Annotated in this window: 213 protein-coding genes, 2 tRNA genes and 4 pseudogenes (1 of these 219 cut by a window edge); 117 read left to right on the top strand and 102 right to left on the bottom strand. The window is 70.9% G+C overall.

The features are described from left to right. The 7 genes from gltB to pyk form a co-directional block, all read left to right on the top strand. Window positions 1-380, top strand: the final stretch of a protein-coding gene (gene gltB, locus AB0J97_RS25990) for a glutamate synthase large subunit (RefSeq protein ID WP_357704393.1). Its footprint begins 4,126 nt before the window's first position; only the last 380 of its 4,506 coding nucleotides appear in the window; the start codon falls outside the window, past its left edge; it ends in the stop codon at window positions 378-380. Between the two features lie 13 nt (window positions 381-393). Next, complete coding sequence (locus AB0J97_RS25985; RefSeq protein WP_364092710.1) at window positions 394-1,872, top strand: glutamate synthase subunit beta; 1,479 nt, start codon at window positions 394-396, stop codon at window positions 1,870-1,872. Between the two features lie 103 nt (window positions 1,873-1,975). Beyond that, window positions 1,976-2,557 carry a TetR/AcrR family transcriptional regulator gene (locus AB0J97_RS25980; RefSeq protein WP_364092708.1) on the top strand — a complete coding sequence of 194 codons (582 nt, stop codon included), beginning with the start codon at window positions 1,976-1,978 and terminating at the stop codon, window positions 2,555-2,557. A gap of 90 nt (window positions 2,558-2,647) precedes the next feature. Next, entirely contained in the window at window positions 2,648-4,093 is a 1,446-nt protein-coding gene (locus AB0J97_RS25975) for an MDR family MFS transporter (protein ID WP_364092706.1), read from the top strand. Window positions 4,094-4,192: 99 nt separating this feature from the next. Next, on the top strand, window positions 4,193-5,920 hold the full coding sequence (locus AB0J97_RS25970; RefSeq protein WP_364092704.1) for a S8 family serine peptidase: 1,728 nt from the start codon (window positions 4,193-4,195) through the stop codon (window positions 5,918-5,920). Then, window positions 5,917-6,042, top strand: coding sequence for a hypothetical protein (locus AB0J97_RS25965; RefSeq protein ID WP_364092702.1), 126 nt, complete (start codon window positions 5,917-5,919; stop codon window positions 6,040-6,042). The genes AB0J97_RS25970 and AB0J97_RS25965 overlap by 4 nt, the downstream gene beginning before the upstream one ends. A gap of 127 nt (window positions 6,043-6,169) precedes the next feature. Continuing rightward, on the top strand, window positions 6,170-7,600 hold the full coding sequence (gene pyk, locus AB0J97_RS25960) for a pyruvate kinase (protein ID WP_357704405.1): 1,431 nt from the start codon (window positions 6,170-6,172) through the stop codon (window positions 7,598-7,600). Window positions 7,601-7,725: 125 nt separating this feature from the next. On the opposite strand, the gene dapD is transcribed toward pyk, so the two are convergent. Both dapD and AB0J97_RS25950 read right to left on the bottom strand, forming a co-directional pair. After that, window positions 7,726-8,688, bottom strand: coding sequence for a 2,3,4,5-tetrahydropyridine-2,6-dicarboxylate N-succinyltransferase (gene dapD, locus AB0J97_RS25955; RefSeq protein WP_364092700.1), 963 nt, complete (start codon window positions 8,686-8,688; stop codon window positions 7,726-7,728). Window positions 8,689-8,712: 24 nt separating this feature from the next. After that, the gene (locus tag AB0J97_RS25950) at window positions 8,713-9,135 is read right to left on the bottom strand and encodes a pyridoxamine 5'-phosphate oxidase family protein (RefSeq protein WP_364092698.1); all 423 of its coding nucleotides are present in this window, start codon (window positions 9,133-9,135) and stop codon (window positions 8,713-8,715) included. A gap of 225 nt (window positions 9,136-9,360) precedes the next feature. On the opposite strand from AB0J97_RS25950, the gene AB0J97_RS25945 reads away from it, so the two are divergent. Further along, window positions 9,361-9,954, top strand: a complete 594-nt coding sequence (locus AB0J97_RS25945) for a TIGR03086 family metal-binding protein (RefSeq protein WP_364092697.1) — start codon at window positions 9,361-9,363, stop codon at window positions 9,952-9,954. 145 nt (window positions 9,955-10,099) lie between these two features. Here the strand turns inward: AB0J97_RS25945 and AB0J97_RS25940 are convergent. Continuing rightward, a tRNA-Leu gene (locus tag AB0J97_RS25940) sits at window positions 10,100-10,172 on the bottom strand. An 89-nt stretch (window positions 10,173-10,261) separates the two neighbouring features. On the opposite strand from AB0J97_RS25940, the gene AB0J97_RS25935 reads away from it, so the two are divergent. The 3 genes from AB0J97_RS25935 to AB0J97_RS25925 all read left to right on the top strand — a co-directional run bounded on the left by AB0J97_RS25935 (window position 10,262) and on the right by AB0J97_RS25925 (window position 13,849). Beyond that, a complete protein-coding gene (locus AB0J97_RS25935; RefSeq protein ID WP_352327599.1) occupies window positions 10,262-10,846 on the top strand; it encodes a response regulator in 585 nt (194 codons plus the stop codon). A gap of 151 nt (window positions 10,847-10,997) precedes the next feature. After that, complete coding sequence (locus AB0J97_RS25930) at window positions 10,998-12,290, top strand: ABC transporter substrate-binding protein (RefSeq protein ID WP_364092694.1); 1,293 nt, start codon at window positions 10,998-11,000, stop codon at window positions 12,288-12,290. Window positions 12,291-12,541: 251 nt separating this feature from the next. After that, window positions 12,542-13,849: an ABC transporter substrate-binding protein gene (locus tag AB0J97_RS25925; protein WP_357704415.1), complete on the top strand. Its 1,308-nt coding sequence runs from the start codon at window positions 12,542-12,544 to the stop codon at window positions 13,847-13,849. Window positions 13,850-13,852: 3 nt separating this feature from the next. On the opposite strand, the gene AB0J97_RS25920 is transcribed toward AB0J97_RS25925, so the two are convergent. Continuing rightward, window positions 13,853-14,551, bottom strand: a complete 699-nt coding sequence (locus tag AB0J97_RS25920) for a hypothetical protein (protein ID WP_364092692.1) — start codon at window positions 14,549-14,551, stop codon at window positions 13,853-13,855. Between the two features lie 340 nt (window positions 14,552-14,891). Between AB0J97_RS25920 and AB0J97_RS25915 the strand changes: the two genes are divergently transcribed. Beyond that, window positions 14,892-16,187: an ABC transporter substrate-binding protein gene (locus tag AB0J97_RS25915; RefSeq protein ID WP_364092689.1), complete on the top strand. Its 1,296-nt coding sequence runs from the start codon at window positions 14,892-14,894 to the stop codon at window positions 16,185-16,187. Between the two features lie 49 nt (window positions 16,188-16,236). On the opposite strand, the gene AB0J97_RS25910 is transcribed toward AB0J97_RS25915, so the two are convergent. From AB0J97_RS25910 to AB0J97_RS25885, 6 genes are all read right to left on the bottom strand, one after another. Further along, a complete protein-coding gene (locus AB0J97_RS25910; RefSeq protein ID WP_364092687.1) occupies window positions 16,237-16,638 on the bottom strand; it encodes a hypothetical protein in 402 nt (133 codons plus the stop codon). A 59-nt stretch (window positions 16,639-16,697) separates the two neighbouring features. After that, on the bottom strand, window positions 16,698-17,510 hold the full coding sequence (locus AB0J97_RS25905) for an ABC transporter ATP-binding protein (protein ID WP_364092685.1): 813 nt from the start codon (window positions 17,508-17,510) through the stop codon (window positions 16,698-16,700). Next, window positions 17,507-18,445, bottom strand: a complete 939-nt coding sequence (locus AB0J97_RS25900; protein WP_357704424.1) for an ABC transporter ATP-binding protein — start codon at window positions 18,443-18,445, stop codon at window positions 17,507-17,509. The genes AB0J97_RS25905 and AB0J97_RS25900 overlap by 4 nt, the downstream gene beginning before the upstream one ends. Beyond that, window positions 18,435-19,433, bottom strand: coding sequence for a branched-chain amino acid ABC transporter permease (locus tag AB0J97_RS25895; protein ID WP_357704426.1), 999 nt, complete (start codon window positions 19,431-19,433; stop codon window positions 18,435-18,437). Before AB0J97_RS25895 ends, AB0J97_RS25900 begins: the two co-directional genes overlap by 11 nt. A gap of 16 nt (window positions 19,434-19,449) precedes the next feature. Next, window positions 19,450-20,610: a branched-chain amino acid ABC transporter permease gene (locus AB0J97_RS25890; RefSeq protein ID WP_364092682.1), complete on the bottom strand. Its 1,161-nt coding sequence runs from the start codon at window positions 20,608-20,610 to the stop codon at window positions 19,450-19,452. 518 nt (window positions 20,611-21,128) lie between these two features. Further along, window positions 21,129-21,479, bottom strand: coding sequence for a hotdog fold thioesterase (locus AB0J97_RS25885; RefSeq protein ID WP_357704627.1), 351 nt, complete (start codon window positions 21,477-21,479; stop codon window positions 21,129-21,131). A 131-nt stretch (window positions 21,480-21,610) separates the two neighbouring features. On the opposite strand from AB0J97_RS25885, the gene polA reads away from it, so the two are divergent. The 4 genes from polA to AB0J97_RS25865 all read left to right on the top strand — a co-directional run bounded on the left by polA (window position 21,611) and on the right by AB0J97_RS25865 (window position 28,420). Next, window positions 21,611-24,301 carry a DNA polymerase I gene (gene polA, locus AB0J97_RS25880; RefSeq protein WP_364092680.1) on the top strand — a complete coding sequence of 897 codons (2,691 nt, stop codon included), beginning with the start codon at window positions 21,611-21,613 and terminating at the stop codon, window positions 24,299-24,301. Window positions 24,302-24,463: 162 nt separating this feature from the next. After that, window positions 24,464-25,519: a polysaccharide deacetylase family protein gene (locus AB0J97_RS25875; RefSeq protein WP_364092679.1), complete on the top strand. Its 1,056-nt coding sequence runs from the start codon at window positions 24,464-24,466 to the stop codon at window positions 25,517-25,519. A gap of 189 nt (window positions 25,520-25,708) precedes the next feature. After that, the gene (rpsA, locus tag AB0J97_RS25870; RefSeq protein WP_352358288.1) at window positions 25,709-27,190 is read left to right on the top strand and encodes a 30S ribosomal protein S1; all 1,482 of its coding nucleotides are present in this window, start codon (window positions 25,709-25,711) and stop codon (window positions 27,188-27,190) included. A gap of 108 nt (window positions 27,191-27,298) precedes the next feature. Beyond that, window positions 27,299-28,420: an epoxide hydrolase family protein gene (locus tag AB0J97_RS25865; protein WP_364092677.1), complete on the top strand. Its 1,122-nt coding sequence runs from the start codon at window positions 27,299-27,301 to the stop codon at window positions 28,418-28,420. A gap of 10 nt (window positions 28,421-28,430) precedes the next feature. Here AB0J97_RS25865 and AB0J97_RS25860 read toward each other — a convergent pair whose 3' ends face one another. From AB0J97_RS25860 to AB0J97_RS25850, 3 genes are all read right to left on the bottom strand, one after another. Continuing rightward, window positions 28,431-29,159 (bottom strand): class I SAM-dependent methyltransferase, encoded by a 729-nt coding sequence (locus AB0J97_RS25860; RefSeq protein ID WP_364092675.1) that lies wholly within the window; start codon window positions 29,157-29,159, stop codon window positions 28,431-28,433. Window positions 29,160-29,480: 321 nt separating this feature from the next. Next, complete coding sequence (locus AB0J97_RS25855; RefSeq protein ID WP_364092673.1) at window positions 29,481-30,881, bottom strand: erythromycin esterase family protein; 1,401 nt, start codon at window positions 30,879-30,881, stop codon at window positions 29,481-29,483. A 108-nt stretch (window positions 30,882-30,989) separates the two neighbouring features. Further along, window positions 30,990-31,763: an SDR family oxidoreductase gene (locus tag AB0J97_RS25850; protein WP_364092671.1), complete on the bottom strand. Its 774-nt coding sequence runs from the start codon at window positions 31,761-31,763 to the stop codon at window positions 30,990-30,992. Window positions 31,764-31,883: 120 nt separating this feature from the next. Between AB0J97_RS25850 and AB0J97_RS25845 the strand changes: the two genes are divergently transcribed. The 10 genes and pseudogenes from AB0J97_RS25845 (at window position 31,884) to AB0J97_RS25800 (ending at window position 43,288) form a co-directional block, all read left to right on the top strand. Next, window positions 31,884-32,780 carry a LysR family transcriptional regulator gene (locus AB0J97_RS25845; protein ID WP_364092669.1) on the top strand — a complete coding sequence of 299 codons (897 nt, stop codon included), beginning with the start codon at window positions 31,884-31,886 and terminating at the stop codon, window positions 32,778-32,780. Window positions 32,781-33,065: 285 nt separating this feature from the next. Continuing rightward, on the top strand, window positions 33,066-34,946 hold the full coding sequence (locus tag AB0J97_RS25840) for a thiamine pyrophosphate-dependent enzyme (protein WP_364092667.1): 1,881 nt from the start codon (window positions 33,066-33,068) through the stop codon (window positions 34,944-34,946). 5 nt (window positions 34,947-34,951) lie between these two features. Next, on the top strand, window positions 34,952-36,400 hold the full coding sequence (locus AB0J97_RS25835) for an NAD-dependent succinate-semialdehyde dehydrogenase (protein WP_364092665.1): 1,449 nt from the start codon (window positions 34,952-34,954) through the stop codon (window positions 36,398-36,400). Next, window positions 36,400-38,130, top strand: coding sequence for a dihydroxy-acid dehydratase (locus AB0J97_RS25830; protein ID WP_364092663.1), 1,731 nt, complete (start codon window positions 36,400-36,402; stop codon window positions 38,128-38,130). The genes AB0J97_RS25835 and AB0J97_RS25830 overlap by 1 nt, the downstream gene beginning before the upstream one ends. Before the next feature lie 92 nt (window positions 38,131-38,222). Then, window positions 38,223-39,062, top strand: a complete 840-nt coding sequence (locus AB0J97_RS25825) for an IclR family transcriptional regulator (RefSeq protein WP_364092661.1) — start codon at window positions 38,223-38,225, stop codon at window positions 39,060-39,062. After that, window positions 39,059-39,724 (top strand): annotated as a pseudogene (locus tag AB0J97_RS25820) (extracellular solute-binding protein); the annotation flags it as partial. The gene AB0J97_RS25825 and the pseudogene AB0J97_RS25820, both read left to right, overlap by 4 nt. Window positions 39,725-39,747: 23 nt before the next feature. Then, window positions 39,748-40,371, top strand: coding sequence for an extracellular solute-binding protein (locus AB0J97_RS25815; protein WP_364092659.1), 624 nt, complete (start codon window positions 39,748-39,750; stop codon window positions 40,369-40,371). Window positions 40,372-40,459: 88 nt separating this feature from the next. After that, window positions 40,460-41,335 carry a sugar ABC transporter permease gene (locus tag AB0J97_RS25810; RefSeq protein WP_364092657.1) on the top strand — a complete coding sequence of 292 codons (876 nt, stop codon included), beginning with the start codon at window positions 40,460-40,462 and terminating at the stop codon, window positions 41,333-41,335. Further along, window positions 41,328-42,209 (top strand): carbohydrate ABC transporter permease, encoded by an 882-nt coding sequence (locus tag AB0J97_RS25805; protein WP_364092655.1) that lies wholly within the window; start codon window positions 41,328-41,330, stop codon window positions 42,207-42,209. The genes AB0J97_RS25810 and AB0J97_RS25805 overlap by 8 nt, the downstream gene beginning before the upstream one ends. Before the next feature lie 20 nt (window positions 42,210-42,229). Then, window positions 42,230-43,288: a Gfo/Idh/MocA family oxidoreductase gene (locus AB0J97_RS25800; RefSeq protein ID WP_364092653.1), complete on the top strand. Its 1,059-nt coding sequence runs from the start codon at window positions 42,230-42,232 to the stop codon at window positions 43,286-43,288. A gap of 25 nt (window positions 43,289-43,313) precedes the next feature. Here the strand turns inward: AB0J97_RS25800 and AB0J97_RS25795 are convergent, their stop codons facing one another. Genes AB0J97_RS25795 through AB0J97_RS25785 form a run of 3 tightly spaced genes read right to left on the bottom strand, consistent with a single transcriptional unit; the run spans window position 43,314 to window position 46,564 of the window. Beyond that, complete coding sequence (locus tag AB0J97_RS25795; protein ID WP_364092651.1) at window positions 43,314-43,895, bottom strand: hypothetical protein; 582 nt, start codon at window positions 43,893-43,895, stop codon at window positions 43,314-43,316. Between the two features lie 59 nt (window positions 43,896-43,954). Continuing rightward, window positions 43,955-45,160, bottom strand: coding sequence for an alpha/beta hydrolase (locus tag AB0J97_RS25790; protein WP_364092649.1), 1,206 nt, complete (start codon window positions 45,158-45,160; stop codon window positions 43,955-43,957). Between the two features lie 54 nt (window positions 45,161-45,214). After that, complete coding sequence (locus AB0J97_RS25785; RefSeq protein ID WP_364092647.1) at window positions 45,215-46,564, bottom strand: hypothetical protein; 1,350 nt, start codon at window positions 46,562-46,564, stop codon at window positions 45,215-45,217. A gap of 254 nt (window positions 46,565-46,818) precedes the next feature. On the opposite strand from AB0J97_RS25785, the gene AB0J97_RS25780 reads away from it, so the two are divergent. The 5 genes from AB0J97_RS25780 to coaE all read left to right on the top strand — a co-directional run bounded on the left by AB0J97_RS25780 (window position 46,819) and on the right by coaE (window position 51,190). Next, entirely contained in the window at window positions 46,819-48,015 is a 1,197-nt protein-coding gene (locus AB0J97_RS25780) for an MFS transporter (RefSeq protein WP_364092645.1), read from the top strand. After that, window positions 47,969-48,298: a heme-binding protein gene (locus AB0J97_RS25775; protein WP_364092643.1), complete on the top strand. Its 330-nt coding sequence runs from the start codon at window positions 47,969-47,971 to the stop codon at window positions 48,296-48,298. The genes AB0J97_RS25780 and AB0J97_RS25775 overlap by 47 nt, the downstream gene beginning before the upstream one ends. A 155-nt stretch (window positions 48,299-48,453) precedes the next feature. Next, the gene (locus tag AB0J97_RS25770) at window positions 48,454-50,040 is read left to right on the top strand and encodes an alpha/beta hydrolase (protein WP_364092641.1); all 1,587 of its coding nucleotides are present in this window, start codon (window positions 48,454-48,456) and stop codon (window positions 50,038-50,040) included. A 51-nt stretch (window positions 50,041-50,091) separates the two neighbouring features. Continuing rightward, a complete protein-coding gene (locus AB0J97_RS25765; RefSeq protein WP_364092758.1) occupies window positions 50,092-50,544 on the top strand; it encodes a GNAT family N-acetyltransferase in 453 nt (150 codons plus the stop codon). A 43-nt stretch (window positions 50,545-50,587) separates the two neighbouring features. Beyond that, complete coding sequence (coaE, locus tag AB0J97_RS25760) at window positions 50,588-51,190, top strand: dephospho-CoA kinase (RefSeq protein ID WP_357704454.1); 603 nt, start codon at window positions 50,588-50,590, stop codon at window positions 51,188-51,190. A 33-nt stretch (window positions 51,191-51,223) separates the two neighbouring features. Here coaE and AB0J97_RS25755 read toward each other — a convergent pair whose 3' ends face one another. Next, on the bottom strand, window positions 51,224-56,833 hold the full coding sequence (locus AB0J97_RS25755; protein ID WP_364092639.1) for a TIR domain-containing protein: 5,610 nt from the start codon (window positions 56,831-56,833) through the stop codon (window positions 51,224-51,226). 57 nt (window positions 56,834-56,890) lie between these two features. Here AB0J97_RS25755 and AB0J97_RS25750 point away from each other — a divergent pair, with 57 nt between their 5' ends. After that, window positions 56,891-58,063: an SLC13 family permease gene (locus AB0J97_RS25750; protein WP_364092637.1), complete on the top strand. Its 1,173-nt coding sequence runs from the start codon at window positions 56,891-56,893 to the stop codon at window positions 58,061-58,063. Window positions 58,064-58,076: 13 nt separating this feature from the next. Here AB0J97_RS25750 and AB0J97_RS25745 read toward each other — a convergent pair whose 3' ends face one another. The 3 genes from AB0J97_RS25745 to AB0J97_RS25735 are packed head-to-tail and all read right to left on the bottom strand — an operon-like array spanning window position 58,077 to window position 60,499. After that, window positions 58,077-58,880, bottom strand: a complete 804-nt coding sequence (locus AB0J97_RS25745) for an inositol monophosphatase family protein (protein WP_364092635.1) — start codon at window positions 58,878-58,880, stop codon at window positions 58,077-58,079. Window positions 58,881-58,890: 10 nt separating this feature from the next. Further along, on the bottom strand, window positions 58,891-59,511 hold the full coding sequence (locus AB0J97_RS25740) for a hypothetical protein (RefSeq protein WP_364092633.1): 621 nt from the start codon (window positions 59,509-59,511) through the stop codon (window positions 58,891-58,893). Window positions 59,512-59,521: 10 nt separating this feature from the next. Then, on the bottom strand, window positions 59,522-60,499 hold the full coding sequence (locus AB0J97_RS25735; protein ID WP_357704464.1) for a hypothetical protein: 978 nt from the start codon (window positions 60,497-60,499) through the stop codon (window positions 59,522-59,524). A gap of 266 nt (window positions 60,500-60,765) precedes the next feature. On the opposite strand from AB0J97_RS25735, the gene AB0J97_RS25730 reads away from it, so the two are divergent. Further along, window positions 60,766-61,650: a PIG-L family deacetylase gene (locus AB0J97_RS25730; protein ID WP_364092631.1), complete on the top strand. Its 885-nt coding sequence runs from the start codon at window positions 60,766-60,768 to the stop codon at window positions 61,648-61,650. Window positions 61,651-61,682: 32 nt separating this feature from the next. Here the strand turns inward: AB0J97_RS25730 and AB0J97_RS25725 are convergent, their stop codons facing one another. Genes AB0J97_RS25725 through AB0J97_RS25715 form a run of 3 tightly spaced genes read right to left on the bottom strand, consistent with a single transcriptional unit; the run spans window position 61,683 to window position 65,320 of the window. Continuing rightward, on the bottom strand, window positions 61,683-62,456 hold the full coding sequence (locus tag AB0J97_RS25725; RefSeq protein WP_357704468.1) for a sporulation protein: 774 nt from the start codon (window positions 62,454-62,456) through the stop codon (window positions 61,683-61,685). Between the two features lie 9 nt (window positions 62,457-62,465). Continuing rightward, entirely contained in the window at window positions 62,466-63,707 is a 1,242-nt protein-coding gene (locus tag AB0J97_RS25720) for an SPFH domain-containing protein (RefSeq protein WP_364092629.1), read from the bottom strand. Next, a complete protein-coding gene (locus AB0J97_RS25715) occupies window positions 63,704-65,320 on the bottom strand; it encodes an SPFH domain-containing protein (protein WP_364092627.1) in 1,617 nt (538 codons plus the stop codon). Before AB0J97_RS25715 ends, AB0J97_RS25720 begins: the two co-directional genes overlap by 4 nt. A 141-nt stretch (window positions 65,321-65,461) precedes the next feature. Between AB0J97_RS25715 and AB0J97_RS25710 the strand changes: the two genes are divergently transcribed. From AB0J97_RS25710 to AB0J97_RS25685, 6 genes are all read left to right on the top strand, one after another. Continuing rightward, complete coding sequence (locus tag AB0J97_RS25710; protein ID WP_357704474.1) at window positions 65,462-65,695, top strand: helix-turn-helix transcriptional regulator; 234 nt, start codon at window positions 65,462-65,464, stop codon at window positions 65,693-65,695. A 35-nt stretch (window positions 65,696-65,730) separates the two neighbouring features. Beyond that, window positions 65,731-67,839 (top strand): excinuclease ABC subunit UvrB, encoded by a 2,109-nt coding sequence (gene uvrB, locus AB0J97_RS25705; RefSeq protein WP_357704476.1) that lies wholly within the window; start codon window positions 65,731-65,733, stop codon window positions 67,837-67,839. Window positions 67,840-67,963: 124 nt separating this feature from the next. Next, window positions 67,964-68,587: a PepSY domain-containing protein gene (locus AB0J97_RS25700; RefSeq protein ID WP_357704478.1), complete on the top strand. Its 624-nt coding sequence runs from the start codon at window positions 67,964-67,966 to the stop codon at window positions 68,585-68,587. A 292-nt stretch (window positions 68,588-68,879) separates the two neighbouring features. Continuing rightward, entirely contained in the window at window positions 68,880-69,887 is a 1,008-nt protein-coding gene (locus AB0J97_RS25695; protein WP_364092624.1) for a COX15/CtaA family protein, read from the top strand. 207 nt (window positions 69,888-70,094) lie between these two features. After that, window positions 70,095-71,444, top strand: a complete 1,350-nt coding sequence (locus AB0J97_RS25690) for an alpha/beta hydrolase (RefSeq protein WP_364092622.1) — start codon at window positions 70,095-70,097, stop codon at window positions 71,442-71,444. A 102-nt stretch (window positions 71,445-71,546) separates the two neighbouring features. After that, on the top strand, window positions 71,547-71,957 hold the full coding sequence (locus AB0J97_RS25685) for a VOC family protein (protein WP_364092620.1): 411 nt from the start codon (window positions 71,547-71,549) through the stop codon (window positions 71,955-71,957). Between the two features lie 28 nt (window positions 71,958-71,985). Here AB0J97_RS25685 and AB0J97_RS25680 read toward each other — a convergent pair whose 3' ends face one another. Next, window positions 71,986-72,858, bottom strand: a complete 873-nt coding sequence (locus AB0J97_RS25680; protein ID WP_357704486.1) for an RIO1 family regulatory kinase/ATPase — start codon at window positions 72,856-72,858, stop codon at window positions 71,986-71,988. Window positions 72,859-73,105: 247 nt separating this feature from the next. Here AB0J97_RS25680 and AB0J97_RS25675 point away from each other — a divergent pair, with 247 nt between their 5' ends. Beyond that, on the top strand, window positions 73,106-73,663 hold the full coding sequence (locus AB0J97_RS25675) for a hypothetical protein (protein WP_357704488.1): 558 nt from the start codon (window positions 73,106-73,108) through the stop codon (window positions 73,661-73,663). Window positions 73,664-73,694: 31 nt separating this feature from the next. On the opposite strand, the gene AB0J97_RS25670 is transcribed toward AB0J97_RS25675, so the two are convergent. After that, the gene (locus AB0J97_RS25670; protein WP_364092617.1) at window positions 73,695-73,943 is read right to left on the bottom strand and encodes a transcriptional regulator; all 249 of its coding nucleotides are present in this window, start codon (window positions 73,941-73,943) and stop codon (window positions 73,695-73,697) included. A 211-nt stretch (window positions 73,944-74,154) separates the two neighbouring features. Here AB0J97_RS25670 and AB0J97_RS25665 point away from each other — a divergent pair, with 211 nt between their 5' ends. Together AB0J97_RS25665 and AB0J97_RS25660 are read left to right on the top strand one after the other, a co-directional pair. Beyond that, window positions 74,155-75,690: a hypothetical protein gene (locus AB0J97_RS25665; protein ID WP_364092615.1), complete on the top strand. Its 1,536-nt coding sequence runs from the start codon at window positions 74,155-74,157 to the stop codon at window positions 75,688-75,690. Between the two features lie 141 nt (window positions 75,691-75,831). After that, window positions 75,832-76,275: a deaminase gene (locus tag AB0J97_RS25660; protein ID WP_364092612.1), complete on the top strand. Its 444-nt coding sequence runs from the start codon at window positions 75,832-75,834 to the stop codon at window positions 76,273-76,275. A 292-nt stretch (window positions 76,276-76,567) separates the two neighbouring features. On the opposite strand, the gene AB0J97_RS25655 is transcribed toward AB0J97_RS25660, so the two are convergent. Next, a complete protein-coding gene (locus AB0J97_RS25655) occupies window positions 76,568-77,173 on the bottom strand; it encodes a hypothetical protein (RefSeq protein ID WP_364092610.1) in 606 nt (201 codons plus the stop codon). 161 nt (window positions 77,174-77,334) lie between these two features. On the opposite strand from AB0J97_RS25655, the gene AB0J97_RS25650 reads away from it, so the two are divergent. From AB0J97_RS25650 to AB0J97_RS25640, 3 genes are read left to right on the top strand one after another with little or no spacing between them, the layout of a single operon-like run. After that, a complete protein-coding gene (locus AB0J97_RS25650) occupies window positions 77,335-78,141 on the top strand; it encodes a glucose 1-dehydrogenase (RefSeq protein WP_364092608.1) in 807 nt (268 codons plus the stop codon). Beyond that, the gene (locus AB0J97_RS25645) at window positions 78,131-79,078 is read left to right on the top strand and encodes an alpha/beta hydrolase (RefSeq protein ID WP_364092607.1); all 948 of its coding nucleotides are present in this window, start codon (window positions 78,131-78,133) and stop codon (window positions 79,076-79,078) included. Before AB0J97_RS25650 ends, AB0J97_RS25645 begins: the two co-directional genes overlap by 11 nt. An 11-nt stretch (window positions 79,079-79,089) precedes the next feature. Next, complete coding sequence (locus tag AB0J97_RS25640) at window positions 79,090-79,884, top strand: alpha/beta hydrolase (RefSeq protein ID WP_364092605.1); 795 nt, start codon at window positions 79,090-79,092, stop codon at window positions 79,882-79,884. Between the two features lie 101 nt (window positions 79,885-79,985). Here AB0J97_RS25640 and AB0J97_RS25635 read toward each other — a convergent pair whose 3' ends face one another. From AB0J97_RS25635 to AB0J97_RS25625, 3 genes are read right to left on the bottom strand one after another with little or no spacing between them, the layout of a single operon-like run. Then, window positions 79,986-81,128: a ScyD/ScyE family protein gene (locus tag AB0J97_RS25635; RefSeq protein WP_364092603.1), complete on the bottom strand. Its 1,143-nt coding sequence runs from the start codon at window positions 81,126-81,128 to the stop codon at window positions 79,986-79,988. Between the two features lie 60 nt (window positions 81,129-81,188). Next, window positions 81,189-81,794, bottom strand: a complete 606-nt coding sequence (locus AB0J97_RS25630) for a DUF4126 domain-containing protein (RefSeq protein WP_364092602.1) — start codon at window positions 81,792-81,794, stop codon at window positions 81,189-81,191. Between the two features lie 4 nt (window positions 81,795-81,798). Beyond that, window positions 81,799-82,704 (bottom strand): phosphotransferase, encoded by a 906-nt coding sequence (locus tag AB0J97_RS25625; protein ID WP_364092600.1) that lies wholly within the window; start codon window positions 82,702-82,704, stop codon window positions 81,799-81,801. Between the two features lie 68 nt (window positions 82,705-82,772). Here AB0J97_RS25625 and AB0J97_RS25620 point away from each other — a divergent pair, with 68 nt between their 5' ends. Further along, a complete protein-coding gene (locus AB0J97_RS25620) occupies window positions 82,773-85,157 on the top strand; it encodes an FAD-dependent oxidoreductase (RefSeq protein WP_364092598.1) in 2,385 nt (794 codons plus the stop codon). Here the strand turns inward: AB0J97_RS25620 and AB0J97_RS25615 are convergent. The 3 genes from AB0J97_RS25615 to AB0J97_RS25605 all read right to left on the bottom strand — a co-directional run bounded on the left by AB0J97_RS25615 (window position 85,120) and on the right by AB0J97_RS25605 (window position 87,804). Further along, window positions 85,120-85,893 (bottom strand): GntR family transcriptional regulator, encoded by a 774-nt coding sequence (locus tag AB0J97_RS25615; RefSeq protein ID WP_364092596.1) that lies wholly within the window; start codon window positions 85,891-85,893, stop codon window positions 85,120-85,122. The genes AB0J97_RS25620 and AB0J97_RS25615 overlap by 38 nt on opposite strands. Window positions 85,894-85,952: 59 nt before the next feature. Beyond that, window positions 85,953-87,074, bottom strand: coding sequence for a nitronate monooxygenase family protein (locus AB0J97_RS25610; RefSeq protein WP_364092593.1), 1,122 nt, complete (start codon window positions 87,072-87,074; stop codon window positions 85,953-85,955). A 67-nt stretch (window positions 87,075-87,141) separates the two neighbouring features. Next, a complete protein-coding gene (locus AB0J97_RS25605) occupies window positions 87,142-87,804 on the bottom strand; it encodes a DapH/DapD/GlmU-related protein (protein ID WP_357704517.1) in 663 nt (220 codons plus the stop codon). Between the two features lie 131 nt (window positions 87,805-87,935). Here AB0J97_RS25605 and AB0J97_RS25600 point away from each other — a divergent pair, with 131 nt between their 5' ends. The 9 genes from AB0J97_RS25600 to AB0J97_RS25560 all read left to right on the top strand — a co-directional run bounded on the left by AB0J97_RS25600 (window position 87,936) and on the right by AB0J97_RS25560 (window position 97,523). Beyond that, on the top strand, window positions 87,936-89,600 hold the full coding sequence (locus AB0J97_RS25600) for a CTP synthase (RefSeq protein WP_364092590.1): 1,665 nt from the start codon (window positions 87,936-87,938) through the stop codon (window positions 89,598-89,600). A gap of 76 nt (window positions 89,601-89,676) precedes the next feature. Further along, on the top strand, window positions 89,677-90,285 hold the full coding sequence (locus AB0J97_RS25595; RefSeq protein WP_357704521.1) for an NUDIX hydrolase: 609 nt from the start codon (window positions 89,677-89,679) through the stop codon (window positions 90,283-90,285). A gap of 15 nt (window positions 90,286-90,300) precedes the next feature. After that, on the top strand, window positions 90,301-91,206 hold the full coding sequence (locus tag AB0J97_RS25590; protein WP_357704523.1) for a site-specific tyrosine recombinase XerD: 906 nt from the start codon (window positions 90,301-90,303) through the stop codon (window positions 91,204-91,206). Window positions 91,207-91,323: 117 nt separating this feature from the next. Next, the gene (locus tag AB0J97_RS25585) at window positions 91,324-92,265 is read left to right on the top strand and encodes a ParA family protein (RefSeq protein ID WP_125630250.1); all 942 of its coding nucleotides are present in this window, start codon (window positions 91,324-91,326) and stop codon (window positions 92,263-92,265) included. Beyond that, entirely contained in the window at window positions 92,262-93,083 is an 822-nt protein-coding gene (locus tag AB0J97_RS25580; RefSeq protein WP_364092585.1) for a segregation/condensation protein A, read from the top strand. The genes AB0J97_RS25585 and AB0J97_RS25580 overlap by 4 nt, the downstream gene beginning before the upstream one ends. A 346-nt stretch (window positions 93,084-93,429) precedes the next feature. After that, window positions 93,430-93,951, top strand: a complete 522-nt coding sequence (gene scpB / locus AB0J97_RS25575) for an SMC-Scp complex subunit ScpB (RefSeq protein WP_357704631.1) — start codon at window positions 93,430-93,432, stop codon at window positions 93,949-93,951. Continuing rightward, entirely contained in the window at window positions 93,948-95,882 is a 1,935-nt protein-coding gene (locus tag AB0J97_RS25570) for a pseudouridine synthase (protein ID WP_364092584.1), read from the top strand. Before scpB ends, AB0J97_RS25570 begins: the two co-directional genes overlap by 4 nt. Window positions 95,883-95,951: 69 nt before the next feature. Next, the gene (gene aroH, locus AB0J97_RS25565; protein ID WP_357704530.1) at window positions 95,952-96,311 is read left to right on the top strand and encodes a chorismate mutase; all 360 of its coding nucleotides are present in this window, start codon (window positions 95,952-95,954) and stop codon (window positions 96,309-96,311) included. Window positions 96,312-96,428: 117 nt separating this feature from the next. After that, window positions 96,429-97,523: a prephenate dehydrogenase gene (locus AB0J97_RS25560; protein ID WP_357704532.1), complete on the top strand. Its 1,095-nt coding sequence runs from the start codon at window positions 96,429-96,431 to the stop codon at window positions 97,521-97,523. A gap of 40 nt (window positions 97,524-97,563) precedes the next feature. On the opposite strand, the gene AB0J97_RS25555 is transcribed toward AB0J97_RS25560, so the two are convergent. Beyond that, window positions 97,564-98,418 (bottom strand): glycosyltransferase, encoded by an 855-nt coding sequence (locus AB0J97_RS25555; protein WP_364092582.1) that lies wholly within the window; start codon window positions 98,416-98,418, stop codon window positions 97,564-97,566. Between the two features lie 116 nt (window positions 98,419-98,534). On the opposite strand from AB0J97_RS25555, the gene AB0J97_RS25550 reads away from it, so the two are divergent. The 5 genes from AB0J97_RS25550 (at window position 98,535) to aspS (ending at window position 104,186) form a co-directional block, all read left to right on the top strand. Further along, window positions 98,535-99,140 (top strand): TetR/AcrR family transcriptional regulator, encoded by a 606-nt coding sequence (locus AB0J97_RS25550; RefSeq protein WP_364092580.1) that lies wholly within the window; start codon window positions 98,535-98,537, stop codon window positions 99,138-99,140. 13 nt (window positions 99,141-99,153) lie between these two features. Beyond that, window positions 99,154-100,515, top strand: coding sequence for a carotenoid oxygenase family protein (locus AB0J97_RS25545; RefSeq protein WP_364092578.1), 1,362 nt, complete (start codon window positions 99,154-99,156; stop codon window positions 100,513-100,515). A 54-nt stretch (window positions 100,516-100,569) separates the two neighbouring features. Next, window positions 100,570-101,226, top strand: a complete 657-nt coding sequence (gene cmk, locus AB0J97_RS25540; protein ID WP_364092577.1) for a (d)CMP kinase — start codon at window positions 100,570-100,572, stop codon at window positions 101,224-101,226. A 36-nt stretch (window positions 101,227-101,262) separates the two neighbouring features. After that, window positions 101,263-102,654, top strand: coding sequence for a ribosome biogenesis GTPase Der (gene der / locus AB0J97_RS25535; protein ID WP_364092575.1), 1,392 nt, complete (start codon window positions 101,263-101,265; stop codon window positions 102,652-102,654). Window positions 102,655-102,929: 275 nt separating this feature from the next. Further along, on the top strand, window positions 102,930-104,186 hold the full coding sequence (gene aspS / locus AB0J97_RS25530) for an aspartate--tRNA(Asn) ligase (protein WP_364092573.1): 1,257 nt from the start codon (window positions 102,930-102,932) through the stop codon (window positions 104,184-104,186). A 24-nt stretch (window positions 104,187-104,210) separates the two neighbouring features. Here aspS and AB0J97_RS25525 read toward each other — a convergent pair whose 3' ends face one another. From AB0J97_RS25525 to AB0J97_RS25515, 3 genes are read right to left on the bottom strand one after another with little or no spacing between them, the layout of a single operon-like run. Then, window positions 104,211-105,767, bottom strand: coding sequence for an MFS transporter (locus AB0J97_RS25525; protein WP_364092571.1), 1,557 nt, complete (start codon window positions 105,765-105,767; stop codon window positions 104,211-104,213). A 5-nt stretch (window positions 105,768-105,772) separates the two neighbouring features. After that, window positions 105,773-106,426: an LppX_LprAFG lipoprotein gene (locus tag AB0J97_RS25520; RefSeq protein WP_364092568.1), complete on the bottom strand. Its 654-nt coding sequence runs from the start codon at window positions 106,424-106,426 to the stop codon at window positions 105,773-105,775. A gap of 59 nt (window positions 106,427-106,485) precedes the next feature. Then, complete coding sequence (locus AB0J97_RS25515; protein ID WP_357704549.1) at window positions 106,486-106,944, bottom strand: MarR family transcriptional regulator; 459 nt, start codon at window positions 106,942-106,944, stop codon at window positions 106,486-106,488. Between the two features lie 80 nt (window positions 106,945-107,024). Here AB0J97_RS25515 and AB0J97_RS25510 point away from each other — a divergent pair, with 80 nt between their 5' ends. Continuing rightward, window positions 107,025-107,954: a cation diffusion facilitator family transporter gene (locus tag AB0J97_RS25510; RefSeq protein ID WP_357704551.1), complete on the top strand. Its 930-nt coding sequence runs from the start codon at window positions 107,025-107,027 to the stop codon at window positions 107,952-107,954. Here the strand turns inward: AB0J97_RS25510 and AB0J97_RS25505 are convergent. From AB0J97_RS25505 to AB0J97_RS25495, 3 genes are all read right to left on the bottom strand, one after another. Beyond that, window positions 107,951-108,541, bottom strand: a complete 591-nt coding sequence (locus AB0J97_RS25505; protein ID WP_357704553.1) for a 4'-phosphopantetheinyl transferase superfamily protein — start codon at window positions 108,539-108,541, stop codon at window positions 107,951-107,953. The two genes, AB0J97_RS25510 and AB0J97_RS25505, sit on opposite strands and share 4 nt — an antisense overlap. 17 nt (window positions 108,542-108,558) lie before the next feature. Further along, entirely contained in the window at window positions 108,559-109,143 is a 585-nt protein-coding gene (locus AB0J97_RS25500) for a hypothetical protein (protein WP_364092565.1), read from the bottom strand. Between the two features lie 85 nt (window positions 109,144-109,228). Then, window positions 109,229-110,623 (bottom strand): aminopeptidase P family protein, encoded by a 1,395-nt coding sequence (locus AB0J97_RS25495; protein ID WP_364092563.1) that lies wholly within the window; start codon window positions 110,621-110,623, stop codon window positions 109,229-109,231. Window positions 110,624-110,760: 137 nt separating this feature from the next. Between AB0J97_RS25495 and AB0J97_RS25490 the strand changes: the two genes are divergently transcribed. From AB0J97_RS25490 to AB0J97_RS25465, 6 genes are all read left to right on the top strand, one after another. Next, the gene (locus AB0J97_RS25490) at window positions 110,761-111,189 is read left to right on the top strand and encodes a CBS domain-containing protein (protein WP_357704559.1); all 429 of its coding nucleotides are present in this window, start codon (window positions 110,761-110,763) and stop codon (window positions 111,187-111,189) included. A 46-nt stretch (window positions 111,190-111,235) separates the two neighbouring features. Next, the gene (locus tag AB0J97_RS25485; protein ID WP_364092560.1) at window positions 111,236-111,847 is read left to right on the top strand and encodes a hypothetical protein; all 612 of its coding nucleotides are present in this window, start codon (window positions 111,236-111,238) and stop codon (window positions 111,845-111,847) included. A gap of 206 nt (window positions 111,848-112,053) precedes the next feature. Continuing rightward, window positions 112,054-112,974 (top strand): carbohydrate kinase family protein, encoded by a 921-nt coding sequence (locus tag AB0J97_RS25480; protein WP_364092559.1) that lies wholly within the window; start codon window positions 112,054-112,056, stop codon window positions 112,972-112,974. After that, window positions 112,971-114,257: an alpha-glucosidase/alpha-galactosidase gene (locus AB0J97_RS25475; protein ID WP_364092557.1), complete on the top strand. Its 1,287-nt coding sequence runs from the start codon at window positions 112,971-112,973 to the stop codon at window positions 114,255-114,257. The genes AB0J97_RS25480 and AB0J97_RS25475 overlap by 4 nt, the downstream gene beginning before the upstream one ends. A gap of 90 nt (window positions 114,258-114,347) precedes the next feature. After that, window positions 114,348-115,121 carry a cyclase family protein gene (locus AB0J97_RS25470; RefSeq protein ID WP_357704567.1) on the top strand — a complete coding sequence of 258 codons (774 nt, stop codon included), beginning with the start codon at window positions 114,348-114,350 and terminating at the stop codon, window positions 115,119-115,121. After that, window positions 115,118-116,767 carry a thiamine pyrophosphate-binding protein gene (locus tag AB0J97_RS25465; RefSeq protein WP_364092554.1) on the top strand — a complete coding sequence of 550 codons (1,650 nt, stop codon included), beginning with the start codon at window positions 115,118-115,120 and terminating at the stop codon, window positions 116,765-116,767. The genes AB0J97_RS25470 and AB0J97_RS25465 overlap by 4 nt, the downstream gene beginning before the upstream one ends. A 72-nt stretch (window positions 116,768-116,839) precedes the next feature. Here the strand turns inward: AB0J97_RS25465 and AB0J97_RS25460 are convergent, their stop codons facing one another. The 3 genes from AB0J97_RS25460 to dhaK are packed head-to-tail and all read right to left on the bottom strand — an operon-like array spanning window position 116,840 to window position 118,829. Next, a complete protein-coding gene (locus AB0J97_RS25460) occupies window positions 116,840-117,214 on the bottom strand; it encodes a phosphoenolpyruvate--protein phosphotransferase (protein WP_357704571.1) in 375 nt (124 codons plus the stop codon). Continuing rightward, window positions 117,202-117,849, bottom strand: a complete 648-nt coding sequence (dhaL, locus tag AB0J97_RS25455; RefSeq protein WP_364092551.1) for a dihydroxyacetone kinase subunit DhaL — start codon at window positions 117,847-117,849, stop codon at window positions 117,202-117,204. The genes AB0J97_RS25460 and dhaL overlap by 13 nt, the downstream gene beginning before the upstream one ends. After that, a complete protein-coding gene (dhaK, locus tag AB0J97_RS25450) occupies window positions 117,849-118,829 on the bottom strand; it encodes a dihydroxyacetone kinase subunit DhaK (protein WP_364092549.1) in 981 nt (326 codons plus the stop codon). The genes dhaL and dhaK overlap by 1 nt, the downstream gene beginning before the upstream one ends. A 155-nt stretch (window positions 118,830-118,984) precedes the next feature. Between dhaK and AB0J97_RS25445 the strand changes: the two genes are divergently transcribed. Further along, entirely contained in the window at window positions 118,985-119,731 is a 747-nt protein-coding gene (locus AB0J97_RS25445) for a lysophospholipid acyltransferase family protein (RefSeq protein WP_357704577.1), read from the top strand. Between the two features lie 28 nt (window positions 119,732-119,759). On the opposite strand, the gene AB0J97_RS25440 is transcribed toward AB0J97_RS25445, so the two are convergent. Both AB0J97_RS25440 and AB0J97_RS25435 read right to left on the bottom strand, forming a co-directional pair. Beyond that, the gene (locus AB0J97_RS25440) at window positions 119,760-120,566 is read right to left on the bottom strand and encodes a serine/threonine-protein kinase (protein ID WP_352358144.1); all 807 of its coding nucleotides are present in this window, start codon (window positions 120,564-120,566) and stop codon (window positions 119,760-119,762) included. A gap of 56 nt (window positions 120,567-120,622) precedes the next feature. Beyond that, a complete protein-coding gene (locus AB0J97_RS25435; RefSeq protein WP_364092545.1) occupies window positions 120,623-121,876 on the bottom strand; it encodes an MFS transporter in 1,254 nt (417 codons plus the stop codon). A gap of 65 nt (window positions 121,877-121,941) precedes the next feature. On the opposite strand from AB0J97_RS25435, the gene AB0J97_RS25430 reads away from it, so the two are divergent. Beyond that, complete coding sequence (locus AB0J97_RS25430; RefSeq protein ID WP_364092543.1) at window positions 121,942-122,547, top strand: winged helix-turn-helix domain-containing protein; 606 nt, start codon at window positions 121,942-121,944, stop codon at window positions 122,545-122,547. A 72-nt stretch (window positions 122,548-122,619) separates the two neighbouring features. Here the strand turns inward: AB0J97_RS25430 and AB0J97_RS25425 are convergent, their stop codons facing one another. From AB0J97_RS25425 to AB0J97_RS25410, 4 genes are all read right to left on the bottom strand, one after another. Continuing rightward, the gene (locus tag AB0J97_RS25425; RefSeq protein ID WP_364092541.1) at window positions 122,620-123,243 is read right to left on the bottom strand and encodes a DJ-1/PfpI family protein; all 624 of its coding nucleotides are present in this window, start codon (window positions 123,241-123,243) and stop codon (window positions 122,620-122,622) included. 4 nt (window positions 123,244-123,247) lie between these two features. Continuing rightward, window positions 123,248-124,210: a GlxA family transcriptional regulator gene (locus tag AB0J97_RS25420; protein ID WP_364092538.1), complete on the bottom strand. Its 963-nt coding sequence runs from the start codon at window positions 124,208-124,210 to the stop codon at window positions 123,248-123,250. A gap of 127 nt (window positions 124,211-124,337) precedes the next feature. Further along, complete coding sequence (gene pruA, locus AB0J97_RS25415) at window positions 124,338-125,963, bottom strand: L-glutamate gamma-semialdehyde dehydrogenase (protein WP_357704587.1); 1,626 nt, start codon at window positions 125,961-125,963, stop codon at window positions 124,338-124,340. Next, on the bottom strand, window positions 125,964-126,881 hold the full coding sequence (locus tag AB0J97_RS25410) for a proline dehydrogenase family protein (protein WP_364092534.1): 918 nt from the start codon (window positions 126,879-126,881) through the stop codon (window positions 125,964-125,966). It lies immediately after the preceding gene. 76 nt (window positions 126,882-126,957) lie between these two features. Between AB0J97_RS25410 and AB0J97_RS25405 the strand changes: the two genes are divergently transcribed. Continuing rightward, the gene (locus AB0J97_RS25405; protein WP_364092532.1) at window positions 126,958-128,025 is read left to right on the top strand and encodes a helix-turn-helix domain-containing protein; all 1,068 of its coding nucleotides are present in this window, start codon (window positions 126,958-126,960) and stop codon (window positions 128,023-128,025) included. Here the strand turns inward: AB0J97_RS25405 and AB0J97_RS25400 are convergent. The 3 genes from AB0J97_RS25400 to AB0J97_RS25390 form a co-directional block, all read right to left on the bottom strand. Then, window positions 128,010-128,729, bottom strand: a complete 720-nt coding sequence (locus AB0J97_RS25400) for a glycoside hydrolase family 16 protein (RefSeq protein WP_364092529.1) — start codon at window positions 128,727-128,729, stop codon at window positions 128,010-128,012. The two genes, AB0J97_RS25405 and AB0J97_RS25400, sit on opposite strands and share 16 nt — an antisense overlap. 162 nt (window positions 128,730-128,891) lie before the next feature. Beyond that, window positions 128,892-129,995: a glycosyltransferase gene (locus tag AB0J97_RS25395; protein ID WP_364092527.1), complete on the bottom strand. Its 1,104-nt coding sequence runs from the start codon at window positions 129,993-129,995 to the stop codon at window positions 128,892-128,894. 106 nt (window positions 129,996-130,101) lie between these two features. Continuing rightward, window positions 130,102-131,934 (bottom strand): SpoIIE family protein phosphatase, encoded by a 1,833-nt coding sequence (locus tag AB0J97_RS25390; protein ID WP_364092525.1) that lies wholly within the window; start codon window positions 131,932-131,934, stop codon window positions 130,102-130,104. A gap of 73 nt (window positions 131,935-132,007) precedes the next feature. Between AB0J97_RS25390 and AB0J97_RS25385 the strand changes: the two genes are divergently transcribed. Beyond that, window positions 132,008-132,715 (top strand): ANTAR domain-containing protein, encoded by a 708-nt coding sequence (locus tag AB0J97_RS25385; RefSeq protein WP_357704599.1) that lies wholly within the window; start codon window positions 132,008-132,010, stop codon window positions 132,713-132,715. A gap of 4 nt (window positions 132,716-132,719) precedes the next feature. Here the strand turns inward: AB0J97_RS25385 and AB0J97_RS25380 are convergent, their stop codons facing one another. Next, complete coding sequence (locus AB0J97_RS25380; protein ID WP_357704633.1) at window positions 132,720-133,076, bottom strand: STAS domain-containing protein; 357 nt, start codon at window positions 133,074-133,076, stop codon at window positions 132,720-132,722. Between the two features lie 176 nt (window positions 133,077-133,252). Between AB0J97_RS25380 and AB0J97_RS25375 the strand changes: the two genes are divergently transcribed. Both AB0J97_RS25375 and AB0J97_RS25370 read left to right on the top strand, forming a co-directional pair. Next, the gene (locus tag AB0J97_RS25375; RefSeq protein WP_364092523.1) at window positions 133,253-134,026 is read left to right on the top strand and encodes a SigB/SigF/SigG family RNA polymerase sigma factor; all 774 of its coding nucleotides are present in this window, start codon (window positions 133,253-133,255) and stop codon (window positions 134,024-134,026) included. Between the two features lie 37 nt (window positions 134,027-134,063). Then, entirely contained in the window at window positions 134,064-134,477 is a 414-nt protein-coding gene (locus AB0J97_RS25370) for an ATP-binding protein (RefSeq protein ID WP_357704603.1), read from the top strand. Window positions 134,478-134,579: 102 nt separating this feature from the next. Here the strand turns inward: AB0J97_RS25370 and AB0J97_RS25365 are convergent, their stop codons facing one another. From AB0J97_RS25365 to AB0J97_RS25350, 4 genes are all read right to left on the bottom strand, one after another. After that, entirely contained in the window at window positions 134,580-134,777 is a 198-nt protein-coding gene (locus AB0J97_RS25365; protein ID WP_364092520.1) for a hypothetical protein, read from the bottom strand. A gap of 5 nt (window positions 134,778-134,782) precedes the next feature. Beyond that, complete coding sequence (locus AB0J97_RS25360) at window positions 134,783-135,877, bottom strand: hypothetical protein (protein ID WP_364092518.1); 1,095 nt, start codon at window positions 135,875-135,877, stop codon at window positions 134,783-134,785. A gap of 6 nt (window positions 135,878-135,883) precedes the next feature. Further along, window positions 135,884-136,429 carry a hypothetical protein gene (locus tag AB0J97_RS25355; protein WP_357704609.1) on the bottom strand — a complete coding sequence of 182 codons (546 nt, stop codon included), beginning with the start codon at window positions 136,427-136,429 and terminating at the stop codon, window positions 135,884-135,886. A 71-nt stretch (window positions 136,430-136,500) separates the two neighbouring features. Further along, complete coding sequence (locus AB0J97_RS25350) at window positions 136,501-136,926, bottom strand: hypothetical protein (RefSeq protein WP_364092516.1); 426 nt, start codon at window positions 136,924-136,926, stop codon at window positions 136,501-136,503. Between the two features lie 93 nt (window positions 136,927-137,019). Here AB0J97_RS25350 and AB0J97_RS25345 point away from each other — a divergent pair. Continuing rightward, window positions 137,020-137,096 (top strand) — tRNA-Pro (locus AB0J97_RS25345). A gap of 75 nt (window positions 137,097-137,171) precedes the next feature. Here AB0J97_RS25345 and AB0J97_RS25340 read toward each other — a convergent pair. Genes AB0J97_RS25340 through AB0J97_RS25330 form a run of 3 tightly spaced genes read right to left on the bottom strand, consistent with a single transcriptional unit; the run spans window position 137,172 to window position 139,176 of the window. Continuing rightward, window positions 137,172-138,317: a tyrosine-type recombinase/integrase gene (locus tag AB0J97_RS25340; RefSeq protein ID WP_364092515.1), complete on the bottom strand. Its 1,146-nt coding sequence runs from the start codon at window positions 138,315-138,317 to the stop codon at window positions 137,172-137,174. Beyond that, on the bottom strand, window positions 138,314-138,514 hold the full coding sequence (locus AB0J97_RS25335; RefSeq protein WP_364092513.1) for a helix-turn-helix domain-containing protein: 201 nt from the start codon (window positions 138,512-138,514) through the stop codon (window positions 138,314-138,316). Before AB0J97_RS25335 ends, AB0J97_RS25340 begins: the two co-directional genes overlap by 4 nt. Further along, entirely contained in the window at window positions 138,511-139,176 is a 666-nt protein-coding gene (locus AB0J97_RS25330; protein WP_364092511.1) for a replication initiator, read from the bottom strand. Before AB0J97_RS25330 ends, AB0J97_RS25335 begins: the two co-directional genes overlap by 4 nt. On the opposite strand from AB0J97_RS25330, the gene AB0J97_RS25325 reads away from it, so the two are divergent. Then, window positions 139,081-139,368 (top strand): UTRA domain-containing protein, encoded by a 288-nt coding sequence (locus tag AB0J97_RS25325; RefSeq protein ID WP_364092756.1) that lies wholly within the window; start codon window positions 139,081-139,083, stop codon window positions 139,366-139,368. The two genes, AB0J97_RS25330 and AB0J97_RS25325, sit on opposite strands and share 96 nt — an antisense overlap. Window positions 139,369-139,881: 513 nt before the next feature. On the opposite strand, the gene AB0J97_RS25320 is transcribed toward AB0J97_RS25325, so the two are convergent. Further along, window positions 139,882-140,193, bottom strand: coding sequence for a hypothetical protein (locus AB0J97_RS25320; RefSeq protein WP_364092509.1), 312 nt, complete (start codon window positions 140,191-140,193; stop codon window positions 139,882-139,884). Window positions 140,194-140,514: 321 nt separating this feature from the next. On the opposite strand from AB0J97_RS25320, the gene AB0J97_RS25315 reads away from it, so the two are divergent. Further along, a complete protein-coding gene (locus tag AB0J97_RS25315; RefSeq protein WP_364092507.1) occupies window positions 140,515-141,681 on the top strand; it encodes a hypothetical protein in 1,167 nt (388 codons plus the stop codon). 592 nt (window positions 141,682-142,273) lie between these two features. Here AB0J97_RS25315 and AB0J97_RS25310 read toward each other — a convergent pair. Then, window positions 142,274-142,534: a hypothetical protein gene (locus AB0J97_RS25310; RefSeq protein ID WP_364092505.1), complete on the bottom strand. Its 261-nt coding sequence runs from the start codon at window positions 142,532-142,534 to the stop codon at window positions 142,274-142,276. A 53-nt stretch (window positions 142,535-142,587) separates the two neighbouring features. Between AB0J97_RS25310 and AB0J97_RS25305 the strand changes: the two genes are divergently transcribed. The 7 genes from AB0J97_RS25305 (at window position 142,588) to AB0J97_RS25275 (ending at window position 151,868) form a co-directional block, all read left to right on the top strand. Beyond that, a complete protein-coding gene (locus AB0J97_RS25305) occupies window positions 142,588-144,525 on the top strand; it encodes a xanthine dehydrogenase family protein molybdopterin-binding subunit (protein ID WP_364092504.1) in 1,938 nt (645 codons plus the stop codon). Window positions 144,526-144,807: 282 nt separating this feature from the next. Next, entirely contained in the window at window positions 144,808-145,290 is a 483-nt protein-coding gene (gene nuoB / locus AB0J97_RS25300; protein WP_364092502.1) for an NADH-quinone oxidoreductase subunit NuoB, read from the top strand. After that, entirely contained in the window at window positions 145,287-147,338 is a 2,052-nt protein-coding gene (locus tag AB0J97_RS25295; protein WP_364092500.1) for a proton-conducting transporter membrane subunit, read from the top strand. Before nuoB ends, AB0J97_RS25295 begins: the two co-directional genes overlap by 4 nt. After that, complete coding sequence (locus AB0J97_RS25290; RefSeq protein ID WP_364092498.1) at window positions 147,335-148,279, top strand: NADH-quinone oxidoreductase subunit H; 945 nt, start codon at window positions 147,335-147,337, stop codon at window positions 148,277-148,279. The genes AB0J97_RS25295 and AB0J97_RS25290 overlap by 4 nt, the downstream gene beginning before the upstream one ends. A gap of 15 nt (window positions 148,280-148,294) precedes the next feature. Next, the gene (locus tag AB0J97_RS25285) at window positions 148,295-148,954 is read left to right on the top strand and encodes a hypothetical protein (protein WP_364092496.1); all 660 of its coding nucleotides are present in this window, start codon (window positions 148,295-148,297) and stop codon (window positions 148,952-148,954) included. Continuing rightward, window positions 148,954-150,402, top strand: coding sequence for a proton-conducting transporter membrane subunit (locus tag AB0J97_RS25280; RefSeq protein WP_364092495.1), 1,449 nt, complete (start codon window positions 148,954-148,956; stop codon window positions 150,400-150,402). The genes AB0J97_RS25285 and AB0J97_RS25280 overlap by 1 nt, the downstream gene beginning before the upstream one ends. Then, on the top strand, window positions 150,399-151,868 hold the full coding sequence (locus AB0J97_RS25275) for an NADH-quinone oxidoreductase subunit C (RefSeq protein ID WP_364092493.1): 1,470 nt from the start codon (window positions 150,399-150,401) through the stop codon (window positions 151,866-151,868). The genes AB0J97_RS25280 and AB0J97_RS25275 overlap by 4 nt, the downstream gene beginning before the upstream one ends. A gap of 2 nt (window positions 151,869-151,870) precedes the next feature. Here the strand turns inward: AB0J97_RS25275 and AB0J97_RS25270 are convergent, their stop codons facing one another. The 3 genes from AB0J97_RS25270 to AB0J97_RS25260 form a co-directional block, all read right to left on the bottom strand. Continuing rightward, a complete protein-coding gene (locus AB0J97_RS25270) occupies window positions 151,871-152,104 on the bottom strand; it encodes a pyridoxamine 5'-phosphate oxidase family protein (protein WP_364092754.1) in 234 nt (77 codons plus the stop codon). Between the two features lie 23 nt (window positions 152,105-152,127). Continuing rightward, on the bottom strand, window positions 152,128-152,286 hold the full coding sequence (locus AB0J97_RS25265; protein ID WP_364092767.1) for a hypothetical protein: 159 nt from the start codon (window positions 152,284-152,286) through the stop codon (window positions 152,128-152,130). 171 nt (window positions 152,287-152,457) lie between these two features. After that, complete coding sequence (locus tag AB0J97_RS25260) at window positions 152,458-153,363, bottom strand: NmrA family NAD(P)-binding protein (protein ID WP_364092491.1); 906 nt, start codon at window positions 153,361-153,363, stop codon at window positions 152,458-152,460. A gap of 841 nt (window positions 153,364-154,204) precedes the next feature. Between AB0J97_RS25260 and AB0J97_RS25255 the strand changes: the two genes are divergently transcribed. Together AB0J97_RS25255 and AB0J97_RS25250 are read left to right on the top strand one after the other, a co-directional pair. Further along, window positions 154,205-154,684, top strand: coding sequence for a DUF4365 domain-containing protein (locus AB0J97_RS25255; RefSeq protein WP_364092489.1), 480 nt, complete (start codon window positions 154,205-154,207; stop codon window positions 154,682-154,684). Beyond that, the gene (locus tag AB0J97_RS25250) at window positions 154,681-155,847 is read left to right on the top strand and encodes a hypothetical protein (protein ID WP_364092487.1); all 1,167 of its coding nucleotides are present in this window, start codon (window positions 154,681-154,683) and stop codon (window positions 155,845-155,847) included. The genes AB0J97_RS25255 and AB0J97_RS25250 overlap by 4 nt, the downstream gene beginning before the upstream one ends. Before the next feature lie 25 nt (window positions 155,848-155,872). Here the strand turns inward: AB0J97_RS25250 and AB0J97_RS25245 are convergent. Beyond that, window positions 155,873-156,262: pseudogene (locus AB0J97_RS25245) on the bottom strand (CoA-binding protein); the annotation flags it as partial. A 141-nt stretch (window positions 156,263-156,403) separates the two neighbouring features. Beyond that, window positions 156,404-157,282: a LysR family transcriptional regulator gene (locus tag AB0J97_RS25240; protein ID WP_364092485.1), complete on the bottom strand. Its 879-nt coding sequence runs from the start codon at window positions 157,280-157,282 to the stop codon at window positions 156,404-156,406. Between the two features lie 141 nt (window positions 157,283-157,423). On the opposite strand from AB0J97_RS25240, the gene AB0J97_RS25235 reads away from it, so the two are divergent. The 3 genes from AB0J97_RS25235 to AB0J97_RS25225 are packed head-to-tail and all read left to right on the top strand — an operon-like array spanning window position 157,424 to window position 161,033. Next, on the top strand, window positions 157,424-158,038 hold the full coding sequence (locus tag AB0J97_RS25235; protein ID WP_364092483.1) for a disulfide bond formation protein DsbA: 615 nt from the start codon (window positions 157,424-157,426) through the stop codon (window positions 158,036-158,038). A gap of 47 nt (window positions 158,039-158,085) precedes the next feature. Next, window positions 158,086-159,270 (top strand): MFS transporter, encoded by a 1,185-nt coding sequence (locus tag AB0J97_RS25230; RefSeq protein WP_364092481.1) that lies wholly within the window; start codon window positions 158,086-158,088, stop codon window positions 159,268-159,270. A gap of 11 nt (window positions 159,271-159,281) precedes the next feature. Next, window positions 159,282-161,033, top strand: coding sequence for an FAD-binding protein (locus AB0J97_RS25225; RefSeq protein ID WP_364092479.1), 1,752 nt, complete (start codon window positions 159,282-159,284; stop codon window positions 161,031-161,033). 532 nt (window positions 161,034-161,565) lie between these two features. On the opposite strand, the gene AB0J97_RS25220 is transcribed toward AB0J97_RS25225, so the two are convergent. From AB0J97_RS25220 to AB0J97_RS25210, 3 genes are all read right to left on the bottom strand, one after another. After that, the gene (locus AB0J97_RS25220) at window positions 161,566-162,369 is read right to left on the bottom strand and encodes a lantibiotic dehydratase (RefSeq protein WP_364092477.1); all 804 of its coding nucleotides are present in this window, start codon (window positions 162,367-162,369) and stop codon (window positions 161,566-161,568) included. 93 nt (window positions 162,370-162,462) lie between these two features. Further along, on the bottom strand, window positions 162,463-164,001 hold the full coding sequence (locus AB0J97_RS25215) for an OmpA family protein (protein WP_364092475.1): 1,539 nt from the start codon (window positions 163,999-164,001) through the stop codon (window positions 162,463-162,465). A 537-nt stretch (window positions 164,002-164,538) separates the two neighbouring features. Then, entirely contained in the window at window positions 164,539-166,107 is a 1,569-nt protein-coding gene (locus AB0J97_RS25210) for a ricin-type beta-trefoil lectin domain protein (protein WP_364092473.1), read from the bottom strand. A gap of 138 nt (window positions 166,108-166,245) precedes the next feature. On the opposite strand from AB0J97_RS25210, the gene AB0J97_RS25205 reads away from it, so the two are divergent. Next, window positions 166,246-166,524, top strand: coding sequence for a WXG100 family type VII secretion target (locus AB0J97_RS25205; protein WP_357706071.1), 279 nt, complete (start codon window positions 166,246-166,248; stop codon window positions 166,522-166,524). Window positions 166,525-166,578: 54 nt separating this feature from the next. On the opposite strand, the gene AB0J97_RS25200 is transcribed toward AB0J97_RS25205, so the two are convergent. Next, window positions 166,579-170,973, bottom strand: a complete 4,395-nt coding sequence (locus tag AB0J97_RS25200) for an FtsK/SpoIIIE domain-containing protein (RefSeq protein WP_364092471.1) — start codon at window positions 170,971-170,973, stop codon at window positions 166,579-166,581. Between the two features lie 130 nt (window positions 170,974-171,103). Here AB0J97_RS25200 and AB0J97_RS25195 point away from each other — a divergent pair, with 130 nt between their 5' ends. Genes AB0J97_RS25195 through AB0J97_RS25185 form a run of 3 tightly spaced genes read left to right on the top strand, consistent with a single transcriptional unit; the run spans window position 171,104 to window position 173,409 of the window. Then, window positions 171,104-171,376 carry a hypothetical protein gene (locus AB0J97_RS25195; RefSeq protein ID WP_364092469.1) on the top strand — a complete coding sequence of 91 codons (273 nt, stop codon included), beginning with the start codon at window positions 171,104-171,106 and terminating at the stop codon, window positions 171,374-171,376. A gap of 1 nt (window position 171,377) precedes the next feature. Beyond that, window positions 171,378-172,649, top strand: coding sequence for a hypothetical protein (locus tag AB0J97_RS25190; protein ID WP_364092467.1), 1,272 nt, complete (start codon window positions 171,378-171,380; stop codon window positions 172,647-172,649). A gap of 1 nt (window position 172,650) precedes the next feature. After that, a complete protein-coding gene (locus tag AB0J97_RS25185; RefSeq protein ID WP_357706067.1) occupies window positions 172,651-173,409 on the top strand; it encodes a hypothetical protein in 759 nt (252 codons plus the stop codon). A gap of 512 nt (window positions 173,410-173,921) precedes the next feature. Here AB0J97_RS25185 and AB0J97_RS25180 read toward each other — a convergent pair. From AB0J97_RS25180 to AB0J97_RS25170, 3 genes are all read right to left on the bottom strand, one after another. Then, window positions 173,922-174,236: a hypothetical protein gene (locus tag AB0J97_RS25180; RefSeq protein ID WP_364092465.1), complete on the bottom strand. Its 315-nt coding sequence runs from the start codon at window positions 174,234-174,236 to the stop codon at window positions 173,922-173,924. Between the two features lie 271 nt (window positions 174,237-174,507). Beyond that, window positions 174,508-176,856, bottom strand: coding sequence for an aminopeptidase (locus tag AB0J97_RS25175; RefSeq protein WP_364092463.1), 2,349 nt, complete (start codon window positions 176,854-176,856; stop codon window positions 174,508-174,510). Then, window positions 176,853-177,362 (bottom strand): helix-turn-helix domain-containing protein, encoded by a 510-nt coding sequence (locus tag AB0J97_RS25170; protein ID WP_364092461.1) that lies wholly within the window; start codon window positions 177,360-177,362, stop codon window positions 176,853-176,855. The genes AB0J97_RS25175 and AB0J97_RS25170 overlap by 4 nt, the downstream gene beginning before the upstream one ends. A 92-nt stretch (window positions 177,363-177,454) precedes the next feature. On the opposite strand from AB0J97_RS25170, the gene AB0J97_RS25165 reads away from it, so the two are divergent. The 3 genes from AB0J97_RS25165 to AB0J97_RS25155 all read left to right on the top strand — a co-directional run bounded on the left by AB0J97_RS25165 (window position 177,455) and on the right by AB0J97_RS25155 (window position 180,450). Beyond that, on the top strand, window positions 177,455-178,285 hold the full coding sequence (locus AB0J97_RS25165) for an MBL fold metallo-hydrolase (RefSeq protein ID WP_364092460.1): 831 nt from the start codon (window positions 177,455-177,457) through the stop codon (window positions 178,283-178,285). Window positions 178,286-179,044: 759 nt separating this feature from the next. Continuing rightward, on the top strand, window positions 179,045-179,707 hold the full coding sequence (locus AB0J97_RS25160; RefSeq protein ID WP_364092456.1) for an SRPBCC domain-containing protein: 663 nt from the start codon (window positions 179,045-179,047) through the stop codon (window positions 179,705-179,707). Between the two features lie 47 nt (window positions 179,708-179,754). Beyond that, window positions 179,755-180,450 carry a DUF998 domain-containing protein gene (locus tag AB0J97_RS25155; protein ID WP_364092454.1) on the top strand — a complete coding sequence of 232 codons (696 nt, stop codon included), beginning with the start codon at window positions 179,755-179,757 and terminating at the stop codon, window positions 180,448-180,450. 145 nt (window positions 180,451-180,595) lie between these two features. On the opposite strand, the gene AB0J97_RS25150 is transcribed toward AB0J97_RS25155, so the two are convergent. Next, the gene (locus AB0J97_RS25150) at window positions 180,596-180,784 is read right to left on the bottom strand and encodes an integrase core domain-containing protein (RefSeq protein ID WP_364092752.1); all 189 of its coding nucleotides are present in this window, start codon (window positions 180,782-180,784) and stop codon (window positions 180,596-180,598) included. Window positions 180,785-181,285: 501 nt separating this feature from the next. Next, window positions 181,286-181,552: a hypothetical protein gene (locus AB0J97_RS25145; RefSeq protein WP_364092452.1), complete on the bottom strand. Its 267-nt coding sequence runs from the start codon at window positions 181,550-181,552 to the stop codon at window positions 181,286-181,288. A gap of 389 nt (window positions 181,553-181,941) precedes the next feature. Between AB0J97_RS25145 and AB0J97_RS25140 the strand changes: the two genes are divergently transcribed. After that, window positions 181,942-182,493 (top strand): hypothetical protein, encoded by a 552-nt coding sequence (locus AB0J97_RS25140; protein ID WP_364092450.1) that lies wholly within the window; start codon window positions 181,942-181,944, stop codon window positions 182,491-182,493. Window positions 182,494-182,707: 214 nt separating this feature from the next. Here AB0J97_RS25140 and AB0J97_RS25135 read toward each other — a convergent pair whose 3' ends face one another. Together AB0J97_RS25135 and AB0J97_RS25130 are read right to left on the bottom strand one after the other, a co-directional pair. Beyond that, window positions 182,708-183,328, bottom strand: coding sequence for a response regulator transcription factor (locus tag AB0J97_RS25135; protein ID WP_364092448.1), 621 nt, complete (start codon window positions 183,326-183,328; stop codon window positions 182,708-182,710). After that, on the bottom strand, window positions 183,316-184,527 hold the full coding sequence (locus tag AB0J97_RS25130) for a sensor domain-containing protein (protein ID WP_364092446.1): 1,212 nt from the start codon (window positions 184,525-184,527) through the stop codon (window positions 183,316-183,318). Before AB0J97_RS25130 ends, AB0J97_RS25135 begins: the two co-directional genes overlap by 13 nt. A gap of 216 nt (window positions 184,528-184,743) precedes the next feature. Between AB0J97_RS25130 and AB0J97_RS25125 the strand changes: the two genes are divergently transcribed. Both AB0J97_RS25125 and AB0J97_RS25120 read left to right on the top strand, forming a co-directional pair. Beyond that, window positions 184,744-184,974: a hypothetical protein gene (locus AB0J97_RS25125; protein WP_364092445.1), complete on the top strand. Its 231-nt coding sequence runs from the start codon at window positions 184,744-184,746 to the stop codon at window positions 184,972-184,974. A 14-nt stretch (window positions 184,975-184,988) separates the two neighbouring features. Beyond that, entirely contained in the window at window positions 184,989-185,480 is a 492-nt protein-coding gene (locus tag AB0J97_RS25120; RefSeq protein WP_364092443.1) for a hypothetical protein, read from the top strand. A 263-nt stretch (window positions 185,481-185,743) separates the two neighbouring features. Here the strand turns inward: AB0J97_RS25120 and AB0J97_RS25115 are convergent, their stop codons facing one another. After that, window positions 185,744-188,521: a hypothetical protein gene (locus AB0J97_RS25115; RefSeq protein ID WP_364092441.1), complete on the bottom strand. Its 2,778-nt coding sequence runs from the start codon at window positions 188,519-188,521 to the stop codon at window positions 185,744-185,746. Window positions 188,522-188,851: 330 nt separating this feature from the next. Continuing rightward, complete coding sequence (locus AB0J97_RS25110; RefSeq protein ID WP_364092439.1) at window positions 188,852-189,016, bottom strand: hypothetical protein; 165 nt, start codon at window positions 189,014-189,016, stop codon at window positions 188,852-188,854. Between the two features lie 49 nt (window positions 189,017-189,065). On the opposite strand from AB0J97_RS25110, the gene AB0J97_RS25105 reads away from it, so the two are divergent. Continuing rightward, complete coding sequence (locus AB0J97_RS25105) at window positions 189,066-189,191, top strand: hypothetical protein (protein WP_364092437.1); 126 nt, start codon at window positions 189,066-189,068, stop codon at window positions 189,189-189,191. 413 nt (window positions 189,192-189,604) lie between these two features. Here AB0J97_RS25105 and AB0J97_RS25100 read toward each other — a convergent pair whose 3' ends face one another. Continuing rightward, window positions 189,605-190,177, bottom strand: a complete 573-nt coding sequence (locus AB0J97_RS25100) for a hypothetical protein (RefSeq protein WP_357710441.1) — start codon at window positions 190,175-190,177, stop codon at window positions 189,605-189,607. 222 nt (window positions 190,178-190,399) lie between these two features. On the opposite strand from AB0J97_RS25100, the pseudogene AB0J97_RS25095 reads away from it, so the two are divergent. The 5 genes and pseudogenes from AB0J97_RS25095 to AB0J97_RS25075 all read left to right on the top strand — a co-directional run. Continuing rightward, window positions 190,400-190,717 (top strand): annotated as a pseudogene (locus tag AB0J97_RS25095) (recombinase family protein); the annotation flags it as partial. A 97-nt stretch (window positions 190,718-190,814) separates the two neighbouring features. After that, the gene (locus AB0J97_RS25090) at window positions 190,815-191,588 is read left to right on the top strand and encodes a MerR family transcriptional regulator (protein ID WP_364092434.1); all 774 of its coding nucleotides are present in this window, start codon (window positions 190,815-190,817) and stop codon (window positions 191,586-191,588) included. Then, a complete protein-coding gene (locus tag AB0J97_RS25085) occupies window positions 191,585-192,118 on the top strand; it encodes a GyrI-like domain-containing protein (protein ID WP_364092432.1) in 534 nt (177 codons plus the stop codon). Before AB0J97_RS25090 ends, AB0J97_RS25085 begins: the two co-directional genes overlap by 4 nt. Before the next feature lie 343 nt (window positions 192,119-192,461). Beyond that, a complete protein-coding gene (locus AB0J97_RS25080; protein ID WP_364092430.1) occupies window positions 192,462-192,710 on the top strand; it encodes a type I restriction endonuclease in 249 nt (82 codons plus the stop codon). Between the two features lie 4 nt (window positions 192,711-192,714). Next, a complete protein-coding gene (locus tag AB0J97_RS25075; protein WP_364092428.1) occupies window positions 192,715-193,014 on the top strand; it encodes a DEAD/DEAH box helicase family protein in 300 nt (99 codons plus the stop codon). Window positions 193,015-193,688: 674 nt separating this feature from the next. Here AB0J97_RS25075 and AB0J97_RS25070 read toward each other — a convergent pair. The 4 genes from AB0J97_RS25070 to AB0J97_RS25055 form a co-directional block, all read right to left on the bottom strand. Continuing rightward, window positions 193,689-195,722: a catalase gene (locus AB0J97_RS25070; protein WP_364092426.1), complete on the bottom strand. Its 2,034-nt coding sequence runs from the start codon at window positions 195,720-195,722 to the stop codon at window positions 193,689-193,691. A gap of 300 nt (window positions 195,723-196,022) precedes the next feature. Continuing rightward, window positions 196,023-196,397, bottom strand: coding sequence for a hypothetical protein (locus tag AB0J97_RS25065; RefSeq protein WP_364092424.1), 375 nt, complete (start codon window positions 196,395-196,397; stop codon window positions 196,023-196,025). 532 nt (window positions 196,398-196,929) lie between these two features. Further along, window positions 196,930-197,820 (bottom strand): GntR family transcriptional regulator, encoded by an 891-nt coding sequence (locus tag AB0J97_RS25060; protein ID WP_364092422.1) that lies wholly within the window; start codon window positions 197,818-197,820, stop codon window positions 196,930-196,932. Between the two features lie 11 nt (window positions 197,821-197,831). Then, window positions 197,832-199,091: a carotenoid oxygenase family protein gene (locus AB0J97_RS25055; protein ID WP_364092420.1), complete on the bottom strand. Its 1,260-nt coding sequence runs from the start codon at window positions 199,089-199,091 to the stop codon at window positions 197,832-197,834. Window positions 199,092-199,376: 285 nt separating this feature from the next. On the opposite strand from AB0J97_RS25055, the pseudogene AB0J97_RS25050 reads away from it, so the two are divergent. Next, a pseudogene (locus AB0J97_RS25050) lies at window positions 199,377-199,607 on the top strand (transposase); the annotation flags it as partial. Between the two features lie 58 nt (window positions 199,608-199,665). Beyond that, window positions 199,666-200,106: a hypothetical protein gene (locus AB0J97_RS25045; RefSeq protein ID WP_364092765.1), complete on the top strand. Its 441-nt coding sequence runs from the start codon at window positions 199,666-199,668 to the stop codon at window positions 200,104-200,106. Between the two features lie 716 nt (window positions 200,107-200,822). Here the strand turns inward: AB0J97_RS25045 and AB0J97_RS25040 are convergent. Then, a complete protein-coding gene (locus AB0J97_RS25040) occupies window positions 200,823-201,707 on the bottom strand; it encodes an SDR family oxidoreductase (RefSeq protein ID WP_364092418.1) in 885 nt (294 codons plus the stop codon). A gap of 115 nt (window positions 201,708-201,822) precedes the next feature. On the opposite strand from AB0J97_RS25040, the gene AB0J97_RS25035 reads away from it, so the two are divergent. The 4 genes from AB0J97_RS25035 (at window position 201,823) to AB0J97_RS25020 (ending at window position 206,209) form a co-directional block, all read left to right on the top strand. Further along, window positions 201,823-202,755, top strand: a complete 933-nt coding sequence (locus AB0J97_RS25035; protein ID WP_364092416.1) for a LysR substrate-binding domain-containing protein — start codon at window positions 201,823-201,825, stop codon at window positions 202,753-202,755. Window positions 202,756-203,192: 437 nt separating this feature from the next. After that, entirely contained in the window at window positions 203,193-204,515 is a 1,323-nt protein-coding gene (locus AB0J97_RS25030) for a serine/threonine-protein kinase (RefSeq protein ID WP_364092414.1), read from the top strand. 465 nt (window positions 204,516-204,980) lie between these two features. Further along, a complete protein-coding gene (locus AB0J97_RS25025) occupies window positions 204,981-205,331 on the top strand; it encodes a hypothetical protein (RefSeq protein WP_364092412.1) in 351 nt (116 codons plus the stop codon). A 614-nt stretch (window positions 205,332-205,945) separates the two neighbouring features. Beyond that, window positions 205,946-206,209 carry a DUF1883 domain-containing protein gene (locus tag AB0J97_RS25020; RefSeq protein WP_364092410.1) on the top strand — a complete coding sequence of 88 codons (264 nt, stop codon included), beginning with the start codon at window positions 205,946-205,948 and terminating at the stop codon, window positions 206,207-206,209. 89 nt (window positions 206,210-206,298) lie between these two features. On the opposite strand, the gene AB0J97_RS25015 is transcribed toward AB0J97_RS25020, so the two are convergent. From AB0J97_RS25015 to AB0J97_RS25005, 3 genes are all read right to left on the bottom strand, one after another. After that, a complete protein-coding gene (locus AB0J97_RS25015; RefSeq protein ID WP_364092408.1) occupies window positions 206,299-207,324 on the bottom strand; it encodes a helix-turn-helix transcriptional regulator in 1,026 nt (341 codons plus the stop codon). 74 nt (window positions 207,325-207,398) lie between these two features. Next, the gene (locus AB0J97_RS25010; protein WP_364092406.1) at window positions 207,399-207,761 is read right to left on the bottom strand and encodes an STAS domain-containing protein; all 363 of its coding nucleotides are present in this window, start codon (window positions 207,759-207,761) and stop codon (window positions 207,399-207,401) included. A 65-nt stretch (window positions 207,762-207,826) separates the two neighbouring features. Next, complete coding sequence (locus tag AB0J97_RS25005; RefSeq protein WP_364092750.1) at window positions 207,827-208,255, bottom strand: ATP-binding protein; 429 nt, start codon at window positions 208,253-208,255, stop codon at window positions 207,827-207,829. Between the two features lie 188 nt (window positions 208,256-208,443). On the opposite strand from AB0J97_RS25005, the gene AB0J97_RS25000 reads away from it, so the two are divergent. The 4 genes from AB0J97_RS25000 to AB0J97_RS24985 all read left to right on the top strand — a co-directional run bounded on the left by AB0J97_RS25000 (window position 208,444) and on the right by AB0J97_RS24985 (window position 210,678). Next, a complete protein-coding gene (locus AB0J97_RS25000) occupies window positions 208,444-208,782 on the top strand; it encodes a hypothetical protein (RefSeq protein WP_364092405.1) in 339 nt (112 codons plus the stop codon). A gap of 41 nt (window positions 208,783-208,823) precedes the next feature. Next, window positions 208,824-208,982 (top strand): hypothetical protein, encoded by a 159-nt coding sequence (locus AB0J97_RS24995; protein ID WP_364092403.1) that lies wholly within the window; start codon window positions 208,824-208,826, stop codon window positions 208,980-208,982. 351 nt (window positions 208,983-209,333) lie between these two features. Beyond that, the gene (locus tag AB0J97_RS24990) at window positions 209,334-209,930 is read left to right on the top strand and encodes a hypothetical protein (RefSeq protein WP_364092401.1); all 597 of its coding nucleotides are present in this window, start codon (window positions 209,334-209,336) and stop codon (window positions 209,928-209,930) included. Continuing rightward, window positions 209,878-210,678, top strand: coding sequence for a hypothetical protein (locus AB0J97_RS24985; protein WP_364092399.1), 801 nt, complete (start codon window positions 209,878-209,880; stop codon window positions 210,676-210,678). Before AB0J97_RS24990 ends, AB0J97_RS24985 begins: the two co-directional genes overlap by 53 nt. On the opposite strand, the gene AB0J97_RS24980 is transcribed toward AB0J97_RS24985, so the two are convergent. From AB0J97_RS24980 to sigK, 4 genes are all read right to left on the bottom strand, one after another. Beyond that, window positions 210,642-211,274, bottom strand: a complete 633-nt coding sequence (locus tag AB0J97_RS24980; RefSeq protein ID WP_364092397.1) for a fasciclin domain-containing protein — start codon at window positions 211,272-211,274, stop codon at window positions 210,642-210,644. The two genes, AB0J97_RS24985 and AB0J97_RS24980, sit on opposite strands and share 37 nt — an antisense overlap. Window positions 211,275-211,314: 40 nt before the next feature. Further along, window positions 211,315-212,931: a molybdopterin-dependent oxidoreductase gene (locus tag AB0J97_RS24975; protein WP_364092395.1), complete on the bottom strand. Its 1,617-nt coding sequence runs from the start codon at window positions 212,929-212,931 to the stop codon at window positions 211,315-211,317. Between the two features lie 88 nt (window positions 212,932-213,019). Next, entirely contained in the window at window positions 213,020-213,796 is a 777-nt protein-coding gene (locus tag AB0J97_RS24970; protein ID WP_364092393.1) for an anti-sigma factor, read from the bottom strand. Beyond that, the gene (sigK, locus tag AB0J97_RS24965) at window positions 213,793-214,389 is read right to left on the bottom strand and encodes an ECF RNA polymerase sigma factor SigK (RefSeq protein WP_364092391.1); all 597 of its coding nucleotides are present in this window, start codon (window positions 214,387-214,389) and stop codon (window positions 213,793-213,795) included. Before sigK ends, AB0J97_RS24970 begins: the two co-directional genes overlap by 4 nt. A gap of 297 nt (window positions 214,390-214,686) precedes the next feature. On the opposite strand from sigK, the gene AB0J97_RS24960 reads away from it, so the two are divergent. Then, the gene (locus tag AB0J97_RS24960; RefSeq protein ID WP_364092389.1) at window positions 214,687-214,986 is read left to right on the top strand and encodes a DUF4158 domain-containing protein; all 300 of its coding nucleotides are present in this window, start codon (window positions 214,687-214,689) and stop codon (window positions 214,984-214,986) included. A 9-nt stretch (window positions 214,987-214,995) separates the two neighbouring features. On the opposite strand, the gene AB0J97_RS24955 is transcribed toward AB0J97_RS24960, so the two are convergent. Beyond that, entirely contained in the window at window positions 214,996-215,286 is a 291-nt protein-coding gene (locus AB0J97_RS24955; protein ID WP_364092387.1) for a CocE/NonD family hydrolase C-terminal non-catalytic domain-containing protein, read from the bottom strand. A gap of 394 nt (window positions 215,287-215,680) precedes the next feature. Next, the gene (locus tag AB0J97_RS24950) at window positions 215,681-215,893 is read right to left on the bottom strand and encodes a hypothetical protein (RefSeq protein ID WP_364092385.1); all 213 of its coding nucleotides are present in this window, start codon (window positions 215,891-215,893) and stop codon (window positions 215,681-215,683) included. 489 nt (window positions 215,894-216,382) lie between these two features. On the opposite strand from AB0J97_RS24950, the gene AB0J97_RS24945 reads away from it, so the two are divergent. Next, complete coding sequence (locus AB0J97_RS24945) at window positions 216,383-216,994, top strand: hypothetical protein (RefSeq protein ID WP_364092384.1); 612 nt, start codon at window positions 216,383-216,385, stop codon at window positions 216,992-216,994. Between the two features lie 40 nt (window positions 216,995-217,034). On the opposite strand, the gene AB0J97_RS24940 is transcribed toward AB0J97_RS24945, so the two are convergent. The 7 genes from AB0J97_RS24940 to AB0J97_RS24910 all read right to left on the bottom strand — a co-directional run bounded on the left by AB0J97_RS24940 (window position 217,035) and on the right by AB0J97_RS24910 (window position 224,834). After that, complete coding sequence (locus AB0J97_RS24940; protein ID WP_364092382.1) at window positions 217,035-217,859, bottom strand: enoyl-CoA hydratase/isomerase family protein; 825 nt, start codon at window positions 217,857-217,859, stop codon at window positions 217,035-217,037. 50 nt (window positions 217,860-217,909) lie between these two features. Beyond that, window positions 217,910-218,950, bottom strand: coding sequence for a hypothetical protein (locus tag AB0J97_RS24935; protein ID WP_364092380.1), 1,041 nt, complete (start codon window positions 218,948-218,950; stop codon window positions 217,910-217,912). A 90-nt stretch (window positions 218,951-219,040) separates the two neighbouring features. Beyond that, window positions 219,041-219,415: a hypothetical protein gene (locus AB0J97_RS24930; RefSeq protein WP_364092378.1), complete on the bottom strand. Its 375-nt coding sequence runs from the start codon at window positions 219,413-219,415 to the stop codon at window positions 219,041-219,043. Between the two features lie 166 nt (window positions 219,416-219,581). Continuing rightward, window positions 219,582-219,974: a hypothetical protein gene (locus AB0J97_RS24925; protein WP_364092376.1), complete on the bottom strand. Its 393-nt coding sequence runs from the start codon at window positions 219,972-219,974 to the stop codon at window positions 219,582-219,584. A gap of 207 nt (window positions 219,975-220,181) precedes the next feature. Next, window positions 220,182-222,938, bottom strand: a complete 2,757-nt coding sequence (locus tag AB0J97_RS24920; protein WP_364092374.1) for an AAA family ATPase — start codon at window positions 222,936-222,938, stop codon at window positions 220,182-220,184. 20 nt (window positions 222,939-222,958) lie between these two features. Further along, window positions 222,959-223,384, bottom strand: a complete 426-nt coding sequence (locus tag AB0J97_RS24915; protein WP_364092373.1) for a DUF3237 domain-containing protein — start codon at window positions 223,382-223,384, stop codon at window positions 222,959-222,961. A gap of 700 nt (window positions 223,385-224,084) precedes the next feature. Beyond that, complete coding sequence (locus AB0J97_RS24910; protein ID WP_364092371.1) at window positions 224,085-224,834, bottom strand: alpha/beta hydrolase; 750 nt, start codon at window positions 224,832-224,834, stop codon at window positions 224,085-224,087. Between AB0J97_RS24910 and AB0J97_RS24905 the strand changes: the two genes are divergently transcribed. Further along, complete coding sequence (locus AB0J97_RS24905) at window positions 224,833-225,099, top strand: helix-turn-helix transcriptional regulator (RefSeq protein WP_364092369.1); 267 nt, start codon at window positions 224,833-224,835, stop codon at window positions 225,097-225,099. The genes AB0J97_RS24910 and AB0J97_RS24905 overlap by 2 nt on opposite strands. 369 nt (window positions 225,100-225,468) lie before the next feature. Here the strand turns inward: AB0J97_RS24905 and AB0J97_RS24900 are convergent, their stop codons facing one another. Continuing rightward, window positions 225,469-225,978 carry an MBL fold metallo-hydrolase gene (locus AB0J97_RS24900; protein WP_364092367.1) on the bottom strand — a complete coding sequence of 170 codons (510 nt, stop codon included), beginning with the start codon at window positions 225,976-225,978 and terminating at the stop codon, window positions 225,469-225,471. Window positions 225,979-226,573: the final 595 nt, after the last annotated feature.

Raw genomic sequence — 226,573 nt, 5'->3', positions numbered from 1 at the left:
GCGACCACGGGTGCGAGTACATGACCGGCGGCCGGGTGGTCGTGCTCGGCCAGACCGGGCGCAACTTCGCGGCCGGCATGTCCGGCGGCGTCGCCTACCTGCTCGACCCGCGGCCCGAGCGGGTCAACCGCGAGATGGTCGCCGTCGAGACGCTGACCGAGCAGGACGGCGAGTTCCTGAAGGAGACGGTCGAGAAGCACTTCGCCGAGACCGCGTCCCCGGTGGCCAAGCAGTTGCTGGCCGACTGGGACGCCGCGCTCGCCCGGTTCGGCAAGATCATGCCGACCGACTACAAGAGGGTGCTGGAGGCCGCCGAGGCCGCCCGCGCCGAAGGCAGGGACATCGACGAGGCCGTCATGGCGGCTGCGGTTCAGGGCTAGGGAGGCGTACTCGATGGCTGACCCCAAGGGTTTTCTCACGCACGAGCGGGAGCTGCCGGCGCGCCGCCCGGTCGACGTCCGCATCAGCGACTGGCGGGAGGTCTACCAGGACTTCCCGCAGGAGAAGCTGACCAGGCAGGCGGCCCGCTGCATGGACTGCGGCATCCCGTTCTGCCACAACGGCTGCCCGCTCGGGAACCTCATCCCCGAGTGGAACGACCTCGTCCACCGCACCGACTGGCGCGAGGCGATCGAGCGGCTGCACGCCACGAACAACTTCCCGGAGTTCACCGGCAGGCTCTGCCCGGCTCCGTGCGAGGCGGCGTGCGTGCTCGGCATCAACTCCGACCCGGTGGCGATCAAGCGGGTCGAGGTCGAGATCATCGACCGCGCGTTCGCCGAGGGCTGGGTGACCCCGCAGCCGCCTCGGGTCCGCACCGGCAAGAAGGTGGCCGTGGTCGGCTCGGGCCCGGCGGGCCTGGCCGCCGCCCAGCAGCTCACCAGGGCCGGGCACGACGTGGTGGTGTTCGAGCGCGCCGACCGCGCCGGCGGCCTGCTGCGCTACGGCATCCCCGAGTTCAAGATGGAGAAGCGCCACATCGAGCGGCGCCTGGAGCAGATGCGGGCCGAGGGCACCCGGTTCCGCACCGGCGTGAACGTCGGCGTCGACGTCACCGCCGCCGAGCTGCGCGAGGAGTTCGACGCGGTGGTGCTGTCGGGCGGCGCCACCCAGTGGCGTGACCTGCCGGTCGCCGGGCGCGATCTCAAGGGCGTCCACCAGGCGATGGAGTACCTGCCGCCGGCCAACAAGGTCCAGGAGGGCGACTACGCGGTCTCGCCGATCTCGGCCGAGGGCAAGCACGTCGTGGTGATCGGCGGCGGCGACACCGGCGCCGACTGCATCGGCACCGCGATCAGGCAGGGCGCCGCGTCGGTGACCCAGCTGGAGATCATGCCGCGGCCGCCGGCCTCCCGGCCGGGCGGCCAGCCGTGGCCGACGTTCCCCATCCTGTTCAAGATGGAGAGCGCGCACGAGGAGCTGGCCGACGGCGGCGGCGACCGTGTCTACGCGGTCTCCACCACCGAGTTCGTCGGCGACGAGGACGGCAACGTCAGGGCGTTGCGCCTGGTCGAGGTCGAGGGGCCGCAGAACGGCTTCAAGCCGGTCCCCGGCACCGAGCGGGAGATCCCGGCCGACCTGATCACGCTGTCCATGGGCTTCCTCGGGCCGGAGAAGGGCGCCCTGCTGGAGGACCTGGCCGAGGTCGCGGGCGAGGGCTTCTACGACGCCCGCGGCAACGTCGCCCGGGACAAGACGTACATGTCGAAGGTGGAAGGCGTGTTCGTGGCCGGTGACATGGGCCGCGGGCAGTCGCTCATCGTGTGGGCCATCGCCGAGGGCCGTTCGGCCGCCTCGGGCGTCGACCGGTACCTGAGCGGGGAGACGGCGCTGCCGTACCCGATCCTGCCGACGGCGCGTCCGCTGGTCTGACCTGCGGTGAAGGGCCCCGGAGCCGGACGGCTCCGGGGCCCTTCGTTATTTGCACACTCTGCAAGACTTGCAGAGTGTGCAAAGCTTGCGTAGAGTGCAACGCATGGAGAGTCCGGAGCAGCGCCGTGAGCGCCGCCGGGCCGAGAAGCGGCAGGCCATCCGGCTGGCCGCGGTGCGGCTGGCGCTCGACGAGGGCCTCGACGCCGTGACCGTCGAGGCCGTCAGCGCGGTGGCCGACATCTCGCCCCGCACGTTCTTCAACTACTTCGCCTCCAAGGAGGAGGCGCTCGTCATGGAACCGGTCTGGCGGCCGGACGACATCGTCGGCCTGCTCGGCGAACGTCCGCCCGACGAGCCCGCCTTCCAGTCGCTCAAGGCGGTGGCCCGGGAGCTCGCCGTGCGCATGCGCCCGGTCTGGGACACGATGCAGCCGTTCATGGAGCTCAACAACCGCCATCCCGAGCTGGCCGCCAGGGCGCGCGCCGTCGACCAGACCCAGATCATGGAGACGGTCCTCGGCGCGGTCAGGGCCCGGCCCGGAGTCACGAGCGGCATCCACGCCCGGATGCTGCTCATCACCACGATCGGCGCCGTGATCTCCGCCATCCAGGAGTCGGCGGCGACGGACGAGCCGGTCGAAGAACTGCTCGACGAGGCGTTCGCGCTGATCGAACGCGGACTCTGACCCATCTAGAAGAGAAGCGGCGATCGGGGTGGCACCCCCGACCGCCGCGGATTCCTCCTGCCCTCGCGAAAGAAGCAAGGAGACAACTGAATGGTATCGACAATCGCCCAGGAGGCCGGACCGCGGCGCGGCCTCCTGCTCAGCATGGGCTCGCTCCTGCTGTGCCTGTTCCTGGCCGCCGTCGACCAGACCGTGGTGGCCACGGCCACCCCCACCATCGTGCGCGAGCTGGACGGCCTTGAGAGCGTGTCCTGGCTGGTCACGGCGTTCTCCCTGACCTCCGGCATCGTCTCGCCCCTCTACGGCAAGCTCAGCGACATGTACGGCCGCCGCCGCCTGTACCTGTCGGCCATCGCCCTGTTCCTCCTCGGCTCGGCTCTGTGCGGGCTCGCCCAGACGATGGCCCAGCTCATCGCCTTCCGCGCCTTCCAGGGCATCGGCGCCGGCGGCCTCATGGTGCTGACCCTGGCGATCTCGGCCGACATCGCCACCCCGCGCGAGCGCGCCAAGTTCCAGGGCCTGTTCGGCGCGGTGACCGGCGTGGCCGCCGTGCTCGGCCCGGTCATCGGCGGCTACCTCACCGAGCACATCTCCTGGCGCTGGATCTTCTACATCAACCTGCCGCTCGGGGCCGTCGCGCTGGCGGTCGCGTTCGCCGTGCTGCGGCTGCCGCGCCGCACCTCGCCGCACCGGATCGACTGGCCCGGGGCCGCGCTGATCTCCGGGGTGCTGACCTGCCTGACGCTGCTGGCCTCGTGGGGCGGGACGACGTACGCGTGGTCCTCGCCGGTCGTCCTCGGGCTGGGCGCGGGGGCGGTCGTGCTGACGGGGCTGTTCGTGCTGGCGGAGCGTACGGCCAAGGAGCCGGTGCTGCCGCTCGGGCTGTTCCGCGACCGTACGTTCACGATCGCCACGGTCACGATCGTGCTGGTGGCGACCGGGATGGTGGGGGCGGCCACCTTCCTGCCCCTCTACCTGCAACTGGCCGCCGGGGCCAGCGCGTCGAACTCGGGGCTGCTGCTGCTTCCGCTGATGGCGGGCCTGATCGCGTCCTCGGCCGTGGCGGGGCGGGTGGTGACCCGGATGGGGACGTACAAGTGGGTCGTGGTGACCGGGGCGGTGCTGGCGACGGTGGCCGCGTTCCTGTTCTCCACCATGGAGCTGGGGACGGGGGCGGTCACGGCCGGGCTGTACATGGTGGTGTTCGGGATCGGGCTCGGCATGGTGCTGCAGAACCTGATGCTGGCCGTCCAGGTCGCCGCGCCCGCCGCCGACCGGGGCGCGGCCACCTCGGTGGTGTCCTTCGCCAGGAACGTGGGCGGCGCCGTGGGGGTGGCCGTGCTCGGGGGCGTCTTCAGCGGCGGGCTGGGGCGGGCGGCCCTCGACTCGGGGTCCGTGGGGGCGATGCCGGAGTCGGTACGGCCGGCGTTCGCCGAGGCGATCACCGGGGTCTTCGCCTGGGTGTCGCCGATCATGCTGGTCGGCGCCGTCCTGCTGGCCTTCCTGCCGAACGTGCGCCTGCACCGCGACACCTGACGGCACAGCGGGCCCTGGGGAAGAACGCCCACGGCCCGCATAACCCCCATCGACCGAAATTTCATACTGAAGTTGCATCAGCCGTGGAGTGTCGGGAAGATGCAGATTCTGCGACAGTCGGTGGACGGGGGAGCAATGCGGCGAGTCGCCTCTGGCCTGACGGCGTTGGCCGTCGCCGCCGCGCTGACCGCGTGCTCGGCCGCCGCCGGCGAGCGCGCCACCTCCGACCGGCCCGCGCAGGACGGCCCCACCGGCTCCGCGCAGGCCACCACCGGCTCCCGCACCGGCCAGAACCAGAACCTCGTCTTCTACGCCGACGGCAAGCAGAGCCAGGCCCTGGAGGCCGTCAAGCGCGCCGGCGGCACGGTCGTCGAGGAGGACGGCAAGCTCGGCTACGTCCTCACCGAGGGCGGCGGCGACGGCTTCGCCGAGAGCGTCGGCGCGGACCCGGCGATCGTCGGCGTCTCTCCCGACCGCCGCGTCATCGGCTCCACCTCCTCCCGAGCCGGACGCCCGACGGGCGGGGGCTTCCCCGACGCCGGATCCATGGCGGGCGCCGCCCGGGAGCCGCTGGCCCACCTCCAGTGGGACATGAAGATGATCGGCGCCGACCGGGCCAACACCAAGGTCCCCGGCAGCAGGAAGGTGCTGGTCGGCGTCATCGACACCGGCATCGACGGCAGGCACCCCGACATCGCCCCCAACTTCAACCGCGAGCTGAGCCGCAACTTCGTCACCGACAAGCCCAAGGACGAGCGCGGCGAGACCCTGGACGGCCCCTGCGAGGTCCCCTCCTGCAAGGACCCCGTGGACGAGGACGACGACGGCCACGGCACCCACGTCGCCAGCACCATCGCCTCCCCGATCAACGGCATCGGCATCGCCGGCGTCGCCCCGGGCGTGCAGCTCGTCAGCATCAGGGCCGGCCAGGACTCCGGCTTCTTCTTCCTCAAGCCCAGCCTCGACGCCCTCACCTACGCCGCCGACATCGGCGTGGACGTCGTCAACATGAGCTACTACGTCGACCCCTGGCTGTTCAACTGCGCCGCCAACAAGGCCGACACCAGGAAGCAGCAGCTCGAACAGAAGGCCGTCGTCGTCGGCATGCAGCGCGCCCTCGACTACGCCCGCGGCAAGGGCGTCACGCTCGTCTCCGCCCTCGGCAACGGCTCGACCGACCTCGGACGCCCCACGGCCGACAAGCAGAGCCCCGGCTACCCGCGCGGCGAGGAGAAGACCCGCAAGATAGACAACTCATGCATCAACGTGCCCGCCGAGTCCAAGGGTGTGATCTCGGTCTCAGCCGTCGGCCCGTCCGGACGCAAGGCCATCTACAGCGACTACGGCCTGGAGCAGACCGACGTGGCCGCCCCCGGCGGCGACGCGCTGGACGGCAAGGGCGCCGAGGCCGTCCGGTCGATCCTGGCCGCCGCCCCCGAGCACGTGCTCAAGGCCGCCGGCCGGATCGACGCCTCCGGCAAGCCCAAGGGCGCCGACGTCGTGCGCGACTGCCACAAGGGAACCTGCTCCTACTACCAGTACCTCGACGGCACCTCCATGGCCGCCCCGCACGCCACCGGCGTCGCGGCGATCCTGATCAGCCGCTTCGGCAAGCCGGGCCCCGGCGGCCTGTCCATGGACCCCGCCACCGTCGAGGACCTGCTCTACCGGACCGCCACCCACATGGCCTGCCCCACACCTCGCGCCTACGTCTACAAGATGTACGGCGAGAGCGAGACCCACGAGTGCGAGGGCGACACGGCCAAGAACGGCTTCTACGGGCACGGCGTCGTGAACGCCTGGAAGGCGGCCACCATAGAGCCATGATGTACCGCCTGCTCGCGTACGCGGTGATGGTGACGCACTTCGCCTTCCTCGCCTATGTGGCCGTGGGCGGGTTCGTGGCCTGCCGCCGAGCGGCTTCGTGGACCACTACATCCAAGGCGTGATCTACCCTGAACAGTACGCGAACTTGGTACGGCTGGGACTCACCGTTCTCGTGTTGTTCTCCTACGTCGGGTACGTTCTCCGTCGTCAGTGACTGCCAAGTGGTCTGTACCAATTAAGGTAGGACTCGTGACTCGTCGCGCGAAAATCGTCTGCACCCTAGGCCCAGCCACTTCGTCCAAAGAACGCCTCCACGAGCTGATCTCCGCGGGCATGGACGTGGCACGGTTCAACCTCAGTCATGGCGACCATGACATGCACAGAGAGGTCTACGACCGGGTCCGGGAGGTGGCGGCCGACCTCGGCCGCGGTGTAGGCGTCCTCGCCGACCTGCAGGGCCCCAAGATCCGCGTCGGCACCTTCGAGGAAGGGCCGGTGCGCCTCGGCTTCGGCGACGTCTTCACCATCACCACCGAAGACGTCCCCGGAGACCGCGAGCAGGTCTCGACCACCTACAAGGGCCTGCCCGGCGACGTGCGTCCCGGTGACACGATCCTGGTCGACGACGGCCGCCTGGTCCTGGAGGCCACCCGCGTCGACGGCGACCGCGTCACCACCCGCGTCGTCATCGGCGGCATGATCTCCAACAACAAGGGCCTCAACCTGCCGGGCATCAACGTCAGCGCCCCCGCCCTCACCGACAAGGACGAGGCCGACCTGCGCTGGGCGCTGCGCACCGGCTTCGACATGATCGCGCTGTCCTTCGTCCGCCGTCCCTCCGACGCCGACGTCGTGCGCAACATCATGGAGCAGGAGGCCGTCCGCCTGCCGCTGCTGGCCAAGATCGAGAAGCCGCAGGCCGTCGAGCGCCTGCCCGAGATCGTCGAGGCCTTCGACGGCATCATGGTCGCCCGCGGCGACCTCGGCGTCGAGCTGCCCCTGGAGCAGGTGCCGATCGTGCAGCGGCGCATCATCGGGCTGTGCCGCGAGAAGGCCCGCCCGGTCATCGTCGCCACCCAGATGCTCGACTCCATGATGAGCGCCCCGCGCCCCACCCGCGCCGAGGCCAGCGACGTCGCCTACGCCGTCATGGACGGCGCCGACGCCGTCATGCTGTCGGGCGAGACGTCGGTCGGCAGCTACCCGATCGAGTCCGTCTCCACGATGGACCGCATCGCCTGCGCCGCCGAGGTGTCGTCCCTGCACGCCACCCACACCCTGGAGCGCATGCCGGAGACCACCGGCGGCGCCATCGCCAGGGCCGCGGCCGAGGTCGGGGCGATCGTCGGCGCCAAGGCGCTGATCGCGTTCACCATGTCGGGGGAGACGGCCCGCCGCCTGGCCCGCTACCGCTCGCCGATCCCGCTGCTGGCCTTCACCTCGGCCCCGCACGTGCGCGGGCAGCTCTCGCTGACGTGGGGGGTGGAGACGTTCCACGTGCCGTTCGTGCACCACACCGACGACATGGTGCGGCAGGTGGAGGCGTCGCTGCTGTCGCTCGGGCGGCTGGAGAAGGGCGACAAGGTGGTCATCGTGGCCGGCTCGCCTCCCGGCACGCCGGGCAGCACCAACGCGCTGCGGGTGCACACCATCGGCTCCGCGGTCTCCCACGCCAACTGACCCGCGTTCCGGCCGGGGGTCCTCCAGGAGACGCCCGCAGACCCCGCACCGGCGCGCCGCCGTGACGCGGCGCCCTGTGGGCCCCCGCCGTGGAACCGGAGGGGGCCCGCGAGCACAGCAGTGATTCAGTGGGCGTGCAGGGCGGCGTTGAGGGTGATGCCGGAGCCCGTGCGGGGGAGTGCCTCCACCGCGCCCGACTGCGAGTTGCGGCGCAGCAGGATCCCGTTCGAGCCGGACAGCTCCGCCGCCTTGACCACCTTTCCGTCGGGCAGCGTGACCCGCGTGCCCGCCGTGACGTAGAGGCCCGCCTCCACCACGCAGTCGTCGCCCAGCGAGATGCCGATGCCGGCGTTCGCGCCCAGCAAGCAGCGCTCGCCGATCGAGATGACCTGCTTGCCGCCGCCCGACAGCGTCCCCATGATCGAGGCGCCGCCGCCGACGTCGGAGCCGTCGCCGACCACCACGCCGGCCGAGATGCGCCCCTCGACCATCGACGTGCCGACCGTGCCGGCGTTGAAGTTCACGAAGCCCTCGTGCATGACCACCGTGCCCGAGGCCAGGTGGGCGCCCAGCCGCACCCGGTCGGCGTCGGCGATCCGCACGCCCTCCGGCAGCACGTAGTCGACCATGCGCGGGAACTTGTCCACGCCGTACACCGTCACCACGCCCCTGCTCCGCAGGCGCAGCCGCGTGCGCTCGAAGCCGGGCACCGGGCACGGCCCGAAGTTCGTCCACACGACGTTCGCCAGCAGGCCGAACTGGCCGTCCAGGTTCACGCCGTGCGGCCGGACCAGACGGTGGGAGAGCAGGTGCAGCCGCAGGTAGACGTCGTGGGCGTCGACCGGCGGCTCGGAGAGCTTGGCGAGGCCCGTGCGCACCGCCACCACCTCGACGCCCCGCGCCACGTCGCGGCCGGTCAGCGCGGCCAGCTCGCCGGCCTCCTCGGCGGAGAGCCGCTCGGTGCCCGTCACGGGCGGCTCGCCCAGCTCGGGAGCCGGGAACCAGGTGTCGAGAACGGTGCCGTCGTCGGCGATGGTCGCGAGGCCGACGCCGTGGGCGCCGGTGGAGGTGGGATCGATAGCAGTCACAGGCCAAAAATACCGGGCGCCCGGTCAGCCCAAGGAGCCCAGGTCCGCCGACAGCCACCGCTCGGGACGCATCCTGAAGGTCACCAGGACGTGCAGGTCCGAGCCGTGCACGTAGCCCGACACCGCCTCCTGCGGCAGGTAGCGGGCCGCGATGCGGGTCAGCTCCTCGACCGTCGTGGGGTCGGACCGCACCACCGGGCCGTCGACCGACACGTACCGGTAGGTCGGGCTGATCCGCTGGACCAGCATCGTGAACCGGCCCGCCTTCGCCACCAGCCGCGCCTTGTGCGACTCGCTGTCGGTCAGGAACCTCAGCTCCCCGCCCGGGACGTAGTCGTACCAGACGGGCACGGCCAGCGGCGCCCGTCCCGCGCCCGTCTCCACCGCCAGGCTCGCGATGTGCGGCTCGGCCAGGAACGCCTCCCGCTCGGTCACGCTCAACGGCATCCCCCGCCACCCCCGTCTCGTGGGTCGTAACTCGTCACACAGGACTATTCCCGGCGAACCGCCTGCGAAATCCCGCCCACCACGGCCGTGACGACCTGCGCCCCCAGGAGATGCCGCCGAAAACCACTCGCACCGCCACAGAGGGGCCGACATCATCGTCAGGTTGGCCACCCTCGGGCCGGACGGGCCGACCGGTGGGTTCTTCGACGACGACGGGACAGTGCCTTGGCAGACATCATCGAGCTCAACCGGCGGTCGGTGCGGGCCACCGTCGACCTGGTGAACACGATCAAGCCCGCCGACCTCGACCGGCCGACGCCCTGCGCCGGATGGGCCGTCCGCGACCTGCTGGAACACCAGATCGTGCAGAACCACGGGTTCGCCGTGGCGGCCTCGGGCGCGCGTTCGGAGCCGGCGAGCTGGCGGCCGCGTGCCCTGGGCGAGGACCCGGTGGCCGAGTACGCCGCCTCGGCGCGGGCCGTCGTCGACGCCTTCGCCGCCGACGGCGTGCTCGACCGGGCCTTCTTCCTGCCCGAGATCCGTGACGGCGGCCCGTTCCCGGCGGCCATGGCGATCGGCTTCCACTTCATCGACTGCGTCGTGCACGACTGGGACCTCGCCAAGGCGCTGGCCGTGCCGCCCAACGTCGACGACGACCTCGCCGAGGCCGCCCTCCCGCTGGCCGCGCAGGTGCCCGACACGCCGGTCTCGCGCGGTCCGGGGAAGGCGTTCCTGCCCGGCGTCGAGCCCGGCGACACCGCCACGGCCCTCGACCGCGTGATCGCCCTCCTCGGCCGCTCACCCTCCTGGACGCCCTGACCCGGTCAGGAGTTCGGGCCCACGCGTCGATCCGGCAGTCGGGGACACGCGTGTACAGGAAGCCCGGTGCGGTCGTCATGACGGCGGTCGGGGGCGGAAAAGCGAAAACCGCCCGGCCTACGAGGGGGCCGGGCGGTCAGGCCGGTGCCCCGGGTGGGATTCGAACCCACACTGTATGGATTTTGAGGCCATCGACTCTGCCGTTGGTCTACCGGGGCGGTTTCGTCCGGTTGGTGATCTCGCAGCGTAATGCCCGAGGCCGCACCGGCGTGGATCTAATCTACCGGACGTCTGTACTCTTCTGCTCGTGAGTACGCAGCGGCGAGTAGTGATCGCGGAAGACGAGGCCCTGATCCGCCTCGACCTCAAGGAGATGCTCCAGGAGGACGGTTACGTCGTCGTGGGCGAGGCCGGTGACGGGGAGCAGGCGATCCAGCTCGCCGCCGACCTGCGGCCCGACCTCGTCATCCTCGACGTGAAGATGCCCGTGCTCGACGGCATCTCGGCGGCCGAGCGCATCGTGGCCGACCGGATCGCGCCGTGCCTCATCCTCACCGCCTTCTCCCAGCGTGACCTGGTGGAGCGCGCGCGTGACGCGGGGGCGATGGCCTACCTGGTGAAGCCGTTCACCAAGGCCGATCTGGTGCCGGCGATCGAGATGGCGGTCAGCAGGCACGAGGAGATGGTGGCGCTGAGCGCGGAGGTGTCCAGCCTCTCGGAGCGGCTGGAGACCCGCAAGCTGGTCGAGCGGGCCAAGGGCCAGCTGATGGCCCAGCACGGCTGGACCGAGCCGCAGGCGTTCCGGTGGATCCAGAAGGCGTCGATGGACCGGCGGCTGAGCATGCGGGAGGTTGCTCAGATCGTTATAGACGACGCGGCCGAGCGGGCGTGAAAAGGGCCTATATCAGGTGATTTAGCCCCGCGGGTTGTGACCCGGTCACGACTGGGCATCCAACCGGCTTCGGCTTCCTTCGGCGCAGGCGTCCCGGCGCATGCTGATGGGCGGACGGAAGGTCCGCTCATCTCGAACGGAGACGCTTTCGATGATCCGCATTTCCCATGCGCTGGCCGTCGCCACAGCGGCGAGCCTGGCACTGGCGGCATGTTCGACCGGCGGCACGACCGCCGGGACGGGCGCCACCGGAGCCGCGTCCGTGAAGCCCTCCTCGGCCGCCGCGGCCAAGGGGGACGGCACGCTGACGATCGGCACCGTGCTGCCCCAGACGGGCAATCTCGCATATCTGGGACCACCCGAGTTCGCCGGGGTCGATCTGGCGCTCAAGGAGATCAACGACGCCGGGGGCGTGCTCGGCAAGCCGGTGGTGAAGATCGACACCGACTCGGGCGACACCACGACCAACATCGCCTCGCAGTCGGTGGACAAGCTGCTCGGCCAGAAGGCCGACGCGATCATCGGCGCGGCGTCCTCGTCGGTGTCGGAGTCGATCGTGGACAAGATCACGCGGGCGGGCGTGGTGCAGTTCTCGCCGGCCAACACCTCCGACAAGTTCACCACGATCAACGACCAGGGCCTGTACTTCCGTACGGCGCCGCCGGACAAGCTGCAGGGCCGGGTCCTGGGTGACCTGGTGGCCGCCGACGGCAACGACACCGTCGGCATCCTGGCCATGCAGGACTCCTACGGCTCGGGCCTGGCCGACCAGGTGACCAAGACCGCCGAGGAGGCCGGCGCGACCGTGGTCGAGCGCGTCGACTACGACCCGAAGGCGGCCGAGTTCTCCGCGGACGTGGCCAAGGTCAAGGCCAAGAACCCGAAGGCGATCGTGCTGATCGGCTTCGAGGAGACGGCGAAGGTCGTGCAGGAGCTGGTCAAGCAGGGGCTGACGGCCGACAAGGTCAAGTGGTACATGGTGGACGGCAACATGTCGAACTCCAACTACCTCAAGATGCCCAAGGGCACGCTCAAGGGCGTCAAGGGCACGATCCCGGGTGCGGCGGCGCCGGAGGCGTTCCAGAAGCGGCTGCTCACGGTGAACCCGAAGCTGACGAACTACACCTACGCCGCGGAGTCGTACGACGCGACGACGCTGCTCGCCCTGGCGGCCGAGGCGGCCAAGGACGACTCGGGCACCGCGCTGGCCCCCAAGCTGATCGAGGTCAGCAAGGGCGGCGAGAAGTGCCAGGACTTCAAGTCCTGCGCCGACCTGCTCAAGGCGGGCAAGGACATCGACTACGACGGCGTGAGCGGCCCGGTGGACTTCAACGACGCCGGTGACCCGTCGATCGCGACGATCGGGGTCTACCAGTACGACAAGGACAACAAGTACGACGCGGCCAAGGCGCTCGAATATCGCAAGGGCAACATCGCCGGCTAGACGGTGACGGCAGCAAGCCGGACATCCCGCCATAGAACCACCCCAGTCCTGAAATTTCGGGCTGGGGTGGTTCATTTGGAGTCAAGACCGTAACGCTGATGAAACATGCAATTACAGAACGTGATTGCGACATTACAAATTAGCATAAAAGTACCCGAAATCCCCACATCTCCCCGTCAAAGAGGCATGCTGAGCTCGTTAAACGCAGCGAGGGAGATCGTTCCCCGCTGGGAATAAGGGGAGTCTCTTTTATGATCCGCATTGCTCCAGCAGGGCGCTTCCTGGCCGTCGCGGCAGCGGCGAGCCTGGCCCTGACGGCCTGTGGCGGCGGTGGCGACACGGCCGCGCAGCAGACCACGTCCGCGGTGCCGTCCTCGTCGGCCCCGGCCACCCAGACGGACGCGGCCAAGGGTGACGGCACGCTGACGATCGGCACCGTGCTGCCGCAGACCGGCTCGCTGGCCTTCCTCGGCCCGCCCGAGTTCGCCGGCGTCGACCAGGCCGTCAAGGAGATCAACGACGCGGGCGGCGTGCTCGGCAAGCCGGTCACCAAGATCCACACGGACTCGGGTGACACCACCACCAACGTGGCCTCGCAGTCGGCGGACAAGCTGATCGCGCAGAAGGCCGACGCCATCATCGGCGCCGCCTCCTCGTCGGTGTCCGAGTCGATCATCGACAAGGTCACCGGTGCCGGCGTGGTGCAGTTCTCGCCCGCCAACACCTCTGACAAGTTCACCACCATCAGCGACCAGGGCCTGTACTTCCGTACCGCGCCGCCGGACAAGCTGCAGGGCCGCGTGCTCGGCGACCTGATCGCCGCCGACGGCAACGACACCATCGGCATCCTGGCCATGCAGGACTCCTACGGCTCGGGCCTGGCCGACCAGGTGACCAAGACCGCCGAGGCGGCCGGCGCCAGCGTCGTCGAGCGCGTCGACTACGACCCGAAGGCGGCCGAGTTCTCCGCGGACGTCGCCAAGATCAAGGCCAAGAACCCGAAGGCGATCGTGCTGATCGGCTTCGAGGAGGGCGCCAAGGTCATCCAGGAGCTGGTCAAGCAGGGCCTGACGGTCGACAAGACCAAGTGGTACATGGTGGACGGCAACATGTCGAACACCAACTACCTCAAGATGCCCAAGGGCACCCTCAAGGGCGTCAAGGGCACCATCCCCGGCGCCGAGGCCCCGGAGGACTTCCGCAAGAAGCTCCTGGAGATCGACCCCAAGCTGGAGGACTACACCTACGCGGCCGAGTCCTACGACGCCGCGATCCTCATCGCCCTGGCGGCCGAGGCCGCCAAGGACGACAGCGGCAAGTCCATCGCCGCCAAGCTGCCCGAGGTCAGCAAGGGCGGCGAGAAGTGCAAGACCTTCAAGGACTGCGCCGACCTGCTGAAGGCCGGCAAGGACATCGACTACGACGGCATCAGCGGCCCGATCGAGTTCAACGACGCCGGTGACCCCGCCGTGGCCACCATCGGCGTCTACCAGTACGGCGACGACAACAAGTACGCCCCCAAGGCCCTGGAGTACCGCACGGGCAACATCGAGGGCTGACCCTCACCCGCCGCCCAGGCCGCACACTCGCAACGAGTACTGGATCAGCCGATCCTGCAGCGGCTTGGGCGGCACCACGATCACCACCCGCTCGGGCCCCCCGTCCACGGTGGCCCGCACCGGGAACAGGAACGCCTTCTTGGCCTCGGCGAAGGCGTGCGGGTCGCAGCGGCCGGGGGTGAGCGTGACCGGCACCTCCAGCCGCTCCTGCCCGGCCTCCAGCTCGGCCACGGGCCGCCGGTCGGCGTCCGGCGTGATGATGTAGTGCGTGGTGCCGTCGAGCTCGGTCAGCGTCACCTTGCCCGCGCCGCGCCGCGTGACCACCAGGTTGCCCCGCATCGCCTTGCCCACCTGCTTCCAGTCGGGCCCGAACTCGATGCCGGCGGCCTCCTTGATGAGGAACTCCGAGCATTCGTCCCGTAACAGGCGGGTCAGCAGCGGGCTGGGGTGCGGCACCTGGAAGACCACCCGGCGCGGCTGCTCGGAGCCGGCGCGGATGTTCGCCACGACGGTCGCGGGCTCCAGGCGCGGCAGACCCGTGGGCAGGCAGTTGGCCGGGCCGTAGGTGATGCGCAGGTCGGTGCGCTCGGTCCGTTTGATCGTGGCGTCCGTCTTTTCCGGCGGCAACGTTTTGAACGACGGCGTCACGAGCTGGACGTCCGCGAAATACACGGGGATGCCGGTGGTATTACGGACGGCCACCTCCAGCGCGTGAACGGGCTCGTCGGAACGCCATTGCTCCAGCGTGACCGATACGCCGGCGGGAGGATCCGAGGAAGGCGGCGCGGGCGGCGGGGACGAGGTGCACCCGGCAACAAGGACCGCCGTGACTAGGACAGGCGTAAAACGCTTCACCCGACGCACATTAAGCCTGCTAGCGCAGGTCCGTAAGTTGAGGACTGATTACGACTCCGCATCCAAGTGCCGACAGTTCACCCCGCCATCTGGTTCGAGTACACAGCGATTTTGTACGTTTCCGTCATTCGATCGGGAGCGCTCGGCGGTGCTGACGATCCCGGCCTGGAAATGAAGGAGACACTTCATGATCCGCATTGCTCCCGTGGGGCGGGCGCTGGCTGTCGTGGCCGCCACCAGCCTGGCCCTGACGGCCTGCGGCGGTGGCGGCAGCAACACCGCCACGCAGACCTCGCAGCCGGCCGCGCCATCGTCGTCGGCTCCCGCGGCCAAGGGCGACGGCACCCTCACGATCGGTACGCTGCTGCCCCAGACCGGTTCGCTCGCCTTCCTCGGCCCGCCTGAGTTCGCCGGCGTCGACCTGGCCATCAAGGAGATCAACGAGGCCGGGGGCGTGCTGGGCAAGCCCGTCACCAAGTACGACACCGACTCGGGCGACACCACCACGAACATCGCCTCGCAGTCGGTGGACAAGCTCCTGGCCCAGAAGGCCGACGCCATCATCGGCGCCGCGTCCTCGTCGGTGTCGGAGTCGGTGATCGACAAGATCACGGGCGCTGGTGTCATCCACTTCTCGCCGGCCAACACCTCCGACAAGTTCACCACGATCGAGGACAAGGGCCTGTACTTCCGCACCTCGCCGCCGGACAAGCTGCAGGGCCGCGTGCTCGGCGACCTGGTGGTGTCCGACGGCAACGACACCGTCGGCATCCTGGCGATGCAGGACTCCTACGGCACCGGCCTGGCCGACCAGGTGCAGAAGACGGTCACCGACGGCGGCGGCGAGGTCGTCGAGCGCGTCGACTACGACCCCAAGGCCGCCGACTTCTCGGCCGACGTGGCCAAGATCAAGGCCAAGAACCCCAAGGGCATCGTCATGATCGGGTTCGAGGAGACCGCCAAGGTCATCCAGGAGCTGGTCAAGCAGGGTCTGCCGGCCGACAAGCACAAGTGGTACATGGTCGACGGCAACACCTCCAACACGAACTACGTCAAGATGCCCAAGGGCACTCTTGAGGGCGTCAAGGGCACGATCCCGGGTGCGGCCGCGCCGGAGGAGTTCCAGAAGAAGCTCCTCGGCATCAACCCCAAGTTGGAGGACTACAGCTACGCCCCCGAGTCCTACGACGCGATGAACCTGCTCGCGCTGGCCGCCGAGGCCGCCAAGAGCGACGCGGGCGTCGACATCGCCGCCAAGCTGGCCGAGGTCAGCAAGGGTGGCGAGAAGTGCAAGGACTTCAAGAGCTGCGTCGACCTGCTCAAGGCCGGCAAGGACATCGACTACGACGGCGTGAGCGGCCCGGTCGAGTTCAACGACGCCGGTGACCCCGCGGTCGCCACCATCGGCATCTACCAGTACGGCAAGGACAACAAGTACGCCACCAAGGCGCTGGAGTACCGCACCGGCAACATCGCCGGCTGACGTCCGAGGTTCGGCGAAGGGCCCGGTCCGCGAGGATCGGGCCCCTTCGTCATGCGCAGCCGGCCACGATCTGGTCGGCGGCGGCCCGGTACTGCCGCAGCAGCGCCACCTGCCGCTCGTGCGGCACGTCGTTCCTGGACAGGCCCTCGGTGGCCGACTTGACGCTCTGCACGGCGGCGTGCAGCGAGGCCGGCAGCCGGTCGCCGAACTGGAGCGTGATGCCGCGCAGCTCGGCCAGCCGGCCGATGACGGCGTCCTCGAAGTACTGCTGGTCCTCCTGGCCCTTCGGCTTGAGCATCAGGCCGGCGTACCCGATGGCCGAGACCACGCGCGCGCACGGGCTGTCGGTCGGGTCGCCGCCGGTGCTGTACCTCTGCGCCGAGGAGGCGTCCTCCTGGCAGCCGACGAGCAGGACGGGCAGGACGAGCGCCACGGTCAATAATCGTTTCACAGCGCTCATTAAAAAACGGCGGAGGGGCTCCGGGGGAGCCCCTCCGCCGTTCGATTCGGTTACGCCTTGGCCAGCGTGCCGAGGTACAGCTCGATGACCTTGGGGTCGTTGGCGAGCTGCCTGCCGGTGCCGGTGTAGGCGTTGCGGCCCTGGTCGAGCACGTAGCCACGGTGGCAGATCTGGAGGCAGCGGCGGGCGTTCTGCTCCACCATGATCACGGTCACGCCCGCCTTGTTGATCTGCTGGGCCTGGATGAAGACCAGGTCCTGGAGCTTGGGCGACAGGCCCGCCGACGGCTCGTCGAGCAGCAGCACCGACGGCTCGGTCATGAGCGCCCTGGCCATGGCCACCATCTGCCGCTCACCGCCGGACAGGGAGCCCGCCCGCTGCTTGCGCCGCTCCTTGAGCGCCGGGAACAGCTCGGCGACGAACTCGAAGCGCTCCTTGAACTTGCCGGGCACCTGGAAGGCGCCCATCTCCAGGTTCTCCTCGATGGTGAGGCTGGGGAAGACGTTGTTGGTCTGCGGCACGTAACCGACGCCGCGGGAGACCAGCGAGTGCGCCTTCATGTTCGTGATGTTCTCACCCTTGAGCAGCACCGTGCCGCTGCGGATGTTGACCAGCCCGAACATCGCCTTCAGCAGCGTCGACTTGCCGGCGCCGTTGGGGCCGATGATGCCGATCAGCTCGCCCTCTTTGACGTAGAGGTCGGAGCCGTTGAGGATGTTGACGCCCGGCAGGTAGCCGGCGATCAGCTCGTCGCACCGCAGCACGGCGTCGGCGGCGCCCTCCAGGTGCGCGGCGCGGCCGGTGACGGCCGCCTGCGACTCGGGTGCGGACTCGGGGGCGGTCGTCTCGGGGACGTCGCTCACTTCTGCGTCTCCTCTTCGATCTCGGCCTCCAGCGCCGCCTCGGCCTCCTGGAGCTGCGTCTCCAGTTCGGTGTCCGACAGCGGGGCGTCGTGGTGGGCGCCGAGGTAGGCGTCGATCACGCGCTCGTCCGACATGATCGTGTCGGGCGGGCCCTCGGCGATCACGGCGCCCTGCGCCATGACGATCACCCAGTCGCTGATGTCGCGGACCATGTCCATGTCGTGCTCGACGAACAGCACCGTCATGCCCTGCTCGCGCAGGTCCTTGACGTGGCCGAGCAGCGACTGGGTCAGGGCGGGGTTCACGCCCGCCATGGGCTCGTCCAGCATGACCAGCTCGGGCTGGACCATGAGGGCGCGGGCCATCTCCAGCAGCTTGCGCTGGCCGCCGGACAACGATCCGGCGAAGTCGTCCCGCTTGGCGCCGAGCTTGAAGCGTTCGAGCAGCTCCTCGGCGCGGACGGTGATCTCGTCCTCCTGACCGCGCCACATGCCGGGGATGAGCGCCCGCCAGAAGGTCTCGCCCTTCTGCTGCTGGGCGCCCAGGCGCATGTTCTCCATGACGGTCAGGCGGGACAGCGCCTTGGTCAGCTGGAAGGTGCGCACCATGCCGGCGCGGGCGACCTTGTGGGCCGGCACCCCGTTCATGCTGCGGCCGTTGAACGTCCACGAGCCGGAGTCGGCCGTGTCGAAGCCGGTGAGCTGGTTGAAGAAGGTCGTCTTGCCGGCGCCGTTGGGGCCGATCAGCGCGGTGATGGAACCCCGCTGGATCTCGACGTGGCCGACCTCGACCGCGGTCAGGCCGCCGAAGCGGCGCACGACGTTGTCGACGGTGAGGATCGGGTCCGGCTTGGGCACGCCCGGCTCGCGGGCCAGGTCCTTGAAGACGGCCAGCGCCGCGGCCTTGCGCTCGGTGGCCGTGGTTTCAGCGTGCATTGATCGCTATCTCCCTCTTGTCGCCGAAGATGCCCTGTGGCCGGAAGATGAGCAACAGGACGAGGCCCAGGCCGACCAGGATCCAGCGGACGGCGCCCACCTGGTTCGTGTCCATGAAGGTGATGATCCCGGCGCCGACGGCCTCGGAGAGCACGCCGTAGATCAGGACGAGCAGCACCCAGAAGATGGACGCGCCCACGACGGGCCCGAGCACGCGGGCGGCGCCGCCGAGGATGACCATTGTGTACGCGTAGAACGTGGTCTCGGTGCCGAAGATGTCGGGCTGGACGGAGGCGTAGGCAAGGCCGTAGATGAAGCCGCCCAGGCAGCCCACGACGCCGCCCAGGATGAGCGACTGCATCTTGTAGGAGAAGACGTTCTTGCCGAGGCTGCGCACGGCGTCCTCGTCCTCGCGGATGGCCTTGAGCACGCGGCCCCAGGGGCTCTTCATCAGCAGGTAGACCAGGCCGCAGCACAGGGCGATGAGCACCCAGCCGACGGTCAGCACCCACAGCACCCTGTTGTTGAAGAACAGGGGGACGGAGCCCAGGTTGAAGCCGTACTGGCCCTCGGGGTAGGGGTTGAGCGCGTAGAAGCCGTCGGAGAAGCCGCGCTGGCCGTCCGAGCCGCCGAAGACGCTCTTGAACGCCACCGACCGGAACACCAGCCGGACGATCTCGGCCGCCGCGATGGTGACGATGGCCAGGTAGTCGGCGCGGAGCTGGAGGGTCGGGATGCCGAGCAGGATCGCCAGGAGCACGGCGGCGAGCAGGCCGACGATGATGCCGACCCAGAACGGCAGCCCCATGACGGTGACGGTGACGGCCAGGCCGTAGCCGGCCACGCCCATGAACGCCGCCTGGCCGAAGTTGAGCAGGCCGGTGTAGCCGAATTGGATGTTGATGCCGATCGCGGCGAGCGCGTACAGCACGGTCTCGACGCCGACCGCGGACTTCAGCGTCGTGCTGATGATCGTGATCCAGTCCATTCTGATCCTCCCCCGATCAGCCGATTCGCTCGCGGCGGCCCAGGATGCCCTGGGGCCGGACGAGGAGCACGATGATGAGCACGACCAGCGCGCCGACGCTCTTGAGCTCCGGCGGCACCCACAGGGTGGAGACCTGGATGAACAGGCCGACCACCAGCGATCCGACCAGCGCGCCGAAGGCGGTGCCGAGCCCGCCGAGCGTGACGCCGGCGAAGATGAGCAGCAGGATGTCCTGGCCCATCGTGTACTTCAGGTTCTGCGAGAGCCCGAGCATGATGCCGGCCAGCGCCGCGATGGCGCCGCCCAGGGTCCAGACGGTCCGGATGACCCGGTCGACGTTGATGCCCGACGAGGCCGCGAGAGCGGGGTTGTCGGACACGGCCCTGGCCGCCTTGCCGGTGCGGGTGCGCAGCAGCGCGAAGCCGACCAGCAGCAGCACGGCCAGCTCGATGCCCATCGCCACGAAGTTCTTGGGGGCCGCGGAGATCGGCCCGACCTGGATGCCGGGCTGGGCCGTGTACTGGGCGTAGGCCTCGTTCTGGCCGCCGAAGAAGATCAGCATGACGTAGCGCATGACCAGCGCGACGCCGATGGAGATGATCATCATGGCGATGATGCCGGTGCCGCGCCTGCGGAGCTGGCCCCAGAAGAGGCGGTCCTGGGCGTAGCCGAACGCGCCGCCCAGCGCCACGGCGAGCACCGCGGCGGGGATGAGATGGAGGCCGGCGCCCACGTTGAACATGTACGCCAGCACCGCGCCGAGTGTGACCAGCTCTCCGTGGGCGAAGTTGGTCAGGCCGGTCGTGCCGTAGATCAGCGACAGGCCGAGCGCGGCCAGGGCGATGATCAGGCCGAGGTTGAGCCCCTCGAAGGCGAGCTGCGCCGCGGTGTCCCAGAACGTGCTCTCGCCGCTCTCCGCGTCTCCCTGTGGCTGGCCTGCCACGCCCTTGGCCTGCAACGCGAACAGCACGGTCGAGCAGTTGCCCTCGAAGACGGTCGGCGTGCGGACATTGCTGCCCCCGCGCACCTCGGCGTTCTTCGGCAGGCTGCCGGGGTCAAGGGTGACCTTGAACTTGCCCTTGTCGGTAGGAACTTCCCACGTGCCCTGTGCGTTTGTTGTGACCTCCTTGACGGGTTGTCCGCCCTCGGTGGTCACGGCGATTTTGACGCCGTTCACTGGCTGGCCTTGGAGTTTGAGCGTCCCCTTCAAACCCTGGCATCCAGCCGGCCCCGCCTGCGCGGGACTGGCCAGCAGGAAGATGAGTCCACCCAGGAAGGCCGTGAACGCGATCACGGCTCTGCGCAATGGTGCTCCCTCAAATAGGTCAAGGCGGGGTTGTACCCCTCCATCTCGACACGCGCGCATCGCAGGCACAACTGGGATGCAATGGCGGGAGCTTATTCCGGAGACGCCCGTTTCAGTATGGTTCGTCACCAATTAGTGACATGCGTGTGGCACACATGTGAGGAAACAACGCGGCAGGTCAGGGGCTAAATGAGGGAAGACGCCTGGCTGCGGCGGAAACGAAACGATAACGATGGGGAGAAAACGTGGACGAGCCCGCGGAGCGGCCTTTGGGGCCATGTAGGGCTTCCCCGGCCGTACACGTTATCTACCGGGCCTCCCCGCGGGCTCTGTTCGGACAACCGTAGCGATCGATGGGGCCGCTGCGCAAAGGTTCCGTCAAAGTGACGTCAGGGGCGCTGGTCGCGCAGCATGCACGTCAATCTGGAGGTGCACACGCGGCGTCCCTCGTCGTCGGTGATCTCGATCTCGTAGGTCGCCAAAGTGCGTCCGCCGTGCAACCTGGTCGCGACCCCGGTCACGTGGCCGGAGGTCGCCGAGCGGTGATGGGTGGCGTTGATCTCGATGCCGACGGCGATCCGGCCGGGGCCCGCGTGGATCGCCGCGGCCACCGAGCCCAGCGTCTCGGCCAGCACCACCGACGCGCCGCCGTGCAGCAGGCCGTAGGGCTGGGTGTTGCCCTCGACCGGCATCCTGCCGACGACGCGCTCGGCGCCGGCCTCGACGAACTCGATGCCCATCCGTTCGGCCAGCGTGCCCTCGTGCACCGCGCCGTAGGCGGAGAAGTCCAAAGGATCGGTATGCGTCAAGGGGATCTCTCCACTCTTCCGAGCTCGGGTTTTCTGTCGTTGACGCAGACTAGGCTGCGTACGTGCCGAAGAGTGAAGTGACCCCCAGCCGCCCGTGTCTGTTGCTGCTCGACGGGCATTCCCTGGCCTACCGCGCCTTCTACGCGCTCAAAGACGCCAACCTCATGACCACCGACGGTCAGCACACCGAGGCGGTCTACGGGTTCACCTCGATGCTGACGAACATCCTGCGCGACGAGCAGCCGACCCACGTGGCGGTGGCCTTCGACAGGTCGGAGCCGACGTTCCGCCACGAGGAATACTCCGACTACAAGGCCAACAGGAGCGAGACCCCCGAAGACTTCCGCGGCCAGATGCAGCTCATCTACGAGCTGCTCGACACGCTGCGCGTCCCGCACCTGTCCAAGGCGGGCTTCGAGGCCGACGACCTCATCGCCACCCTGGCCACCCGCGCGGCCGAGCAGGGGATGAACGTCCTGATCGTCACCGGCGACCGCGACGCCCTGCAGCTCGTCAACGAGAACGTCACCGTCCTCATGACGCGCCGGGGCATCAGCGACATGACCAGGTTCACCCCCGAGGCGGTCGAGGAGAAGTACGGCCTGACCCCGGCCCAGTACCCCGACTTCGCCGCCCTGCGCGGCGACCCCAGCGACAACCTGCTGTCCATCCCCAGCGTCGGCGAGAAGACCGCGGCCAAGTGGGTGCGCGAGTTCGGCTCGCTGACCGCCCTGGTCGACCGCGTCGACGAGGTCAAGGGCAAGGTCGGCGACAAGCTGCGCGAGCACGTCGCCCAGGTGCTGATGAACCGCCGCCTCACCGAGCTGCTGCGCGACGTGCCGCTCGACGTCGACCTCGGCGACCTCACGCAGGGCGTGTGGGAGCGCGAGGAGATCAACAAGCTGTTCGACACCCTGCAGATCCGCGGCGAGCTGCGCGAGCGCGTCTTCAAGGTGCTCGGCACCGGCGAGGCGGAGCCCGAGCAGGGCTTCGAGGTCGAGACCGTCATCCTCGGGCCCGACCGGGTCGCCGGCTGGCTGGCGGCGCTGCCGCAGGGCCGCGCCGGGCTGGCCTTCAAGGGCTCCTACGGCAGCGGCTCGGGCCGCATCGACGGCATCGCCGTCGCCTCGCCCGACGGCACCGCCGCCCACATCGACCCCGTCAAGCTCACCGAGGCCGACGAGGCGGCGCTGCGGGCCTGGCTGGGCGACGCGAGCAGGCCCAAGGCCGTCCACGACGCCAAGGGCCCGATCCTGGCCCTGTGGGCCCAGGGCCTGGAGCTGCGCGGCCTGAGCTGCGACACCGCGCTGGCCGCCTACCTCGCCATGCCGGGCCAGCGCACGTTCGCGCTGGAAGACCTGGCCAGGCGCTACCTCCACCGCGACCTGCGGGCCGAGGAGGAGTCCGGCGGCCAGGCCGCGCTGTTCGGCGACGACGAGGACGCCCCGGCCAAAGACCTCGCGCTGCGCGCCCACGCCGTGCGCGAGCTGGCCGACTCTCTTGAGAGCTTCCTGGCCGGCCGCGGCGGCACCCAGCTCCTGGCCGACGTCGAGCTGCCGCTGCTGTCGGTGCTGGCCGAGATGGAGCGGGCCGGCATCGCCGTCGACAGCCAGTACTTCGCCGGTCTGGAGGCCGAGTTCGGCGCCGCGGTCAAGCACGCCGTGGAGGAGGCCCACCGCGCCGTCGGCGAGCAGTTCAACCTCGGCTCGCCCAAGCAGCTGCAGGAGATCCTCTTCACCCGGCTCAACCTGCCCAAGACGAAGAAGATCAAGACCGGCTACAGCACCGACGCCGACCAGCTCGCCTGGCTCGCCACCCAGACCGAGCACGAGCTGCCGACGATCATGCTGCGCCACCGCGACCAGCAGAAGCTGCGCACCACGGTCGAGGGCCTGATCAAGGAGATCGGCGACGACGGCCGCATCCACACCACGTTCAACCAGATCATCGCCGCGACCGGCCGCCTGTCGTCGGAGAAGCCCAACCTGCAGAACATCCCGATCCGCACCGCGGAGGGCCGCCGCATCCGGCAGGGCTTCGTGGTCGGCGAGGGCTTCGAGCAGCTGCTGACGGCCGACTACAGCCAGATCGAGCTGCGCATCATGGCCCACCTGTCCGGCGACGAGTCGCTGATCGAGGCCTTCGAGTCCGGCCACGACTTCCACCAGGCCACCGCGGCCCGGGTGTTCGACCTGCCGCCCGAGCAGATCGACGGCGAGCTGCGGGCGCGCATCAAGGCGATGAACTACGGCCTGGCCTACGGCCTGTCCGACTTCGGCCTGTCCGGGCAGCTCAACATCCCGGTCTCCGAGGCGCGGGCGCTGAAGGAGGAGTACTTCACCGAGTTCGGCGGCGTACGCGACTTCCTGCAGGCCATCGTGGCCCAGGCGCGCACCGACGGCTACACCGAGACGATCATGGGCCGCCGCCGCTACCTGCCCGACCTGACCAGCGACAACCGCCAGCGCAGGGAGATGGCCGAGCGCATGGCGCTCAACGCCCCCATCCAGGGCTCGGCGGCCGACATCATCAAGGTCGCCATGCTCCACGTCCACCAGGCCATCGCCGAGGAGGGGCTGGCCTCCCGGATGTTGCTGCAGGTGCACGACGAGCTGGTGTTCGAGGTCGCGCCGGGCGAGCTGGAGACGTTGCGGCAGCTGGTGTGCGACCAGATGAACGCCGCCTACCACCTGCGCGTTCCGCTGGAGGTCTCGGTGGGCGTCGGGCGTACGTGGGAGGACGCCGGCCACTGACGATGTTTATCCCGACACGGCGGGGCAGTCCGACATATCGCGAACGGCGTAGCCCCGCCGTCTCCGGGGCTTCTCGTCTACGCTGAAGATAGTTTTGGCCGAGTTGCCGGGAGATTTGTGCGGGTACCAACGTCGTTCACGCGGATCATCGCAATCGCGAACGTGGCGGTGGTGGCCGTGGCCATCGTCGGGCTGAGTCTCTTACCTGACGGTGAGACCCCTACTACCCAGGCGTCGGCCAGGGTCGGCGTGATCGCCCCCGTCACTCCTCCGCAGGGACAACCCCAGAACGTCTCCGAGCCTCCGGGCGTGGTCGCCACCCCCGAGTTCGCCCGGCAGGTGCGCGCCAACGAGGCGGGCCTGGTGCCGATCATCATGTACCACCGGATCCTGCGCAAGCGCGTGGCCTCCATCGACCGCACCCCCGGCCAGCTCCGGCAGGAGCTGGAGAAACTGGCCAAGCAGGGCTACGTGCCCATCACGGCCAGAGAGTTCGCCACCGGCGACATCCGGGTGCCGGCCGGGCGGTTCCCCGTGGTGCTGACGTTCGACGACGGGCACCCGAGCCACTTCGCGCTGGACGCCTCCGGCAACCCCGAGCCCGACACCGCCGTCGGCGTGATCCTCGACGTGGCCGCCCGTTACCCCTCGTTCCGGCCGACCGCGACGTTCTGGATCACCCGTGAGCCCTTCGGGCTGCGCGATCAGGAGCAGCAGGCGGCCGCCGTGCGGTGGCTGGTCGAGCACGGCTTCGAGGTCGCCAACCACACCTGGTCCCATCCGGACCTGCGGCGGCTGTCGAAGAAGAAGGTACGCGAGCAGATCGTCCGGGTGGAGCGCCTGCTCAAGAAGCTGGGGGCGCCGCCCGACAGGACCCTGGCCCTGCCGTACGGGTCGATGCCGCGGCCCAAGAAGCTCGCCCGTACCGGTTCCTGGGACGGAACCCGATATGATTTCGCGGGCGTGTTCCTCGCCGGGGCCCAGCCGTCCCTTTCGCCCTACGCGAACAATTTTGATCGTGGGGCGATCCAGCGGATCCAGAGCAACGGCAAGCGCGGGGAGTGCCGCAAGTGGTGCTCGCAGTACTGGCTGGAGTGGCTGAACAAGCACCCTGGCGAGCGCTACGTCTCGGACGGCGATCCCGAGCGGATCTCCATCCCGCGGAAACAAAGAGGTAATATCAACCCCAAGCGGGAGTCCCAGATCATTGCGTACTGATGCGCCCCCGGATTGACCTCGTGGCCAACGTCTCATATGCTGATCGCTGCGCTGTGGGCTCGCGCGCGCCTCAGACGGAGCGGGCTCGCGCTCGGTCACGTCGATGTCGTCATTCCTCGGCTTGATGCGGAAGAGGGCCTGCCGCGCACGCCACATCGACTTCTGTCCGCGTTCGGAGCAATTCCACACATGACGTCCAGCACTGAGGCCACCTCGAGCACCCCGCAGGTAGCGGTCAACGACATCGGGTCCGAGGAAGCCTTCCTCGCCGCGATCGACGAGACCATCAAGTACTTCAACGACGGCGACATCGTCGAGGGCACCGTCGTCAAGGTCGATCGAGACGAGGTTCTTCTCGACATCGGCTACAAGACCGAGGGTGTCATCCCCTCGCGCGAGCTTTCGATCAAGCACGATGTCGACCCTGCTGACGTCGTGGAGGTCGGGGAGCACGTCGAGGCCCTGGTTCTCCAGAAGGAGGACAAAGAGGGCCGCCTGATCCTGTCCAAGAAGCGCGCGCAGTACGAGCGCGCCTGGGGCACGATCGAGAAGATCAAGGACGAGGACGGCATCGTCACCGGTACCGTCATCGAGGTCGTCAAGGGTGGTCTCATCCTCGACATCGGCCTGCGCGGCTTCCTCCCCGCCTCCCTGGTCGAGATGCGACGGGTCCGCGACCTGCAGCCGTACGTCGGCCGCGAGCTCGAGGCGAAGATCATCGAACTCGACAAGAACCGCAACAACGTGGTTCTCTCCCGCCGCGCCTGGCTGGAGCAGACGCAGTCCGAGGTGCGCCAGACGTTCCTCAACACCCTGCAGAAGGGCCAGGTCCGCAAGGGCGTCGTCTCTTCGATCGTCAACTTCGGCGCTTTCGTCGATCTCGGCGGGGTCGACGGTCTGGTCCACGTGTCCGAGCTGTCCTGGAAGCACATCGACCACCCGTCTGAGGTCGTCGAGGTGGGCCAGGAGGTCACGGTCGAGGTCCTCGACGTCGACATGGAGCGCGAGCGCGTCTCCCTGTCGCTCAAGGCCACGCAGGAAGACCCGTGGCAGCAGTTCGCCCGTACCCACCAGATCGGCCAGGTCGTGCCGGGCCGCGTCACCAAGCTGGTGCCGTTCGGTGCGTTCGTCCGGGTCGAGGAGGGCATCGAGGGCCTGGTCCACATCTCCGAGCTGGCCGAGCGCCACGTGGAGATCCCGGAGCAGGTCGTCCAGGTCGGCGACGAGATCTTCGTGAAGATCATCGACATCGACCTCGACCGTCGCCGCATCAGCCTCTCGCTGAAGCAGGCCAACGAGGGTGTGGGCACCGAGGTCGAGTTCGACCCGACCCTCTACGGCATGGCGGCCACGTACGACGACCAGGGCAACTACATCTACCCCGAGGGCTTCGACCCGGAGACCGGGGAGTGGCTCGAGGGCTTCGACAAGCAGCGTGAGGAGTGGGAGCGGCAGTACGCCGAGGCCCAGACTCGCTTCGAGGCTCACCGCAAGCAGATCGAGGAGGCCCGCAAGGCCGAGGCGGAGGCCGGCGAGGCCGCTCCCTCGTCCTACAGCGGCGAGACCGCTCCTCCGTCGGGCAGCTCGTCGTCGGCTCCGGCCAGCGGCGCGCTCGCCTCTGACGAGGCGCTCGCTGCCCTCCGCGAGAAGCTCGCGGGCGGTCAGAGCTAAGGCTCAGCCTTGAAAGGCCCCGCACGGGTTTCCCGTGCGGGGCTTTTTCATGCTCCCGTACGGGGATCGCGGAACGATCCTTGCCGCATGGGTTCCTAGTGTTCCCCCATGAAGCCCTTTCGCATCGACATTCCGCAGGCCGACCTCGACGACCTCAAGGAGCGGCTGCGGCGCACCCGCTGGGCCGGGCCGCTGCCGGGCGGGTGGGACCGGGGCGTGCCGGTCGGCTACCTGCGTGAGCTGGCCGCGCACTGGGCCGACGAGTTCGACTGGCGGGCCGTCGAGGCCCGGCTCAACGCCTTCGACCAGTACACGACGGTGATCGACGGGCAGACGATCCACTTCCTGCACGTCCGCTCGCCCGAACCGCACGCGCTGCCCGTCGTCCTGACGCACAGCTGGCCGAGCTCCGTGCTGGAGTTCGCCGAGGTCGTCGGGCCGCTCACCGACCCGCGGGCGTACGGGCTCGACCCGGCCACCGCCTTCCACGTCGTGGCGCCCTCGCTGCCCGGGTTCGCCTTCTCGCCGTTCCCCGACCCGCCGGACGAGCGGCCGTGGAGCATCGTCCGCGTGGCCCGGACGTGGGCCGAGCTCATGGCCCGCCTCGGCTACGACCGGTACGGCGCCCACGGCAACGACGCGGGAGCGCTGGTGACCCCTCAGCTGGCCGCCCTGGACAGCGAGCACGTGGTGGGCTCGCTCATCACCGCCGGCCTCGGCATCCCCACCGGCGAACCCGGCGAGCTCGACGGGGCGGACGAGGAGGAACTGGCCTCGCTCGCCGAGCTGACCGCGTGGACCTCGGGCGGCAGCGGATATGGGCCCTACCTGGCCAAACGGCCCCAGACGCTCTCCTACGGGTTCGTGGACTCGCCCGTGGCGCAGCTCGCGTACCTGGTGGAGCGGTTCAAGGAGTTCGACGGCTGGTCGCCGCTGAAGGAGCCGGTCGCGCGGGACCTCGTCCTGGCCAACGCCAGTCTGTACTGGCTGACCGGCACCGGCGGGTCTTCGTCGTGGCCGTACTACGAAGGGGCCGCCGGGCTGCCGATCGATCAGCGGGCGGTGCCGACGGGGGTCTCGCACGGAGGTCCGGCGATCATGCGGCGCATCGCGTCCCGCCGGAACGACCTGCGGTGGTGGGGCGACGCGGTGAGCCCCAGCCACATGGTGGGCCTGGCCGCCCCGGAAACCCTGGTCACAGCCATTCGCACCTTCTTCGGCCTGCTCTGACCCGCGACCGTCAGGCGGCTTCCAGGACGAAGAACAGGAAGCTCAGGAACCGCGTGCCGGTGATCTCGCGGAACTCCTCGGGGAACAGTTCGCGGGCCTCCGGCGCGGCCGGCGGTTCGCTGATGACGCTGATCCGGAAGCCGGCCTCGGTGAACGCCTCGCTCATCGCGTGCAGCGGCCGGTCCCAGAACCTCATCCGGGCGGTCTGCCCTCCCATGGTCCATTCTTCGACCCGGTCGCGAGTTCCGAAGTAGACGGGCCTTTCCCCGGCCATGTGCTTGACGAGGGTGATGACGAAGGGATGGTCGACCGAGACGAGGAGCCGGCCGCCGGGCTTCAGCACGCGTCGCAGCTCGGCCAGCGCCGGCCCCCAGTCCTCCAGGTAGTGCAGCACCAGGGACGCGATGACGTCGTCGAACTCGCCGTCGGGCAGGGGCAGTGGGCTGCCGAGGTCGGCGACCCGCAGGTCCGCGTCGGCGCCCAGCCGTCGCCGGGCCAGCTCCAGCATCCCGGCGCTCGCGTCGACGCCGGTCACGACGGCCCCTCGATCGCGCAGCTCGGCGAACAGGGGACCCGAGCCGCAGCCGGCGTCGAGGACGCGCCGGCCGGTCACGTCCCCGGCGAGCTCCAGCATCGCGGGCCGCTCGTAGTACGCGTTCACGAGGCCGGTCTCGTTCTCGGCCGTGTACCCCTCGGCGATCCTGTCGTAGTCGTTGAATCCGGACGGAGTGGAAGGCATGCGGGCCATTTTGGCCCATGACGAGATGATCAGGTGAGAGGAGGGAGCACGACAGGCCGTGCGGTTCCGGCGACCGCCTGTGCCGAAACAACGCGGCTCACCGCGAATCGCCGGACGACGTCGACACGTCGACCTTCGGCTCGCTGGATCACCGGTCAGGTGCTGCGGGTCGCCGGCGGGCACGCCCTTTGAGGGCTCGGCCGTGCGTGCCCACCACCACGAAGGGTGGTGGGCACAGGGGGCAGGGACGGGCGGTTCCCACGCGAGCCAGGTCAGCGCGGTCGTGGCTCGCCCTGCTCCCGTCCGGCCGGCCGTGAGATCTCACGGCAGGAGCCGGGCAGCCTTGACCTGGTGCAGGTGGATGACCACGTCGAAGGACCGTCCCAGGGCGGCCTGGACGGCCTGGCCGGGCGACCAGAACCCGCCGCCGATCAGGCGGGTGTTCCGGGCCTGCGACAGCCACGCCTTGGCGGCGGCCGGCGCGGTGCGGGTGTCGAGCATGAAGTCGCGGTGGCGCACCTGGTCCAGCGTATGCTCGTTGTAGTCGGCGGGCGCGGCGGAGACCGAGCCCTTGCACGTCATCGGCCGCTCGGCGGGCTTGACGCCGTCCGGGCAGCCGTCCTCGGAGCCGGCGAAGTTGTAGCCGCCCTGGTCGAAGCTGGTGCCGACGGTGACGAACCGGTCGCCGAGCCGCTTGCGCAGCAGGCCGCCCATCGGGGTCGGCACGAACGCGGTGTCGATCGGGGTGTAGCTCAGATGCGCGTTCAGCCCGGACACCTGGATCTTGGCCCCGGTGGTGGCGTTCCACCAGGCCACGTTGTCGGCCAGCACGCTGTCGCGGTACTCCTGGGCCTGGCGGCGGCCGTCCTCGGTGGCCTGGTCGAAGGCGAAGTCGGTGAAGGTCTGCGACAGCGCGCGGGCGTGCTGCACCGCCCACTTGCCCGCGCCCTGGCGCTCCAGCAGCCTGAGCGCCTGCGTGGCGCGCCGCGCGTGGTCCTGCCTGGTCTTCAGGGGTACGGCCATCGCCTGCGCCATGTACTCCCCGGCGTTCTTCGTGGTGGGCCGCAGCCCGTCGTACAGCCGGGTGAGCTCGGGCAGCAGGGCGGGGTGGCGCTGCTTGACGTAGGCCAGCACCTTGTCGAACAGGATGTCGCCGGGGTAGAGCAGGTCGGCGCCCATGAACTGGACCTTCTCTGCGTGGCCGGCGTTGTGGGCCCGCATCCACCGGACCAGGTCGAGGAACTCGCGGTTGTCGAACAGGTCATAGGGGCCCTTGACCTCGTCGTGGAAGACCGCCTGCGGGTCGCCCTTGCCGTACAGGACGTAGTCGTTCAGGCGCAGGCCGGTGCTCCAGCTCAGCTCGCGGGCGAACGTGGTGAACACCTTCTCGGCCACCAGGTAGCGGAACAGCCGCTGGTTGAGGGTGTAGAACTCGGCGGTGCTGTGCGTGGCCTCGCCCACGCCGACCACCTGCGCCCGGCCCACCATGGCGCCGAAGGCGTCGAGGTCGTGCCCGCGAGCCTCGGCAGAGGTGGAGGCCAGCGGCTTGGCCACGCTGTCGAGCGCGGCCACCACGCCGGTGTCGGCCGACGCGGGGACGGCGGGCGCGGCGACGGCGACGGTGCCGGCCATGGTGCCGGCCATGGTGCCGGCCATGGTGCCGGCCATGGTGCCGGCCATGGTCAGGCCGGCCGAGGCCAGGCCGAGGGCAAGAAGCTTCATCGTGTTTCCTGAAAGGTGAGAGGGTTGCTTGCGGTAGGTCCAAAACTGCCGGGACGCGCTGACACCCGGTTGAGCATCGGCTGACGGCGGCCCGGGGGCGCTGTCAGCTCAGATCCGGGGACCGAGGAAACAGCCGCCGGAGGCGTCGACGACCTGGCCGGTCACCCACCGTCCGGCCTCCGAGGCCAGGAAGGCGACCACGTCGGCGATGTCGTCGGGCCGGCCGACGCGGGGGATGGCGTTGCCGGTGCCGACCATCTGCTGGACCTCGGGGTTGCCGAGCATCCATGGGTTCATGTCGGTGACCGTCGGCCCGGGCGCGACGGCGTTGACGGTGATGTCGCGCGGGCCCACCTGCTGGGCCAGGGAACGGCTGAGCACCTCGATGCCGACCTTGCTCATCGCGTACGGCGCCTCGGGCATGGCGATCCTGGTCGCCGCGGTGGTCACGTTCACGATCCGGCCGCCGTCGTTGAGCAGCGGAAGGGCCCGCTGGACGATGAACAGCGGCGCCTTGGTGTTGATCGCGATCAGCCGGTCGAAGGCCTCGGGGGTGACGGTGTCGATCGGCCCGCCGGTGTTGATGGCGGCGTTGTTGACCAGGATGTCCAGCCGCACCTGGCCGGTCCTCGCGGTGAGCCCCGCCTCCAGTCCGGCGAACAGGGTGTCGACGTCCCCGGGCACGCCCAGTTCGGCCCGTACCGGGAAGGCGCGGCCGCCGTCCTTCTCGATCAGCTGCACGGTCTCCAGGGCCGCGTCCTCGTTGCTGCCGTAGTGCACGGCCACCAGCGCGCCCGCGGCCGCCAGCCGCCGTGCCACGGCCCGGCCGATCCCTCGCGAGGCCCCGGTCACCAGTGCCGTCTTGCCTGTGAGCTGCGTCATCTTGTCACTCCAGAATCGTCCGACTTGTTCGGTGACCCAGGATCCAGGCGCTGAACAGCCCGAAACAATGACAAAATGCGCAAGGCAGAATTGACCCCGAGAGCAACGTGAGGGGGAGTCGTGGAGCTGCGCGACATCGAGATCTTCCTGACGCTGGCCGAAGAGCTCCACTTCGCCCGCACCGCCGAGCGGTTGCACGTCACCCCCGCCCGGATCACCAAGGCGGTCCAGAAGCAGGAGCGCCAGATCGGCGCCCTGCTCTTCGAACGAAGCTCTCGGTCGGTACGGCTGACGCCGATCGGCCGGCAACTCCGCGACGACCTCTGGCCGATGTACAGCGGCCTCCAGGAGGGCGTGCGCCGGGCCAGGCTGGCCGCCGAGGGGATCACCGGCGTGCTCAGGGTCGGCATGATCCCGCACAACTCCTACGACCTGCGGCGCTACTGGGACGATTTCCGCGACCACCATCCCCAGTGGAGGCTGCAGATCCGGATCTCCCCGTTCGCCGATCCGTTCGCCGGGTTGCGCCGCGGTGACATCGACGTCCTGGTCGCGTGGCTGCCCGTCGAGGAACCCGACCTGACGACGGGGCCGGTCCTGTTCACCGACCCGCGCCTGCTGGCCGTGGCCGCCGATCACGAACTCACCCGGCACGCGACCGCCCTGACGGAGATGCTCGCCGACTTCCAGCACGTGGACGCCCCGTCCAGGCCGGACTACTGGGCGGAGGGCTTTCTCCCGCCCCGGACCTCCGTGAGCCGCCGCATCGAGCGCGGCCCGCTGGCGAGCAACACCGAGGAGATGCTCTCGCTGATCTCCACCGGAGAGACCGTCGGCCTCGTCGCCCACCACATGAAGCGCTACTACCTCCGGCCCGACATCGCCTACCTGCCCCTCCGGGACGACGATCCGCTGAAGTTCGCGCTGGTGTGGTCGACCGAGGCGGAGAACGACATGATCCGCGCCCTGGCCCGGACCGTCCGCGACCTCGGCCCCCTCGACCTGCGCAACCTCTGAAGGACCGGCGACTCGGCCGCCTGAGCGTCTCGGGCCGCCGGTCGCCGACGGGTCGGCTCCGCCACTCCGACGGCGCCTGGTGAGTTCGTCGATGTCAGTCTCACCGCGCTCCCGCCCGCATGCCCTCAATGCCTGATTTGTTGTCAAATAAGCAACAAACCAGGTTATTTTACCTCCGTGTACCCGTATTTCCTGTACGAGGTATTGCCGATACCTCAACAGCGTTGTACGTTCTCGGCTACATCCACGAGTCGAAGGAGAACGGTGGAGGGGGAGTCGAGCAGGATGACTGCTGAACGCGTCGCGCGGGCGGCGGCGATCGCGCGCGCCGGTGGTTTCGAGGAGGCCCTCGACGGCGGCGAGCTGCCGCGCAGGGCCGACCTGACCATGGCGGAGGCGGTCGTCCTCGGGCTGGTCAGGCAGGGGGTGACCCGGTTCGTCGTCGTGCTCGGCCACGGCTCGACCGAACTGGGCGAGGTGTTGCGCGCCTACCAGGACGCGGGCGTTCTCCAGACCTACGCCGTCCGGCACGAGACCGAGGCGTCCCACGCGGCAACGGCGTTGCGGTGGGTCACGGGGGAGAAGGCGGCGGTGGTCACCTCGATCGGGCCGGGAGCGCTCCAGGCGATGGCCGGCTCGCTCGTGGCGGCGAGCGACGGCGTCGGGGTCTGGCATCTCTACGGTGACGAGACCACCGAGGACGAAGGCCCCAACATGCAGCAGATCCCGCGCGCCGAACAGGGGCTGTTCCTGCGGCTGGCGGCCACGATGGGCCCGGCCTACTCGCTGCACACGCCACGCGCCCTGCCCACGGCGCTGCGCCGCGGCCTCAACCAGGTCGACCATCCGTACCGGCCGGGGCCCTTCTACCTGCTGCTGCCGCTGAACACGCAGCCAGAGGTGATCAAGGACTTCAACCTCGACGAGCTCCCGGTCGGCGCGCCGCCGCGGCTCGGCCCGGCAGACCCGGCCACGTCGTACGCGGAGATCGCCCGGCGGCTGGTGGCGGCCGAACGCGTGGTGATCAAGGTGGGTGGCGGCGCCACCGACTGCCGGTCGGAGCTGGAGGAGCTGGCCGACCTCGTCGACGGCGTCTTCGTGATGTCGCCGGTCAGCCTCGGCACCATCCCCTCCGGCCACCCGCGCCAGATGATGGTCGGCGGCGCCAAGGGCTCGCTGAGCGGCAACCACGCCATGGAACACGCCGACCTGCTGGTCGCCGTCGGCACCCGCTCGGTCTGCCAGGCGGACTCCTCGCGCACCGGCTACCCCAACGTCCGGCACGTCGTCAACATCAACGCCGACCTGGACGCGGCCACCCACTACGCCCGCACCAGCGCCCTGGTCGGCGACGCCCGGCTGAGCCTGGCCGCCCTGATCGAGGCCGTGCGGGCCGTACGGGCCGAGGACGAGAGCCCCCGGCAGGACAGCGCGTGGCTCGCCGAGTGCCGGACGGCCCGGGCGGCCTGGGAAGAGCTCAAGGCGGCCCGCCTGGCCCGTCCCCGGCTGCACGACCCGGTCTGGGACCGCGAGGTGCTCACCCAGCCCGCCGCCGTGCACACGGTCGCGCAGTGGGCGGCCGACACGCGGGCGGTCACGTTCTTCGACGCCGGCGACGTCCAGGCCTACGGCTTCCAGATGTCGGCCCAGGACGAGCCCGAGGAGTCCTTCACCGAGGCCGGCGCCAGCTACATGGGCTTCGCCACGAGCGCGGTGCTGGCCACCGCCCTGTCCGGAGACGACTGGTACGGGGTGGCGGTGACCGGCGACGGCTCGTTCACGATGAACCCCCAGGTGCTCATCGACGGCGTGGCGCACGGCGCGACCGGCTGCGTCGTGGTGCTGGACAACCGCCGGATGGCCGCCATCTCCAGCCTCCAGATCGCCCAGTACGGCAAGGACCACGCCACCTGGGACCACGTCGCCGTCGACTACGTGGCCTGGGCGTCGTCGGTGAGCGGGGTGAACGCCCTGTTCGGCGGCACCACGCCCGAGGAGCTGCGGGCGGCGCTCGACAAGGCCCGCGCCCATCCCGGCCTGTCGCTCGTCCACGTCCCCGTCTACTTCGGGCCAGACCCGGACGGGGGCCTTCCCTCCTACGGCCGCTGGAACGTCGGCAACTGGGTGGCGCGCACCCAGGAGCTGCGTCACGAGATCGGACTGTGAACCCCATGAACCATCACCTGCTCCCGCCCGCCGCGATGTACGTGGCCGGCGCCTGGCACCGGGCGGACGAGACCTTCCCCGTGCACAACCCCGCCGACGGCGAGCTGCTGGCCGAGCTGCCGATCGCCCGCCCGCACGACCTCGACCTGGCCCTGGACGCGGCCGCCGAGGGCTTCGCGACCTGGCGGCGGACGCAGCCCTGGGAACGCTCGCGGATCCTGCGCCGCATCGCCGACGGCATCCGCGCGCAGGCCGGACGTTTCGCCATGGTCATGACGCTCGACCAGGGCAAGCCGCTGGCCCAGGCCGAGGGGGAGGTGCTGGCCGCCGCCGACCAGTTCGACTGGTACGCCGACGAGGCCCGCCGGGTCTACGGCAGGACGGTCGAGGCCCGCGACCCCGACACCCGCATCTTCGTCCGCCGCGAGCCGGTGGGACCGGTCGCGGCGTTCGCCGCCTGGAACTTCCCCGCGCTGCTGCCGGTCCGGAAGATCGCGCCGGCGCTGGCCGCCGGCTGCTCGGTGATCGTCATGGCCCCGGCGGAGGCGCCGCTGTCCGTGCTGCTCATCGCGGAGATCGCCGACGAGGCCGGCCTGCCCGCCGGGGCGCTGAACGTCGTCACCGGCGACGGCCCGGCCATCTCCCGCCACCTGATCGCCTCCGACGTGATCCGCAAGGTGAGCCTGACCGGCTCGGTCCCGGTCGGCGCCGAGCTGCTGCGGCAGGCCGCCGGCGGGATCAAGTCGGTCTCGATGGAACTGGGCGGGCACGCCCCGGTCCTGGTCTTCCCCGACGCCGACCCCGAGCGGGCGGCCCGGATGTGCGCCCGCGCCAAGTTCCGCAACAGCGGCCAGGTGTGCATCTCGCCCAGGCGGTTCCTGGTCCACGAGGACATCGCCGCCGCCTTCGCCGAGGCGTTCGCCGACGAGACCCGCGCGCTGCGGCTCGGCGACGGGCGCGACCCGGCCACCGACGTGGGCCCGCTGACCACGACCAGACGGCTGACCGCCGTCCACGAGCTGGTCGAGGACGCGGTGACCCGTGGGGCCACCGTGCTGGCCGGCGGCGGCCCCGCCGACCTGCCGGGCGGCCACTTCTACCGGCCGACCGTGCTGTCCGGCGTGTCCGACGACATGCGGGTGATGGTCGAGGAGCCGTTCGGCCCGATCGCTCCCATCAGCACCTTCGCCACCTTCGAGGAGGCGGTCTCCCGGGCGAACGCCACGCCGTTCGGCCTGGCGGGGTTCGTCTTCACCGAGGACCTGGCCACCGCCTTCCGGGCCAGCGAGGAGCTGGAGACCGGGATGGTCGGGGTCAACGAGCTCACGATCGCCACCGCGGAGGCCCCGTTCGGCGGGGTCAAGCAGTCCGGCTTCGGCCGGGAGGGCGGCACCGAGGGGCTGGCGGACTACACCGTCGCCAAGTACGTCAACCTGCGGCTCCGGGGGGCCTGATGACCGTCAACGAACCACGTGACGCCGACCACGACCCGGCCTCCCACGGCAACGAACCGCGTGGTGTCGACCGTGGCCTGACCTCCTACGGCGACGAGGGCTTCAGCCGCTTCCTGCGCCGGGCCTTCCTGGCCTCCTCCGGGTACGACGAGCAGGACCTCGACCGGCCGGTCGTCGGCATCGCCGACACCAGCGGCGGGTTCACCACCTGCCACCGGGAGATGCCGCAGCTCGTGCAGGCGGTCGCCCGAGGGGTGCTGGAGGCGGGCGGCCTGCCGGTGACCTTCCCGGCCATGTCGCTGCCCGAGATCCTCATGTCGCCCACGTCGATGCTCTTCAGGAACCTGGCCGCGCTGGAGACCGAGGAGCTGGTCAAGGGCCAGCCGATGGACGCCGTGGTGCTGGCCGGCGGGTGCGACAAGACCGTGCCCGCCCAGCTCATGGCCGCGGTCTCGGCGGACGTCCCGGCCGTGCAGCTCGTGGCCGGGGCCATGCTCACCGGCACCTGGCGCGGCACCCGGCTCGGCGCGTGCACCGACTGCCGCTCGATGTGGGCCAGGCACCGGGCCGGGGAGCTGGACGAGGGCGACATCGCCGACGTGCGCGGCGCCCTGGCCACGACCGGCGGCACCTGCATGGTCATGGGGACCGCCTCCACCATGGCCTGCCTGGCCGAGGCCCTGGGCATGAGCCCGGCGGGCACGGCCACGGCTCCCGCGCCCACCGGCGACCGGCTCCGCGCCGGCGTGCGTTCCGGGCGGATCGCGGTCGAGGCCGCCCGCGCCGGGCGCAGGCCGTCCTCGATCGTCACCGCCGGGGCCCTGGCCAACGCGGTCACCGTGCTGATGGCGCTGGGCGGCTCGACCAACGCCGTGATCCACCTGCTGGCGGTGGCCAGGCGCGCGGGCGTGCCGTTCGGGCTCGACGACGTGGCGGCCATCGCCGGACGGGTGCCGCTCCTGGTCGACTGCAAGCCGTCGGGCGTCGGCTACATGGAGGACCTCCACCGGGCCGGCGGCGTGCCGGTGCTGATGAAGGCGCTGGAACCGCTCCTCGACCTGGACGTCCCGGTCGTGGAGGGCGGCACCCTGCGTGACCGGCTGGCCGGGGTCGCCCCGCCCGCCGACTGGCAGACCACCATCCGCACCCTGGAGGACCCGCTCGGGCCCACCGGCGCGCTGGCGGTGCTGCGTGGCAACCTCGCCCCCGACGGCGCGGTGATCAAGGTGTCGGCGGCCACGTCCGCGCTGCTGCGGCACGAGGGTCCCGCCGTCGTCTTCGAGTCGCCCGAGGACGTGGCCCGCCGGATCGACGACCCGGACCTGCCCGTCACGCCCGACTCGGTGCTGGTGCTGCGCAACGCGGGGCCGGTGGGCGGCGGCATGCCCGAGGCCGGGTCGCTGCCGATCCCGGCGAAGCTGGCCAGGGACGGCGTGCGCGACATGGTCCGGGTGTCCGACACGCGGATGAGCGGCACCGCGTACGGGACGGTGGTCCTGCATGTGTCGCCGGAGGCGGCGGTCGGCGGCCCGCTCGCGCTGGTGCGCGACGGCGACCGCATCCGCCTCGACGCCGCGGCGGGGGAGCTGGCGCTGCTGGTCGACCCGGACGAGCTGGCCCGCCGCCGGGAGGGCTGGGCCCCGCCGGCGCCGCCCGAGCGCGGCTGGCGGCGCCTGCACCACGACCACGTGCTCCAGGCCCACGAGGGCGCCGACTTCGATGTCTGTTAGAGCATCCGGCCAGGTCACGAGAGGAGGACGATGTGACCGCACAGGGCACAACGGAGTTGACGTCCGGACAACTGGGCAGGTTGACTACGGCCATGGCTGATCCGACCACCGACTCGCTGCCCGCCTCCCGCGCGGCGGGTGCCCTGCTCACCGGGCTGGACGTCCTCGAAGGGCTGGCGCGCCGCCCCGAAGGGCTCGGCGTGACCGCGCTGGCCCGCGAGGTGAACGCGGACAAGGGCAACGTCCACCGGCTGCTGCGGGTGCTGGAGGACCGCGGCTACGTCGAGCAGGACCCGGCGACCAAGATCTTCCGGGTCTCGACGGGGATGATCTCCCTGGCCGGCCAGGTGCTGCGCGGGGTCGACCTCGTCTCCACCGCCGGACCGGTCATGCGCGAGCTGTCCGCCGCCACCGGCGAGGCCGTGCACCTGGCCCGCCGCACGCGCGGCGGCGGCGTGTACGTCGCCCAGGAACGGCAGCGCGGCGGCCGGATCACGGTCGAGACCGAGATCGGCGCCCAGCCGATCATCTACGCCTCCTCCACCGGCAAGGCCCTCTACTGCACCGCCACCCCAGAAGAGCTGGCCGAGCTGCTGCCCGACCCGTTCACCGCCTACACGATGCGCACGCACACGGGCATCGACAGCCTCTCCGCCGACCTGGCGCAGGTCTGCCGCCGCGGCTACGCGATCGACGACGAGGAGCTCAACCTCGACGTCAGATGCGTGGCGGCCCCGATCTTCAACCTGCACGGCGTCCCGCTGGCCTCCATCGGGATTTCCGGGCCTGCCTCGCGGGTCACCCTCGCGAGGATCGGCGACCTCGGCCGCATGGTCACGGTCGCCGCGTTCCGAATCACCCAGCAAGTGGGTGGGCGTGTCCCCGCGAAGTTCGACGCCCACCCACCATCACCCACGGAGATCCACGGATGACGAACAACAGCGTTGCCGTTCAGCGGCGCGCGGTCAAGCTGGCGGCGGCGGCCTCGGCCGCGGTGCTCCTCTCCGCCGCCTGCGGGACGGACGCCGGGTCGGGGGGCTCCGGCTCCCCGGCCGCGAACGAGGTCAGCATGGTCCACTACTTCAGCGACGAGGGCGGCAGCAAGGCGATGGCCCAGGTGCTGTCGATCTGCGAGAAGCAGTCCGGTCAGAAGATCAAGAACAGCCCGGCGGAGCAGGAGGCGTTCAAGGACGCCATCCTGGTGCAGCTCGCCGGCAGCAACCCGCCCGACCTGCTGTCGTACTGGGCGGGCGCCAAGACCCAGTACCTCGTCGACCAGAAGCGCCTGGCGCCGCTCGACGACATGTGGGCCAAGTCCGGCCTCGACCAGGCCATCCCCGAGAACCTGACCAAGGCCGCGGCCACCTACGGCGGCCAGAAGTACCTGCTGCCCCTCGACTACCACTACGTCGGCATGTTCTACAACCCCGAGGTCATGGCCAAGGCCGGCATCACCGAGATGCCCAAGACCTGGGACGACCTGATGGCCGCCGCCGACAAGCTCAAGGCCGCCGGGATCACCCCGTTCGCGCTGGGCTCGAAGAACCGCTGGCCCGCCCAGTTCTGGTTCGACTACCTGCTCCTGCGCACGGCCGGCCCGACTACCGGGCCCAGCTCATGGCCGGCAAGGCCAAGTACACCGACCCGCAGGTCACCCAGACGTTCGACCGGTGGAAGCAGCTCTTCGACAAGGGCTACTTCAACGACAACCCCAACGGCTACGACTGGCCCGACGCCAGCGACATGGTCTCCTCCGGCAAGGCCGCGATGACCCTCATGGGCACCTGGATCAGCGGCTACTGGGACGGCAACCAGGTCAAGGCGGGCGAGGGGTACGACTTCTTCCCCTTCCCCGAGATCACCCCCGGCGTGCCGCAGGCCGCGCTCGGCCCCGTGGACGGCTTCGCCATCTCGGCCGGCGCCGGCAACAAGGCCGGGGCCGAGAAGGTGCTCGCCTGCCTGGCCGCGCCCGAGGCCCAGCAGGCCGTCGCGCTCACGCAGGGCGCGCTGGCGCCCAACCCCAAGGCCGACCTGAGCAAGCAGAACGCGATCCTGCACAAGGCCGCCAAGGTGGTCGGCGAGGCCCCCGCCTTCGCCTTCAACTACGACCTGGCGACCACCCCGGAGATGTCCGACGCCGGCCTCAACGCGCTCGCGCAGTTCGTCAACAACCCCGCCGACGCCGCCTCCGCGCTGAAGGAGGCGCAGAGCACCGCAGAAGGCGTGTTCGCCGGCTCCTGACCGGCGGTGGCCCCGGGCCGTCGCCGAGCGCCCGGGGCCACCTGCCCGAGACATCTCACAACAATCGACAGAAAGGAGGTACGCGCGGATGACGATCCGGCGGACCTGGTGGGCCTGGGGATTCCTCGCCGCACCGCTCCTCGCGTACGGCATCGCCGTCGTGTGGCCGGCGCTGTACTCCTTCGCGCACGGCTTCACCGACTGGCAGGCGGTCGGTGGCGGCGACTTCGTCGGGCTGGCCCAGTTCCGCAGGATGGCCGCCGACCCGAGCTTCGCGAGAGCGCTGGTCAACACGTTGATCTGGACGGTGGTGGGCGTGCTGGTGCCCACCGTCGTCGGCCTGGCGCTGGCGCTGGCGCTCAACCGCGTCACGCGCTTCGCCAAGCTGATCAAGTCGTTCTTCTTCCTGCCGCTCGCGCTGTCCCTCGTGGTGGTCGGCCAGGTCTGGTTCTGGATCTACCGGCCCGAGGACGGCCTGCTCAACCTCCTGCTCGACGCCGTCGGGCTCGGGTCGCTGGCGCACGCCTGGCTGTCGGACCCGGACACGGCCCTGTGGGCGGTGATGGTCGCCTGGGGCTGGCAGCAGGTGACCCTGGCCATGGTCATCTTCCTGGCCGGCCTCACCTCGGTCTCGCGTGACCTGACCGAGGCCGCGCACATGGACGGCGCCGGCCCCTGGCAGCGGCTGCGCGCGGTCGTGCTGCCCGCCCTGCGGCCCTCGTCCGTGGTGGTCATCTCGCTGAGCCTGATCAACGCGCTCAAGAGCTTCGACATCGTCTACGTCATGACCGGCGGTGGACCGTTCCGACAGACCGAGACGCTGGCCGTGCTCGCCTACCGCGTGTCGTTCAAGACCTACGACTTCGGCTACGGCAGCGCCGTGTCGATCGTGCTGTTCGTGGTCTCGATCGTGATCATCGGAATGTTCTTCGCCTGGAATGCCTGGAGGGACCGGCATGCCTGAGACCGTCCTGGCCACCCGGCCCGCGATCCCGGCCACGACGGCCGCCAGGGAGAAGGGCGCGTCGAGAGTTCCGCTGGCGGCGGCGCTGCTGGGGTTCGCGGTGGTGTTCCTCGTCCCCTGCCTGGGCGTGCTGTACACCTCGCTGAAGTCCGACGCCGACATCGCCGCCAACGGGCTGTGGGCCCCGAGCGGCAGCCTCAGCCTGGACAACTACCTCCAGGCGTTCTCCGTCGGCGGCACCGGGCGCTACCTGCTCAACTCGGTCCTGGTGACGGTCCCCGCGACGGCGGTCTCGGTCGCGCTCGGCACCCTCGCCGGGTACGCGATCGCCGCGCTGCGGCCCCGCTTCGGCGAGCTCATCGGGTTCTTCCTGCTGGCCGGGCTGTTCGTGCCGCCGCAGATCCTGCTGATCCCGCTGTTCCAGGGGTTCAACGCGACCGGCCTGTACGACACGCTCTGGCCGATGATCGTCGTCCACTCCGGCTACGGCATCTCCCTGTGCACGCTCGTCATGCGCAACTTCTTCCGCAGCCTCCCGATGGAACTGCGGGCGGCCGGCCTGGTCGACGGCGCGAGCGAGCCGCGCATCCTGGCCTCCATCGTGCTGCCGATGACCCGGCCCGCGCTGGCTGCCCTGGCCACGCTCCAGTTCACCTTCATCTGGAACGACTTCCTCTACCCGCTGGTCTTCACCCGCTCCGACACCTTGCGCACCGTGATGGTCGGCATCCTCCAGCAGCAGGGCCAGTTCTCCATCGCCTACGGCGTGCAGGCGGCCATGGCCGTGCTCGCCAGCCTTCCCACAGTCGCCATCTTCATCGCCTTCCAGAAGCACTTCATCGCCGGCCTCACGGCCGGGGCGGTCAAGGGCTAGAAAGAGATTCAGGAGTCCCAGTGATCCGCGTTGGCATCATCGGCTGCGGCCGCATCTCCGACCTGCACGCCCAGGCGTACCTGGAGCACCCCGAGGCGGTGATCACGGCCGTCTGCGATCCCGTCCCCGGCAACCGCGACACCCGCGGGGCGGCCTGGGGCGTGGCCGAACGGGACCGGCACGCCGACTACCGCGAGCTGCTCGCCCGGGACGACGTGGACATGGTGGAGATCCTCGTCCCCCACCACCTGCACGCCCAGGTGACGCTCGACGCGATGGACGCGGGCAAGCACGTCTCGCTGCAGAAGCCGATGGCGACGAGCCTGGCCGACGCCGACGCCGACGCCATGATCGCCCGTGCGGCAGAGCGCCACGTCGTGTTCAAGGTGTTCGAGAACTTCGTCTTCTACCCGCCCGTCCAGCGGGCCAAGGCGCTCGTCGAGGCCGGCGAGATCGGCGAGGTGCGGAGCATCCGGCTCAAGTCCAACCCCGGCTGGAGCCCCACCGCCTGGGAGGTGCCCGCGGCCGCCAGCGCCTGGCGGGCCGACCCCGAGCAGTCCGGCGGCGGCCCGCTGGTCTTCGACGACGGGCACCACAAGTTCGCCATCGCCTGGCACTTCCTGGGCCTGGCCGACCGCGTCCACGCCTTCGTCGGCAGCAGCTACGACGGCTTGATCGACGCGCCGTCCATGGTGAGCTGGACGCACCCCGACGGCGCGGTCGGCGCGCTGGAGGTCGTCTACTCGCCGGAGCTGAAGCTCGACACCGTGCACTACGCCCAGGACGACCGGGTGGAGATCACCGGCACCCGCGGCGTCATCTGGATCACCCGCGGCCACGGCCGCATGCTCGACGTCGCCCCGGTCGTGCTGCACCGCGACGGCGTCACCACCGGCTACGACGACATGCCGACCGGCTGGGAGACGAGCTTCGTCCGGTCAGGGCAGCACTTCGTGGACGCCCTGCTCGACGGCACCCCGCCGGCGCTCACCGGCGAGCAGGGCCGGGAGGTCCTGGCCTTCGCGCTGGCGGCGCAGGAGTCGGCCCGCACCGGCCGGGCGGCCGTCCCGTCGGTCTGACGTCCTCGGGCGTCCCCGGCGCGGACTACGGCGCCGGGGACGCCCGCCGTCGCGCGCGCAGCGCCACGGCCAGCGCCAGCAGGAACGCGGCACCCGCGAACGGCACCCACGACAGCCCGGGCGCGGGCCCGAACGTCCCGCCCAGCCCGGTGCGGTCGAGCACCGAGGCCACGGCGACCCCCGGCAGCGCCTGCCCCGCCCCGGAGACGAACACCAGGACGGCGAGCCAGGCGACCCGCGCCGCGTTGCCCCGGCGGTACGGCTCCCCCTCGAACACGGACGTCAGCAGGCGGCCGAGCAGGAAGGCGGCGACGAGCGCGCACAGCCCGCCCAGCAGGACGTCCGAGCGTGAGACGACCTGCTCGGCCGCCGTCGATCCCCACACCTGAAGCGGCAGCTCGCCGTCGGCCAGGGAGACGCCCCCGGGGAGCCGCACCCCGCTCAGCCCCAGCCGATCGGTGGCCTGCGGCAGTTGGAGGACGCGTACGGTGATGGCCCCGCCCGCCTGCGTGGCGCCGTTGACGGCGTAGGCGACGCCCCACACCCCCGCCACGGCCCCGGCGAACCTGACCAGATAGAGAACCAGGCGCACGAACAGTCGATCCATGGACGCTCCAAGGAGACGGGCCGATGGCTGTCATTATGCGCGCCGCGGATCGCCCTGTCTCACGCGCAGGTCTCCTCCTCCGGGGCGCAGAACCTGACCTCGGGGACGTCGGCCGACGGCTTGTCCAGCAGGGGCTGGGGCCTGTCGCGCAGGTGCTGGTCGAAGAAGGCCGTGACGTAGGCGCGGGTGACCGCCAGGGCGCGGGTGCCGGGGACGCCGGCGCCGTCCTCAAGGCCGAGCTGGTCCATCAGGACGCCCAGGTCGGTGAAGGACGTGTGCGCGGCTCCCGTGAGCAGCAGCCAGCGCTTCCAGCCGTTCAGCCGCGTCCAGACGCGCTCCCACGAGGCGGCCGAGTCGCCCTTGCCCGGCGTGTACGTGGCCGGCTTGCCCAGGAACAGGAACGGCCGTGACGACCCGGCCTCCGGGAGCGTCGTCTCCACGCTGCCGTCGAGGTCGATGCCGGCGCGCAGTCGGCTGTCGGCCAGTAGGGACGCGACGGTCGCCGCGCCGCCCGCCGAGTGACCGGCCATGGCGATCCTGGACGGGTCGACGAGGCGGGCCCCCTTCCACTTCGCGTGTGCGCCGGTGAGCTGGTCGAGCACGAACGACACGTCGGCCGCCCGGCTCTTCTCCAGCTTCGCCCACCAGGCCGGGCCCTTGTCGTCGATCTCGCACGTGACGCAGGTGGTGACCCGGCCGTCGGGGAAGGAGGTGGCGACGTTCTCGTAGGTGTGGTCGACGGCGGCCACCACGTAGCCGCGGCTCGCCAGCTCTTCGGCCAGGGCCGTGAGCTCGGTCCGGGGCTTGCTGTGCCCGGGGGACAGGACGACGAGGGGCAGGCTGCGGGGCCGTCCGGCGGGGCGGGCGTCGGTGAAGGCGTTGGTCCGGGTCCTGCTCAGGATGTCGGGCGGGAGGTCGGTGATCCCGCCGTCCTTGAGCAGCAGCTCGGACGCCTTCGCCGTCATGTACGGGGCCCGGTGACGGCCCGGCGACCTGGCCGGGTACCACAGCGAGACCATGAGCTCGCGCGCCTTGACCGAGGGGACCCAGGGGTCGGGACGCGAGGTGTCCTTCAGGTACAGGGACGTGGTGCCGACCGGCCGCGACCCGGTGGGGGCCGGCAGGTACGGCGCAGGCGTCCCGGACGCCGCGGCGGGAGAGGCGTGGACGAGCCCGGCGGTCAGGACGGCGGCCAGCCCGGCGGCGACCGCCGTCCTGCCACGACGCGGACGGACTGATGTCAGGTGCTTGATCGTGTGAACCACGCCAGCAATATACCTCGGGAGTATATACGCGGTGTATAAACCGATCGCGGGCGCTCAGAGGCAGCCGGCGCGCGGCCGGACCGCGACGACGATGTCCACGCCTGAGCCCGCGGGCACGGTGCCGCCCGGCTGCGGGCTCTGGCCGACGACCTCGCCCAGGTGGTTGCACAGACGGTCGTCCGGCGTCGTGCTCCCGGTGCCGAGCAGGAGGCCGACGGCGAGCAGCGGCCGGCTCGCCAGGATTCCAAGCGTCCCGGTCAGGTCGGGCACCACGACCGATCCCGGCGCCGCGACGGCCAGGACCGCGATGCCGGCGCTCGCGGTCACCACACCGCTCAGGCCGCCGACCACCGCCGGAGCGAGAACAGGATTGCCCGCGCTCGCGACGCCGTTGCCGGCCTGGCCGTAGGTGTTGTCGCCCCAGTAGCGCAGCGCGCCGGCGGAGTCGACGGCCAGGCTCTCACCCTGGCCCGCGCTGACATGGGTGACGCCGGACAGGCCGAGGCGGACCGGGGTGGCGTGGTCGTTCACCGTGCCGTCGCCGAGCTGGCCGGCCCAGTTCCTGCCCCAGGCCCAGACGGTGCCGTCGCCGCCGAGCGCCAGCGTGTGCCCGATGCCCGCGGAGATCTCGGTGATGCCGGACACGTGCCGGTCCACGCGGACGGGTGTGGAGCGGTCCGTGGTGGTGCCGTCCCCCAGCTCGCCGGAGAAGTTGTTTCCCCAGGACCAGACCGAGCCGTCGTTGCGCAGCGCCATCCCGAACTCGCCCGTGGCCGACACCTGCGTGATCCCGTACGGGACCTTCACCCGGACCGGGGTCGCGCGCCGGGTGGTCGTGCCGTCGCCCAGTTGCCCGAAGCGGTTGAGCCCCCAGGCGAACGCCTCGCCGTTCGACCTCAGGGCGAGACTGAAGCCCGACCCCGCGGCCGCCTGGACGACGCCGGTGATCGGCACCCTGACCGGGGTCGGGGTGCGGGTGGTGGTGCCGTCGCCCAGTTCGCCGAAGTCGTTGGAGCCCCACGCCCAGAGCGAGCCGTCCCGTCCCACGGCCAGGGTGTGGCCGATGCCGCTGCTGACCTGCTTGATCGGCGGCAGGCCGGGCACCGGCTCGGGGATCTGCCGGGTTCCGTCGCCCCACGTCCACAGCGAGCCGTCGGCGTGCAGGCCGTAGCTCTCCAGGTAGACGCCGCTCACCTGGACCACGTCGTGGCCGCCCGCGGAGACCATCGGGATCGGCCGGGTGACGGGGGTGTCGTTCGTGCCGTTGCCGACCTGGCCGAAGAAGTTGTACCCCCACGCGTGCACGATGGGCGCCCCGGCGGCCTCCGCCGGGGACGCGTGGACGCCGGTCGCCACCAGCGCGGCCCCGACCAGAACCGATCGAAATCCTCTCGACAGCTTCAACCTCGCTCCTCTCCGGTTGCCCGTCTCTACCGGCAGGGCGTTCCATCCCGTTCCACGGCCCTGCCTTTGCGCGTCCAGGGGGGTTCCGGCGGCGCCGACCTGGAGATCGTCCAGCCCGAGGGCGGGCTTCGCCGCCCGGCGACCCTGGCCTTGCCGAGCGGCGCGAGCAAATGCCCGCGTTTGCACTTATAGCGCGTGTGCAACTATTGTCGGAGCTTGCAAAGTGCACCAGCAATCACATGAAGGGTCGCGCGATGCCTCTCGCACTCCTCGCCCTGGCCATCGGGGCCTTCGGGATCGGCACCACCGAGTTCGTGATCATGGGCCTGCTGCCCGAGATCGCCGGCGACTACGGCGTGTCCATCCCCACCGCGGGCCTGCTGGTCACCGGCTACGCGATCGGTGTGGTCATCGGCGCCCCGCTGATGACGGCGCTCGGCACCAGGATCAGCCGCAAGACGATGCTGCTCGTGCTGATGGGCCTGTTCGTGGCCGGCAACCTGCTGTCCGCGCTGGCGCCGGGCTTCGGCACGATGCTCGCCGGCCGCATCGTGGCCTCACTGGCCCACGGCGCGTTCTTCGGCATCGGCTCGGTGGCCGCCGCCGACATGGTCGCCCCGCACAAGAAGGCCGGCGCCATCGCCACCATGTTCACCGGCCTGACCGTCGCGAACGTCGTGGGCGTGCCGCTGGGCACCTTCATCGGGCAGGCGGTGGGCTGGCGCACCACGTTCGCGATCGTCGCCGTGCTGGGACTGGTCGGCCTGCTCGGCATCGCCGTGCTCGTGCCCGCCATGCCCCGGGCCGAGGGCACCCGCCTGCGCAGTGAGCTGAGGGCGTTCCGCAACCCGCAGGTGCTGCTCGCGATGGCGATGACCGTGCTCGGCTTCGGCGGCGTCTTCGCCGCGATCACCTACGTCGCGCCGATGATGACCCAGGTGGCCGGCTACTCCGCCGACGCGGTCACGTGGCTGCTCGTGCTGTTCGGCGTCGGCATGTTCCTCGGGAACCTGCTCGGCGGCCGGTTCGCCGACCGCGCCCTGATGCCCCTGCTCTACACCACCCTCGGCGGGCTCGCCGTCGTGCTGGCGCTGTTCACCCTGACCGCGCACAACAAGGTCGCCGCCGCCGCGAGCATCCTGCTGGTGGGGGCGCTGGGCTTCGCCACCGTGCCGCCGCTGCAGAAGCGCGTGCTCGACCAGGCCCATGGCGCGCCGACGCTGGCCTCCGCCGTCAACATCGGCGCGTTCAACCTCGGCAACGCGCTCGCCGCCTGGCTGGGCGGCCTGGTCATCGCCGCGGGCCTGGGCTACACGGCCCCGAACTGGGTGGGCGCCCTCCTGGCCGCCGCCGCCCTGGTCCTGGCCGTCTTCTCGGCCGCACTGGAGCGCCGCGCGCCCGCGCGTGAGGCGGCCGGCGCGGTCCCGGTTCCCGCCCTCGTGCACGACTGACCACCTGTCCGCCTCACCACAGGAGAAGCCTCATGAACGCCACCGCCGTCACACCGCTGAGACCACCGCCGACGCCGAGACCCTGATCACGGCCGCCCGCTCCGCCGCCGGGACGGCCGGCGTCCCGGTCAGCGTCAGCGTCCTGGACGCGGGCGGGCACCTGCTCGCCTTCCGCCGCGACGACCGCGCCGTGCTGATCTCCGGCGAGACCAGCACCCGCAAGGCCTACACCGCCCTCCAGCTGAACGCCGCGACCGCCGCACTGGAGCAACTCGGCTGGTGACCCTGTAGGGGGGTATCGCGGCCCGCCGAGCGGTCGCAAGATTTTACCCAACGACCTTTTGCGACTTCTCTACCTGCGCAGACGCCCACTGGGAAACTGGCAGGCGGCTGGAGGCACGAACGTTCGGGGGCGATGCGGTGCGAATGGTTCAGCGCGTGATCCCGGTGGTGGCGGCGGTCACCGTCCTGGTCCCGGCGGCAGGCGGCGGGGTCGGGCAGGCGATGCGCGTCGCGGAGCCGGAACGGGACACGGCCGAGCTGTCGGTGCCCGCACGGGAGGCGGCGGCGCTCACCTGGTCCGAATGCGGGAACGGGCTGCGGTGCGCCACGTTGTCCGTGCCCGCCGACTGGGCCAGGCCACGCGAGACCCGCACGACCGTCGAACTCGCCATGATGCCCGCCCAGGACCCGCTGCGACGGCTCGGGGCGCTGGTGGTCAACACCGGTTCCGCCTCCGTCGTACGTGAGGTCAGGGCCCGGCCGGACACCGTGGGCGAACTGGCCAGGTGGTTCGACGTGGTGCTGGTCGAGGCGCGCGGAGCCGGCGAACAGGGGACCACGGGGGTGTGCCCCCGCTCGCAACCCGACCCGGCCCGGCTGCGGGTGGCCGAGGGGCGCACGGCCTGGCGCGCGTTCGCCCGGGACAACGCCGCCTACGACCGTTCCTGCCGCGCCGCGCTGGGGCCCGCCTACGCCGGGCTCACGTCCTGGCAGGTCGCCCACGACCTCGATGCCGTACGTGCCGCGCTGGGCGAGTCCCGGCTGAGCTACCTCGGCAACGGCTACGGAAGCGTGTACGGGCAGGCGTACCTGGAGCTGTTCCCCGGCCGGGCCGGGCGGATGTACCTGGAGGGGCTGCCCGACCACACCGAGACCGGGCTTGAACGGCGGTTGCTCGCCCAGGCCCGTGCCCAGGAACGGCAGCTCGGCCACTTCCGCGACTGGTGCCGGACCCGTCCCGGCTGCCCGCTCGGCCACGCGGACGCCGTCCGGGTGTTCGACGCCCTGGTCAGGCGCGCGCCTCTGCGGCCGGGCGGCGGCGAACGCAGGGTGAGCCGGAACGAGGTCGCCGCCGCCGTATGGGCGGGCCTCACCCCGGCGCGCTGGCCGGCACTCGCCCACGCCCTCTCCGCAGCGAGAACGGGCGACGCCACGGGCCTGGCCGCCCTGATCCCCGCCGAGCAACCGGAACGAACACCGGCCGCCGGCGCGGCGGTTCCCGGCCCGCCGCAGGCGGCAACGCAGCGACAGGCTCCCGGGACAGCGGCTGGGGAGGCCGTGCCGGGGGACGTGGAAGGGGTCAGGTGGTGCCGTGACTTCGGGTTGGCCGTGCCGGGCTATCGCCGGTTCCTGCAGGTGGAGGCGCGGTTGCGGAGGGCGGCGCCGCGGGTGGGGTGGCTGAGCGGGAGGGCGGAGGCCGCCAGGTGCCTGGGCGCGGCGCGGTCGCCCGGCTGGCCGCCGCACCCGGTGGCGGCCGGGCTCAAGGTGCCGCCGGTGCTGGTCGGCGTGGGACGGCTGGACAACGGCACGCCGTCCTCCGGGGCCGCGCGGGCAGCCGCGCAGATCCCCGGGGCGCGGCTGCTGTGGCACGGGGACGGGCAGGGCGCGTACCTGGCACAGGGGGTGAGCAGGCTGCGGGCGGCCTGCCTGCGCACGAAGGTGCACGACTACCTGGTCAACGGCGTCCTGCCGAAGCCGGGCACGTTCTGCCCGGGCGAGCTGACGGCGGGGGACGCCCCGTAGTCGAGATTTCCCAGGCCGGGTGGAGAATCAGGCCGATAGGGTGCTGACGTGATGGTCGAACGGGCGGTGGCGGCGGACGCGGGAGAGATCCTCACCCTCCAGCGGGCCGCGTACGTGAGCGAGGCCCAGCTCTACGGCGACCCCTACATCCCGCCGCTGGTGGAGTCGCTGGAACAGGTGCGCAAGGCCGTCGAGACGGCCGTCGTGCTCAAGGCCGTCGAGGCGGGCCGGATCGTCGGCGCCGTGCGCGGCCAGGTGGCCGGCACCGCCTGCCTGATCGGCCGGCTCGTCGTCGCGCCCGACCGGCAGGGGCAGGGGCTCGGCACGGCCCTGCTGGAGGCGCTGCACGAGCAGGTGCCTGAGGCGGAGGCGTTCGACCTGTTCACGGGCCACCTGTCGGACGGGAACCTGCGCCTGTACCGGCGGCTCGGCTACCGGGAGACCCACCGCGAGCGCATGGACGACCACCTGACCCTGATCCACCTGCGCCGCCGGCCGGCCTGAACACCGGGCTCGACGGGTGCGGCGGGATGGATAGTCTTTTCCGGTGCTGAAGATTGGGCTCACCGGCGGCATCGGCTCGGGCAAGAGCGAGGTGTCCAGGCGGCTGGCGGCCAGAGGCGCCGTCGTGGTCGACGCTGACAAGATCGCGCGTGAGGTGGTCGAGCCCGGCACGGTGGGCCTGGCCCGGGTGGTGGCGGCGTTCGGGGAGGGCGTGCTGCACCCCGACGGCTCGCTGAACAGGGAACGGCTGGGCTCGGTGGTCTTCGCCGACCCCGACCGGCTGGCCGCGCTCAACGCGATCGTGCATCCGCTGGTGGGCGAGCGGGTGGCCGAGCTCCAGGGGCAGGCGGCCGACGACGCGATCCTGGTCTACGACGTGCCGCTGCTGGTGGAGAACAAGCTCGCGCCCATGTACGACCTGGTGATCGTGGTCGACGCGGCCGACGAGGTGCGGATCAGGCGCCTGGCCGAGCATCGCGGCATGGCGGAGGCCGACGCCAAGGCCCGCATCGCCGCCCAGGTCGACCGGGAGCAACGCCTGGCCGCCGCCGACCTGGTGATCCCCAACGAAGGCTCGCTCGACGACCTGGAGGCCCGGGTCGACGAGGTCTGGCACGAGCTCGTACGCCGCGCCGCCCGCGGATAGCGGCAAGGGCGGGCGGGGTTGCCCCGCCGGCCCTCAGAAGGGCGAGTCGAGCGGCACCTGACGCACCCCCGGCAGGTACGGGTCCAGCTCACCCAGCTCGAACCGCGACATCCCGATGACGTGCCAGAACTGCCCGCCCGGCTCGCCGTGCACCTTGTAGCGCCCGTCCGGCGTCAGGGCGGCCCACCCCTCGGGCAGCCCCAGCAGCGTCGCCCGCCGCTCGCCGCCCTCCCAGAGGATCACCACGCCGTCGTCGCCCGCGCTGGCCAGCAGGTCGGACGTGGGGCTGTAGGCCACCGACCACACCCGGCGCGCGTGCCCGGTGAGGGAGTGCAGCAGCCGCCCCGTCGCGGTCTCCCACACCCGCACGGTCAGGTCGTCGCCGCCGGTCGCCAGGTGACGGCCCGTGGCGTCGAAGGCCAGGCTCCACAGCCGGCCGTCGTGCCGGGTCAGCGTGTGGGCCAGGCGCGGCTGCCAGGGCTGGCCGGGCCGCAGCTCCCACACCATCGCGCGGCCGTCGTTGCCGGCGCTGGCCAGGTAGCGGCCGTCGGGGGAGAAGGCCACGGAGTAGACCCGGTCGGTGTGGCCCTCCAGCGTCGCCACCCGGCCGCCGGAGGCGACGTGCCACAGGCGGACGAGCTTGTCGTCGCAGCCGGTGGCCACGTAGTCGCCGAAGGGGCTGAAGGCGATCGAGCGCACCCGTCCCCGGTGGTCGACCAGGTCGACGGCCATGCGCCCGGTCGGCCGGTACCAGATCTTGACGCTGTCGTCGTCGTTGGCCGTGGCCAGCATGTTCCCGTCGGGGCTGAACGCCTCGGCCCACACGTGGTCGGTCTCGGCGTGCAGCTCGCGTTCGTAGTCGCCGGTCGTGGCGTTCCAGAAGTGCACGCCGCCGTCGTTGCTGGAGGTGGCCAGCACCGGGCCGGCGGGGGAGAACAGGGCGGAGATCAGCCGGTCGGCGGTGCCGGTGAACTCTCGCAGCCGTCGCCCGGTGTGCGGCTCCCACACGCGGACGACGCCGTCGTTGCCGCTGGTGGCCAGCATCGAGCCGTCGGCGCTGAACCGCACCGACGAGATCCGCCGGCCGTGGCCGCGCAGCACCCGCTGGCACTGCCCGGAGACCGGGTCCCACAGGCGGACGGTGCCGTCGTTGCTGCTGGTGGCGAGCTGCTGGCCGTCGGGACGGAACGCGAACGGCCACACCGAGCTGCGGTGGCCGGTCAGCTCCACGCGCTTGCCGCCGCCCACGGGCTGCAGCCGGACCGTGCCGCCGGAGTCGCCGCTGGCCACCGTGCGGCCGTCAGGGCTGAAGGTCACCTGGTAGACGGCCGCCGTGTGCGTGGTGTGCACGCCGAGCGGCTCGCCGGTCGCCTCCCACAGCCGTACGCTGCCGGCCGTGTCGCCGCTGGCCAGCATCGAGCCGTCGGGCGAGAACGTCAGGCAGTAGACGCTGCCGGCGTGGCCGGTCAGCTCGTGCGGGGGGGACCAGGTGGCGGTGTCCCACAGCCGGATCGTGCCCGCCTCGTCGCCGGTGGCCAGCAGGGTGCCGTCGGGGCTGTGCACGGCCCGGTAGACGCTGCCGCGGTGGCCGTCGAGGGTCACCGTCGTCTCCCCGCCGGCCAGGTCCCAGACCCGGACGACGCCCGCGGAGTCGCCGGTCACGAGCTGCGAGCGGCCGAAGGAGGCGGTGTAGACCGGCGCGCGGTGCCCCGGCAGCTCGTGGACCAGCCGCCCGGACGCGGTCTCCCACACCCGGACCACGCCGTCGCCGCCGCCGGCCGCCACCAGCTCGCCCGAGGGGCTGAGGCGTACCGGCCACACGCCGTCGGGGTGGCCGGTCAGGGTGTGCAGGCGCCGGCCGGTGAGGGTGTCCCAGAGCAGGACCGTGCCGTCGCTCGCGCCGGTGGCCAGCAGGTCGCCGGCGAAGGTGACGGCGTAGACCCGGCCGCGGTGGCCCTGGAGGGTGCGCACCGGGGAGCCGCCGGCGCACAGCAGCACGCCGCCGTCCTCGTTGCCGATCGCGACGGTCGAGCCGTCGGGGCTGTAGGCGATGGGCTCGGGCAGGCGGGAGGTCTGGAAGTGGTAGCCGTACGGGACGCCGATGCCGGCCGGCGCGAACTCCACCTCGACCGGCTGGCCCGGCACCACCGCCGCGCCCGGCAGGTGCGGCAGCGTGCCGGTCACGTTGATCAGGGAGGCCCGGTGCCAGCGGGCGCCCTCGACCGTGACGTCGCTCAGGTCGACCTGCGCCAGCCGCGCGCCCGACAGGTCGGCCCCGGTCAGGTCGGCGCCGGTCAGGCGGGCGCCGTCGAGCCGGGCGCCGGCCAGGCTGGCGTCACGCAGGACGGCCCTGGACAGGTTCGTGCCGGCGAGGGTGGCCTCCGACAGGTCGGCGCCGGTCAGGTCGACCTCCTGGAGGTCGCGCGCCGACAGATCCTCGCCCTTGAGGTTCGCGCCGCGCAGGTCGGCCTTGGCCGGGGTGCGCAGCCGGGCCGCGATCTTGACCGCGTTCGCCCTGGCCACGTCGTCGGCGGGCGGGTCGGCCACCCAGGCGCGCAACGCCCGTACGTCGGCCAGGTCGCACAGGAACTCGACCGTCAGCGCCGACAGCGGCCTGCGGGCCAGCGGGAGAGGGTTGTCCAGGTTCGCGGCGATATGGCGGGCGATGAGCCACTCCATCACCGAGGCATGGATGAACCCGAACATGCCCTCCTCGGTACGGACGAGCAGACTGCCCGAGCCCATCGCGTGCGCGGCGTGCGCGGGCGAGAGCTGGCCCGAGGCCAGGTCGCTCAGGGTCTCGCCGATCTCGGTCAGCTCGTCCACGCCGAGCAGCGTCTCGCCGCTGTCCCACAGGCGCAGCGCCAGCGCGGTCACCACCCGCCACAGCTCGTCGATCGTCAGCGCGCCGGGCGAGCCGGGGACGCGGGCCCGCCGCTCCTCGAAGGCCAGCCAGGTGCTGAGGATCTCCTCGTACAGCAGGGCGGGGCTGAGGGTGTGCTGGGCGCCGGCGACCGTGCGCAGGCGGTCGGCGTCGAGGTCGGCGATGAAGCTGAGCATGCGCGGGTTCTGGGCCAGTGCGAGAAGGTCCTTGATCTCGGCCATGAGCGACATGCGCGCGCCGGCCTCGTCGCCGTCGTCGAACCGGTTGGCCAGGTAGGAGCGGATCTGGTCCCGGGTGAAGTCCTCCACGCTGAGCACCCGCCGCTGCGGCAGCACGCCCACCATCTCGCCGAGCGAGGTCAGCACCTGGCTGTGCGACTTGAAGTGCTGCGTACGGCTGGCCACCACGATCTTGGCCTTGTCCTCGGCCGCGGCGAGCAGGGTGGCCAGGTGGTCGGCCGCCCGGTCGTAGGTCAGCCGGGTGACCAGCTCGTCGAACCCGTCGAACAGCAGCACGATGCGCCCCTGCCGGAGCAGGTAGCGGAACGCCTTGAGGTCGATGAACTCCTCGCCGTGCCCGGCCAGGTGCGCCGCCACCAGGGCGTCGACCGAATGGGCCTTGTCGAGGGCGCGCAGCTCGATGAAGATCGGCGTCAGGTGCGGCAGCTCGACCGGGATGCGCCTGGCCAGCTCGCGCAGCGCGAACGTCTTGCCGTGGCCGAAGTCACCGAGCATCAGCAGGAACCGGCCGTGGTCGGTGGCCAGCAGCCGCATCAGCTCGTCGGTGAGCCCCTGCCTGATCTGGCTGTTGGGGCGGTCGAGCTCGCGGTAGCGCTGGGGGACGTAGAGGCCGGGCGGGTAGCGGCGGTCGCCGGTGAGCCTGCCGGTCTGCTCGGCGACGTACCCCGACAGGTCGAGCAGGCCCTGGAACTCCACGAAGCTGCGCACCCGCACGCCCTTGCGCATGAGGTCGTCGCGGAGCGCGCGGGGGGCCGGCGGGCCCTGGTAGACCAGCTCGGCGGCCAGGTCGGCGGCATGGGCGCGGCGGGCGAAGCCGACGGCGGCGGCCTCGGTCAGCTCGCCGACGTGCGCGCCGATCATGAGCTGCCGGACGAACCCGTCGTCGGGGTGGGTGACCACCAGGTGGTCGGGGAACCGGCGGATCTTGGCCCGCTCGTGCCGGGCCTCGCAGACCTCGGTGATGCGGTCGAGCAGCAGCTCGACGGGGCTCGGCTCGCGTTCCTCGGGCTTGGCGGCGGGCGGCGGCGCGTCGGGGGTCTCGCCCGTGAACGTGGCCCGCACCGCCCGCCAGCCGTGCCGGGCGCGGACGGGCTTGCCGGCGTCGGGCGTCCAGGTGCGCATGCCGTCGGGGGTGATCTCGACCACCTGGTGATGGCCGGAGCGCGGGGCCACGACCGCCGCGAAGCCCGGCCGGGGCTCGATGGTCGCGCGGGTCGCGCCGGTCGCGCCGGTCGCGCCGGACCCGTGGAAGAGCAGGTTGAGCCGGTGGGTGAGCAGCCGGTCGAAGGTGGGCGCGTCGCGCAGCGCGGCCGGCGGATGGCCGATCGCGCCCAGCCGCAGCCAGGCGCTCTCCTCATAGGGACGCAGCCGCTCGGCGAACCACGCGGCCTGCGCCTCGCCCAGCAGCGCGTACGCGTCGCGCTCCAGATGGCTCATCGCCATCGTCGAGTTGAGCCCCGCCACGACCACCCGCAGGTCGGGCACCTCGAACAGCGTCCAGGGCTGGCCCCCGTCGAACACCCGGTCGTCCAGGCCCTGGTACACCTCGCGGAACAGCCCGGCGAAATGCCGCCACTTGGGCCAGTAGGGGGGCTGCGGGCTCACGTCGTCGGCCTCGCAGGTCATGAAGTACGCGCTGGCCGCGGCCTTGGTGACGTCGCGCGGGCCGGGCAGCAGCACCAGCCGGTGGGGCTCCAGCCCGATCAGCAGCCGCAGGTCGGTGACGAACTGCGTGGCCTGCGCGAACTGCCCCAGACTGCCGGACTCGGTCAGGTCGCCGCTCACCACCATGAGGTCGGGACGCGGCATGCCCCGGTCGTACATGGCGGTCAGGTCGGCCCAGATACGGGCCTGCATGTCCTCCGGCGTGAACGGCTCGCCCGGATCGGGCAGCGCCCGGCCGAACCTCGGCCCGCCGATGTGCAGGACGTTGACCGACTCGCGCCCCCGCTCGCCGCCGCCCGCGGGCGGGAACTTGGGGGCCGTCGCCGGGGTGCGGCGGGCCCTGGTCAGATCGGTCGTCGGGGGCAGCGTCGGGGCCGGGGGCGGCACCAGGCGGCCGGAGGGGAAGGCGGGGGCGGCCTCCGGCTTGGCCCGTCCGGCCATCGCCTCGCCGACCCGGCCCAGCAGCAGCGCCCTGGCCTGCCCCGAGTCGGTGACACCGAGCAGGTCGACCCAGGTGATCGTGGACAGCAGGCCCTCCAGGTGCACGTCCTCCAGCCGGATCGTGACGAGCTTGTTGGAGGGGTTGTCCGGGTCGGCGCGCATGGCCGCCTGCCACTCCATGCGCCCGTAGCGCGAGGTCAGGTAGTTGCGCGAGAGCACGGCCACGACGAGCTGCGCCTCGCTGACCCCACGGTCCATGAAGTCGATGAAGTTGGTGCCGGGCACGAAGTCCCAGGCTTGGATCATGGTCCGGTAGCCGGCCGCCTCCAGCTCCCAGGCGATCCAGGTCGCCCAGGCGGTGTCGGCCGGGGAGTAGCTGACGAAGATCTCGGTCGGCCTGCCGTCACGTGCCATCTGCTCAGTATCCACCGAGGAATCGGCGTTTTGGAGTCAGTGTGCGATCATCGTCAAGTGTGGCGGCGTCTGAGCGTGCTCGATCTGATCAGGATCGGGCTGCTTGCTCTCGGTCTGGTCTTCGTGGCGACCGGTCTACTGCCGTGGCGCGACGCCGTGGAGAGCCTCGCTGACATCGGGCCGCTGCTGATCTTCCTGGTCGCCATCATCGTGCTGGCCGAGCTGACCAAGGAGGCGCAGGTCTTCGACGCCATCGCCGCTCGGATGGCGGTGCTCGGCCGCGGCAACTACACCGCACTTTTCTTTCTTTGTACGGCCTTCGCGTCATTTGTCACGATATTTCTGAACCTCGACACCACCGCCGTCCTGCTCACCCCCGTCATGCTGGCCCTGGCGCCCCGGGCCCGCATCGCCGCCCTGCCGCTGGCGATGACCACCATCTGGCTGGCCAACACCGCGAGCCTGCTGCTGCCGGTCTCCAACCTCACCAACCTGCTCAGCATGGAGAAACTCGGCCTCGACGCCCAGGGCTTCGCCGCCCGCATGTGGGCCCCGCAGCTCGCCTCGATCGCGGTGACGATGGCCTTCCTGTGGGTGTTCTTCTGGCGCCGGGGCGAGCGCCGCGACCTTCGCTACACGCCGCCGGTGCTGGAGCCGGTGGCCGACCGCGTGCTGTTCGGCGCGGCCTCGGCGGGCTGCCTGCTGTTCATCGCCCTGCTGCTGCTCAAGGCGCACGTCGCCGTCGCCGCCACCGCCGCGGCCGTGCTGGTGGTGCTGGCCTTCCTGCTCCGCGCCCGGGGCAGGCTGACCTGGAGCCTGATCCCCTGGCAGCTCGTCGTCTTCGTGACCGGGCTGTTCCTGGTGGTGCCCACGCTCAGCGCCCACGGGCTCGACGCCCTGATGACGTGGATGATCGGCACGGAGGGCGACCCGTACCGGGCGGCGGCGGTGGGCGCGGGCCTGTCCAACGCGATCAACAACCTGCCCGCCTACAAGGCCGTCGAGGCGGTCATCCCGGCCGCCGACCAGGACCACCTCCTGGCCTTGCTGGTGGGCACGAACGTGGGCCCGGTGATCACCCCGTGGGCCTCGCTGGCCACGCTCCTGTGGTTCGAGTCGTGCCGCCGCCACGACGTCGCGGTGCCGCTGCGCCGCTTCCTGCTCACCGGCGCGGGCCTGGCCGTCACCGGGCTGCTGGCCACGGTCTGGGCCCTGGTCACGTTCGGCTGAGCGCCGCGGGCCGTCAGCCGGGCAGCAGCGACATCAGCCCGGGAAGGGCGCGCGGGTGGGCGGCCACGAAGCTGCGGTCCTCGGCCGAGCCGTCGATGCTCTCCTCGAACGGCCCGCCGTCGAGCGCCCTGATCTCGATCCCGGCCTCCTGGGCCAGCAGCGCCCCCGCCGGCAGGTCGACCGCCTCGGCGCGGTAGCCGACGATGCCGTCGATGTCGCCGCGGGCCAGCATCGCCCACGACAGCAGCGGCGCCCACAGTTGCAGCACCCGCCGCGCGCCGACCTCCAGCGCCGCCTTCAACGCCAGCATGGTGGCGTCGCCCCTGTTCACGCCGTACCCCTGGGTCCAGGCCAGCAGCGGGCCGTGCGGGCTGGCCGTGTACGGCGGCGCCAGCCGCGCCCCCGTGGACGCCACCGCCCCCCGCCCCCGGATCGCCGACCACGTCTGGGCCGTCACCGGATCGTGCACCACGCCCAGCACCGGCCGCCCGCCCTGGCACAGCGCCACCCCCACGACGTACGTGGGCAGCCCGATGGCCACGTTGTTGGTGCCGTCGAGCGGGTCGACCAGCCACGTCCACTCGCCGCCCGCCGCGCCGATCAACCCCGACTCCTCGGCCACGATCGCGTGCGTGGGGTAGGCCGTCAGGATGCGCTCGACCAGCAGTTTCTCCGAGGCCAGGTCGAGATCGGTGACCACGTCCCCGGCGTCGCCCTTGGCCCGGATGCCGACGGCCCCGCGGGTGCCCGCCGCGAGCAGCGCCCCGGCGGCCTGGGCGGCCTCCACGGCCACAGTGCGAGCGTGATCCAGGTCCATCGGGCACCCCTCAGGTCAGGTGGGCGGTGATCAGCCGGACGGCGAGCGCCGTCTCCTCGGCGTCCAGCGGCTCGCGGGGCACGTGGTGGCCGCCCGCCCCGAGCGGGCCGAGCGACAGGTCGCGGCTGCCGGGCCGGCCGCGCCCGAGCGCGATCGTGGCCGCCTCGCCGCCCTCCGGCACCACGCTGCTGTGGAAACGGTCGGCCGACAGCGTGTAGGTGTCGCCGGGCCCGAACATCTCCACCAGCCCGGTCGCGTGCCGCACGGTGCGGCCGGTGGGCGAGATGCGGTCGCCGTCGGCGCCGCTGACCACCTCGAACACCCGGTGCGTGGCGTCGGTGCCCGCGTCGGTGACCACCGCGTGCACGTTGCGCACCTGGCCGTAGAGCACGTGGCTGACCAGGTCCCAGCTGTGGCAGTGGATCTGCGAGGTGGTGCTCTCGGCGTGCTTGAGCGAGTCGGACCACAGGTGGAGGCATACCCCCTCGCCGCCCTCACGCTCCAGCGGCAGGCAGACGAACCCGAGCGGATGGCGTACGGCCCTGGGGCGCGCGGACCCCCTCAGCACCCCGAGCGCCCACGACCTGGCCTGTCCGTCGCAGACCCGCTGGAAGACCGACCGATAGCTCATGGAGTGGCACTCACGTTCCGTCTCGTCGGAGGGCCGCGGGATGCGCCTCGCCGTACGGGTCGACCGCGCGCAGGGCCTTGCGTGCGATGTCCACGACGTCGCGGCCGTCGTAGGCCTTGGGAAGAGGCACCCCGATGCGACCGAACAGGTCCTGGACCTCCTCGATCGTGGGCTCGTCGCTGAGCGGGGCCTTCTTGTACATGTCCATCGGCACCCGCCGTGCCTGCTCGAAGCTGAGCCGCAGCTCGGTGTCGCAGTTCTCGTAGTAGAACGTGCCGGCCAGCGCGGTCATGGCCCGGTTGGGGTCCTCGACCGTCATGATCAGCCGGGTGGCCGACAGGTCCCACCGGAACGTGGTCATCGACGCCGACAGGCCGACCTCGATGTCGAGCAGGCCGTAGCGCTGGCGGTACCAGAAGGCGGCCAGGATCGTCGCGTACGACTCCTTCCTGACCCGGTCGGTCGTCCACGTCTCGCCGGTCGCGTCGGGGGAGTCGGACAGGGAACGCCGGTAGTGGGCGTACGTCTCGCACACCTCGACGTTGGACGGGTCGATCACCTCGACCCGCACCACGAGGTGCCGCTTGTCCCGGCGGGCGGCCGCCACGCACTCGGGCAGGGTGACCGCGCGCAGGTAGGTGCCGGTGCCGCCCTTGAAGCTCCACCGGGTGGTGTCCTTGCGCGCCTCGGCGTGCATCTGGGCGATCTCCTGCTTGCTGCCCAGCACCCGGACGAGCTGCAGCGCGTCGAGGGCCTTGCGGGTGCCGTGGACGAGCGTCTCGATCTCCTCCAGCCGCGACAGCCGGACGGGGAGCTGGGCCAGCGCGCCGGAGGTGATGGTCTCCTCTACCGGGGCCTGGCGGACGCGGTCGCGCAGCAGGGCGGTGGCCACCAGCGCCATGATGACCAGCGTCGCGGCGTTGACGAGCTGGGTCTGCACGTCGGTCGGCACGATCTTGTCCGGCATGATGCCGAGCACGCCGATCACGACCGCCAGTAAGAGCGCGATAGCGCCGTCGGCGTTCTGGGCAGCCCATGGGGCAGCTCGCTTCAACGCCGCCGTGAACCGTGCCATCGTCCGCCCCACCGTTCGACGATCAGTCAATCCCTAGGTCATCGTAACGACCGTCGGCATGCGACTTCCAGCGCACGGGAAGGAGGTATCTCCTACCCGGGAATGACATGACATCTCCCCCTGGCAGCTCAGGACCGGGGCCTGACCAGGTTCGATACTGGAAGCGCACGGGGGTGGGGATGAAGGGGATCAGGATGTTCGCGGCGGCCGCGCTGGCGCTGGTGCTGGTGGCCGTGCTGGCCTGCCCGGCGCCGCCCGCCGCGGCCTGGACGGAGGCCGGCCGGCCGTCGCGGTGGGAGCGGTTCATGCAGGTCGTGGCCCATCCGGACGACGACCTGCTGTTCATGAGCCCCGACCTGTACGGCGCCGTCCAGTGGCATCTGCCGACGCTGACCGTCTACCTGACCGCCGGCGAGGGCCAGGCCGGCTGGGACGACGACCGCGACCCCGTCGCCTACGCCCGCGACCGCGCGGAGGGCCTGCGGGCCGCGTACGCCTTCCTGGCCGGGCAGCGTGACGTCTGGCGCGTGCGCACGATCATGGCGGCCGGCTTCCCCGTACGTCTGGAGGAGCTGGCCGACAGGCCGGCGGTCAGGCTCGCCTTCGTCGGGCTGCCCGACGGCGGCGACCCGCGCGCCGACGGCGGCCGCGACGCGCTGACCAGGCTGTGGGAGGACCGCTCCTGCGTGCGCCGGTTCGCCTCGGGCCCCGAGCCGCGCTGCGTGGTCAGGAGCGACGTGGTCGGCGTGCTGCGCGCGCTCTACGCCCGGTTCCGCCCGACGGTGCTGCGCACCCTCGACCCGGAGCCGCCCAGGAACCGGAAGTTGTGCGACCACCCCGACCACGTGGCCTCGGCCCGCTTCGCCCTGGCCGCGGCGAGCGGCCTGGGGCTGCGGACGGTCTCCTACCGCGGCTATCCGATGACCGGCTGGGCCCCCAACGTCGTGGGGGCGCTGCGCGAGCTCAAGCGCCAGGTCTTCGGCCTCTACCTCGGCCACGACTACCGCGTCGGGCACACCTGGCGCTACCGGGCCTGGACCGAGCGCATGTACCGGGTCCCCTGAGCCGGGACGCCGCCCGGCCCGGGGGACGCCCGCTAGAACCAGCCGCGGCGGCGGGCCATCTGCTCCAGGCCGTGCTGCAACGCCTGGTCGGCCGCGCCGGGGTGGTCGTCGTAGCGCACGGTGAAGCGGTTGTAGGTGTCGTGGCTGGAGGTCAGGAAGCCGCCGCGCTTGTCGGCCTCCAGGATGACGTCCATCTGCCGCGGCCCGGCGATGAACGTCAGCTCCAGCTCGCTGAAGTGCCGCCGCCACTGCCCGCCCGCGTGGTACTCGATCTCCTGGAAGAACGGCATGGTCGAGCCGTACAGCGTGCCGCGCTCCAGGTCGGCCTTCTTGAAGTGGAAGCCCAGCCGGTCGAGGGCGGCGATGACGTGCTCCTGGGCCGGCAGCGGGCTGACGAACAGCGGGTCGAGGTCGCCCTTGTCGATCGCGCCCGCGAGCGCCAGCTCCGTCTGCACGCCGAGCCGCATGCCGTGCAGCGGGTGGCCGCCGATCGCGCTGATCGGCGTCTCCCACGGCACCATGATCTGGAACGGCTGCTGGTGCTGGGCGCCCGAGGCGAGCTGGAACGTCCCGGCCACCTGCTGGCGCAGGAAGCTGTAGGTCGTCTTGTACTCGTTGTCGCCGCTCTCGACCTCCACCACGGCGGTCAGGTCGAGGTAGATGCCCTCGACCTTGTAGTCGGCGCCGCCGCCGCGGAAGTGCACGACGCCGCGCAGCGGCTCGCCGGGGCGCACGGTCGTGTCCGTCAGCATCGTGTCGACCTCGACGCCCGCGCCGAAGGCGGCCATCAACTTGCGGAACACCATGGGTCTCTCCTATGCGGTGGGGGTCTGGCCGTTGACGGCGGCGGGGCCCGTGCCCGAGATGCGGGGGAGCAGCTGGGCCAGGATGAGGGTGGACAGCGCCGAGTCGCCCTGGCCCTGCTGGGTCCGTACGACCAGGGGCTGGGGGGCGTTCTCGGCGAGCTTGGCGCCCACGTCCAGGCGCCGGCGGGCCAGCTCGTACTGCAGCACGGCCCGGTTGTCGCGGTAGGACTCGGCCAGCCTGCGCAGGGCCTTGGCCTCGTTCTCGGCGGCGGTCAGGTCGGCCCTGCCGCGCGCCTCGATCTCCCACGTCACGCGCTGGGCCTCGGTCTCCTGCTCCTCCAGCATGCGCGCCACGTTCTTGCGCGCGGTGTTGTGGGCGGCCTTGACCTCGACCACGCGGGCGTCGCGGGTCTTCTTGGAACGCTCGATCTCCATGAGCAGCGTGTCGATGCGGCGCTTGCGGGTCAGCTCCCACTCGCGCTCGTAGGCCGACAGCTCCTTGGCGACCTTCTCCCGGGTGGCCAGGTGCTGCTGGTACTGGTCGGGGAGCTGGACGTCGGGGATGTTGGCGCCGGTGACGCGCACGCCGTACCGGCCGAGCTGGCGGTTGAGCGCCTCCTGCATGTCGCCGACGTCGGAGCCGCGCAGGTCGTAGGCGCGCTCGGTGTTGACGCGGCGGCTGCGCTGCCGGATCGCGTCCTGGACGGCGCTGGAGAGCACGAGGTCGAAGTTGCCCGCGCCGATCGTCCGGACGAACGCCACCGGGTCCACGATGCGGAACTTCAGGAAGAACTCGATCGACTTCAGCGGCACGTTCTCGGCCGTCGGGCAGGCCACGATCGGCGCCGAGTACGGGATCTCGGTGGAGGTGTCCACGACCGCGTCCACGCGGTCCCACGGCAGCCACAGGTAGTGGCGGCCCGGCGGGAGCGTGCCGGTGATCGCGCCCCAGCGGCTGCGGATGCCGGTGGTGCCCTCCTCGATCTCGATGATCGCCTTGCGCCAGATCGTGACCAGCGCCACGACCAGGAAGAACAGCGCGGCCAGCGCGGCCGGCACGGTGAGTTCGGTGAGCGCGGCCATGCCGGCGAAGTACAGCGCCAGCAGCACCAGCGCCATCCAGGCGAAGCCGCGCCGGTCCTTGGGGATCACGACCGGCACGAGCTGGCCCTGCTCGCCGCCGCGCAGGAGCTGACGGATGTCGGACCAGGAGGCCAGCGACTCCTTGATCTTGGAGAACTCGCGGGTCATCGGACCTCACCCTCGCTCAGGCGGCCGGGCAGCAGGCGCTCGACCGTGCTTTCCAGGTCGTGGTCGGGCTCAGGCGTCGCCTGCGGCTCGCTCACGTCGGCGGCGGCCTTCTTCAGCAGCGCCGCGATCTCGTCCTCGCGGTCGCTGACGCGGGCGGCGATCTCGCCGAGCCGGCCGCGGATGGCGGCCATGTCCTCGGCGGAGAACAGCGCCGCGCCCTTGCCGCCCACGAGCTGCTGGGCCAGGGCCAGGAAGTCGATGTCGGTCTGCTCGCCCACCTGCACCACCTGCGGCAGCCTGGTGGCCACCGACTCCAGCTTGTTCAGCAGGTCCTGCTGGAAGCGGTAGTCGAGGATCTCGGGGGCCTCGGCGGCCGACAGCGCCCGGATGTCCAGGGCCTGGGCCTCCAGGAGCGCGGCGTTGGCGTTGGCCGTGGACTCGGCCTCGACCAGGCGCTGCCTGGCCTGCGCGGTGGCCTGGTGGCTGGCGCGTTCGAGCGCGGTGTCCATGCGGGCCTGGTAGCCGGCGATCTCGGCCTGGATGGCGCTCAGCGTCTCCTGCAGGCCGGCCAGCTCCTTGACCAGGTCGCCCTCGTTCTGCTCCTTGCGCAGCTGGAGCTCGTACTCGTAGGTGTAGGCCTCCTTGGCCACGCGGACCATCTCGGGGGCCGCCAGGTCCATGCGGTACTCCTGGCTGGACGGCTCGGCGTGGGTGATGTTCACGTCGGTGAGCCGTACGGCCGGCAGGAACTGCTGGTTGAGGTTCTCCAGCATGCCGAGGGTGCTCTCGCCCACCAGGTCGTAGATGTCCTCGGCCCGCTGGGCGTAGATCAGGGACCGGGTGACCTCGCTGATGGCGTTCTGCAGCTTGGACTGGAAGCCGCTGACCGAGCCGAGCACGAAGATGAACTCGGCCGGGTTCTCGATCCTGAACTGCAGGAACAGGTCCACGCTGGCCTTGACGCCCTGCTGCGTCGGCGCCTCCCTGATGGGGGCGTTGAAGGGGTACTCGCGGGTGGTGTTGACGATGTAGCTGACCCGCTTCCACGGGTTGAACAGCGTCACCCGGCCCGGGTCGGCGATGTGCACCAGCTTGCCGAACTTGGTGATCAGCGCCTTGCAGCCCTCGGGCACCATCACCACGCTCCTGCGCCACCACAGGAACGCGGCGGCCAGGACCAGCACGACCCAGTAGTGGGGGCCGAAGAAGATGTCGGACCCCGGCACGATGCCGCCGAGCGCGCCGATCAGACCGAGGACCACCAGAACGGTCAGCGGGATGACCACCTTGGCCGTGCTGCCCTTGGGGATCACCACCGGCGAGATGACGTGCATGCCGTTCTCGGCGAAGCTGCGGTTGACGATCTCGCCGGCCTCGTTCAGCGAGGCGGACCTGGCCTCGATCAGCGTGCCGACGGAGACGCCGCCGTCGCGGGCGGCGGCGAAGTCGTGCGGGTTGAGCGCGAAGCCGGGGGCCTGGCCGGTGAGCTGGCCGGCCTGCTCGGTGACCTGTCCGATCGCCTGGCTCATCGCCTGCCGCACGTCACCTCCTTGAGCGACCGCGTGGGCTATGCCCTGACCTGCCTGGATCAGTGCCTCTCGGGGTCGTGACATCGAACCTTCCTTTTCCGCTACAGGCGAATACGACCGTATCGGGTATGGCTTGCTGTTCGCTTGCAATGTGTCGTCATATGCCTGTTACGCCCCATAGTGGATGTGCTATGGATGAAGCAGACCTACTACGCGGGGTGATCAATGAGCGGGACGGTCCACAACCGCATCGCGCTGCTGCGCGCCGAGCGCGGGGTGACCCGCAGGCAGCTCGCCGACGCCGTGGAGGTCCATTACCAGACCGTCGGGTACCTGGAGCGCGGCGAGTACAGCCCGAGCCTTTACCTGGCGTTGCGCATATCCGCGTACTTCGGGGTGCCGGTCGAGGTGGTCTTCTCCACCACTCCGTTCCCCCGGATCGGGGAGCCCGCGGCCTGACGGTTTCTGTCGGTGGCGCCGCCTACAGTGGCAGCATGCGTCCGGTCACAGATTTGCAGCGGAAGGTGGCGCCCTTCGAGGTCGTCACCGAGATGACTCCATCCGGCGACCAGCCGACGGCCATCGCCGAGCTGGAGCGCCGCGTCAAGGCCGGGGAGAAGGACAACGTCCTGCTCGGCGCCACCGGCACCGGCAAGACGGCCACGATCGCCTGGCTGATCGAGCGGTTGCAGCGGCCCGCGCTGGTCATGCAGCCCAACAAGACGCTCGCCGCCCAGTTCGCCAACGAGCTGCGCGAGATGCTGCCCAACAACGCGGTCGAATATTTCGTCTCTTACTACGACTACTACCAGCCCGAGGCGTACGTGCCGCAGAGCGACACGTACATCGAGAAGGACTCCTCGATCAACGACGAGGTCGAGCGGCTGCGCCACTCGGCCACCAACTCGCTGCTCACCCGCCGCGACACCATCGTGGTCGCCTCCGTCTCGTGCATCTACGGCCTGGGCACCCCGCAGGAGTACGTCGACCGCATGGCCAGGCTCCGCGTCGGCATGGAGGTCGACCGCGACCAGCTCCTGCGCCGCCTGGTCGACATGCAGTACACGCGCAACGACCTGGCCTTCACCCGGGGCACGTTCCGGGTGCGCGGCGACACGATCGAGATCATCCCGAAGTACGAAGAGCTGGCCGTGCGCATCGAGATGTTCGGCGACGAGATCGAGAAGCTCGCCACCATGCACCCGCTGACCGGCGAGGTCATCACCGAGGACGAAGAGCTCTACATCTTCCCCGCCTCCCATTACATTGCCGGCGAGGAGCGCATGGCGGCGGCCGTGGCCGGCATCGAGTCCGAGCTGGCCGCGCGGCTGTCGGAGCTGGAGCGGCAGGGCAAGCTGCTGGAGGCCCAGCGGCTGCGCATGCGCACCACCTACGACATCGAGATGATGCGCCAGATCGGCACCTGCTCCGGCATCGAGAACTATTCCCGCCACCTCGACGGCCGCGCCGCCGGCACCGCGCCCAACACGCTGCTCGACTACTTCCCCGAAGACTTCCTGCTGGTCCTCGACGAGTCCCACCAGACCGTGCCGCAGATCGGCGCGATGTACGAGGGTGACGCCTCGCGCAAGCGCACGCTGGTCGACCACGGGTTCCGGCTGCCGTCCGCGCTGGACAACCGGCCGCTGAAGTGGGAGGAGTTCCTGGAGCGCATCGGGCAGACGGTCTACCTGTCGGCCACGCCGGGCTCGTACGAGCTGGGGCGGGTCAAGGGCGACGTCGTCGAGCAGGTCATCCGGCCCACCGGCCTGGTCGACCCCGAGATCGTCGTCAAGCCCACCAAGGGGCAGATCGACGACCTGGTCCACGAGATCCGCGAGCGCGCCGACCGCGACGAGCGCGTCCTGGTCACGACGCTGACCAAGAAGATGTCCGAAGACCTGACCGACTATCTCCTTGAGCTTGGCATCCGGGTCCGCTACCTCCACAGCGAGGTCGACACGCTGCGCCGCATCGAGCTGCTGCGCGAGCTGCGCATCGGCGAGTTCGACGTGCTGGTCGGCATCAACCTGCTGCGCGAGGGCCTCGACCTGCCCGAGGTGTCGCTGGTGGCCATCCTCGACGCCGACAAGGAGGGCTTCCTGCGCTCGGAGACCTCCCTGATCCAGACGATCGGCCGCGCCGCCCGTAACGTGTCCGGCCAGGTCCACATGTACGCCGACAAGATCACGCCGTCGATGGAGCGGGCCATCGACGAGACCAACCGGCGGCGGGCCAAGCAGATGGCCTACAACGAGGCCAACGGCATCGACCCGCAGCCGCTGCGCAAGAAGATCGCCGACATCCTCGACTCCCTCCAGCGCGAGGACGCCGACACCGACAAGCTGCTGGGCGGCGGCCGTCAGCAGTCGCGCGGCAAGGCCCCGGTGCCGGGCTTCGCCGCCCGCCAGGCCGGTCAGCACGCCAAGGCCATCGCGGGCGAGATGCCGCGGGCGCAGATGGAGTCGCTGATCGAGTCGCTCACCGAGCAGATGCACCAGTCGGCCGCCGACCTCCAGTTCGAGGTGGCCGCGCGGCTGCGCGACGAGATCAAGGAGCTCAAGCGCGAGCTCCGGGACATGCGCGAAGCGGGCGTCCAGTAGGAGCGGCGGGGGCGACGGCTCGCCCTTGCCCGCCTGGCTTTGTCGGTCCGCGTCGGCCGGGAGTGTTGGCCCAGGGTTCTGACCTGCGGGAATGAAGGCGGAATCCTGGGGCAGCGATCCTGGTATGAACAAGTCGATCATCGGGGCTCTGGTCGGGGCGGCGGTGCTCGCCGCCGGCTGCGGCGCCGTACGGGAAGTCGGCCAGTTCGTCGAACCGACACCGGGTTCCACCATGGGAAGCCCGTCTCCGTCGATGGAGAGCCCGCCCGCCACGGGGACCATGTCCCCCTCGCCGGGTAGCACGTCCACGATGAAGCCGGGGGCCGGAGAGCTGAAGGAGGCCGCCAAGGTCGCCATGGCCGCGGTGCCCGGGTCCAAGGTCGTCTCCGTCGAGAGCGAGGAGAACGGCAAGATCTGGCAGGTCGAGGTCGTCGGCTCCGACGGCACCGAACACCAGGTCGACGTGGAGGCAGGCAAGGTCGTCAAGGGGCCCACGGCCAAGCAGGAGGACGAGCAGGAGAAGGCCAAGATGCGGGCCCGCATCGACGCGGCCAAGCTCGACTACGCCCAGGCCGCCGACAAGATCGCCGCCGCCGTACCGGAGGGACGCGTCACCGAGCTGAAGCTCGAAACCGAGAACGGCAAGACCGTCTGGAAGTCCGACGTGATGACCCCGGACGGGACCAAGCACGAGGTGATGGTCGACGCCGCCACCGGTGAACTCACCAAGAAGAACGAAACCAGCTGACCCACGGGGGATCAGGCCACCTCTGCCCGAGCGGCGGAGGTGGCCGCCCGCGGCCCGGCTCCACCCTCCGCGGCCCGGCATCGCCGTCCGCTGCCCGGCTCCACCGCCCGCGGCCCGGCATCGCCGTCCGCTGCCCGGCTCCACCGCCCGCGGCCCGGCATCGCCGTCCGCTGCCCGGCACCACCGCTCGCGGCCCGGCTCCACCGTCCGTCGTCCGGTCGTCGCCGTTCGCCCGGCCTCACCGCTCGCGCGCCGGGGTGGCGGGGTGCTCTACGGGTTGTAGAGTAAATTCTTGATCGCGTTTTCGGCCGCCCTGCGCGGCGGTTCGTCGAGCAGCAGAGAGACCTCTTCCCCCATGATCACTCCCTTCCAATGGCTCGCCGCCCGGGTCGGCTTCGAGCGCGTGGCCCTGCGACGGGCCGCGGGCGCGGCGCTGGCGACCAGCCTGATGATCATCGTGACCGGCGGAGTCGTCCGGCTGACCGGGTCCGGGCTGGGCTGTGACGGGTGGCCCCGCTGCTCGGAGGCCGGTTTCGCGGCCACGCCCGAGCTCGGCGTCCACGGCGCGATCGAGTTCGGCAACCGGGTGCTGTCCGGGGTCGTGTGCGTGGCCGTCGGCTGGCTGATCGTCGTCGCCCGGCTGCAGCGCCGTCCCGTGCCCGAGTTGACCCGGTGGGGGTGGGCGCAGTTCTGGATCGTCATGCTGAACGCGGTCGTCGGCGGGCTCACCGTGTGGGCGCGGCTGAGCCCGTACCTCGTCACCGCGCACTTCCTGGCCGCCGTGCTGTTCCTGACCACCACCACGGTCGTCTGGCACAAGGCGCGACGGCTCGACCGGCCCGCGCGGCCCCTGTCCGCGCCGGTGGGCCGCCTTCCGGTGGCGCTGGTCACGTCCGTGGCGGTGCTGATCGTGGCGGGCACGATCGTCACCGGCACCGGGCCGCACGCGGGTGACTCCTCCGACGTGCCGCGCATGCCGTTCAACTGGACGGCGCTCACCTGGCTGCACGGTGCGGCCGCCGCGCTCAGCCTCGGGCTCGCCGTCGCCCTGTGGCTCAGGACGCGCCGCGAGCCGGGTTCGGCCGCTCACCGGCGAACCACGCTGTTCCTCGCCGTGCTGCTCGCCCAGGGGCTCGTCGGCCTGACGCAGATCGTGACGGACCTGCCCGAGGTCGTCGTCCTCGTCCATCTGCTCGGCTCGGCGCTCGTGTGGGTGGGCGCGGTGCGCGTCCTCCTCGACACCCGGCCCGCGGCGGCGGGCGAGCGGGAACCGGCCCCGCTCGCCGAGGCGCGAGCCTAGTCCGCTGATTCTTCTGTCAGGACTTCCAAGAGCCGTACCCGATGAACCATCGTCCGTTCGGCCGAGGCGGCAGGCCGAAAGGCCGATGACGGAGGCCGGTGAGCGGGAGACGATCTAGATCATGAAATGGACCCCCTCATCACAGGCTTGGCGCTGATCGCGATGGCGGTCCCGGCAACACCCGCCGCCGCGACCCAAGCAGCAGGCGTGAGCAGTACAGACGCGATCGGCTGGCGAGCCTGCGGGACGGGGCCGGGAGCCGAGTGCGGCACCCTTGCCGTGCCGGTGGACTGGGCGCAGCCGGACGGACCGCAGATCTCGCTGAACATGACGCGACGCAAGGCCACCGGACAACGGATCGGAGCGCTGTTCTACAACCCGGGTGGACCGGGGACGGGTGCGGCCGATCTGGTGCGGGACTGGGCGCCGTACTACTTCTCCGACGAGCTGCGCGAGCGGTTCGACATCGTCGGGATCGATCCGCGCGGGGTCGGCGGCAGCGAGCAGATCCAATGCGGGAAGGCGGTGCACGATCCGGCCGTCACGCAGTTCCCTGAGACGCGGCGGGAGTACGACCGGCTCGTCGCGCACAACCGGGCCGTGGGCGACAGTTGCGGGCCGTTGATCCGGCACATGGACACCGGGAGCGTGGCACGGGACTTCGACGCGGTGCGGGCCGCGCTGGGCGAGGAGCAGATCAGCTACCTGGGACGGTCCTACGGGAGCATGCTGGGGACCGAGTACGCGCGGCGGTTCCCCGGCCGGGTACGGGCGATGGCTCTGGACGGGATCGTCGATCACGGGATGAGCTCGCGCCAGATGGTGCGTGATGCCGCGGCGGCGGTGGAGGACGGGTTCGGCCGGTTCGCCGGTTGGTGCGAGCGGACGCAGGAATGCGAGCTGCACGGCCGGTCCGTACCGCAGGTGTGGGACGCGCTGGTCACCAAGGCGGAGAAGACGCCGATCCCGGTGACCGGCGGGCGGCCGCTGACGGCGGACGAACTGCGCTACGTCGCATACGCGATGCTCACGATGGCCCCCGACTTCAACGGCGGTCTGGCCCGGGGCATCGTTCAGGCGGAGCAGGGGGATGCGGTGATCTTCGGGCAGATGCGGGCCGAGGCGCTGGACAACCCTGCGACGACCTCGGCCTACCGGGCGGTCCTCTGCCAGGACATCGACCCTGAGATCAACGCATTCGCGCAGCTCAGGACGCGGGCTCGGGACGTTGCGCGGAGGGCCCCGCACATGCGCGGGACGTCGGAGTTCTGGGACATGACGACCGGATGCGTGGGATGGCCCGTCCCGCCGTCCGATCCGCAGCGGCCGGTGCACATCACCCAGGCGCCGCCCGTTCTGCTGGTCGGGAACACGCATGATCCCGCAACGCCGCTCGCCTGGGCCAAGAGCCTGGCCAGGGGCATCAAGGGGTCACAGGTGCTGACCTACGACGGCGACGGGCACACCTCGTACCTGCGCAACGCCTGCGCGACCGGGAGCATCGACCGCTACCTGGTCTCCGGGACGCTTCCCGTGCCCGGCACGGTCTGCCGCTGAACCCTGCGAGGCCGTGCGGGTTACCGGCTCACCCCAGCTCCCTCAGGGCGGCCGCGTCCAGGCAACGTCCCCGCGTATCTGACCTTGTGACAGGATCGTGGGATGCTGCGACTCACCGACTTCATCATCGACTGCCCTGACGCGATGAAACTGGCGGCCTTCTACTCCGAGGTGACGGGTCGCCCGATCAAGGAAGGCAGCCACGCGAACTGGGCCGGTATCAAGTTCGGCGAAGTCGAGCTGGCCTTCAACCCGGTGGAGGACTACCGCGCCCCGCAGTGGCCCGACAGCGAGCACCCCAAGCAGTTCCACCTCGACTTCGAGGTCGACGACGTCGAGGCGGAACAGAGTCGCGTGCTGGCCCTCGGCGCGTCCTTGCACCACGACTCCATCGGCCCCGAGGGCTACGGCTGGCGCGTCTACACCGACCCGGTCGGCCACCCCTTCTGCCTCTGCCGCAACAAGGGTGTCGTCTGGACCGACCAGGGCCTCATCTGGCCCGAGCGCGCCTAGCCGCTTCGCGGACGACGGCTCCGGCCGGTCACGTCCGGCCGGACGCCTTGCGGAGGAGGGCGGCGAGCGCGTCGGGGTCCGCGGCGGCCACGCCCTTCGACGCGAACCACGTGGCCACGTTGCGGGCGTCCCGTTCCAGGTACGACGGGCCCGCGGGGTGGGCGATCACGTCCACGATCTGCGGCAGGTCGATGATCACCAGCCGCCCTTCGTGCACCAGCAGGTTGTACGGCGACAGGTCCCCGTGCGCCAGCCCCTCCCCGGCCATCGTCACCATGGCGTCCACGAGCTGCCGCCACAGGTCGTCGAGGCCGTCGGTGACCTGGGCCAGGCGCGGGGCGGCGTACCCGTCGGGGCTGCCGACGAACTCCTGGAGGATCTCCGTCCCCAGGATCTGCACCGGGTACGGCACCGGCACCCCCAGCTCCCAGAGCCGGCAGAGCGCCCCGAACTCGGCCACCGCCCACTGCGCGGCGATCACCTGCTTGCCGAAGGCGGTGCGGTTGGCCATGGCCCGGTTCATCCGGCTCTCGCGGGCCCTGCGTCCCTCCAGGTAGCCGGAGTCGCGGTGGAACAGGCGGTGCTCGGAGGAGCGGTAGCGCTTGGCCGCCAGCAGGCAGACCCGGTCGGTGCCGGGCACGCCGCGCGAGATCAGGTGGACGTCGGCCTCCTTGCCCGTCTTGAGCAGGCCGTGCTCGGTGTCGACGGCGGCCAGCTCGGTGATCAGCCAGCCGGGGTACGGCTTCGGCCCCTTCTCGGTGGGGGTGCTCTGGTCCCAGGTGGACCAGCGGTCGCCCTCGGGCGGGCCGTCATCGGTCTCGGGGGTGGCTTCGAGCCATTCGATGTCGTCGGCGTCGAGCGCGAACTTGCCACGGCGGCGGTGTTGCGAGTGCTTGGGCACGGTGAGATCTCCAGTATCGAGGCCCACCGGCTCGCCGAACGGATCAGGTCAGCGGACGCCCGGTGGGAAGGTCTGAGGTCGCGGAAAACGGCACGCGGGCAACGGTCGTCACGGTCTCAGCCTCCCTTCGCGTCGCTCTGATCAACGCCGTCGAGTATGCCGTGTCCGGCACGGCCCTCGCAAACGAATAACCGGCGGCCCGATAATTGCGATGCGTCCTGACCTGCCTGGCTTGTACGGTGCGGGCATGCGGCAGTGCGAGATGTGTGGATACCAGGAGCCCGCCGGCGCGCCGGACTGCGAACGCTGCGCGGGCCTGGTGGACGAACTGGTCGAGGAGGGCTGGCGTGCCTTCCTGCGCGAGCAGTTCGGCACCGTCGAGCCCCGGGACGAGCGGGAGATCGCCCGCATGGTGGTCGACGAGCCCGACAAACACCCGTGGCGGGTCGTGGACGCCGCCTACGACCGTCTGACGTGCACCGAGTGCGGTAACCGGCTGAGCCGCGGTCCGGCCGGATGCTCCGCCTGCGACCTCGCGAACGGCTTCCGCTACTCGGCCGTCGAGATCGACCGGCCCGGCGTGTCGCCCGGCAACGAGCACGCGCTACGGGTCAACGTGGCCGTGACGCGCCGCCCGTACGGGATCGCGGCGTCGGAGGTGCTGGTGCGCCGGCTCTCGCTGCCACTGCTGATCGAGGGCCGCCTGCCCACGACGGCCCAGGCCCAGGCCACCAAGGCGCTGGTACGCAAGGGCGCCACGGAAGAGGAACTGGCCGCCGCGATCTACGCGGGCTGGGGCAGCTGAGCGTGCCGCGTGGCCGGGCCCGGCGGGTCCGTCACTGCTGGTCGGCGGCGGGCCGGTCGGCGGAGTCGCGGGCGAGGGCGACGATCCGCTCCAGGGCCGCCGCGTGCCGCTGGAAGGCCGACCGTCCCCGCGGGGCGAGCTGCACGTACGTCCGCCGCGCCCGCTTGTCCTGGCCCCTGCGGACGACCACGTATCCGGCGGCGGCCAGCGCGGAGACCTGCTTGGACAGCGCCGAGTCGCTGGTGCCGACAGAGTTCCTGAGGAAGTCGAGTCGACCCATTCGGCCGGAGCCGGCAGCGCCACGACCGACAGCCGCGCCGGGACGTGCAGGAACTCGTCGAAGAGCGGATCCATCAGGCGGCCCTGACTTTCCTCTTAGGAAAGCCGTCGGTGGCCGAACCGCCCGGCGCCGGAGGTGAGACATGTCTCTTTGATCTCCGGTGCCGGCGGAACTAGGGTCGCTGCATGGTCAAGGCCAGAGGTGACAAACCGTGATCGGCCGCGCAAAGCTCGCCCTGGGGCGGCCGCTCGGGCGTGAGGGCCAGGGGATGGTCCACGAGGAGCTCAGCGGCAGGATCAACGGCCGGCCGGGCGTCGCGTACAAGGAGATCGACTACGACGTCCGACCGGGCCTCGACGTCGCCGTCCTCACCGCGATGACCCAGCTGAACGGCCGGCTCTCCCCGTCCGACGCCGCCTGGCTGGAGGAGCGCGCGGCCTGGCCGGCCGAACTGGTGGAGGAGAACGGCGCCGTCGTCGGCTTCCTGATGCGGACCGTGCCTCAGCGGTTCTTCCGCGAGACGCCCGGTCCGTCCGGCGCCGTACGCCGGCTCGCGACCGTCGACCGCCTGTTCGGCCAGGAGGACGTCACCGACCGCGACCGCCTGCTGATCCTGGCCGATCTCGCCGACACGCTCGCCCGCCTGCACACGATGGGCGTCGTCGTCGGCGACCTGTCCCCTGAGAACGTGCTGTTCACGACGGAACCCCGGCCGGGATGTTTCCTCATCGGCTGCGACGCGATGGGGCTGGGCGCGGCGCGGGCGCTGCCGCCGTTGGAGACGCCGCCCGACCGGCGGATTCCCGCCGGGGAGCAGCCAGGGACGCCGCAGGGTGACGCCTACCAGTTCGCGCTGCTGGCCATCCGCGTCTTCGCCCGTGACCCGTCCACCACCGACGTGTCCGCGTTGGCCGCCGTCCGTCCCGGTCTGGCGGAGTTCGCCATGGCGGCGCTCGACCAGCCCCCGTTCAGCCGTCCCATGCCCGCGCAGTGGGCCACGCGATTACGGGAGGCCGCGCAGTCCGTCTCGCCGCCTGTCCGGCAGGCCGAGGCGGCTTCGGGTTCCGGCCGGTCGAAAATGGTCGGTATCGGAGCTGCGGTGGGGGCGGTCGTGCTGGTGCTGCTCGCGGTGGTCGGGAAGAACGTGATCAAGAACAGCGTGCGCGAGACCCTGACCGGTTCTTCGCGGGCCACGAGCGAGTCCGCCGAGACGTCCTCGTCGTTCCCCGCGCCCACCGACGTCCCCACCCAGGCACCCACCACCCAGGCACCCACCACCCAGGCACCATCCACTGTGGCCCCCACTGCGCCCCCCACTGTGGCCCCCACTGTGGCCCCGAGCGCGGAGCCGAGCGAGCCGGTGGCCGACTTCAAGGTCGGCGACTGCCTGTCCGGCCTGCCGAACGCGCCGGTGACCGACAGTTGCAAGCAGGGCGCGCCCTACCGGGTGGCCGCCATCACCACTCCCTCCGGGTTCTGCGACGGCACGACCAACCACCGCTACCTCATCCACAACGACGTGCTGTACTGCCTGGCGTACCAGTTCGGGCGGAACTACTGCTACAAGTGGTCAAAGAACGATGAATTCGTGGACTTCGCTCGCAAATGCCGAGCGCCGAAGACGTTCACCGTGCGGCGCGTCCTGCGGGGGAACGCCGACAAGGACGCCACCGCTTGCGATGGAGTGGCCAGACATTCCTGGACGTGGCCCGTCCCCGCGCTGACCATCTGCGTCGACAAGTACTGACCTCTCGACGCACGCGCCCGGCCGGCACCGATGAGTTCGGGACGGTTCTGATGTCTGACGTGTCGGCTGCACGCACGCCCGGCACACCTACGTCCCGCGGCCTTCGATCCCCGCACGACCCGAGACCACGAAGACGCGCTCATGCGGAAGCTGATTGCGACAGTGTTCAACTACTCCCTCGACGGCCTGCTCGCCGACGAGGGCACCGACTTCTGGAAGTTCTGCTTCGGCCTGCCGGAGAACAGCCGGCCCGACTCCCCGGCCCACCTCTACTTCCTGCGCAGCGCCCACGCGCACGTCATGGGCCGCACCGCCTACGAGGGCATCGCCAAGGGCATGACGACCGCCACCGACCACCCCTTCGCCGACATCCTGACCGCCGGGCGCAAGGTCGTTTTCTCCCGGACCCTGAAGACGGCCGACTGGGCCAACACCACCATCGCCGACGGCGACACGGCAGCAGAGATCGTCAAGCTCAGGCTGGGCGGTGTCGGCCTCTGGCGGTCGCTCATGCGGCCCGACCTGGTCTCCAGCTTCGCCTCCGACAGCGGGATCATGGAGTTGCAGTGCCGCCGGCACCGCTGACCCTGCCGCGGCCCGTCCGCGCCGCCGAGGGGTCTCAGGACCGCCTGGGCCCCTCATGACCACCCTGGCGGAGACGTAGGCCCCGGCGTCGCGGGCGAGGTGGAAGGCATGCGCCACCGGCTGGTCGTCTTCGCACTCCACCCGCCGGTAGTGCTCGATGCCCGCCTCGGCGTACCTGATCGGCTAGGCGCGGCGATCCCGCCCCCGGGACTCCGCGGAGACCACCTCGCGGGTGCGCGGGCACCTTCCGGACGAGCGCTCGGCGCGCTCATGGTGCCACGTCAGGCGGGACTCAGGAGTGGTCCTTGCGTTGTTCCATGGAGCGGCGGTAGAGCTCGTCGATCTGGTCCAGGGGGTCCGGGGGGCGGCGGCGGGCCTCGATCTCCAGCTCGGTACGGGAGTACAGCTCGTCGATGCCGGACGACGCGTGGTGCATCTGGTCGCCCAGGAGGTCGGCGCGGATGCGGGCGCACATGGCGGTCAGCTTGGCCTGGTGCTCGCGCAGCCGGTCGAGGGCGGCGTGGTCGATGTACGGCGAGACGCGGCGCTGCTGGGCGTACATGGCGAGCTGGCCGTCGTGCACGTCGGCCTGGGCGGACAGGTCGGCCAGGAGCCGGGGCAGGTCGCCGAGGCCCCAGCCGCGCTGCTGGGCCTGTTCGACGGCCTGGCGGGTGAGGGCCATCTCGCGGCGCAGGTCGAGCCGGAGGCGTTCGACCTCGGCGGCGTCGCCGGTGCCCATGGCGTTGACGTGCGTGGTCAGCCGGGTGGTGGCCTGCCGGGCCTTCTTGGCGGCCTTCTTGCCCAGCTTGACCAGCAGGTAGATGCCCACGCCGGTCAGCAGCAGGAGAAACGCCAGGATGGCCAGCACGATGACAAGGAACTCGCTGATCTCCGCCACCTCCCGTGGAGTCGTTACCTAGAAGGATAGTTCGACGCCCGAGGGGTTCAACGCGTGGCGGGGATTCCGGGTTCCGGCGGCTGGGCCGAGCAAGCTCTTGATCAGGGACGTGGGCGCGTGTTTCAGTGCACATGGTCGATCGTCTCGGGTGAGGGGTGCGCGTGCTCGAAGGCAAGGTAGTGATCATCACGGGCGGCGCCCGGGGCATGGGGGCGGCCACGGCGCGCCGGTGCGCGGCGGGTGGGGCGCGGGTCGTGCTCACCGACGTGCTCACCGAGGAGGGGGCGGCCACCGCCGAGGACGTCGGGGCCATGTTCGTCCCGCACGACGTGCGGAATCCCGAGCAGTGGGCCGCGGTCGTGGACGCGACCGTCGAGGCGCACGGGCGGCTCGACGGGCTGGTGAACAACGCCGGGATCCCGACCGTGGGGTCGATCGAGCAGCAGTCCCTGGCCGAGTTCGAGCACGTGCTCCAGGTGAACCTGGTCGGCGTGTTCCTCGGGCTCAAGGCCGTGGCCGGGGCCATGCGGGCCTGCGGCGGCGGGGCCGTGGTGAACCTCTCGTCGGTCGCGGGGCTGACCGCGCTGCCCGGCACGGGCGGGTACGGCGCGTCGAAGTGGGGCGTACGCGGCCTGACCAAGATCGCGGCGCTGGAGTTCGGGCGCGACCGCATCCGGGTGAACTCGGTGCATCCCGGGATGATCGTCACCCCGATGACGACCTCGCTGGGCGCGATCTCGGGGGAGGGCACGTTCCCGCTGGCCGCCGCCGGGCGCTGGGGGGAGCCCGAGGAGGTCGCCGAGGCCATCGCGTTCCTGCTGTCGGACGCGGCCTCGTACGTCACGGGCGCGGAGCTGGCGATCGACGGCGGCTGGACGGCGGGGGAGACGTCGCTGCTCGGCGCCCTCCCGGGCGAGAGGCCCACTGCGGACGACAAAGCGGAGAAGGAGGCCGGGGATGGCCGTTGACGAGGCGACCCGCGCGGTCATCGACCTGATGAGCGAGTTCTTCCCCAAGGGGGAGGGCCCCTGGGACCCGGTGGCGGCGCGCCGCGTGCTGGCCTCGGTCCCGAGCCCCGACCCGCTGCCCGTGGGCCGGGTCGAGGACCGTGACGCGGCGGGCGTCCCGGTGCGGGTCTACTGGCCGCCGGAGGGCACGGAGGGCACAGAGGGCACGGAGGGCACGGAGGGCACGGAGGGCGGGCGGCCTCTTGTCGTGTACTTCCACGGTGGCGGGTTCACGCTGGGATCGCTGGACAGCCATGACGGCGTCTGCCGCCAGATCTGCACCGGGTCGGGGGCGGTCGTGGTCGCCGCCGACTACCGGCTCGCGCCCGAGCACCCCTATCCGGCCGCCGTCGAGGACGCCTTCGCCGTCACCCGGTGGGCCCACGAGCAGGCGGCCGGGCTCGGCGCCGACCCGGGTGCGCTGGTGGTGGCGGGCGACAGCGCGGGCGGCAACCTCGCCACCGTCACCTGCCTGCGGGCGCGCGAGGAGGGCGGGCCGCCGATCGTGCTGCAGGTGCTGGTCTATCCCGCGACGGACGCCACCCGCCACTGGCGCTCGTACGACCAGAACGGCGAGGGTTATTTCCTGACCACGGCGCACATGCGGTGGTTCTGGGACTGCTACCAGCCCGACCGGGAGCGGCGCGGGGAGCCGTACAGCTCGCCCCTGGGCGCGGACGTGAGCGGGCTGCCCCCGGCGCTGGTGATCACAGCCGGGCACGACCCGCTGCGCGACGAGGGCGAGGCGTACGCCCGCCACCTGCGCCACTGCGGGGTCGAGACGGAGACCGTCCGGTACGAGGGCCTGTTCCACGGCTTCTTCGGCACGGGCTCGGTCCTGCCCGCCGCCGCCGACGCCACGGACCGGGTGTGCGCCGCCATCCGCGCCCTCAAATAAGGGGATATTTCGTGCCGTACGCTGAAATTTCGCCAGCCCTCCGCCTCTTCTACACCGACGACGGCTCCGGCGACCCCCCGCTGCTGCTCGTGCACGGCTGGGGCGCCGACTCCCACCAGTGGTCCTGGCACATCGACGCCCTCGCCGCCCGTCACCGCGTCATCGCCGTGGACCTGCGCGGCCACGGCTACTCCACGGTGCCCGGGACCGGCAACACCCCGCGGGCGATGGCCGAGGACCTGAACGTGCTGCTCGACCGCCTGGACGTCCCCGAGGTGATCCCGGTCGGCCACTCGATGGGCGCCCAGGTCGTCTCGATCCTCGCGGTCGAGCACCCCGGGCGCGTACGGGCGCTGGTCACCCTCGACCCCGGCTACGGCATGGGCCAGGACCTCGCCGCGGCCTTCCCGGGCATGATCGCGGGCCTGCGCGGCGAGCGTCCGCACGCCGTCGCCGAGGAGATCGACCGCTGGTGCACCACCTCCGCGACCCCGGCCGTCATCCGGCGCTGGCACAAGCGCCGCCTGTACGGCATGCCCCCGCATGTGCTGGCCGAGGCGTTCGAGGCCATGTTCACCGCTCCGGGGGCCATCGGCGTGCGGCCGGTCAGTGACGACTACCTGGCCCGCAGGGACTGTCCGGTGTTGTCGATCTGGGCGGACCCCGAACGCGCGGCCTGGGAGGCCGGGCTGCTCAAGCACCCGGGGTCGAAGGTCGTCTGCTGGGAGGGCTCGGGCCACCGGCTGCACGAGGAGCGCCCGGCGGAGTTCGTCCGCCTGCTGGAGGGCTGGCTCAGGGCGCGGTGAAAGGCCCCTGGGCATGGTGAAGGGCCCGGCAGCGCGGACGCTGCTGCCGGGCCCTTCGTGTGAGCGCGCACACGGGGTTGGGGGCCATGGCGCTCACACGTCTATGAGGGCAGCTCCACCCGGACGATCTCGCCCTTGCCGGGGGTGAAGCCCTTGTTGGACACGTAGACCGACCCGTCGCCGGCGACGGCCATGCCCAGCGGCACGGTCAGCGTGCCCGGCTTGAGCAGCTCGGTGCGGCTGCCGTCGGCCTCGATGCGGTAGAGCGACGTACGGGGCTGCTGGTCGGAGGGCACCGGGCCGACCGAGCCGAGCACGAGCAGACGGCCCGCGCCGTCGAAGGCGACGTCGACCGCGGTGGTGAAGCCCTTGACGGCGGTCTCGGCCTTCTTGCCGGCCAGCCTGAACACCCTGGCCACGCCCTCGGGCTGCGGGAACCCGGCGTGCTCGGCGACGTAGTAGGAACCGTCGGGGGCGGCCGCGATGCCCATCGGCACCGACTGCATCGGCACCTTGCTGCCCTTGGGCAGCTTCAGCATGGCCGGGGCCGCGACCTTGCGGGCGTGGAACACCGCCCGCAGCGTCACCTTGCCGGACGGGCTCACCTGGAGCACGTCGTTGCCGCCCACGTCCGTGACCAGCGCGCCGCCCTGCGGGGTCGGCACGACCGCGAACGGGTACGAGTCGATCGCGCTGCCCTTGTCCTTCTTGTCGGGGTTGTGCTTGACCTCGAACGCCAGCAGGTCGCCCATGACGGACGACTTCCCGTCCTTGATCTTCAGCAGCGTGCCCAGGGTCCTGCCCTTGGGGCCCAGACCGGCTCGCAGCTTGCCGTCGCCGCCCAGACCGACGGGCACCAGCATGGAGCCGTCCTCGGCGAAGGCGACGTCGTGCGGGCCGGTGCCGAGCCCGTCGGAGCCGGCCGAGGGCAGGTCCTTGACCACGGTGGTCAGCGTGCCGCCGGCCAGCTTGGAGATCTTGCCGGTCAGGCCGAGGCAGACCTTGCTCGCCTTGCCGCCCGGCTCGGCGGGCACGGTCGCGCACTGGATCTTCCCGCCGGAGCCCGACTCGGCGACGTACAGGGCGCCGTCGGGGCCGAAGGCCAGGCCGCGCGGGCCGTCGAGCTTGGAGGCGACGACCGTGACGCTCGCCGACGCCGACGCCGACGCCGACGCCGGGACGGGCGCGAGCGACGCGGCCAGCCCGAGAGCAGCGACTCCCCCCGTGATGATGACTCGCTTCATGAGGGAACACCGTAGGAGCGTGGGACGGGGGAGCGGATCAGCCCGCAGGGTGAGGCGTACTCAGCCTGGCGGTGGATTTCTCCTGATCCTGCGCCGGGCACGCAGCCGGCGTACCCGCCTGAAGGTCCACCACGCGAGCAGGGCGAGCAGCAGCAGCACGACGACCACCAGCAGGGGCAGGAACACCGCGATCAGGCTCATGCCGAGCGAGCCGGCGTCCTCGGCGGTGCTGACCACGGGCGCGCCCACCCCCGCCGTGCCCGCGTTGATCACCGGACGGGCCGTCGCCTTCAGCGTGTGGACGGCCAGCGCCATCACGATGCCCAGCAGCCAGCCGGCCCACGGGTTCTCCGCCATCCAGGTCGAGTGGTCGAGCTCGGCGGCGGCGTTGGTGGCGGAGAAGACCACGCCGCCCGCGGCCGGGCGCACCACGGTCTGGATGGCGTCGTTGACGGTGTCGACGGCCGGCACCTTGTCCAGGACCATCTCGGCGACCAGCAGCACGGCGATGATCGCCAGCACGCCCCAGTTCGACAGCCAGGCGTAGCCGTCGGGCAGCTTCACCCGGTCGGTGAGGTTGGCCAGCACGCCCACGACCAGGAGGGGGATGTAGGCGTTCAGGCCGGCGGCGGTGGACAGCCCGAGACCGGTCAGCGCGGCGAACATCCCCCTAGTCTGCCCCCGCCGCGGCCTCCATCACGCGCGCCAGCCCCGGCCGGGTGAACTCGGCCGCCGCGCGCTCGTACTTCTCCATGCCCCAGGACCAGAAGTCGAAGTCGATCGTGTCGTTGGCGCCGTCCTGGATCGAGGCCCACAGGGTCCAGCCGTACTTGGACATGAGGCCGAGCAGCCGAGCGCGGGCGATCTTGTGGCGGAGGCGGCGGCCGTAGTAGGCGGTGACGAGTTCGTCCAGGTGGCCGGGCGGCAGGTCGGCCTCGCTCCAGAGGTTGCCGAGCTCGAAGCAGGGGTCGTTGTTGCCGGCGTACTCGTAGTCGATGAGGTGGAGGCGGTCGCCGCACTCGACGATGTTGCCGGGGAGAAGATCGTTGTGGCAGGGGACGGTGGGCTCGGCACGTACCGCCAGACATTTCCTGATTTCTTCGGCGGCGGGCATGAAATCGAGATATTTCGCAGGAAGTCGGAAACGTCGCTCCTGGACGATCCGCAGATACCCCCGCTGCACCTCGAACATGTCGAAGTCCCGGACGAAGCGCGGCCCCGCGTGCAGCCGCCGGCACACCTCCGCCACCCGCGGCAGGTTCTCCGGCTCCCACAGGTCGGCCTCGGTGAACGTCCGGCCCGGCAGGAACCCGATCACGATCACGCCCGCGTCCGGCAGGTAGTCGTGCACGGGCGCCCCCACCCCGGCCCGCGCGGCGGCGAGCGAGTCGGCGTGCTCGGCGTCCTTGTCGATGCCCAGCAGGGAACCGTCGCTGGCGGCCACGCGCACCACGTAGGCCCCGGCGGGGGTGGTGACCTTGTAGTTGCGGTTGGTCATCCCGCCGGGCAGCTCCTCGACGGAGCGCGGCAGGCCGGACAGCAGCGGGATGCGGTCGAGCACCTGGGCCAGAGCCATGGTCGATGCTAGCTCCGCCGCCGTAAACGGTCTAGACCTTTTATGGTACGGAGGTTAGCCTCGCGACCATGAGCGACTCGGCCCGCATCGTGATCATCGGCGGCGGGGTGGGCGGCGCGTCCGTCGCCTACCACCTCACCCGACGCGGCGAACGCGACGTCGTCCTGCTGGAGCGGGACGAGCTCACCAGCGGCTCCACCTTCCACTCGGCGGGCCTGGTCGGCCAGCTCCGCTCCGACCCCACCCTGACCCGGATGAACCAGTACTCCGTCGAGCTCTACCGCACCCTCGACGCCGGATGGACCGAGTGCGGCGGCGTCAAGCTGGCCTCCACGCCGGAGCGGATGGCCGAGATCCGCCGCCAGATCGGCTGGGCCAGGACGTTCGGGCTGCCGCTGGAGGAGATCTCGGTCGCCGAGGCGGTGGAGCTGTTCCCGCTGATGGACCCGTCCGGGGTGGTGGGGGCGGCGTACCTGCCGACCGACGGCCAGGTGGACCCCTCGATGTTGTGCTACGCCCTGGCCGCCCGCGCCCGCGAGGGCGGCGCCCGCCTGCGCACCCGTACGCGGGTGCTCGGCATCGACGTCGAGCGCGGGCGCGTCACCGGCGTGCGCACCGACCAGGGGGACATCGCCTGCGAGATCGTGGTCAACTGCGGCGGCATGTTCGCCGCCGAGATCGGCCGCATGGCCGGGGTGCGCGTCCCGATCGTGCCGATGTCCCACCAGTACGTCGTCACCGACGCCTGCCACGACCACGCCGTCCTGCCCACGCTGCGCGACCCCGACCTGCTCGTCTACTACCGGCAGGAGGTGCGCGGCCTGGTCATGGGCGGCTACGAGCGCACCTGCGCACCCTGGACCGCCTCCGAGACCTCCTACGACGCCGTCCCGGCCGACTTCAACGGCAGGCTGCTGCCCGAGGACTGGCCGCGCCTGGAGGAGATCTCCGCCAACTCCCGGATCCGGGTGCCCGCGATGGCCGACGTCGGCATCCGCAAGCTGATCAACGGGCCCGAGGCGTTCACCCCGGACAACGAGTTCTGCCTGGGGGAGACCGAGGTGGGCGGGCTCTTCGTGGCGGCCGGGTTCTGCGCCCACGGCATCGCGGGCGCGGGCGGCATCGGCAAGGTCATGGCCGAGTGGATCGTCGAGGGCGACCCCGGCATGGACGTCCACCACATGGACGTACGCCGCTTCGGCGGCCGGTACCGGTCGCCGTCGTACACGGTCAAGCGCTCGGTCGAGAACTACGAGACGTACTACGACATCCGCTACCCGGGCCACGAGCGGGCGGCCGGCCGCCCGCTGCGGGTCTCGCCCGCCTACTCCTGGCACGCCGCCCACGGGGCCGTCTTCGGCGAGAAGGCGGGCTGGGAGCGGGTCAACCACTACTCCACCGGCCCGGCGGGCGAGGACGAACGCCCCCGCGGCTGGGCCGGACGCCTGTGGTCGCCCGCCGTCGGGGCCGAGCACCGCGCCACCCGCACCACGGCCGGGCTGTTCGACGAGAGCTCCTTCGCCAAGATCGAAGTCACCGGGCCGGACGCCGCGGGCCTGCTGGAATGGGTGTGCGACAACCGCGTCGCCCGCCAGGTGGGCGCCGTCACCTACACCCAGGCGCTGAACCGGCGCGGCGGCATCGAGTGCGACTTCACCGTCACCCGGCGCGGCGAGCAGGAGTTCCTGATCGTCACCGGCACCGCGTCCGGCTCCCACGACCTCGGCTGGCTGCGCAGGCAGGCCCGGCTCACCGGCTCGACGGCCAGGATCGCCGACGTCACCGGCCAGTACGCCTGCTTCGCCCTGTGGGGCCCCGAGGCCCGCGACATCCTGTCCGGGCTGACCCCGGACCCGCTGGACTTCCCGTTCATGTCGGCCCGCGAGCTCACCGTGGGGGACGTGCCCGCGCTGGCGCTGCGGGTGACGTTCGTCGGCGAGCCGGGCTGGGAGCTGTACTGCTCCAGCGAGTACGGGCTCGCGCTGTGGGAGACGCTGTGGCGGGCGGGCGAGCCGTCCGGGCTGGCCGCGGGCGGCTACCGGGCCATCGACAGCCTGCGGCTGGAGAAGGGGTACCGGGTGTGGGGGGCCGACATCGGGCCCGAGACGACGCCGTACGAGGCCGGGCTCGGGTTCTGCGTCAAGCCGGACAAGGACTTCCTCGGCCGGGACGCCCTCGACCCCGACCCGGCCCGCCGGCTCCGCTGCCTGACCCTGTCCGACCCGCGGGCGGTCGCCCTGGGGAACGAGCCCGTACGGGTGGACGGGCGGGTCGTGGCCCGGGTCACCTCCGGCGGCTACGGGTACACGGTCGAGCAGTCGATCGCGTACGCGTACCTGCCGGCCGGGCCGGGGGCCGCGGTCGAGGCGGAGGTGGAGATCGAGGTCGAGGGGGAGTGGGTGCCGGGCGTCGTGGTCAGGGAGCCGCTGCTCGGCCCGGCGGGGTCGCGGTGACGCCGCTGCGCACCGACAGGCGTACCCGGTCGGGGCGGAACAGGTCGCGGGCGTGCTCGACCGGGGTGCCGTCGGCGGCGTAGGCCGTGCGCTCGATCCGCATGAGCGGCGCGCCCGCCGCGATGCCCAGCTCGGCCGCCTCCTCCGGCCCGGAGATCACCGGGTCGAGGTGCTCGACGGCGGTACGCGGCTCCAGGTCGTAGCGGGTGGCCAGCAGGGCGTAGAGGGAGCCGCCGAGGTCCTCGGCGAGGAATCCGGGCAGGGCGGGGAAGAAGGAACGTTCGAGCGCCACCGGCGAACGGCCCGCCGAGCGCACCCGGGCCACCTCGTGCACCGGCTCGCCCGGCTCGACGCCGAGCGCGGCGGCCACGGCGGCGGAGGCGGGCACGGTGGCCGCCGTCAGGATCCTCGCCTCGGCCCGCAGATGGGCGCGGCGCATCTGCTCGGTGAACCCGGCCAGGCCGGTCAGGTCGCACTCGATGCGCGGCTCGGCCACGAACGCCCCGCCCGACCTGCCGGGGAGCCTGATCAGCACGCCGTCGTGTTCGAGGGTGGCCAGGGCCTGGCGCAGGGTCATCCGGCTCACGCCGAGGCGGGCGGCCAGCTCCCGTTCGCCGGGCAGCCGGTCGCCCGGCGCCATCTCGCCGGAGGAGATGGCCTCCAGCAGCCACTGCTCGATCTGCGTGTGCGCGGGAACCCCGGTGCCACGCTCCAGCTCAGGCGGTGTCCCGACCACACGCGCATGCTACCCGGCCACGCGCGGCCGACCGCTCCGGGCGGGTCGCCGAGCGGCCTCTACGGGGTGCCGGTGAGGCGGGCCACGGCCTCGGTGAACTCGCTGATCATGTCGTACACCACGTCACGGGCCGGCCGGACCCGGTCGAGCTGGCCCACCACCTGCCCCACGTAGTAGGTGACGAGTTCCAGGGCGCCGGGGTCGCCGCGGTCGGCCGCCGCGCCGATGCGGGCCATCGCCCCCTCGGCCAGCAGCAGTTGCAGGGGCATGCCCAGCGGCCCGGGACTCTCCGGCCCGTCGTCCCACTCCTCGGTCCAGGCCGACCTGAGCTGCCGCGCCGGCTTGCCCGTACGCGAGCGCGACCGCACGGTGTCCAGCGAAGAGGCGGCCAGCAGCTTGCGCCGAAGCGCGGGCGAGGTCTCGGACTCCTCGGTCGTCAGCCACACCGAGCCGCACCACACGCCCTCGGCCCCGAGCGCCATGGCCGCGGCCATCTGGCGTCCGGAGGCGATGCCGCCCGCGGCCAGCACGGGCACCGGCGCGACCGCGTCCACGACCTGCGGGACGAGCACCATCGTGGAGATCTCGCCGGTGTGCCCGCCCGCCTCGGAGCCCTGGGCCACGACGATGTCCGCCCCGGCCGCCACCTGCCTGCGCGCGTGCTCCACGGTCCCGACCAGCGCGGCCACCGGCACGCCCGCCTTCCTGGCGCTCGCGAGCATCTCCGGCGGCGGTGGGCCGAGCGCGCTGGCGATGAGCCCGATCGGGTGCTTGAGCGCCACGTCGATCAGCGCGGTCGCCCCGGAGGCCGTCACCCGCCTGCCGAACTCGTCGGCGACGGCGCTCAGTGGCTGCGGCGGCGCGTTCACGCCGTACTTCGACAGCAGGTGGGTGACGAAGTCGCGGTGGCGGTCGGGCACGAAGTCCAGCAGATGGGCCCGCAGGTCGAGCGCCGAGGCGTCGATCCGGCCCGGGACGAGCACGTCCACCCCGTACGGCCGCCCGCCCACCCGCTCGTCGATCCACGTCAGCTCGGCGTCGAGCCGCTCCGGCGCGTACGCGACGGCCCCCAGCACCCCGAACCCGCCCGCGTTCGTGACCGCGGCCACCACGTCGCGGCAGTGGCTGAAGGCGAACAACGGGAACTCGACGCCCAGGCGCTCACAGATGGCGGTCCGCATGCACCGACGCTAACCTCCAGAAGCTTGTTCGGTCCATCCCCCGACCGGCAGGACGTCGCCCGGCGCGTCAGGACGGCCCGGCCTGCCCGTCCAGCGCCAGGGCGATCGCCGCGGCGGCCTCCGCCGCGCCGGGGTCGTGCCAGCCCAGCTCGGGCGTGTAGCCGCGGACGCGCCTGGCGGGCACCCCGGCGACCACGCTGTGGTCGGGGAACTCGCCGCGCACCACCGCGCCCCCCGCCACCACGCACTGCCGCCCCAGGACCGTGCCCGGCAGGATGATCGCCCCCGTGCCGAGCCACGAGCCCGCGCCGATGGAGACCGGGCTGTTGCGCGGCCACTGCCGGCCGATCGGCGTCTCGGGGTCGTCGTAGACGTGGTTCTGGTCGGTGATGTAGACGTACGGGCCGGTGAAGACGTGGTCGCCGATGTCGATCGACTGGTGGGCCACGATGTGCGAGCCCCTGCCGATCGAGCACGAGCCGCCGATCCGCAGGATCGAGCCGGGGCCGAGCTCCAGGCCGGGCCACATGCCGCAGGAGATCGACACCCGCTCGCCGATCAGCGTGTGCTCGCCGATCTCGATCCACCGCTCGCCGAAGATCGCCCCCGGCGGGAAGGCGATGCTGACACCCTCGCCGATACGGCGGAAACGGTAACCTGCCGTGGAGTCCGGGGAGATCGCCCCGGCGTGCCGGATCGCCGCGTAGGCACGGTGAATCAGCGCACCCAAGGCCCGCCGTACAAGTGACATAGGGACCAAAGTTACCGCTAGGTCATGCCGTTCGGGCATGTGAGGGGCGTTGTTTGATATCCTGAGAGCCCGTGGACACTTCGGCCACACCACGAGCCACGGGAGCCCCTTTGCGCAGCGCATCGCAAACCAAGCATCTGTTCGTCACCGGCGGTGTCGCCTCCAGTCTTGGCAAGGGGCTCACCGCCTCCAGCCTCGGCCGCCTGCTCAAGGGGCGCGGCCTCCGGGTCACCATGCAGAAGCTCGACCCCTACCTCAACGTCGACCCCGGCACGATGAACCCGTTCCAGCACGGCGAGGTGTTCGTCACCGACGACGGCGCCGAGACCGACCTCGACGTCGGCCACTACGAGCGCTTCCTCGACACCGACCTGCACGGCTCGGCCAACGTCACCACCGGGCAGATCTACTCCAACGTCATCGCCAAGGAGCGGCGGGGCGAATACCTGGGCGACACCGTCCAGGTCATCCCGCACATCACCAACGAGATCAAGGACCGCATCCGCGGCATGGCCGGTCCCGACGTCGACATCGTGATCACCGAGGTCGGCGGCACGGTCGGCGACATCGAGTCGCTGCCGTTCCTGGAGGCCGTCCGCCAGATCAGGCACGAGGTCGGCCGCGACAACGTCTTCTTCCTGCACGTGTCGCTGCTGCCCTACATCGGCCCGTCCGGCGAGCTGAAGACCAAGCCGACCCAGCACAGCGTGGCCGCGCTGCGCAGCATCGGCATCCAGCCCGACGCGATCGTGCTGCGCTCCGACCGGCCCGTCCAGACGGCGATCAAGCGCAAGATCAGCCTCATGTGCGACGTCGACGAGGACGCCGTCGTCTCCGCCGTCGACGCCGCCTCCATCTACGACATCCCCAAGGTGCTGCACGCCGAGGGCCTCGACGCCTATGTCGTGCGCCGCCTCGGACTGCCCTTCCGGGACGTCGACTGGAAGGAATGGGAGCAGCTCCTGCGCCGGGTGCACCGCCCGGCCAAGGAGGTCACGATCGCGCTGGTCGGCAAGTACATCGACCTGCCCGACGCGTACCTGTCGGTCACCGAGGCGCTGCGCGCCGGCGGGTTCGCCAACGACGCGCGGGTCAACATCCGCTGGGTCAAGAGCGACGACTGCGAGACCCCCGAGGGCGCCGAGCGCGAGCTCGACGGCGTCGACGGCGTGCTGATCCCCGGCGGGTTCGGCGTGCGCGGCATCGAGGGCAAGATCGGCGCCATCCGGCACGCCCGCGAGGGCAAGATCCCGCTGCTCGGCATCTGCCTCGGCATGCAGGGCATGGTCATCGAGGCCGCCCGCAACATGGCCGGCATCGAGGACGCCAACTCCGCCGAGTTCGACCCCGACACCAAGCACGCGGTCATCTCCACCATGGCCGACCAGGAGGACGTCGTCGCCGGCGAGCGCGACATGGGCGGCACCATGCGGCTCGGCAGCTACACCGCCAAGCTCGGCGAGGGCACCCTGGCCAGGCAGCTCTACGGCGGCAAGGCCAAGGCCGACGAGCGCCACCGCCACAGGTACGAGGTCAACAACGCCTACCGCGAGCGCCTGGAGAACGTCGGCCTGGTCTTCTCCGGCCTGTCGCCCGACGGCCGCCTGGTGGAGTACACCGAGCTGCCCGCCGACGTGCACCCGTTCTTCATCGGCACGCAGGCGCACCCTGAGTTCCGCTCGCGTCCCACCCGCGCCAACCCGATGTTCAAGGGCCTGATCGGCGCAGCCCTGGCCTACGCCGACAGCCGCGTGAGCACGAAGGTCGGCAAGTGAACGTCACCGGAGCGGCGAGCCTCGGTCCGGAGGCGGTAGCTTGCGTGACCACGGAGGACCGGAAGCGAGTGCGAGCATGATCAGAGACACGCCCGAGGCGTGGGACGTCGTCGCGTCCAAGGAGCACTTCCAGGGCTACGTGATCAAGGTCGTCACCGACACGGTCAAGATGCCCCAGGACGAGGTCGCCGACCGCGACTACGTCGTCCACCCGGGCTCGGTCGCCGTGCTCGCGCTCGACGACCGCGACCGCGTCCTGATGATCAGGCAGTACCGCCACCCCACCCGGCAGCTCATGTGGGAGCTGCCGGCCGGCCTCCGCGACGTGGCGGGCGAACCGCTCGCCACCACAGCGGCCCGCGAGCTCGCCGAGGAGTCCGGCTACCGCGCCGACACCTGGCACACCCTGGTCGACCTGCGTTCCTCTCCCGGCATGACCGACGAGCGGATCAGGGTCTTCCTGGCCCGCGGCCTGAGCAGGATCCCGGACGAGGAGAACACCTTCGTCCACCGGCACGAGGAGATCGGCATGCCGGTCGAATGGGTGCCGCTGGCCGACGCGGTCGAGAAGGCGCTCATGGGAATGATCCACAATTCCCCGGCCGTGGCCGGTATCCTCGCCGCATATGCGGCTTCGGTTGAGGGATTCGCCCTGTTGCGCCCCGCCGACGCCCCGGAGGCGTGACGGAAGGACCATGTCGTGGAGGCGGTGCTCTCCAGCTACCTCGCCCATCTGGCGGTGGAGCGGGGCCTGGCTGCCAACACGCTCGCGTCCTACCGCCGTGACCTGCGGCGATACTTCGAACATCTTCAGGCGCGGGGGCGGCTGAAGCTCGACGAGGTGGGGGAGGCCGACGTTCAGGCCTTCCTCGCCGCGCTGCGCGAGGGCGACCGGGAGCATCCCGCCCTCGTGGCCAGCTCGGCCGCCCGGGCCGTGTCGGCCGTGCGCGGGCTCCACCGGTTCGCCCTGCGCGAAGGCGTCACGGCCCACGACCCCGCCCACGAGGTACGCCCGCCGCGCCAGCTCCGCAGGCTGCCCAAGGCGATCGCCGTCGACGAGGTCGAACGCCTCATCGCCGCCTCCGGCCCCGACGGCGCCCCGCTCACCCTGCGCAATCGCGCCCTGCTGGAGGTCCTGTACGGCACCGGCGCCCGCATCTCCGAGGCCGTCGGCCTGGCCGTCGACGACCTCGAACCCGACCAGGTGCGACTGCGCGGCAAGGGCGGCCGCACGCGCGTCGTCCCGCTCGGCCGCTACGCGCGCTCGGCCCTCGACGCCTACCTCGTCCGCGCCAGGCCCGGCCTGCTCGCCCACGGACGCGGCACCCCTGCGGTCTTCCTCAACGCCCGCGGCGGCCGCTTGACCAGGCAGGGGGCCTGGGAAGTGCTCCAGGCCGCCGCCGAACGCGCCGGTCTGGCCGGCGTCAGCCCGCACGTCCTGCGCCACTCCTTCGCCACCCACCTGCTCGACGGAGGCGCGGACGTCAGGGTGGTCCAGGAGCTGCTCGGTCACGCCTCGGTCACGACCACGCAGGTCTACACCTTGGTCACGGTCGACAAACTCCGCGAGGTCTACGCCGCGGCGCACCCGCGCGCCCGGCAGTGATCTATAGTCTTTTGCGCGTGCGCGGCGCCCCGGCGTGCCGCCTTGCCGCGTTTAGTGGTGACGCCATAGTGTCCGTCCGGACGGTCCGGTTCGGGATCGTCAGGGAGGTTCGAGCTGGTGACTGTGACGACCAAGGGTTCGACCCAGGGGACCCCCGACAACCCCTGGGGTGACACCAAGACCAACGCGCCTTCCAACGGCGTCAACCTGGGCCCCACCCAGCGCCCGCGACCGGTGTTCCCTGAACCGGTCCCGCCGCAGGTGCACGGGCCGGCGCGAGTGGTCGCGATGGTCAACCAGAAGGGCGGCGTCGGCAAGACGACCACCACCATCAACCTGGGCGCGGCGCTGGTCGAGTGCGGGCTGAAGGTGCTGCTGGTCGACTTCGACCCGCAGGGCGCGCTCTCGGTCGGCCTGGGCATCAACCCGCTCCAGCTCGACCTGACCGTCTACAACCTGCTGATGGACCGCGGGGTCACCGCCGAGGACGTCCTGCTGGAGACCGGCGTCGAGGGCCTCGACCTGCTGCCCAGCAACATCGACCTGTCGGCCGCCGAAGTGCAGCTCGTCACCGAGGTCGCCCGCGAGCAGGTGCTCGGCCGGGTGATCAAGCCGCTGCTGCCGCACTACGACGTCTGCCTCATCGACTGCCAGCCGTCGCTCGGCCTGCTCACCATCAACGCGCTGACCTGCGCCCACGGCGTCATGGTGCCGCTGGAGTGCGAGTTCTTCGCCCTGCGCGGCGTCGCGCTGCTCATGGACACCATCTCCAAGGTCCAGGAGCGTCTCAACGAAGACCTCGAGATCGAGGGCCTGCTCGCCACCATGTACGACGCCCGTACGCTGCACGGCCGCGAGGTGCTGGCCCGCGTGGTGGAGGCGTTCGGCGACAAGGTGTTCCACACGGTGATCAACCGTACGGTCCGCTTCCCCGACGCCACCGTCGCGGGCGAGCCGATCACCACCTTCGACCCGTCGTCCCTCGGCGCCAACGCCTACCGCGAACTGGCCCGCGAGGTGCTCTCGCGCTGGCCGGCGCCTGCGACAATGGCCAGGTGACCGCAGAGCAGACCGAGGCCCCCCAAGGCTTCCAGGTTCACCTGGACGTCTTCGAGGGCCCCTTCGACCTGCTCCTCGGCCTGATCGCCAAGCACAAGCTCGACATCACCGAGGTCTCGCTCTCCAAGGTCACCGACGAGTTCATCGCCTACATCCGGTCCAGGGGCCCGGAGTGGGACCTCGACCAGACCAGCCACTTCCTGCTGGTCGCGGCCACGCTGCTCGACCTCAAGGCGGCCCGGCTGCTGCCCTCCGGCGAGGTGGAGGACGAAGAGGACCTCGCGCTCCTGGAGGCCAGAGACCTGCTGTTCGCCCGGCTGCTGCAGTACAAGGCGTACAAGGAGGTCGTGAAGGTCTTCGCGGGGCGGATGGCCGAGGAAGGGCTGCGCTTCCCCCGTACGGTGTCGCTGGAGCCGCAGTTCGCCGACCTCCTGCCCGAGCTCATCCTTGGGATCGGGCCCGAGCAGCTCGCCCGCATCGCGGCCAAGGCGTTCACCCCGAAACTTCCGCCCACGGTCAGCGTCGGCCACATCTACCAGCCTCTGGCCAGCGTCAAGGAGCAGGCGGCCATCCTGGTCATGCACCTGCGCCGGATGCGCCGGGCCACCTTCCGCGCGCTGACGGCCGACTGCGAGGGCACCTTCGAGGTCATCGCCCGCTTCCTGGCCGTGCTGGAGCTGTTCAGGGAGTCGGCGGTGACGTTCGAGCAGGTCGAGGCGCTGGGAGAGCTCCACGTGACCTGGACGGGCGCCGACGACGGCGACGTCGCGGTGGGCGACGACTACGAGGAATCCGCGGAGAAACCATCGAATGACTGACAACCCCAACCCCCTTCCAGGCCCCCGCAAGGCCCCCGATTCCGGGTCGCCGCTGCCGGCCTGGATGACCCTCCCGGGCTCCCTCATCCAGCCCGCCTCCCCGGAGGAGTCGCCCGCCCTGCCCTCCGGCCCCGACCTCCCGGTCGCGCCGCCGAAGCCCTCGCCGTCGCCCGAGTCGTCCTTCCCGGAGTCGCCTTCCGCCGGCCCCGAGCGGCCCTCGGACACCGCCGCGCCTTCCGAGGCCGCGCCGGTGAGCGTCGCCGACCGGGAGGAGGGCCGGCAGGAAGCCCGGCAGGACGCCCCGGAGGAGGAGGCTCAGGCGGCGGGGCCCGCTCTTGAGGCGGCCCTGGAGGCCATCCTGATGGTCGTCGACGAGCCCGTCGCCGAGATCACGCTGGCCCAGGTGCTGGAGCGCCCCACCCACGAGGTCGCGGCGGCACTCAGAGGGCTGGCGAAGGAATATACCGACGCCGGGCGGGGTTTTGATCTGCGGGAAGTCGCGGGTGGCTGGCGTTTCTACACGCGGGCCGACTGCGCGGCGCTGGTCGAGCGGTTCGTCCGCGACGGCCAGCAGACGCGGCTGACCCAGGCCGCGCTGGAGACCCTCGCGGTCGTGGCCTACCGGCAACCGGTGAGCCGCGCCCGCGTCGCCGCCGTACGCGGCGTCAACAGCGACGGCGTCATGCGGACGCTCGTCGCCAGGGGGCTGGTCGAAGAGGCCGGCACCGACCCGGAGAGCCAGGCAGTGCTCTACCGGACAAGCTCATACTTCCTGGAACGTCTGGGACTGCGGGACCTCAGCGAGCTTCCCGAGCTCGCTCCCTTCCTCCCCGACGACGTGGAGAACCTCGAGGAGACAACAAAGTGATCAACAGGCGCAGCACCCCGTCCGGTGATGGACGCGGTCGTGGACGTACCGGCGGCTCCGGCCGCGGCGGGCGTCCCGCCTTCCGCTCCGACGACAACCGCCGCGACACCTTCGGCGGCGGCTTCGGCGGGGACGACCCCCGCCGCGACTCCCTCCGCGCGGACCGCGGCGGAGCCCGCGCCCGCTACGGCGACCGCGACGACCGCGCCCGCCAGGACTCCGGCCCCCGCGGCGGCGACCGCTCCGGCCGCCCCGCCTCCGGTGGCGACCGCTTCGGCCGTTCCGGCGGCGACCGCGACGGCTACTCGCGCGGCGACCGCGCGGACCGTCCGGCGCGTGACGACCGCGACGACCGCTACCAGCGCGCCGACCGGCCGGCCGGCGGCGACCGCTTCCGTGACGACCGCGGTGACCGCGGTGACCGCGGCCCGCGTGGCGACCGCGGTGACCGCGGCCCGCGTGGCGACCGTTTCGAGCGTCCCCGTCATGAGGGTGGCGACCGTCCTCGTCGTGAGGGCGGTTTCGAGCGTCCGCGTCATGAGGGTGGCGACCGTCCGCGTCGTGAAGGCGGTTTCGAGCGTCCGCGTCGTGAGGGTGGCGACCGGCCGCGTGGCGAGGGCTTCGGCGGGGCTGCCCGGTCCGGCGACCGGGGCAGGTTCGGCGACGACCGGCGCGGCGGCTACGGCGGCGACCGGCGCGGTGAGCGCAGTGGTTACTCCGGTGGCGAGCGAGGCGGGTACTCCGGCGACCGTGGCGGGTACTCCGGCGAGCGCGGTGGCCCCTCGGGTGACCGGGGCGGCTTCTCCGGCGGTCGTGGCGGGTCTTCCGCCGGCCGCGGTGGTCACGCGGGCGAGCGGCGCGGTTACGCCGACTCCCGTGGCGGCGCACGTCCCGCACGTGGCGGCGACGGCGAGCGTCAGGAGCGCGGCGGCTTCCGTGCCGACCGCGGCGGGCGCAGGGACGAGGCCTCCCGCTCGGCCGGCGCGGGCAACACCCGTGCCCGGTTCGGCAGGCGCGAGGACAACCCGCGCGGGCAGCAGCCGCGTACCCCGAGGCGCGACGACGTGCAGACGCTCGGCGGCGGACGGCCTGCGGCCGGCTCCCAGAGCCCCCAGGCCAGGCGCGTCAAGGCCGCCCGCCAGCCGCTGCGCGACCGCGCCTTCTACGACGACGACTACACCGACGAGCGCGACACCACCGAGGTCCCCAACGGCGTGCGCCTGCAGAAGGTGCTCGCCCAGGCGGGTGTGGCCAGCAGGCGCGCCTGCGAGGAGATGATCGGCGATGGGCGCGTCACGGTCAACGGCCAGGTCGTCCGCCGGTTCGGCGCCAAGGTCGACCCCGCGACCCAGGTCATCCACGTCGACGGCAAGCGCATCCCGACCGCCCCCGACCTGGTCTACTACGCCCTCAACAAGCCGATCGGCGTCGTGTCCACCATGGACGACCCGCAGGGCCGCCCGTGCCTGGCCGACTACGTCGAGGAGCTGGCGCCGAGGCTGTTCCACGTCGGCCGGCTCGACACCGAGACCGAGGGCCTGCTGCTGCTCACCAACGACGGCGAGCTGGCCAACCGGCTGACGCACCCCAGCTACGGGGTGCAGAAGAAGTACTGGGCCAAGGTGCCGGGGCCGATCCCGCGAGACCTCGGCCGCAGGCTCCGGCAGGGCATCGAGCTGGAGGACGGCATCGCCAAGGCCGACAGCTTCGCCATCGTGCAGGAGCACGGCCAGCAGGCGCTGGTCGAGGTGGTGCTGCACGAGGGCCGCAAGCACGTCGTCAGGCGCATGCTGGAGGAGGCCGGTCACCGGGTGATCGACCTGGCCAGGATCGAGTTCGGCCCGGTGAAGCTGGGCCGCACCAAGGCCGGCACGGTCCGCGCGCTGACCTTGAAGGAGGTCGGCGAACTTTACGCGGCCGTGAAGCTGTAATCTGGCCGGAACGCAGGAGCCCGTGCGTATCTCGCACGGGCTCTCCCGCTATGGAGGGGGAGAAGGCGCATGGTGCGGGCGATCCGCGGGGCGATCCAGCTGGACGCCGACGACCGTGACTCGATCATCCAGGGGACGACCGAGCTGGTCCAGGCGCTCATGGAGCGCAACAGCCTCACCACGGACGACGTGATCAGCGTGCTGTTCACCGCCACCCCCGACCTGACCGCCGAGTTCCCCGCCCTGGCGGCGCGCAAGCTGGGTTTCCACGACGTCCCGCTGATCTGCTGCACCGAGATCGACGTGCCGGGCGCGCTGCCCCGCGTGGTGCGCCTGATGGCCCATGTGGAGACCGACCGTCCGCGGGCAGAGATGCAGCATGTGTATCTGCGGGGCGCGGTCGCGCTGCGGCAGGACATCGCCCAGTAGGCGCGCCTGCCGCGAGCCGGATCGCCGTGCGGCGTCCGCCTGGCGGAGTCGTACGGCACCTGCCTGGCGGACACGACAGGCAACACTCTCACCAGCCCGATAAATCAGGACATCGATATGGCCTCGGAACTCCGTACCGTGCTCGTCGTCGGCACCGGTCTCATCGGCACCTCGGCGGCCCTGGCGCTGCGCAAGCACGACGTGCGCGTGCTGCTCGCCGACCGTGACGCGGCCGCCGTGCGGCTGGCCAGGGAGCTGGGCGCGGGCGAGGAGTGGGAGCCGGACCGGGCGCCCGCCGGGCAGGTGGACCTGGCGGTCATCGCGGTGCCCCCGGCCCACGTCGCCGACGAGCTGCTGAAGCTGCAGAAGCGCGGCGTGGCCCGGTTCTACACCGACGTCGCCAGCGTCAAGGCCGAGCCCATCAGTCAGGCCGCGCGGCTGGGCTGCGACCTGACGTCCTACGTCGCCTCCCACCCGCTGGCCGGGCGGGAGAAGTCCGGCCCGGGGGCGGCCAGGGCCGACCTGTTCCTCGGCCGGCCGTGGGCGTTGTGCCCGACCGGCGAGGCCGCGGCGGAGGCCAGGGCGGCGGTGCTGAGGCTGATCGAGCTGTGCGGGGCCAACCCCGTCGAGGTGGGCGCCGAGGAGCACGACCGCGCGGTCGCCGTCGTCTCGCACGCCCCCCACGTCGCCGCCTCGGCCGTGGCGGCCCGCCTGGCGGACGCCACCGAGGTCGCGCTCGGCCTGGCCGGGCAGGGGGTGCGCGACGTGACCAGGATCGCGGGCGGCGACCCCGGGCTCTGGCTCGGCATCCTGTCGGGCAACGCGACGCCGGTCGCCGAGGTGCTGGAGGCCGTCTCCCGCGACCTGGCCGAGGCCGCGACCGCGCTGCGCTCGCTGGCCGAGGGTGACGGCACCGCGAGCGGTGAACTGACCCATCTTCTGAAGCGCGGCGTCGCCGGGCACGGGCGCATCCCGGGCAAGCACGGCGGTCCCGCCCCGGCCTATGTGGTCGTCCAGGTGGTCATCGGTGACCGTCCCGGGCAGCTCGCGCGGCTGTTCCAGGTGTGCGACGAGGTCGGGGTCAACGTCGAGGACGTGCGGCTGGAGCACGCGCCGGGGCTGCCCCTGGGCATCGCCGAGCTGTGGGTCCAGCCGGACGCGGCCACGCCGCTCGCCGGAGCCCTGCGCGAACGCGGCTGGCAGGTCCCCTGATCAACGGACGCTGGGCACGACGGGCCGGCGCCGAGCCCCCTCAGTCGGCGGCCCGTTCCAGCCTGCGCCGGGCGCGTTCCACGGCGACCGGCAGGCCGCGCCGGGCGGCCAGGGCCCTGGGCAGCCGCCGTACGGCGGTGCGCAGCCCCCGGCGGCCCGCGGGACCGCCCAGCAGCGCCTGAAGGGACCGTCGGGCCACCACCGGCCACGGACGGCGCAGCACGGCGGTCAGCACGGCGTTGCGCGCCGCCAGCGCCTGCCTGCCGCGCGGGTCGCGGGAGGGTGACGGGTGGTGGTGGGCGACGACGTCCTCCACATAGGCCAGCCCCCAGCCGCGCGCGGCCAGGTCCACGGCCAGCCGTTCCTCCTCGCCGAAGAAGAAGATCACGTCGTCGAAGCCGCCGGCGTCCAGGAACGCCTCCTTGCGCACGACGGCCCCGCAGGCCAGGAAGCCGAGCACGCTGGGTCCGGGCAGGTCGTCCTCGACGCCGAGCGGGGAGTCGCGCATCGCCTCCGAGACGGGGTCCAGCCGCTCCTGCGGCCCGACCAGCACGCGCGCACCCAGCACCGCCAGGCGGGGATGGGCGTCCAGCACGTCGGCCGCCCGCTCCAGCGCGCCCGGCGCCCACCAGGAGTCGTCGTCGGCGAAGGCGACGTACGGGGTCTCGGCCAGTCGCACGCCGACGTTGCGCGCCGGCGCGCCGAGGTTGGCCCCCGCCTCGACCACGCGGACGTCGGGGAAGTGCTTGGCGACGAAACCGGCGGTCCCGTCGGTGGAGCCGTTGTCGACGAGGATCACCGGACTCGGGTGGCGGGGCAGCGTGCGGGCCAGCGAGCGGACCCGGTCCCTGGAGGCCACCACGACCGTGACCCGCGCTCGCTTCGTCTCCGTCACGCCGGACCTCTTACCTGGGCGGGCCCGCCTACTCCTCGCGGGAGGCATTGACGGTGGGCCGGGGGAGGCGTACAAAGGACGGTAACAGCGTTACCGACAAGAAACGGTGTTACTCAATGGCGGTCACCGCGTACCGGCAAGCCCAGCAGGAAGGCCAGAGCGTGGTCAGGTCGGCCATCCTCGACGCCGCGAAGAGCCTGCTCGTCGCCGAGGGCCCGGCGGCGCTCACCGTACGGCGCATCTCGGGCCAGGTCGGCTGCTCCACGAAGGTGATCTACACCCTCTTCGGCGGCAAGGACGGCCTCAGCGAGGCGTTGTGGCTGGAGGGCTTCGCCCGGCTGGAGGCGCGGCTGCTGGCCGTCCCCGCCCAGGAGGACCCGCTCCCGGCGCTGCACGCGGGCCTGGCGGCCTACCGCGAGTACGCGCTGGACGAGCCCGACTACTACCGGGTCATGTTCCAGAACGCGATGCACGGCTTCCAGCCCGGCCCCGACGCGGTCACCGCCGGGCGGCGGACGTTCGACATCCTGGTCGAGGCCGTGGCCGCCTGCCTGGAGGCCGGACGGCTGCGCGGGGCCGCCGCCGGCGAGATAGCCGACGTGCTGTGGATGGCGATCCACGGCGCCGTGAGCCTGGAGATCTCCGGCTTCTTCGACAGCGCCGAGGCCGGACAGCGCTTCCTGCTGCTCTGCACCTCCGTGCTCACGCCGTTCCAGACCTGAGAGGAAGCGCACGATGACCACCACCCCCTTCCGCAACGGCTTCGCACCCGCGACGGAGGAGATCACGGCCTTCGACCTGGAGGTCACCGGCCGCATCCCCGCCGAGCTCGACGGTCGCTACCTGCGCAACGGGCCCAACCCGCTCAGCCTCGACGACCCGTCCGCCACCCACCTGTTCATGGGCGAGGGCATGGTGCACGGCGTGCGGCTGCGCGGCGGGCGGGCCGAGTGGTACCGCAACCGGTGGGTGCGCAACGCCGAGGTCGCCCGGCGGCTGGGCGGGACGCCGGCGCCGGGCCCGGTGCACGCGGGCATGGACTTCGCGGCCAACACGCACGTCATCGGCATCGCCGGGCGCACGTTCGCGACCGTGGAGGCGGGCGGGCTGCCGTACGAGCTGAGCTACGAGCTCGACACGGTCGGCGCGTGCGACTTCGTCGGCGGCCTGCCCGGCGGGTACGCCGCCCACACCCACCTCGACCCGGTCACCGGCGAGCTGCACGCAATGGCCTACTTCGCCGGCTGGGACCACCACCAGCACATCGTGATCGACCCCAAGGGTGTGGTGGCCCAGGTCAGGGACGTCCCGGTCGCCGACCGCCCGATGCTGCACGACTTCGCGCTGACCCGCCGATTCGTCGTGATCTACGACCTGCCGGTCACGCTCAGCATGGCCCACGCCGAGCGCGGCGCGCCGCTCCCGTACGCGTGGGACGACGACCGCCCGGCCCGCCTCGGCCTGCTCTCGCGCGAGACCGGCGACGTGCGCTGGGTGGACATCGACCCGTGCTGGGTCTTCCACACGCTCAACGCCTACGACGACGGCGACGAGGTCGTGGTGGACGTCGTCCGCTACCCCAAGCGGTTCGTGGACGCCCGGCTCGACCTGGGCGGCGCGCCCACGCTCGACCGGTGGCGCGTCGACCCCGCCGCCGGCCGGGTCACCACCACCCGCCTGGACGACCGTCCGCAGGAGTTCCCGCGCATCGACGAGCGCCGCACCGGCAGCCCGTACCGCTACGGCTACACCTCGGCCGCCGCCGACCTGCACGACGTGATCTACCCGGCCGGCGCCGAGCTGGAGGACCTGCCCGACGAGGCGTTCGACAACACGCTCATCAAGCACGACCTGGAGCGCGGCACGCAGGAGTCGCGGCGGTTCGGGCGGGGCGCGTACGTGGGGGAGCCGGTGTTCGTGCCCTCCGGCGCCGCCGAGGACGACGGCTACCTGCTCACCTACGTCAACGACCCGGCCAGGGGAGCGGCCGACCTGGTGATCCTGTCGGCCCAGGACTTCACCGGCGAGCCGGTGGCCACCGTGCACCTGCCCGCCAGGGTCCCGCTCGGCTTCCACGGGAGCTGGATCGCGGACTGACCGGAGGCGGTAGCCTCTTCAGGTTGGGGAAACACACGTGAAGAGGGAGAGGCCGTGTCCGGTCTGGTCGTCGCCATGGACGGTCCTTCGGGGTCGGGCAAGTCGAGCGTGTCGCGCGGGGTCGCCCGTGCGCTGGGCCTGCGTTACCTCGACACCGGGGCCATGTACCGGGCGATGACGTGGTGGATGCTCCGGCAGGGCGTCGACCTGGCCGATCCCGAGGCGATCGCGGCCCGTTGCGGCGAGCCGTCCATCGTCTCCGGCACCGACCCCGAGGGCCCCACGATCCACGTCGACGGCGTCGACGTGGGCGCGCCCATCCGGGAGTCCGACGTGACCGGCGCGGTCTCGGCCGTCGCCGCCGTCCCCGAGGTGCGCAGGCTGCTGGTCGCGCTCCAGCGGGAGATCGCCGGCGCCGGTGACATCGTGGTCGAGGGCCGCGACATCGGCAAGGTCGTCTGCCCCGACGCGCCCGTCAAGGTCTACCTGACGGCCAGCGCCGAGGCCCGTGCCCGCCGCAGGAGCGCGGAGCTGACCGGCTCCACGGTGGAGGCGCAGCAGGCCGCCATGGAACGCCGTGACACCCTGGACTCGACACGTAAGACGGACCCACTCTCGATGGCGGATGGCGCCGTCGAGCTCGACACCACCGCGCTCAACCTCGAAGAGGTCATCGCGGAGGTGCTGAGGCTGGTCAAGGAGCGCACCTGACCTCCAGGTGCGGTACTCACCTAAGGATGAACAATCATGTCAACGGGGGATTGGGTCGAGGCTGACCTCGACGAGCTGGAAGTCACCGAGCACGGCGACACCACGCCTCTGCCGGTCGTCGCCATCGTGGGCCGCCCCAACGTGGGCAAGTCCACGCTGGTCAACCGCATCATCGGCCGCCGCGAGGCGGTCGTCGAAGACGTGCCGGGCGTCACCCGCGACCGCGTCACCTACGACGCCAACTGGCGCGGCCGCCGCTTCACCGTCGTCGACACCGGCGGCTGGGACCCTGACGCCACCGGGATGAACCTGCGCATCGCCGAGCAGGCCCAGGTCGCGGTCGAGCTGGCCGACGTGATCGTGTTCGTGGTCGACGCCACCGTGGGCGCGACCGACGCCGACGAGATCGTGGGCGCGGTGCTGCGCCAGTCGGGCAAGCCGGTGATCCTGGCCGCCAACAAGGTCGACAACCAGCAGCTAGAGCTGGAGGCCGCCGGGCTGTGGGCCCTCGGGCTCGGCGAGCCCTACCCGGTCTCCGCGCTGCACGGCCGCTCCAGCGGCGACCTGCTCGACGTGGTGCTCGACGCGCTGCCCGAGACGCCGCAGCTGACCTTCGGCGGCGAGCGCGGCCCGGCCCGCGTGGCACTGCTCGGCAAGCCCAACGTGGGCAAGTCCTCGCTGCTCAACAAGCTGGCGGGGGAGGAGCGGGTGCTGGTCGACCCGATGGCGGGCACCACCCGCGACCCGGTCGACGAGCTGATCGAGCTGGGCGGGCGCACCTGGCGTTTCGTCGACACCGCCGGCATCCGGCGGCGCGACCGCGAGCTGCAGGGGGCCGACTTCTACGCGGCCATGCGCACCCGCGCCGCCCTCGACCGCTCGGAGGTGGCGATCGTGCTGATCGACGCCAGCGAGCCGCTCACCGAGCAGGACCTGCGGATCATCGGCCTGGTGATCGAGTCCGGGCGGGCCATGGTGGTGGCGTTCAACAAGTGGGACCTCGTCGACGAGGACCGCCGCTACTACCTGGAGAAGGAGATCGACCGGCAGCTCGTGCGCACCCCGTGGGCGCTGCGGGTGAACATCTCCGCCAAGACCGGCCGCCACATGGACCGGCTGGTGCCCGCGCTGGAGAAGGCGCTCGACTCCTGGTCCACCCGGGTGCCGACGGCGCGGCTCAACGCGTTCCTGACCGAGCTGGTGCACGCGACGCCGCCGCCCGTCCGGGGTGGCAAGCAGCCGAAGATCCTGTTCGCCACGCAGGCGTCCGTCGAGCCGCCGAAGTTCGTGCTGTTCACCTCCGGCTGGCTGGAGGACACCTACCGGCGCTTCATCGAGCGACGCATCCGCGAGGAGTTCGGGTTCGCCGGGTCGCCGATCGACGTCACGATGAAGATCCGGGAGAAGCGTCCCAAGAAGGACAAGTAACGGCGTTGCCGTATGATCTACGGCAACGCGTGGACGGAGACGAGTAGCCAGCGGGCCGCACGGGCCCAGAGAGCCGCCGGGAGCTGTGAAGGCGGTCCCGTGTTCCGCTGGCGAAGACACTCCTGAGTGCGGGGAGGAAATGCCCCGCCGGCCTGACCCCCGTCATCGGGTCGTGGAGGCCGCCCCTTCGCGGGCGGCGAAAGTGCGGTGGCACCGGGAGCTCCCTTCTCCCCCGCACTCCCAAGGGGTCATGCATTTCCTGCAGAGGAGCTGTAATGATCTCTCGTGTCCTGTCGGCGTCGCTCGCTGAGCACGCCGGCCGACGAGTGACGATCGCCGGCTGGGTCCATCGCCGCCGGCACCTGAAATCCGTCTCCTTCCTGGTCGTACGCGACCGTGCCGGGCTGGCGCAGGTCGTCAGCGCGTCCGGGGAACTGCCGCCGGAGGAGAGCGTCGTCCGGGTCACCGGCACCGTGACCCCGGCCGGGCAGGCGCCGGGCGGGGTCGAGCTGACCGAGCCGGAGATCGAGGTCCTGGCCGAGCCCGCCCAGGCGCCGCCGTTCGACCTCTACCGGCCGGTCGTGGGCGCGACGCTGCCGACGGTCCTCGACCACGCGCCCGTCGCGCTGCGGCATCCGCTGCTGCGGGCGCCGCTGGAGATCTCGGCGGCGAGTGTGGCCGGGTTCCGCGAGGCGCTGGACGGGCTCGGGTTCACCGAGATCCACACGCCCAAGATCGTGGCCTCGGCCACCGAGTCCGGCGCGAACGTCTTCGGCATCGACTACTTCGGCCGTCGCGCCTACCTCGCGCAGTCGCCGCAGTTCTACAAGCAGACGATGGTCGGGGTGTTCGAGCGGGTCTACGAGGTCGGGCCGGTCTTCCGTGCCGAGCCGCACGACACCGTCCGCCACCTGGCCCAGTACACCAGCCTCGACGCCGAGCTGGGCTTCGTGGCCGACCACCGGGACGTGATGGCGGTGTTGCGGGAGGTCGTCGCGGGCATGGTCGAGTCGGTGCGCCGCCGGGCCGCGTCCGCCGTCGAGGTGGCCGGGGCCGTGCTGCCGGTCGTCCCGGCCGAGATCCCGTCCGTGCACTTCACCGAGGCCCAGCGGCTGACCGGCGAGGACGAGCCCGACCTGTCACCGGCCCAGGAACGGTGGTTGTCGGAGTGGGCGCTGCGCGAGCACGGGTCGGAGTTCCTGTTCGTCACCGGTTACCCGATGTCCAAGCGGCCCTTCTACACCCATCCCGACCCGGCCAGACCGGGCTACTCCAATGGCTTCGACCTGCTGTTCAGGGGCCTGGAGCTGGTGACCGGCGGCCAGCGGCTGCACCGGTACGAGGACTACGTCCAGGCCCTGGACGGGGACGTGGAGCCGTACGAGGGCTACCTCCAGGCGTTCCGGTACGGGATGCCGCCGCACGGCGGGTTCGCGCTCGGCCTGGAACGCTGGACGGCCCGGCTGACCGGCGCCGCCAACATCCGCCAGACCACCGCCTTCCCCCGCGACCTGCACCGCCTGTCACCCTGACCGGCGGCGCCACCTGATCCGCGGTCAATGTTCGGTGTCGGGGGCGGCGTCCGCGAGGGCGGGCGCCGCCTCCGGCAGGGCGCGGCGCGGCATGAGCAGCGCCACAGCCGCCCCCAGCAGGCAGACGAACGCCGTGAGCAGGAACATCTCGGTGTACTCGACGTGCAGGGCGGCGTCGATCTCGGCCAGGTAGTCGGCCAGCCGCCGCTGGTAGGTCTGCGCGTCGACGCCGAACGGCAGCGGCGTGTCCAGGTGGGCGGTCAGCGACTGGAACCGGTGGAACCCCCACGCCGACACGCCCGCCACACCGACGAGCATGCCCATCATCCTGGCCACCACGACCGCCGCCGAGGCGACGCCGTGCTGGACGGCCGGGCTCACCCGCAGGACCGCCGACGAGACCGGCGCGATCACCAGGCCGAGGCCGAGCCCCGCCACGACCAGGTCGGCGTCCACGGCCAGGCCCGCCCCGGCCAGGTCGAGCGGCCAGCGGCTCATCAGCCAGTATCCGGCCGCCGCGACCAGCAGGCCCGGCACGGCCACCGCGCGTTCGCCCACGCGCCGGGCCAGCACGCCGCCGAGCAGCGCGCCCACGGTCAGCGCGCCGAGGAATCTGGCCAGGACCAGCGCCGCGCCGAGGGCGTCCTGATCCAGCAGCGTCTGTGCGGCGAACTGCACGAACACCATCGTCACCAGCAGCGCCGCGCCCGTCAGGAAGCTCACGGCCAGCGTCGCCAGCAGCGGCGACTTGCGGGCGGCCGACAGGTCGAGCAGCCGGACCGGGGAGCGGATCTCCCACCAGACGAAGACGCCGCCCGCCACCGCGCCGCCCGCGATCAACGGCGGCCCCCACGGCGGCAGCACGGTCGTGGCCGGATCGGGGTTGTACAGGCCGACGACCAGGAGGGCCAGCGCCAGGGCCAGCAGCGCGCCGCCGACGACGTCGACGCGGGCCGTGCCGGAGGGCGGCCGGGCCGGGACCGTACGCTGCACGGCGACGGCGGCCAGGGCGGCGAGGGGCACGTTGACCCAGAAGATGGCGTGCCAGCCGCCCAGCTCCACGCCCGCCACGGCGACCGGCGGGACCAGCGCCAGCACGCCGCCGTACAGGGGGCCGAGGGCGCTGCCCAGCTCCTGCGCCGCGCCCACCGCGCCGAGCGCGAGCGGCCGGTCGCGCTCCTCCCACAGGTCGCCGATCAGCGCCATCGTGATCGGCAGCAGCGCCCCGCCCGCCACGCCCTGCACCGTACGGCCCGACACCACCATCGCCTCACCGGCCGCCAGCGCGGTCAGCACCGAGCCGAGCGCGAACGCCGCCAGGCAGGCGTGGATCAGCGGACGCCGGCCGTAACGGTCGGAGAGCTGGCCGAGCAGCGGCATCGCGGCGACGTACCCGAGCAGGAACCCGGTGACGACCGGCGTGACGCGTTCCAGGTGGTTCTGTGGCACGCCCACGTCATGGGCGATGTCCATCAGGACCGTCACGACCACGTAGGCGTCGAGCGCGGCCAGCAGCACCACGGCGCCGCCCGCGCCGAGCGCGACCCGGCGGGCGCGGTCGAGGGAGGTCGCCCGGCTCACCGTGCTCACCCGGAGGGGGGCGGCGTGATCGTGACCGGCGCGTCGTAGTCGCTGAACGTCACCGTGACCGTGCCGTTCTGCAGCGGCAGGTTCGCCTTGGTCAGCCTGCTGGTGGCCCGGTCGATCCAGACCTTGCCGTTGACGCCCTGCGTGACGCCCGGGACGATCTGCCCCACGACCTGCCCGGAGAACGTCGTCGCCACCCGGTACGAGCCGTCCTCCAGCGCCTCCACCTTGGGGTCGGTCGCCGAGGCGAGCAGTTGCGCGATGCCCTTGGCCGGGCTGAGGATCACCGACGGGTCGTAGAACTGGGCGAGCTGCTGCCTGGTCATCGTCTGGAAGCCGCCGGTCGGGCCCTTGAAGTGCACGGTGTCGCCGATCACCGCGAAGGTGATCTCCTGCAGCGTGCCCAGCACCTCCAGCGTGATCGTGCCGTCGGCGTCGCCGCCCGAGGTGAGCCTGCCGTCGGCCTTCTTGAGCGGCACCTGGGGCTTGCCCTCCGTGGCGATCGAGAAGCCGGCCGACTTGACGGCCTTCATGGCCTCCGAGGACTTCTTCATCAGGTCGGGCCCGGCGGGGAGCTCGTCACCCCCGCCGCCACCCACGGAGCAGGCCGGCATGAGCGCGAGCAAGACGACGATCAGCAGCTTTCGGAGCATGAGCGGATCGTAGCGACCGCCCGGGACGCCGGTGAGCCGTCGGCGATATCGGTTGAGTGTCAGCGCAGCTTCTTCAGATGGTCGACGATCGGCCCGAACGCCTGCTCCAGCCCTTCGAGCTGGTCGTCGGTGAGCCGGTCGACGAAATGCTCGCGCACGCTCGCGACGTGGTCGGGCGCCACCCGCTGGATCGTCTCCCAGCCCTCGTCGGTCAGGACGGCGAACGTGCCGCGCCGGTCGTCGCGGCAGTCCTCCCGGGTGACCAGCCCTTTGGCCTCCATGCGGGAGATCTGGTGCGACAACCTGCTGCGCGACTGGATCGTGGCGTCGGCCAGGTCGCTCATCCGCATCCGCCGCTCGGGGCTCTCGGACAGGTTGACCAGGATCTCGTAGTCGTTCAGCGAGAGCTGATGCTCCTGGAGCTCGCGGTCGAGGCGGTGCATGAGCAGCTTGTGCAGCGCGAGATGCGTACGCCAGGCACGCTGTTCGGAGGGGGAAAGCCAGCGGGGCGCGCTCATGATCCCCAATCTAGCGCACGCCCGTGGCGATGCGGCTACCTGCGGGGGGCCGCCGCGCGAGGCCGCCGTAGAGTGACCGGATGGGGCAGAAGTCGGGGGAGAGCCTGGTGACCGTGCTGGTCGCGGGCGCCGCGAACCTGACCATCGCCCTGGCCAAGCTCGTCGCCGGACTGATCGGCGGCTCGGCCGCGATGTTGTCGGAGGCGGCCCACTCGGCCGCCGACACCGTGACCGAGCTGCTGCTGCTGGTCTCCGTCCGCCGCGCGGGCAAACCGCCCGACCGGCGCCATCCCTTCGGCTACGGCAAGGCCGGGTTCTTCTGGGCGATGATGGCGGCCGTCGCGACGCTGGTCGGCGGCGCGGGGTTCTCCGTCACCCACGGGATCCACGAGATCAGCACCGGCGAGAAGCTGGGCAACCTCACGCCGTCCTACGTCGTGCTGGCCGTCTCGTTCGTGATCGAGGGCATCTCGTTCACGAAGGCGTACTCGCAGTTGCGGGCCGAGGCCGGCAGGTACAAGGTCCATCCGGCGCGGTTGGTGCGGATCACGTCCGACACCGCGCTGAAGGCCGTGCTGTTCGAGGACGCCGCCGCGCTGGTGGGCCTGGTGATCGCGGCACTCGGCCTGGTCGGCTCGCAGTGGTCGGGCTCGGCCCTGTGGGACGGCGCCGCCTCGGTCGCCATCGGCCTGCTCCTGCTGGTCGTGGCGCTCATCCTGATCCAGTCGAACCTGTCGCTGCTCATCGGCCAGGCCGCCCCCAGACAGATCGAGGTCGGCATCCGCGCGGTGCTGCTGGCCCAGCCCGAGGTGGAGGACGTGGTCGAGCTGCTGACGATGATGATCGGGCCGGGCTCCATCATGGTCGCCGCCAAGATCGACTTCCGGGACGACGCCAGCGCGGCGGGCGTGGAGATCGCCTGCGACGAGGTCGACCGGCGGCTGCGCGACCGCTTCCCGGGCGTCGACCTGGTCTTCCTCGACCCCACCCCCACCCGCCGCCAGCCCTAGAGCAGCGGGACGGGCACCCGTCCGGCGGGCGCGTCGGTGATCACGGCGACCCTGATGTCCGGATCGGCGCGCCATTCGAGCAGGTGGCGGCCCGGCGGGTCGCTCTCGGTGGTGCGCAGCTCGTCCAGGGTGAGCTCGCCGCGCTTGATCAGGGCTTCCTTGCGGGTCCAGTGGCGGATCAGGTCGTCGTTGCCGGTCACCAGGGCGCGTTCGGCGGGGGTGAGCGCGTGGTCGGCCAGGCCCTCGTTCAGCGGGCCCGGCGGCACGTGCTCGGCGTCCACGCCGACCCGGCCGGGGCCGGCCGCCGCGGCCACGTAGCCGCGGGTGTGGCTGAAGCTCACGCCCAGCTCGGGAGCCTCGCGCAGGGACGGCCTGCCGTGGCCGGGGCCGTGCACGTCGCAGTGTTGCAGCAGGGTCAGCCCATCCGGCGGCAGGTCGAGCACGGCCGCGGCGCACAGGCGTACGAGCAGGTGGGCCGCGACGAAACAGGCGCGGTCGGCCGGGAAGACGAACCGGTCGGCGCGCTCGCGCTCCGCCTCGGTCAGCCACGTCTCGGGGGCCCGCACCTCCTCGGGGCGGCCGCCCATCGCCAGGGGGACGATCGTCAGTCCTTCTTCCTCGCCGCGGGCCCGTACCGGTCCTGCGTGGCCGCGCCGAGCACGGTCACGTCCTGGACCTTCCAGGCGCCCTTCTGCTTCACAAGCGTGATCTTAAGGTGCGAATCGCGCGCCGTGCGAATCGCCCGCGCGGTGTTCACCTGCTGGTCCACGACGACGATGGCGTGGGCGGTGTGCTCGTCCACGTCGGCCAGGTACACCTGGCGCACCCTGGCCTGGGAGACGGCCCTGAGCTCGACGATCACCTGGGACATCGCGCCGCCGAACGCCGCGTCGTAGGTGGCCTGGAAGTCGCCCGTGGCCTGGGCGGACAGGGTCGAGCGGGTGCTGGCGAGGTCTTTGTAGTCGTAGCTGAGCAGGGCCCGGCCGAAGGCGCTCGCCGCGCCGGAGACGTCCAGGCGCTGGGCGCGCTCGCCCTCCAGGCGGGCCAGCGCGGCGCGGGCCCGGCCGGCGTCGATCAACGGCGGCGCCGCCGTGGCCGCGACCGCCGCCAGCGTCGCCGCCAGCGCCCCGAGCAGCCGCGCCCGCGTGACGCAGGCGGACGGGCCCACCCGCATGCGTGTACGCGCCATGGCCACCTGCTTCGCCGGGGTTTTCAGCAAGGGTACGAGACCCGGGTCACCCCTTGTCAGGCATCCACGAGAAGTGCCCGGTTCGTCACGAACGGACGACGTTCATCCAGGACTCGATCTCGTCCGGGTGGCGGGGGAGCGCCTTCGACATCAGGGTGGCGCCCTCGGCGGTGATCACGAGGTCGTCCTCGATGCGGATGCCCATGCCGCGCAGCTCGGCGGGCAGCGTCAGGTCGTCGGGCTGGAAGTACAGGCCGGGCTCGACCGTCAGGACGTTCCCCTCCTCCAGCACGCCGTCGAGGTAGACCTCGGTGCGCGACCTGGCGCAGTCGTGCACGTCGAGGCCGAGCATGTGGCCGCTGCTGCACAGTGTGTAGCGCCGGTACAGGCCGGACTCCATGAGCGCGTCGGGGGAGTCCTTCAGCAGGCCCCAGCCGTGCAGGCCCTCGCAGATGGCGCGCATGGCGGCCAGGTGGAAGTCGCGGAAGCTCGCGCCGGGCTTGAGCGCCGCGATGCCGGCGTCCTGCGCGGCCAGGACCAGCTCGTACGCCTGCCGCTGCGCCGGCGTGAACCGGCCCGACAGCGGGAACGTCCGGGTCACGTCGGCGGTGTACAGGGTGTCGGTCTCGACGCCGGCGTCCAGCAGGAGCAGGTCGCCCTCGGTCAGCGCGCCGTCGTTGCGGATCCAGTGCAGCACGCAGGCGTGGGCGCCGGAGGCCACGATGCTGTCGTAGCCGACCGCGTTGCCCTCCAGGCGCGAGCGCAGCCCGAACACGCCCTCCAGGTAACGCTCGCCGCGCGGGTGGCCGATGGCCGCGGGAAGGGCGCGGACGACGTCCTCGAAGCCGCGCACGGTGGCGTCCACGGCCGACTGGAGCTCGCCGACCTCCCACTCGTCCTTGACCAGCCGCATCTCCGACAGGAACACCTCCAGCTCGGTGTCACGCCCGCCGGCCGGCGCCAGGGCGTCCACGGAGGCGTCGACGCCGCGCAGCACGCGGGCCGGGCCCTCCAGCCGCAGGTCGCGGATGTGCGCGCACTCGATCTGGTACAGCTCGGACGCCTCGGCCAGGTCGGGCCTGCGGCCCACCCAGAACTCGCCGTAGCGGCGGTCGCGGTAGAACTCCTCGCCCTCCTCGCGCGGCGAGCGCGGGCGCACGTACAGGACGGCCTGCCCGGACGGCTCGACCACGAGCACGTCGCCGGGCTCGCCCGCGCCCGTCAGGTAGGAGTACGCGCTGTGCGGCCGGAACCGGTAGTCGCTGTCGTTGCTGCGCACCTTGAGCGTGCCCGCCGGGACGACCAGGCGCTCACCGGGGAAACGCGCGGCCAGCGCCGCCCTGCGCCGGGCCGCCCAGGGGGCGATCGGCAGCGCGGCCACGCCGGTACGCCGCGTGTCGGCCCAGCCGGTACGCATGAACGCGGCCAGCTCCGGGGTGATGGGGAGGTCGTGGCTTCCGGTGTTGAGCTGCTCGGTCATGGTGCCTTCCACGTCGTCGGAGATGCGGCAAGTCAGCCTACGTGACCGCTTGACGGGGTCCCCACTCGGTTGTTTGCCTGGAGGACCGGGCATAAGCCGGGCCCCGGCCGGGGAGATTGGGAGCAGAGGTGGTGCACATGCTCATCGGGACGATCCTGCGCAACAAGGGAAGCGCTGTGACTACGGTGGCACCGGAGGAGACGGTGCGGGAACTGCTCGGCAAGCTCGCCGACCACAACATCGGCGCGGTCGTCGTCTCCACCGACGGCACGACGATCCAGGGGATCGTCTCCGAGCGCGACGTGGTGCGGCGGCTGCACGACCGGGGCCCGGAGATCCTCGACGCGCCGGTCTCCTCGATCATGACGACCGAGGTCCGCACGGCCGGGCCCGGCGACAACGTCGACGAACTGCGCCGCAGGATGACCACCCACCGGTTCCGGCACATGCCCGTGGTCGAGAACGGCCGCCTGGTGGGCATCGTCAGCATCGGTGACGTGGTCAAGAGCGCGATCGAGGAGCTGGAGACGGAGAAGGAGTCGCTCGTCGACTACCTCCACCGTTGACAGGGGCGTTGACAGGGGTGTCGATGGGGATGGCACCCTTGGGTCCGTGACGTACGGCCCCCCCGAGCTTCCCCGGGCGACGAGCAGTCCGCCGATCATCCTGCTCGTCTCCGGGCTGGCCGCGGTGGTGGCCTTCATCCTGGGCGTCTTCGTCGGGTACGGCGCGGACGATTCGTCGGCCTCGCCCGCCCCCAGGGTCACGGTGACGGTCGAGGGCACGGGCCCGCCTTCGGGCGAGCCCTCGGCCTCCGGCCCGGCCACCCAGCCCGACACCCCGCAGACGGACCCCCTCCAGACCGGCCCTGCGCAAACCGGCCCAACCCAGACCGGCCCAACCCAGACCGGCCCGCCCCGAACCGGCCCCGCTCAGACGGGACCCGCTCAGACCGGGCCTGCGCAGACCGGTCCCGCTCAGACCGGGCTGACCGCCGGGATGCGGACGCTCGTCGTGGGTGTGGACATCCAGCCCGGCACCTACCGCACCACCGGTCCCGTCGCGGGCTCCACGAACTGCTTCTGGGCCCGGCTGAACAGCACGTCCCCCGACGTCGGCTCGGTGATCAACGCGGGCGCCCCGACGGGCCCGGCGAGCGTCACCATCGAGCCCGGCGACAAGGCGTTCCAGACCGCCGGATGCGCGGAGTGGACCAAGGCGTGACGCCTTCCTGCCGCGAACTCTGGACATAGGTGCAAGAACGCGCAATTCTATGGGCAGCGGAAGGGAGGCACGCTCAGCGTGCTGGCGTGATCGTCCTACGGTCCATGGGCCACGCCACTCCGGCGTCCCTGGCGAGGGCGCGGCACGGAGAGTGCGGAACAGCGCGCATCGCCACGAATCCGAACCATCGTTCGCGAGGAGTGACCATGCGTCTTCCTGTGCCGTTCGACCTGCTGGTCGTCGGCGACGCCAACCCCGACGTGGTGCTCGCGGGCGCGCCGCGCGAGCTGGAGTACGGCCAGCGTGAACGGCTCGTCGCGGGCGGCGACCTGGTACTCGGCGGGTCCGGCGCGATCACCGCGTGCGGGGCCGCCAGGCTCGGCCTGCGCACCGCCTTCGTCGGCCGCGTGGGCGACGACGCCGCGGGGCGGTTCGTGCTCGGCGCGCTGGCCGAACGCGGGGTGGACGTCTCCCACTGCGTGACCGACCCCCGGCCCACCGCCATGACCGTCGTGCTCGCCGACGGGACGGACCGGGCCATCCTCACCTCGCCCGGCTGCCTGCCGTACCTGACCGCCGGGGACGTGCCGCGCGGCCTGGCCCGGCACGTGCACGTGTCGTCGTACTTCCTGCAACCGGGTCTGGCGGCGGGGCTGCCCGCGCTGCTGGGAGAGTTGCGCGCGGCGGGCGTCACGACCTCGCTGGACACCAACGACGACCCGGACGGCCACTGGGACGGCCTCGCGGACGTGCTCGCCTGGATCGACGTGTTCCTGCCCAACGCCGGCGAGGCCAGGGCGATCGCCGCCTCCCTGTCCGGCGTCCACGACGGGCCGCTGGAGGACGCCGCGGCGCGGCTGGGCGCCCTCGGGCCGGCCGTCGTCGTCAAGGACGGCGCGAACGGCGCACTGGCCTGGGAGTCGGGCCTGGTGACGCGGGCCCCGGCCGTCCCCGTCGAGCCCGTGGACACCGTCGGCGCGGGCGACAGCTTCAACGCGGGCTTCCTCGCCGCCCGGCTGCGCGGGATGAGCCCGCGCGAATGCCTGGACGTGGCCGTGGCCTGCGGATCCCTGTCCACCCGCGCGGCCGGCGGCACCGCCGCCCAACCCACCTGGAAGGAACTGTGAAGATCACCTTCCTCGGCGCGGGAAGCGTCGAGTTCACCCAGGGCCTGCTGGCCGACCTGGTCGGGTTCACCGGCCTCGGCCCCTTCGAGGTGGCCCTGCACGACATCCACCCCGAGCGCCTGGAGACCGCCGAGGCCGCCGCCCGCGCCATCGTCGGCGACCGGACGGACATCGCCGTCTCCGCCCACCCGGACCTGCGGCGCTCGCTGGAGGACGCCGACTTCGCGATCAACATGATCCAGGTCGGCATGATCGACGCCACCCGCGTCGACTTCGAGCTGCCCGCCCGATACGGCCTGCGCCAGACGATCGCCGACACCATCGGCGTGGGCGGGATCTTCCGCGCGCTGCGCACGTTCCCCGCGCTCGACCGCATCGGCCGGGCCATGGCCGAGGTCTGCCCGGACGCCTGGCTGCTCAACTACACCAACCCGATGGCCATGAACGTCTGGTACCTGGCGGCGGCCACCCCGGTGCGCAACGTCGTCGGCCTGTGCCATTCGATCTACTGGACCGTCCACGACCTGGCCGAGCTGGTGGGGGTGCCGTACGAGGAGGTCACGTATCTGGCGGCCGGGGTGAACCACCAGTCGTGGCTGCTGCGCTTCGAGTCCGGCGGCCGGAGCCTGTACCCGCGCCTGGACGAGGTCATCGCGGCCGACCCCGGCCTGCTGCGCCGGGTCCGCGTGGACATGTACCGCAGGCTCGGCCACTACCCGACCGAGACCAGCGAGCACTCGGCCGAGTACGTGCCCTGGTACCTGCACGACGACGCCGAGATCGAGCGGCTGCGCATCCCCGTGGGCGCCTACCTCGGCATCAGCGAGGAGAACGTCCGCGCCTACGAGGCCACCCGCGACGCGCTCAGGGCGGGCCGGCCGATCACCGCCGAGGGGACCATGGAGTACGCCCCGCAGATCATCCACAGCGTCACGACGGGCGCCGGCCGCACCGTCTACGGCAACGTGCCCAACCACGGCCTGATCGGGAACCTGCCTGCCGGATGCGTGGTCGAGGTGCCCGTCGTGGCCGACGCGCTCGGCGTGCGGCCGGTCGCGGTCGGCGACCTGCCCGCCCAGTGCGCCGCGCTCAACCGGGCCTACGTCAACGTCAACGAGCTGACCGTGCGCGCCGCGGTCGAGGGCCGTCCCGAGCACGTGCGGCACGCCATGATGGCCGACCCGAACACGGCCGCCACCCTGACCCTCGACCAGATCGACGAGCTGTGCCGGGCGCTGCTCAAGGCGCACGGCGACCTGCTGCCCGAGTCGCTGCGGCCGTGAGGCGCGCGCCGGCGGGCTGCGGAACCGACCATGTTTGCACAGGTGAGCCCGACTGGAGGAGGATGCGCTCAGCCCAACGAGGAGGATGACATGTCGGTGTTGCAGAGCTTCCTGGACCACGTGCGCAGCGGGGCGATCGAGGTGATCGACCTCACCGCGCCCCTCAGCTCCGAGACGCCGATCCTCCAGCTCCCCGAGCCGTTCGGCAACACCAGCCCGTTCCGGCTGGAGGAGATCAGCCGTTACGACGACCGCGGCCCGGCCTGGTACTGGAACGACATCCACACCGGCGAGCACACCGGCACCCACTTCGACGCCCCGGTCCACTGGGTCACCGCCCGCGACGGCCAGGACGTCTCCCAGGTCCCCGTACGCAGCCTGATCGCGCCCGCGGTCGTGCTCGACTTCGCCGCCGAGGCGTCCAAGGACCCCGACTTCCTCCTCCAGATCGACCACGTCAAGGAGTGGGAACGCGCCAACGGCCCGCTGCCCGACGGCGGCTGGCTGCTCTACCGCACCGGCTGGGACGCCCGCTCCGCCGACCAGGCCGCCTACCTCAACGTCGACGAGACCGGCCCGCACACGCCGGGCATCTCGGCCGAGTGCGCGTCCTGGCTGGCGGCCGAGACGCCGATTCTCGGGCTCGGCGTGGAGACCGTCGGCACCGACGCCGGCGCCGCCCACTCCTTCGACCCGGCCTTCCCCTGCCACTCGTTCCTGCTCGGCGCGGGCAAGTACGGCCTGACCCAGCTGCGCAACCTCGACCGCCTGCCGGTGACCGGGGCCGCCGTGGTCGCGCCGCCGCTGCCCATCACGGGCGGCTCCGGCAGCCCCGTCCGGGTGCTGGCCCTGGTGGAACGTTGACCGTCCCGGAGACGGCGGCCGCGGCGGTCGGGCGGGCGCTGGCCGCGAGCGGCGTCCGTACGGCGTTCGGGGTGGTCGGCAGCGGCAACTTCCACGTCACGAACGCGCTGGTCGAGCACGGCGTGCGCTTCGTCGCCGCGCGGCACGAGGGCGGCGCGGCGACCATGGCCGACGCCTACGCCCGGATGAGCGGCGAGGTCGCCGTCGTCACGGTGCACCAGGGGCCGGGGCTGACCAACGCCATGACGGGGATCGCCGAGGCGGCCAAGAGCCGTACCCCGATGATCGTCCTGGCCGGCGAGGCGACGGACGCGCGCTCCAACTTCCACGTCGACCAGGACGCTCTGGCGACGGCGGTGGGCGCGGTCCCCATGCGGGTCACGGAGGCGGCGACCGCGCGGGAACGGGCGCTCGAAGCCTTCCGCGCGGCCTCCCAGGAGCGCCGCACGGTCCTGCTGAACCTGCCGCTCGACGTGCAGTCCGCCCCGGCGTCCGGCGTGACGGCGTCGGCGGCGGGCGCCGCGGGACCGTCAGGCCACGAGGGCCAGGTCGGGGCGGAGGAGCAGGTCGCGGAGCTGGGGCGGTTGCTGGCCGGGGCGCGACGGCCGGTGTTCGTCGCGGGTCGCGGCGCCCGGCACGCCCGCCGCGAGCTGGAGGCGCTGGCCGACCGCGCCGGCGCCCTGCTGGCCACCTCCGCCGTCGCCAAGGGCCTGTTCCGCGGCAACCCCTGGGACCTCGACGTGAGCGGCGGCTTCGCCACCCCCCTGGCCGCCGAGCTGATCCGTGGCGCGGACCTGGTCGTCGGCTGGGGCTGCGCGCTGAACATGTGGACCACCCGGCACGGCTCGCTGATCGGGCCGGAGGCGAGGGTGGCCCAGGTCGACCTCGACCCGGCGGCCGTCGGCGTCCACGTCCCGGTCCACCTCGGGGTGGTCGGCGACGTCCGCGCCGTGGCGGCCGCCCTGACCGTGCCAGGTGGTGCCGCGCCGGGCTACCGGTCGGCCGAGCTGGCCCGGCGCATCCGGGACGAAGGCCGCTGGCGGACGGTCCCGTACCAGGACGAGAGCGGCGCGGGACGCATCGACCCCAGAACGCTCACCATCGCCCTGGACGACCTGCTCCCGGCCGAACGCGTCGTGTCCGTCGACTCCGGCAACTTCATGGGATACCCCTCGATGTTCCTGGACGTGCCGGACGAGGGCGGGTTCTGCTTCACACAGGCGTTCCAGTCGATCGGGCTCGGCCTGGCGACCGCGATCGGCGCCGCCCTGGCCCGTCCCGACCGGCTCCCCGTGGCGGCCCTGGGCGACGGCGGCGCGCTGATGGGCATCGCCGAGCTGGAGACGGTCGTCCGGCTGGGGCTGCCCATGGTGGTGGTGGTCTACGACGACGAGGCGTACGGGGCCGAGGTGCACCACTTCGGGCCGCACGGGCATCGGCTGGACACGGTCCGGTTCCCGCCCGCCGACCTGGCGGCGATCGCCCGCGGGCACGGGTTCGCGGCGGTGACCGTCACGGACGCCGCCGGGCTGGCGGGCGTGGCCGAATGGCTCAAGGGGCCCAGGGACCGCCCGCTGCTGGTGCACGCCAAGATCACCGGCGAACGCGGCTCCTGGTGGCTGGAGGAGGCCTTCAAGGGCCACTGACGGGCCGGGCCTCACGCCAGTGCGCACCGGGCGACCGGACATCGCCAGGGGCCGGGGGAGGTGCGGGGCTGGTCAGAGTTTGCGGTAGGTGCGGGCCTCCTCGGCGGCGGCCAGCACCTCCGCCAGCGACCCGCCCCCGCACGCCGCCACGCACGCCGCCACCGCCCCCTCCACGAACGGCACGTCCGCGATCACCACCCGTCCCTCCTGCTCCAGCAGCCGGGCGGTCAGCACCGAGCTGCCGAGGTCGGGGATGATCAGCACGCCGTCGCCCTGGTCCACGGTCAGCACCGCCCGCTCGACGAGGTCGAGGCTGGTGCCCAGGCCGCCGTCCGCGGTGCCGCCGGCCGCCGCCACCGGCACGGGCTCCGCGGCGATCCCGAGAGCCAGCGCCGCGGTCTCGGACGCCAGCCCGGCGCTGTGCGAGACCAGCACTAGTCCGACCATCGGCCCTCCGCCTGCTCCCGGTCCGCCACCGCGGCCAGCGCCTCCATGATCAGGGCCGCCGAGGCCGCCCCCGGATCCTCGTGCCCGACGCTGCGTTCGCCCAGGTAGCTGGCCCGGCCCTTGCGGGCCTGGAGCGGGATCGTCTCCCGCGCGCCCTCGGCCGCCGCGTCCGCGGCCCGCCGGAACGCCTCCAGCGTCCCGATGCCGTCCCGTACGGCCAGGGCCAGCGACCGCGAGGCCGGGACCAGCGCGTCCACCATGGTCTTGTCGCCCAGGGCCGCCTTGCCCAGCCGTTCCAGCGCGACGACCCCCTCCTCGAACGCCGCCTCGAAGCGGGGCAACGTCACGGGCGACGCCAGCGTCCGGCCCATCTGGCGGAACATCGAGCCGTACAGCGGGCCCGAGGCGCCGCCGACGCGGCGGATGAGGGCCGTGCCCGCCTCGGTCAGCACCTGTCCGGGCGAGTCCGGCGCCCGGTCGGCCAGGGCCTTGGCGACCTCGGTGAAGCCCCGGTCGAGGTTCGTGCCGTGGTCGGCGTCGCCGATGGCCGCGTCGAGCTCCGTCAGCCGCTCCCGGTCGCGTCGGACCAGCCTGGCCGCCTCGTCGAGCCAGGCCGCGAAGAAGCGGGTGTCCATCAACGGCCCCAGCGCAGCGCGGGCGTCTCGACGGGTGCGTCCCAGAGCCGGGTGAGGGTGTCGTCGAGCCGGCACACGCTGACCGAGAAGCCCTGCATGTCCAGGCTCGTCACGTAGTTGCCGACGAGCGAGCGGGCCACCCGGGCGTCCTTGCCCTTCACGAACGCCGCCACCTCGGCGAACAGCACGTACAACTCCATGAGCGGGGTGCCGCCCATGCCGTTGACCATGACCAGCAGGTCGCCGCGGAGCGGCAGGTCGCTGTGCAGGGCCTCCATCGCGACGGCGGCCAGCTCGCGGGCCGAGGCCATCGGCACCCGCGTGCGGCCCGGCTCGCCGTGGATGCCGATGCCCAGCTCCACGTCCGTCTCGGGCAGGTCGAACGTCGGTTTGCCCGCCGCGGGCGTCGTGCAGGAGGTCAGCGCGATGCCGAAGGACCGGCTGCGCTCGTCCACCTCAACGGCCACCCGGGCCACCTCGGTCAGCGGCGCGCCCTCCTCGGCCAGCGCGCCCGCGATCTTCTCCACGAACAGCGTCGCGCCCGTGCCCCGCCGCCCGGCCGTGTACGTCGAGTCCTGGACGGCCACGTCGTCGTCCACCAGCACGGAGGCCACGTCGTTGTCCTCGGCCAGTTCGGCGGCCATCTCGAAGTTGAGCACGTCGCCGGTGTAGTTCTTGACGATGTGCAGCACGCCGGCGCCGCCGTCGACGGCCCTGGTGGCTTCGATGATCTGGTCGGGCACGGGCGAGGTGAAGATCTCGCCGGGGCAGGCGGCGTCCAGCATGCCGTGGCCGACGAACCCGGCGTGCAGGGGCTCGTGGCCCGAGCCGCCGCCGGACACCAGCCCCACCTTGCCGGGCCGCGGTCCGGCGGCCCGGTAGACCACGCGGTCGCGGACCCGCAGCGCGGGATGGGCCGCGGCCATGCCGTTCAGCGCGTCCTCGACCACGGAGTCGGCGGTATTGATGAGCTTCTTCATGGTCAAAACATCTGCCCGTTCTCACGGGAGGGCAAGCGCCGCCGCGTGAACAGGGACGATGTCCTACGATCTCGTGACCCGAGCCGATGTTCTCCTGGCGCGGACGGTTCCGCCGGGTGGCCTGCCGACCGGCGTGAGTAGGCTACCTTCTGCTCATGGCTGAGATTGTGTACCCGCCGGTGATCGCCGCCGCGCGGACCCTCTTTCGCGTGCTCGACTACCGCTTCCACATGGAGGGCACCGAGCACGTGCCGCGGACCGGGGGCGCGGTGCTGGTGAGCAATCACATCAGCTATCTCGACTTCATCTTCGCGGGGTTCGCCGCGCTGCCGTCCAAGCGGCTGGTGCGGTTCATGGCCAAGCAGGACGTCTTCGAGCACCGGATCTCCGGGCCGCTGATGCGCGGCATGCACCACATCCCGGTCGACCGCGGCGCCGGCGCCGGCTCGTACGCCACCGCGCTGCGCAAGCTCAAGGCCGGCGAGGTGGTGGGCGTCTTCGCCGAGGCCACGATCAGCCGCTCCTTCACCGTCAAGGAGATCAAGAACGGCGCCATCCGCATGGCCCAGGCCACCAACGTGCCGGTCATCCCGGTCGCCCTGTGGGGCAGCCAGCGCATGTGGACCAAGGGCAGGCCCAAGCAGCTCACCCAGCGGCACGTGCCGATCACCATCCTGGTGGGCGAGCCGTTCCACCCCAAGCGCGGGGAGGACGTCAACCAGCACACCGTCGACCTGCACACGCGCCTGTCTGAGCTGGTCGACCGCGCGCAGCGCACCTACCCGGAGGTGCCGCCGGGCGTGTGGTGGCAGCCCGCGCACCTGGGCGGCACCGCGCCCACCCCCGAGGAGGCGGCCGCCATGGACGCCGCCGAGGCCGAGGCCCGCGCCCAGCGCGACTGAAGGCGGCCCGCCGGGGCTCGGCGAGCGCTCAGATGGCGGCCTGGTAGGCGCTGGCACGCATGCCCGCCAGCAGGCCCGCCGTCTGCTCCGGCGTGTAGCGGCGCACCGGGTCGTGGTGGAGCAGCCCCTCGATCAGAGGGCGCATCACCCCGGCCCGCCGCGGCGGCGGGTAGGGGCCGCTGCGGGCCATGCCCAGCACGGTGGCCGCGTCCTGCCCGGGGTAGGGCGGCTGGCCCTCGACGGCGCTGTAGAGCGTCGCGCCGAAGGACCACATGTCGGCCTCCTTGCTGGCCGGCCCGCCGTGCAGCCGCTCCGGGGCCATGAACGCGGGCGTGCCGCGCAGCCGCCGCGAGGTCGTCATGCGGATGTCGCCCTCGGCGGTGGCGATGCCGAAGTCGGTCAGCACCACCCGGTCGCCGGTCAGCATGACGTTCGCGGGCTTGACGTCACGATGGAGCACCCCGGCCTTGTGCGCGGTGCGCAGCGCGGCGAGCAGGTGCTGGCCGATCGCGACCACCGACTGGGCCGGCAGCGTCCCCACCTGGGAGAGCAGCTGGTGGAGTGAGAGCCCGTGCAGGTACTCCATCACGATCCAGAGCTTTCCGCCCACTTCCATCAGGTCGTGGACCGTGACGATGTTGGGGTGCGTCAGGCCGGCCGCCATCCGGGCCTCACGCAGCACCCGGCGGCGAACCATCTCGGCCTCACCGGCCAGAGTCAGCTCCTTCAACGCCACCTCTCGGTGGAGGAGCCGATCGAACGCTCGCCAGACGACTCCCATACCCCCACGACCGGCCTCCTCGTTCAGGAGGTACCGTCCGCCGATCTCCCGCATACCATCCCCTCAAGCTCGGGGATAATCATGTCATCTCCGCACACGGCATTGGGTGCCTAACGTGATCTGGATATGTCGGGAAGTGTAGGTTCGCTGGTCAGCGCCGCAGAAATTCGCCCGGGCATGGCGCGCCACACGAGCCACACCGCCACCAGGCACACCCCCGCGGCCCCGGCCAGGACGGCGGCCAGCCCGAACAGGTCACCCGCCACACCCCCGAGCGCCGCGCCCACCGGCATGCCGCCCATGCCGATCAGCCGATAGGCGGAGTTCACCCGTCCCAGCAGCTCGCCGGGGATCAGTCGCTGGCGTACCGAGACGACCAGCACGTTGGCCGCCGCCCCCGTCACCCCCCACACCACCGCCACCGGGTACAGCGCCCACGGCGACGGCACGAGCATGGGGACGAGCAGCAGCAGGCTGCTGATCGACCACGCCCCCACCAGCGTGCGGGACTCGCCGACCAGCCGCGTGAGCGGCCCGGTCAGCGGCGAGCCGAGCACCGCGCCGGCCGCGAAGGCCGTCATCATGAGGCCGTAGCCGCTCGGGTCCAGGCCGATGCGCGACCCGTCGCCGACGGCCCACAGGACGAAGACGGCGAAGTAGCCGGCGTTGGCCAGGTTCAGCAGGCCCGCGGAGATCGCCAGCCTTCTCAGGACGCGGTGGGCCAAGAGGTAACGCAGTGCCTCGCCGATGTCGGCGCGCAGCGGGCGGCGCGGCCCCGATGTGGCCGGGGCGGCCCGGAAGGAGCCCGCCATGCCGGTCAGGAGCAGGGCGGCGGCGGCGTACAGGAGGGCGGGGGCGCCGAAGAGCGCGGCGGGCAGCAGGCCGGCGAGCAGCCCGGCCACCGGCGCGCCGACGAAGTCGTTGCCGACGGTCTGGACGCCGACGATCCGGGCGTTGGCCCGGGTGAGGTCGTCCTTGGAGACGGCCATGGGCAGGACGGACTGCGCCGAGGTGTCGGCGAAGACCTCGCTCACACCGGCCGCGAACACCACCGCGAGCAGCGTCCACAGGTTGAGCAGGCCCGCCACGGCCAGCAGCGCCGCCACCGCCAGCACCGCCGTACGCGCGGTGTTGGCGGCCATCATGACGCGGCGGCGGTCGACGCGGTCGGCGACCGCCCCCGCGTGCAGCGCGAACAGCAGCCACGGCGCGGTCGCGGCGGCCCCGGCCAGCGACACCAGGGTGGGGGACCGGGTCATGGACACCGCCAGCAGCGGCGCGCCGACCCGCATGACACCGTCGGCCAGGTTGGACAGCGCGGTGGACGACCACAGGAACCAGAAGGCCTGCCCGAGACGGTTCACGACTCACTCCGATAGTGTGTAAGGAAAAGTGTGCATAGATTCCTTTGCAAAGATAGGCTTGCACAGTGACAGAAGGCAAGAGCTTCTCCGCCCGGACTCTCGACGCGAATGCGCTGAAGTCGTTCGCGCACCCGCTGCGGCTGCGCATCTACGAGCTGCTCGACGAGCACGGTCCGTCCACCGCCACCGGCCTGGCCGGCCTGCTCGGGCAGAACACCGGGGCCACCAGCTACCACCTGCGGGAGCTGGCCCGCCACGGCATGATCGAGATCGCGCCCGAGCTCGGCCGGGGCAAGGAGAAGTACTGGCGCATCACGCCCGGCGGCTTCAGTTTCGGACCGGCGAAGGGCAACCCCGAGGAGGTCGACGCCGCACTGGGGTTCCTGCTGGACGACATGGTCCGGCAGCGCGGCACGGAGCTGACCCGCTGGCGGGAGGGGGCGATGCGGGCTCCCGAGGAATGGATGCAGGCCGGCGTGTTCGCCCGCCGCTCCCTGCGGCTCACCCCGGAGGAGACGGCCGACCTGCGCGACCAGGTGCTGGAGGTGCTGGACCACTTCCGCGGGCTGTCGGACGGCAGGGACGCCCCCGCCGGCGGCGGCCACGTCGTCGTGCACTTCGACGTCCTGCCGCTCGGCGCCATCGGCGACCCCCCGGACGGCGGCGCCTGACCCCGTGCGGGGCCCGGGAACGGCGGCGCCCCCGTCCCGAGGGGTCGGAACGGGGGCGCGGCGGCCGGGTGGTCAGGAGATCAGGCTCAGGGCCCGCTCGGCCGTGCCCTCGGGCGCCTTGGCGGGCGAGCCCGCGTCGAACGGCGGCTGCGGGTCGTACTCGATCGCGAGCTGCACCGCCTGCGCCGTCTCGACGCCGTCGGCCTGGGCCAGCAGGGTCAGGGCCATGTCGATCCCGGCCGACACCCCGGCGGCCGTCACGATCTTGCCCTGGGTGACGACCCGCTCGCTCACCGGCTCGGCGCCGAACTCCTTCAGGCCGTCCAGCGCCGCCCAGTGGGTGGTCGCGCGCAGGTCCTTGAGCAACCCCGCCGCGGCCAGCACGTACGAGCCGCTGCACACCGACGCCGTCCACCGCGTGTGCTCGTGGGCCTCGCGCAGCCAGCCCAGCAGCGCCGCGTCGGACATCGCCTCAAGGGTGCCCGGCCCGCCCGGCACGATCACCACGTCGGGACGGGGCAGGTCGGCGTACGACGCGGTGGCGGCGATCGACAGGGTGCCCTGGTCGTCGGTCACCGGCCCCACCTCCCCGGCCACGAACGTCACCGTCACGCCGGGCGCGAACGCCAGCACCGTGTAGGGACCGACCGCGTCGAGCGCGGTGAACCGGTGGTAAAGCGGAATTGCCACATGCATGGTGTCATTTCTCCTTCGACTGGAATCTGCGGCGATGCTCGCCCGGCGACACCCGCCAGTGGCGGCGGAAGACGCGGTAGAGGGTCTCCGGCGTGCCGAGCCCCGACTCCCTGGCGACGGTCTCCAGGGGGTGCCCGGTGACCTCCAGGAGGCGTCTGGCGGCGTCGGCGCGGCTGCGTTCGACGTACCTGCCGGGTGGCAGGCCGGTCTGCTCGGTGAAGACGCGGGAGAAGTGCCGTTCGCTCATCCCGACGCGCCGGGCGAGCGCGGGCACGCTCAGGTCGGCGGCCGGGTTGGCGTCGATGTAGCCCTGCAACTCCCGCAGCGGCAGGCTGCGCGGCGTCATGGCCCGCATCGGCGCGCTGAACTGGCTCTGCCCACCCGGCCTGTGCAGGTAGACGACGAGCCCGCGGGCGACGTCACGGGCCAGCTCGTGGCCGTGGTCCCTGGCCACCAGCGCCAGCGCGAGGTCCACGCCGGACAGCACGCCCGCGGACGTCCACACGTTGCCGTCCTCGATGTAGAGGGGATCGGGGTCCACCTCGACGTCGGCGTAGCGGTGGCGCAGGTCGTCGGCGGACAGCCAGTGGGTGGTGGCCCTGCGCCGTTCGAGCAGCCCGGCCTCGGCCAGCACGAAGGCCCCGTTGCAGACCGAGGCGACCCGTCCGGCCCGCGCCGCCAGGTCGCCGACGGCCGCCACCAGCGCGCGGTCCTCCAGCTGCCGGGGCACGGTCAGCCCGCCGGCGACCAGGAGCGTGTCGAGCGCCCCCGTCACCTCGCCGATCGCCCCCGCCATGACCGTGACCCCGTTCGACGCGCACACCGCCCCCGCCTCCGCGGCGACCACCTCGACCCGGTAACCACGCCCCCGGGCGATCAGGTCGGCGGTCGCGAACACGTCGGCCGGCCCGGCCATGTCCAGCAACTGGAAGCCCGGGAAGACGACGATCACGATCCGCCGCTGCATGCCTTCATGCTGGTCGCAGCCCTGCGATGGCGTCAATGACACAAACCTTGCACATTACGCCACACCCGTGGAATTGGAGACGGCCGGCACCCCTGTTGGGGTGCCGGCCGTGGCTCTGGGTGGGTGGTCAGCCCATGTGCGGGTAGCGGTGGTCGGTCGGCGGGACGAACGTCTCCTTGATCGTGCGGGCGTTCACCCAGCGGATCAGGTTGAAGATCGAGCCGGCCTTGTCGTTGGTGCCCGAGGCCCGCGCGCCGCCGAACGGCTGCTGGCCCACGACCGCGCCCGTCGGCTTGTCGTTGACGTAGAAGTTGCCCGCCGCGAAGCGCAGCCGCTCCGAGGCCGCCGCGATGGCATACCTGTCCTGGGCGATGATCGAGCCGGTCAGCGCGTACGGGGCGATGCCCTCCATCTGGTCGAGCACCGTGTCGAAGTCGCGGTCCTCGTAGACGTGCACGCCGAGGATCGGCCCGAAGTACTCCCTGACGAAGATCTCGTCCGTCGGGTCGGCGCACTCCAGGATGGTCGGCTTGACGAAGTAGCCGACGCTGGAGTCGTACGAGCCGGTGAGCACGTCGATGTTCGAGGCCGCCCGCGCCCGGTCGATGGCGTCCTTGTGCTTGGCGAAGGCCCGGTCGTCGATGACCGCGCCCATGAACGTCGACAGGTCGGCGGCCACGTCGCCCACGGTCAGCGACTCGGCCGTGGCCACGAAGTCGTCACGCATGCGGTTCCACACCGAACGCGGCACGTACGCCCGCGAGGCCGCCGAGCACTTCTGGCCCTGGTACTCGAAGGCGCCCCTGACGAGCGCGGTCGAGAGCACGGCGGGGTCGGCCGACGGGTGGGCCAGCACGAAGTCCTTGCCGCCGGTCTCGCCCACCAGGCGCGGGTAGCCGTGGTAGGAGGCGATGTTGGCGCCGATCGTGCCCCACAGGTGCTGGAAGGTGGGGGTGGAGCCGGTGAAGTGCACGCCGGCCAGGGCCGGATGCGTCATGGCCACGTCGGAGACGGCCTGCCCGTTGCCGGTGACCATGTTGATCACACCGGGCGGCAGCCCGGCCGCCTCCAGCAGCCGCATCGTGTGGTGCGCGGCGAGCTGCTGCGTCGGCGACGGCTTCCAGACGACGACATTCCCCATCAAAGCGGCAGAAGTCGGCAAATTTCCGGCGATGGCGGTGAAGTTGAACGGCGTGATCGCCAGCACGAACCCCTCAAGGGGCCGGTACTCCATCCGGTTCCACACGCCGGGCGACGAGATCGGCTGGTCGGAGTAGAGCTGACGGGCGTAGGCCACGTTGAAGCGCAGGAAGTCGATCAGCTCACAGGCCGCGTCGATCTCCGCCTGCTGCGCCGACTTCGACTGACCCAGCACGGTGGCCGCGTTCAGCGTCTGGCGCCACGGGCCGGCCAGCAGGTCGGCGGCCTTGAGGAAGACCGCGGCCCGCTCGTCGAAGGACAGCGCCCGCCAGGCGGGCGCCGCCCGCAGGGCGCCGTCGATGGCGTCCTGCACGTCCTGAGCCGTAGCGTCGTTGGTACGGCCCAGGACGGAGGCATGGTTGTGCGGCTGCACCACGTCGATGGGCGCGCCGCCGCCGAGCCGCTGCTCGCCGTCGATGGTCATGGTCAGGTCGGTGGCGGAGCCGGACAGCTCCTTGATGCGGTCCTCCAGTGCCGAACGCTCGGCGCTGCCCGGCGCGTAGCCGAGCACGGGCTCGTTCACGGGGACGGGGACGTTGCTGATGGCATCCATTTACTTACCCCCAAGGGCACGAAGGAAGAAGGCGACGTTGGCGGGGCGCTCGGCCAGCCGGCGCATGAAGTACCCGTACCAGTCGTCGCCGTAGGGGACGTACACGCGGACCGTGTGGCCGGCCCCGGCGAGGGCCTCCTGCCGGTCGGTCCTGATCCCGTAGAGCATCTGGAACTCGTGGTCGCCGAGCGTCCGGCCGAAGCGGTCGGCGAGCAGCTCGGTGATGGAGATCAGCCGGTCGTCGTGCGTGGCCACCATGGGGTAACCCTTCCCCGCCATGAGGATGCGCAGGCATCGCACGTACGCCTTGTCCACGTCCTGCTTGTCCTGGTGCGCGACCGAGGCGGGCTCGCGGTAGGCGCCCTTGACCAGCCGTACGCGGGAGCCTTCGTGGGCCAGGTCGCGGCAGTCGTCCTCGCTGCGGAACAGGTACGCCTGGATGGCCACGCCGGTCGCGGGGTAGTCCTCGCGCAGCTTGCGCAGGATGCCCAGCGTCGAGTCGACGGTGGTGTGGTCCTCCATGTCGAGGGTCACGGTGGAGCCGTTGGCCGCCGCGGCGGCGCAGATCTGGCGGGCGTGCTCCAGGGCCATGCCGTCGTCGAGCCGCTGGCCGACGGCCGACAGTTTCACCGACACCTCGCCCCGGCGGCCGAGCTGCAGCGGCTTCAGCGCCTCCAGCAGCGTCACGTACGCCTGCGCCACGGTCTCGGCGGCCCGCGCGTCGCGCGTCTCCTCGCCGAGCTGGTCGACGGTCACGGCCAGGTTGGCGTCGCGCAGCCGTTCGATGGCGTTCCGGGCCTCCTGGACGCTCTCGCCGGCGACGAACCGGTCCACCACTTTGCGGGTGAGCGGGAAGCCTGACACGGAACGGCGTACGACGCCGCTCCCGGAGGCGGCAAGGAGCAGTTGACCCAACATGCCTCAAGTCTAGAAACCCCAGGTCAGAGGGGGCCATGAACGCGCGTAACGATCGATGTGGCAGGCTGTCATACAAATGCACAACACGTCCGACCTTCAGGAAATAGTCGACGAGATCGCCGCCACGCTGGGGGCGTCCGCGACGCTGGAGGACCGCTCGTTCCGGCTGCTCGCCTACGGCGCCCAGCACGGCGACATCGACACGGTCCGCCAGGAGTCGATCCTGCGCCGCCGCGCCACCGGCGAGGTGCGCGACTACTTCGAACGCTACGGCATCGCCAGGGCCGGCGGCCCGGTCCGCATCCCCGCGGACGCCGAGCTCAAAGTGCTGGCGCGGGTCTGCTGGCCGCTGCGGCACGGCGAGGTCACCTACGGCTACCTGTGGCTGCTGGACTCCGGCAGCCTCGCCGACGAGGCGCTGGGCCGTGTCGCGCCGCTGGTCGCCAGGGCCGCCGCCGCGCTCGCCCAGGAGGCCAGGAGCCGCCAGGACCTCGGTCGTGGCCTGCTCGCCCTGCTCTCGGCCGACCCCGAGGAGCGCGCCGCGGCCTCCATCGAGGTTCCCGGCCCGGTCGTCGCCGTCGCCGTGCGCGAGTCCAGCGAGCGGGTGGCCGCCCTCTGGACGCTCCCACGCGGCGTGCTGGCCCGCACCGGCTCGCCCGTGGCCCTGCTCGCCCCCGCCCACCTGGCCGGGGAGGTCGCCCAGACCCTGCAGAGCGCGTACGGCACCGCCGCCGGCATCGGCGCCCCCAGGAACGACCCGGCCGAGGCGTGGCAGAGCTGGCGCGAGGCCCGGCAGGCGCTGCGCATCGCCGAGCACTTCCCCCGGCACGCCCCCATCGCCCGCTGGCAGGACCTGGGCGTGCACCGCCTGCTGGCCCGCCTCGGCCGCTCCGACCTGCGCGAGCTGGCCGCCGAGACCGCCGCGCTGGACGCCGAGCTGGCCCAGACGCTGGAGGTCTACCTCGACCTCGGCGGCCACGCCCAGAAGACGGCCGCCGAGCTGGGCATCCACCGCCAGACCCTCTACTACCGCCTCGGCAAGGCCGAACGCCTCCTGCACCGGGACCTGTCCGAGGGCGACGACCGGCTGACCGTGCACCTCGGCCTGAAGGCGGCCAGGCTGCTGCCTCAGGACGGCCGGTAGACCTTCACCCAGTCCACGTACATGGAGACCGTCGCCGGGGTGGCGGAGTCGCGGCACCGGGGCTCGCACACCACGTCGTTCTGCAGCGCCAGGCCCATCCGGTCGCTGTCGGGCACGTAGGGGCCGCGGTAGTCCCACACCTTCCTGCCGTCCAGCCAGAACGTCAGCCGGCCGGGGAGCCAGTCCACCGCGGCGGTGTGCCAGCGGGTGAAGTCGGCCCGGAGCTGCCGCTGCGCGCGCCCGCGGCCGCCGTGCACGAAGATGCCGCCGCCCTGCCGGCGCGGGTCCACGATCTCGGCGAAGTCGACCTCGGCGTAGCCGTCGCCCTCGCCCTGGGAGGTGGGCCAGAGCAGCGCGACCGGCGTGTAGCCGTTGCCCGCCTCGGCCCTGAACCGCACCTCCCACCTGCCGTACCGCTGGGCCAGCCGGGTGGCCACGCCGCCGGACAGGTCCCTGCCGCCGTACCGGCCGCCCTTGAGGCGCAACATCCCGTTCGCGACCGTGGCGGCCTTGCCCGTACGGGGGTTACGCTCCGCGTCCGGCGAGTGGTAGACCATCCACCTGCTCGTGTCGACAGAGGAGCCGTCGAAGTTCTCGACGAGGACGGGCGCGCCCCACCTCGACGTCTCCGCCTGTGCGCTCTGGGGGAGGGCGAGGGCCGTGATGAGCGCCGCCGCCGCCAGGATCGAACCGCGTGTAGACATGCGGACCATCGAAGCAAAGGTGTCACTCCGGTAACAAGGGCCCCTTCCGGACAGGCATGGCGCCCCGCCCGGGTCGACTCGTCCTGTGCAGCGGCTCCCGGTTCCGCCCGGGAACGTACGAGAGGCGGGCGGCTGTCGCCGCCCGCCTCTCGTACGTTCCCGTCAGGCGCAGGCCGCCTCGTAGACGCGGACCAGCTCCTGGCTCACGCGCTCCCAGGAGTAGCGCGAGCGGGCGCGGTCGGCGCCGGCGTACCCGAGCGCGGTGCGCAGCGTCGGGTCGCACAGCAGCTCGCGGGCCAGCCGCGCGGTGCGCGCCGGGCGGTCCGGCGGGACCAGCAGGCCGGTCACGCCGTCGATCACGGAGTCGAGGTGGGCGCCCACGGCCGAGGCGATCACCGGCACGCCGCAGGCCATGGCCTCCAGCGCGACGACGCCCGTCGCGGCCTCGCGCGGCACCGACACCACGGCGTCCGCGCTGCGCATCAGCTTGGGCACCGAGGCCCGCTTGACCTGCCCGAGCAGCGTCACCCGGTCGGCGACGCCGAGCTGCTCGGCCAACACCCGCAGCCGGCGCGCGTCCCTGTCCTGGTCCAGGTCCTCGGGCTCGGGGCCGCCCGCGATGACCAGCTCCACGTCCGTCAGCCCCTGCAGCGCCCGCACCGCCGTGTACGCCCCGCGCTCGGGCGACAGCGGCCCCACGTGCACCAGCCGCTTGCGGGCGCCCTTGGTGGCGATCGCCCCGCGTCGCTGGAAACGCTCGGTGTCCACACCATGCGGCACGATCGCGATGTTCCCGCGCGGCACGCCCAGCCTGATCAACGCCGACTCCTCGTCGCCCGAGCCGGCGATGACCGCCTTGGCCCGGCGTCCGAGCGCCCGCTCCAGCTTCTGGTGCGTGGCGTCCACGGTGTGGAAGGTCTGCATGACCGGCACGTCCAAGCCCTTGGCGCCCGCCACGGCGGCGAGGCCCCCGGTCCAGGAGTGGGCGTGGATGACGTCCGGCCGCTCCTGGTTCCACCGCTTCATCAGGTGCTCGCCCACGTCGTTCAGGTACGGGACGAGGTCTTCCGGCATGAGGTCCTTGGCCGGGCCCACGTCGATCTGCTCCAGAGTGACCCCCGGGGCCACCCGCGTCTTGGGCTTGCCCTCGGCGTCGTCACGGCGGGAGTAGATGGTGACGTGGTGCTCGCGCCCCAGCTCGCGTGCTACGGAGAGAATACGGTGGTGCTGGTTTCCCTTGGCGGACGCGACGATCGCAATATTCATGGCACACCTCAGCGTGGAAAAGCCTTCAAGGTGTGCCTGCGTCTTAGGCACGTTGTTCTACGGAAAGACAATACCCATGTTTAGCCGGATCGCAAACCCCCGCAGATCAGACACCCTTGAGGGCGAGGACGACGATCTCGTCCCACACCTGGCCGCCGGAGAAGGCGTGCCGGTCGGCCTCCACGGCCTTGACCACGGTGGCCGGTGACTGCCCCGCGCAACGCCCCAGCACGTCGGCCAGCCGCTCCTCGCCGTACGGTTCGCCGGAGTCGTTCCTGGAGGAGATCAGGCCCTCGGAGTAGAGCACCAGCGTCTCCCCGACGGAGACCGTCAGCTCCTGCACGCCCGTCTCGGCCTCGGGGGAGATGCCCAGCGGCACGCCGCCGCCCGCCGCGAAGCGCACGTTGCCGTCGGGCTGCAGCAGCGCCGCCGGATGATGGCCCGCCGAGGACAACTGGATCTTCCGGCCCTTGACGAACCCCGCCACGGCCATCACGAACATGCCCGTGCCCTGCGCCACCAGGGCCTGGTTGACCTTGCGGATCACCAGGTCGGGGTGGGACTCCCAGGTGCTGAGCACCCGCAGCCCGCCGCGCACCATGGCGCTGACCGAGGCCGCCTCCTCGCCCTTGCCCGCCGCGCCGCCCAGGGCGAACCCCCAGCCGCCCGCGACCGGGAACACGTCGTAGAACTCCGCGCCCACCGAGGCGCCCGGGTGGTAGACCGCCGACGCCTCGTAGCCGGGCACGTCGGGCAGGTTGCGCGGGGCCACGCTGGCCGACAGGGCGTCGGCGGCGCGCGAACGGCTCTGGAAGCTCGACTGGGCGCGTACGGCCAGGCCGAGCTGCATCCCGACGTCCTGCAGGACGCCGAGGTCGGCCAGCGAGAACGGCTGCCTGTCGTGCGTGCGCACCAGCGTCAGCACCCCGTCGGACTGCCCGATCGGCACCGACAACATCGAGCCGGCCCCCATCGCGGTCAGCAGCGGCCCGTCGGCGGTGAAGCCGAGCAGCGACTCGTCGTCGACCATCTCGTGCACCACGCCCGAGCCGCGCTCCAGCACCTGCATCACCACCTGGCTGCCGGCCGGGTCGGCCGACTCCACCAGCCGCACCAGGTCGCCCAGCGGGTGGTTCTTCGGCGCCACCACCACCGAACGCCTCGGCAGCCCGTCGCGCACCAGGTCGGCGATCACCCAGTCGGCCCACTCGGCCGCCAGCAGCCGCGTCGTCCGCGGCAGCGCCACCGGGCGCAGCAGCGCCTCCTCGTCCAGCAGCAGCGCGCCGATCCTGGCCAGCAGGTCCTGCCGCCTGGACGCGGCCAGCAGCAGCGCACCGTCGGACTGCTCCGGCCGTCGCCCGCCGGGCTCGGGCAGCTGCACCTCGGTGGGCAGCGCCACGGCCGCCACCATCTGCTGCGGCTCGCCCGGCATCGTCACCCGCGTGAGGGCGAGCTGCACGGTGTGCGTCCGGCCCTGGTGCGCCAGCCGGGTCTCGAACGCCGACGGCTGCCCGGTCTGCAGCACCGAGTTCAGGTGCGAGCGGAACGCCGCCCGCCTGGAGACGTCGACCAGCAGCGGGAACGACCGCCCGACCAGGTAGCCGTCAGGGCTGCCGAGCACCCGCGAGGTCTCTGGGTTGATCCGCCGGACCACCCCGCCGCCGTCGAGCACGATCACCGGCACCGGGAAGGCCCGGAACACCTGGCGCAGCAGCTTCAGCTCGCGCTGTGTGCCGTCCTTCTTGCTCGCGGCCCGCTTGGGCGCCTTGCGCAGCGCCTCGCGCGCCTCGGCCAGCAACTCGGCGGCGGTGTCCAGTTCGGCCAGGGCGGCGTCGAGCGTGGGCGCGAGGTCGGTAGGGTAGGCGGTCCTCGCCTCACGCAAGGACGACACGCGTCCCGCCAGCGCGTCCAGAGCGTGTTCGAGGTCCGGCATGGTCATCCTTTGACGCTACGCCACCGGGGATAACGGTAGCCATAAGGGGTAGGGGCTTCTTGCTATGGAATCGACGGCGATGATCACTCCCGGGCTCGCCCGAGACCTGGCGGCGCTGGGGCGGCTGGGCGAGGACACCTCCACGGAGAGCGTCCTGCGCGGCCTGACCACGGCGCTGGCGGCCGGTGTGCCCGGGTGCTCGGGCGGCTCGGCCGAACACTGGCGCGACCAGCGGGTGCTGGTCTCCGGCTCGCACAGCGAGCTGATCATGCTGGTCGAGGGCGAGCGCGAGCTCGGCGAGGGGCCCTCTCTCGAGGCCCGCCAGAGCGGCGCTCGCGCGAGCCTGGGCGACGTGCTGACCGACAGCCGCTGGCCCCGCTACAACGCACTGGCGACCCGCTGGGGGGTGCGGTCGGTACTGATCGTGCCCATCGAGGTGGCGCCGGCGCAGCTCATCGTCGGACTCTACTCGGTCCGCAGGGGAGCCTTCTCCCCGCAGGCCGCCCACTCGCTGGCCGACATGCTGACCGAGCAGGTCGGGGTGGCCATGGCCAACATGTGGGAGTTCGAGGAGGTGCGCACCGACGCCGCCCAGCTCCAGGAGGCCCTGGCCGGACGGTCGGTCATCGACCAGGCCAAGGGCATCATCATGCAGACCAGCGGGTGCACGGCCGAGGCCGCCTTCGAGGAGCTGCGCAGGATCTCGCAGCACCATCAGGTCAAGGTGGCCGATCTGGCCAGGCTCCTGGTGGAGGAGCATCAGCGCAAGTCGACGCGTCGCGCATAGGGCCTCAGCCGATGGCGGCCAGCGCGTCGTCGAGCGTGTCGTACAGCGGCAGGCGCTGGGCCAGCCCGGTGATCCACATCACTTTCGACTTCGAGTACTCCACTCCCACCAAGGCGAACTTCGAACCCGACGTCAGGCTGGTCTGCCAGTGATGGACTATCAGCCCGAGCGCGCGCGAATCCATGAACGTCACCCCGGCCAGGTCGAGTATCAGGTCGGTGCCGGTGAGCGACAGGTAGTCGGCGAACTGCTCACGCGTCGTGGCGTCGAGCACGCCGTCGACCTTGACGACTGTGATCTCGTCGACGGTCGACGACGTCAGGCTCAGGGCGGCCACGGGCCCCTCGCCGTTTTCGGGCATTGTCACGAAGCAACCCTACTGTCACCACGCGACCGAGGAATACTTCTCGCGGCAGGGGGGACACTGGATCCGAAGTCCAGCAGAGGGCTTCCGTCTCGAGAGTAGAGCGAGGCGTGCCTCTGCCTGGGCTTTTTCTGCTGGCGGAGGCCGCCCTGCGACCCATATGAGGAGCAGCGATGGCTGTGCAGGAATACGTCCTCGAGGAGATGTCAGCAGAAGACCTTCTGGCCGAGATGGTCAGGGAAGGCACACCCGACAGCCACAGGGAACGGCTGCGCGAGCGCATCGTGGAGATGCACCGGCCGCTGGCCATGGAGATCGCCAGGCGTTACCGCTACCGGGGCGAACCTCTGGAGGACCTCCTCCAGGCCGCGTACGTCGGCCTGATGAAGGCCGTCAACGGCTTCGACCCGAGCCTCGGCCACGCCTTCAGGGGCTACGCCGTCGTCACGATGACCGGTGAGGTCAAGCGGCACTTCCGCGACCGCACCTGGGCCATCCGGGTCCCGCGCCTCTACCAGGAGCGCCGGTCCGAGCTCAACCGGCTCGTCGCCGACCTCAGCCAGGACCTCGGCAGGTCCCCGACCGTGGCCGAGCTGGCCGCGAAGATGAACATCTCGGAGGAAGACGTCCTGCTCACCCTCGACGCCTCGGCCGCGTACAGCACGCTGTCGCTCGACGCGCCGCTCGGCACCGACGACGACGCGGCCTCGCTCGGCGACGTCATCCCCGAGGACGACGACACGCTGAGCACCATGGTCGACCGTGAGGCCGTCAAGCCGCTCATCGACGCGCTGCCCAGCCGCGAGAAGCACATCCTGCTGCTGCGCTTCTTCGGCAACATGACGCAGGCCGAGATCGCCGCGGAGTTCGGCATCTCGCAGATGCACGTCTCACGGATTCTCCGTAAGGTACTCGACCAGCTCCGCAGTGAGCTGCTGGTCGGTTAGCCGCTGGTCGGCTGGTGAGAGAAAGGCGAGTCGCCGGGTGAACGAGGACGTCGAGCCTCAGTCGGGCTACACGAGCCCGCCACCCGGCGTGCCCGTGAAGGAGCTGCGCTTCCGGCTGCCGGATCTGCCGACGGTCCGGCAGTTCGCCGAGGACGAGGCCCGCGCCGTCGGGATGCCCGAGGAGGCGGTCGGCGACTTCGTCATCGCGGTCAACGAGGTGGCGACCAACGCGGTCACGCACGGGGCCGGCCGGGCCGCGATGCGGACGTGGGTGATCAGCGGGGACCTGGTGGTCGAGGTGCACGACGAGGGGTCCTGGAAGCCCGGGCCGCTGCCGGGGGCCGTCGGGGGGATGGGGTTGTGGGTGGCCCGGCTGCTCTCCTCCGATTTCACGTTGCGGGTGGGGAGCGGGGGGAGCACCGTGATCATGAGGTTTCCCGGTAAGGGGTGACCTCGGTTTTTTGTCTGGATATTTGCCTGCATCTGATGCTTCGGGAGGTTTGGGCGGGAGGCTTGGTCGGCCTCCCGCCCGGACCTTTGTTCTTGTCCTGGCTCAGCGGCGGGTGCGTCCGCGCCAGTTGCCGGACCCGCTGCGGACGCTCGCCGTGCCGATACCTGCCTGGTGCAGGGCCAGCAAGGTCAGCCCCAGCAGGACGAACGTCATGCCGGAGATCCCGCCGGGGATCCTCACGCCCACCAGGTCGAGCAGGAAGCCCAACCCGAAGATGATCGCTGCGACGACCGCGAGCATGCCGGTCACCTCCTCGTTTCAGCGGACAGATTGTGCGTGGACAGCGCGAGCAGCCGCTCCAGGACGTTGCGGTAGTCCCGGAACGCCTGCCGCAGGTCCTCGGTGTCGGGGGAGTCGACGTCCTTCCATCGGTCGCGCAGAGCGCCGGTACGGCTGGTGAGGGAGTTCGTCAGCGACTCCACCACCTCGCCGACCAGGCCGTCGGCGCGCTGGATCGCCTCGGCGGGGTCGTCCACGAAGGACGCCTGGACGTCGCGCCAGCGGGCCTGAACCTCGGCGGGATCCTGGTCAAACAGGGCGACCTCCAGGGGGGCCGCGTGCGAGGGGACGTCCTCCGCGGGAGCCCCCTCGACGGGAGCCTTTTCCGCCGGTCGCTCGTCCTCGGTGCGCTCGCCGTCGACGAGTTCGCCGTCGGTGAGTTCGTGGTCAGAGGGGTCGCTGTCGAAGGGGTCGCTGTCGGAGCGGTCGCGGACGGAGGAGGCGCGGTCGCTCAGCCGGTCGTGCGCCAGGTCGTCGTCGGCCCGGTCGCCGTGGACCAGGACGTCCTCCTGAGCCTGTTCGCCGTGGGGCAGTTCGTCCTGCGGGTGGTCGCTGTGGACCAGCACGTCGTCGGAACGTTCGCCGTGGTGTGTCCCGGTTCCGGACAGGACGTCCCGGGAGGTCTCGTGTCCAGGCGTCTCGCCGGCGTGGACGTGGGCGGGGACGTCAGCGGGGATGTCGGTGTGGGCCGGGTCGGGGGCCGGGGTGGGGGAGCGGTGGTCGGTGCCGCGTCCGAGAGGGGTGTCGCGCTCCGGATCGCCCGGCAGGTCGCCGGCCGTGTCGGAGTTCGCATAGGGGTCCTTGTAGGGCGGCTCGTCATCGTCGTCCCGGTCGAGGTCCCGGTCGTGGTCACGGTCGTGGTCACGGTCGTGGTCACGGCCGGGGGCCGTGGGGGTGTACCCGTGGGTCACCGGGGTGTGACCGGCCTCGTTCCGGTAGCCACTGTCGTACCGATCGCCGGTCTGGTCGGCCGGATCCTTGTGCTCGTCCTCCCCGTGAGCCCCGTCCGACCGCTGCGACGGGACCTTGAGCTCGTCCTCACTTCTTCTGCTGCTGCTCATCTACACTCACCGCCCTCGCGTGGTCTCGTGCAGCAGTTCCTCGAACAACGCGCGGTAGTGCACCATGGCCTGCCGGAGCTCCTCGGTCGAGGCTTCCTTCCTGACCGCCCGCCCGCTGATCTCGTGGGCCGTCCTGTAGTGGTCGAGAGTGGCCGCGTGCCCGACGGACAGGTCGGACAGCCGCTGCTCGAAGTCGTCCGTGGGGTAGCCCCGTTCCGCCATCACCGAGGTGACGAGCTGGTCGGCCTCGGTGACCGCGAACCCGGGGGCGTCGACGAAACGCTCCTGGACCTCGGTCCACCGGTTGGCGTAGGTGTCGCGCGTCTCCTCAGGCAGCGGACGGATGTCGAGCTCGGAATGGCGCTGCTCGCGGGCGATGAGCTCCCGCTCGGCGTCACGCCGGTTGTCGCTCTCGGCCACCGTACGCTCGTACTCAGGGCCGAAACGTTCGCGGAGACGGCTGCGGCGTTGCTGCTGTAGCACGACAAAGCCCACTGCGGCGAGCGCCACCACCGCGACCACGACGACGGCCACCCAGATCAAGGTGGTCATTGATGTTCGCCTCCGGTCTCTGTAATGAGACCTGCGACTGCCCACGATCAAGGCCGTCGAAACTCGCGTACTCAGTGAGCTGCGAGCCCTTTCCTGGCGGCCTCCAGCACCGTCGCGACGTGTGAGCCCGCCGGCGGCGCCGGGACCTCACTGAACCCTTCGGCCGCGTCGTACCGCACGTCGAGCCCCGCGTCCACGAGCCGCTGAGCCCACCGCAGAGCCGTGTTCAACCGCTCGGCCGCCGGCGGTTTCCCCTGCGCCGCCGCCGACAGGTTCCGCAGGTTCGTCGCCGGCCCGGACTGCGCGTGCACGCGCGCCAGCTTCCACGGGACGGCGGCACTGTGGTCGAGCATCGGCTTGGCCAGCCCCGCGGCCCGCTTGGCCTGCAGCACCCCGGACTCGGACACCCCGAAATGAGCGGCCAGTTCCTGCACGCTCATCCCGCCGGCCACCAGCTGCGCCAGCTCCGCCCGATCAACGCTCGGCCTCCGCCCCACCACGCCCTCCGCTCCCGCTTTCCGTGTACGCGCCTACCTCCGATGTGCGCTAAGGTTATGACGTCCCGCCCCGCAGGGGGCGGCCGACGCAACCGGGACGTAGCGCAGCTTGGTAGCGCACTTGACTGGGGGTCAAGGGGTCGCAGGTTCAAATCCTGTCGTCCCGACCAGGTTTTAGCTGGTCGGCAAGGGTGTCACTCAAAAGGGTGGCACCCTTTCGCATTGGTGAGTGACTAACTGAGTGACTACCGGGCGAAGATCTCATCCATCGCCGCAGCTCCTTGCAGGAGTACGGGGCGGATCTGCTTGCGGTAGACCGCTTCGGTGACCGCCGTCCCGCTGTGGCCGACGAGCCGGGCGATCTCCTCCAGGGGGACGCCCGAGTCGGAGAGCAGTGAGACGAAGCTGTGCCGCATCTCCCGGGGCGTCCAGTAGTAGGCGGGCATCCCGGCGTCCTTGACGATCTTCCGGAACGCTCTGCGTACGTTGTGGGCGTCGAGGGGCGTGCCGACGAGCGAGGCGAAGACGAGCCCGTGATCCTGCCACTTGTCGCCCGCCGCTTTCATGTCTTTCCGCTGCTGTTCGCGGTGCGCTTTCAGCGCTTCCACACAGCGCTTGGGCAGTGCCAGGGAGCGACGTGAGCGCTTGGTCTTGGTGTCGCCTCCTTCACGTACTGAGCGCCACACGGCGATCCACGGCGGGATGTCCTTGTCCGGATCGCCGACGAGATCGACCTCGTTCCAGGTGAGCGCCCGCAGTTCCTCTGTGCGGGCACCGATCAGCAGCGAGAGGACGACGTAGGCGTACAGGCGGGTGCCATCAGCCGCGTCGAGCAGAGCGGTGGCCTGGTCGAGGGTGAGGGACTTGGACGGGCGGCCTTCCCTGCCCTCGGGGATCTCACACAGGCCCACCACGTTGCGCTTGACCTTGTCGCGGGCCTGGGCGAACCTGACCACGCGGTTAAGACAGGAGTGCAGCAACCGCACAGTGCGGACGGCCAGGACTTTGGCCTTGCCGACGAGCCACCGGTCCACGTCCTCGGCGCTCAGCTCACGCAGCTTCCGGGCACCCAGGTCGGGGATGATGTGCTTGGCGCACAGGATCTGGTAGTTGGCGACAGTGCTCTGGCTGCGACCATGCAGGCCATAGGCGAGCCAGCTCGTCACGGCATCGGCCACCGTGTAGTTCGCCGGGCCGCTGGCCAGCCCGTCGTCATGGTCTCGGATGATTTCTTTGAGGTTGGCCTTGGCTTCGGTCTTGGTCTTGCCGCTGGCCTTCTTGACGATGCGCTTGCCCGCTGGGGTGTAGCCGACCGTCACTGAGGCGATCCAGCGTTGCCGGTTCTCGTCCCAGTGCAGGCCGCCGTCTCCTCGGCTGCGTCGTTCGGTCATGGAGCCTCCTGTTCGAGTAGGGAGATGTAGTCCTCGATGGCTGAGGCGGGGATGAGCCTGGTCCGTCCCTGGGTGACGGAGCGGAGCCGGCCGGAGCGGATGAGTTCGTAGATCACGCTGCGGCTGAGGCTGAGTAGGTGCATGGCGTCGGTGACGCGGTAGAGCCGCCGATCGTGGGCGGGACGGGTTGGGGTCATTCATCCGCCCGCTCTGCCGTGATCTTGCGGGCGGCCTCGACTCGCTGGCGGATGTGCTCGGCCATGATCGCTTCGCCTTGGGTGTAGCCGCTTCCGGCGAAGCGCCAGTGCGCCATGACGAGCGTGGTCGCCTGGTCGAGGGTGGGTAGGTCGTGACGCTCGCGGGCTTCGGCGGCGCGGTGCAGGGCGCGAGCGCTGCGCAGGTCGCCCAAGGTGATGGAGTAGAGACGGCTTTTGCTGGAGAAGTGGCCGCGGAAGCCCAGCATGTGTGCCCACGGCCGGAGCCGTAGTCCGGCGTACTCGGGGCGTGCGCCAAGGTCCCAGCAGGTACGGATCATGCGCCGGGCGTGTTCGGTCACCGGGAGCGCGTCCAGGTGCAGGCCGGGCTTGAGTCCGGACCCACGGCACAGGCCGCAGGAAGCCCTCAAGCTCAGCCGCCCGCGTCCTTTGCACGCCGGACAGGAGATGCGGTGATCAACGGTGCCCGAGGATTCCGCGCCCTTGGTGGCGTATTTGGCGATGTAGCCGGCCACCGCCTGCTCACTGAGTCCTTCACGGTCGCCGACCTGGTGCGCGGAGTGAGCGAAGACGTGGCACCCGAGCACTTCTACAGCCACTTGGAAGCCACCAGGGGCCCATTGCACTGGACCACCAGCGCCCATGCCGCCATGCCTTACGGCTCCGCCATTGAGGATCTGGAGATGGAAGCCGTCGGCACGCCCCTCCTGGTCATCCGTCGCCTCATGCTCGATCGCGAGGGCCGCCCCCTGGAGTTCACCCAGATCGAGGCTCCTGGAGACCGCTTCGAGGCGGCAGGCAGGGGAGACGAAGGTCGGATCGCGCTGCGCCTGTAGTGGGCTCAGAGTTTCTTTACTGGTTCAAGGCGGCGCGCAAGCGCGCCGCGCGGCGGTCCGGTGCCCTCCCCGCCGGGCTGCGGCCTGGGGGCCGGTCCCGGCGGGGAGCACCGGCCGCCGCAGGCTGAGCGGCTGAGACCAGGCAAGGGGGCGTCCGATCAATGCACCGGCTCGCACGTGGCGGTGTTCCGGGGCGTCCACCAGTACAGCCCTACGATCGCCATGCTGTGGCTGGTCTCCACACGGGGTTGGGGGCGATCGAAGGTTCGGGACTTCGTACCTCAGCCCCGACCCACCGAGCGGCGCGGTTGCTCAAGCCGGGTTTCGGCCTCCAGGCGCGCTGCAAGCTCGATGAGCGTGGCCGCACATCGTACGTTGGACAGCCCCCGCTTCAACTCGTTCGGAGAGAGACTGTGACGACGTACCGCGTAGAACCCGCCGCCCGCCGCCTCAGAGATCACCCAGCACTTGCCGTACCTCGCGGCCAGTGCGGGAAGCGTACTCACCGCAGGCTCACGATCGAGTGGACGGGGAAGGATCAAAGATCAGCCCCGGGTACGGATGGTTGTGGTGCAGCTTGGCGTAGCGGAAGGCCACCCTTCGAGCGGCCCGCGCGGGTTCGTCGGCCGGGTGGCGGGCGTACATGACGCGTCTACGTCGCTCGTCCCAGCCCACGCGCCACCAGAACCACACGCCGTCGCACCAGATCACCAGGCCGACCCACACCGACACCAACGCCAGCCCGTAGCCGTCGTGGACATCGGCCTCGATGCCATGCTGCTTCAGCGCCTTGCGGAGTTCTTCGGCCACATCGAGCGGCGTCACCGACGCGATGTCCGATGCCCTGTCCTGACGGCTCGCTGCGACGCTGTTCGCGGGGATCGGAGCGCCTCTAGAGTTGTCCATGGGTCGCACCTCCACTGTGCGATCAAGGAACCCGTACGGCGTGTCAGCGCCTGCGGGTTCCGCCTTTTCACGGTCCTCTCATGACATCTCCAGGTAGCCCCGCACCGACAGTGTGAGTAAGGGAGACTGGGGGAGACAGGCGGACCCCAGTCCCCCGAGGTGCACACAATGGATAACGTTCCGGCCTGGGCCCTACGGTTGCGCGCCGAAAGGCGTGGCAAGTTGTGGACACAGCGAGACATGGCCAAGCACCTTGCCGACGCGGCAGACCCACACACGCGGGCTCGTCTTCCCGAGCGGGAATCCCTGATCCGCATGATCAAGGCTTGGGAGGCCGGCAGGCACCAGCCCAAGGACCCGTATCGATTGCTCTACTGCCGAGTGTTCGGCATGGGAGAAGCCGAGTTGTTCGCCGATGACGTGCAGGACAACGCCTGTTTCGAGGGAGAGGTCGAGGCGTTGGAGCTGGGCCGCCGGGTTGCCGCCAGCGATGTGGGTAATGAGACGCTTGACCGGCTGGAACTGGCCGTCGATGACCTTGCGATGGCCTACCAGGGGACACCACCGGCCGAGTTGCTGAAACGAGCACGCCAGCACCTGTCTTACGTCTCGCATCTGATCAACGCGAAGAAGACACTTATTGAGCACCGCCGCCTGCTAACAGCCGGTGGCTGGCTGTCCTTGCTGACTTCCACCTGCTATATCGACCTTCGCCAGTACGATGCCGCTGCAACATGGCTTCAGACATCCGCCCAGTTGGCAAAGCATGCTGAGCAGCCCGAGATCGCGGCATGGTGCCTGGAGACCGAGGCGTGGCAGGCGGTCACCACCGGCGACTACCGCCGAGCCTTGACCCTGACTCAGGGGGCGCAGGTCATCGCGCCACATGGAAGTTCCGCCTACATCCAGGCGACCGCACAGGAAGGCCGGGTATGGGCACGGCTCGGATCTGGCCCGGAAACGCGTGATGCGCTGAACCGTGTCGCCCGGTTGGTCGCGCCGTTGTCGATGCCCGAGCATCCCGAGCATCACTACCGGTACGACCCCTCCAAGAGCGACGCCTACGTCGCGACCACACTGTCATGGCTGGGAGATCCGGCCGCCGAGCGGTACGCCCGGCAGGTGCTCGCGCGCATGGAGTCAGCCGCAGATGGGCCGTTTCGCCCGCGCAGGGCGGCATCCGCGCGCCTTGACCTGGCGCTGGCACTGCTGGCGGCCGATCAGTCCGAGGAGGCGGGTCGGCTTACCCTCATGACGATGACCAGCGGCGTGCTGGTGCCGTCCAGCTATTGGAGGGCACACGAGGTGATCAGCGCCATCGAAGCACTCCGCATGCCGGAAGCCACAGAACTGCGTGAGGCTTATCGAGAACTGAGCGGTCGCGCGGACGGGCGGCCTTATGAGTGACCAACTGAGTGACAACGCCCTCGGATGAGGTCGGACAACAGTGGATCACCGTGGACCCTATGCGCAGGTGGGAGCGGGTACAGCCCGTGGTCCCGCCCCTGCCTGGCATGCCTGGGGGTCAAGGGGTCGCAGGTTCAAATCCTGTCGTCCCGACTTGCGAGAAACCGCAGGTCAGAGGCCGTTTCTGAGAAATCGGAAACGGCCTCTTCGCGTACTCCTGGGGACCAATTTGGGACCAAACTAGGGCAGATCGACCGCGCATAGCTCTTCTTGTCCGTGGGTCAAGGTGGGCAGATTTGCCTACCGAAGGTTGGGTGCGTGCCTCGGGCCGGGCATGGATCAAGTATTTCGTAGGGCCCACCTGCGGTTTCGCCTGGGCGTCCCATCGTTTGGTTCGTACCGAGGTGGTTATGGGCGGGGCTAGGCAGTGATGCCTGCGGCCTTCGCCGAAGTTGCCACCGTTGCCGAGACGTGGGTGTGTGTGTTGACGCCGCCTCCCTCGTCGTTCGAGCAGGTGCGGAGATTGCTGTCGATCTTGGCCCGCCGGCGAACCCCGGCCGCTCCGGGACGGCCGTTGCGGTTCGGTTGAGGGTCAGGGGCGCCGATACGCATGCACCTGGTGGAACACCTGCAGCGGTGTGCTGATCTCCACCGCCTTGGGCGGGATCTTCGACGCCTTGAGCGCCCTGGCGTACGTCTCCGGCGGGTAGTCGCCGCAACCCAGCTTGTGCCGGTTGCCGTCGGCGGCGGCGCGGGCGTCCCAGACGCTGACCCGCAGATAGAGCTCACGCTCCAGCCATCCGTCGAAGTCGTCGAGGTGGTCGGCGACGTGCTGCAGGTAGCGGGCGCGCACGGTCCGGGCGCCTGGGCCGGCTGCCCCGGCCTCGCCCGCAGGATTTCCTGCCGTTGCAGGACGACATGATCCGGTACGCCGGCCAGCCCGTCGCGGCCGTGGTGGCGCGGACCCTGGAGCAGGCCCGGCACGCGGCCGGGCTGGTGGCGGTGAGCTACCGGGCCGACACCCCGCGGACGGTGCTCGCCGACGGTCTCGACCCCGCGTACCTGCCGCCCCAGGGACCTGACGGGGGCGACAACGTGTACGTGCGCGGGGACGTCGAGGCCGCGCTCACGTCCGCGCCCGTCACGGTCGAGGCGACGTACACCACCCCGATGCAGCACCACAACCCGATGGAGCTGCCGGCGACCGTCGCCGCCTGGGACGGCGACCGGCTCACCGTTCAGGAGTCCACCCAGAACATCGCCGGCACCCAGGAAGGGCTGATGACGGTGTTCCGACTGCCCCGCGAGAAGGTATGCGTCATCTCCCCGTACGTGGGCGGCGGGTTCGGCGCCAAGGGCACGTCCGCGGTGCCGCGCATCGCCCTGGCCGCGGCGCTCGCCCGGCACGTCGGACACCCGGTCAGGCTGGTGCTGACCAGGGCCGAGTCCTACACCAGCAACGGCCACCGCGCCGCGTCCCACCAGGTGGTGCGCGTCGGCGCCACCTGCGACGGCCGGCTGACCGCGATCGACCACACCCTCACCCAGCAGGTGGCCGGCACCGAGGGCCGGTTCGTCACCAGCGCCCGAATCACCCGGATCCTGTACGCCTGCCCGAACGTGCGCACCACCCAGCGGGCCGTCGCCCTGGACCTGGCCAACGCCGCCTACATCCGGGCGCCGGACACCGTCACCAGCCACGCCCTGGAGTCGGCCCTGGACGAGCTGAGCTACGCGCTCGGCCTGGACCCGGTCACGCTCGGGATCCGCAACTGGTCGGCGACCAACCAGCAGAGCGGCGTCCGGCACGGCAGCAACCACCTGCGCACCTGCTACGAGCGGGGCGCCGAGCGCTTCGGCTGGTGGCGCCGCGCCCCGCGTCCCGGCTCCATGCGTGACGGCGACTGGCTGCTCGGCTGGGGCATGGCCACCGTGGCCCACACCGCGGGCGGCCGGGAGATGGCGGGAGCCGAAGTGATCATCGGCGTGGACGGCGCGGCATGGATCCGCTCCGGCACCCACGACATCGGCACCGGCACCTCCACGGTGATGCGGCAGCTCGGCGCCGACGTGCTGGGCCTGCCGATGGCCGAGGTCCGCTTCGACCTCGGCGACTCCGCTTACCCCCAGGCGCCGGCCTCGTCGGCGTCGGCGACCGTGCCCTGTACCGGCGCGGGCGTCGTCCGCGCCGCGACCGCTGCCCGCGACCAGGTGATCGCCCTGGCCGTGGCGGACGAGAGCAGCCCGCTGCACGGCCTGCCGCCTGCCCGCGTCCGCGCCGCCGACGGACATCTGTTCGATCTCGACCGCCCCGCGCGCCGCACCAGCTTCCGGGACGTGCTGCGCCGCCACGGCCGGCCTCTCTGCGTGACCAGCCCGGCGGGCGGGCGGATGGTCCAGGCGGTCTCGACCGGCGCGGTGTTCACCGAGGTCGCCGTCCACCGGCTGCTGGGCCAGGTCCGGGTGCGCCGCGTCGTCGGCGTCTACGACCCCGGCCGGGTACTCAACGAGCGCACCGCGCGCAGCCAGGCCGTCGGCGGCGTGATCTGGGGCATCGGCGTCGCCCTGTCCGAGCACACCCTGACCGATCCCCACCTGGGCCGCATCCTCACCCCGAACCTGTCCGGCTACCTGGTGCCCGTGGCCGCCGACGTGCCCGACCTGGACCTCACGTTCATCGACCGGCCCGACCCGGCCAGCCCGGCGCTCGGCGCCCGCGGCTTCGGCGAGGCTCCTACGACCGGCCTGAGCGCCGCGATCGGCAACGCCGTCCACCACGCCATCGGCCACCGCGTCCGCGACCTGCCGATCACCCAGGACAAGGTTCTCGCCGCCCTTGCCTGACTCCTCGGCGCGGGGTGCGTCACCAGGCCGAATGCCGCGGACCGGGCACGAACGGCCATGCCGGACTCCACCGGCCGCCCTTTGGCCAAAGTCAGCCCCACCCGCCGCGCTTGAGGAATAGCCTGGCGCCGGGATCCGCCGGTCGGGCCGTAGGGGGCGATCGCGCAGGCGCGTGATCCATGCGTGGCCCGGCAGGTGTTCTCCCGACAGGGCGGCTGCCTGCCGCGGCACGGCAGCCCCGGCCCGGGTGATCGTGGCCGGCGAGCGTTGCAGGGGGCAACGATGGGGTTGTGGGGGAAGATCGCGAAGACGGGCCGGGTGGCCGAGCCCGCACCCGCCCGCCAGGAGGGTGACCCGCCCGGGAAGGCGGCGGAACTCGCCGGATCGGTGCAGATCAGACATGTGGACGCGGGGTCGTGCAACGGCTGCGAGGTAGAGATCGCCTCGGCGTTCGGCCCGGTGTACGACGCCGAACGGTACGGCGCGCGGCTGGTGGCCTCGCCGCGGCACGCCGATGCGCTGCTGGTGACCGGGCCGGTGACCCGCAACATGGAGGTGGCGCTGCGCCGCACCCATGACGCGGTCCCCGAGCCCCGCCTGGTGATCGCGCTGGGCGACTGCGCGCGCGACTGCGGGGTGTTCGCCGGAGCCTACGGGGTGGCCGGGGCGGTGGCCGACGTGCTGCCGGTGGACGTGGAGGTGCCGGGGTGCCCGCCGGAGCCCGCGGCGATCGTGGCGGCGTTGCGCGGGCTGACGGGCCGATGAACCCGGTCGGCACACTGTACGTGGCGGCGCTGTCCGGCTGCGCGCTGGCCGCGGTGACCGCCCTGCTGACCCCGCCCCGGGCGCGGCGGCACCTGGCGGGCTGGTGCACGGCGGCCGCGGGCGCCGCCGCCGCGGCAGCGGGCACGACGGCGATCACAACCGCGATCACAGAGGCAGGCACGACGGCGGTGGGCGGCGCCGGTCGGAGCTGGTCGGCCTGGCTGCCGGACCTGCTGCCGCTGGCCGGGGTACGGCTGGCGGTCGATCCCCTGAGCGGGGTGTTCATCGCGGTCACCGGGTTCGTGGCGGTGTGCGCGGCGATCTACGGGATCGCCTACTGCGCCCACGGCCTGGACGGACGCGTGTTCCAGTCGGTGCTGCCGCTGTTCGTGGCGGCCATGCTGCTGGTGCCCGCCGCGGCAAGTGTGAGCACGTTCCTGCTGGCCTGGGAGCTGACGGCGGTGTCGTCGCTGCCGCTGGTGCTGGCCGAGCACCGGCGGGGGGAGGCCGTGGGCCGGGCCGGGCTCTGGTACGCGGTCATGACCCACCTCGGCCTGGTGACGATCCTCGTCGGCCTGGTCGCGTTCGCCGCCGGGGCCGGCGGGGAGAGCTTCGAGCAGTTGCGCGAGGCCACGCTGTCGCCGGCCGCCAGGACGGTCGTGTTCCTGGCGACGCTGGCCGGGTTCGCCTCCAAGGCGGGCATCGTGCCGCTGCACGTGTGGCTGCCGCGGGCGCACCCGGAGGCGCCGAGTCACGTCTCGGCCCTGATGAGCGCGGCCATGGTGAACATGGGCGCGTACGGCGTCGTCCGGGTCGGGCTGGATCTGCTGCACGGCGGCCCCGCCTGGTGGTGGCTGCTGGTGCTGGGAGCGGGCGCGGCGTCGGCGCTGTTCGGGATCCTTCAGGCAGCGGTCGCCTCCGACCTGAAGCGGCTGCTGGGCTACTCCACGACGGAGAACCTGGGCCTGGTGCTGGTCGGGGTGGGCGCGGCGGGCTTCTTCGCGGCCTGCGACGCTCCCGTGCCGGCGGCGCTGGCGCTGGCCGCGGCCCTGCTCCACGTGGTCAACCACGCCGCGTTCAAGACGGTGTTGTTCCTGTCGGCGGGCTCGGTGCTGCACGCGACCGGCACCCGCGATCTGGACGCGCTCGGCGGGCTGCGCGCGCGGCTGCCGTACACCACCGTCGTGTTCGCGCTCGGCGCGTTGTGCGCTTCGGCGCTGCCGCCCGGCAACGCCTTCGTCAGCGAGTGGCTGCTGCTGCAGAGCCTCATCCACGCGCAGCCCGCCGCCGGGGTGGCGGGCGCGGTGACGATGCCGCTGGCCGTGGGGGCGATCGCGCTGTCGGCGGGTCTCGCCATCGCCACCTTCGTCAAGGCGTTCGGCGTGGGCTTCCTGGGCCGGCCGCGCAGCGCGGAGGCCGAACGTGCCGGAGAGAGCCCGCCGGCCATGCTGACCGCGACGACGCTCGCGGCGGCGTGCTGCGTGGCCCTGGCGCTGGCTCCCACGCTGGTCCTGCCCGCGCTCGTCCGGGCGGTCGGAGTGGCGTTCCCGGGACGGGACGTGGCCGGCGGGCAGGTGACGCTGCGGCTGACCGGGGTCGCGGGGATGATCTCGCCACTGCTGATCGCCGTCGCCCTGGTGGCCGCCGTCGTGGCCGTCCTCTGCCTGGTACGGGTGGGCGCGACGCGGCGGGCACGGCGCGCCGCCCGGCTCTGGGACTGCGGCGCCGGGCCCATGTCGGCGCGGATGGAGTACACCGCCACGTCGTTCGCCGAGCCGCTGCAGCGGGTCTTCGGCGACGTCCTGGAGCCGGAGAGCGGCGTGGACGTCACCCCGATGAAGGAGTCGGCCTACCTGGTGGAACGCGTGAGCTTCCACGCGCGGATCCCTGACCGGATCGAACACCGGCTGTACGAGCCGTTGATCTCCGCCGTGACGGCCGCCGGGCGTGGCGCCCGTGGCCTGGCCACCGGCAGCGTCCACCGCTATCTCGGCTACGGGTTCTGGGCGCTGACCGCGGCGCTGATCGTTCTGGTGGTGCTGCGATGACGGGCGTGATCGGAGCGGCGCTCCAGGTGATCCTGGTCGCGGTCGGCTCGCCGCTGCTGGTGGGGGTGATGCGGCAGGTCCACGCCCGGCTGGAGGGACGCGCCGGCGCCGGGATCGCCCAGCCGTGGCGGGACCTGCGCAAGCTGATGCGCAAGGAGGCCATCGCGCCACGCGGCACCGGCTGGGTGTTCCGCGCGGCGCCGCCGCTGCTGGCCGGCACGGCGCTGGTCGTGGCCGCGGTGGTGCCGCTGGTGACCACGGACTCGCCGCTGGACGGCGTCGCGGACCTGTTCGCGGTGCCCGCGCTGCTGGCGCTGGGGTCGGTGGCGCTGGCCCTGGGCGCCCTGGACACCGGGACGGCGTTCGGCGGGATGGGCGCCAGCCGGGAGATGACCGTGCTGGCGCTGGTGGAGCCGACGATCCTGGTCTCGACCTTCGCCCTGTCGATCGGCGTCCGCTCCACGAGCCTGGGGGCGATCGTGACGGCGGCGGCCGGGCATCCGCTGTCGGTGCTCTCCCCGGTGAGCGTGCTCGCCTCGGTCGCGCTGGCGATCGTCACGCTCGCCGAGACCGGCCGGATCCCCGTGGACAATCCCTCCACGCACCTGGAGCTGACGATGATCCACGAGGCGACGGTGCTGGAGTACGCCGGGCCCGACCTGGCGCTGATCGAGTGGGCGTCGGCGATGCGGCTGTCGGTGCTGCTGGGACTGCTGGCCGGCCTGTTCGTCCCCCTGGGGATCGCGGGCGCGGGGGCCGGGGTGCTCGCGCTGCCGCTGGCGATGGTCGCGCTCGTCGTCAAGGTGGGGCTGCTGGGAGTGCTGCTCGCCGCCGGCGAGGTGTTCATGGCCAAGCTCCGGCTGTTCCGCGTTCCGGAACTGCTGGCCGGTTCGTTCCTGCTGGCGCTGCTGGCCGTCACCGCTTCCTTCTTCCTGACCTGAGACATGGACGTGAACATGACCGATGCGACGTACGTCCAGCTCCTGGACCTGGCCTGCGGGGCGTTCCTGCTCACGGGCGTGCTGGTGCTGTGGCGGCACGAGCTGTCGCCGATCGTGCGCCTGTTCGCCCTGCAAGGCGTGGCGCTGACCGTGCTGATCGTCGTCCTCGGCGTCCGGCAGGGGAGCCTCGAACTGGTCCTGATCGGTCTCGGGGTGGGTGCGTTGCGCGCCGCGCTGCTGCCGTACCTGATGCGCCGCGCACTGGTGGCGAGCGGCGCGGGCCGCGAGACACAGCCGCTGGTCAACGTGGCGACCTCACTGCTGGTGGCGGCGGTGCTGGCGATGCTGGCCTACGCGGCCTCCCAGCCGCTGGTACGGCTGTCGCCCACCCCCGCCGCGCACGCGGTGCCGATCGCGCTGACCGTGCTGCTGATCGGGTTCTTCGTGCTGGTGACCCGGCGGCGGGCGCTGTCACAGCTGGTGGGCTTCCTGCTGATGGACAACGCCATCACCGCCGCCGCCTTCCTGACCACCAGCGGCGTCCCGCTCGTCGTCGAGCTCGGGATCTCGCTGGACGTCCTGCTGGCCGTGCTGGTGCTGCAGGTGCTGACCACCCGGATGCAGGCCGCCTTCGGCGGCACCGACCTGGACGAGCTACGGGAGTTGCACGACTGATGGACAGCCTGCTGGTGATCGCCCCGGTCGCGGTGCCCGCGGCCGCCGCGCTCGCGTACGCCCTGATCGGCTGGAACCGGGTAACCGCCTGGCTGGGCGCGTCGGCCGCGGCCGGGCTGCTGGCCTGCGCCGTCGCGCTGGCCGCGGCGGGGAGGCGGGAGGCGCTGGCGGGGCTGCTGCACAGCGACGCGCTGAGCGCCTTCATGCTGATCGTCATCGGCACGGTCGCGCTGCTGGCCATGCTGGCCGGCCCCGCCTACCTGGCGGCCGAGCTCGCCTCCGGGCAGACCGGCCCGCGCGAGATGCGCCGCTACGGCGTGCTGACCCAGTCGTTCGTCGCCGCGATGGCGCTGGCCGTCCTGGCCTCCAGCCTGGGCCTGCTCTGGGTGGCCATCGAGGCGACCACCATCCTGACCGCCTTCCTGGTCGGGCACCGGCGCACCCGTCAGGCCACCGAGGCCGCGTGGAAGTACATGGTCATCTGCTCGGTCGGCATCGCGCTGGCGCTGCTGGGCCTGGTCCTGACCCACGACGCCGGCGACCACGCCGGAGTGGCCTCCCTGGACTGGACGGCGCTGTCCGAACACGCGGGCCGGCTCGACCCCGGCGTGATGCGCATCGCGGTCATGCTGCTGGTGCTCGGCTTCGGCACCAAGGCCGGGCTGGCGCCCATGAACGCCTGGCTGCCCGACGCCTACAGCCAGGCCCCGGCCCCGGTGTGCGCGCTGATGTCCGGGGGGCTGCTGTCGGTGGCCTTCTACGCCGTCCTGCGCGTCAAGGTCATCGCCGACGTGGCGCTCGGCACCGGCTTCACCCGTACGCTGCTGGTCATCGTGGCGCTGGCCTCCCTGGCCGGGGCCGCGCTGCTGCTCATCGGCCAGCGCGACTACAAGCGGCTGCTGGCCTACTCCAGCATCGAGCACATGGGGCTGATCGCCCTCGGCGCCGCGATCGGCAACACCCTCGCCCTGGTCGCCGTCCTGCTGCACATCCTCGGGCACGGCCTGGGCAAGTCGGTGGTGTTCCTGTCCGCGGGACAGCTCCACCAGGCGCTCGGCAGCACCCGGATCCGTGCCGTACGCGGCCTCATCTCCAGGGCGCCGATGCCGGCCGGGGCGTTCTCCCTGGGGCTGCTGGCCCTGCTCGGCCTCCCGCCGTTCAGCCTGTTCGCCAGCGAGCTGGGCATTGCGCGGGCGGGCTTCGCCGCCGGCCTGGGCTGGCCCGTCGCGGCGGCCCTGGCGCTGATGCTCGTCATCGTCGCGGCCGTCGGACGCCAGGTCCGGCCGATGCTCGTGGGCGGCGGACCCGGCGAAGCCGTCGCGCTGCCGCCCACCCTGGCCGTCCCGCTGGTGGCGGGCCTGGCCGCCTGCGCCGTCCTGGGCATCACGCTCGGGCCGCTGCGCCCCCTGCTGCAAGCCGCCGCCACGATCGCCGGAGCAACACCATGAGCACACGAACCATCGCCGAGGTCGGCACCGCCGAACTGCCCGGCCATGCCGCCCGCCTGCTGGCCGGAGGTCACCGGCTGGCGCTGGTCTCCGCGCGCCAGGAGGCGGACGGGTTCGGGGTGGCGTACCTGTTCGTCGCCGGCGACCCCGATCGCCGTACCGAGCTGCGGCTGCGGCTCCCCTCCGAGCAGCCGGCCGTGCCGAGCCTGGCCCACCTGTCCTTCCCCGCGGGCCGGTTCGAACGCGAGATCCGCGACCTCTACGGCATCACCCCGCTCGACCACCCGCTTCCCCGCCGCCTGGTGCGTCACCACCACTGGCCGCGCGGCTGGTACCCGATGCGCGACGACGCCGGGCCGCCGCCCGCCTTCGGCGACTCCGAGGGGCCGTACCCGTTCGTCACCGTCGAGGGCCAGGGCGTGTACGAGATCCCCGTCGGCCCCGTCCACGCCGGTCTCATCGAACCGGGGCACTTCCGCTTCTCCGTGGTCGGCGAGACGATCATCAAGCTCAAGGCCAGACTCTGGTTCGTCCACAAGGGCATCGAAAAGCTCTTCGAGGGCCGCCACCCCGCCGACGGGCTGCAACTGGCCGAACGTGTCAGCGGCGACACCTCCGTCGGCCACGCGCTCGCCTACTGCCTGGCCGTGGAAGAGGCCACCGGAGCTCCGGCCGACGCGCGGGCGCAGCAGGCCCGAGCCGTGCTGCTGGAGCTGGAACGCCTCTACAACCACGTCACCGACCTGGGCGCGCTCTGCAACGACGTGGCCTTCCCCATCCTGCACGCCCACGCCGGTCGCATCCGCGAACAACTCCTGCGCCTCAACGCCGAGGTCACCGGGCACCGGCTGCTGCGCGGCGCCGTCCGCCTCGGCGGCGCCCGCCTGCGGGGCTTCCCCGACCCCGACGTGCTGCACGCCATCGGCGCCGACGTGGCCGAACTCACCGAGCTCGCCCTCGGCAACAGCGTCGTCGCCGACCGCTTCACCGGCACCGCCATCCTGTCGGCCGAGGCCGCCCGCGACCTCGGCACGCTGGGCTACGTGGCCCGCGCCAGCGGCCTGGACCTCGACGCCCGCCGTCGGCACCCCTTCACCGACCTCGGCGACTTCACCCCCGCCCACCGGACCGGCGGGGACGTGATGGCCCGCTTCCAGATCCGGGCCGAGGAGATCGCCACGTCCATCGCCCTGATCACGCATCTGGTCGAGACGCCCGCGGCCCCGGATGCGTCACCGTCCCTCGAAGGGTGCTCCTCGGGCGTGGGGCTCGTCGAAGGCTGGCGTGGCACGATCGCCCACCGCGTCGAGCTCGCGCCCGATCAGACGATCAGCCGCCTGAAGATCGTGGACCCGTCCTTCTTCAACTGGCCCGCGCTCCCGGTGGCGCTCGACAGCGCGATCGTCCCCGACTTCCCTCTGGTCAACAAGAGCTTCAACCTGTCGTACGCCGGCAACGACCTCTGACGTCAGTCGGCGCCCGCCGCGAACCCGGTGACCAGCTCCGGCCGCAGCCGTGCCACCACGTCGATCCGCTCGCCGGGCCACGCCTGGAGCCTGGCCAGGGCCTGCTCCAGCTCCTGCGGGTCCGCCACCAGCCCGGCCCGCCCGGTCAGCACGACGCTCCACCCCGTCCGGGCGGCGGCGTCCAGCTCGTCGGCCTCGTACACGACGACGGAGACCCGCTGCAGCAGCGCGGCGATCTCCGCCTCGTACGGCAGCCCGATCAGCAGGCCGTCACCGGGTCGGTGTGCAGCGTGTCCACGAGCGTGACCAGGTCGCGGACCAGGTCGGAGCCTAGGAAGTTGAGTGGGCCGGCATCGAGGGTGGCGGAAAGTACGCCATCCTCCAGCCGGGTCCGGATCGTGGCGAAGGAGAAGGCCATGACGTCTCCTGTGAGCAATGGGATCCGAGGCGGCCGTCCCGGCAAGTTGTGCCGGGACGAGTCCACGGTGTCTCGCGCCCGTGGCGACCCCTGGTCCTGACCTGGCCGGCCACTGGGCGACGAGACGAGCGAGGTCAGGACGTCGCGCGAGGTGACGACCTTGCGGGCGGTTCAGCCCAGGTAGAAGTCCCGGCGAGCGGCCACGAACGCCTCGATCGTCCCGGCCGGCACGCCGGTCACCCGTTCGACGTCGTCGGAGGCGCGGTCGTAACGGTTCTCGCGGTGCAGCCGGGCCATGGTGGCGATGTGCTCCTCGGTGTGCGGCGGCAGGCCCGCCTTGGCAAGCACCTCGGCCCGCCATCGGTCCAGGGGGACGTCCAGGTAGGACACGGTACGCCCCAAGGCCCGCGAGAACTCCTCCGCCATCTCCGTCATGTCGACCGTGCGCGGCCCGGTCAGCTCGTAGACATGCCCCACGTGCGGAACGGGGTCGCGCAGCACGGTGGCGACCACCCGGGCGACGTCGTCCACGGCGATCGGCGACGTGCGCCCGGTGCCGAAAGGCAGCTCGATCGTGCCGTTCTCCCGGATCGACCGTGCCGCCAGTGTGGTGAACAGCGGATTGTCCAGGAACGACGTCGGCCGGATGTGTACCACCGGCAGGCCGGACCAGTCGAACATCTGCTCCGCCAGCCAGTGCAGTCGCTGCTGATGCGACTCGGCAGTGCTGGTGGCGGTCATCTGGGACACCGTCATCTGCGACATGTCGACCAGGCCCACCAGTTCCCCTTGCGCCTTCGCGACCGTGGCCACCACGGTCGCCGCCAGCAGGTGGTCCGGCGACACGGGCATCGCGAAGTACATGCGCCCGGCTCCTTCCAGCGCGGCGGCGACGGTCTCCGGCCGGGTCAGATCGCCCACGACCACCTCCGCGCCCCGCGCACGCAGGTCCGCGGCGCGATCACCGTCCCGGTGAACCATGACGCGCACCGGCACGTCCTGCGCGCGCAATTGATCCAGGACCGTGCGGCCGACGTCGCCGGCCCCGGCGATGAGAACAAGGTTGCTGACGGCCATCGGTCGATCTCTTCCTGGTGGTTGACCATGTGTGCGAAGGTGCGATCGCACGGGCATGTCGGTGTGAATCGCGCAGCGTGATCCCACGGCAGGTGTACCCCGCTTGAGCCGGATGAGCCAGGAGGGAGAGAGGTGGCGCGCTCTCGCAGCGGCCGACATCTGCCCGGCCGACGGTCGGTCGCCTGACTTGCCCCCACGTCGAACATCTTTTCAAGATCACCTCTGGCGGGCTCGCCCCGGCCGCACCACCCCGAGCTCCGTCAAGAGCCGTGATCAGCATCTGTCCAGTCTCGGCTGCTACGTTCGCCCGGGTGTGGAGACTTCCGCCCGCATCGTCGCCGAACACGACCCATGGCACGCGGCCGCCGTCCCGTCGACCACCCGCACGTTTCTCAACTGGCGCGTGGCGGCTCCTGGGCCAAGATCCCGGCAGCGTTGCCGGGCGCTGGCGGATTCCGCTGGGAAGATCGGCTGCGCGCTAGGAAGGGATGTCGCGACCGGCTGTGCCCATCGGCACGCCGCGAGGGCTTGCTGGGACGGTCTCCTGTGTGGTGTCCAGGCGGCACGGAGGCCGCTCGGCGTCCTCGTCTGAAGCCATTGTGCCATCGAACTGCTGTCCGCTTGCTCCCTGTCAATGTCCGGAAGGGACAAGAAGGGCGCCCGTGTGCCATTACGTTTTATGGGGCTTCACTCAATCTGCTCGTAGAGGTTTGCCCGGAAGCGGCCCTGAAGCGTATTTAGGACATCCAGATGGGATGCTTAACGATCGCTGATATGTGAGTAAGATCACGATCTCGTTGCATAGAATGACATTCTGGTTAGTCGACGGTAGCGTTCCGATGTGGGCAACTTGGACATTTCCGCTTGCAAGGAATGGTTCAGCGTCGCTTATGTGGAAGCGCTGGCGTACGCCGCGGGGTACGCTGTGACCATTGTCCATGTAGACCATTTCGGGGTTGATCTGGAGCTTCGCGATCGGGCTTTACGGGTGGATGTGCAGATGAAGTGCACTAATGAGCCGGAGACGAAGTCTGACCATATCGCCTACTCCCTCGACACGCGTACTTACAACCTGCTCAGCGATCCAGGGAGGAATGTCCCGGCTTATCTGTTCGTCGTGGAGGTGCCGTCGAGCAAGGCGGACTGGGTGAGCTGCGGCACCGATGGAGTGCATCTGCGGCGCTGCGGCTACTACACCAGCATGTCCACGCTGAAACCAACCCACAACAAGGCGGCCAAGTCCGTCAAGGTGGCGAGGGCGAACCGGTTGACGGTCGCGTCGCTGGACCAGCTCATGCGCAAGGCAAGGGGCGGGCGGTGACCAACATCGACGCGCTTGCTTCCGAAGTCACTCCGGCAGGTCTACGGGCCTACCTGAAAGCCAACTCCTGGCATTTCGAGGGCAAGCCGCTCCCGCGTATGGAGTTATGGGCCAGAGATTCATGGGAAGTTCTGATCCCGCTGAACCGCCAGGCCTCGGACTATCCACGGAGAATCAGGAACTTCATCGAAGACATCGCAGGCGAACGTGGCTCCAGGACCGAGGAGATCGCGACCGAACTCCGCTACATCGAAGATGACGTCATCGACCTGGAGTTCGATGACGATCGCTCCCGAATCCCGCTCTCCGAGGCGGCGAAGCTCATGGAAGGCGCCAGATCGTTCGCCGTCGCCAACGCCTGCTCGGCCATGCACCGCCGTTCCTACCACGGCCGCTCGCAACCACGCCGCGCCCGTGAATACGCCGATTTCGTCGGTATGGGACACACGCGGGAAGGCAGCTTCATCATCCCCATCGTCAGCCCGATCGGTGTCATGAAGCCCGTGATCATCGAGGGCGACCAGGAACCGTTGATCGACGTCCAATCGGAGATCAACTACTTCCCGAGGCGCGTCACCGGCATCATGGCCGACGTCCTGCGTGAGATACACGAGCTGGCCGTCGTCAGAGAACGGATACCGCCGAAGGAAGATCTGAACCGTGCAGTCGTCGCCGGATTGTCGGCCGACGCGTGCGCCGCCCTGGCGGCGATGGTCTCCGCACCGAATGGCAGTGACCTGGACATCACCTTCCAATGGGCCCTGACGGCGGCCCCGCCGCGGGCGGGCGGTGACACCGTCGAGTTCCCGACGGAAGCAGCAGGAGCCATCAGAGAGATCGGCCACCTTCTTCGTGACCATGTCAGAGTGGAGGACACCGTCATCTACGGGTTCGTCAGCTCCCTCGATCGGGATCCGGACGACGAAGAAGGCGTCGTCAAGGTGAAGGCCCTGGTCGGCAACCGGGTACGGCCCGTCAAGATAGTCTTGAGAGGGGACGCCTACCACACCGCGGTGGAAGCGCACGACCTCAAGCTCCGTGTCATCGTCACCGGGCCCATGATGAAGACCGGCACAGGGACGCTTTCCATGCCTCGAGTGCATCTCTTCAGAGTCGACGACTACCTTCCCTTGGAGACGAGCGCGCAGAGCCGATCGGCGTAGGAGAAGAGCCGCCGTTCCACCCCGTTCAGATGACGCGGCTGATCGTTCCCACCCCCTCGGATTCGGGGTTGCGCCATCCCGTCGTCAAGGTGACATTCCTGAAGGTTCGGCCTGGTTGTCGCCGGGGCTCGCGCGGTGCGGCGGTGTTGATGATGCCCAGGCAGTTCGGGCCGATGAGCCGCATCGCGGAAGAGCGGCAGATGCGCAGCAGCTCCGACTCCGCGCCGGGATGCCCGGCCTTGGCGAACCCCGACGTCAGCACCACCAGCCCGGCGACGCCCGCCTTCGCGCAGTCGCGCGCCACCTCCAGCACCCGCGCGGCGGGCACCGCCACGACCGCGAGGTCCACGCCTTCCGGAACTTCGTCGTGGCAAGGGAGTCCGGCCACTTCGGCGGCGTTGAGGTTGACCGGGAAAACCGCCGTCGATGAGGTTGCGCCGCACCTTGGGTCCGACGGCGCGTTCGTTCCGGCTCGCGCCGATCATCGCCACGGGGCGACGCCTTCGGCCACCCGCGCGAGGAGATCGCCGACATCCTCGGCCGCAGCCCTCGATGGTCAGCGGTCCGGCAGGTCCAGCAGGTCGAGGAACGCGCTCGCCGCCGGGGTGCGTCCGACGCCGCTCCAGATGAGGTACTCGACGCGCATGGGTGCGTCAGTGATCTCGATGGTGGCCAGACCGGTCAGGTGGGGGACGTAGGCCGAAGGCAGCAGCGCGATCGCCAGCCCCTTCCGCACGAGCCGAGCCATCATGAAGTCCGCGGTGGTGACCTCGAACGCGACCTCACGGCTCAGACCCGCGGCGGCGAACGCCTCGTCCGACTGCGCCCGCGCGGCCGAGTGCGGAGGCAGGTCGATGAAGGTCTCGGTAGAGAGCCGGGCGAGGTCGACGGTCGGTTCGCCCACCAGCGGGTGGTCGGGGGCGACGACGGCGACCAGCCGGTCCCGGGCGAGTTCGCGGGCGTTGACGCCCACCGGTCGCGCGCTGGTGGGCAACCCGAGGAAGGCGACCTCGATCCTGCCCTGTCTGACCTGCTCGGTGAGTTCTTCGCTGCCGCCGACCCGGATGTTCAGCTGGACCTGGGGATATCTGTCGCGGAACCGGCTCAGTGCGTCCGGGATGTCGACGGCGGCCACGGTGGGGATGAGGCCGAGGGCGAGCCTGCCGCGCACCTCGCCGGTCACCGCGGCGACGTCGGCGGCCGCCCGCTCCGCGGCGTTGAGGCTCTCGCGGGCCGCGGCCACGAACGCCTTCCCGGCCGGGGTGATGCGCACGTGGCGGCTGGTGCGCTCGAACAGCCGCGCGCCCAGTTCCCGTTCGAGACTGGCGATCTGGCGGCTCAGCGCCGACTGGACGACCAGGCACTGCTCCGCCGCCCGGGTGAAGCTGTTCGTCTCGGCGACGGCGAGGACGTAACGCATCTGCTGGAGTTCCATGCATCAATGATGGTTCGGCATCACTGAAGTGACAACAATGCGTTGGACTCATTGTCGGCGCGCCGCAAGACTCGAGTCGTGGCAAGGCCACCATCGGGACTTCGGAGGTGAACGGATCGTCATGGCCATGCGCCAGAGAAAGTGACCGCGATCGACGTCTGGGTCGATCCGCGCTGTCCGTGGGCGTGGATCACGTCGCGGTGGCTGCTGGAGGTCGAGCGGGTCCGGCCTGTGCGGACACGGTTCCACATCATGAGCCTCTCGGTGCTCAACGAGAACCGGGAGGTGCCGGAGAAGTACCGGCAGGCGCAGATCGAGGGCTGGGGTCCGGTGCGGGTGTGCGTCGCCGCGGCGCAACAGTACGGGGAAGCGGTACTGCGCCCGCTGTACGAGGCGATGGGAGCGCGGATTCATCTCGAGGGCGCCGGCCTGGGCCGGGACATGATGCTCGCCGCGCTGCGTGCCGTCGCCCTGCCGGACACGCTCGTCGACGCGGCGGAGGACACCCGCTATGACACGGCGTTGCGGGCCGGCCACCACGCGGGGATGGCTCCGGTCGGCGGCGAGGTGGGCACCCCCGTCATTCACGTTCCCGGTCCCGCCGGCGACCGGATCGCCTTCTTCGGTCCCGTCATCACCCCGGCGCCGCGCGGCGAGGCCGCGGGCGCGCTCTGGGACGGGGTCGTCACCGTCGCCGCGACGGACGGGTTCTTCGAGCTGAAGCGCGGCCGCGACCGCGAACCCAGCTTCTCCTGACTTCGCACTCTTCTCCGCTCCTGCGGGGAACGTTCGTAAGGACACGTATGACCACTGTCAGTACTGAATCGCGCTCACAGTTCCGGGCGTGGCTGGGCGTCGCAGCCATCACCGCGAGCCTGTTCGTCTTCGTCACCACCGAGCTGATGCCCGTCGGGCTGCTCACCCCGGTCAGCGCGGGACTGTCCGTCTCCGTCAGCCTCGCGGGCATGATGGTGACGCTGTACGGCATCTCCGCGGGCGTGGGGGTGCCGTTCCTGGTCGCGTGGAGCCGTACGGTGAACCGCCGTGCTCTCCTCGCCATGCTGCTGGTGATCATGGCACTCGGCAACCTCGTCACGGCCGTGTCGCCGAACTTCCCGATCGTCCTGGCCGCCCGGCTCGTCACCGGGTTCGCACACGGCGTGTTCTGGGCGATCGGCGTCGCCATGGCGATGCGGCTCGTCCCCGGTGAGAAGGCCAGCAAGGCCGCCGCGGTCGTGCTCTCCGGCATGTCGATCGCCACCGTCGTGGGCATGCCGCTGGGCACGCTCATCGAGAGCCTCACCGACTGGCGCACCACGTTCCTCATCTGGAGCGGCCTGAGCCTGGCGGTGCTCCTCGCCGTCGTGCTCACGCTTCCGTCGCTGCCGTCCCAGAGCGCCATCCCGGTGCGCGCGGTGTTCGCGCTGCCGATCCGGAACGGGCGGCTGCGGGGCGTGATGATCACCGTCGCGCTGTACGTGCTCGGGCACTTCGGGGCGTACACGTTCATCCGCCCCTTCATGGAGCAGCGTGCCGGGGCGTCGGCGGCGTGGGTGACCGGGCTGCTGATCGTCTTCGGGGTCGGCGGCGCGGTCGGCAACTTCGTCGCCGGGCACACGGTCAACAAGAACATGCGCGCGACGTTCGTCGTCGCCTGCACCGGGCTCGTCACCTCGCTGCTGCTACTCCTGGTGATCGGCGACAGCCCGGCGGGTCTGGCGGTCGCCGTGGTGATTTGGGGGTTGTCCTTCGGCGCCGCCAACCTCTGCCAGGTCAACATGATGCTCGCCGCGGCCCCGGACACCTTCGAGGCCGCCATGTCCCTCAACACCATGGGCTACAACATCTCGATCGCGCTCGGCGCGCTCCTGGGCGGACTGTTCGCGGACGGCTTCGGGACCACGGGCGCGGTCTGGTTCGGCGTCGCGCTGACGGCGACCGCACTACTGACCGCCTTCAGCTCGCACCGCGACGCCGCGCACGCCTGAGAGGGGCACACGTGAACACCAGCACGCACAACAGGGCGATCCGCGTGACGGCACTGGACCACATCGTCCTGAACGTCGAGGACGTCGACCGCTCGCTGCGGTTCTACAGCGACATCCTGGGCCTCGAGGCCGAGCGGGTCGACAAGTGGCGCCGCGGCCAGGTCTCCTTCCCCTCGGTCCGTATCGACGCGGCCACGATCATCGACCTCGTCGAACGCCCGCGCGGGGAGTCCAACGTGGACCACATCTGTCTGGTCGTGGCGCCGCTCGACTGGCCGGCGGTCATCGACGCCGGAGTGCTCGACGTGGTCCAGGGCCCGGTTGTCCGCTCGGGCGCCCGCGGCGACGGCCAGTCGATCTACGTCCGCGACCCCGACGGCAACACCGTCGAACTCCGCTGGTACCCACAGGACCTCGACCAGCCCCCGCTCGACGGCGAGTTTGTGCGTGACCCCGCGACCCGCGAGCGGGCCGCGGCCGACTTCGGCCACGTCGTGCACACCGTCCCCGAGGCGGTGCTCCGCCCCGGCTCGGTCGCGGACGTCGCCGCCGTCGTGCGGTGGGCGGCCGGCGCCGGCAGGCAGGTCGCTGCCCAGGGCGCGGGGCACTCGGTGTACGGCCGGTCCCTGGTCGAGCGCGGCGTTGTCATCGAGATGTCCGGACACAACACGATCCACCAGGTCGGCGCGGACCGGATCGTCGTCGACGCGGGTGCGACCTGGGGCGACGTCCTCACGGCCGCGCTCCGCGACGGCCGCACTCCACCGGTCCTCCCCGAGTACCTCGACCTGACGATCGGCGGCACCGTCACCGTCGGCGGCGTCGGCGGCACCAGCTGGCGGCACGGCGTCATGAGCGACTCCGTGCTCGCGCTCGAGGTCGTCACCGGCGACGGACACGTCCGCACCTGCTCACCCGGTGAGCGCCCGGACCTGTTCGACGCCGTGCGCGCCGGACTCGGCCAGGTGGGCGTCATCACGCGGGCGACCCTGCGACTGACGGCGGCGCCCGAGACCGTCCGCAGGTACCAGCTCTTCTACTCCGACCTCGACGCGATGCTCACCGACCAGCGCCTGCTCCTCGACGAGGGCAGATGGGACTACCTCCAGGGCCGCGCCGTCCCCGGCCGTGAAGGCGGCTGGACCTACCTCGTCGACGGGGCGGCGCTGTTCTCCGGCGAGGCGCCCGACGACGACGCCATGCTCGCGGGACTCGCCGACGACCGCGCGAAGGCGACCATCGGCACACACGACTACCGCACCTACACCGACCGGTTCACGCCCCTGGAGAACGCCCTGCGTGACGCCGGGCGCTGGGATTCCCCGCACCCATGGCTGTTCACCTTCATAGGGGCGTCCCGCGCGGGTGCGGTCCTGGCGGAGACGCTCGCCGGGCTCACCGTGGGCGACCTCGGCGACCACGGCGTCGTCTCGGTCCTGCCGCTGCGGACGAGCGCCGTACGCAGCCCGCTGTTCCGGCTCCCCGCGGAGCCGGTGGCGTTCGCGATGAACCTCATGCGATATCCGACACCGGGCCCTGCCGACATGGTCGCCGCCATGGTGGCCGATAACCGCGCCATGTATGAGAGGGTCGTCGCGGCGGGCGGCACGCTCAACCCGGCCAGCGCCCTGCCCATGTCCGCCCGCGACTGGCAGGCCCACTTCGGTCCGGTGTGGGACCGGCTCGCCGCCGCCAAGCGGGCGTATGACCCCGGCCGCGTCCTCACCCCCGGCTACGAGGTTTTCCCGAGGCAGGACGGGTGAGGAGTTCTGTCTAGGAGGCGGCACACCGGGGACTGGCAGAGACCGTTGATTGAGTGATCTGTATTTGCCCGTGCGGAAAGATCCGTGGTCACTTTGTGTACGAGGCAGTGATCGATTAGAGGACACTGTGCTCGGTGCGTGCTCGCGCGGCCCGTCAGGATTGGGCGCACCAGGGCACCCAGAGCGCTCGCAGGCGGTACGAATCATCATCAATTGGCACGGCACGGCATTTAAGAATTTTGCTACTAATCCGACGGTCGCAGGTTCGATTCCTGCGGGGCGCGCCCTGATCATGATCTCGCCTGTAATGCCCTGGCGTCGAATACGGTCCAGAATGCCCGGGCGGCCTGGCCGAAGACTCATGGCAACCACGGTGGAGGGCGCAACGGCGTCAATGCCCAGAAACAGCTGCGGAGAGGCGGGGATGACGGCGGTGTTCAGGCATGTGCTCAGCGTGGGGGAGATGCTCACGGGTCCGGAGGCGGATCGGCGTGTTGTGGTGTGTTGTCCTGGATGGCGTGGGTGCGCGGCGTTACAGCTCGGCTGCCCGCTGCGCGACGGTGGCACGGGCCCCGCATCTGTGCAGGCTGTCGAGTGCCCGGACGTAGGGTTCGGTGAAGGCGGGCTGGTGGGCGGAGGTCGCCGAACAAGGTCTCGTCCTCCAGGAAGGGCCAGGGGTCGGTGAGCTGGCGGGCCGCCCGGTCCGGCAGCTCGGTCCGGCGCCGGTGCACCAACCAAGAAAGCGATGGGAGGTGGGGGCCATTGGTCTGGAATTCGGATGTGCCATACGGCTCGCATTCCCTCGCCGTCTGAGCAGCCGGCTCAGATGGCTGAGCTCGACCGCCTCAGGGCCTGCCTCGGTCAGGTAGAGGCGGCCGTCCCGGAAGCCGACCGCCAGGTCGCCCGGGAACAGCACCCCTTTGCCGAGAGGCCGGAACTCCCCGACTCTGACCAGGCGCGGCAGCGCCTGCGGGGCGCGGGTGAGCAGGTCGGCCGGGACACGGCACGGGTGGAACGACGACTGGGCCAGTTCCGCGCCGGGCTCGACCGTGGGCAGGACGGCATGCGCCATGCCGAAGCGCGGGAACAGGCGCCAAGAACGGCCGTGCTGCGTACCGATCGCGTTGACGCATATGGCTGGGTCCAGGTCAGCTGCATGCACGCCGGCCCCTTCGAACGGCGTGCGACGGGACGCCGTCGATGCAGCGTGCAGTATCACTCCTGGAATCGCGGCAGCCAGGTGCCTCGCCGTGGCCGAGCGGATGGACCGGATGCCGGTCGCCGTACACGATCGAGGTTGGCGCGTTGATCGGTGACAGCGGGGCGAGCAGGGCATGGGCGTCCATCCACGACCGGCGCGCCGCCCTGACCGGGAGTGCGACGGCTGTGCGGAGTCCCGCTTGCGGTCGTGCCCCGGCCTCCCGGCCGGTCAGCGTTCGATGGGGACTGCCGGGTAGACGCCTCCGTTGGCCACTTCCAGCGTGATGCTCGTGCGATCGTCCGGCGGGGCGGGATAGTAGACGTAGGCTCTGCTGGTCTCGCCCGCATCCAGGGCGGGCACGTAGTTCTCGACGAACTCCGTGTACATCTTGAGCGGGTGGTAACGCGCCTTGGTGACCGGATCGACAAGGATGAAGGCGCCGAAATCGGAGCCGGCGGAGAACTCGTGATCCCACCCCGAGAAAGGAACGGGGAACGGAACGAACGTGCCATCGTTCGTCTTGGTGATGTCGAAGGAGGCCACCACGTAGGCGCCGTCACGATAGAGCGGCAGCACGTCCACCTTGAGCTTGTCTGGCTGGCTGTGGAATGACCAGGTGAAACCGGCCACCCGCGCTCCTGGATCGGCGCGGAAGGGGGCCGCCGCTCCCGTGGAGCCGCGTACTTGGCCGGGGGAGGGGCTCGTGACGGTGGCCACGTCCGGGCTCTGTCGCTTGATGGAGTAGGAGATCTCTACGCGGCGGTTCCTGGCCCGTCCTGCCGGATTGTCGCTGCCGTCCTGCTTTTGGTTCTTGGCGATCGGCTCGCTCTCGCCCTTTCCGTCCGGTCGGTACTGGTAGTCGCTGCCGAGCCTGGCGGCCAGATACTTCTGCACCGCTTCGGCTCGTTCGACCGACAGGGTCTGGTTGTAGTCGTCGGCGCCCTTGTCGTCGGTGTGGCCGGTGATGGTGATGGGCGGTTTGGCGGGGTCGGCCCGTCGCCTGGTCTCTTCGACCACGTCGTCGAGGACGGCCGCCGCCTTCGTGCTCAGCCGCGCTTTGTCGAAGGCGAACAGGACGTCGGTGCGCAGGCCGATCGTCTCGGTGTCGCCCGCCTGGGTAGTGGTCTTCACCGGTGTCTCCACCAGTTCGTTCACGTCGGAGACGGCTGACCAGATCTCCCCGACCGGCACGACGACGGGCCACTGGAACGTGTCGCCGGTCTTCGGCAGCTCAGGGGAACTGCGCTCGCGGGCGGTCGGCTCAGCGCCGCCGTCGGTGACCGGGATGCCGGTCATCGGGCCCATCGGCATGTCAGGCACGATCGACATCGTCCTGGCGGCGGCGGGAAGCGGCGGGAAGTAGACCTCCACCGGATAGCGCACGCCTGGCACGAAGTCGTCGGGATAGTCGAAAGCGGACTTGCGGTGCCTGGTGCCGAAGGCGTCGCCGTTGTGGTCGTTCTCGCGCAGGGTGAAGTAGACCTTCCTGTCGATCGGGTCGAACAACCTGAACCTGGCGAAGGAGGTCGGCATGGTGCCGTAGCCGAAGTCGCCGGCGGTGTTGGTGGTCGCCGTGGTCATGATGTCCATGCGTAGCACGGTCAGCTTGGCGTGCCGCTCGATGGCCCGAATTTTGATCTTGAAGGGGTTGGCGATGTAGAAACCGACCATGCCCTCGCTCACGTAGCCCGCCTCCGCGGTAGCCGGGGTGGAGGGCGGCACCGAGGGGCTGGTGCTGGAGGCCGCGGCTGTCGGGGTGTCGCGCACCGGCTGATCCTTCGGCCCGCATGCGCAGGTCAGGGTCGCTGTGAGCACAAGAACGGTCGCTCGCAAAAGGTGCATACCGACACAATCTTTCAAGTCTGACAAGTCAGCCCTCCAGGCTATGGATCACCTGAGTGGCACACCTGCAGATCGGCCGAACCATCCTGTCGATTCGCGAGCGGACGGCACCGCCAGGCGTCCGGCCTCGGGCATGTCGACCCGCACAGCCAGATGCCGGCCCCCTGGGGTGCCTACGACGCCGCCGAGCACGACGAACGCGTGCGCAGCCCAATAGTTTCACCCTCCGCTTATATAAGTCAATGCCGATAAAGCGGAGGATGGGCGGGGAAGATCTCGGGAAGTGGTTCGAGCAGGCGATCGAGTGCCGTAGTTCTGCTGGGTGTGCCTCAACGCAGACTCATCGTCCTCGCCCGGCAGGCCGAGCCCCGCCGCGCAAGAGCGTCACGGACGGCGGCCAGTGGATCTCAGGCCGTCGAGCACGTGGAGCGAGAACGGATCAACCCCCGTGACGAACTGCTCCTATTGGATGAGCCACTGCTGGTCACGGTAGCTGCTGTTGCAGGCCCACAGGGTCACCCTCTTGCCGGGTGTCGCCTCGCTGTGCGAGATGACCAGGCACAAACCTGTCGCGGCGTTGACCAGCCGGCCGCCCTGATGGCTCCAGTACTGGACGGAGCCGCCGTTGCATGGGTTCTGAACGGCGGGCTTGCCCGGCTTGCCCTCGCCCTTGCCCAGGCACATCCCGGACGCCTTGTTGACGAGCTGGCCGCCCTTGCGGATCCACTGCTGCTCGGGGCCGTTCGTGCAGGTCCACTGGATCACCGCCTTGCCCGCGACGGCTTCGCCGTGGGGGACGGCCAGGCACAGTCCGGTCGCCTGATTCCTGACGGTCGAGGCGCGCTGGGCAAGCGTCGGAGTGGGAGCGGGGGTGGGCCGTACGGTCGGCTCCTGGGGCTTTGGCGATTCCGTGGGACGCGTAGGGGTGGGAGTGACGGTCTTGGTCACCGTGGGCGTCGGCGTGGGCCTGCGCTTCTTCCTGGTCGGGGTCGGGACCGGCTGCGGATAGACCGGGACCTGCACCGTCACCGTGGGGTTCGGAGTGGGCCGCTTGCGCTTCTTCCTCGCCGGAGCGGGCGTGGGCGTGGGGGTCGGTGTGGGGGTCGGCGTGGCGGCCGGGCGCGCGTTGTTCGCGAGCAGCGTGGTCTTGGGTGGCTCGTCCCGGCCGCCCAGCAGCAGCCATCCGGCGACCACGCCGATCACCGTCACCACCGCGATCCCGGAGATGACGGGCACCCGCAGGTCGCGCTTCTTCCTGGGCGCGGGCGGCCGCACCTGCGGTTGCTTCCGGGCGGCCGGAGCGGGAGCGGACGGGGTGCCGCTGATCAGCAGCTGCTGCGCGTACTGCGCGGGCGGGCGGGCGGCCGGGTCCTTGGCCAGGCAGGCGGCAACGACGTCGCGTAACGCGCCGGACATCGTCCCCAGGTCCGGCTGACCGCGCAGGATCCGGTCGAAGACGGCGGCGGGCTCGCCGTCGCCGAACGGCGGGCGTCCCGTCGCGACGTGGACGATGGTGCAGGCCCAGGCGAACATGTCGCCCGCCGGGGTGAACTCGTCCGCGGCGACCTGCTCAGGGGCCGTGTAGGCCGGGGCGCCGCCGCGCGAGAGGCCGAACCCGGTCACGGTGGCACCTTGCGGGCCCTGGATCACGTTGCCGGGGTGCAGGTCACCGTGGACGATCCCGGCGCCGTGCAGCGCGCCGAGCGCGGTGAGCGTCCTGATCGCGGCCTGGTCGAGCTCATGGCCGCCACGCGGTCCTTCGACCGACACCAGCTCGGCGAGGGACGGCCCGGGCACGAACTCGCCGGCCACGTACGCCCATTCGCCCACGCTGCCCACCTCGACCACGCGGGCGGTGCAGAAGGGCGGCAACTGGGCCAGCAGGTCGTACCCGCCGGGTGGCAGGAACGCGTGGATCGCCACGGCGAGGCCATCCGCCCGCCGCCCGCAGAAGACGCGCTCGCCCAGCCGTCCTTCGAGCCGGTACCCGCCGATCGCGACGGGGTCGTTGCCACGTAGTGCCTGGATCATCGCCAAACCTCCGGAGGCCCAAAGCTAGCAACAATTGAGGCGGACGTGGCTTATGTTGACAATCTCCGTCAAACCCGATCCGGGTGCCTCTATTGTTGTGCGCTGCGATCACCACGAATGGTTCGGAAGGGACAACAAATGCCCCCCAGGCTTGGCGCGACCCCCGAGGCACTTGAGACGATGGGCAAGACGTTCGCTCAGCAGGGCGAGGCGGCGCAGTCGATGAAGGCGGCGCTCGACGCCCAGGTCCAGCAGATCCCCGACGTCTGGTCCGGCGGCAACGCGGAGAAATTCAAGGCGGCGTGGGAGACGTACAAGAAGACGTTCGACAATCTCCAGCGCGACCTGCAGGAAGCCCAGCAGGGCATCCAGAAGCAGAAGGCGGCGCTCATCGCCACCATGGGCGGGGGCGGCTGACCGGCGCGTCCCGCCGGACGGAGGAGCGGCGGCCGTCCCGCCGCTCCTCGCTCCTCAGGGAACGGCCACCTGCACACGTTCCCACGTGCCGCCCCTGAACAGCAGAGCCCGGCCGGGCGGCCCGATCCCGGTGGCGACGCTGCGCGGGAGCTGGACGCCGAACAGGTCGCCCTGGCCTGGCTGGTTGGGCCGCAACAGGAGCCCCGACCGGGTCCGCTTCATGGCCACGACGGGGCCCGAGTACATGCTGTCCAGGTCGTCGACGTTCCCGGCGCCGATCACGAGGTTCCCGCTGTCCCGCGACTCGCCGACGTGATCGGTGATCCAGTCCGCGAGCGGGCCGGAGTTCCCCAGCAGCTCCAGGTCGTCGATCAGCAGCGCGCAGCGGCCCGGGGCGGCGACGGCCTCGCGTACCCGCTCGGCGTCGGCGTCGCCGCCGAAGCAGGCCCGGACGCCCGGACGGTCGCCGAACTCGCGCAGAGGGCTGAGCCGCGGGGTGACGAGCACCGCCTGCCATCCCCTGTTCAGCAGGCACGTCAACATCGTGCACAGGGCCGTGCTCCGGCCCGACTTCGGCGTCCCGGCGACCACCAGCGCCGGGCCGTCCTCGCCGGTACGGAAGAACCGCGCGCCCAGCGTGTCGCCGCCCACCCCGACCACGACCGCGTCCGGCGGCGGCTCCTGACCGGCCAGCGCGAGCGTCTCGGCCAGCGTGATGCCGGACGGCAGCGCGTCCACGCGGAACGGCCGCCGCCCCGGCGGCAGGCTCCCGTGCCGGCCCTTCGCGGTACGCGCCACCTGGTGCAGGGCCGCGACCTGCGCCGTGCCGGCCGGATCGCGGTCGAGGAGCGCGACCTGCACCTCCCGCAGCTCGGACGTCGCGCGGAAGGCGCGGCCGGCGGGCATGTGCTCGGGAACGTCCCTGGTCTTCATCCCGACGTAGGTGTAGTCGGTGGGGTCGGTGAGCCTGAGCACCAGCCGGTCGTCGAAGAGCGTGGCGATCCGCCCGACCAGTGTGCTGCGGTCACCCGTCAGCACCACCTTCACCCCGGCGCCCGGTCCCTCCTGGAAGATCTGCATCCACTGGTCGATCAGCACGCCGTGGTCGACGGACTCGAAGGCCGCGTGGAAGCCCTCCCAGCGGTCGAAGAGCACGAGGACGTAGGGCAGCCGCTCCTCCGGCCGGACCGCGGCCCGCTGCTCGGTGACGTCGGCGAAGCCCTGCGCGGACAGCGCCTGCTGGCGCTCGACGATCGTCTCCAGGAGGCGTTTGGTCAGCCGTCCCAGCCGGTCGGGTGAGTCGCGGCCGACGACCGCGCCGCAGTGCGGCATCCCGGCCAGGGGCAGCAGGGCGTTGTTGCCGCAGTCCACGCCGTACAGGTGCACGTCGGCCGGGCCGCACAGGAGGCCCGCCGACGCGGCGATCGCGCGCAGCACGGTCGAGCGCCCGGTACGCCCGCCGCCCACCACGAGAAGGTGCCCGGCCGTGGCGAGGTCGTAGTACTCGGTCCGCCGCGACTGCTGGGACGGCAGGTCGGCCAGGGCGAACGGCAGCCGCAGCGCCCGCCCGCCGGAGGGCGGCAGCTCGGACATGGTGACGAGCTCGGGCAGCGGAGGCAGCCACGGGCTGCGCGTACGTTCGAGCCCGAGCTGCGTGGCCGCCGCGCCCACCGCCTCCACCAGCACGGACAGGTCGGTCAGCATGGTGGCGTCGTCCTCGTCGCCGCCCACAGGGGCCGCGGGCGGAGTGATGCCGAGGTCCTGCCAGGCGACCGGTTGGACGCGCACCTCCCGCGCCGCCCCCCGGCCCTGGCCCGGACGCCTCCCGCCGATCCGGGCCGACTGTACCGCGTGCAGTGAGGAGGCTCCTGACCTGATGAAACACCGTCCCGGAGTGGTCTTCGAGATCGCGGCGGCGTTGCGGGAGTCGATGACGTCCATGGACTCCTCGTTGCTCGTCACGCGCAGCGCGATCCGCAGGTTGGTGTTGGCCGCGATGTCGGGCGTGACCACGCCGCCGGGGCGCTGCGTGGCCAGGATCAGATGGACGCCGAGCGACCGGCCACGGCGGGCGATGTCCACCAGGCCGAGGATGAAGTCCGGCAGCTCGGTCACCATCGCCGCGAACTCGTCGATGACCAGGAGGAGCCGGGGCATCGGCTCCAGCGGCCGGCCCGCATCGCGGTAGTCGTTGTAGTCCTCGATGTCCTTGGCGTCCCCCCTGAGCAGCAGGTGCTCGCGCCGCCTGAGCTCGGCGGCCAGGGACTCCAGCGCCCGCTCGGTGAGGTGGCCGTCCAGGTCGGAGACCATGCCGACGGTGTGCGGCAGCTTGGCACAGTCCTTGAACGCGCTGCCGCCCTTGTAGTCGATGAGCACGAAGTTCATCTCGTCGGGCCGGTTGTGCACCGCGAGCGAGGCGATCAGCGACTGCAGCAGCTCCGACTTGCCGGCGCCCGTCGTTCCGGCGATCAGCCCGTGGGGGCCGTCGAGGCGCAGGTCCACGCTGTGGATTCCCTCCGCGCCCACGCCGATCGGCACCCGCGTCGTCCGGCCCCTTTCCCACAGGGTGTGGATCTGCTCGGGGCGGGGGCTGGGCAGGCCGAGCAGGTCCAGCAGCCGGGCCGAGGACGGGATGACCGAGTCGGCGTCCTCGCGGCCGATGTCCCGCAGGGGCGCGATCGCCCGGGCCAGCCGGTCGCACCACTCCACGCTGACCTGGTCGCCGACGGCCTCGGGCGGCACGTCGTGCTGGGCGCCGCCGCGCAGCCGTACCAGGCCGGGGCGCTCCGGTTCGCAGACGGCCACGACCGTGCACTCCTCGGGCAGCAGCCGCTGGTCGTCGTCCACGCAGAGGGCGTAGATCCCCACCGTCGGCCCGAGCTGCAGGATCTGCGGGACTCCGGGCAGCCCGCGCAGCGCGCGGGCGCCGTCCAGCACCACCAGCACGTTGTACGGCCGCGCGCTGGCGTACCCGCCGGACGGTCCCTGCCCGAAGGAGAAGAGCGCACCGGCGTCGGGCGACCGGTGGAGTTCCCTGCGCGCTTTGATCTTACCGATCAGCTCGCCGATGCGCCGTGCGGCCGAGTCGGGGTCGTTGCCGACCAGGGCCACGCACTCCTCGCCCTCCCGGGGCACGCAGTGCGGCAGCCACCGGACCCAGTCCCAGTTCGCCACTCCCTGCGGGTCGGCGCTGAGCACGACGACCGCCAGGTCGCGCGGGCTGTGCAGGGCCGCCGCCTGCGCGACCAGCCAGCGGGCGAGCGATCGGGAGGCGGCCGGCCACCCGGTGAGGCCGATGACCCCGGCCTGGGGGAGCGGCAGCACCACGGGCACCGCGTGTGACACCGGAACCGGCGGCTGCTCCTTCATCGCGGACATGACGCCCTGCTCCGGGACAAGCTCGATCTTGGACGGCAGGTCGGCCAGCCCGACCCGCAGATGCAGGGTGTCCGGATCGTGCAGGCGGCGCTCCCAGAGGCGCTGCCGTGGGCCGACGGCGTTCAGGAACACCTCGGCGGGGTCGGGGAACTCGGCCCGGCGATCCCGCTGGTCGGCCCTGCGCAGCTCCTCAAGTCGCTGCTCGAAGGCCGTCATACGGGCCTGGTAGTCCTTCATGGCCTGGCGGTACTGTCTGCGCCCGTACCGCCGGTCGCTCCACCACTGCGCGACCATGGTGATCGGCGTCAGAAGCGCCATGAGCAGGAACCAGGGGGTGGACAGGGCGACGGCCATGACGACGCCGCCCGCCCCGAAGATCACGCTCGCCAGCAGTTGGAGGCGGTGGTAGTCCTGGCGTGCCGGATGGCCGGGCACCTCGACGGTGTGCACGACGGCCGGCTTGTTGAGGCGCGGCGGGCGGTTGTAGGCCAGGTTGCCCTCCGGCATGACGCTCACGTGCGCGTCCGGGGGAGTGGGCGCGGCCAGCGTGAGGAGGGTCATGCCGGCCTTGAGCACCCCGCCGACCGGCCACGGGACCGGCTCGTAGAGCCGCTCGCCGTCCAGCGTGACGCCATCGGCCATGGGCGCCACCATGACGCCGCCCGCCTCCACCCGTAAGTCGGCGACGCAGTCGGGTGCGGCGGGGTCGTCGACCGTGATCGTGCACCACCGGCCCGATCCGACGGTGGCCGTCCCGTAGCCCAGGCGGTGCACGCCACCCGCGGACGGGCCGCCGCTGACCCGCACCTCGGCCACGCCGGCGGGCTGGTCGCCCTTCCTGGTGGCGGTGGCCGCCGTGGCGCTGAAGGCCACGACGTCGCCGTCCCGCAGCGCCGCGGCCACGGGCGCGTCCGGGTGCAGCGGCACGCCGTCCGCCCAGAGGCCCTGCGCCGGAACCTGGAGGTGCTTCTGGAAGGCGTGGACGAGGTGGCCCACGGTGGCGCTCTCGTCGCCGCTGATCACGACGTCGCGCAGCCCCCGGCCGGTCAGCGCGCTGAGGGAGAGGCGCATCAGGAACACCGCCCATTGTTCGCTTTCGCCACGCAGGCAGCATAGCGACCGCCTTTCTCCAGATTTGTCATGATCATTCAGCTATCATGACGCTCCAGGGTGAAATGATCATTCGGAAAGGCTGCTGCGCATGGGTTTTCTAGGCGGAAAACCGGACAACATGGACGCGGGCGCCCAAGGGATGGCCAGCGTTCACTCGAGCCTCACGGGGTTGATGACCGAGGTGACAAGTGCTTTGCGCGGAGTCGCGGCGGCTTCGGAGAACAGCGTCCCTCCGGCCGCCAGTGACGCCACCGCCGGTTTCCGGCGCACGGCCGGGCACCTGACGGCGGACGTGAATTACCTCGGCCAGGCGCTGCGGGCCATGTCGGCGAATCTGCGCAAGACGACGGGAGGCGAATGAGGTGACCGCCCCTTTCAAGGTCCCGAAAGGCGACCCTGGAGCGCTCCGCCGCGAGGCCGCCCGCCTCGGCCGCGCCGGCGAGGACCTGTTCCGGGCCTCCAAGCAGGTCGAGGCCCACGCGGTCACCGCGCTCAACGGCTGGACCGGCATCCATGCCGCCATGTTCGCCGTCAGCGCCGGCGGCACCTTCACTGCGCTGGAAGTCGAAGGAAACGCCCTCAAAGCGGTCAGCCAGGGGGTGAAGAGGTACGCCGCGGCCCTGGAGAAGGCGCAGAAGGAAATGCGCGACTGGATCATCCGGGGATACGAGGACGACGAGAGGGAGCTCGCCAAGCCCGGCTTGTCCGCAGAGCGGCAATCGTACCTGAGAGGCCGATTATTTACCTTTTGGCCGCAAATGGCAGAAGGGAACAAGGGCGACCTTCTGCGGGACGGCGACAAGGCCACCGCACCCCTCTATGCGCTGGCCCAGCTGAAGCTGGAGAAGAAGGCGGACCCCGACCCGAAGGGCCTGCTGGACCGTTTCCGGCACTCGGCGCAGTACAAGGGTTACGCGGCTTTCAAGGGCGCCACGGACCCCGTGCTCGCCTTCCTCGGGCTCCTGGACGGGGGCACCAAGGCCGCCACCGTGTTCCAGTACCTGAAGCAGGGCGTGCTCGGCAAGATGGCCAAGCGCAAGCTCTCCAGGGCCGAGCTCGAGAAGGCGCTGATCACCCAGCTCTGGAGGGAGGGCGGCACACCGCGCGGCGAGCTGGGGGCCAGGGCCCGCGAGCTGGCCGGAAAGATCGCGGCCGCGAACCAGCGGGTGGAGACGGCCGAGCGCATCATGGCCGAGGCGCGGCCCCAGCTCGCGGCCGACCTGGGTGAGGGCCTGGCCGCGGGCAGGTACGCCAAGGTGGCCAAGGGCCTGGCCAAGGGCTCCGCGGTCCTGGGCATCATCGCCGGGGTCGACGACATCCTCAACAATCAGGACACGGGCTGGGTCCGGACCGGCAACTACGTCGCCGGCGGCTCGGGAATCGCGGGCGGCCTGCTGGTCCTGTTCGGCGGCGTCATCGGCTCGTTCACCGGCGCGACGGAGGCGGTCGTCATCACCGGCCTCGCCCTCGGGACCATCTCGGCGGGCTGGACGTTCGGCAAGTGGGGGGTCGAGAAGGGCAAGGAGAACAAGCAGGCCAGGGGCGTCGGCAACTGGCTGAAGAAGCACACGACCGACAAGGCCGTCGACGGCTGGCGGAAGCTCACCTGGTCCTTGACCCATCCTGCGAGGTGACATGGAATCCCTGCTCGAACGCGCGCGGACCGCGTACGTGCCCGTCATCGCTCTCACCGACGAAGAGCTCACCGTGCTCGACGGCCCCGACGCCGACCAGCTCGCCCCCCGCCCCTGGTACGACTCCCAGGATCCGGCAGCCAGGGACACCGCCTGCATGGTGGCCCTGCGCAGCCTGGTCGCGCGCGGCATCGCCCGCCCGGAGCCGACCGGCGAGGGCGACGACGACGTCGCGCTGCTGCTGTCCGACGACCTGCAGGACCTGCTCGCCGCCCGCCGTACGCCCCGGCACGTCGTGATGGCCGAGCGGATCCTCGCCGACAGCAGGCAGGCCCGCGTCTTCTACGTCGGCCCCGGGCCCGTGGCCGTGGAGGAGAACGTCAACGAGAGCGGCCTGCACGGCCTGGCCATCGGGCCGATCGAGCGGCTGGCCGAACGGTTCGCCGAGTTCTGCGACCCGCACGCGGGAGCCGGGCAGCGGCAGGGGAACGGGCTGCGGCGGGTCGCGCTCACCGACATCGCGCGCGGCGTGGGCCAGGACATCTTCGCCGAGGCCCTGGCGATCACCCAGATCAGCCACCACCGCCTCGGCCCGGCCGACGAAGTCGAGGAGACACGCTGGACGATCTACGCGCCACAGGGCCGCGTGGTGTTGGCCGAACCTGAGGCGGACGGCGAGGACGGCGTGCTCGTCCTGACCGATCTCGGGCCGCGCGAGCTCCGCGAACACCTCCTCGACCTGCTCCGCCCATCTGTCTGAGCCCCCACGGCCCCACCCTGAACGGCCTGCCACCCGCCGGCCGCGTACCCGACCTCACTGGACAGAACAACTGGCGACGCGCGACGCCGTGCTCGTCAGCGCGGGACTCGACGCGGTGACGACCGCCGCCGCTGTCCGAGGGACACATGCCAGGTCAGAGCAGGTGAGGCAATTTGTTGACCTGCGGCGATACGGGCTTGGGGATCGGACGGAATTTAGGTTCTGATCGGTCGGGACCGCCCATGTACCGGATGACAAGAACCATTGTGGCTGGCCGAACCGTGCGGCGGAGATGATGTCGCTGACACCCATGCTGGTCATCTGGGGGCGGTGAGGGCGGCGTTCTTGAGCCGCGCCAGACCGTGGACCTCGCCATCCACCTGTAGCAGCTGCACGACGCCCGAGCCCGTGGCGAGCGTCCTCCCGCTGATGCCCTGCTCGGCCTGCCACCTTGTCGGGCGGTCGGCTCATATGCCGGCGGGCCTTCGGTCAGAAGGCCCGCCACGCCGAACTCACCTCAGAATGTAGAGGCGGTGGACCGGCCCCACCAGGATCTTCTTACACTTGTAGTCCTTCGCGTAGCGGACGGCCTTGTAGTAGCGCCCCGCGACCTGGCACGCCTGCTTAACGGCGAATACTCCCGAGAAATGCCACTTTGCCGCCGCGGTAGCCGTCGCAGCAGTCGAGGCAGAGGTGAGGGAGACGGAGACGCTGCTCGTGACGGCAGGGCTTGCCTGGGCGGAGGCCGCCGAGATGCCCGCTACGCCCGGCGCCAACGAGACCGCCACAGCTGCGGTGAGCGCTGCCGTGATCATACGAACCTGCATGACGATCGCTTCCTCTCACGAAATGGATGAGCACCTTGCCTGACGTTGCGGTGCAACAGTCGGGCGGATCATGTGGAGAATTCGTTGAGGATGTGTTGACTCCGTGTCATTGAGCACGTTGCTCGGGGACCGCACGGTACTTCAGTCGGCCGCCGTTGCGAGCGGCCTCCCGGCTCACCGTGGATACCGGGGGGCCGATCATCACGGCGGGGGAGACTTCCTCGGGCCACCCAACAGCCCTCAAGTCGACCCTTCTCACTCTGGCAGGGCGTCAGAACTCCCAGGTGTCGTCGCGCAGGAGCACCACCTTCCCGCCGGGCCCCAGCCCGGTGACGGTGACGTCCGGGCCGCCCACCATGAAGTCGACGTGCACGCGCGAGGTGTTCACGCCTGCCGCGTCCAGCCGTGCGGGGTCGTCCGTGCGCAGGTGGGCGGGCACGCCCGGAGGCAGCCCGGCGCCCCAGGCCAGGTGGCAGGTGGCGTTCTCGTCCAGAAGGGTCTCCAGGTAGGTGATGCCGCTTTCGCCCACCCGCGAGGAACGGTCGACCAGAGCGAGCTCGCCCAGCCGGGCCGCTCCCGCGTCGGTGGCCTGGTGTGCGCGGACGACGTCGGCTCCGGTGCTCGCTCTCACGTCGGTCACGACGCCATCGGCGAAGGTCAGCTCCAGGTCGCGGATGAGGGTGCCGTCGAGGGACAGCGGCCGGGTGGCGCGGACCGTACCGGTGACGCGCCGGTAGTCAGGGGTGGTGAATACTTCCTCGGTCGGCAGGTTGGCCTGGAACGGGCGGCCATTGACGTCCTCCAGGCGGGCGGCGGTCCAGTGGGCGTCCGGGAGCAGTCCGATGGTCAGGTCGGTGCCGGGGCCCTCGAACCGCACGGCGTCCAGGCGCATCTCGGTGAGCCGTCGAGCGCGATCGAGCAGTTCGGCGATGCGCTGCCGCCACGCCTCGCGCGGATCGGGCTCGTCCAGACGGAGGATGCGGCGCAGGTGCCGCCACAGCGTGGCCTGGTCGGGTTCGCCGAAGACGGCACGGGCCCACTCGGGGGTGGGGTAGGGGACGATCGTCCAGCGGACCAGGTTGTTGAGCTGGAGCCGCTGCCGTGAGGTCAGCGACGGCATGCGGTCCAGTCCGACGCGGATCGGATCCAGCCCGGCCAGGAGGTCGGGGGCAGAGGCGCCGCGGACGTTGACGATGATGCCGCCGTTCCGCCCCAGTTCGTCGTTGCGGGCGTCGAGCCACGAGGGCACCTCGGCCAGGCTCGCGGTGTTGGCGTGCCGGAGTCGGGATCGTTTGGCGTGCGGATCGAAGTACCAGATGTCGGCGTAGCGGGCGCCTCTGGCGTAGGCGGCCTCGGCCAGGGCGCGGGCGAGCGGGGCGTGCTCGATCTCGGCGTTGATCAGCACCCGGTCGTCCGCCAGCAGGGGCACGGCCACGTCGAACACGACGTCGGCATAGCCGGACAGGTCAGCGGGGGGAATGGTCAAGGGGGGCTCCTTCTGTTCGTTGTGGCGCATGGGCAGGAACAGCAGCACTCCGGCGGCGGACACGGCGCCCACGAGGGCGAAGCCGCCGGCCAGGCCGAACCGGTCGGCGAGGACGCCGAGGGACAGGGCAGCGCTGAGGAATCCGACGTCGAAGAAGGCCGTCGTGGTGGCGACGGCGGATCCGCGCTCGCCGGCGGGCAGGCCGTGCACCGCCATCCTGAGGAAGGCGGGCAGCCCGAGGCCCTGCCCGGCGCCGATCAGCGCGATCGCGCACCATGTCCCGACCGGCGAGGGCCAGGCGGCAAGCAGGATCGATCCCGTCCCGGTCAGTAGGAGGGAGGCGACGGCCAGGCGCGTCGGGGCGGCCGTGGCGAGCAGGCGATGTCCGGCCAGTCGGACGGCGACGAGGACGCCGCCGTAGACCAGGAAATGGAGGCCGCCGGAGCCGCTGCCGAGCGCGGCGAGGTGCAGCGGCAGGAAGGCGCTGATGGCGGTGTAGCCCCACACGGAGGCCAGGTAGCCGAAGCCGGGTCGTAGAGCGGACGCGTGGTACAGCCGGGCCCGCCCGGTTCCCGGATCCGGGCCGGTCCTCTCCGTGTCAGGGCTCATGGTCTTCGGCAGGGTGAAGCCGAGCCCAGCCGACCCCAGCGCCACGGCCGCGGCGGTGATCCAGACGGCGGCGAACCCGGACGCGGCGTACAGTGTCTCGGCGATGACAGGCCCCGTGAGCAGGCCGGCGTTGACGACGACGGAGAAGTGGTTGATCGCCGCGCCGGGCCGCCGGTGGTCGCTGGCCAGAGTGGCGAGGCCCACGTAGGCGAGCGCCTCACCGAGGCCGGCGACGCCGCGCAGGACGAAGAAGAGCGGCAACTGTCCGACGGCGAGCAGCGCGAGGGACGTGCCGGACAGCAGCAGCGCGCCCGCGCACAGGGCCGTGCGGCGTCCGGCCCTGTCGGCCACCCGTCCGGCCATCGGGCGGGCGAGCACCCCGGCCGCCGCGGTGACGGCCAGCGAGACGCCCACCATGCCCGCCTGCTGGCCCAGCGGGCCAGTGAGGTACCGCGGAACCGCCGGGACGAGCAGTCCGATCGACAGGAACGCGCCGGCCGCGCAGCCGAGCAGGCGGCCGATCATCGTTCGTCACGTAATTCGAGCAGGATCGCGGTCATGCTGACCTTGACGCCGTCGTGCGGCGGTCCGGCTTTGTCGTGCAGGAGCGCCACGGCCTGGTCGATCAGGCCGACGATCTCCTCCCAGACGGGCCTGGCCAGCCACACCTCGGCGTCCATGGACGTGCGCCGGCGATCGGCCTCAGCCAGACGCCTGGCCAGGTCGGTGCTCATCGCCTGGTGGAGGAGTTGCCGTCCCTCGGACCGGTCGAGGCGCTCGCCGCTGGATGGGTCGTACCGGTAGCGCAGGTGCGGGCGGCCCTTGCCTGCCCGCGGACGCTCGTCCGTCTGCTGGAGGAAGCCCGCTTTGACCAACTGGCGCAGGTGGTAGCTGGCCGAGGCGTGCGCGATGCCGAGTTCGTCGGCGACCTCGGTGGCCGACATCGACGCGCCGGTGAGCAGCGACACGATGCGGATACGCAGCGGGTTGGCCAGGGCGCGCAGGGGAACAAGGTCATCCCGATTTTCCAAAGGCACCTTGGGATACTAATTTTCCCAACAGCTCTTGGGAAGAGGTGGCTTGCCGGTCTGCCGGAACGAGCGACATCCGTTAGGGTTCACCGATGCTGCTGACGATCCTTGGCGGATGCGGTGCGTGGCCGGCGGCGGGCCAGGCCTGCAGTGGTTACCTCGTGGAGCACGACGGGTTCAGGCTGCTCGTCGACCTTGGATCTGGGACGGTGCCGCGACTGCTGGAACGGGTCGACGCCGATCAGATCGATGCGGTGTTCATCAGTCACGGACATCCCGACCACTGCGCCGACCTGAACCCGCTGCTCCGGGCGCGCACAATGCGTGATGACCCGCCGGCGCCGTTGCCGGTGTACTCGCTGCCCGGCGCCCTGGACGCGGTGCTCGCGCTGGACCGCCCGGGAGTGCTGACCGACGCCTACGTCCTGCACGAGTTCACCGACGGCAGCAGATTCGACATCGGTCCGTTTCGCACACAGACTCGCCTGCTGCCGCACTCGGTACCCAATGCCGGCATACGGCTGGCAGCGGGCGGACGGGTGCTCGCGTATACCGGCGACAGCGGCCCGAGCCCCGACAGGGTGGAACTGGCGCGTGACGCTGACCTGCTACTCGCCGAGGCCACCTATGTGAACCAGGTCCCGGAGGATGCCCGACGTCACCTGACCAGCGCCCGTCAGGCAGGCCGGCAAGCGCTGGAAGCCCATGTCCGGCACCTGCTGCTGACGCACCTGCAGCCAGGCGCGGACACCTCGGCCGCGCGAGCCGCCGCCCGGGCCGAATACGACGGTGAGATCGGCATCGCCATGTCCGGTCTCACCGTCGACCTCTCGTGCGCCAAGGTCGCGGGGATCGAAGAACGTTCACCGGACGCAGGCTTGGACAGAACTCCACCCTGTGGGAGCCCGAAACCCGGCCGTTGAGGTTGACCTGGGGTTCGGCGTTCCTGTCCTGGCGGGCATGATCGCTGTTCATGGCGGTGCGGTTGCCATCTGATCTTCGTCAAGCCAAGCCGGCGCACGTTGTGATCAGCAGGGCGATCCGGATGACCTGCGTGGACGACATTGTCGGCAAGGAACGCCTACGCGAGCACGAACACTTTCACAACCAGCACCGCGCCCACCGTCCTGAATCAAGCAGCCCCGCTGCGTCCCCTCGTGGACCCGATCACGGACCCTGAGCGAACCACCAGCCTGAACATACGCCGACAGACCGGCTCGACGGCGTCCTCTACAAAGATCCGCATGCCGCTTGAACTGCATTGATGAGATTTCCGGCAAGGTGCAGAGTCGACCAGCCCGCCTCGCGCGACCCAGTCGAACTCACCACACAAGCAGAATCACAGAAGTCGATCGCCTGGTTACACCACTCCACGGACGACATCCTGACCGATCGCAACTACATCAGGATTGACTTATATAAGTTGCGACTGAAATTATGGCTCCTGCGCGCACTCGACGTGGTCGGCGGCGCTGTCGGCATCTTCGGTGCCCGTACGGCGCCGACTCCAACCACTCGGGGAAGTCGGCATCCAGTTGGAGCGCTTTCGCAAATTCTGGAGCCGGCACCTGGACGCGCGGGCCACTGAAGTCGCGCGTGGCCCGGCGCGAGCGCCGCCACCTGCTTGAGGAGACTCCGTCCGCTGAGGGACGACCAGGCTCGAACGACGAGAAGAAGGACGAATGATCGACATCGTCAATCAAATAGACGCCACCCAGCGGGAGATCGGCAACCAGTCGGTCGCCGTCGGCGCGGGACGCTCACTGCTGCTGCGGCGCACGTACGACGCCACGATCGAGGCCGTGTGGAGCGCCTGCACCGACCCCGACCGGATCAGCCGATGGCTCACCCTGATCGACGGCGACCTGCGGCTCGGCGGCACGTTCCAGCTCAAGGACAACGCCGGCGGGGAGATCCTGCGCTGTGAGAAGCCCCATCTGATCAAGGTGACCTGGGTATTGGGGGAGGGCATGCTCACCGAGGTCGAATTGCGCCTGGCGCCCGGCGGTGACGGCGGTGGGACCGTGCTGGAGCTGGAGCACGCCGCACCTGCCGAGATCGTCGATGAGATGGCACGTACGTACGGGCCCGGTACCACGATCGGCATAGGAGTCGGCTGGGACCTCGCGCTGCTCGGTCTCGACCTGTTCCTGCGCCGCGTCACGTTCGACCCCGCGACATGGGGCCACACGCCCGAGGCGAAGGAGTTCGTCACCGCCAGTTGCCACGCCTGGGGACCCACGGTCCAGGCCGCTTGGGGCGCCGGCGACGACGACTTCGCCGCGGCCGTCGCCTTCGCCGCGCAGCACTTCGCCCCCGAGACCGGCAGGGACGGCGACAGATGACCCGCCGCGCGGTGAGTCGTCCCGTTCTCAAGAGAGGAGCAGGCCGGATGACCGACCACCCCACCACCACAGCGGTCAGCAGGGCGACGCGGACGCTGCTGATGTGCGGCACCGTCGCCGGCCCGCTCTACATCATCGTGGTCCTGCTGCAGATGCTCACCAGGGACGGGTTCGACATCAGCCGGTACCCGGCCAGCATGCTGAGCAACGGCGACGAAGGGTGGATTCAGATCGCCAACTTCGCGGTCAGCGGCCTGCTGTTCGTGGCCGGAGCGGTCGGCCTGCACCGGGCTCGTGGTCCGGCGGGCTGGGGCGGCGCCTGGGGGCCGCGACTGGTCGGCGTCTTCGGCGCCGGGATGATCGCCGCTGCCTGCTTCTCCGCCGACCCTGCCGACGGCTTCCCGCCCGGGACGCCCGTCGGCTCGCCCACAAGCATGAGCACGCAGGCGATGCTGCACCTCCTCGTCTCCGGGATCGCCTTTCTCGCGCTGAACGCCGCGTGTCTCGTGTTCGGACGGCAGTTCGCGGCGGCCGGCCGTCGCCGCTGGGCCGCCTTCAGCAGGATGACCGGCGCGATCTTCGTGGCGGCCTGGATCTCGATCTTCGCGGCGCAGGGCTTCAGGGTGGCCAACGTCGCGTTCGCCCTGGCCATCGCGCTCAGCATGGCATGGGCGTCGCTCCTGGCCGCGTACCGGCTGGCTTCGACCCGACGTCATCGCGGCGTCGCCCTGACCGTGGTTTGAGCGGGCATCGACCATGTCACCACGCACCTGAGCCATCCGCAGCCAAGCACTCCCGAGCGCCACGGCTACCGGATCGAGTTCGAATGGCAAGACAGCGGTCCGCCCCGGAATGTCCTGGAGCTCCTGCTCGACCCCGTCGGAGTCATCATCGGTGGGAGCTCGAAGGCCGAGAGAGTGGTGCGGGCCTGTCTCGATTGTGATGATCGGCATATTCGCCCAGCACGGTGCGGAGGTGCCGCTCACCCAAGATCAGCAGCCTGCCGGTGCACTCCGTGCGTGCGGTGCGGACCCATCGCTCGGCGAACGCGTTGGTGCGTGGTGCGCGCGGCGGGATCTTCAGCGCCTGAATGTCGTCGCCTGTGAACCCCTCATCGAAGCCGCTGGTGAACCCTTAGCGGCCTGTGTCCTGATCGCCATCATCTCCTCTCCTGCTTCGTCGGCCCAGGCATCCGCCACGGCGGCCAACCCGTGCGGCCAGAGCTACGCCCTGCGCAGCAGTGTTCTGGTTAATCAGCGATGGGACTGGAACAAGAAGAACAGCCGGACCTTCGTGGCTCCGGTGGCCACGATCAACATCTACTCCCGCGCCGGGTGGGGCCGAAGAACACGAATCAAGCGCATTATCCTGCAGGTGCACTGGCCGACCAAGCCCGACCAAGCCCGACCAAGGCTCCCAGGATCTCTACGGCGAGTGGTTCGACGCCAAAGACGTCGAGATCACCTCCCAATCGGCGGCTGGGCCGATCATTGTCAGCGTTCGCCGGTGTGTGACGGCCCCGCCGAGAAACACTCCGACGCCGTGCCCGTTGACTAGGAGCCACTAGCTAGGCGGTCGTCAGTTTCGCCAGGCGATCTTCTGCCCCCCGTTGTTCCCTCCCTCGCACCAGTATTCGGTTACCGTGATGAAGGTGAGCCCGGCAGGGTCGTTTTCGTTGTAGGTGTCGGGATCATATGCCTGGACTTGCCTCGGCACTGCTGCGCCACCGTAGTCGTTGCAGTCGGCGAAGCTGATGTCTGCGCTGGCGGGAGCGGCCACACTGAGTGCGGCGGCGGCTCCCAGAGCAGCGGTGATGACGGTAAGTCGCGTGATGCGCGTGAGCACTTGGGGCATCCTTTGGTCGGTGGAGCTATGGACACACCGACAGTAACTTAAAGTTATGGATAGTTACAGTTAGTAATTGCTGCGCCTGGAGACAGGGGCATCGGCCAAGGGTCGTGTTTCACGGCCGAAACCAGCAGCTTCGTCGCAGGTGTCGACCTCGGAACCGCCACGCCCTCCAGCGGGAGCAGCCCCCCGCCGGGGAGTCGGTGAGGCCGTCGTGCCGCGACATGGTCTTGGGCCATCGCCCCCCGGTAAGGATTACCCTACCTGTAGTAACTCTATGCAGTCTTGTAACTACTGAGTGTAGTCGCAATGGTGAGAGAGACCGCCCCGGGTGCATCAACGGCCATGACACCAGCACCCGGCCAGCCCCCCAAAGGAGAGTCACCTTGTCACCGATCCCACGCTCCCGCGTCGCCGCCCTGCTGGCCACCCTGATCGCCGTCACCGGCCTCATCTCCCTCACCACCCCCGCCGACGCCGCCGGAAGCCTCACCTGCGACACCTCCGGCACCATGTACTTCAAGCCCGGAGTGCAGATCGTCCCCCTCAAGCAGGACATCGAGATCCGCGGCGCCAACGGCTCCTGCCGCGACTCCACCGGCCTGGGCATCGACGAGGCCAGGCTCACCGCGAACTTCGGCGGCGTCTGGCTCACCTGCGAACTCGGCGGCGGCGGCACCGGCCACGGCACCGGCACCCTGGACTGGACCCTCAACGACGGCAGGAAGGCCCGCAGCGACCTGGACCTGAACTTCGAAAGCAACATCGCCAGCGAGGTGACCCTGTCCGGGCAGGTCGTCGGCGGCCCCCTCGACGGCGAGAAATTCTCCGCCCACCTGCACGCCGATCTGTTCCGCGGCAGCCTCAAGTGCACCGTGGGCGGCCCCTTCGGCGGCGCCAAGAGCATCGGCTACCACGGCGACCTCACCGTCGGCTGAGCTCACCTCGCCCTGTCAGGGCAACCTGAGGCCACCCCCTGCAACAGCCAAGCCGGCCCGGAGTCGCCCGAGCCCTGCGTAGGGCGGCACCGTGGCCGGCGCCCCTGCAAGGGCCTGCGTCGCGAGGCCACCCGGCAGGCGGCTGGGAGGAGACATCGTGATCAGCGGCCATGACGTGATCCCCAGTCACAACATTCTGTTCATCACGCTCGATTCACTTCGCTTCGATACGGCGCGGGTCGTCGGGGTGCAGGCCGAGCTTGAGGAAGATGTTGCGGATGTGCTTGTGCACGGCTTTGTCGGTGACGAAAAGCCGCTCGGCGATGGCCGTATTGCCGAGCCCTTCGGCCATCAGCGCCAGCACCTCGCGTTCGCGGGGGCTGAGCCGCCGCATGACATCGACGGCGCGCCGACGGGTGAACAACTGGGCGACGACTTCCGGATCGATCGCGGTGCCGCCGGCGACCACCCGGTGCAGCGCGTCCAGGAACTCCTGGACTCTTCCGACCCGCTCCTTGAGCAGGTAGCCGATGCCGCCGACGCCGTCGGCGAGCAGGTCGGCGGCAAACGACTCCTCGACGTAGGCCGACAGGACCAGCACCGCCAGCGGCGGATGCAGCCGCCGCGCCTGTACGGCGGCGCGGACGCCTTCGTCGGTGAAGGTCGGCGGCATCCGTACGTCGACCACGGCTACGTCCGGCCGGTGCTCGGCCACCACCGCCAGGAACTCCTCCGGCGTCGGCACGGCCGCGACCAGATCGAACCCGCGGGCGGTCAGCAGCAGGGTGAGGCCTTCGCGCAGCAGCGCGTCGTCCTCCGCGATCACGATGCGCATGGCAGTTCGATCTCCAGGACTGTCGGCCCGCCGATCGGGCTGGTCAGGGTCATGGTTCCGTCGTGGGCCTCGACACGCCGCCGGATCCCGGTCAGGCCGGTGCCCGCGCCGACGGCCGCCCCGCCCTGGCCGTCGTCACCGACCTGAAGCCTCAGCACGTCTCCTGAGCGGCTGACACTGACGGACGCGGTGGCGGCGCAGCCGTGCCGGGCGGTGTTGGTGAGGGCCTCGGCAGCGATGAAGTAGGCGGTGCTCTCGACCGCGACGGGAAGGTGGCCGAGTTCGGCCACCGTGACCTGGCAGGGTACGGGGCAGTCGGCCGCCAGCGAGGTGAGGGCGCCGGCCAGGCCGTGCTCTTCCAGCACCGGCGGCAGGATCCCCCGAATCGCGGTCCGAAGCTCGCCCAGCGCCTGTTCGGCGGCGCTCTGGGCCCGGTCGATGGCTCCCTCCGCGCTCGCGGGATCGCGCGTCAGCGCATCGCGCGCCACGCCGAGGAGCACAGCCACGCCGATGAGCCGGTTCTGGGTGCCATCATGCAGCGCCCGCTCGATGCGGCGCAGTTCGGCGGCGTGCGCCTGCAGGGCGCCCGCGCGGCTCGCCGACAGCCGGGCGAGGCGTTCCGACAGGTCCACCGACGGGTGCGGGCCGAGCAGCCGCAGCCCCGGCAGGGCCTGCAGGCGAGCCATCGCCGGGCCGAGACCGACGAGGATGGCCGCCCAGCTGACGCCCATCAGGCTGACCGCCAGCGCGGCCGGCCAGGTATGCACTGGGAAGCCCAGGGACGTTCCGGTCTCGTCGGGTGGAAGCAGCCGCCACCACAGCGGGAAGCTCAGGTCGCGCACGGCCAGGACCGGCAGCACGACTCCCACAAGGCCCAGCAACAGGCCCATGCTGGCGTGGCAGGCGAGCCAGCGCAGGTCACGCCAGGTCGCCGGGTCATGGGCGGCCGCGCGGGTACGGCCGGCCCAGCCAGTGGCGGGGCCGGCGGCGTACGGGCTGATCACCTGGTGCCGCCATCGGCCGAGCCGCGCGCGCTCACGTTCGGCGACCAGCCGTACCAGCGAGACCATGAACGGCAGAAGCAGTAGTCCGACACCCACCACGCTCGCCGCCACCGCCACCGCGAGCCCGGCCACGGCGAACAACGCGAGCAGGCTCGTTCCCAGGCCTCCGGCGAGCCGCTCCACTGCCTCGAGCACATCCCGCGGGCTGGTCCCGCGCCTGCCCGGCACGTCGTTGCTGATGACAACCCCCTTCAGGTCTGTTTCGAACTGTATGTCCAGACGCGGGCGTGACGTGTGGAGGGATGCGGAAGGTAGAGCCTGCACCACCGGGACTCGGGTGCATGCGTCCTGTCGGCGAAAGCGCCGCCTCTTCTAGCGTCAGGAGGGCTCGTTGACGAAGGGAACACCGCCATGCCCGACCCGTACCGTGACCAGAGCGCCGCGCGGCAACGCCCGTCCTCCTTCGGCCGCCGCGTGCTGCGCGCTCTGCTGTGGACCGTGATGGTGCTGAGCGCTGCCGCGAACGCGGTCGCCTCGCTGTCGGGCATGTCGACCCCGGTGCGACTGGTTTTCGGCGTGACGGCGGCGCTGTGCGTGCTCGCGCTGGTCGTCGACAGCGTGCGCGGACGTCGCCGCCGCTGAGCGAGGAGGTGGCCATGCCTTCCCTCTACCAGACGGTGGACGGCGCGACCTTGATGCCGAGTGTGGTGAGCTCTCCGTGGATCCGCCGATGGCCCCAGCTCGGGTTCTCCCGGACCAAGCGCAGAATGCGGGCGCGGATGGAGCGGACCGTTGGGCCGGCAGATACGGCCGTGACGCGTCTCATCAGGTCGCGGTGCCGGCGCAGGACGGTGTCCCGGCCGGACGAGAAGCCGCAGGCGGTGCAGAACCTCACGCGGCAGCGAGGTGAGGAGAGCGGCGAGAAGGGCCCGGTCCTCGGGTGTGAATCGCACTCTCGTGTCAGCGCCGAGTTGGCGTTCAAGGACGGCGATCTGGTGACGCAGAACGAGAATTTCCATGTCCCTGTCCCGTTCACTCATGGGCAGCAGTCGCAGCGCGGCGAAAGCCAGGTCGAGACCGTGCTCAACGTCGTCGGACTCGGGCGGGTCATCCAGAGCGGTTCGCCGGGCTGGGCGGGGTCCTGCTGAACGATCCCCTGATGTTCGGCTACTGCTACACGCAGCTCACCGACGTCTTCCAGGAGCAGAACGGGATCTACCGCCTCGACCGTACGAGCAAGCTGGACGTGTCCCGGATCCGCGCGGCCCAGCTCCGCCCCGCCGCCACCGAAGCCGCCACCGAAGCCGCCACCGAAGCCGCCACCGAAGCCGCCACCGAAGCCGCCACCGAAGCCGCCACGGGGGCGGCCACCGAGGTGGCCACCGGGGGCGGCCACCTCGGAAGCACATGGCTAGCTCGCCAGACCCGAGTTGATCTCGGCGAGCACCTGGGTCGCCTTCGTGTAGCGGACGAGGTTGTCCAGCGCGGGCGGCTGCGCGAGGGTGGCCTGGGCGTGGCGGACGGCCTCGCCCACCGTCCGCACCCCCAGGGCCCGCGCGGTGAGGCCGTCCACGGCGGTGCCGGCGTTGATCCGGCGGCCGGCCAGGTTGAGCGTGGTGGCCAGCAGTTCGGCCCGCAGTGTGCGCGGCTGCGTCAGCGGCAGGGTGAGGACGGCGGTGGACTCCCGCAGGGAGAGCGCGCCGTTCGCAGCCGAGCCGTCGGCGCCGTCGAAGCGGTCGTCGGTGGCCTGGACGCGGGCGAGCGCCTCGGCGGTGCGCAGGTCGGGCCGCAGCGCCCAGAACGTGACCAGCCCCGGGTCGCGGCTGGGGGAGACGGTCGTGATCCGCGTTTCCGCCGTCGCGGCGGCGGGGCTGGTGGGGCACGGGCCGGAGCCGTCGGCGCTCAGCGAGACCGGCACGGTGACCGTCGCCGCGTCCAGGAGCAGCAGGCTCGGCCGCGCGGTGAAGGCGATCGTGCCGGTCCCCGTGCCGGCGGGCAGCGTGCCGATGGACCAGCGCAGCGTGGTGGTGCCGTCGGTGTTCCTGCTCACGGAGCCGGGGCGGGGCCCGGCGCCCTGGTCGAGCGCGGCGCTGTAGTAGAGGCCGGCGGGCAGCGTGGCGGTGAGCGTGGCGCCGGAGGCCGCGGCCCCGCCGGTGTTGCGGTAGGTCAGGGTGTAGGCGGCGGCCTCGCCGGCGTTGACGGTGGCGGGCGCGGTGGCCGCCACGCCGATCACCGACCGGTGCACCGTGGTGGACACCTCGGCGGTGTTGTCGGACAGGGTGCCGGTCTCGGCGTATCCGCGCTCATTGGTCCCCGACACGGCCGCCTTGTTCGTCAGGACCGTCCCGTCCGTGGTCGCACAGGGGATGTCGTAGGTGAACGTCTCCCGTGCGGAGCCGCCCGCCGGCACGTCGGACGTTGTGCGGTGGACGACGTCGCCGCCGGGCATCGTGTCGTCGATCTTCACCGCCGTGGCCGTGGCGGGTCCCTTGTTGCCCACGGCCACGGTGTAGGTGAGCCGGTCGCCGGGGGAGGCGTCCTGCCTGTCCACGGTCTTGGCGGCGGTGAGGTCGATCGGCGGGTTGAGACTCGCGGCGGCCTCGGCGGTGATCTCGGCGCTGCCCAGGCCGAGCACGCCCTTGTGCGCGCCATCCTCGAACCAGGGGCTCTCGCGGAAGTTGAGGTTCAGGTGGTCCCAGTCGTTCCAGGAGGTGAGGGTCTGCTTGGGGGAGACGGGGCAGGACGTGGTGTCGGGGCCCATGATGATGTGGTTGACGTCCCCGGACTGGCTCGTCGCGCGGGTGCCGTCGCCATTCCAGTCGACCGGCTTGTTGGCCGGCGTGGTCAGCGCGACTCCGGGTTTCCCGGCCACCACCGTCCCGTACACGACCGTCGCGCTACCCGCTCCCGGCAGGGCGTCGCCCACCTCGTCGAGACCCTGGTCCTCGTTCATGGGGGCGCGCTCCTGGGGCTGGTAGTCCAGGGGGCGGGACGCGGTGGACGCCGTGGGGAACTGGTAGGAGTAGTTCATGACGCTCAGGTAGTTCGGCTTGCAGTTGACGCTGTCCAGGCCGCCGTGCTGCAGCCCGAGCGTGTGGCCGAGCTCGTGCATGAACGTGCCCGCCTCCGCCGCGGTCTGGCCGCCGTTGGCGGTGATCCGCGTGTTGTCCCACGCGCCGAGCGAGATGACGAAGTCGTTGCCGCCCGGCAGGGCGACGCGGGCCAGGTGGGCCAGGTCGACGTGCTGCTGGGTGTCGTCGCCCGCCTCGGCCTGGCCCGATGTGGTGCCGAGGCCGGTCAGCCCGTGCACCGACACGGCGTAGCGGAACGCCAGCCGCTTGGCGCCCAGGATGTTCTCGCAGTTGCGTGAGATCCGGTCGAGCACGTCGCCGAAGTTCCCGTCGCAGGCGATGGCGGAGTCGCCGAACTTGACATCGTCGAAGTCGTCCCAGCTACCGGGGCTCTTGGTGTCGAACGTGATCCGCTCCGCCTCGCCGGCCCGCTCCCCGGTATGGACGTGCAGGGTGATGCCGTGCGCCGCGAAGGCGGTCACCACCTGGCTGATGGCGTTCGGGTCGAACTCCCTGGAGCGCTGGCAGTACGACGCCAGGCAGAACATCGCGTCCAGCTCGACGAAGATGTCCTTCTTGTTCGGGTCGGCGCTGTACGGGGGCTGGTTCAGCGCGAGATCGACCGTGCCGTCCTGGTCGTAGTCGATGCCGTTGATCTCCCAGTCGTCCAGCAGCCCGTCCTGGTCGGTGTCACGGCCGGTGTGCACCTTCAGGGTGGTGGAGCAGGTGCCGATCGTCGTGTCGCCCGACAGCGTCGAGGTGATGTCGATCCGCAGGCCGCTCGCGTCACCGAGGCCCTCCGCGTACGCCGGCGGCAGGTCGAACTCCCCCTGCACCAGCCCCGTCTCGGCGGATAACAACTGCCGGTAGAACGGCGTGGCGTGCCAGTAGTGGAACCCGGCCTCCACCGTGGCGGTGAACCAGCCGCTCTCCTGACTGTCGTTGAGGAAGGTGATACGGGCACGGGGCCGCTCGCCCTCCGCGAGCGACAGGGGCGAGGTCCCGAGGAACTCGCACTCACCGTGCACTGCTGCGCCGTCGGCGTGCCCCGCGGGGGCGCCGAGCAGGGCGGCGACGACGAATAAGACGAGCGGCACGATCACGCGGCGGATAAGCATGGGCCGAGTGTCTGCGCCCGCGCTCGTGCCGTCATGAGTAACCCGTACTCATCCTGTTCCGGTGGCGGCCACAACCTGGCCGCCACCCCTGCGACGGTGGTTCCACCTGAGCGGGCTGAGGCTCCTGGACGCCGGCGGCATCCAGGCTCTGCTCAAGTGCGCCGACACCCGGGACGCGCAGCACCAGCGCGAGTTCCCCCGGAGTGACCCGCCCCAGAAGCCGCATCAGTTTCGGGCTCGGTCTGGCAGCACTTGGCCGGCCTGCTCGGCGGCTCCAAGGCGTGTCCACCCCGGACCGGAAACGCTTTCCCTCTCGCGGCAATGTCCCGGCTAGACCGTGACCACACTGTCGGCGTACCCCTGGACGAGCCGGAGATCGTGAGAGGCGAAGATCACGGCCGTGCCCCGCGTTTCCCGCAGCCCGGTCAGGACGTTCATGACCGCGCGGGCGGTGCCGTCGTCCAGGGCCGAGGTGACCTCGTCGCAGATCAGCACGTCGGGTAGAGTCCGGCCCCCCTTCGGCGTGACGATGATCGGAGCCGGCGTGCGGACGATTCCCGAGCACACCCTGCTCTTCGAACGGCTGACCAACGTGCTGGCCACCGCGGCGCCGGGGATCCGGTTCTGTTTCAACACCTCGCCGGAGACGACGATCGACGCGATCCGCTGAGATACGCGGGAGTGCCTGGTCGATGCAGGCGCCGCCCGGTAGCCATGGCGGAAGGTCCAACGGATCCAGCCTGGACGCGAGTTCGCGCCATCGCATCGACGGCCTGAGGCCCGAGAGCACGCGCAGGTCACCGACGTGGCCATCACCCACAACCACGAAGACGACGTGAGCGGCCTGATCACGCGGACGGTGCGGAGGCGTTCACCGGACTTGAGCGAGTGCCCCCGTCCGGCGGCGGTTGCGCGCTGGAGTACCTCGCGCCGCCGATCGGCTGATCGAGCCTGCCGGCCCCGGGCCGCGCTCGCGGCCCGGAGGGCAGGCTCGTCCGGTCACCCGGGGTGTATCGGGATCAGCCGGCGTGGACCGGGCGAATCACCGCCTGATCAACGCCGGTGTCGGGTCGGAGCGGGGCCTCAGGTGTGGTCGATGAACAGCAGTTCAGGCTGCTTGTAGAGGATGCACCCGCTCGGTTCGGGGTCGCCCGGGTTACGGTGGCAGACCCAGGTCTGCCAGTAGAGCACTCCCCAGGTGTCGGGTTTGCCGACGTTCTTGAGCTTGTTCCAGCCCTCGTCGGGCATGGTGTACTGGCCGTACGCCTTCGTGAAGTTCTTGTACGACGGCTTCGCCGTGTCACTGTTGTACGGCCACGAGGTGTTCTCGTTGCGCAGGGTTTCGTCCCACAGTGCAGCCTCCGACGTGGCCCACACGCCCAGGACCTCGACGTTGATCTCCTGGCCGGCCTCGATGGGGGCCAGCTTCTTGGTCGTCCAGTTGTAACACATGAGGCGGATGTTGAGCGTGGGGGCCGCGTCGCTGCTGGAGATCTCCATCGGCCCTGACGCGATCGACGCCGACAGGCTGCCGGAAGGACATGGGTTCTGAGGGGTGGGCGTCAGGCGGTCCGCCACGCTCGCGTGGGAGATGGTCGCGGAGGACACCAGAGCGGCGGCCGTCAGCATGGGGAGAAGGAGCTTTCTGATGATCAACTCTTCTTCCTCGCCTTCTGAAGAGTTCGTCTTCTCGTCGCTTGCACCCACAGGCTGCCGACGGAGTCTTGTGATCCACTTGGAAGCCAGTGAGCGGAGGTGGCGTGAGCGAGGAGACCTGGGGTTTCCCAGGAGGGCGCGAGCGCAGGCCTGCGCCCGAACAGCAGCCGGTACCTGGCGACGGCCGACAGCATGGCCTAGACGTACAGGCCTTCGGGGAGGATCGGACAGCCCGCTATCGCCAGTTCCGGCCCGAGGTGTCGGTGGCCGAACTATGCCGGCGCGTGTTCGCCGACAAGAAGTCCGGCAAGAGCGCCGAGCGGCCCCGAGCTGGCGGCCTGCCACGCGTTCCTGACCGAAGGCGACACCCTGGTCGTCCCGAGCCTCGACCGCTACGGCCGCTCTCTGGCCGACCTCATCACCATGGTCGGCGAGCTGCGCCGCCGCGAGATCGGCTTCACCTCGCTGCACGAGAACCTCGACACCCCCACCCCCGGCGGTCGGCTCATCTTCCACGTCTTCGCCGCCCTGGCCGAGTTCATCCGCGAACTCATCGTCGCCGGCACCCGCGTCGGCCTGGCCGCCGCCAAAGCCCACGGCTGGACTCTCCCACATGGGGAGACACCATGCTGGGGGCATGGACGAGGAGCTGTTGCCGATCGGACAGTTCGCCAGGCTCGGCCGGCTGAGCATCAAGCAGCTGCGGCACTACGCCGAGCTCGGACTGCTGGTGCCCGCGTACGTGGACGAGCACACCGGGTACCGCTACTACCGGCACAAGCAGGCGCGCGATGCGCTGTCGATCGGGCTGCTGCGCTCGCTCGACGTCCCGCTCGCCGTCATCGCGCAGGTGCTTTCCGATACGCCAGGTGTCCTGCAAGGAGTGCACGAGCGGCTGGAAGCCGAGCTGGCCAAGCGCCGATCGACGCTGGCCGTGCTGGAGCGCGTCATGACAGAGGGACTGCCGTCCACTCCTGTCGCGGTGGTCACAGAACCAGCGCGGCGCGTGGCGGTGGCCGTAGTAACGGCGGCGGACCCGTCAGACGTCGGCCGGGCCACCTCGGCCGCCATCGCCAGGTTGCGGGCGGCGTCGCCGGCCGCAGCTCCCGAGCTCATCGGCCTGTTCCCACTCGACCTCGGCGAGCCCGTCGCCGTCTCCGCCGCTCTGGTCAGCGAGGAGCCGGTAGCGGGAGCCGAGCTCGACGTTCTGCCCGGCGGCCGGTTCGCCAGCGCAACTCACGTCGGCCCGTATGGCCAAATCGGGCTGACCGCGCATGCGTTGCTGTCCTGGTGCGCCGAGCGGCGCTGTCCCGTTCGCGGTCCGATCCGCGAGGTGTACGTGTCGGACCCGGCAACCACCCCGCCCGATCGGCTGATCACCCACCTGATGATCCCTTTGGAGGAGCTATGACACCGCGGCTGGTCCACTGCGACCCCGTCATCTGTCTCAACGTTACCGGCATGGGCGAGCCCGGCGGCGCCGAGCACGTCTCGGCCATCGGCGCCCTGTACGCCGTGGCCTCCTTCATGGGCTGCCCTGCCGGCCCCCTGGAAGGCCGCTGGTGGGTGGAGGACACCAGCCTGCCGCCGCTGGAAGTGCCGCGCGACCAGTGGCGATGGCACCTGCTGCTGCCACTGCCCGACGTACCCGAACCGGGAGTGGTCGAGGCCGCGCGCGAGCAGGCCCGCGCGTCCGGAGCCGCTGTCGACCGCGTCCAAGTGGTCACCTTCACCGAGGGCGAGTGCGTGGAACTGCTCCACGAGGGGCCCTACAGCGAAGAGAAGGCGTCACTCGACATGATGGAGGCATTCATGGCCGAGCACGGCCTGGTGCCCAACGGCCTGCACCACGAGATCTATCTGACCGACTTCACCGATCCCGAGCCCAAGACGATGCTCAGGCAGCCGGTGGCACCCGCCGCCGTCACCGAGAGCGGGTGAGCCGCCCTAGTGCGGGCGTCGCCACGGATCATCTACTCCCGGTCGGACGGCATCATCAGTATGGACAGGTCCACTGTCCGGTCGGGGGCGCAGGCGAAATTCCTCGACGTACTTACCGTAGCGCTCGACAAACCGCTGGAACGCGGCGGGGGGATGCTGAGCATCTTGCGTACGGGGTGCAGTACATCGGCGGTGGCCGGTTGTAGATGGCGCGGTTCCGGCCTGAGACGACGCTGAACGCGACGACGAACGCCGACTACGCCGCGATGCGGGTCCGCGTGATGCGGCAGGTGCACTTCTCGACCGCCGACCGCCGACCGCCGACCAGCGCACCATCGAGCTGGTGTTCTTCGTCAACGGGCTCCCCGTTGCAACGGTGGAGCTGAAGACCGACTTCACCCAGTCACTGGACGAGGCGATCCAGCAGTACCGCAAGAAGCGCAACCCGCTGACCAACGGTCGGCGCGAGCCGCTGCTGTCGTTTGGGCACCGGGCGCTGGTTCACTTCGCGGTCTCCAACGATCTGGCTGCGATGACCACTCGGCTGGAGGGTGAGAAGACGCACTTCCTGCCGTTCAACACCGGTTTCTAGGAAGGTGCCGGGAACCCGTTCGGGGGCCGACGGGAGGTCGGCGACGAGGTACCTGTGGGAGCGGGTCTGGGAGAAGCACTCCTCGGGATCAGGAAAGACGAACACGATCGCCTGGACAGCGCATCGTCTGGCCCGGCTTCATGTCGATGATGAGAAGGTCTTCGACTCGGTCATCGTGGTGGTCGACCGCACGATGCTGGACGGGCAGCTTCAGGACGCGATCCGGCAGATCGACGGCAGCGGGAAGATCGTCGCGACGATCAGCCCCGAGGACGTGCGCAAGGCCGGGGCGACTCCAGTCTGAAGGGCAAGCGGTTCGCCGTCATCGCCGACGAGGCACCTCCTCGCAGCGCGCTCATGGGCAGGTCTTCGCGGGCGACGTCGGCCTTGCCCAGGCCCCGGCGGATGTGGAAGTCGTTCAGCGCGGCCAGGACGGAGTTGACGTAGACGGGGCTGCGCTGGGCCGGCCCCCTCGCGCAGCAGCCACTCGCGAAAGTCGCGCACCCCCAGTCCCGCGCGTGCCGCTGGGCGAGGGCATCGGCGTCATAGGCGGTGGCGTGATCGGCCAGCCGGGACAGGTACATGCGCCCTCCGGAGCGGTAGGTGCGCCAGGGCTCGGCCGACAGTGGCCTGCCTGCCGAGCACCGCGTCGTAGGCGGGTTGCTGCCGGGCGGGGCGGGCGCCGGAGGGCGCTTCGTCATCCAGGGAGCAATGCCGGGCTCCTGTGAGGGTCCGGGCGCGCAGTCTCGGAGGTCACATCCGGGAGCCTGCTTCCGAGGCTTGCTGATCTCGGGAGTACAGGCAAGGCTGCGCCGGCATCCCTCGTTGGCCGGCGTCTACGGGGTGCTCTCCGACGGCGAAGATGAGGTGGTTCCAGCGTGTGAGCGGGCCCGGTATGGTGCTCGCGCCAGTCGAGCACCATAGAACCGGGCAGGCATGGGCAGGGCCGGCTGATGCCGCCCGCAGGAAGCGAGGGTCTCAGGCGGGAAAGGCGGCCACGTTCCGGTCGTAGTGGCGGTGTTGCAGGATGGCGGCGATGAACTGCCCGGTGAAGTCGTCCGCCGCCGCGGAGTCGACGACGCCCTGGCGGCCGGGCAGGGCGGCGGCCTGTAGCAGCGGTTCGCCGTCCGGCAGCGCGCCGATGGCTTTGCCGTGCCTGAATGCCTCGCGGACGAACTGCACGGCGTGCCCGTTGCCGGTCAGCTCCGCGCCGCCGGTGCACAGCACCGCGTCGTACAGCACCGAGGAGGCGGCGCTGACCTGCTTGTCCACGGTCAGCGATCCGGCCGTCCCCTCGTGCGGCGCGATCACATCGCAGACCGCCTTGCCGCTCTCCAGCTCCTGCATCACCGGATGCAGTGCGCCGGCGTCGGTCTGGTCGCTCACCAAGATCGCGATCTTGCGGGTGGCCAGGCTGGAGGGCTGGCCGGCCTGGCTGAGCGCCGGGGAGGACTTGCCGTGGTTGCTGCCCTTCGGAGCCGGGGCGGGCAGGCCGAGCCCGGCGGCCACATGCCCGGCCAGCCCGGTGTCCACGTTGGCCAGCCGTTCGACCACCTGCTCCTTGATGTATCGGCGTTGTACGTGGCCCAGCTCGAACAGGAACGCCTTGATGATGTGATGCTGCTCCCAGTCCGACATGCTGTTCCAGAACAGGGTGGCCTGGCTGTAGTGGTCGGCGAAGCTGGGGCTGCGCCTGCGGATCTTCTCACCCTCGACCCGCTCGGTGTAATGCCGGAACACGCCCGTCATGTCACCGCTGAGCACTCCGGTGGCCGGGCAGCCGCCGCTGATGGAGTTCTTGGAATAGCTGGTGTGGCTGGTGTGGATCATGTGCTGGTGGAAGCCGTCGCGGTTGTCGTTGTGGACGGGGGCGAGCGGGCGGTTGATCGGGATCTGCTGGAAGTTCGGGCCCCCCAGGCGCAGCAGCTGGGTGTCGAGATAGGAGAAGTTGCGGCCCTGCAGCAGCGGGTCGTTGGTGAAGTCGATGCCCGGCACCACGTTGGCGGTGCAGAAGGCGATCTGCTCGGTCTCGGCGAAGAAGTTGTCCGGATTGCGGTTGAGGGTCATCTTGCCGACCATCCGCAGCGGCACCTCCTCCTCCGGGATGATCTTCGTGGGGTCGAGCAGGTCGAAGTCGAACTTGTGCTCGTCCTCCTCCGGCACCAGTTGTAGGCCCAGCTCCCACTCCGGGTACTGGCCGGCCTCGATCGCATCCCACAGATCGCGCCGGTTGAAGTCGGGGTCATTGCCCTGGATGCGCAGAACCTCGTCCCACACCAGCGAGTGCGTGCCGAGCGCGGGCCGCCAGTGGAACTTCACGAACGTGCCCCGCCCCGCGGCGTTGACCAGGCGGAAGGTGTGCACGCCGAACCCCTGCATCATGCGGAAGCTGCGCGGGATCGCCCGATCCGACATCAACCACATGACCGTGTGCATCGTCTCCGGCTGCAACTGCACGAAGTCCCACAACGTGTCGTGCGCCGACTGCGCCTGCGGGATCTCGTTGTGCGGCTCCGGCTTGACCGAGTGCACGAAATCGGCAAACTTGATCGCATCCTGCACGAAGAACACGGGAAAGTTGTTACCCACCAGGTCGTAATTGCCCTGACGGGTGAAGAACTTGGTCGCGAAGCCGCGAACGTCCCGCACCGTGTCGGCCGAACCGCGCGAGCCTGCCACCGTGGAGAAACGCACGAACACCGGGGTGAGCAGCTCCGGGTCGCACAGGAAGTCGGCGCAGGTGTACTCAGCCAGCGACTCATACACCTGGAACACCCCGTGCGCGCCCGAGCCACGCGCGTGCACCACCCGCTCCGGGATGCGCTCGTGGTCGAAGCGCGTCACCTTCTCCCGCAGGTGGAAGTCCTCCAGGATCGTCGGGCCACGCTCACCGATCGACAACGAGTTGTCGGTGTCGTCGATGCGCACGCCCTGGTCGGTGGTGTAGCGCGTGTTGGTGGAATCCACCCGGTACTGATCGAGTTGCTGCTGTTTCTGGCTGTTGTCGGTCACAGGGTCCCCCGTGTTGGACGATGGCTCGAACCGGGGGGCCATGGCTCTTCTTACCCTCACGTGTCCGGCCGCCAACCCCGGTGCGCCGGGTCGCCGACCATCTGCCAGCGACCGCCATCCCGATGGTGCCGCGCCGAACGGATGCGGCGTCATCGGGCCCCTGACGCTCGGGCGAGCCACGACCCAGCGACGTCTTCCGCGGTGGATCCGACCGCATCTCAGAGCGGGCGCTTGTGACGGCACCGGCGGGGCGGGGGTAGTCGCTCGCATCACTGACCGGTGCCAGGCGCGGGCCAGCTCCTATCCGGCGCCGCCGATCGTGTCGCGGCGCAGCCCTTCGGGGTTCTTGCCGAGCGCGGCCAGCAGGTCCAGGCCCAGGGTGAGCTCATCGCCGGCGCCTGGCGTGGGACGGACGAGCAGGCGCGGGCAGGGTGTGTCGGTTCGCTGGAGCGCGCCGAGGCGGCACAGCTCGGCTGCGGTGTGGGTGAAGGCCGCCCAGTCGCGCAGGGTGCCGTGGGCGTAGAAGTCGTTGATGTCGAGCAGCAGTTGCTCGTCGGCGTCGGCGTAGATCGGGTGGTAGCCGCGCATCAGCTCGGAGACCTGGGCGGCGGGCAGTGCCTTGAACGGCAGGCGGCGAAAGACGCGCGAGCGCAGCATCGGCTCGCGCGAGAGCACCTCCCAGCAGCCGTCGCCGCCGACGTACAGCAGCGCGAAGCGGGTGTCGTGGTGGTCGTGCAGGTGGCGCAGCAGCTCGATGCAGTCGCTGTTGAGGCGGCGGCGAAGGCGATCAGGTCGCCGCGGTAGGCCCGCCGGGTGTGCGCCGACTTCCCGGCGTTGGCCAGGTCGGTGAGGAAGTCGTCGAGATGGCGGGCGAGCGGGTGGGCGCGGCCGAGCTGCTCGGCGATGACCGGATCCACTGTACCGACCTCCATCCTCCGCCGGGTTGCCAGATAACCGGGAAACGAAGCCCGCGCGCCGGACGGCGGCCGCCCAGCTCGCGCTACCCCGGTGATCGTCACCTTGCCAGATAACGGATGTTATCCCGTAACTCTTGGACGATCCGTCCAGGGCCTCTTCACCGCAGAACTCGCCGTCATTCTGGTGCGCCGGCCTTCCACGCTGCGCGCAGTGAGGGACGCGGTCGAGACCGCGGTGCCACTGGGCCGCTCCGGCGTCCAATCGACGTGCCGACTCTGTGAAGGCCCGGTTACTGGCGGATCTTCCGGGGGGCGATCACGGTGGCCAGGCCGTCCAGCAGGCGTTCGAGGCCGAAGGTGAACAGTGATTCCAGGTCGAGCTCCGCGCCCGGCTCCGCGACCTGCGCGATCAGCGGCCCGTCGACGGACAGTTTTGCCTTGCCCCACTGCTTGCTGGTCATCCCCGTGTCCAGTTCGGCGATGGCCTCGCTCTCGATGTTGATCGCCGTCCCCCGCACGTAGTTCACCATCGTGCCGTAGACGTGCATGCGGGTGATCGGGTCCAGGCCGAGGCCGTCGAGCGCGCGCAGGGTCCATACCCCGTACGCGAGCTGCCCGGGCAGTGTGGCCGGCCGGGTGATGGACACGAGCCGTGGCAGCCAGGGATGGCGCTGGTAGGCCGCCCACTGCAGCTGGGCGGCCACCCGCAGGTGGGAACGCCATCCCGGCGGTGGCGCCGGATATTCGATCTCGGCGAACGCGGCGTCGGCGATCAGCTGGGTGAGCTCGGCCTTGGCCTCAAGGTGCCGGTAGAGGGCCATGGTGGCGACGCCGAGCTTGGCCGCCACCGCCCGCATGGACAGTGCGGCCAGGCCGTCGGCGTCGGCGATCTCCATGGCCACGCGGACGACGCGGTCGCGTTCGAGACCCCCGGCGGAACGTGAGGGCAGTCTCCGGGGAGCGACCACGGCGCCGACCCGAGACACCGACTCGATGGCGCCTGCCTGTTTGAGCGCGGCCAGCGCCTTGGTGGCCGTCGCCATCGCCACGCCCCACTCGCGCATGATCGCTCTGGTCGTCGGAACGGGAGCGCCGGGCTGCAATTCTCCGTCGGCGATGCGCCGCTCGATGTCGGCGACGATCCGGAGGTACGGCGGTTGGGGAGCGTTCACGACGGCCATGCTGCCACGTCTCAGTGGTCGGGCAGCCAGTTGCCGTGCAGGCCGAGCGGCACTCTGACAGGAAGGTGGACGCGCGCGACGGGCTCACCGGTGAAGTCCTGGGCTGAGAGGATCACCAGGTCGCTGGCGTTTCGGCGAGGATTGTGCACGTATGTGAGCAGGTACCCTTCGTCCTCCCCTTGCCCCGCGGCGGCGAACACGGCCTCTCCGACCGCCTCGTCCCTGCCGAACCCGTGCACCTCGGTCGTCCCTCGTTTCAGGTCGTGCTTGACCAGGGCGTTGGTGAAGGCGTGGTCCGGCGCCTCGCCCTGGGCCGCGAACGGAATCCCGTACAGGGCTGTCGCGGCCGAGTAGCCATATCGGTACGGGCGGGTGGCACGTGCCTCGTTCACACGCGGGAAATCCTGCGGACGGTCGTCGACGCGCCGCTGGTGGATCTTGTCCGGCGTGATCGTCCAGCGGTCCAGCACGGGCCGGATCGCCCCGGGGTCGGCGGGATCGAACGGCCCTTCGGCCGTGACCAGGTCGACCACGATCGAGTCGCCGTCGTCGTAGGCGTTGAGCGTGTGGCTGACATGGATCGGGTCGATGTCCAGCCAGCGCACGTCACCACCGGTCCGCGGCATGACCCCCACGCGCGTCGGATGCCCAGGCAGCCACCGGCACTCGAACCCGTCGAAACCCAGCGGCGTGTCCCACAACACCACGTGCTCCTCGGTGAGCGCGAAGTCGTGCATGAACGGCGTCCGCGTCATGGGGATGGTGGTGGTTCGGACGACACTTCCCCCGGGGTCGGTCACGATGTACTGGACGAAGTCGCGGCCCGGCATGTACGACAGCGAATGCAGCTCGCCGGTGAGCGGGTCGTGCTTGGAGTGCGCCCCCGCCGTGAACCCCTCCGCGGTCCCACCCAGCTCGCACGCGCCCACGGTGTTCAGCTCCTCGTCCAACTCGGCGGGCGGCAGGCCACCCTCCGCCAAGGCGAAGGTGCGCTGAGCGTACGCAATCACGTGCACCATGGGCGCGAAGCCCGGTACACGCACGAAGCGGTTGCGGTACCACTCGGCCCGGCCGTCACGCAGCCGCACCCCGTGCACCATGCCCTGCCCCATGCCCCAGATGTGCACAACGGGGTCTTCCACGCCCAGAGGATTGGGCCCGTTGCGCAGGTAGCGGCCGTTGAGCTCGGCCGGGATCCGCCCGGTGACAGGCAGGTCGTAGGCGGTGACTTCTTCCGTAAGGGGCGCGAAAGGCCCTTCCAGATACTTCATGTGGACACCGTACGCACGCGAACGCCTGATCCCACGGCATCAACAGGAAATGCCATCCTGTGCACTAGTGCAACAGGATGAGTCCACCTGAAAGGGGCCCTCACGACATCGCGGTTCCGAAGAGAATGCGGGGCAGCTTGCACATCCCAGCGGAGCCCGTGTCGCTGATCCCCCAGGTTTCACCCTTCGCGTTGTCCCAAGATGTTCCTCACTCTCCGTGAGGTGCCCAGCAGATTCCGGACAGTCGTCTACATAAGCTGACAGAAGTCTGGAAGAGGTAGGTACGTGACGAGGCGTCGCAGGCAGTTCTCGCCGGAGTTCAAGGAAGAAGCCATCCGCATGGTGCTGGAGGGCGATCGGACGGTCGCGTCCGTGGCGCGGGAGTTCGACATCAACGCCAGCACCCTGGGCAGCTGGGTGAACCGGCATCGGATCGCGAGCGCGCAGGATGAGCGGCAGCCGCTCTCCGGGCCGGAGCGGGCGCGGATCCGGGAGTTGGAGCGGGAGAACGCCGAACTGCGGGAGAAGCTGATCTTCCTGAAAAAGCGGCCGCCTTCTTCGCGTCCGAGTCTCGGTGACGCTCGCCGAGTACGAGCTCATCGACGCGGAGAAGGCGCATCACCCGACCGCGCGGATGTGTGCCTGGCTGGGCGTGTCCCGCTCGGGCTACTACGAATGGCGCGAGCGGCCGGCCTCGGCCACCGCGCAACGCCGGACGCTGCTGGCCGCATCGGTCGCCGAGATCTTCGCCGGCACCGGCCTGCTCCAGCCCGGTGCCCTGTTCCACACCGACCGCGGCTCGAACTACATCAGCGACGAGTGCGGCCGCTTCCTGACCGGCCTGGGCATCCGCCGCTCGGTCGGCCGCACCGGCGTCTGCTACGACAACGCGATGGCCGAGTCGTTCTTCTCCGCGCTCAAGAACGAATGGCTGCACCGCTTCGTCTTCGTCACCGCCTACATCGATCCCGTTGAGCGACAAGATCCTGGCAGTGAGTCGCGACGAGAAGGTTAGTGGCGGTGAGGGGCCGAGCGCCGAATGCAGGCGCCGATGGTTGCAGAACCCCTCGATATAGCGGATGACCTGCCGTCTTGCCTTGGCTCGAGTGGTCTCCTCTCACCCACGATGCTCGCCGGCACGGCAGGTCAACGACGGCCCCACGCACAGATTCAAGATCGACTCATGGCCGGTTCTGGCCGTACCTCGGCTGGACCCGGTCTCGGTCCGGCCGGACGCCCGCACGCTCGCCGCGGTTGATCCTGACTACGCGGCGATACAGCTGGGTGTCCTGTTCCATCTGGCCTTTGACGACGGGCTGCTGCAGATACCCGCCTCAGGAGGCATCGCCCCCGATCAGCCCAGATGACGGGGCATGACCAACTCCCGGTGGCCGCGGCCGTCCCCGCTCTGCAAGAGAAGGTGGCCGCTGACCGAAGAGTCGTACCCCGAGGCCTCGATCCGCCTGTGCCTCACGTGCCAGGCGATGCCCCCCAAGACCGACGACATGAGCCTGCTCATGTGGATCGAAGACGGCGTGGTCGTCCACCAGTTGGCTTTGTCGGTGACATGTGACAGCGTTTTCGGGTCTGCTGCGACAGCGATCGTTTCCACTGCAAGGTGATGTCGCTGAGAAGTAACAGCGCCCGAGGGCCGGCGGCGGGAGCATTGATGTGTGCTTGTGCCTACCAGCCGGTCAGGACCAGGGACGAGGGACTGGCGGAGCTGTGGGCTCAGCCCTTGAAGTAGTGTCCCGCGTTCAGATCGGCGATGAGCCCGGGTCGGCCGGGACGCCAGTCCAGCAGCTTCTGGGTCAGGGCGGAGGAGGCCGGCATGTCCAGCGTGACGAAGGAGGCCAGCCAGCCGAAGTGCTCGCCCGCCTCTCGCGCGGTGATCGCGGTCACCGGCACGCCGAGCCGGCGCCCGATGACGCCGGCGATGTCGCGTACCGGCACGCCCTCCTCGGCGACGGCGTGCAGCCGCGCGCCCGCGGGAGCCTCCTCCAGGGCCAGCCGGTATAGGCGGGCGGCGTCCAGCCGGTGCACGCTCGACCAGCGGTGGTCGCCGTCGCCCACGTACGCGGAGATGCCCTTCGCACGGGCGATGCCGATCGCGGTCGCGACGAATCCCGGGTCGCCCTCCCCATGCACCAGCGGCAGCCGCAGCACCGAGACCCGCACCCCGCGCTCCACGAACGACAGCGCCACCTGCTCGGCGGCCCCCCGGGGCGAATGCGTCCCCGGCTGGTCCTCCTCGGTGCCGACGCGGCCGGGCGGGAGCAGGCCAGTGCCCGAGGTGATCACGAACGGCCGGCCGGACCCCGCCAGCGCTTCGCCGAGCGCCGCGATGGCACGCCGGTCGGTCTGGTTGGCGGCCTCGAAGTTCGCGAAGTCGTGCACGAAGGCCAGGTGGATGACGCCGTCCGCGGCGGCGGCCCCGTCGCGCAGGCCGGCGAGGTCGTCGAGCGAGCCGGGGTGGGGCTCGGCTCCCGCGGCCCTCAACGCGGCGGCGGCCTCGTCCGTACGGGCCAGAGCGGCCACCTGGTGCCCGGCCTCGATGAGCTCACGAACGACGGCGGAACCCACGAAACCCGTGGCACCGGTGACGAAAACACGCATGATGATCTCCTTCTTCAGCGGTGTTCCCATAGTCGGAGCCGGTGCCGCACGGCGTCCAAAGCCTGTTCCTCATCGGGCAATACGTTTCAGGCATCACCGCAGTAGGCTGCGGGTTATGCCCGATTCGCCCGACCTCGATCTGCGGCTCGTGCGCTACTTCACGGCCGTCGCCGAGCACCGGCACTTCGGCCGCGCCGCCGAGGCCCTGCACATCACCCAGCCGTCGCTGAGCCGGCAGATCCGCGGCCTCGAGCGGCAACTGGGCGCCCGCCTGCTCGACCGTACCCCGCAGGGCACGCGGCTCACCGAGGCGGGCGAGGTCTTCCTGCCCCGCGCGAAGACGCTGCTGCGCTCGGCCGCCCAGGCGGCGGCGCAGACCCGCGCCGCCGCTCGGCCCAGCCGGATCACGATCGGGTACACGGCGGGCCTCATCGTCACGCCGGCCGTGCGCGAGCTGCGCCGCCTGCACCCGGACGCCGACGTACGCACCTCGCACGTGGCCTGGAACGAGCCGCGCCCCGCCCTGCTCGACTACCGTGTGGACGCGGTGGTGACCCGGCTGCCGCTCGCGACAGACGGGCTCGACGTGACGATCCTGTACGACGAGCCGCGCATGCTGCTGCTCTCGCCCGACCACCGCCTGGCGGGCAGGGAGTCCGTGACGCTGGCCGACATCGCTGACGAGCCGCTGCCCCGGCTGGCAGACCCGGACCCGGCCTGGGAGGCGTACTGGCGCATCGATCCCAGGCCCGACGGCCGCCCGGCCCCCGACGGCCCGCTCATCGCCAGCATCGAGGACAAGTTCGAGCCGATCGCCGCCGGGGAGGCGGTGGCCATCGCGGCCGGCCCGATCTTCGTCAACCTCCGCCCGGACCTCATCTCGATCCCCCTGGAGGGCGTCGAGCCGAGTCATGTCGTGCTGGCGACCCGGGCCAGCGACCGCAACCGCTTGGTGGCGGCGTTCCGCAAGTCCGCCAGGGCGCTGCTCACCAGTTCGCGGGCAGCCCTGTGGTCGTCGGAGGCAGCGGGTGGTCTGGCGGGTGGATGACGTACGTCACGCCGCCGCGCTTAACGACCATCATGTCGTTGACCACCAGGTTCGCTTGACAACCTCAGATGCCGATGGCGTCGGGGGCCGCACGCGCTTGTGCCCAGAGCCCATGCGCCCGACGCGCTGGGGGTCCCCGTAGCAAACGGCGGAAGTCCAACGGATTTCCGCCTGACCTGTGGGTTCTCGAGTTCCACGGTTCTTGTTGATCATCTCCGCTACGGTTTGTCACGAATCTGGGTGATCTGTGGCGCGTGGGGGTGGTTGATGTCGACGCGCGACTAGGCGTTGGATCTTCCGCGAAAGCTGCATCCAGCGCCAATCGCATCTGATGCGAATACCTGGCGTCACCATCACCCGGGGCCGTGGCCGGCTCCGGCAAGCAACGGATTCTCCTGGGATCATCGACTCCCGCACTCCCCCACGGAAGTGGTGCCATGACCACCCCCTTGCGCGACGACGACCCCGCACAGATCGGCCCCTACCGCATCCATGCCCGGCTGGGCGGCGGCGGGATGGGCCAGGTGTTCCTGGGCCGCTCCCCAGGTGGCCGCACCGTCGCGGTCAAGATCGTGCGCTCCGATCTGGCCGGTGACGCAGGCTTCCGGCGCCGCTTCGCCGATGAGGTGAAGGCCGCGCGTAAGGTGGGCGGCTTCTACACCGCCCCGGTCGTGGACGCCGACCCCGAGGGGAACCCGCCATGGCTGGCCACCGCCTACATCCCCGGCCCCACCCTGCACCAGGCCGTCGCCGACCACGGACCCCTGCCGATGGAGTCGGTGGCCGTGCTCGGCGCCGGCCTGGCCGAGGGGTTGGACGCCATACACGCCCAGAACGTGGTGCACCGCGACCTCAAACCCGCCAACGTCATCCTCACCGCGGACGGCCCCCGCCTGATCGACTTCGGCATCGCCCGCGCCCTGGATGCCACCTCCCACACCCGCACCGCCACTGTGCTGGGCACCGCCGCGTTCATGTCCCCTGAGCAGGCCACGGTCCAGACCGTCGGCTCGGCCGCGGACGTGTTCTCCCTCGGCTGTGTGCTCGCGTTCGCCGCGACCGGCCACAGCCCGTTCGGTGAGGGCCCGGTGCACGCGGTCGTCTACCGGGTCGTGCACGAGGAGCCGAACCTGTCGGACCTGCCCACCCCGTTGACCACCCTTGTGGCCGCCTGCCTGGCCAAGGACCCCGCCGCACGGCCCACACCGCGGGCGTTGCTGGACGAGCTGGCCGCCCTCGCCCCGCACAACCCGCAACGTGCTGGTGGGGCCTGGCTGCCGGACGCCGTCACCGAGGTCGTCACGCTGCACGCGACGCGCGTCCAGCCACCGGGCACTCCACCGCCTACCCCTCATGCGCAATCTGTCGGGAACGCGCCCGCGAAGGCGCGGGGGTGGATGGTCGGGTGGAAGGGTGCGGCGGCCGGGCTCGTCCTCTTGGCCCTCGCCCCCACTGCCGTCGTGCTGCACGACGGCGGCACAGATCGCTTCTCCGCCTGGGTGAATCGTGCGCTGACCCACCTCGGCGTGCGCGAACTCGATGCGGGGGACTGTGTCGCCGACATCTACGGCTCGTTGATCAAGGTCCCCTGCGACTCCGCTGACGCCGAATACCGCGTCATCATGAAAGACCCCAACGTGGACTCGCCACGCCCCGATCCGAGCGAGAGCTGCGAGGACGGCAACCTCGCGCAGGATTGGGACCGTGCGGAAGCGACCCCGACTTCCAACCTCTGCTTGCTGTACATCCCTGGCGACTGAAGGCAGGCCACCGATCCAGACACGGCAGGGTCGCGGCGGAGCCGGGCAGGGTGGCCCGCCCTTGCGTTGCGCAGCACCGAGACCGCCATGGATGCCCTGTTGGAGGCCGAGTTCGTCTGCCTCCACGTGCCCTGACCTCGGACGGGTGGACTCGGTGACGGGCATTAACTCCGCAGGTCAAACGCGTCCTCGTCCACCCACTTCACAACCCGCTCGAATGACGTGCCGCTCGGCGCTCCCGCTCTAGTCGGTAGCGGAGATCAATTAGGATCGTGGAACGCGAGAAACCACAGGTCAGGCGTAGATTCGTTGGATTTCCGCCGTTTGCTACGGGGACCCCCGCTGGCTCCCTCCAAGCCAGCCACCGCACGCCCCTATCAGCAATCGCATGAACACGCATGGTGGGTGGTCGAGCCTCCGGGTGCTGCTACTTCTCACCGACACTCCGGGCCCGATCACCCCCGAGTGCTGTCCAAACTGACCGACAAAACGCTGCTGCTACTCACCAGCAAAACCAACCAGCTGCACGCCCACGACTGCGGGGAGCATCTGGAATGGCAACTGCGGACGGAGATCAGCGCCGAGCAGGTGCGCCAGGAGGAAGAACGCGCCGAGCAACTCTTCCCCCACGCGGTAGCGCGCTTCCAGACGGCGCTGCAGGCCCTGCCTGCCGATCAGGCCGACAGCCCCTTCGTGCAGGCCCTGGTGGAACTGGTCACGCCGAACGACGACAAGTTCTGCGGCCGCAGCGGGTTCATCATCCTGCCGGAGTGGGTCGACATCCTGGACCTGCACTTCCCCGCCGCCCCGCAGTAGCGGATGCGGGTCGGTCCTCGGCTCGGGCAGCGTCCCATTCAGCCAGGACGGCCCGCAGCTCCTGCGCCACGGCGGGATCCACGCCCCCACGCTCAGCGGTGTAGCGCAGGTACTCCTCAGCCCCTTGGAGCAAGCCTGACCAAGGGTTGCCGATGACCTGCGCGACGTGGGTCCCGGGTGGCCCGATGTGGGACCAGGCATCGAAACAACTGCCGTCGGGCTCAGGCTCGCCGTTGGACCGGACCGCGGGAATGTGGCCCTCTACGTAACCGCCGCCGGGACCGTGGCACTGCCAGGAGATCTTCAGAGCGCAGCCGCACGCGATGGTGCCGTTCATCTGGGGATATCGGCGCTGCCATTCTTTGTCCAGGTCGTAGGCGTCCGACGCCAGAGGGATGAGCCTGCCGCACAGACAGCAGGTGATCCGGAACTTCGGGCGCGCCATCAAGGTCTCCATGTCTCTGGACGGTCGGGTGCATCTCATGCTGGCGAAGGGAAGCCGCCCCGGCCGGGGCTTTGGAGAAGCGGTCAGCGCACGTCGATGGCCGACGACCCACCAGTAGGTCGTCCTTGCGCGGCTTCCCGGGCGGTGCGTGGCCAGCTACTAATGGTGTGTGCAGCATCTGTACTGGGATCTTGGAGAAACCGGGGCCGGCGCTTGCTTTGAGGTGGACCGGCGCGGGTCGACGGCCCGGGTCTGCCTGATGGACAGCGACGAGTACCAGGCGTGCCTCGACCAGGAGGCCTACAAGTACCACGGCGGCTTCTTCGACTACAGCCCTCTCACACTGCAGGTGCCCTACGACGACTACTGGTACCTGGTCATCGACGGCTACGACCGGGTCAAGAAGGCCACCGTCGTCCAGCTCTTCAACTGACTGGTGCCGCCAGGACCAGACCGGCTGCAAGGCCCGCCTGCCCGCTCATCAGGCGGTGCCGGCGCGGATCGCGCCGGGACGTCGGGTGGTCAGCCGTGCAAGGTGAGGCTGGGGGAGCGGCCGAACTCTCGCCTGTACAGCGCGGCGAATCGGCCGGGGTGGGCGAATCCCCAGCGGGCGGCGATGGCGGCGACTGAGTCGCCTCGCCCCGGGGCGGCGGCGCGCAGGTCGTCGTGGGCGTGGTGCAGGCGGATCCGGCGCAGGTAGCCCAGGGGAGTGGTGTCCAGGTGGCGGCGGAAGGCCAGCTGGATGGTGCGCACGGTGACGTGCGCGGCCTCGGCGATGTCGGCCACGGTGATGTCGGCCACGGTGATGTCCTGATCGGCGTGGGCCTCCAGGTAGGCGATGGCGCGGCGCAATGTGTCCCGGTGGGCGTCCCGGCCGGCCAAGTGAGCTGGCTCGGCAGCGGTGGTGTACGGGAAGACCGACAGCGTGACCGCGGCCAGATGCCGGGCAGCCTGTGCCAGGATCAGCGGGCTGTGCATGGCGTGCGGGTTGCCCGCGACCGCGCTGTGCACGTAGGCGTAGGTCCGCGTCCACAACACGCCGGCCTCCCGCGAGACAGGCCGATAGCTCAGCAGCCGCACCCGGCCCCCGCCGCCGGAGGCGGACGGGGCCTGGCCGGACGGTGCGGCGAGCTCGGCTGCCACGTCACCGAGCAGGACCGGGTCCAAGACGGCCACGTCGCAGGCCAGGTCGCGCAGGCTCGTCTGGAACGGCCGGCCGGGCTGGGCGGCCAGGAACACCTCGCCGGGCCGGTGCAGCACCTCCTCCCGCCCGGACCGGTAGCGCAGCCGTCCCGAACGCAGCCGCCCGACGCACAACGTGCCGAGCGGTTCGCAGTCGGCCTCCAGAGCCGCCTGGACACTCACCCGGCCCAGCCGCACGGTGCCCAGGTGCTGCTGTTCGATGCGCAGGCGAGGCTGCTCACCTGACGCGCTGAGCCGCATCGAGGTGTATTGGCGGCGCAGCACGACCCCGGCCGCCTCCAGCCCGGCGGCTTCCAGCACGTCCGTCATCGCCTCCCCCTCCCCGGCCCTGATGAGACGGAACATTGACCCCTTACCGGTCCAGAGGGTTATATTGCGGCGCCCGCCCTCCCGCGCTCTCCCTGGGCCTGACGGGTGGGTCAAGCCAGGGCGGCCAGTGCTTGGTCCAGGGTGTCGTAGCTGGGGATACGCTGAGCCAGGCCGGTGATCCACATGACTTTGACGCGGGCGTAGTCGGCGCCGATCAGCGCGAACTTCTCGCCGCCGGTGACGGCGCGCTGCCAGTGGTGCACGATGAGGCCCAGGGAGCGCGAGTCCATGAAGGTCACCCCGGCCAGGTCCAGGAACAGCGCGGGACCGGCCTGGTCGAGGTAGTCGGCGAACTGGTCGCGGGTGGTGACATCCAGCAACCCGCTGATGGTGATGACGGCGATGCCGTCCACGAGCCGCGAGGTCAGGGTCAGCGGCGCAGGCGGTACATCGTCACTGCCGACAGTGATCACGGATGCCATCGTAGTCCGGAATGTCTGCCGCGCACATCGGCCCCCGGGAGGAGGGTTTGTGCACGTCAAGAGCAGTCTGGGCTACCCGTGGGGCCGGGGGTGTGCGGGGTGCGGGGGGTGTTCATGGTCAGGGTCAGCAGCGCGCCGCGGCTGGTGCGTTGCAGGTGCACCCCGTCGCACAACCGCTGGATGATCCACAGCCCGTGCCCGCGCATCGCGGTCGGATCGATCTCCGCGGCGTCCAGGTGCTCGCGGGTCAGCTGGCCGGAGGTGTCCTCGATCTGAACGAGCACAGCGCCAGGCCGGGCGTGCAGGGTGAGCGTGCCGGCGCCGCCGCCGTGGTCGAGCACGTTGGTGACCGCCTCGTTGACCGCCAGCACCAGATCCTCTAACCGCTCCCCGCGCAACCCGCCGGCGTCGGCGTAGGCATGCACCACATCACGCAGTCGGCCTAGATCGGCGTTGATCGGGCAGCGGAGCACCCGCTCTGTCATCATCGCCGCTGGCCCGGCACAGCAGACGGGGAGGGGAGCGTAAACACCTTTCCCCGCTGACCTGCAGATCCAACATCAAACCCAGAAAGCCGAACAGGTGAACCGCTAGAAGCTCTGCCGTTGCGGGGATGGGATCACACAGTCTGAGCGGAGGGTCCGGAGAGGAATCCCGCTTAGAGTGCCATGCTGTGAAAAGGAACATACCGGTCGAACCCTTGCAATCCACTTCCGGATATGCCGAAGCGGCTGAGAGGCTGGCCGAGCAGTACGAAAGCGTCACGTTCGCAGAGGTCCACCGCGAGATGCTGCACTTGTTCCCCGCACGGCCGAGCTCGGTGCTGGACATCGGTGCGGGCAGCGGCCGCGATGCGGCGGCGTTGGCAGCCCTGGGCCATCAGGTCGTCGCCGCCGAACCCACCGCTGAGCTTCGTGCGCGAGGGAAGGCTCTGCACGCCGGCCAGGATCTGGAATGGGTCGATGACGCGCTGCCCGACCTGGCTGGCCTGCTCTCCCCGGCGGGCGCGTGATGCTGTCCCTTCGTCACGGCCCCGTCCCCACAGGCCGCCGCATGTTCCCCGTCTCCGCACAGGAGACGATCGTCCTGGCTGACACCCACGGCCTGGAGCTGATACATCGCGCTGAGCGTATCGATCCATATGACCGCCAGGACGTCTCCTGGACCTGGCTGGCGTTCCAGTCGGCCGCCCACTCCGCGCCGACGGCCTGAACCGTCCACAGACGCCTGACCGGCCGACTCGCCGACGATCTGTCCGCCCAGCGGGACGCGATCGTCGGTGAGGGAGCCGTTCCCCAAGAGCACGGGCCAGCGTGTACGCCCACTCCATGATGACTCCCGTGACTCGCCGGACTGGGGCCTCGGTGCCGGTCATGCTCCTCCACTGCCACGGAGCCGGAGCAGCTGTGCATGAGGACGTTGCCGGGGTTCGGCCTCAAGGGCTGGGCGGTGTGGCGGGAGATCATCGCCGGTCCCCGCGCCTCCAGGGTCTTCCGGCAGAGATCCTCTAGCCTGTATTGGCTGAGTGTATATCCGTAGGTTATAGTCGCCGGCATTAGCCAGTTGATCCACGATCAGACCCAGACCAGGCGCGAACTGCGCCAGCCCTGGCGGGCAAGCCGGCTGGCCGCTGCCGCCGGGCTCATCGCCGCCATGGCCGCCACCGGCCTCGGCCACGCCGAGACCGCCGCCGCCGGGACCGCCGCCGAAACCATCGCCGCCGCCGAGCTCTACCTTCCGGCGCCCACCGGCTCGCGACCGGCCGGCACCACATCCCTCTACCTCAAGGACACCTCCCGCCCCGACCCCTGGCTGCCCAGCAGCAAGGCCCGCGAGCTCATGCTCTCGTTGTGGTATCCGGCCAAGGCCCCAGGGCGTCACCGAGCGCAGTACATGACGCCCACGGAGTCCGAACTGCTCCTGAAGGACGGGGAGATCACCGACATCCCGGCCGGCACGCTGAGCAAGGTACGCACCAACGCCTTCACCGACGCCCGCCCCGCGGGAGGCGCACACAGCTTGCCCCTCATCCTGCTGTCCCCTGGGCATGGCAAGCCCAGGTCCGAGCTCACCGCCCTGGCCGAGGAACTGGCAGAGCCGGGGATATGTGGCGGCTGCCATCGACCACACCTACGAGAACGTCGCCGAGACCTTCCCTGACGGGAGGGTCACCACCTGCCTCACGTGCGAGATGAAGAAGGACCCGGCCGTGTGGGAGAAGCTGGAGAAGGGCCGGGCCGCCGACGTCTCCTTCGTCCTGGACGAACTGACCGGCGCGCACCCGAAGTGGAAGGACGCACGGCTGATCGACACCTCCAGGATCGCCATGTCCGGTCAGTCCGTCGGCGGCGCGAGCACGCTCGCCGCCATGGCCACCGACACCCGGTTGCGTGCCGGCATCGACGTGGACGGCACCGTGGAGAGCGCCCTTCCCGCGGCCGGGCTGACTCGGCCGTTCTTGCTGCTGGGCAAGCCCGCCACGTACACGCCCGGCCAGCCTGGCACCGGCGCCAACTGGGAGGGCGTCTGGGCAGGGCTGCACGGCTGGAAGCGCTGGCTGCTCGTGACCGGGGCCGCGCACACCTCCTTCACTGACCTCGGCGTACTGATGGACCAGCTCGGCATCGAGGACGGCGCCGCCATCCCGGGCACCCGCGCAATGACCATCACCCGCAGGTATGTCACCGCCTTCTTCGACCAGCACCTGCACAAGAGGCCGCAGCCCTTGCTGGACAAGCCGTCGGCGAAGTATCCGGAAGTCAAGTTCTGTGCCCCCGAGAAGAAGACCTGCGCATTACGCATCCTGCCTTCGGTAGGGGTGGCCGGCTCGCCGCAAGGATTGCGGCGAGCCGGCTGTGTGTGGTGGTGGGGTTACTTCTTGGGCATGAGTACGGTGTCGATGATGTAGACGGTGGCGTTGCGGGTGGGCACGTCGCCGCACACCACGCGGGCGTTGTTGATCGTGTAGGTGGTGCCGGAGCCGCGGGTGGCGACCTTGCCGCCCTGCAGGGTGGTGAAGCTGCCGCGTCGCAGGTCGGCCGGGGCCTTGCGGCCCTTGACGACGTGGTAGGTGAGAATGGCCGTCAGCGTTTTCTTGTCGGCCAGGACCTTGTCCAGGGTCTTCTTGGGGATCTTGGCGAACGCCTGGTTGGTGGGCGCGAAGACGGTGATGCCATCGGCTCCGTTGAGCGTGTCGACCAGGCCGGCCTTCTTCACCGCCGCGACCAGAGTGGACAGGGCGGGGTTGTTGGAGGCGGCGGTGGCGACCGGGTCGGCGGCCATGCCGGCGAAGCTGCCCATGCCCATGCGGGGCACGGCCGAGCAGGCGGGCCCGAAGGGACGCCGCGCTGCCATCGACTGGGCGGACCAGGTCACCGCGCCCGCGGCGGTGTCGGCGTGCCGGGTGGAGGCGAGCGCTGCTGCGCCGGTGCCGGTCATCGAGACGGCCGTTGAGACGGTCATGGCCAGGATCGGCAGTACGGCGGCGACGTGACGAGTGTTCATGAGGCTCCTTGTGTCTGGTGGATGGACGGTGGAGGGGAGTTCAGGTGACGGTCACCAGGACCGTGTGCCAGCCGGTGGCGCCGTCCGGGATCGGCGGCACGCGTTCGGCGGGCTGGGTGTGGCCGGTGGCATCGGTGGCGCGGACCTCGATGCGGTGCTGTCCGCGGGCGGCCTGCCAGGTCGTTTGCCATTGCCGCCAGGTGTCGGGCCCGGCCGAGGGGGCCAGGTGGGCTGGGCTCCAGGGGCCGCCGTCGACGCGGACCTCGACGGCCGCAACGCCTCGGTGCTGGGCCCACGCGGTCCCGGCGACTGTGACGGCTCCGGCGGGGATCTCGGCGAACGGTTTGGGCACCTCGATGCGGGCGGCGGTCTTGATCGGCGCTCGTTCGGCCCAACCTCGCCGGGTCCAGTAGGCGCGTTCGTCGGCGAAGCGGGTGAGCTTGAGGTCGGTGATCCATTTGGTGGCCGAGACGTAGCCGTACAGGCCGGGCACGATCATCCTTGCCGGGAAGCCGTGGGCGGGTGGCAGCGGAGCGCCGTTCATGGCGATGGCCAGGAGCGCGTCGCGGCCGTCCAGCACCGATTCCAGCGCGGTGGAGGCGGTCCAGCCGTCGGCGGAGCGGGACAGGATTTGATCGGCCCCGGCCTGGATGCCGGCCTCGCGCAGCAGCGCCGCCAGGTCGACGCCGAGCCAGCGGGCGTTTCCGGCGTACGGGCCGCCGACTTCGTTGGACACGCAGGTCAGGGTGATGTCGCGCTCGGTCAGCGGCCTGGCCAGCAGCTCGGCGAAGGACAGTTCGACCGGGCGGTCGACCAGGCCGTGGATGCGCAGCGTCCATTCCTGGTGTGGCACGCGCGGGACGATCAGTGCGGTGTCGACCCGGTAGAAGGCGTCGTTGGGGGTGGTGAACGGGCCGAGCCCCGGAACTCGCAGTCCCGCGCCTGGCGGGAGCGGCCGGGCCGGGTCGGCAGGAGGCGGCAGCACCAAGGCGCGGCCATCAGCGGACGCCTGCCGTGCCGAAGTGATCGCCCGGCCGGCACCGCCGGTCAGGACGGCCGCCCCGAGCACGAGGGCGCCGCGAGTGAGCAGGGCCCGCCGATCGGCTGCTGGCACCGGCAGCTGGAGGGGATGGACGGAGCACACCACGCCGCCGAGCGTGATGCGGCTCCCACGCGCGGGGCGGGGCCGGCGGCGGGTGTAGAGCAGGGCGAAGCTGCTGCCCGCCGCCCCCACCGCAGCGGGCAGCGCGTCGATCGGTCCTGCCCCCGGCCGGGACAGCGCCGCGGCCCCGGCGAGCGCCGCGAGCGCTGCCAGGGCCGCGATGGCCAGGCGCGGTCGCCGGGGCGCGGCCGTTCCGACGGCCGCCGACGCGGCCGCGATCACGGCCGCCAGCGTCAGGAGCAGGACCAGCTTGTCGGCGGCGCCGAAGGTGCGGATGGCGAAGTCTTTCAGCCACGCCGGGCTCAGGTCGATGAACACCGACCCCACCGCGAGCAGCGGACCGGCCTGCGGCCGACCCACCAGCGCGGCGGTCAGCTCCGCCACCCCCAGCGCCAGCGCCGCGGCCAGCACACCGAAGACCCCCGACACGCCGGCCCCCGGCATCCGGCCCGCCGACACGGCGGCTGGTGGCGGGGTCGGTGTGGAAGCCGCCACGTCGTCGGCTTGTTTCTCAGCAGTCACAGCAGGGCTTCGGAGCCACGGCGGAAACGGATGGGTGCCGGTTTCCCGACGGCGGGAGGAGTCAGGCAGTGGGCACGTCCACCAGCAGCAACGGCGTGGTGGTCGGCTGCCGCGAGCCGCTGGCCGGCTCCACCGTCACTCCCACCTGCCCCACATCAGCCCCTAGAGCACTCACCACCGGCACGGTGCCGCCGGAGCCGCTGGAGGCAAGCAGCCCGGCGGAGGTGATCCGCCCCGGCGCAAGCTGCCACAGCTGGTAGACCCGGCCCGCCGGCGGATCACCCAGCCCGGCCGCCCAGAACACCAGCGAGCCCTGTGAGCGCGACAGCACCAGCGTGCCGCGCCCACGCCCGCCCCCGGCCGACGGCACCGTGGCCGGGGCAGTGACGGCCCGGGCGTCATCGGCGCCCAGCACCGCGGCGATCCGCTGCTCGGCACGCCGGGCCTGCTCCAGTTCCTGACGAGCCTGCACCGTCGTCACACCCAGCCCAGCCACCACAGCCAGCGCCGCCGCCACGCTCACCGCCGCCAGCCAGGGCCGCCACGCCACCCGCCACACCCGCATCGCACGTGATGCCGACGCGACCGCCGGCGGCAGCTGACGCACCTGATCGATCTCAGCCAGCACCCGCTCCCGCAGACCTGGCGGCGGCTCGGCCGCCACCGCCACGCCCAGGCGCGCGGCAGTCTCGCCGAGCGTCGCCGTCTCCCGCGCGCACTCGGCGCACACAGCCAGATGCCGTTCAAAACGACGCCGCTCACCCTCGTCGTCGATGGCATCCAGCGCGTACGCACCCGCCAGGGTGTGCGGGTCGAACCCGCCCTCTCGTGCCTTCATCGCTCCACCCCCAGGCAGTCGCGCAGCCGGATCAGCCCATCGCGCATCCGTGTCTTGACCGTCCCCAACGGCGCCTTGACCAGCTCGGCGACCTCCCGATAGGAGTAGCCGCCGTAATAGGCGAAGGTGACCGACTCGCGCTGCATCTCGGTGAGATTGCCCAGGCAGCGGCGCAGCCGCTCGCCCTCCAACCGGCCCACCACCAGCTCCGACACCTCATCAAAGGATCGGTGCGGCTCCAGCCTCGCGGCCCGCTCCTCCCGGTCGGTGCCCGCCTGCGCCGACCGCACCCGGTCGATCGCACGCCGATGCGCGATGGTCAGCACCCACGCCAGCACCGACCCCTTGGCCGGCTCGAAGCGGGCGGCGCTACGCCACACCTCCACCAGCACCTCCTGGGCCACCTCCTCACTGTGCGCCCGATCCCGCAGCACCCGCAGCACCAGCCCGAACACGCGCGGCGCCAGCACCTCATACAACCGCTCGAACGCCCCGCGATCACCCCTGCCGACCGCCTGCAACAACTCCTCCAAACCCGGCGGGGAGCCGCCCAGGCGGTCCTCACCCACCGGCGACCGGTCACGCGCTCCCATACAGCCCCTCCTGCCTCGACCGGCACAGCACCAGCCACAACAGCTTCGGAGCCATCCGCGTACCGGATGGGTGACACACACCCGGCTGCGACACCCGCGATGTGCCCAACGAACGGCGGGGACCTGATCCGGCCAGTCATGAGCTGGACGACGGTGATCAAGACCGGCGTGGCACTCACACAATTCACCGCGTAATCGGTCACGGTGATCATCTGATCTGACCGCTGCTGATTTCCGAGGGGCGCCCCCGCGCTGCGCGAGGCGGGCGGTGCCCCTCGCATGCCTGGGGAGGCCCTCATGCCGGTCAGTTTTCTCACCACGGAGCAACGCAGCCGATATGGTGTCTTCAACGCCGTGCCCGACATCGCCCAGTTGAGCGCCTTCTGCCATCTCGATGCCGATGACCGGCACCGGGCGATGGCCGCCAAGGACGCGCGCAGCCAGCTCGGCTTGGCCGTGCAACTGGGCACCGCACGGTTCTTGAACTGCTTCCTGGACGATCCCGAGGACGTTCCCACCGAGGTGATCGACTACGTCGCCACGAGGTGTTCGTGCCGGGCCTGCGCAAGTGGGGCGACCCCACCGCCCGGCTGCTGAAGGGCGCCGCTATCGCGCCTGGACGGGCAGCTGCAGGTAGGAGGCGTGCTCCCCGCCGGTGTGGATGACATGGAGTCCCTTGTTGGTCGGGATGTACTCCACCAGCGCCGGCATCATCGGGCCGAGCAGGTGCCGGCCGCTGACGACGAAGCGCAGTCGTTCGCCCGGCTGGAAGGACATGCCGATCGGGAACAGGTCGATGTCGAGGGCGACGATCTGGCCGGGTGAGAGCTTCTCGATCCAGTCGAAGGAGTGGGCGGGCATGTCGTCGGCCGCCAGGTTCTCGTCCAGGTGTCGCATCGAGGCGCGAGGCGTCCGTCGGATCCCTTGTAGCGCAGGATCGAGGCGCCGCGTTCGGTGAGGTCGAGCTCAGGATGGCCCGGCAGTGCGGGGCGCGCGCCTCGATCTGCCGGGCCGGCGCGAGGGCCGCCTCAAACTGCGGGCGCACCTTCAGCCGGGTCGAGATCTTCTTGGAAGATCTTCTCCCGTGGGATACCGCGTGCGGCCCAGCGCGTCCAGCTGCGACTGCAGTTCCTGGGTGAGGGCGGAGCAGCGGGCGTAGCCGGCCTCCTCGGTTGCCACACGTTGAGTGGTCGAGTGGGTCCAGGGGACAAAGGGCGGGGCCTGGCCGGGACATCGTCATCTGGGATCTTCAAGCGAATTAGCTGGTCCATGCGCGCCGACGGACCGGGGGTCAAGGACTGGTGCGGCGGGCCAGGGCTTGCCCTGCGGGCAGATCGGCGACGAAGGCCCGGAGAAACCCGAAGAGCTGCTCCAGATCGCGCCCTTCGGCCGCGGCGTCGATCGACCGGTAGAGATCGTCCTCGATCTTGGTGATCTCCTGGCCGAGCCGGGCTCCGTCCGGGATGAGCGACAACTCGATGTGGCGGCGATCGTGGGTTGCCACCTCGCGCTTGACCAGGCCGGCGGCGACCAGCCGGTCGACACCAGTCCGCGCAGCCCGGCCGGTCGGCGGACGGCCAGCGCCAGCGCGATGTTCGCGCCGTAGGAGTCGCCGACCAGTACGTATTCGTCGAGGTCTGCGATCTGGGCCGCGACGGCGTCGGCGTAGACCTCCATGTCGCTGACGGCAGCGCGGGTGGTGAGGTGCTGGCCGCGCTCGTGACGGCGATCCACGCGCATGCCCCGATCGCGACGCTGGCCGAGATGCACTTCGCCTACCCGACCTTCCACCGAGCCCTTCAACCCGTCCTGCGCGCTCTGCTCTGAAGCGCGGGCCCTGAGGCGTCCGCCTGACGTTCGACGCGGGCGCGGGCGGGCCTTGGCGCCAGGTGGCCGTTCCGGGGGAGGATGTGCTCAGCTTGGCACGGCCGCAGGACGCTGAACGTGCGCAGCGCCTGTCGCCGATTCCGAAGACCTGTCCGAAGGAGATGTCATGCGGGTAGCGGTGGTCACGTTCGACGGGTTCAACGAGCTCGACAGCTTCATCGCCTCGGCGCTGATCAACCGATGCCGGGCCGACGGGCTGGAAGCGTTCATCACGACGCCCACGCCGGTGGTCACGTCGATGAACGGCGTGCCGGTGACCGGGCAGCGTCCGATGGAGTTCGTGAGCGAAGCCGAGGTCGTGCTCATCGGGAGCGGCGTGAAGACCCGCGACGTGGTCGCCGACGATCGGCTGCTGTCCATGCTTCCGCTCGACCCCGCCCGGCAGCTGATCGGTTCGCAGTGTTCGGGGGCGCTGGTGCTGGCCCGTCTGGGCCTGCTGGAGCACATGCCGGCCTGCGCGGACAGAACCAGCCGGCCGTTCGTCGAAGCCTGCGGCGTCACCGTGCTGGACGCGCCCTTCCACGCGGAGGGGAACATCGCGACGGCGGGCGGGTGCCTGGCGTCCCAGTACCTGGCCACCTGGGTGATCACCCGCACCCTCGGCGAGGACGCCGCCCGCGCGGTCCTCGACTACGTCGCCCCGGTCGGCGAGAACGACGAAACGGTCGAACGCGGTCTCCGCGCCGTCCACGAGGGCAGCGGGCTCACCCTGCGCTGAGCCGCGGGGAGCAGGCGGCGGTCGCTCGCCGCCCTCTCCTTCACAGGTCGCCGAGGCGTTCTCCCAGGTCGAGTTCGAGTGGGCCGCGAGTCTGCAGTCCCCGCGCGAACAGGGCCCTCACCCGGGCCTGGGTGGCGTCGGCGGCGACCAGATCGCGGAACCGGATCGCATCCGCCCGGACGGCGTCGGCGGCGGGCAGGGTCAGCCCGTTGAGCACTCGCTTCGCCGTACGAACCCCTTCGACCGGGAACGAGGCGATACGCCGGGCGAGCCTGGAGACGAAGGCGTCGAGCTCGGCATCGGGCAACGCCCGGTTGATCCAGCCATACCGCTCCGCCGTGTCGGCGTCGAAGTCATCGGCGCCGAGGATCGCCTCCATCGCCCGCCCCCGGCCCAGCAGCCGGGCGAGATGCTGCATGCCTCCGGCTCCGGGAGGCGCGCCGGTGCCGACCTCGATCTGCCCGAGGACGGCGTTCTCGCGGGCGGCGAAGCGCATGTCGCACGCCAGAGCCAGTTCGCTGCCCGCCCCACGCGCCCGGCCGCGGATCTTCGCGATCGTCACGACCGGCAGCTCGCTGAGCCGGTACCACAGCATGCCGAGCGAGGCGTCGCCCGGACCGCCTGCCTTGGCGGCCTCGGCGGTGTAGTCGGCGACCTTGGTCAGGTCGACGTGCGGGACGAAGTAGTCGGGGTCGGCGCTTTCCAGGACCACGACCCGGATGGCTTGACCTGTTTCCAGCTCGCCGACCAGGTTCGCCAGATCGCGGACGAGCTCGGGGCCGATCAGGTTCATCGGGGGCGCGTCCATCACCACGCCCAGCACGCCATCGCCGGTGTGTGTGAGGCGCAGAGTCCGATACGTCATGGCCAGGCATCCCTTCAGTGATCCGCGACCGGCAGGTACTCAGGAGGGGGTCAGCCGTTGGCCTGTCGCCAGGCCGCATCGAGGGCGATCTGCCGGAGTTGTTCCAACGTGAGGGCCGGGGCGCGACGGCCGGCGGGTAGCCGGTAGGCGGCCGCGTTGACCGCTGAGATCACCACGCGCAGGCCGTCCGCGCGCAGGGTGTCGACGGTCCATTCGACCGCGCCCGCTCCGCCGCGTTGTGCGGGGCCCCGCCGCATGCCGACGCGGGTGCCGTCGGACAGGGTGGCGGCCTTGCCGAACAGCTGCGTCATGGCCGGGTCGCCGGGCTTCCATTGCTGGACGTTGACCGCGACCAGGCTCTTGCCGTGGCCGTCGTCGACGGTGAGGTGGCCGAAGCCGTCCGCGCCGCCGGGTTGCCCGGCGCGCAGCCCTTTCGGCAGCAGCCGCTCGATGATGCGGCTGATCTGCGGTGCGCTCAGCCGGGCGACCGAGCCGTTGCGGGCAGCGGCCGCCGGAGCGGGCATCGCCGCCAGGACCCGGTGCCACCGCGGCGAGGATGCCACCGCCGCGAGCTGTTCAGTCGTCAGCGGAAGGGCCGAGCTGCCGGCTTGGGAGGCGAGGACCTGCCGGCCGTCGGCGTAGGTGAGCAGGGCGGTCAGGAGCTGACCTGCCGAAGGATGCTCCTCCTGACGCGGGGATCGGTCCTGGACGAGGGTGGCGCCGCCGGCCAGGCGGGTCCGGGTGCAATGGCTGTAGGGGTGGTAGGCGGTGTCGGGGCACTGCGCGTACTGCACGGGGACCGGGACCGGCCATCTGTTGAGCTTCACCGTCACGGTCGCCCTTCTCCCGCCCGCCTGGAAGAGCAACTGCGCGGAGGGGGCGGGGCCGGGCTGGGCGCTCACACCCTGCCCATGTTGGCCGGAGAACTCTCCCGGGGGGAGCTGGGTCTGGAGCAGGTGCACCATCTGCTGAGCTGACACACCCGTGGCGGTGGGTGTCGCGGGCCGTACGGAGGAGCAGCCGACGATGGTGAGGACGGACAGGGCTGTCGAGGCGAACATCCGGACTGGTGTGCGCAGCTTGGCCGCCATGGCGCACCTCCGTTCATCGTTGCTGGGGAGTTGCAGGGGCTGCGGGGGGCTGCGGGGGGTGGAGGGGCGTCCACCCCCCGCCGGGAGGCGTCAGGCTCCGGGGTAGGAGATGGAGCTGATGGAGTTGTCGTAGGGGTAGTCCAGGGCGTTCCACACGGAGTTGGGGGCGAAGTAGCCGTAGGTGCCCTGGAAGTTGACGTTCGTCCAGGCCTCGATGGCGACCGAGTTGGTCTTGATGGAGGAGATGGCGTCGTTGTAGGCCCAGGCGCGCAGGTCGGGCACCCTGGGCGGGTTGGTGTTGGTGCCGGTCAGGCAGGCGCGGGTGATCTCCCACATGTTCCAGTCGTCGCACAGCTTCCACGTGCCGGTGGCCGCGGCGGCCGACTGGGCTGTGACGCCGGTGATCCCGACGCCCAGGAGGAGGGCCGTGAGGGTCGCGGTCAGGGCCTTGCGGAGGTTCCACATGAGAATGTTCCCTTCTTGGTTCCTCCGTAGCTGCGACGGAGGCTGCTTGGACGTAGCGGTGGTAGGTGTACGCCGTTATCACTACTAGTAGTGGACTGAACGCTGTAAGTAACTATGGTGGTGAGGTCTTCGGACCGGTGGGGGCAGGTGGCCGGGTCTATCGGGTTCAGCGGAACTCGACGCCGTCGGCCTTGTCGTCCATGTTGCCCAGGTTGGTGACCCATTGGCCGGCGGCGATGCGGGCGACGCCGCCGTAGTAGGAGTCGGACAGCTCCACGGTCTCGGTGCCGTACCAGCCCCAGCTCCTGACCGAGGAGACCTTCCGGGCCGCGTAGGCGGGGATCGCGTGCCGGCCGGTGTTGAGCTGCACCTCGTAGCAGTCGCCGTCGAAGTTGTAGCCGGTGAACAGCTGCGCGTACCCGGCGTAGCCGTAGTGGTAGCAGTTGCCCTGCGCCTGGGCGCTGGGAGAGGCGACGATGAGAGCACCCACGGCGGCCGCGGCGGCGAACAGGACGGTGACGCTTCTGCGGGGGGACGGGGAAGCGGCGGTGAGGGACATCTCTTCTCCCTGGCGGGATAGGGCCCCGCTCATCGGGGCGCCCTAGGGGGTGATGTGTTCACGATCGCGCGCGGTTGCCGCCTCTCGCGCCCGTGACACCCCCTGGCCCTGCCCTTGTGACCCCTGGCCCGTCCACTGGCCGTCTACTGGGGTGATGGATTCGGTGCAGGTCAGGCCGTCAGTGACCGCGGGCGGCGGGTTCGTCCATCACGTGCTCACCATTCGCAGTGCTTGCGCCAGGTCCTTGCGTGAGGTGACGTCGAGCTTGGTGAACACCTTGCGCAGGTGCCATTCGACGGTGCGGTGGCTGACGAACAGGAGGGCGGCGATCTCCGGGTTGGTGTGCCCATCACCGGCCAGCCGCGCGATCTGCGCCTCCTGGGGGGTCAACCCCACGCCCGGGCCCTCGCTGCGCTTATGGACCGTCTCCCCGGTCGCCAGCAGCTCCCGTTCCGCACGCCGGGCGAACGCCCGCGCCCCCATGGCGTCGAAGGCGGACAAAGCGGCCCTGAGCTGGGTACGTGCGTCGATCCTGCGGTTCTGCCTGCGCAGCCACTCGCCGTAGATCAGCTGAGCCCTGGCGTGGTGGACGGTGACGCGGGAGCGGGCCAGGTGCTCGATCGACTCCCGGTACAGCTCCTCGGCCGTGCCGTCCTGGCTCAGCAACGCCCGGGAACGGGTCTCGATGCCGCGTGCCCACGGCGTTTCGCTGGTCGACGAGCGTTCCTCCAGCCGCTCGAACGCCTGGTGCGCGGTGTCCGCGTCACCGGAGCGGACGGCTGCCTCGATCAGCTCGGGAAGCACCCACACGGTGAACCCGATCCCGTCGGGCTCGGCGGCGCGCTGGGCGGCCTCGGTGGCAGGGCCGTACTCGCCGTAGCCCAGGTGCAGGGTCGCGGCGGCCCACTCGGCCGCCTCCACGGCGAAGCCCTCGCCACGGGCCGTGGCCGCGGCGAGGATGCGCTCACGCAGGTCGAGCGTGCGCTCCCGCTCGCCTTGCCAGGCGGCGAGCAGGATGGAGAAGTCAGCGACGGCGACGTTGCGCGTCGCTTGGGTGATCGCGTCGGCTTCCTGGACGAGCTGCTGGGCGAGGTCGAAGCGGCCCGCGAACAACTGGTGGGCGGCGGAGTAGTTCAGCGCGAACGGCAGGACGGTGAGCAGGCCGCGCTCGCGGGCCGTCTCGGCCAGGCCGCCGGCCATGGCCGCGCAGGCGTCGTCGTCCCAGACGTCCATGGCCAGCTGGCAGGCCAGCCAGCACCAGGCGATGTTGTCACGGCGGAAACCCTCACGCTGGAAGGTCGCGATCGCCCGCGCCACCGAGGGCAGCACCTGCACGTACTGGTGGGTGGCCCGGGTCACGAGCACGTCGAGGAACTGGTCGACGGCCCGCACCGGGTGATCGCGGACCGGCGCCAGCGCGGCCTCGGCGGCGCTCAGAACGCCGTCGGGACGACCGAACCGGCCGCTGCGCATCAGCGCCCACATCGCCTCCAGATGTGTCTCGCGCGCCAGCTCGGGATCGACGACTTCGAGCTGCCTGGCCGCCCCGCTGAGCAGGATGGGCGTGTCGCTGCCCCGGGTGCGCGCGAACGCGATGTGGGCGCGCACCCGCTCCAGCCGCGCCCGGTCGGCCTCCCCCAGCGGGGCGATCGCCGCCAGCGCGAGCAGGGCCTCGGCCGCGCCGAGAGCGCCCGCGTCCAGCTTGGCCTGGGCGGCGGCCAGGGCCCGTACTCCGCGCGTCCGCTGATCGGGCGTCAGCTCGGCCGCCCGCTCCAGAAAAGCTGCCGCCGCCTCGGCGCCGGCGCGAGCCTGCGCGCGGACGGCACGACGCTCCAGCTCAGCCGCGACGTCCTCATCAGGCGCCGCCGTCGCGTGCGCGCGATGCCAAGCGCGCCGATCCGGGTCGGCTTCCGGGTCGGTGGCCTTGGCCAGCGCCCCGTGCCCGCGACGACGCACCTCAGGTGGCGAGGCCCGGTAGGCGGCGGTCCTGACCAGGGGGTGGCGGAAGACGACCCGCGGGCCGAGATCGATCAGGCCAGCCGACTCGGCGGGCGCGGCGGCGCCGATAGCGATGCCCAGGTGCTCCAGCGCGCGCATCAGCACCAGCATGTCGCCGACCGGTTCGGCGGCCGCGGTGAACAGCAGCAGGCGGGTGTCGCCGGGCAGCGCCTCGACGCGCCGCACGAAGCTGTGCTGGATGCGTCCGGACAGCATGCGGGCGTCGGGCAGCCCGAACCCGCCCGCCAGCTCCGCCGGTGTCATCGTGCGAGGTAGTTCGAGCAGGGCCAGGGGGTTGCCGCGCGTCTCGGCCACGATCCGGTCGCGCACCTGCCCGTCCAGGCCGCCCGGGATCACCGAGCCCAGCAACCGGCGGGCGTCGTGGTCGCCGAGCCCTTCCACGGGCAGGGCAGGCAGCCCGTCGAGCTTGTCCTCCTGGCCCGGCTCGCGCACCGAGAACAGCATCGCCACCCGCTCGGCGGCCAGCCGCCGGGCGACGAAGGCGAGGACCTGAGCCGAGACCGCGTCCAGCCACTGCGCGTCATCGACCACGACCAGCAGCGGCCGCTCATCGGCCAGCTCGCTCAGCACGCCGAGAACGGCGAGCCCGACCAGGAACCGGTCAGCCGCCGGACCGTCCTGCAGCCCCAACGTGACGCGGAGGGCATCGCGCTGCGAGCAGGGCAGGCGCTGAGCCCCCTCGATCAGCGACGCCCCGAGCAGTTGCTGCAGGCCGGCGCCCATCAGCTCCGACTCCGACTCCACGCCCGCCACCCGGGCGAGCCGGAAGGCGGCAGCGCGGCCGGCGCCGTACTCCAGCAACGCCGTCTTCCCCACACCCGTCTCGCCCCGCAGGACCAGAACCGATCCATGCCCGTCGCGAGCGCGCTCCAACAGAGCGTTGATGGCGGCGCACTCGGCCTGACGGCCCAGTAGAAGCGAGTTGGTCCCAGAGCTGCCCGTCATCCATGAAGTATGCGGTCAACTCACGACACCAGATATGTCTCCAAGGTCATACCGTCGCCCCGGTAGAGACTGACGCTGATGAACACGCCCTGATTGACCCAGTCGAGATGCGGCGTGGCGGCCTGCAGCCGGGTGATGGCGCGGATCAGCGGGCCGTCAGCCGGGCCGACCTGGGTGATCCCATGCGAGTGGACGTCGAGCAGATCGCCTCCGTCGGTACGCAGCGTGCAGCGCAGGTGGCCCCGAATGGTTCCGTCCGGGAGCGTCTCCCACCGGTCGGTGCTGCCCTCGACGACCAGATTGCCGTGGAGTTCCGGGCCGGTGAACCGGCCGCCGATCAGCGGCACGATCAGGCGTCCGCTGTATCCGAGATCGACAGGAGCGCCCAGCACTGCGTGCAGGCGGAACACCTGCGTGAGCGTGGGACCAGGCAGTTCGTTGATCATGCCTCCAGCCTGACCCGGAAAAGCGTTCGTTCGCGCCCGGGTAACCCACGGGTGTTGCCGAGCCGCCTCGTCGGGGACAGCCGGAGTCGTGATGAACGATCACGGTCGTGCGCTTTCCGCAGTTCCTCGCGTTCGGCGTTCCTGCCGGACTGTTTGTCGGCGAAGATGCGCAGACAGCCTGCCGTGGTGAGCGCGGTGAGCTGGCGGTCCAGGAGCTAGTCTCGGGTGGAGACGCGGGCGTAGCCGATCAGGGCCCCGACGGGGCCGAGGGGGCTCGGCCGCCAGCCGGTCTTCCGCTGAGGGACCCCTCGAGTAGCGGGCCTTCAGGGAGCGCGAGGTGCTTGCCCGTGGCGTTCACCACGACCCGCCGCCGGGGGCAGCGTAGTGGACGGTCACCGCGAGCGGCTGGCCAGGGAGGCCGGGCAGTCGCGGCCGTAGGCGGCCTGGGTGACCAAGCGTACGGAAAGGGTGCTCGCCGACTTGTTGCACGCCAAGACTTCTCAACACGTTTCACAACAGCCCGTGATGGCCCCGAAGAGAGGTCCGGAGCCTCGCGCCGCTGGTGTTGAGAATCGATCGATCTCAACACCAGCGGCCGAACTACATCACGAGCGAGGCGGTCGATGGCCGGTGACCTTCACCGCAGCCTGTGGCGCCCCGCGCCGGTGGCTGAAACGGCGCGGCTGCTGGATGGGCGAGGTCATGCACGCGTTGCCGTATGGGCGGCCAGGATCAGCGCGGTGGCGGCGTCCGGGTTGGAGAGCATGACGAGGTGGGAGGAACGGCGGAGCTCGACGGTGTGGCTACCGGCGCGTTTGGCCATGAAGCGCTGGGCCGTGGGCGGGATGGTGTGGTCGGCCCCCGCGATCAGGAACCATGACGGGATGTCCTTCCAAGCTGGGGCGCCGCTGGGGCCCTGGAGCCCGGCGACGTTGGCGGGTCGCTGGGCGGCTGCCAGCACTCGCGCTTGGGAGGCGGGCAGGTCGGCGGCGAAGACGTCGCGGAACTTGGCGGGGTCGACGTAGCCGTCGACTCCGCCCGGGTAGGGCCGGGCGAGGATCGATTCGGAGAGTTTGCTGCCGGGAAACTGGCCGGTGAGCTGGTAGGCGCTTTCGCCTTGGTCGGGGGCGAAGGCCGCGAGGTAGACCAGCGCCTTGATGTCTGCGTGCCCGCGGGCGGCGTTGGTGAGGACCGCTCCGCCGTAGGAGTGGCCGACCAGGATGACCGGGCCGGTGATGGTGTCCAGGACGCTGGAGACGTAGGCCGAATCCGCGGCCAGATCACGCAGCGGTTGGCCGGGGCCAGCACGGGAAACCGAGCGTCTGCAGGCGGGTGATGACGGGGTTCCAGGTGGAGGCGTCGGCGAACGCGCCGAGTGGCTGCGGCGCCGCCACCGCAGGAGCGAGGCCAGGCAGCAGTTGCGGGCCGCCCACGAGCTGTTCGCAGACATGGGAGCGGCCGCCTTCGCCGAACGAGCCCGCATCGAGCTGGCCGCCACCGGCGAGCACGCCCGCACCCGTGACCTCAGCACCGTCCGCGTCCTCACCCCGCAGGAGTTGCGAGTGGCGCAACTCGCTGCGGGAGGTGGTACCAACCAGGAGATCGCCGCCGAACTGTTCCTCAGCGCGAGCACCGTGGAGTATCACCTGCGCAAGGTGTTCAGGAAGCTCGACATAACCTCGCGCAGGCAGTTGAAGGATGCCCTGGGAGCGTGAGCCCGTTCCCCGCATGCCGCGCATCGAGCGTGCCGTCAGAAGTTCTCGACGACCCGGAACAGCGTCGGAGGCCGATACGGGGGGCGGATTCCCCTCGGAACTGGGCGTCAGCTGTGAAGGCAGAGGTCAGTCAGGGGGAACTCCGCGACCACTCTGCCGAGATCGTATTTGGTCTCGCAAGGTGTTTGCAGACCCCGGTCGGTCAGATGGTCGAGGCGTTTACGGGTGTCCGGGAGGGCGATGAGCCTCTGGAACGTGGCGGCGTCGGAGCGCACTTGGGCGGGGTCGGGCAGCGTGAGATCGTTGACGGCGCGCTTGGCGGCCCTGACCCCTTCAGGTGGGAAGCCGGCATCGGGATGTTGCCCTGTATCAGGCGAGGTCGAATTCCAGGCCCGGGGTTGCAAGGTGGACCGGTCCGTCGAAGTGCAGTTCGGCCTCGGCCTTGAGAGTCTCGTACCAGATTGCGTCGCGATGGGGCAGGTGGGTGAGCATGAGCTGGGCGGCCCCTGCCGCCGACGGCGAGAACAGCCCGGCCAGGCTGTGCAGCAGGTCCCGGCCGCCGGCGGGCACGTGGAGCGGGATGGCCAGCGGCCGCACGTCGGTGTCGTGGGCGGTGAGCTGACCGGACGGGATCCTGCGGCCCAGCGGCAGCAGGTCATAGCAGTGGTCGATGTGCAGATGGCTGATCACGATACCGCTCAGGTCGTCCGGGCGGGTGACGCCGCTGAGGGCGGTGGCTGTTCCGGGCCCGCAGTCGAGCAGCAGCCTGGTTCCGGCAGTGGTGACCAGATAGCCGGAACTGGCCACTCCGTGCGAAGGCATGCCCGCCCGGCAGCCGAGCACGGTCAGGCGCATCGCTTCGCCCTCGTGGTCGAGCATCCCTTGAGCGTGACGCGTACGTGGATCGGGGGAGCCAACCGCGCCTGACGAACTTGCGAACCTTCGCCGACAGGAGAGTGGCCTCATCGCACGGCGTGCCGCCACCCGGTGCCGAGGACGATCTGTCGCAGTCGCCCGATGGTGAGGGCGGAAGTCTTGCGGGCGCGAGCAGGCCGAGCGTCTGCTCGACCTCACCCCGGACGGACTCAGCCGCTGAGCGACCGGAAGCTGCGGCTTCATGGGCGCCGGACGATAAGGGCCGGTTGGCGATGTGTACGGGCAGTCGTCCCTCTCTCTCGTGGGTGGTTCATGGTTGCCGGAGAGATGCCGAACTCTTGATGCTGACGTGAGTGCTCTCATGTCTTCTGATCTTCGTTCGGGAGAACAGACCGGTATGACTACGGAACGTGAACACTCGCCGGCCCGGCCAGGACGCCTGGGCGGCGTCATGGACAGAGTCAGAAACAACGTCCCGATGGACACGCCGCTCGAACGGCAGAGTCTGTTCCTGGCTTTCTATCGTTTCGTGACGGGTCTGCTGTTCGCCTGTCACGGGGTGGCCACCCTCTTCGGCGTCCTGGGCGGACCTCAGGGG

The organism is Nonomuraea sp. NPDC049607 (assembly GCF_040675375.1).
Lineage (GTDB): Bacteria > Actinomycetota > Actinomycetes > Streptosporangiales > Streptosporangiaceae > Nonomuraea.
This window is presented reverse-complemented; position numbering and strand designations above follow the sequence as displayed.

Coding starts and splice junctions, on each gene's coding strand:
- AB0J97_RS25985 (WP_364092710.1), top strand. CDS start 394: ATGGCTGACCCCAAGGGTTTTCTCACGCACGAGCGGGAGCTGCCGGCG.
- AB0J97_RS25980 (WP_364092708.1), top strand. CDS start 1,976: ATGGAGAGTCCGGAGCAGCGCCGTGAGCGCCGCCGGGCCGAGAAGCGG.
- AB0J97_RS25975 (WP_364092706.1), top strand. CDS start 2,648: ATGGTATCGACAATCGCCCAGGAGGCCGGACCGCGGCGCGGCCTCCTG.
- AB0J97_RS25970 (WP_364092704.1), top strand. CDS start 4,193: ATGCAGATTCTGCGACAGTCGGTGGACGGGGGAGCAATGCGGCGAGTC.
- AB0J97_RS25965 (WP_364092702.1), top strand. CDS start 5,917: ATGATGTACCGCCTGCTCGCGTACGCGGTGATGGTGACGCACTTCGCC.
- AB0J97_RS25950 (WP_364092698.1), bottom strand. CDS start 9,135: ATGCCGTTGAGCGTGACCGAGCGGGAGGCGTTCCTGGCCGAGCCGCAC.
- AB0J97_RS25930 (WP_364092694.1), top strand. CDS start 10,998: ATGATCCGCATTTCCCATGCGCTGGCCGTCGCCACAGCGGCGAGCCTG.
- AB0J97_RS25925 (WP_357704415.1), top strand. CDS start 12,542: ATGATCCGCATTGCTCCAGCAGGGCGCTTCCTGGCCGTCGCGGCAGCG.
- AB0J97_RS25915 (WP_364092689.1), top strand. CDS start 14,892: ATGATCCGCATTGCTCCCGTGGGGCGGGCGCTGGCTGTCGTGGCCGCC.
- AB0J97_RS25900 (WP_357704424.1), bottom strand. CDS start 18,445: ATGCACGCTGAAACCACGGCCACCGAGCGCAAGGCCGCGGCGCTGGCC.
- AB0J97_RS25895 (WP_357704426.1), bottom strand. CDS start 19,433: ATGGACTGGATCACGATCATCAGCACGACGCTGAAGTCCGCGGTCGGC.
- AB0J97_RS25885 (WP_357704627.1), bottom strand. CDS start 21,479: ATGGGCATCGAGTTCGTCGAGGCCGGCGCCGAGCGCGTCGTCGGCAGG.
- rpsA (WP_352358288.1), top strand. CDS start 25,709: ATGACGTCCAGCACTGAGGCCACCTCGAGCACCCCGCAGGTAGCGGTC.
- AB0J97_RS25865 (WP_364092677.1), top strand. CDS start 27,299: ATGAAGCCCTTTCGCATCGACATTCCGCAGGCCGACCTCGACGACCTC.
- AB0J97_RS25860 (WP_364092675.1), bottom strand. CDS start 29,159: ATGCCTTCCACTCCGTCCGGATTCAACGACTACGACAGGATCGCCGAG.
- AB0J97_RS25855 (WP_364092673.1), bottom strand. CDS start 30,881: ATGAAGCTTCTTGCCCTCGGCCTGGCCTCGGCCGGCCTGACCATGGCC.
- AB0J97_RS25850 (WP_364092671.1), bottom strand. CDS start 31,763: ATGACGCAGCTCACAGGCAAGACGGCACTGGTGACCGGGGCCTCGCGA.
- AB0J97_RS25840 (WP_364092667.1), top strand. CDS start 33,066: ATGACTGCTGAACGCGTCGCGCGGGCGGCGGCGATCGCGCGCGCCGGT.
- AB0J97_RS25835 (WP_364092665.1), top strand. CDS start 34,952: ATGAACCATCACCTGCTCCCGCCCGCCGCGATGTACGTGGCCGGCGCC.
- AB0J97_RS25830 (WP_364092663.1), top strand. CDS start 36,400: ATGACCGTCAACGAACCACGTGACGCCGACCACGACCCGGCCTCCCAC.
- AB0J97_RS25825 (WP_364092661.1), top strand. CDS start 38,223: ATGGCTGATCCGACCACCGACTCGCTGCCCGCCTCCCGCGCGGCGGGT.
- AB0J97_RS25815 (WP_364092659.1), top strand. CDS start 39,748: ATGGCCGGCAAGGCCAAGTACACCGACCCGCAGGTCACCCAGACGTTC.
- AB0J97_RS25810 (WP_364092657.1), top strand. CDS start 40,460: ATGACGATCCGGCGGACCTGGTGGGCCTGGGGATTCCTCGCCGCACCG.
- AB0J97_RS25805 (WP_364092655.1), top strand. CDS start 41,328: ATGCCTGAGACCGTCCTGGCCACCCGGCCCGCGATCCCGGCCACGACG.
- AB0J97_RS25795 (WP_364092651.1), bottom strand. CDS start 43,895: ATGGATCGACTGTTCGTGCGCCTGGTTCTCTATCTGGTCAGGTTCGCC.
- AB0J97_RS25780 (WP_364092645.1), top strand. CDS start 46,819: ATGCCTCTCGCACTCCTCGCCCTGGCCATCGGGGCCTTCGGGATCGGC.
- AB0J97_RS25765 (WP_364092758.1), top strand. CDS start 50,092: ATGGTCGAACGGGCGGTGGCGGCGGACGCGGGAGAGATCCTCACCCTC.
- AB0J97_RS25755 (WP_364092639.1), bottom strand. CDS start 56,833: ATGGCACGTGACGGCAGGCCGACCGAGATCTTCGTCAGCTACTCCCCG.
- AB0J97_RS25745 (WP_364092635.1), bottom strand. CDS start 58,880: ATGGACCTGGATCACGCTCGCACTGTGGCCGTGGAGGCCGCCCAGGCC.
- AB0J97_RS25740 (WP_364092633.1), bottom strand. CDS start 59,511: ATGAGCTATCGGTCGGTCTTCCAGCGGGTCTGCGACGGACAGGCCAGG.
- AB0J97_RS25730 (WP_364092631.1), top strand. CDS start 60,766: ATGAAGGGGATCAGGATGTTCGCGGCGGCCGCGCTGGCGCTGGTGCTG.
- AB0J97_RS25725 (WP_357704468.1), bottom strand. CDS start 62,456: ATGGTGTTCCGCAAGTTGATGGCCGCCTTCGGCGCGGGCGTCGAGGTC.
- AB0J97_RS25720 (WP_364092629.1), bottom strand. CDS start 63,707: ATGACCCGCGAGTTCTCCAAGATCAAGGAGTCGCTGGCCTCCTGGTCC.
- AB0J97_RS25715 (WP_364092627.1), bottom strand. CDS start 65,320: ATGTCACGACCCCGAGAGGCACTGATCCAGGCAGGTCAGGGCATAGCC.
- AB0J97_RS25710 (WP_357704474.1), top strand. CDS start 65,462: ATGAGCGGGACGGTCCACAACCGCATCGCGCTGCTGCGCGCCGAGCGC.
- uvrB (WP_357704476.1), top strand. CDS start 65,731: ATGCGTCCGGTCACAGATTTGCAGCGGAAGGTGGCGCCCTTCGAGGTC.
- AB0J97_RS25700 (WP_357704478.1), top strand. CDS start 67,964: ATGAACAAGTCGATCATCGGGGCTCTGGTCGGGGCGGCGGTGCTCGCC.
- AB0J97_RS25685 (WP_364092620.1), top strand. CDS start 71,547: ATGCTGCGACTCACCGACTTCATCATCGACTGCCCTGACGCGATGAAA.
- AB0J97_RS25675 (WP_357704488.1), top strand. CDS start 73,106: ATGCGGCAGTGCGAGATGTGTGGATACCAGGAGCCCGCCGGCGCGCCG.
- AB0J97_RS25670 (WP_364092617.1), bottom strand. CDS start 73,943: ATGGGTCGACTCGACTTCCTCAGGAACTCTGTCGGCACCAGCGACTCG.
- AB0J97_RS25660 (WP_364092612.1), top strand. CDS start 75,832: ATGCGGAAGCTGATTGCGACAGTGTTCAACTACTCCCTCGACGGCCTG.
- AB0J97_RS25645 (WP_364092607.1), top strand. CDS start 78,131: ATGGCCGTTGACGAGGCGACCCGCGCGGTCATCGACCTGATGAGCGAG.
- AB0J97_RS25635 (WP_364092603.1), bottom strand. CDS start 81,128: ATGAAGCGAGTCATCATCACGGGGGGAGTCGCTGCTCTCGGGCTGGCC.
- AB0J97_RS25630 (WP_364092602.1), bottom strand. CDS start 81,794: ATGTTCGCCGCGCTGACCGGTCTCGGGCTGTCCACCGCCGCCGGCCTG.
- AB0J97_RS25625 (WP_364092600.1), bottom strand. CDS start 82,704: ATGGCTCTGGCCCAGGTGCTCGACCGCATCCCGCTGCTGTCCGGCCTG.
- AB0J97_RS25620 (WP_364092598.1), top strand. CDS start 82,773: ATGAGCGACTCGGCCCGCATCGTGATCATCGGCGGCGGGGTGGGCGGC.
- AB0J97_RS25610 (WP_364092593.1), bottom strand. CDS start 87,074: ATGCGGACCGCCATCTGTGAGCGCCTGGGCGTCGAGTTCCCGTTGTTC.
- AB0J97_RS25595 (WP_357704521.1), top strand. CDS start 89,677: ATGATCAGAGACACGCCCGAGGCGTGGGACGTCGTCGCGTCCAAGGAG.
- aroH (WP_357704530.1), top strand. CDS start 95,952: ATGGTGCGGGCGATCCGCGGGGCGATCCAGCTGGACGCCGACGACCGT.
- AB0J97_RS25560 (WP_357704532.1), top strand. CDS start 96,429: ATGGCCTCGGAACTCCGTACCGTGCTCGTCGTCGGCACCGGTCTCATC.
- AB0J97_RS25550 (WP_364092580.1), top strand. CDS start 98,535: ATGGCGGTCACCGCGTACCGGCAAGCCCAGCAGGAAGGCCAGAGCGTG.
- AB0J97_RS25545 (WP_364092578.1), top strand. CDS start 99,154: ATGACCACCACCCCCTTCCGCAACGGCTTCGCACCCGCGACGGAGGAG.
- der (WP_364092575.1), top strand. CDS start 101,263: ATGTCAACGGGGGATTGGGTCGAGGCTGACCTCGACGAGCTGGAAGTC.
- aspS (WP_364092573.1), top strand. CDS start 102,930: ATGATCTCTCGTGTCCTGTCGGCGTCGCTCGCTGAGCACGCCGGCCGA.
- AB0J97_RS25520 (WP_364092568.1), bottom strand. CDS start 106,426: ATGCTCCGAAAGCTGCTGATCGTCGTCTTGCTCGCGCTCATGCCGGCC.
- AB0J97_RS25515 (WP_357704549.1), bottom strand. CDS start 106,944: ATGAGCGCGCCCCGCTGGCTTTCCCCCTCCGAACAGCGTGCCTGGCGT.
- AB0J97_RS25510 (WP_357704551.1), top strand. CDS start 107,025: ATGGGGCAGAAGTCGGGGGAGAGCCTGGTGACCGTGCTGGTCGCGGGC.
- AB0J97_RS25505 (WP_357704553.1), bottom strand. CDS start 108,541: ATGGGCGGCCGCCCCGAGGAGGTGCGGGCCCCCGAGACGTGGCTGACC.
- AB0J97_RS25500 (WP_364092565.1), bottom strand. CDS start 109,143: ATGGCGCGTACACGCATGCGGGTGGGCCCGTCCGCCTGCGTCACGCGG.
- AB0J97_RS25495 (WP_364092563.1), bottom strand. CDS start 110,623: ATGACCGAGCAGCTCAACACCGGAAGCCACGACCTCCCCATCACCCCG.
- AB0J97_RS25490 (WP_357704559.1), top strand. CDS start 110,761: ATGCTCATCGGGACGATCCTGCGCAACAAGGGAAGCGCTGTGACTACG.
- AB0J97_RS25480 (WP_364092559.1), top strand. CDS start 112,054: ATGCGTCTTCCTGTGCCGTTCGACCTGCTGGTCGTCGGCGACGCCAAC.
- AB0J97_RS25470 (WP_357704567.1), top strand. CDS start 114,348: ATGTCGGTGTTGCAGAGCTTCCTGGACCACGTGCGCAGCGGGGCGATC.
- AB0J97_RS25460 (WP_357704571.1), bottom strand. CDS start 117,214: ATGGTCGGACTAGTGCTGGTCTCGCACAGCGCCGGGCTGGCGTCCGAG.
- dhaL (WP_364092551.1), bottom strand. CDS start 117,849: ATGGACACCCGCTTCTTCGCGGCCTGGCTCGACGAGGCGGCCAGGCTG.
- dhaK (WP_364092549.1), bottom strand. CDS start 118,829: ATGAAGAAGCTCATCAATACCGCCGACTCCGTGGTCGAGGACGCGCTG.
- AB0J97_RS25445 (WP_357704577.1), top strand. CDS start 118,985: ATGGCTGAGATTGTGTACCCGCCGGTGATCGCCGCCGCGCGGACCCTC.
- AB0J97_RS25440 (WP_352358144.1), bottom strand. CDS start 120,566: ATGCGGGAGATCGGCGGACGGTACCTCCTGAACGAGGAGGCCGGTCGT.
- AB0J97_RS25425 (WP_364092541.1), bottom strand. CDS start 123,243: ATGCATGTGGCAATTCCGCTTTACCACCGGTTCACCGCGCTCGACGCG.
- AB0J97_RS25420 (WP_364092538.1), bottom strand. CDS start 124,210: ATGCAGCGGCGGATCGTGATCGTCGTCTTCCCGGGCTTCCAGTTGCTG.
- pruA (WP_357704587.1), bottom strand. CDS start 125,963: ATGGATGCCATCAGCAACGTCCCCGTCCCCGTGAACGAGCCCGTGCTC.
- AB0J97_RS25410 (WP_364092534.1), bottom strand. CDS start 126,881: ATGTTGGGTCAACTGCTCCTTGCCGCCTCCGGGAGCGGCGTCGTACGC.
- AB0J97_RS25405 (WP_364092532.1), top strand. CDS start 126,958: ATGCACAACACGTCCGACCTTCAGGAAATAGTCGACGAGATCGCCGCC.
- AB0J97_RS25400 (WP_364092529.1), bottom strand. CDS start 128,729: ATGTCTACACGCGGTTCGATCCTGGCGGCGGCGGCGCTCATCACGGCC.
- AB0J97_RS25395 (WP_364092527.1), bottom strand. CDS start 129,995: ATGAATATTGCGATCGTCGCGTCCGCCAAGGGAAACCAGCACCACCGT.
- AB0J97_RS25390 (WP_364092525.1), bottom strand. CDS start 131,934: ATGACCATGCCGGACCTCGAACACGCTCTGGACGCGCTGGCGGGACGC.
- AB0J97_RS25385 (WP_357704599.1), top strand. CDS start 132,008: ATGATCACTCCCGGGCTCGCCCGAGACCTGGCGGCGCTGGGGCGGCTG.
- AB0J97_RS25380 (WP_357704633.1), bottom strand. CDS start 133,076: ATGCCCGAAAACGGCGAGGGGCCCGTGGCCGCCCTGAGCCTGACGTCG.
- AB0J97_RS25375 (WP_364092523.1), top strand. CDS start 133,253: ATGGCTGTGCAGGAATACGTCCTCGAGGAGATGTCAGCAGAAGACCTT.
- AB0J97_RS25365 (WP_364092520.1), bottom strand. CDS start 134,777: ATGCTCGCGGTCGTCGCAGCGATCATCTTCGGGTTGGGCTTCCTGCTC.
- AB0J97_RS25360 (WP_364092518.1), bottom strand. CDS start 135,877: ATGAGCAGCAGCAGAAGAAGTGAGGACGAGCTCAAGGTCCCGTCGCAG.
- AB0J97_RS25355 (WP_357704609.1), bottom strand. CDS start 136,429: ATGACCACCTTGATCTGGGTGGCCGTCGTCGTGGTCGCGGTGGTGGCG.
- AB0J97_RS25340 (WP_364092515.1), bottom strand. CDS start 138,317: ATGACCGAACGACGCAGCCGAGGAGACGGCGGCCTGCACTGGGACGAG.
- AB0J97_RS25335 (WP_364092513.1), bottom strand. CDS start 138,514: ATGACCCCAACCCGTCCCGCCCACGATCGGCGGCTCTACCGCGTCACC.
- AB0J97_RS25330 (WP_364092511.1), bottom strand. CDS start 139,176: ATGGGCGCTGGTGGTCCAGTGCAATGGGCCCCTGGTGGCTTCCAAGTG.
- AB0J97_RS25315 (WP_364092507.1), top strand. CDS start 140,515: ATGGCCAAGCACCTTGCCGACGCGGCAGACCCACACACGCGGGCTCGT.
- nuoB (WP_364092502.1), top strand. CDS start 144,808: ATGGGGTTGTGGGGGAAGATCGCGAAGACGGGCCGGGTGGCCGAGCCC.
- AB0J97_RS25295 (WP_364092500.1), top strand. CDS start 145,287: ATGAACCCGGTCGGCACACTGTACGTGGCGGCGCTGTCCGGCTGCGCG.
- AB0J97_RS25290 (WP_364092498.1), top strand. CDS start 147,335: ATGACGGGCGTGATCGGAGCGGCGCTCCAGGTGATCCTGGTCGCGGTC.
- AB0J97_RS25285 (WP_364092496.1), top strand. CDS start 148,295: ATGACCGATGCGACGTACGTCCAGCTCCTGGACCTGGCCTGCGGGGCG.
- AB0J97_RS25280 (WP_364092495.1), top strand. CDS start 148,954: ATGGACAGCCTGCTGGTGATCGCCCCGGTCGCGGTGCCCGCGGCCGCC.
- AB0J97_RS25275 (WP_364092493.1), top strand. CDS start 150,399: ATGAGCACACGAACCATCGCCGAGGTCGGCACCGCCGAACTGCCCGGC.
- AB0J97_RS25265 (WP_364092767.1), bottom strand. CDS start 152,286: ATGGCCTTCTCCTTCGCCACGATCCGGACCCGGCTGGAGGATGGCGTA.
- AB0J97_RS25260 (WP_364092491.1), bottom strand. CDS start 153,363: ATGGCCGTCAGCAACCTTGTTCTCATCGCCGGGGCCGGCGACGTCGGC.
- AB0J97_RS25240 (WP_364092485.1), bottom strand. CDS start 157,282: ATGGAACTCCAGCAGATGCGTTACGTCCTCGCCGTCGCCGAGACGAAC.
- AB0J97_RS25230 (WP_364092481.1), top strand. CDS start 158,086: ATGACCACTGTCAGTACTGAATCGCGCTCACAGTTCCGGGCGTGGCTG.
- AB0J97_RS25220 (WP_364092477.1), bottom strand. CDS start 162,369: ATGCCCTGCTCGCCCCGCTGTCACCGATCAACGCGCCAACCTCGATCG.
- AB0J97_RS25210 (WP_364092473.1), bottom strand. CDS start 166,107: ATGATCCAGGCACTACGTGGCAACGACCCCGTCGCGATCGGCGGGTAC.
- AB0J97_RS25205 (WP_357706071.1), top strand. CDS start 166,246: ATGCCCCCCAGGCTTGGCGCGACCCCCGAGGCACTTGAGACGATGGGC.
- AB0J97_RS25200 (WP_364092471.1), bottom strand. CDS start 170,973: ATGCGCCTCTCCCTCAGCGCGCTGACCGGCCGGGGGCTGCGCGACGTC.
- AB0J97_RS25195 (WP_364092469.1), top strand. CDS start 171,104: ATGGGTTTTCTAGGCGGAAAACCGGACAACATGGACGCGGGCGCCCAA.
- AB0J97_RS25185 (WP_357706067.1), top strand. CDS start 172,651: ATGGAATCCCTGCTCGAACGCGCGCGGACCGCGTACGTGCCCGTCATC.
- AB0J97_RS25180 (WP_364092465.1), bottom strand. CDS start 174,236: ATGCAGGTTCGTATGATCACGGCAGCGCTCACCGCAGCTGTGGCGGTC.
- AB0J97_RS25175 (WP_364092463.1), bottom strand. CDS start 176,856: ATGATCGGCCGCCTGCTCGGCTGCGCGGCCGGCGCGTTCCTGTCGATC.
- AB0J97_RS25165 (WP_364092460.1), top strand. CDS start 177,455: ATGCTGCTGACGATCCTTGGCGGATGCGGTGCGTGGCCGGCGGCGGGC.
- AB0J97_RS25160 (WP_364092456.1), top strand. CDS start 179,045: ATGATCGACATCGTCAATCAAATAGACGCCACCCAGCGGGAGATCGGC.
- AB0J97_RS25155 (WP_364092454.1), top strand. CDS start 179,755: ATGACCGACCACCCCACCACCACAGCGGTCAGCAGGGCGACGCGGACG.
- AB0J97_RS25135 (WP_364092448.1), bottom strand. CDS start 183,328: ATGCGCATCGTGATCGCGGAGGACGACGCGCTGCTGCGCGAAGGCCTC.
- AB0J97_RS25125 (WP_364092445.1), top strand. CDS start 184,744: ATGCCCGACCCGTACCGTGACCAGAGCGCCGCGCGGCAACGCCCGTCC.
- AB0J97_RS25120 (WP_364092443.1), top strand. CDS start 184,989: ATGCCTTCCCTCTACCAGACGGTGGACGGCGCGACCTTGATGCCGAGT.
- AB0J97_RS25115 (WP_364092441.1), bottom strand. CDS start 188,521: ATGCTTATCCGCCGCGTGATCGTGCCGCTCGTCTTATTCGTCGTCGCC.
- AB0J97_RS25090 (WP_364092434.1), top strand. CDS start 190,815: ATGGACGAGGAGCTGTTGCCGATCGGACAGTTCGCCAGGCTCGGCCGG.
- AB0J97_RS25085 (WP_364092432.1), top strand. CDS start 191,585: ATGACACCGCGGCTGGTCCACTGCGACCCCGTCATCTGTCTCAACGTT.
- AB0J97_RS25060 (WP_364092422.1), bottom strand. CDS start 197,820: ATGGCCGTCGTGAACGCTCCCCAACCGCCGTACCTCCGGATCGTCGCC.
- AB0J97_RS25055 (WP_364092420.1), bottom strand. CDS start 199,091: ATGAAGTATCTGGAAGGGCCTTTCGCGCCCCTTACGGAAGAAGTCACC.
- AB0J97_RS25040 (WP_364092418.1), bottom strand. CDS start 201,707: ATGCGTGTTTTCGTCACCGGTGCCACGGGTTTCGTGGGTTCCGCCGTC.
- AB0J97_RS25035 (WP_364092416.1), top strand. CDS start 201,823: ATGCCCGATTCGCCCGACCTCGATCTGCGGCTCGTGCGCTACTTCACG.
- AB0J97_RS25030 (WP_364092414.1), top strand. CDS start 203,193: ATGACCACCCCCTTGCGCGACGACGACCCCGCACAGATCGGCCCCTAC.
- AB0J97_RS25015 (WP_364092408.1), bottom strand. CDS start 207,324: ATGTTCCGTCTCATCAGGGCCGGGGAGGGGGAGGCGATGACGGACGTG.
- AB0J97_RS25005 (WP_364092750.1), bottom strand. CDS start 208,255: ATGACAGAGCGGGTGCTCCGCTGCCCGATCAACGCCGATCTAGGCCGA.
- AB0J97_RS24995 (WP_364092403.1), top strand. CDS start 208,824: ATGTTCCCCGTCTCCGCACAGGAGACGATCGTCCTGGCTGACACCCAC.
- AB0J97_RS24980 (WP_364092397.1), bottom strand. CDS start 211,274: ATGAACACTCGTCACGTCGCCGCCGTACTGCCGATCCTGGCCATGACC.
- AB0J97_RS24970 (WP_364092393.1), bottom strand. CDS start 213,796: ATGAAGGCACGAGAGGGCGGGTTCGACCCGCACACCCTGGCGGGTGCG.
- sigK (WP_364092391.1), bottom strand. CDS start 214,389: ATGGGAGCGCGTGACCGGTCGCCGGTGGGTGAGGACCGCCTGGGCGGC.
- AB0J97_RS24960 (WP_364092389.1), top strand. CDS start 214,687: ATGCCGGTCAGTTTTCTCACCACGGAGCAACGCAGCCGATATGGTGTC.
- AB0J97_RS24955 (WP_364092387.1), bottom strand. CDS start 215,286: ATGCGACACCTGGACGAGAACCTGGCGGCCGACGACATGCCCGCCCAC.
- AB0J97_RS24945 (WP_364092384.1), top strand. CDS start 216,383: ATGCGGGTAGCGGTGGTCACGTTCGACGGGTTCAACGAGCTCGACAGC.
- AB0J97_RS24940 (WP_364092382.1), bottom strand. CDS start 217,859: ATGACGTATCGGACTCTGCGCCTCACACACACCGGCGATGGCGTGCTG.
- AB0J97_RS24935 (WP_364092380.1), bottom strand. CDS start 218,950: ATGGCGGCCAAGCTGCGCACACCAGTCCGGATGTTCGCCTCGACAGCC.
- AB0J97_RS24930 (WP_364092378.1), bottom strand. CDS start 219,415: ATGTGGAACCTCCGCAAGGCCCTGACCGCGACCCTCACGGCCCTCCTC.
- AB0J97_RS24925 (WP_364092376.1), bottom strand. CDS start 219,974: ATGTCCCTCACCGCCGCTTCCCCGTCCCCCCGCAGAAGCGTCACCGTC.
- AB0J97_RS24920 (WP_364092374.1), bottom strand. CDS start 222,938: ATGACGGGCAGCTCTGGGACCAACTCGCTTCTACTGGGCCGTCAGGCC.
- AB0J97_RS24915 (WP_364092373.1), bottom strand. CDS start 223,384: ATGATCAACGAACTGCCTGGTCCCACGCTCACGCAGGTGTTCCGCCTG.
- AB0J97_RS24905 (WP_364092369.1), top strand. CDS start 224,833: ATGGGAGCGGCCGCCTTCGCCGAACGAGCCCGCATCGAGCTGGCCGCC.
- AB0J97_RS24910 (WP_364092371.1), bottom strand. CDS start 224,834: ATGTCTGCGAACAGCTCGTGGGCGGCCCGCAACTGCTGCCTGGCCTCG.
- AB0J97_RS24900 (WP_364092367.1), bottom strand. CDS start 225,978: ATGCTCGACCACGAGGGCGAAGCGATGCGCCTGACCGTGCTCGGCTGC.